The 230,686-nt window shown below is 65.5% G+C and carries 215 protein-coding genes, 4 tRNA genes, 1 other RNA gene and 1 pseudogene (1 of these 221 cut by a window edge); 75 read left to right on the top strand and 146 right to left on the bottom strand.

Going from position 1 to position 230,686, the window contains the following annotated elements:
• The 9 genes from rnc to CH271_RS16040 all read right to left on the bottom strand — a co-directional run.
• Positions 1-472, bottom strand: the 5' portion of a protein-coding gene (gene rnc, locus CH271_RS16080; protein ID WP_037189675.1) for a ribonuclease III. 311 nt of this gene lie to the left of the window's left edge; the window shows 472 of its 783 coding nt (coding positions 1-472); the start codon lies at positions 470-472; its stop codon lies beyond the left edge, outside the window.
• Positions 473-498: 26 nt separating this feature from the next.
• The gene (gene rpmF / locus CH271_RS16075) at positions 499-681 is read right to left on the bottom strand and encodes a 50S ribosomal protein L32 (RefSeq protein ID WP_032397784.1); all 183 of its coding nucleotides are present in this window, start codon (positions 679-681) and stop codon (positions 499-501) included.
• Complete coding sequence (locus CH271_RS16070) at positions 682-1,290, bottom strand: YceD family protein (RefSeq protein WP_032397783.1); 609 nt, start codon at positions 1,288-1,290, stop codon at positions 682-684.
• 91 nt (positions 1,291-1,381) lie between these two features.
• On the bottom strand, positions 1,382-2,173 hold the full coding sequence (locus CH271_RS16065; RefSeq protein WP_094634206.1) for a DivIVA domain-containing protein: 792 nt from the start codon (positions 2,171-2,173) through the stop codon (positions 1,382-1,384).
• Between the two features lie 119 nt (positions 2,174-2,292).
• Positions 2,293-2,781 (bottom strand): pantetheine-phosphate adenylyltransferase, encoded by a 489-nt coding sequence (gene coaD / locus CH271_RS16060; RefSeq protein WP_037189683.1) that lies wholly within the window; start codon positions 2,779-2,781, stop codon positions 2,293-2,295.
• A gap of 36 nt (positions 2,782-2,817) precedes the next feature.
• Positions 2,818-3,372: a 16S rRNA (guanine(966)-N(2))-methyltransferase RsmD gene (gene rsmD / locus CH271_RS16055; RefSeq protein WP_094634205.1), complete on the bottom strand. Its 555-nt coding sequence runs from the start codon at positions 3,370-3,372 to the stop codon at positions 2,818-2,820.
• Positions 3,369-6,785 carry a pyruvate carboxylase gene (locus CH271_RS16050; protein ID WP_094634204.1) on the bottom strand — a complete coding sequence of 1,139 codons (3,417 nt, stop codon included), beginning with the start codon at positions 6,783-6,785 and terminating at the stop codon, positions 3,369-3,371. The genes rsmD and CH271_RS16050 overlap by 4 nt, the downstream gene beginning before the upstream one ends.
• A 188-nt stretch (positions 6,786-6,973) precedes the next feature.
• The gene (gene recG / locus CH271_RS16045) at positions 6,974-9,250 is read right to left on the bottom strand and encodes an ATP-dependent DNA helicase RecG (protein ID WP_094634203.1); all 2,277 of its coding nucleotides are present in this window, start codon (positions 9,248-9,250) and stop codon (positions 6,974-6,976) included.
• A gap of 13 nt (positions 9,251-9,263) precedes the next feature.
• A complete protein-coding gene (locus CH271_RS16040; protein WP_094634202.1) occupies positions 9,264-10,937 on the bottom strand; it encodes a DAK2 domain-containing protein in 1,674 nt (557 codons plus the stop codon).
• A gap of 277 nt (positions 10,938-11,214) precedes the next feature.
• On the opposite strand from CH271_RS16040, the gene rpmB reads away from it, so the two are divergent.
• The 6 genes from rpmB (at position 11,215) to CH271_RS16010 (ending at position 15,847) form a co-directional block, all read left to right on the top strand.
• Positions 11,215-11,406 (top strand): 50S ribosomal protein L28, encoded by a 192-nt coding sequence (gene rpmB / locus CH271_RS16035; RefSeq protein WP_008717389.1) that lies wholly within the window; start codon positions 11,215-11,217, stop codon positions 11,404-11,406.
• 198 nt (positions 11,407-11,604) lie between these two features.
• Complete coding sequence (locus CH271_RS16030) at positions 11,605-12,171, top strand: M15 family metallopeptidase (RefSeq protein ID WP_094634201.1); 567 nt, start codon at positions 11,605-11,607, stop codon at positions 12,169-12,171.
• Between the two features lie 2 nt (positions 12,172-12,173).
• Complete coding sequence (locus CH271_RS16025; protein WP_094634200.1) at positions 12,174-12,818, top strand: phosphatase PAP2 family protein; 645 nt, start codon at positions 12,174-12,176, stop codon at positions 12,816-12,818.
• Positions 12,819-12,870: 52 nt separating this feature from the next.
• Positions 12,871-13,575, top strand: a complete 705-nt coding sequence (locus CH271_RS16020) for a response regulator transcription factor (protein ID WP_094634199.1) — start codon at positions 12,871-12,873, stop codon at positions 13,573-13,575.
• On the top strand, positions 13,575-14,969 hold the full coding sequence (locus CH271_RS16015) for a sensor histidine kinase (RefSeq protein WP_256986425.1): 1,395 nt from the start codon (positions 13,575-13,577) through the stop codon (positions 14,967-14,969). Before CH271_RS16020 ends, CH271_RS16015 begins: the two co-directional genes overlap by 1 nt.
• 83 nt (positions 14,970-15,052) lie before the next feature.
• Positions 15,053-15,847, top strand: a complete 795-nt coding sequence (locus CH271_RS16010; protein WP_094634197.1) for an enoyl-CoA hydratase/isomerase family protein — start codon at positions 15,053-15,055, stop codon at positions 15,845-15,847.
• 5 nt (positions 15,848-15,852) lie between these two features.
• On the opposite strand, the gene CH271_RS16005 is transcribed toward CH271_RS16010, so the two are convergent.
• The 3 genes from CH271_RS16005 to CH271_RS15995 are packed head-to-tail and all read right to left on the bottom strand — an operon-like array spanning position 15,853 to position 18,040.
• On the bottom strand, positions 15,853-16,545 hold the full coding sequence (locus tag CH271_RS16005; protein ID WP_094634196.1) for a uracil-DNA glycosylase: 693 nt from the start codon (positions 16,543-16,545) through the stop codon (positions 15,853-15,855).
• Positions 16,542-17,066, bottom strand: a complete 525-nt coding sequence (locus CH271_RS16000; RefSeq protein ID WP_032397774.1) for a gamma carbonic anhydrase family protein — start codon at positions 17,064-17,066, stop codon at positions 16,542-16,544. The genes CH271_RS16005 and CH271_RS16000 overlap by 4 nt, the downstream gene beginning before the upstream one ends.
• Positions 17,067-17,104: 38 nt before the next feature.
• On the bottom strand, positions 17,105-18,040 hold the full coding sequence (locus CH271_RS15995) for a thiamine-phosphate kinase (RefSeq protein WP_373453569.1): 936 nt from the start codon (positions 18,038-18,040) through the stop codon (positions 17,105-17,107).
• A 245-nt stretch (positions 18,041-18,285) separates the two neighbouring features.
• On the opposite strand from CH271_RS15995, the gene CH271_RS15990 reads away from it, so the two are divergent.
• Together CH271_RS15990 and CH271_RS15985 are read left to right on the top strand one after the other, a co-directional pair.
• Positions 18,286-18,534: an Lrp/AsnC ligand binding domain-containing protein gene (locus CH271_RS15990; protein WP_037189711.1), complete on the top strand. Its 249-nt coding sequence runs from the start codon at positions 18,286-18,288 to the stop codon at positions 18,532-18,534.
• A 3-nt stretch (positions 18,535-18,537) separates the two neighbouring features.
• The gene (locus tag CH271_RS15985; RefSeq protein WP_094634194.1) at positions 18,538-19,143 is read left to right on the top strand and encodes a DUF3515 domain-containing protein; all 606 of its coding nucleotides are present in this window, start codon (positions 18,538-18,540) and stop codon (positions 19,141-19,143) included.
• A gap of 18 nt (positions 19,144-19,161) precedes the next feature.
• Here CH271_RS15985 and CH271_RS15980 read toward each other — a convergent pair whose 3' ends face one another.
• Together CH271_RS15980 and CH271_RS15975 are read right to left on the bottom strand one after the other, a co-directional pair.
• Complete coding sequence (locus CH271_RS15980; protein ID WP_037189713.1) at positions 19,162-20,268, bottom strand: D-alanine--D-alanine ligase family protein; 1,107 nt, start codon at positions 20,266-20,268, stop codon at positions 19,162-19,164.
• A gap of 73 nt (positions 20,269-20,341) precedes the next feature.
• Positions 20,342-21,340: an NAD(P)H-dependent glycerol-3-phosphate dehydrogenase gene (locus CH271_RS15975; RefSeq protein ID WP_037189714.1), complete on the bottom strand. Its 999-nt coding sequence runs from the start codon at positions 21,338-21,340 to the stop codon at positions 20,342-20,344.
• Positions 21,341-21,442: 102 nt separating this feature from the next.
• On the opposite strand from CH271_RS15975, the gene cofC reads away from it, so the two are divergent.
• The 3 genes from cofC (at position 21,443) to CH271_RS15960 (ending at position 25,457) form a co-directional block, all read left to right on the top strand.
• On the top strand, positions 21,443-22,207 hold the full coding sequence (gene cofC / locus CH271_RS15970) for a 2-phospho-L-lactate guanylyltransferase (protein ID WP_373453577.1): 765 nt from the start codon (positions 21,443-21,445) through the stop codon (positions 22,205-22,207).
• A gap of 194 nt (positions 22,208-22,401) precedes the next feature.
• The gene (locus tag CH271_RS15965; protein ID WP_230596244.1) at positions 22,402-24,522 is read left to right on the top strand and encodes an RNA degradosome polyphosphate kinase; all 2,121 of its coding nucleotides are present in this window, start codon (positions 22,402-22,404) and stop codon (positions 24,520-24,522) included.
• Positions 24,522-25,457, top strand: coding sequence for an NUDIX hydrolase (locus CH271_RS15960; RefSeq protein WP_094634193.1), 936 nt, complete (start codon positions 24,522-24,524; stop codon positions 25,455-25,457). Before CH271_RS15965 ends, CH271_RS15960 begins: the two co-directional genes overlap by 1 nt.
• A 128-nt stretch (positions 25,458-25,585) precedes the next feature.
• Here the strand turns inward: CH271_RS15960 and CH271_RS15955 are convergent, their stop codons facing one another.
• The 3 genes from CH271_RS15955 to leuC all read right to left on the bottom strand — a co-directional run bounded on the left by CH271_RS15955 (position 25,586) and on the right by leuC (position 28,512).
• Positions 25,586-26,275 (bottom strand): HU family DNA-binding protein, encoded by a 690-nt coding sequence (locus CH271_RS15955; RefSeq protein ID WP_037189723.1) that lies wholly within the window; start codon positions 26,273-26,275, stop codon positions 25,586-25,588.
• Between the two features lie 149 nt (positions 26,276-26,424).
• A complete protein-coding gene (gene leuD, locus CH271_RS15950; RefSeq protein ID WP_037189724.1) occupies positions 26,425-27,042 on the bottom strand; it encodes a 3-isopropylmalate dehydratase small subunit in 618 nt (205 codons plus the stop codon).
• Positions 27,043-27,087: 45 nt separating this feature from the next.
• Positions 27,088-28,512 carry a 3-isopropylmalate dehydratase large subunit gene (leuC, locus tag CH271_RS15945; RefSeq protein ID WP_094634192.1) on the bottom strand — a complete coding sequence of 475 codons (1,425 nt, stop codon included), beginning with the start codon at positions 28,510-28,512 and terminating at the stop codon, positions 27,088-27,090.
• Between the two features lie 149 nt (positions 28,513-28,661).
• Between leuC and CH271_RS15940 the strand changes: the two genes are divergently transcribed.
• The gene (locus CH271_RS15940) at positions 28,662-29,393 is read left to right on the top strand and encodes an IclR family transcriptional regulator (RefSeq protein ID WP_037189727.1); all 732 of its coding nucleotides are present in this window, start codon (positions 28,662-28,664) and stop codon (positions 29,391-29,393) included.
• A gap of 113 nt (positions 29,394-29,506) precedes the next feature.
• Positions 29,507-29,674, top strand: coding sequence for a DUF5302 domain-containing protein (locus tag CH271_RS28885; RefSeq protein ID WP_170946045.1), 168 nt, complete (start codon positions 29,507-29,509; stop codon positions 29,672-29,674).
• A 62-nt stretch (positions 29,675-29,736) separates the two neighbouring features.
• Here the strand turns inward: CH271_RS28885 and CH271_RS15935 are convergent.
• Positions 29,737-29,809, bottom strand: a tRNA-Glu gene (locus tag CH271_RS15935).
• Between the two features lie 91 nt (positions 29,810-29,900).
• Positions 29,901-29,972: transfer RNA gene (locus tag CH271_RS15930), tRNA-Gln, on the bottom strand.
• Positions 29,973-30,216: 244 nt separating this feature from the next.
• Between CH271_RS15930 and CH271_RS15925 the strand changes: the two genes are divergently transcribed.
• Positions 30,217-31,836 (top strand): bifunctional 3'-5' exonuclease/DNA polymerase, encoded by a 1,620-nt coding sequence (locus CH271_RS15925; RefSeq protein WP_094634191.1) that lies wholly within the window; start codon positions 30,217-30,219, stop codon positions 31,834-31,836.
• On the opposite strand, the gene CH271_RS15920 is transcribed toward CH271_RS15925, so the two are convergent.
• The 3 genes from CH271_RS15920 to CH271_RS15910 are packed head-to-tail and all read right to left on the bottom strand — an operon-like array spanning position 31,794 to position 35,101.
• Positions 31,794-32,798, bottom strand: coding sequence for a YihY/virulence factor BrkB family protein (locus tag CH271_RS15920; protein WP_170946046.1), 1,005 nt, complete (start codon positions 32,796-32,798; stop codon positions 31,794-31,796). The genes CH271_RS15925 and CH271_RS15920 overlap by 43 nt on opposite strands.
• A 46-nt stretch (positions 32,799-32,844) precedes the next feature.
• The gene (gltX, locus tag CH271_RS15915) at positions 32,845-34,320 is read right to left on the bottom strand and encodes a glutamate--tRNA ligase (protein WP_094634190.1); all 1,476 of its coding nucleotides are present in this window, start codon (positions 34,318-34,320) and stop codon (positions 32,845-32,847) included.
• Between the two features lie 7 nt (positions 34,321-34,327).
• Positions 34,328-35,101 (bottom strand): fumarylacetoacetate hydrolase family protein, encoded by a 774-nt coding sequence (locus CH271_RS15910; protein WP_094634189.1) that lies wholly within the window; start codon positions 35,099-35,101, stop codon positions 34,328-34,330.
• Positions 35,102-35,231: 130 nt separating this feature from the next.
• Between CH271_RS15910 and CH271_RS15905 the strand changes: the two genes are divergently transcribed.
• Positions 35,232-36,455, top strand: a complete 1,224-nt coding sequence (locus CH271_RS15905; protein ID WP_212556205.1) for an MFS transporter — start codon at positions 35,232-35,234, stop codon at positions 36,453-36,455.
• Between the two features lie 80 nt (positions 36,456-36,535).
• On the opposite strand, the gene CH271_RS15900 is transcribed toward CH271_RS15905, so the two are convergent.
• The 5 genes from CH271_RS15900 to CH271_RS15880 form a co-directional block, all read right to left on the bottom strand.
• On the bottom strand, positions 36,536-37,546 hold the full coding sequence (locus CH271_RS15900; RefSeq protein ID WP_094634188.1) for a 3-isopropylmalate dehydrogenase: 1,011 nt from the start codon (positions 37,544-37,546) through the stop codon (positions 36,536-36,538).
• A 49-nt stretch (positions 37,547-37,595) separates the two neighbouring features.
• A complete protein-coding gene (gene serA, locus CH271_RS15895) occupies positions 37,596-39,191 on the bottom strand; it encodes a phosphoglycerate dehydrogenase (protein ID WP_037189733.1) in 1,596 nt (531 codons plus the stop codon).
• Positions 39,192-39,375: 184 nt separating this feature from the next.
• Positions 39,376-40,377: a ketol-acid reductoisomerase gene (ilvC, locus tag CH271_RS15890; RefSeq protein WP_179274679.1), complete on the bottom strand. Its 1,002-nt coding sequence runs from the start codon at positions 40,375-40,377 to the stop codon at positions 39,376-39,378.
• Between the two features lie 60 nt (positions 40,378-40,437).
• Positions 40,438-40,941, bottom strand: a complete 504-nt coding sequence (ilvN, locus tag CH271_RS15885; protein ID WP_032397758.1) for an acetolactate synthase small subunit — start codon at positions 40,939-40,941, stop codon at positions 40,438-40,440.
• Positions 40,938-42,893 carry an acetolactate synthase large subunit gene (locus tag CH271_RS15880; RefSeq protein ID WP_094634187.1) on the bottom strand — a complete coding sequence of 652 codons (1,956 nt, stop codon included), beginning with the start codon at positions 42,891-42,893 and terminating at the stop codon, positions 40,938-40,940. The genes ilvN and CH271_RS15880 overlap by 4 nt, the downstream gene beginning before the upstream one ends.
• A 257-nt stretch (positions 42,894-43,150) precedes the next feature.
• Between CH271_RS15880 and CH271_RS28880 the strand changes: the two genes are divergently transcribed.
• Complete coding sequence (locus CH271_RS28880; RefSeq protein ID WP_230596226.1) at positions 43,151-43,693, top strand: PH domain-containing protein; 543 nt, start codon at positions 43,151-43,153, stop codon at positions 43,691-43,693.
• A gap of 60 nt (positions 43,694-43,753) precedes the next feature.
• Positions 43,754-45,595 carry a dihydroxy-acid dehydratase gene (gene ilvD / locus CH271_RS15870; RefSeq protein WP_094634186.1) on the top strand — a complete coding sequence of 614 codons (1,842 nt, stop codon included), beginning with the start codon at positions 43,754-43,756 and terminating at the stop codon, positions 45,593-45,595.
• 74 nt (positions 45,596-45,669) lie between these two features.
• On the opposite strand, the gene CH271_RS15865 is transcribed toward ilvD, so the two are convergent.
• On the bottom strand, positions 45,670-46,647 hold the full coding sequence (locus CH271_RS15865; RefSeq protein WP_094634185.1) for a DoxX family protein: 978 nt from the start codon (positions 46,645-46,647) through the stop codon (positions 45,670-45,672).
• Between the two features lie 93 nt (positions 46,648-46,740).
• Between CH271_RS15865 and CH271_RS15860 the strand changes: the two genes are divergently transcribed.
• Positions 46,741-47,889, top strand: a complete 1,149-nt coding sequence (locus CH271_RS15860; RefSeq protein ID WP_094634184.1) for a PQQ-dependent sugar dehydrogenase — start codon at positions 46,741-46,743, stop codon at positions 47,887-47,889.
• A gap of 60 nt (positions 47,890-47,949) precedes the next feature.
• Here the strand turns inward: CH271_RS15860 and gatB are convergent, their stop codons facing one another.
• On the bottom strand, positions 47,950-49,461 hold the full coding sequence (gene gatB / locus CH271_RS15855; protein WP_037189745.1) for an Asp-tRNA(Asn)/Glu-tRNA(Gln) amidotransferase subunit GatB: 1,512 nt from the start codon (positions 49,459-49,461) through the stop codon (positions 47,950-47,952).
• Between the two features lie 192 nt (positions 49,462-49,653).
• On the opposite strand from gatB, the gene CH271_RS15850 reads away from it, so the two are divergent.
• A complete protein-coding gene (locus CH271_RS15850) occupies positions 49,654-50,118 on the top strand; it encodes an acyl-CoA thioesterase (protein WP_170946068.1) in 465 nt (154 codons plus the stop codon).
• 14 nt (positions 50,119-50,132) lie between these two features.
• On the opposite strand, the gene CH271_RS15845 is transcribed toward CH271_RS15850, so the two are convergent.
• From CH271_RS15845 to CH271_RS15835, 3 genes are all read right to left on the bottom strand, one after another.
• Positions 50,133-51,164, bottom strand: coding sequence for an ATP-dependent 6-phosphofructokinase (locus CH271_RS15845; protein WP_032397750.1), 1,032 nt, complete (start codon positions 51,162-51,164; stop codon positions 50,133-50,135).
• 101 nt (positions 51,165-51,265) lie between these two features.
• Positions 51,266-51,928, bottom strand: coding sequence for a response regulator (locus tag CH271_RS15840; protein WP_037189750.1), 663 nt, complete (start codon positions 51,926-51,928; stop codon positions 51,266-51,268).
• Positions 51,929-51,938: 10 nt separating this feature from the next.
• On the bottom strand, positions 51,939-53,066 hold the full coding sequence (locus CH271_RS15835; protein WP_094634537.1) for a sensor histidine kinase: 1,128 nt from the start codon (positions 53,064-53,066) through the stop codon (positions 51,939-51,941).
• Positions 53,067-53,343: 277 nt separating this feature from the next.
• On the opposite strand from CH271_RS15835, the gene CH271_RS15830 reads away from it, so the two are divergent.
• Together CH271_RS15830 and CH271_RS15825 are read left to right on the top strand one after the other, a co-directional pair.
• Positions 53,344-54,000, top strand: a complete 657-nt coding sequence (locus CH271_RS15830; protein WP_143546062.1) for a hypothetical protein — start codon at positions 53,344-53,346, stop codon at positions 53,998-54,000.
• A complete protein-coding gene (locus CH271_RS15825; RefSeq protein WP_094634182.1) occupies positions 53,997-55,391 on the top strand; it encodes an alpha/beta-hydrolase family protein in 1,395 nt (464 codons plus the stop codon). The genes CH271_RS15830 and CH271_RS15825 overlap by 4 nt, the downstream gene beginning before the upstream one ends.
• A gap of 28 nt (positions 55,392-55,419) precedes the next feature.
• On the opposite strand, the gene CH271_RS15820 is transcribed toward CH271_RS15825, so the two are convergent.
• The 3 genes from CH271_RS15820 to gatC are packed head-to-tail and all read right to left on the bottom strand — an operon-like array spanning position 55,420 to position 58,277.
• The gene (locus CH271_RS15820; RefSeq protein WP_094634181.1) at positions 55,420-56,502 is read right to left on the bottom strand and encodes an alpha/beta hydrolase; all 1,083 of its coding nucleotides are present in this window, start codon (positions 56,500-56,502) and stop codon (positions 55,420-55,422) included.
• A 6-nt stretch (positions 56,503-56,508) separates the two neighbouring features.
• Complete coding sequence (gene gatA / locus CH271_RS15815; protein WP_094634180.1) at positions 56,509-57,981, bottom strand: Asp-tRNA(Asn)/Glu-tRNA(Gln) amidotransferase subunit GatA; 1,473 nt, start codon at positions 57,979-57,981, stop codon at positions 56,509-56,511.
• Positions 57,978-58,277, bottom strand: a complete 300-nt coding sequence (gene gatC / locus CH271_RS15810; protein WP_068045762.1) for an Asp-tRNA(Asn)/Glu-tRNA(Gln) amidotransferase subunit GatC — start codon at positions 58,275-58,277, stop codon at positions 57,978-57,980. The genes gatA and gatC overlap by 4 nt, the downstream gene beginning before the upstream one ends.
• A 363-nt stretch (positions 58,278-58,640) precedes the next feature.
• On the opposite strand from gatC, the gene CH271_RS15805 reads away from it, so the two are divergent.
• Entirely contained in the window at positions 58,641-59,291 is a 651-nt protein-coding gene (locus CH271_RS15805) for an amino acid-binding protein (protein WP_037189761.1), read from the top strand.
• 28 nt (positions 59,292-59,319) lie between these two features.
• Here the strand turns inward: CH271_RS15805 and ligA are convergent, their stop codons facing one another.
• The 10 genes from ligA to CH271_RS15755 form a co-directional block, all read right to left on the bottom strand.
• Complete coding sequence (ligA, locus tag CH271_RS15800) at positions 59,320-61,368, bottom strand: NAD-dependent DNA ligase LigA (RefSeq protein ID WP_094634536.1); 2,049 nt, start codon at positions 61,366-61,368, stop codon at positions 59,320-59,322.
• A 157-nt stretch (positions 61,369-61,525) separates the two neighbouring features.
• A complete protein-coding gene (locus CH271_RS15795; RefSeq protein ID WP_032398339.1) occupies positions 61,526-61,708 on the bottom strand; it encodes a hypothetical protein in 183 nt (60 codons plus the stop codon).
• A gap of 65 nt (positions 61,709-61,773) precedes the next feature.
• The gene (locus tag CH271_RS15790) at positions 61,774-62,961 is read right to left on the bottom strand and encodes a GGDEF domain-containing protein (protein ID WP_052047530.1); all 1,188 of its coding nucleotides are present in this window, start codon (positions 62,959-62,961) and stop codon (positions 61,774-61,776) included.
• A gap of 131 nt (positions 62,962-63,092) precedes the next feature.
• On the bottom strand, positions 63,093-64,112 hold the full coding sequence (locus CH271_RS15785; RefSeq protein WP_094634179.1) for a methionine synthase: 1,020 nt from the start codon (positions 64,110-64,112) through the stop codon (positions 63,093-63,095).
• The gene (gene mnmA / locus CH271_RS15780) at positions 64,109-65,197 is read right to left on the bottom strand and encodes a tRNA 2-thiouridine(34) synthase MnmA (RefSeq protein ID WP_037189765.1); all 1,089 of its coding nucleotides are present in this window, start codon (positions 65,195-65,197) and stop codon (positions 64,109-64,111) included. The genes CH271_RS15785 and mnmA overlap by 4 nt, the downstream gene beginning before the upstream one ends.
• Positions 65,197-66,435, bottom strand: a complete 1,239-nt coding sequence (locus CH271_RS15775) for a cysteine desulfurase family protein (RefSeq protein ID WP_094634178.1) — start codon at positions 66,433-66,435, stop codon at positions 65,197-65,199. The genes mnmA and CH271_RS15775 overlap by 1 nt, the downstream gene beginning before the upstream one ends.
• Before the next feature lie 82 nt (positions 66,436-66,517).
• On the bottom strand, positions 66,518-67,444 hold the full coding sequence (locus CH271_RS15770; protein ID WP_052047531.1) for a lysophospholipid acyltransferase family protein: 927 nt from the start codon (positions 67,442-67,444) through the stop codon (positions 66,518-66,520).
• Positions 67,441-68,259, bottom strand: coding sequence for a GNAT family N-acetyltransferase (locus tag CH271_RS15765; protein WP_094634177.1), 819 nt, complete (start codon positions 68,257-68,259; stop codon positions 67,441-67,443). The genes CH271_RS15770 and CH271_RS15765 overlap by 4 nt, the downstream gene beginning before the upstream one ends.
• A gap of 147 nt (positions 68,260-68,406) precedes the next feature.
• Positions 68,407-69,363, bottom strand: coding sequence for an electron transfer flavoprotein subunit alpha/FixB family protein (locus CH271_RS15760; protein WP_037189773.1), 957 nt, complete (start codon positions 69,361-69,363; stop codon positions 68,407-68,409).
• Positions 69,364-69,405: 42 nt separating this feature from the next.
• On the bottom strand, positions 69,406-70,206 hold the full coding sequence (locus CH271_RS15755; protein ID WP_037189774.1) for an electron transfer flavoprotein subunit beta/FixA family protein: 801 nt from the start codon (positions 70,204-70,206) through the stop codon (positions 69,406-69,408).
• A gap of 155 nt (positions 70,207-70,361) precedes the next feature.
• Here CH271_RS15755 and CH271_RS15750 point away from each other — a divergent pair, with 155 nt between their 5' ends.
• The 3 genes from CH271_RS15750 to CH271_RS15740 are packed head-to-tail and all read left to right on the top strand — an operon-like array spanning position 70,362 to position 74,001.
• Complete coding sequence (locus CH271_RS15750; RefSeq protein WP_094634176.1) at positions 70,362-71,201, top strand: class I SAM-dependent methyltransferase; 840 nt, start codon at positions 70,362-70,364, stop codon at positions 71,199-71,201.
• 23 nt (positions 71,202-71,224) lie between these two features.
• The gene (locus CH271_RS15745; RefSeq protein ID WP_094634535.1) at positions 71,225-72,757 is read left to right on the top strand and encodes a 1,4-alpha-glucan branching protein domain-containing protein; all 1,533 of its coding nucleotides are present in this window, start codon (positions 71,225-71,227) and stop codon (positions 72,755-72,757) included.
• Positions 72,754-74,001 (top strand): glycosyltransferase family 4 protein, encoded by a 1,248-nt coding sequence (locus CH271_RS15740; RefSeq protein WP_037189777.1) that lies wholly within the window; start codon positions 72,754-72,756, stop codon positions 73,999-74,001. Before CH271_RS15745 ends, CH271_RS15740 begins: the two co-directional genes overlap by 4 nt.
• 11 nt (positions 74,002-74,012) lie before the next feature.
• Here CH271_RS15740 and CH271_RS15735 read toward each other — a convergent pair whose 3' ends face one another.
• Positions 74,013-74,774: an acyltransferase gene (locus CH271_RS15735; protein ID WP_037189779.1), complete on the bottom strand. Its 762-nt coding sequence runs from the start codon at positions 74,772-74,774 to the stop codon at positions 74,013-74,015.
• Positions 74,775-74,922: 148 nt separating this feature from the next.
• Between CH271_RS15735 and CH271_RS15730 the strand changes: the two genes are divergently transcribed.
• Complete coding sequence (locus CH271_RS15730) at positions 74,923-76,245, top strand: outer membrane protein assembly factor BamB family protein (RefSeq protein ID WP_094634175.1); 1,323 nt, start codon at positions 74,923-74,925, stop codon at positions 76,243-76,245.
• Here CH271_RS15730 and CH271_RS15725 read toward each other — a convergent pair.
• The 5 genes from CH271_RS15725 to CH271_RS15705 form a co-directional block, all read right to left on the bottom strand.
• Complete coding sequence (locus tag CH271_RS15725; protein ID WP_094634174.1) at positions 76,233-77,405, bottom strand: THUMP-like domain-containing protein; 1,173 nt, start codon at positions 77,403-77,405, stop codon at positions 76,233-76,235. The two genes, CH271_RS15730 and CH271_RS15725, sit on opposite strands and share 13 nt — an antisense overlap.
• Before the next feature lie 40 nt (positions 77,406-77,445).
• A complete protein-coding gene (locus tag CH271_RS15720; RefSeq protein ID WP_052047587.1) occupies positions 77,446-78,456 on the bottom strand; it encodes a methyltransferase domain-containing protein in 1,011 nt (336 codons plus the stop codon).
• A 105-nt stretch (positions 78,457-78,561) separates the two neighbouring features.
• On the bottom strand, positions 78,562-79,341 hold the full coding sequence (locus CH271_RS15715; RefSeq protein WP_094634173.1) for an enoyl-CoA hydratase/isomerase family protein: 780 nt from the start codon (positions 79,339-79,341) through the stop codon (positions 78,562-78,564).
• An 11-nt stretch (positions 79,342-79,352) separates the two neighbouring features.
• A complete protein-coding gene (locus tag CH271_RS15710; RefSeq protein WP_094634172.1) occupies positions 79,353-80,183 on the bottom strand; it encodes an NUDIX hydrolase in 831 nt (276 codons plus the stop codon).
• A 48-nt stretch (positions 80,184-80,231) separates the two neighbouring features.
• Entirely contained in the window at positions 80,232-81,074 is an 843-nt protein-coding gene (locus tag CH271_RS15705) for an ABC transporter ATP-binding protein (protein WP_037190200.1), read from the bottom strand.
• A gap of 31 nt (positions 81,075-81,105) precedes the next feature.
• Here CH271_RS15705 and glgX point away from each other — a divergent pair, with 31 nt between their 5' ends.
• Positions 81,106-83,271, top strand: a complete 2,166-nt coding sequence (glgX, locus tag CH271_RS15700) for a glycogen debranching protein GlgX (protein ID WP_373453568.1) — start codon at positions 81,106-81,108, stop codon at positions 83,269-83,271.
• Between the two features lie 11 nt (positions 83,272-83,282).
• On the opposite strand, the pseudogene yczE reads toward glgX, so the two are convergent.
• The 4 genes and pseudogenes from yczE to ctaD form a co-directional block, all read right to left on the bottom strand.
• Positions 83,283-83,864: pseudogene (gene yczE, locus CH271_RS29705) on the bottom strand (membrane protein YczE); the annotation flags it as partial.
• A gap of 65 nt (positions 83,865-83,929) precedes the next feature.
• The gene (locus tag CH271_RS15690) at positions 83,930-84,703 is read right to left on the bottom strand and encodes a peptidyl-tRNA hydrolase (protein WP_094634533.1); all 774 of its coding nucleotides are present in this window, start codon (positions 84,701-84,703) and stop codon (positions 83,930-83,932) included.
• A gap of 41 nt (positions 84,704-84,744) precedes the next feature.
• Positions 84,745-85,971 carry a phosphoserine phosphatase SerB gene (serB, locus tag CH271_RS15685; RefSeq protein ID WP_094634171.1) on the bottom strand — a complete coding sequence of 409 codons (1,227 nt, stop codon included), beginning with the start codon at positions 85,969-85,971 and terminating at the stop codon, positions 84,745-84,747.
• 144 nt (positions 85,972-86,115) lie between these two features.
• Complete coding sequence (gene ctaD / locus CH271_RS15680) at positions 86,116-87,906, bottom strand: aa3-type cytochrome oxidase subunit I (protein ID WP_037189791.1); 1,791 nt, start codon at positions 87,904-87,906, stop codon at positions 86,116-86,118.
• 383 nt (positions 87,907-88,289) lie between these two features.
• Between ctaD and CH271_RS15675 the strand changes: the two genes are divergently transcribed.
• The 4 genes from CH271_RS15675 to CH271_RS15660 all read left to right on the top strand — a co-directional run bounded on the left by CH271_RS15675 (position 88,290) and on the right by CH271_RS15660 (position 90,989).
• Positions 88,290-89,294, top strand: coding sequence for an iron-siderophore ABC transporter substrate-binding protein (locus CH271_RS15675; protein ID WP_094634532.1), 1,005 nt, complete (start codon positions 88,290-88,292; stop codon positions 89,292-89,294).
• A 4-nt stretch (positions 89,295-89,298) separates the two neighbouring features.
• On the top strand, positions 89,299-89,772 hold the full coding sequence (locus tag CH271_RS15670) for an NUDIX hydrolase (protein ID WP_037189792.1): 474 nt from the start codon (positions 89,299-89,301) through the stop codon (positions 89,770-89,772).
• Between the two features lie 98 nt (positions 89,773-89,870).
• The gene (locus CH271_RS15665; RefSeq protein WP_037189793.1) at positions 89,871-90,788 is read left to right on the top strand and encodes an SPFH domain-containing protein; all 918 of its coding nucleotides are present in this window, start codon (positions 89,871-89,873) and stop codon (positions 90,786-90,788) included.
• Between the two features lie 3 nt (positions 90,789-90,791).
• Positions 90,792-90,989, top strand: a complete 198-nt coding sequence (locus tag CH271_RS15660) for a hypothetical protein (RefSeq protein ID WP_037189794.1) — start codon at positions 90,792-90,794, stop codon at positions 90,987-90,989.
• A 25-nt stretch (positions 90,990-91,014) separates the two neighbouring features.
• Here CH271_RS15660 and nrdF read toward each other — a convergent pair whose 3' ends face one another.
• The 7 genes from nrdF to CH271_RS15625 form a co-directional block, all read right to left on the bottom strand.
• On the bottom strand, positions 91,015-91,980 hold the full coding sequence (gene nrdF / locus CH271_RS15655; RefSeq protein ID WP_008717549.1) for a class 1b ribonucleoside-diphosphate reductase subunit beta: 966 nt from the start codon (positions 91,978-91,980) through the stop codon (positions 91,015-91,017).
• Positions 91,981-92,141: 161 nt separating this feature from the next.
• Positions 92,142-93,536, bottom strand: coding sequence for a DUF2252 domain-containing protein (locus tag CH271_RS15650; RefSeq protein WP_094634170.1), 1,395 nt, complete (start codon positions 93,534-93,536; stop codon positions 92,142-92,144).
• A 67-nt stretch (positions 93,537-93,603) separates the two neighbouring features.
• Positions 93,604-95,769 (bottom strand): class 1b ribonucleoside-diphosphate reductase subunit alpha, encoded by a 2,166-nt coding sequence (gene nrdE / locus CH271_RS15645; protein ID WP_094634169.1) that lies wholly within the window; start codon positions 95,767-95,769, stop codon positions 93,604-93,606.
• Positions 95,770-95,805: 36 nt separating this feature from the next.
• Complete coding sequence (gene nrdI, locus CH271_RS15640; RefSeq protein WP_037189800.1) at positions 95,806-96,267, bottom strand: class Ib ribonucleoside-diphosphate reductase assembly flavoprotein NrdI; 462 nt, start codon at positions 96,265-96,267, stop codon at positions 95,806-95,808.
• A 24-nt stretch (positions 96,268-96,291) separates the two neighbouring features.
• Complete coding sequence (locus CH271_RS15635) at positions 96,292-96,525, bottom strand: redoxin NrdH (protein ID WP_032398330.1); 234 nt, start codon at positions 96,523-96,525, stop codon at positions 96,292-96,294.
• Positions 96,526-96,925: 400 nt separating this feature from the next.
• A complete protein-coding gene (ykgO, locus tag CH271_RS15630) occupies positions 96,926-97,048 on the bottom strand; it encodes a type B 50S ribosomal protein L36 (RefSeq protein WP_037189801.1) in 123 nt (40 codons plus the stop codon).
• A gap of 43 nt (positions 97,049-97,091) precedes the next feature.
• Positions 97,092-97,658 (bottom strand): NAD(P)H-dependent oxidoreductase, encoded by a 567-nt coding sequence (locus CH271_RS15625; protein ID WP_037189802.1) that lies wholly within the window; start codon positions 97,656-97,658, stop codon positions 97,092-97,094.
• Positions 97,659-97,762: 104 nt separating this feature from the next.
• On the opposite strand from CH271_RS15625, the gene CH271_RS15620 reads away from it, so the two are divergent.
• Positions 97,763-98,362: a TetR/AcrR family transcriptional regulator gene (locus tag CH271_RS15620; RefSeq protein ID WP_037189803.1), complete on the top strand. Its 600-nt coding sequence runs from the start codon at positions 97,763-97,765 to the stop codon at positions 98,360-98,362.
• A gap of 35 nt (positions 98,363-98,397) precedes the next feature.
• Here CH271_RS15620 and CH271_RS15615 read toward each other — a convergent pair whose 3' ends face one another.
• Complete coding sequence (locus tag CH271_RS15615; RefSeq protein WP_094634531.1) at positions 98,398-99,186, bottom strand: fructosamine kinase family protein; 789 nt, start codon at positions 99,184-99,186, stop codon at positions 98,398-98,400.
• 55 nt (positions 99,187-99,241) lie between these two features.
• Between CH271_RS15615 and nadE the strand changes: the two genes are divergently transcribed.
• Positions 99,242-100,087, top strand: a complete 846-nt coding sequence (gene nadE, locus CH271_RS15610) for an ammonia-dependent NAD(+) synthetase (RefSeq protein ID WP_094634168.1) — start codon at positions 99,242-99,244, stop codon at positions 100,085-100,087.
• 42 nt (positions 100,088-100,129) lie between these two features.
• On the opposite strand, the gene CH271_RS15605 is transcribed toward nadE, so the two are convergent.
• Positions 100,130-100,384, bottom strand: coding sequence for a MoaD/ThiS family protein (locus CH271_RS15605; protein ID WP_037189809.1), 255 nt, complete (start codon positions 100,382-100,384; stop codon positions 100,130-100,132).
• Positions 100,377-101,435 (bottom strand): GTP 3',8-cyclase MoaA, encoded by a 1,059-nt coding sequence (moaA, locus tag CH271_RS15600; RefSeq protein WP_094634530.1) that lies wholly within the window; start codon positions 101,433-101,435, stop codon positions 100,377-100,379. Before moaA ends, CH271_RS15605 begins: the two co-directional genes overlap by 8 nt.
• A gap of 177 nt (positions 101,436-101,612) precedes the next feature.
• Between moaA and CH271_RS15595 the strand changes: the two genes are divergently transcribed.
• The 3 genes from CH271_RS15595 to CH271_RS15585 are packed head-to-tail and all read left to right on the top strand — an operon-like array spanning position 101,613 to position 104,216.
• Positions 101,613-102,803, top strand: a complete 1,191-nt coding sequence (locus CH271_RS15595; protein WP_094634167.1) for a molybdopterin molybdotransferase MoeA — start codon at positions 101,613-101,615, stop codon at positions 102,801-102,803.
• Between the two features lie 56 nt (positions 102,804-102,859).
• Complete coding sequence (moaCB, locus tag CH271_RS15590; protein ID WP_373453576.1) at positions 102,860-103,810, top strand: bifunctional molybdenum cofactor biosynthesis protein MoaC/MoaB; 951 nt, start codon at positions 102,860-102,862, stop codon at positions 103,808-103,810.
• Complete coding sequence (locus CH271_RS15585; protein ID WP_037189816.1) at positions 103,803-104,216, top strand: molybdenum cofactor biosynthesis protein MoaE; 414 nt, start codon at positions 103,803-103,805, stop codon at positions 104,214-104,216. Before moaCB ends, CH271_RS15585 begins: the two co-directional genes overlap by 8 nt.
• Before the next feature lie 5 nt (positions 104,217-104,221).
• Here the strand turns inward: CH271_RS15585 and CH271_RS15580 are convergent, their stop codons facing one another.
• Both CH271_RS15580 and CH271_RS15575 read right to left on the bottom strand, forming a co-directional pair.
• Positions 104,222-105,268: a CobW family GTP-binding protein gene (locus CH271_RS15580; RefSeq protein ID WP_094634166.1), complete on the bottom strand. Its 1,047-nt coding sequence runs from the start codon at positions 105,266-105,268 to the stop codon at positions 104,222-104,224.
• Positions 105,269-105,279: 11 nt separating this feature from the next.
• A complete protein-coding gene (locus CH271_RS15575; RefSeq protein ID WP_094634528.1) occupies positions 105,280-106,350 on the bottom strand; it encodes an N-acetylmuramoyl-L-alanine amidase in 1,071 nt (356 codons plus the stop codon).
• Between the two features lie 537 nt (positions 106,351-106,887).
• Between CH271_RS15575 and CH271_RS15570 the strand changes: the two genes are divergently transcribed.
• Positions 106,888-107,232, top strand: coding sequence for a histone-like nucleoid-structuring protein Lsr2 (locus CH271_RS15570; protein ID WP_037190211.1), 345 nt, complete (start codon positions 106,888-106,890; stop codon positions 107,230-107,232).
• Positions 107,233-107,365: 133 nt separating this feature from the next.
• Here the strand turns inward: CH271_RS15570 and CH271_RS15565 are convergent.
• The 19 genes from CH271_RS15565 to prfB all read right to left on the bottom strand — a co-directional run bounded on the left by CH271_RS15565 (position 107,366) and on the right by prfB (position 125,144).
• Positions 107,366-107,438, bottom strand: a tRNA-Ala gene (locus tag CH271_RS15565).
• 126 nt (positions 107,439-107,564) lie between these two features.
• Positions 107,565-108,311: a DsbA family protein gene (locus CH271_RS15560; protein WP_179274647.1), complete on the bottom strand. Its 747-nt coding sequence runs from the start codon at positions 108,309-108,311 to the stop codon at positions 107,565-107,567.
• A 25-nt stretch (positions 108,312-108,336) separates the two neighbouring features.
• Positions 108,337-109,494 carry an MFS transporter gene (locus CH271_RS15555; RefSeq protein ID WP_052047593.1) on the bottom strand — a complete coding sequence of 386 codons (1,158 nt, stop codon included), beginning with the start codon at positions 109,492-109,494 and terminating at the stop codon, positions 108,337-108,339.
• Positions 109,495-109,571: 77 nt separating this feature from the next.
• Positions 109,572-111,212, bottom strand: coding sequence for a phosphoglucomutase (alpha-D-glucose-1,6-bisphosphate-dependent) (pgm, locus tag CH271_RS15550; protein ID WP_094634164.1), 1,641 nt, complete (start codon positions 111,210-111,212; stop codon positions 109,572-109,574).
• A 70-nt stretch (positions 111,213-111,282) separates the two neighbouring features.
• Positions 111,283-112,014, bottom strand: coding sequence for a DUF1295 domain-containing protein (locus tag CH271_RS15545; RefSeq protein WP_256986460.1), 732 nt, complete (start codon positions 112,012-112,014; stop codon positions 111,283-111,285).
• A gap of 56 nt (positions 112,015-112,070) precedes the next feature.
• Positions 112,071-113,396 (bottom strand): SAM-dependent methyltransferase, encoded by a 1,326-nt coding sequence (locus tag CH271_RS15540; protein WP_094634163.1) that lies wholly within the window; start codon positions 113,394-113,396, stop codon positions 112,071-112,073.
• Positions 113,393-114,706 (bottom strand): SAM-dependent methyltransferase, encoded by a 1,314-nt coding sequence (locus CH271_RS15535; RefSeq protein WP_094634162.1) that lies wholly within the window; start codon positions 114,704-114,706, stop codon positions 113,393-113,395. The genes CH271_RS15540 and CH271_RS15535 overlap by 4 nt, the downstream gene beginning before the upstream one ends.
• Complete coding sequence (locus CH271_RS15530) at positions 114,703-115,482, bottom strand: DUF1365 domain-containing protein (protein ID WP_094634161.1); 780 nt, start codon at positions 115,480-115,482, stop codon at positions 114,703-114,705. The genes CH271_RS15535 and CH271_RS15530 overlap by 4 nt, the downstream gene beginning before the upstream one ends.
• Positions 115,473-116,762 carry an NAD(P)/FAD-dependent oxidoreductase gene (locus CH271_RS15525; protein ID WP_441347152.1) on the bottom strand — a complete coding sequence of 430 codons (1,290 nt, stop codon included), beginning with the start codon at positions 116,760-116,762 and terminating at the stop codon, positions 115,473-115,475. Before CH271_RS15525 ends, CH271_RS15530 begins: the two co-directional genes overlap by 10 nt.
• Positions 116,741-117,436, bottom strand: a complete 696-nt coding sequence (locus CH271_RS15520) for an alpha/beta fold hydrolase (RefSeq protein WP_094634160.1) — start codon at positions 117,434-117,436, stop codon at positions 116,741-116,743. The genes CH271_RS15525 and CH271_RS15520 overlap by 22 nt, the downstream gene beginning before the upstream one ends.
• A gap of 118 nt (positions 117,437-117,554) precedes the next feature.
• Positions 117,555-117,925, bottom strand: a transfer-messenger RNA (tmRNA) gene (gene ssrA, locus CH271_RS15515).
• Positions 117,926-117,990: 65 nt separating this feature from the next.
• Positions 117,991-119,451, bottom strand: coding sequence for an SDR family NAD(P)-dependent oxidoreductase (locus CH271_RS15510; protein ID WP_052047534.1), 1,461 nt, complete (start codon positions 119,449-119,451; stop codon positions 117,991-117,993).
• Between the two features lie 31 nt (positions 119,452-119,482).
• The gene (locus tag CH271_RS15505; protein WP_037189831.1) at positions 119,483-120,337 is read right to left on the bottom strand and encodes a DMT family transporter; all 855 of its coding nucleotides are present in this window, start codon (positions 120,335-120,337) and stop codon (positions 119,483-119,485) included.
• A gap of 8 nt (positions 120,338-120,345) precedes the next feature.
• Positions 120,346-120,819 carry an SsrA-binding protein SmpB gene (gene smpB / locus CH271_RS15500; RefSeq protein WP_032397704.1) on the bottom strand — a complete coding sequence of 158 codons (474 nt, stop codon included), beginning with the start codon at positions 120,817-120,819 and terminating at the stop codon, positions 120,346-120,348.
• Between the two features lie 83 nt (positions 120,820-120,902).
• On the bottom strand, positions 120,903-121,808 hold the full coding sequence (ftsX, locus tag CH271_RS15495) for a permease-like cell division protein FtsX (protein WP_037189832.1): 906 nt from the start codon (positions 121,806-121,808) through the stop codon (positions 120,903-120,905).
• Between the two features lie 66 nt (positions 121,809-121,874).
• Positions 121,875-122,564, bottom strand: a complete 690-nt coding sequence (ftsE, locus tag CH271_RS15490; protein ID WP_027496574.1) for a cell division ATP-binding protein FtsE — start codon at positions 122,562-122,564, stop codon at positions 121,875-121,877.
• An 86-nt stretch (positions 122,565-122,650) separates the two neighbouring features.
• Positions 122,651-123,097, bottom strand: a complete 447-nt coding sequence (locus CH271_RS15485; protein WP_094634159.1) for a hypothetical protein — start codon at positions 123,095-123,097, stop codon at positions 122,651-122,653.
• The gene (locus CH271_RS15480; protein ID WP_094634158.1) at positions 123,094-123,993 is read right to left on the bottom strand and encodes a mechanosensitive ion channel family protein; all 900 of its coding nucleotides are present in this window, start codon (positions 123,991-123,993) and stop codon (positions 123,094-123,096) included. The genes CH271_RS15485 and CH271_RS15480 overlap by 4 nt, the downstream gene beginning before the upstream one ends.
• 38 nt (positions 123,994-124,031) lie before the next feature.
• Positions 124,032-125,144 (bottom strand): peptide chain release factor 2, encoded by a 1,113-nt coding sequence (gene prfB / locus CH271_RS15475; protein WP_027496571.1) that lies wholly within the window; start codon positions 125,142-125,144, stop codon positions 124,032-124,034.
• 224 nt (positions 125,145-125,368) lie between these two features.
• On the opposite strand from prfB, the gene CH271_RS15470 reads away from it, so the two are divergent.
• Together CH271_RS15470 and CH271_RS15465 are read left to right on the top strand one after the other, a co-directional pair.
• Entirely contained in the window at positions 125,369-125,860 is a 492-nt protein-coding gene (locus CH271_RS15470; RefSeq protein WP_094634525.1) for a beta-class carbonic anhydrase, read from the top strand.
• A gap of 59 nt (positions 125,861-125,919) precedes the next feature.
• The gene (locus tag CH271_RS15465) at positions 125,920-126,723 is read left to right on the top strand and encodes an inositol monophosphatase family protein (RefSeq protein ID WP_037189834.1); all 804 of its coding nucleotides are present in this window, start codon (positions 125,920-125,922) and stop codon (positions 126,721-126,723) included.
• On the opposite strand, the gene CH271_RS15460 is transcribed toward CH271_RS15465, so the two are convergent.
• Positions 126,720-127,088 (bottom strand): DUF1304 domain-containing protein, encoded by a 369-nt coding sequence (locus CH271_RS15460; protein WP_037189835.1) that lies wholly within the window; start codon positions 127,086-127,088, stop codon positions 126,720-126,722. The two genes, CH271_RS15465 and CH271_RS15460, sit on opposite strands and share 4 nt — an antisense overlap.
• Positions 127,089-127,230: 142 nt before the next feature.
• Here CH271_RS15460 and CH271_RS15455 point away from each other — a divergent pair, with 142 nt between their 5' ends.
• The 4 genes from CH271_RS15455 (at position 127,231) to CH271_RS15440 (ending at position 131,747) form a co-directional block, all read left to right on the top strand.
• A complete protein-coding gene (locus CH271_RS15455; protein ID WP_037190220.1) occupies positions 127,231-128,640 on the top strand; it encodes an acyl-CoA dehydrogenase family protein in 1,410 nt (469 codons plus the stop codon).
• Positions 128,641-128,684: 44 nt separating this feature from the next.
• Positions 128,685-129,905, top strand: a complete 1,221-nt coding sequence (locus CH271_RS15450) for an acyl-CoA dehydrogenase family protein (protein ID WP_037189836.1) — start codon at positions 128,685-128,687, stop codon at positions 129,903-129,905.
• A gap of 185 nt (positions 129,906-130,090) precedes the next feature.
• Positions 130,091-130,435 carry a YciI family protein gene (locus CH271_RS15445; RefSeq protein WP_094634157.1) on the top strand — a complete coding sequence of 115 codons (345 nt, stop codon included), beginning with the start codon at positions 130,091-130,093 and terminating at the stop codon, positions 130,433-130,435.
• 31 nt (positions 130,436-130,466) lie between these two features.
• Complete coding sequence (locus CH271_RS15440) at positions 130,467-131,747, top strand: RNA polymerase sigma factor (RefSeq protein ID WP_094634156.1); 1,281 nt, start codon at positions 130,467-130,469, stop codon at positions 131,745-131,747.
• On the opposite strand, the gene CH271_RS15435 is transcribed toward CH271_RS15440, so the two are convergent.
• Positions 131,720-132,265: a GNAT family N-acetyltransferase gene (locus tag CH271_RS15435; RefSeq protein WP_094634155.1), complete on the bottom strand. Its 546-nt coding sequence runs from the start codon at positions 132,263-132,265 to the stop codon at positions 131,720-131,722. The two genes, CH271_RS15440 and CH271_RS15435, sit on opposite strands and share 28 nt — an antisense overlap.
• 69 nt (positions 132,266-132,334) lie before the next feature.
• Here CH271_RS15435 and CH271_RS15430 point away from each other — a divergent pair, with 69 nt between their 5' ends.
• A complete protein-coding gene (locus CH271_RS15430) occupies positions 132,335-132,520 on the top strand; it encodes a hypothetical protein (protein ID WP_094634524.1) in 186 nt (61 codons plus the stop codon).
• A 39-nt stretch (positions 132,521-132,559) separates the two neighbouring features.
• Here the strand turns inward: CH271_RS15430 and CH271_RS15425 are convergent, their stop codons facing one another.
• Both CH271_RS15425 and CH271_RS15420 read right to left on the bottom strand, forming a co-directional pair.
• Positions 132,560-133,075 carry a putative immunity protein gene (locus tag CH271_RS15425; RefSeq protein ID WP_094634154.1) on the bottom strand — a complete coding sequence of 172 codons (516 nt, stop codon included), beginning with the start codon at positions 133,073-133,075 and terminating at the stop codon, positions 132,560-132,562.
• 111 nt (positions 133,076-133,186) lie between these two features.
• Positions 133,187-133,263 (bottom strand) — tRNA-Met (locus CH271_RS15420).
• Positions 133,264-133,765: 502 nt separating this feature from the next.
• Here CH271_RS15420 and CH271_RS15415 point away from each other — a divergent pair.
• On the top strand, positions 133,766-134,329 hold the full coding sequence (locus tag CH271_RS15415; protein WP_094634153.1) for a transglycosylase family protein: 564 nt from the start codon (positions 133,766-133,768) through the stop codon (positions 134,327-134,329).
• 144 nt (positions 134,330-134,473) lie between these two features.
• Here CH271_RS15415 and CH271_RS15410 read toward each other — a convergent pair whose 3' ends face one another.
• Positions 134,474-137,434: a UPF0182 family protein gene (locus CH271_RS15410; protein ID WP_179274645.1), complete on the bottom strand. Its 2,961-nt coding sequence runs from the start codon at positions 137,432-137,434 to the stop codon at positions 134,474-134,476.
• A gap of 276 nt (positions 137,435-137,710) precedes the next feature.
• On the opposite strand from CH271_RS15410, the gene CH271_RS15405 reads away from it, so the two are divergent.
• Positions 137,711-138,289 carry a PPA1309 family protein gene (locus CH271_RS15405; protein WP_037190227.1) on the top strand — a complete coding sequence of 193 codons (579 nt, stop codon included), beginning with the start codon at positions 137,711-137,713 and terminating at the stop codon, positions 138,287-138,289.
• A gap of 13 nt (positions 138,290-138,302) precedes the next feature.
• On the opposite strand, the gene CH271_RS15400 is transcribed toward CH271_RS15405, so the two are convergent.
• Positions 138,303-139,328: a YlbL family protein gene (locus CH271_RS15400; protein WP_037189850.1), complete on the bottom strand. Its 1,026-nt coding sequence runs from the start codon at positions 139,326-139,328 to the stop codon at positions 138,303-138,305.
• Between the two features lie 146 nt (positions 139,329-139,474).
• Here CH271_RS15400 and CH271_RS15395 point away from each other — a divergent pair, with 146 nt between their 5' ends.
• The 3 genes from CH271_RS15395 to CH271_RS15385 all read left to right on the top strand — a co-directional run bounded on the left by CH271_RS15395 (position 139,475) and on the right by CH271_RS15385 (position 143,301).
• Complete coding sequence (locus CH271_RS15395; protein ID WP_094634151.1) at positions 139,475-140,881, top strand: zinc-dependent metalloprotease; 1,407 nt, start codon at positions 139,475-139,477, stop codon at positions 140,879-140,881.
• Positions 140,882-141,004: 123 nt separating this feature from the next.
• Positions 141,005-141,898, top strand: a complete 894-nt coding sequence (locus CH271_RS15390) for a hypothetical protein (RefSeq protein ID WP_094634150.1) — start codon at positions 141,005-141,007, stop codon at positions 141,896-141,898.
• A 92-nt stretch (positions 141,899-141,990) separates the two neighbouring features.
• Entirely contained in the window at positions 141,991-143,301 is a 1,311-nt protein-coding gene (locus CH271_RS15385) for an ABC1 kinase family protein (RefSeq protein ID WP_037189855.1), read from the top strand.
• Between the two features lie 34 nt (positions 143,302-143,335).
• On the opposite strand, the gene CH271_RS15380 is transcribed toward CH271_RS15385, so the two are convergent.
• Both CH271_RS15380 and CH271_RS15375 read right to left on the bottom strand, forming a co-directional pair.
• The gene (locus CH271_RS15380) at positions 143,336-143,656 is read right to left on the bottom strand and encodes a WhiB family transcriptional regulator (protein ID WP_037189857.1); all 321 of its coding nucleotides are present in this window, start codon (positions 143,654-143,656) and stop codon (positions 143,336-143,338) included.
• 603 nt (positions 143,657-144,259) lie between these two features.
• Positions 144,260-146,374 carry an ATP-dependent DNA helicase UvrD2 gene (locus tag CH271_RS15375; protein WP_371828427.1) on the bottom strand — a complete coding sequence of 705 codons (2,115 nt, stop codon included), beginning with the start codon at positions 146,372-146,374 and terminating at the stop codon, positions 144,260-144,262.
• Between the two features lie 117 nt (positions 146,375-146,491).
• On the opposite strand from CH271_RS15375, the gene CH271_RS15370 reads away from it, so the two are divergent.
• Entirely contained in the window at positions 146,492-146,761 is a 270-nt protein-coding gene (locus tag CH271_RS15370; RefSeq protein ID WP_032398313.1) for a mycoredoxin, read from the top strand.
• Between the two features lie 6 nt (positions 146,762-146,767).
• On the opposite strand, the gene nudC is transcribed toward CH271_RS15370, so the two are convergent.
• Positions 146,768-147,670 (bottom strand): NAD(+) diphosphatase, encoded by a 903-nt coding sequence (gene nudC, locus CH271_RS15365; protein ID WP_094634523.1) that lies wholly within the window; start codon positions 147,668-147,670, stop codon positions 146,768-146,770.
• A 24-nt stretch (positions 147,671-147,694) separates the two neighbouring features.
• Complete coding sequence (locus CH271_RS15360) at positions 147,695-148,762, bottom strand: potassium channel family protein (protein WP_032398311.1); 1,068 nt, start codon at positions 148,760-148,762, stop codon at positions 147,695-147,697.
• Positions 148,763-148,867: 105 nt separating this feature from the next.
• Here CH271_RS15360 and CH271_RS15355 point away from each other — a divergent pair, with 105 nt between their 5' ends.
• Entirely contained in the window at positions 148,868-149,254 is a 387-nt protein-coding gene (locus CH271_RS15355) for a DoxX family protein (RefSeq protein WP_037190232.1), read from the top strand.
• Here CH271_RS15355 and CH271_RS15350 read toward each other — a convergent pair.
• Both CH271_RS15350 and CH271_RS15345 read right to left on the bottom strand, forming a co-directional pair.
• Positions 149,217-152,633 carry an ATP-dependent helicase gene (locus tag CH271_RS15350; RefSeq protein WP_094634149.1) on the bottom strand — a complete coding sequence of 1,139 codons (3,417 nt, stop codon included), beginning with the start codon at positions 152,631-152,633 and terminating at the stop codon, positions 149,217-149,219. The genes CH271_RS15355 and CH271_RS15350 overlap by 38 nt on opposite strands.
• Complete coding sequence (locus tag CH271_RS15345) at positions 152,630-155,947, bottom strand: ATP-dependent helicase (protein WP_094634522.1); 3,318 nt, start codon at positions 155,945-155,947, stop codon at positions 152,630-152,632. Before CH271_RS15345 ends, CH271_RS15350 begins: the two co-directional genes overlap by 4 nt.
• Before the next feature lie 100 nt (positions 155,948-156,047).
• On the opposite strand from CH271_RS15345, the gene CH271_RS15340 reads away from it, so the two are divergent.
• The 4 genes from CH271_RS15340 to CH271_RS15325 are packed head-to-tail and all read left to right on the top strand — an operon-like array spanning position 156,048 to position 159,410.
• Positions 156,048-156,824 (top strand): alpha/beta hydrolase, encoded by a 777-nt coding sequence (locus CH271_RS15340; protein WP_094634521.1) that lies wholly within the window; start codon positions 156,048-156,050, stop codon positions 156,822-156,824.
• Positions 156,825-157,166, top strand: a complete 342-nt coding sequence (locus CH271_RS15335) for an MGMT family protein (RefSeq protein ID WP_094634148.1) — start codon at positions 156,825-156,827, stop codon at positions 157,164-157,166.
• Positions 157,163-157,609 carry a PaaI family thioesterase gene (locus CH271_RS15330; RefSeq protein ID WP_037189865.1) on the top strand — a complete coding sequence of 149 codons (447 nt, stop codon included), beginning with the start codon at positions 157,163-157,165 and terminating at the stop codon, positions 157,607-157,609. The genes CH271_RS15335 and CH271_RS15330 overlap by 4 nt, the downstream gene beginning before the upstream one ends.
• Before the next feature lie 13 nt (positions 157,610-157,622).
• The gene (locus CH271_RS15325; RefSeq protein ID WP_094634147.1) at positions 157,623-159,410 is read left to right on the top strand and encodes an NTP transferase domain-containing protein; all 1,788 of its coding nucleotides are present in this window, start codon (positions 157,623-157,625) and stop codon (positions 159,408-159,410) included.
• Here the strand turns inward: CH271_RS15325 and CH271_RS15320 are convergent.
• The 6 genes from CH271_RS15320 to CH271_RS15295 all read right to left on the bottom strand — a co-directional run bounded on the left by CH271_RS15320 (position 159,364) and on the right by CH271_RS15295 (position 167,242).
• Positions 159,364-160,092, bottom strand: a complete 729-nt coding sequence (locus tag CH271_RS15320) for a sirohydrochlorin chelatase (protein ID WP_052047538.1) — start codon at positions 160,090-160,092, stop codon at positions 159,364-159,366. The two genes, CH271_RS15325 and CH271_RS15320, sit on opposite strands and share 47 nt — an antisense overlap.
• A complete protein-coding gene (locus CH271_RS15315; protein ID WP_094634146.1) occupies positions 160,092-161,303 on the bottom strand; it encodes a uroporphyrinogen-III synthase in 1,212 nt (403 codons plus the stop codon). The genes CH271_RS15320 and CH271_RS15315 overlap by 1 nt, the downstream gene beginning before the upstream one ends.
• Entirely contained in the window at positions 161,300-161,692 is a 393-nt protein-coding gene (nirD, locus tag CH271_RS15310; protein WP_094634145.1) for a nitrite reductase small subunit NirD, read from the bottom strand. Before nirD ends, CH271_RS15315 begins: the two co-directional genes overlap by 4 nt.
• 121 nt (positions 161,693-161,813) lie before the next feature.
• Positions 161,814-164,309, bottom strand: coding sequence for a nitrite reductase large subunit NirB (nirB, locus tag CH271_RS15305; RefSeq protein ID WP_037189869.1), 2,496 nt, complete (start codon positions 164,307-164,309; stop codon positions 161,814-161,816).
• A 61-nt stretch (positions 164,310-164,370) separates the two neighbouring features.
• Positions 164,371-165,762: a nitrate/nitrite transporter gene (locus CH271_RS15300; protein WP_094634519.1), complete on the bottom strand. Its 1,392-nt coding sequence runs from the start codon at positions 165,760-165,762 to the stop codon at positions 164,371-164,373.
• Between the two features lie 238 nt (positions 165,763-166,000).
• Positions 166,001-167,242 (bottom strand): MFS transporter, encoded by a 1,242-nt coding sequence (locus tag CH271_RS15295; RefSeq protein ID WP_052047594.1) that lies wholly within the window; start codon positions 167,240-167,242, stop codon positions 166,001-166,003.
• Positions 167,243-167,323: 81 nt separating this feature from the next.
• On the opposite strand from CH271_RS15295, the gene CH271_RS15290 reads away from it, so the two are divergent.
• Positions 167,324-168,034 carry a FadR/GntR family transcriptional regulator gene (locus CH271_RS15290; RefSeq protein WP_094634144.1) on the top strand — a complete coding sequence of 237 codons (711 nt, stop codon included), beginning with the start codon at positions 167,324-167,326 and terminating at the stop codon, positions 168,032-168,034.
• Here CH271_RS15290 and CH271_RS15285 read toward each other — a convergent pair.
• From CH271_RS15285 to CH271_RS15275, 3 genes are all read right to left on the bottom strand, one after another.
• On the bottom strand, positions 168,024-168,878 hold the full coding sequence (locus CH271_RS15285) for a TIGR02569 family protein (protein WP_037190242.1): 855 nt from the start codon (positions 168,876-168,878) through the stop codon (positions 168,024-168,026). The two genes, CH271_RS15290 and CH271_RS15285, sit on opposite strands and share 11 nt — an antisense overlap.
• Before the next feature lie 60 nt (positions 168,879-168,938).
• Complete coding sequence (moeZ, locus tag CH271_RS15280; RefSeq protein WP_037189871.1) at positions 168,939-170,105, bottom strand: adenylyltransferase/sulfurtransferase MoeZ; 1,167 nt, start codon at positions 170,103-170,105, stop codon at positions 168,939-168,941.
• 89 nt (positions 170,106-170,194) lie between these two features.
• Positions 170,195-171,274 (bottom strand): DUF3152 domain-containing protein, encoded by a 1,080-nt coding sequence (locus tag CH271_RS15275; protein ID WP_037189873.1) that lies wholly within the window; start codon positions 171,272-171,274, stop codon positions 170,195-170,197.
• Between the two features lie 300 nt (positions 171,275-171,574).
• On the opposite strand from CH271_RS15275, the gene CH271_RS15270 reads away from it, so the two are divergent.
• The gene (locus CH271_RS15270; RefSeq protein ID WP_037190243.1) at positions 171,575-172,228 is read left to right on the top strand and encodes a TetR/AcrR family transcriptional regulator; all 654 of its coding nucleotides are present in this window, start codon (positions 171,575-171,577) and stop codon (positions 172,226-172,228) included.
• Between the two features lie 81 nt (positions 172,229-172,309).
• On the opposite strand, the gene CH271_RS15265 is transcribed toward CH271_RS15270, so the two are convergent.
• On the bottom strand, positions 172,310-172,537 hold the full coding sequence (locus CH271_RS15265; RefSeq protein WP_032397679.1) for a DUF3107 domain-containing protein: 228 nt from the start codon (positions 172,535-172,537) through the stop codon (positions 172,310-172,312).
• A 129-nt stretch (positions 172,538-172,666) separates the two neighbouring features.
• Complete coding sequence (locus CH271_RS15260) at positions 172,667-173,389, bottom strand: ferritin-like fold-containing protein (RefSeq protein WP_037189874.1); 723 nt, start codon at positions 173,387-173,389, stop codon at positions 172,667-172,669.
• A gap of 440 nt (positions 173,390-173,829) precedes the next feature.
• On the opposite strand from CH271_RS15260, the gene CH271_RS15255 reads away from it, so the two are divergent.
• Together CH271_RS15255 and CH271_RS15250 are read left to right on the top strand one after the other, a co-directional pair.
• Positions 173,830-175,350, top strand: a complete 1,521-nt coding sequence (locus CH271_RS15255; RefSeq protein WP_230596229.1) for a DEAD/DEAH box helicase — start codon at positions 173,830-173,832, stop codon at positions 175,348-175,350.
• 9 nt (positions 175,351-175,359) lie between these two features.
• On the top strand, positions 175,360-176,613 hold the full coding sequence (locus tag CH271_RS15250) for an Rv3212 family protein (protein ID WP_094634143.1): 1,254 nt from the start codon (positions 175,360-175,362) through the stop codon (positions 176,611-176,613).
• 21 nt (positions 176,614-176,634) lie between these two features.
• On the opposite strand, the gene CH271_RS15245 is transcribed toward CH271_RS15250, so the two are convergent.
• Together CH271_RS15245 and CH271_RS15240 are read right to left on the bottom strand one after the other, a co-directional pair.
• Entirely contained in the window at positions 176,635-177,429 is a 795-nt protein-coding gene (locus tag CH271_RS15245; protein ID WP_037189876.1) for a ParA family protein, read from the bottom strand.
• 59 nt (positions 177,430-177,488) lie between these two features.
• Positions 177,489-178,955, bottom strand: coding sequence for a DHA2 family efflux MFS transporter permease subunit (locus CH271_RS15240; protein ID WP_037189879.1), 1,467 nt, complete (start codon positions 178,953-178,955; stop codon positions 177,489-177,491).
• Between the two features lie 193 nt (positions 178,956-179,148).
• On the opposite strand from CH271_RS15240, the gene CH271_RS15235 reads away from it, so the two are divergent.
• Together CH271_RS15235 and CH271_RS15230 are read left to right on the top strand one after the other, a co-directional pair.
• The gene (locus tag CH271_RS15235) at positions 179,149-179,790 is read left to right on the top strand and encodes an acid phosphatase (RefSeq protein WP_094634142.1); all 642 of its coding nucleotides are present in this window, start codon (positions 179,149-179,151) and stop codon (positions 179,788-179,790) included.
• On the top strand, positions 179,787-180,263 hold the full coding sequence (locus CH271_RS15230; RefSeq protein WP_037189882.1) for a GNAT family N-acetyltransferase: 477 nt from the start codon (positions 179,787-179,789) through the stop codon (positions 180,261-180,263). The genes CH271_RS15235 and CH271_RS15230 overlap by 4 nt, the downstream gene beginning before the upstream one ends.
• A gap of 9 nt (positions 180,264-180,272) precedes the next feature.
• Here the strand turns inward: CH271_RS15230 and CH271_RS15225 are convergent, their stop codons facing one another.
• Complete coding sequence (locus CH271_RS15225) at positions 180,273-180,701, bottom strand: hypothetical protein (protein WP_037189885.1); 429 nt, start codon at positions 180,699-180,701, stop codon at positions 180,273-180,275.
• A gap of 188 nt (positions 180,702-180,889) precedes the next feature.
• Here CH271_RS15225 and CH271_RS15220 point away from each other — a divergent pair, with 188 nt between their 5' ends.
• Positions 180,890-181,843 carry a diacylglycerol/lipid kinase family protein gene (locus CH271_RS15220; protein WP_094634141.1) on the top strand — a complete coding sequence of 318 codons (954 nt, stop codon included), beginning with the start codon at positions 180,890-180,892 and terminating at the stop codon, positions 181,841-181,843.
• A gap of 265 nt (positions 181,844-182,108) precedes the next feature.
• Positions 182,109-182,363: a WhiB family transcriptional regulator gene (locus CH271_RS15215; RefSeq protein WP_032366305.1), complete on the top strand. Its 255-nt coding sequence runs from the start codon at positions 182,109-182,111 to the stop codon at positions 182,361-182,363.
• A gap of 128 nt (positions 182,364-182,491) precedes the next feature.
• Here CH271_RS15215 and CH271_RS15210 read toward each other — a convergent pair whose 3' ends face one another.
• Positions 182,492-183,970: a sensor histidine kinase gene (locus tag CH271_RS15210; protein WP_037189891.1), complete on the bottom strand. Its 1,479-nt coding sequence runs from the start codon at positions 183,968-183,970 to the stop codon at positions 182,492-182,494.
• A gap of 21 nt (positions 183,971-183,991) precedes the next feature.
• The gene (locus tag CH271_RS15205; RefSeq protein WP_037189892.1) at positions 183,992-184,207 is read right to left on the bottom strand and encodes a biotin/lipoyl-binding carrier protein; all 216 of its coding nucleotides are present in this window, start codon (positions 184,205-184,207) and stop codon (positions 183,992-183,994) included.
• Between the two features lie 119 nt (positions 184,208-184,326).
• On the opposite strand from CH271_RS15205, the gene CH271_RS29595 reads away from it, so the two are divergent.
• A complete protein-coding gene (locus CH271_RS29595) occupies positions 184,327-184,401 on the top strand; it encodes a 50S ribosomal protein bL37 (RefSeq protein ID WP_370878772.1) in 75 nt (24 codons plus the stop codon).
• A 71-nt stretch (positions 184,402-184,472) separates the two neighbouring features.
• Here CH271_RS29595 and rsrA read toward each other — a convergent pair whose 3' ends face one another.
• Both rsrA and CH271_RS15195 read right to left on the bottom strand, forming a co-directional pair.
• A complete protein-coding gene (gene rsrA / locus CH271_RS15200; RefSeq protein WP_255137416.1) occupies positions 184,473-184,781 on the bottom strand; it encodes a mycothiol system anti-sigma-R factor in 309 nt (102 codons plus the stop codon).
• Positions 184,778-185,560, bottom strand: a complete 783-nt coding sequence (locus CH271_RS15195) for a sigma-70 family RNA polymerase sigma factor (protein WP_094634140.1) — start codon at positions 185,558-185,560, stop codon at positions 184,778-184,780. Before CH271_RS15195 ends, rsrA begins: the two co-directional genes overlap by 4 nt.
• A 90-nt stretch (positions 185,561-185,650) precedes the next feature.
• On the opposite strand from CH271_RS15195, the gene ybaK reads away from it, so the two are divergent.
• The 3 genes from ybaK to rsgA are packed head-to-tail and all read left to right on the top strand — an operon-like array spanning position 185,651 to position 188,451.
• Positions 185,651-186,142, top strand: a complete 492-nt coding sequence (ybaK, locus tag CH271_RS15190; RefSeq protein ID WP_037189898.1) for a Cys-tRNA(Pro) deacylase — start codon at positions 185,651-185,653, stop codon at positions 186,140-186,142.
• A 6-nt stretch (positions 186,143-186,148) separates the two neighbouring features.
• The gene (aroA, locus tag CH271_RS15185; protein ID WP_094634139.1) at positions 186,149-187,465 is read left to right on the top strand and encodes a 3-phosphoshikimate 1-carboxyvinyltransferase; all 1,317 of its coding nucleotides are present in this window, start codon (positions 186,149-186,151) and stop codon (positions 187,463-187,465) included.
• A complete protein-coding gene (rsgA, locus tag CH271_RS15180; protein ID WP_170946052.1) occupies positions 187,417-188,451 on the top strand; it encodes a ribosome small subunit-dependent GTPase A in 1,035 nt (344 codons plus the stop codon). The genes aroA and rsgA overlap by 49 nt, the downstream gene beginning before the upstream one ends.
• A 54-nt stretch (positions 188,452-188,505) precedes the next feature.
• Here the strand turns inward: rsgA and CH271_RS15175 are convergent, their stop codons facing one another.
• The 5 genes from CH271_RS15175 to CH271_RS15155 all read right to left on the bottom strand — a co-directional run bounded on the left by CH271_RS15175 (position 188,506) and on the right by CH271_RS15155 (position 194,506).
• A complete protein-coding gene (locus tag CH271_RS15175) occupies positions 188,506-189,756 on the bottom strand; it encodes a fatty acid desaturase family protein (RefSeq protein WP_037189901.1) in 1,251 nt (416 codons plus the stop codon).
• A gap of 122 nt (positions 189,757-189,878) precedes the next feature.
• Complete coding sequence (locus tag CH271_RS15170) at positions 189,879-191,180, bottom strand: fatty acid desaturase family protein (protein ID WP_094634517.1); 1,302 nt, start codon at positions 191,178-191,180, stop codon at positions 189,879-189,881.
• Positions 191,181-191,287: 107 nt separating this feature from the next.
• Complete coding sequence (locus tag CH271_RS15165) at positions 191,288-192,403, bottom strand: ferredoxin reductase (RefSeq protein WP_037190255.1); 1,116 nt, start codon at positions 192,401-192,403, stop codon at positions 191,288-191,290.
• 124 nt (positions 192,404-192,527) lie between these two features.
• On the bottom strand, positions 192,528-193,052 hold the full coding sequence (locus CH271_RS15160; protein ID WP_094634138.1) for a DUF6912 family protein: 525 nt from the start codon (positions 193,050-193,052) through the stop codon (positions 192,528-192,530).
• 11 nt (positions 193,053-193,063) lie between these two features.
• The gene (locus CH271_RS15155) at positions 193,064-194,506 is read right to left on the bottom strand and encodes a WS/DGAT/MGAT family O-acyltransferase (protein WP_037189903.1); all 1,443 of its coding nucleotides are present in this window, start codon (positions 194,504-194,506) and stop codon (positions 193,064-193,066) included.
• A gap of 377 nt (positions 194,507-194,883) precedes the next feature.
• On the opposite strand from CH271_RS15155, the gene CH271_RS28450 reads away from it, so the two are divergent.
• A complete protein-coding gene (locus CH271_RS28450) occupies positions 194,884-195,267 on the top strand; it encodes an Rv3235 family protein (RefSeq protein WP_143546061.1) in 384 nt (127 codons plus the stop codon).
• Positions 195,268-195,304: 37 nt separating this feature from the next.
• Here the strand turns inward: CH271_RS28450 and secA are convergent, their stop codons facing one another.
• The 14 genes from secA to CH271_RS15080 form a co-directional block, all read right to left on the bottom strand.
• The gene (secA, locus tag CH271_RS15145; RefSeq protein ID WP_094634136.1) at positions 195,305-198,226 is read right to left on the bottom strand and encodes a preprotein translocase subunit SecA; all 2,922 of its coding nucleotides are present in this window, start codon (positions 198,224-198,226) and stop codon (positions 195,305-195,307) included.
• 307 nt (positions 198,227-198,533) lie between these two features.
• On the bottom strand, positions 198,534-199,202 hold the full coding sequence (gene hpf / locus CH271_RS15140; RefSeq protein WP_037189906.1) for a ribosome hibernation-promoting factor, HPF/YfiA family: 669 nt from the start codon (positions 199,200-199,202) through the stop codon (positions 198,534-198,536).
• A gap of 200 nt (positions 199,203-199,402) precedes the next feature.
• Positions 199,403-200,086: a ComF family protein gene (locus tag CH271_RS15135; protein ID WP_037189909.1), complete on the bottom strand. Its 684-nt coding sequence runs from the start codon at positions 200,084-200,086 to the stop codon at positions 199,403-199,405.
• A gap of 47 nt (positions 200,087-200,133) precedes the next feature.
• A complete protein-coding gene (gene lpqB, locus CH271_RS15130; protein WP_052047595.1) occupies positions 200,134-201,876 on the bottom strand; it encodes an MtrAB system accessory lipoprotein LpqB in 1,743 nt (580 codons plus the stop codon).
• Positions 201,877-201,911: 35 nt separating this feature from the next.
• Positions 201,912-203,597: an MtrAB system histidine kinase MtrB gene (gene mtrB, locus CH271_RS15125; protein ID WP_037189910.1), complete on the bottom strand. Its 1,686-nt coding sequence runs from the start codon at positions 203,595-203,597 to the stop codon at positions 201,912-201,914.
• Positions 203,594-204,271 (bottom strand): MtrAB system response regulator MtrA, encoded by a 678-nt coding sequence (gene mtrA / locus CH271_RS15120; protein ID WP_027496508.1) that lies wholly within the window; start codon positions 204,269-204,271, stop codon positions 203,594-203,596. Before mtrA ends, mtrB begins: the two co-directional genes overlap by 4 nt.
• Before the next feature lie 4 nt (positions 204,272-204,275).
• Positions 204,276-204,941: a dTMP kinase gene (locus CH271_RS15115; RefSeq protein WP_094634135.1), complete on the bottom strand. Its 666-nt coding sequence runs from the start codon at positions 204,939-204,941 to the stop codon at positions 204,276-204,278.
• Between the two features lie 19 nt (positions 204,942-204,960).
• A complete protein-coding gene (gene ahcY, locus CH271_RS15110) occupies positions 204,961-206,445 on the bottom strand; it encodes an adenosylhomocysteinase (protein ID WP_037189914.1) in 1,485 nt (494 codons plus the stop codon).
• 123 nt (positions 206,446-206,568) lie between these two features.
• The gene (locus tag CH271_RS15105) at positions 206,569-207,672 is read right to left on the bottom strand and encodes an alkane 1-monooxygenase (RefSeq protein WP_252342164.1); all 1,104 of its coding nucleotides are present in this window, start codon (positions 207,670-207,672) and stop codon (positions 206,569-206,571) included.
• A 257-nt stretch (positions 207,673-207,929) separates the two neighbouring features.
• On the bottom strand, positions 207,930-209,447 hold the full coding sequence (locus CH271_RS15100; RefSeq protein ID WP_094634515.1) for an amino acid permease: 1,518 nt from the start codon (positions 209,445-209,447) through the stop codon (positions 207,930-207,932).
• Between the two features lie 145 nt (positions 209,448-209,592).
• Positions 209,593-210,822, bottom strand: coding sequence for a mannose-6-phosphate isomerase, class I (manA, locus tag CH271_RS15095; protein WP_094634133.1), 1,230 nt, complete (start codon positions 210,820-210,822; stop codon positions 209,593-209,595).
• Entirely contained in the window at positions 210,822-211,964 is a 1,143-nt protein-coding gene (locus CH271_RS15090; RefSeq protein ID WP_094634132.1) for a tobH protein, read from the bottom strand. The genes manA and CH271_RS15090 overlap by 1 nt, the downstream gene beginning before the upstream one ends.
• Positions 211,965-212,035: 71 nt before the next feature.
• Positions 212,036-213,418: a phosphomannomutase/phosphoglucomutase gene (locus CH271_RS15085; protein ID WP_037189919.1), complete on the bottom strand. Its 1,383-nt coding sequence runs from the start codon at positions 213,416-213,418 to the stop codon at positions 212,036-212,038.
• Between the two features lie 196 nt (positions 213,419-213,614).
• Positions 213,615-214,025, bottom strand: coding sequence for a DUF3499 domain-containing protein (locus CH271_RS15080; protein WP_170946053.1), 411 nt, complete (start codon positions 214,023-214,025; stop codon positions 213,615-213,617).
• Positions 214,026-214,097: 72 nt separating this feature from the next.
• On the opposite strand from CH271_RS15080, the gene CH271_RS15075 reads away from it, so the two are divergent.
• Complete coding sequence (locus CH271_RS15075; RefSeq protein ID WP_037189920.1) at positions 214,098-214,577, top strand: metallopeptidase family protein; 480 nt, start codon at positions 214,098-214,100, stop codon at positions 214,575-214,577.
• 33 nt (positions 214,578-214,610) lie between these two features.
• Here the strand turns inward: CH271_RS15075 and CH271_RS15070 are convergent, their stop codons facing one another.
• Complete coding sequence (locus CH271_RS15070) at positions 214,611-214,844, bottom strand: WhiB family transcriptional regulator (protein WP_027496498.1); 234 nt, start codon at positions 214,842-214,844, stop codon at positions 214,611-214,613.
• Positions 214,845-215,559: 715 nt separating this feature from the next.
• On the opposite strand from CH271_RS15070, the gene cofD reads away from it, so the two are divergent.
• From cofD to CH271_RS15055, 3 genes are all read left to right on the top strand, one after another.
• Positions 215,560-216,534: a 2-phospho-L-lactate transferase gene (cofD, locus tag CH271_RS15065; RefSeq protein ID WP_094634131.1), complete on the top strand. Its 975-nt coding sequence runs from the start codon at positions 215,560-215,562 to the stop codon at positions 216,532-216,534.
• The gene (locus CH271_RS15060; protein ID WP_052047542.1) at positions 216,531-217,910 is read left to right on the top strand and encodes a coenzyme F420-0:L-glutamate ligase; all 1,380 of its coding nucleotides are present in this window, start codon (positions 216,531-216,533) and stop codon (positions 217,908-217,910) included. The genes cofD and CH271_RS15060 overlap by 4 nt, the downstream gene beginning before the upstream one ends.
• A gap of 106 nt (positions 217,911-218,016) precedes the next feature.
• Positions 218,017-218,478 (top strand): NUDIX hydrolase, encoded by a 462-nt coding sequence (locus tag CH271_RS15055; protein ID WP_082323630.1) that lies wholly within the window; start codon positions 218,017-218,019, stop codon positions 218,476-218,478.
• A gap of 16 nt (positions 218,479-218,494) precedes the next feature.
• On the opposite strand, the gene CH271_RS15050 is transcribed toward CH271_RS15055, so the two are convergent.
• From CH271_RS15050 to rfbD, 3 genes are read right to left on the bottom strand one after another with little or no spacing between them, the layout of a single operon-like run.
• Positions 218,495-219,589: a sugar phosphate nucleotidyltransferase gene (locus CH271_RS15050; RefSeq protein ID WP_037189923.1), complete on the bottom strand. Its 1,095-nt coding sequence runs from the start codon at positions 219,587-219,589 to the stop codon at positions 218,495-218,497.
• Entirely contained in the window at positions 219,579-220,490 is a 912-nt protein-coding gene (locus tag CH271_RS15045) for a glycosyltransferase family 2 protein (protein WP_037189924.1), read from the bottom strand. The genes CH271_RS15050 and CH271_RS15045 overlap by 11 nt, the downstream gene beginning before the upstream one ends.
• A 34-nt stretch (positions 220,491-220,524) precedes the next feature.
• On the bottom strand, positions 220,525-221,379 hold the full coding sequence (gene rfbD / locus CH271_RS15040) for a dTDP-4-dehydrorhamnose reductase (protein WP_094634130.1): 855 nt from the start codon (positions 221,377-221,379) through the stop codon (positions 220,525-220,527).
• A 457-nt stretch (positions 221,380-221,836) separates the two neighbouring features.
• Here rfbD and CH271_RS15030 point away from each other — a divergent pair, with 457 nt between their 5' ends.
• Together CH271_RS15030 and CH271_RS15025 are read left to right on the top strand one after the other, a co-directional pair.
• A complete protein-coding gene (locus CH271_RS15030; protein WP_094634128.1) occupies positions 221,837-223,261 on the top strand; it encodes an LCP family protein in 1,425 nt (474 codons plus the stop codon).
• Positions 223,262-223,318: 57 nt separating this feature from the next.
• Positions 223,319-224,044 carry a TIGR03089 family protein gene (locus CH271_RS15025; protein WP_094634127.1) on the top strand — a complete coding sequence of 242 codons (726 nt, stop codon included), beginning with the start codon at positions 223,319-223,321 and terminating at the stop codon, positions 224,042-224,044.
• On the opposite strand, the gene CH271_RS15020 is transcribed toward CH271_RS15025, so the two are convergent.
• Genes CH271_RS15020 through CH271_RS15010 form a run of 3 tightly spaced genes read right to left on the bottom strand, consistent with a single transcriptional unit; the run spans position 224,032 to position 226,152 of the window.
• A complete protein-coding gene (locus CH271_RS15020; protein WP_256986422.1) occupies positions 224,032-224,421 on the bottom strand; it encodes a hypothetical protein in 390 nt (129 codons plus the stop codon). The two genes, CH271_RS15025 and CH271_RS15020, sit on opposite strands and share 13 nt — an antisense overlap.
• Entirely contained in the window at positions 224,418-224,957 is a 540-nt protein-coding gene (gene purE / locus CH271_RS15015) for a 5-(carboxyamino)imidazole ribonucleotide mutase (RefSeq protein ID WP_052047543.1), read from the bottom strand. Before purE ends, CH271_RS15020 begins: the two co-directional genes overlap by 4 nt.
• Positions 224,950-226,152 (bottom strand): 5-(carboxyamino)imidazole ribonucleotide synthase, encoded by a 1,203-nt coding sequence (locus CH271_RS15010; protein ID WP_373453575.1) that lies wholly within the window; start codon positions 226,150-226,152, stop codon positions 224,950-224,952. Before CH271_RS15010 ends, purE begins: the two co-directional genes overlap by 8 nt.
• A gap of 198 nt (positions 226,153-226,350) precedes the next feature.
• Here CH271_RS15010 and CH271_RS15005 point away from each other — a divergent pair, with 198 nt between their 5' ends.
• Complete coding sequence (locus CH271_RS15005) at positions 226,351-226,911, top strand: GtrA family protein (RefSeq protein WP_052047544.1); 561 nt, start codon at positions 226,351-226,353, stop codon at positions 226,909-226,911.
• Between the two features lie 5 nt (positions 226,912-226,916).
• Here CH271_RS15005 and CH271_RS15000 read toward each other — a convergent pair whose 3' ends face one another.
• Genes CH271_RS15000 through CH271_RS14985 form a run of 4 tightly spaced genes read right to left on the bottom strand, consistent with a single transcriptional unit; the run spans position 226,917 to position 230,446 of the window.
• Positions 226,917-228,236: a sensor histidine kinase gene (locus CH271_RS15000; RefSeq protein WP_037189933.1), complete on the bottom strand. Its 1,320-nt coding sequence runs from the start codon at positions 228,234-228,236 to the stop codon at positions 226,917-226,919.
• 6 nt (positions 228,237-228,242) lie between these two features.
• Positions 228,243-228,923 (bottom strand): response regulator transcription factor, encoded by a 681-nt coding sequence (locus CH271_RS14995; protein ID WP_037190266.1) that lies wholly within the window; start codon positions 228,921-228,923, stop codon positions 228,243-228,245.
• A 39-nt stretch (positions 228,924-228,962) separates the two neighbouring features.
• On the bottom strand, positions 228,963-229,562 hold the full coding sequence (locus CH271_RS14990) for a PH domain-containing protein (protein WP_094634514.1): 600 nt from the start codon (positions 229,560-229,562) through the stop codon (positions 228,963-228,965).
• Positions 229,563-229,609: 47 nt separating this feature from the next.
• Complete coding sequence (locus CH271_RS14985; protein ID WP_094634513.1) at positions 229,610-230,446, bottom strand: biotin--[acetyl-CoA-carboxylase] ligase; 837 nt, start codon at positions 230,444-230,446, stop codon at positions 229,610-229,612.
• Positions 230,447-230,686 lie beyond the last annotated feature (240 nt).

The following is a 230,686-nucleotide window of genomic DNA, read 5'->3' as shown; positions in this document are numbered from 1 at the left end:
CGGTGCGCGCGACGTCGATGCCGTGCTGCAGGTGGATTGCACCCAGCATCGACTCCATGCCGTCGGCAAGGATGCTCGGCTTGTCGCGTCCGCCGGTCTGCTCCTCGCCCTTGCCCAACAGCAGGTGGCGACCCAAGCCGCCGTCGCCGAGTCCACGCGCGACCTCGGCCAGGGCATGCATGTTGACCACGCTCGCCCTGATCTTGGCCAGCTGACCTTCGGACTTGGTGGGGTGCACCGCGTAGAGATGCTCGGTGACGGCCAGGCCGAGCACCGAGTCCCCCAGGAACTCGAGCCGCTCGTTCGTCGGCAGACCACCGTGCTCGTACGCGAACGACCGGTGCGTCAGAGCCAATGTCAACAATGGTTCCGACAGGGAGACACCGATAGCGGCGAGGAGCGACTCTCGGTCGTCCCCGCCGCTGACGGCAGTGGAGCTATTCTTCTGCGAACCGCTGTTGTGCCGGTCCACTACTTCGTTTGTCACGTAAGCGGAAATCAGACCGCTGCGACGACCTGGCGGCCCTTGTAGGTGCCACACGAGGGGCACGCGATGTGGGGCAGAGTCTTCTCGCCACAACCGCGGTTGGGGCACGTCACGAGGGTGGGCGCAGTGGTTTTCCACTGTGCACGACGCGACCTCGTGTTGGAACGCGACATTTTGCGCTTCGGGACAGCCACTTACTTCTCCTCGGCTTCGTTGTTCACAAGTTCTGTGCTCGGTTCTGGATCCACGCCAAATTTGGCTGCAAGACCAGCCCAGCGAGGATCAATTGTATCGTGACTGTGGCCGGATTCAGCAATCGCCAGGCGAACGCCGCATTCTGGGCACAATCCCTCGCACTCGTCACTGCAGACGGGGTGGAGTGGAAGCTCCAAACCGACCGCGTCGACGATGACGGGTTCGAGGTCTATCAGGTCGTCGACGATGCGGTGAATCTCGTCCGCATCGGTGGTCTCCTCGGTGATGCTGTTCGGGTAAGCGAACAACTCGGTCAGGTAGACGTCGACGTTGCCACCGACCGGGTCGAGGCAGCGCGTGCACTCGCCGGCCGTGGCTGCCCGTACGGAGCCGGTGACGAGAACGCCCTCCGAGACCGCCTGCAACTGCAGATCGAGCGAGACCGGAACACCGGCTTCGATGGCAATGGCATCGAGGCCGATTCGGGAAGGAGCCGGAACCGTCCGCTCGATGGCCTTCGTCGACCCGGGTCGACGACCGAGGTTGAGAATGTCCAGAACGAATCCGTCGTCCAATTCCGGACGCGTCGTTCTCTTGGGCGGGGGCACGGCTGTTCTTCCTTACTGTCGGTATGCCTACTGTCGGTAAGCAACCCCACAACGATACGCATACGCGCATACGAGGGCAAATCGCTGCCGTTCAGTGGCGGCTGCGACGGCCCTGGTCCGGGCTCCCGTACGCGGAGTCACCGTACGGCTCATTGCCGTATTCCGGTACACCCGAACCGGTTCGCAGCTGCTGACGCCCACGGCCGACCGAACGAATGGTGCCGCTGAGGAACTCCTCGAACTCTGCAAGCTTGGTATCGACGTAGACGTCGCACTCACTGCGCATCCGATCGGATTCGGCGTGCGCGCTGTCGATCACCCGAGCAGACTCGGCGCGGGCCGCCTGGACGACCTCGGTTTCCGAGACGAGCCGGTTCTGTTCGGCTGTGCCGTCTGCGACCGACCGCTCGTACGACGCGGTACCGGACTCGATCATCCGATCGGCCTCGGTGCGCGCACGAACGGTCAGTTCCTCGTACTCACGCTGGCCGTCGAGCACCGTTCGCTCGGCCTCCGCCTCGGCATCGGCCACGAGCTGATCGGCGTGGGCCGACGCTTCGGACACCATGCGATCCGCTTGAGCCTTGGCGTCGGCGAGAATGCGATCGGCCGAATCCCTGGCGTTCTCGACCGTGTCCTTGGCCTCTGCGTTGGCGGTGCCGACCGTCTTCTCCGCAGTGGCCCTGGCGTCGCCGACGAGCTTGTCGCGGTGATCCAGTACGTCCTGGGCGTCGTCCAACTCGCCGGGGATGGCGTCTCGGACGTCGTCGAGCAGTTCCAGGACATCGCCGCGAGGGACGACGCACCCGGCAGTCATCGGAACGCCGCGCGCCTCCTCGACAATGGCGACGAGTTCGTCGAGCGCCTCGAATACGCGGTACACCGGTTACCCCAATCGTCGAATCTGCCACTGCGCGGTCTTCACTCGCAGTGCTGCGCTGTTCAGTCTGCCCGTCGACGCGTGCGTCTGCGCTATACCGGCCCGGTGTGTCGCTCTTCGAACTACTCTGCGGCCCGCTCGGCGATACGGGCCGTCAGTCGGTCCTGAACGAAGGGCGGCAGCATGCCGGTGACGTCTCCCCCGAAGGTCGCGACCTCCTTGATCAACGAACTCGACAGGAAGCCGTGAGCTGGATTCGCCGGGAGAAACAGCGTGTCCACACCGGTCAACGTTCTGTTCATCTGCGCCATCTGCAACTCGTAATCGAAGTCGTTGGCACTGCGCAGACCTTTGACGATCGCCGAAAAGCCTTCTTGCCGTGCGTAATCGACCAACAGGCCGTACCACGAACCGACTCTGACATTGGGCAGATGATCCGTGGCGACCTCGAGCATCTCGATCCGCTCGTCGATGCTGAACATGCCCTTCTTGCTCTTGTTCACCATCACCGTGACCACCACCTCGTCGAAGGCGGCGGCGGCACGCTCGAAGATGTCGAGGTGACCGTTGGTCACCGGGTCGAAGGATCCAGGGCAGAGTGCGCCAGTCATGCCCGCGAACCTATCAGCCGATCCCGGGCTCGCTCGTCACGCGCGTGCTGCGATCTCGATCCGACTCTCGCCGTACTTCTTCGACTTCTCCGGAACCAGTCCGGCCGGCCATCGGGTCTCCGGCGAACGCGACGACCGCTCGAGGACGACGACCGCGTCGGGAGCGAGCCATCCCCCGGTGACGAGTCTGTCCAACAGGCCGGCGACGGCAGTGTCGGTCACGGCATACGGCGGGTCGGCCAACACCAGGTCGTACGCCGCATCCGCAGCGCCCGCCAGCACCGACGCCACCGGAGCGCACCGGACCGATGCGCCGGGCAAACCCACCGATGCGATGTTCTTTCGCACCACCGCCGCCGCTCGGGCGTCCGATTCGACCAACACCGCCGACGACGCTCCACGCGAGAGTGCCTCGAGCCCCAGTGCTCCCGATCCTGCGAACAGATCCAGCACCGCGGCACCGTCGAGTTCCATTCGACTCTCCAGCGAGCTGAACAACGCTTCGCGAACTCGCTCGGAGGTGGGACGGGTGCCCTGGCCGGGAACCGACAATCGTCGACCGCCCGCGACACCCGCCACGATCCGTGTCATTCGCTGCCGGCCTCTTCGCCCGTCGACCCCCCACCGATGACGACGAGCAGATCGCCGCCCTCCACCTGCTGCACGCCCGAGATCGCCAGCCGGGTCACCGAGCCGCCGCGAGGAGCGGTGATGGCAGCCTCCATCTTCATCGCCTCGATCGTGGCGATGGTGTCGCCGGCCGAGATCTTCTGTCCCTCTTCGACGGACAGTGTGACGACGCCTGCGAACGGTGCCGGAATGTGCCCGGAGTTCGATCGGTCCGCCTTCTCGACCGTGGGGGCCTCGCTGGAGATGGATCGGTCGCGCACCGACACCGGCCGCAACTGTCCGTTGAGAATGCACATCACGGTGCGCATGCCACGCTCGTCGGGATCGGAGATGGCCTCGAGCCCGATGAGCAGCTCGACGCCCTTCTCCAGTGCCACCCGATGCTCCTCGCCCTGCCGCAGCCCGTAGAAGAACTGATTGGCCGACAGCCGCGTCGTATCGCCGTACTTCTCGCGGTGGGCAGCGAGTTCGGCCGTGGGACCGGGGAACAGCAGACGGTTGAGTGTCTCGCGGCGCTGAGCCGACGTGCCGTCGAGGTTCTTCTCGTCCTCCTCGGTGAGCGGTCTCACCGGCTTGCCCTCTCCACGACCCTCCAGCGCCTTCGTCCGCAACGGTTCCGGCCATCCGCCCGCAGGCGTGCCCAGATCACCGCGCAGGAATCCGATCACCGAATCGGGGATGTCGTAGCGGCCGGGATTCTCGGCGAATTCCTCGGCGGACGCGCCTGCACCGACCAGAGCCAGAGCCAGGTCGCCGACGACCTTCGAGCTCGGCGTCACCTTGGTCAATCGGCCCAACATGCGGTCGGCTGCAGCATAATTGGCCTCGACGGTCTCGAACCGATCACCGAGACCAAGCGAAATAGCTTGCTGCCGTAGATTCGAGAGCTGTCCGCCGGGAATCTCGTGCGTGTAGACGCGGCCCGTCGGTGCCGGCAGCCCGGACTCGAACGGCGCGTACACCTTTCGCACGGCCTCCCAGTACGGCTCCAGGTCGCAGACGGCCTGAAGATTCAGGCCGGTGTCACGCTCCGTGTGCGCGGCAGCCGCCACGATCGCCGACAACGCAGGCTGGCTCGTGGTACCCGCCATCGCCGCGCTGGCACCGTCGACAGCGTCGGCCCCGGCCTCCCACGCGGCGAGGTACGTCGCGAGCTGACCACCGGGTGTGTCGTGCGTGTGTACGTGCACGGGCAGATCGAAGTTCGAGCGCAACGCCGTCACCAGCGTCTTGGCTGCGGGTGCGCGGAGCAGTCCTGCCATGTCCTTGATGGCGAGCACGTGCGCGCCTGCGTCGACGATCTGCTCGGCCAACTTCAGGTAGTAGTCGAGGGTGTAGAGGTTCTCGTTCGGGTTCGACAGATCACCGGTGTAACTCAGTGCCACCTCGGCGAGCGCCGTACCGGTCTCGCGCACGGCATCGATGGCCGGGCGCATCTGATCGACATTGTTGAGGGCGTCGAAGATACGGAAGATGTCGATGCCGGTGTCGGTGGCCTCGGCAACGAAGCTGCGGGTCACCTTCTCCGGATACGGGGTGTAGCCGACGGTGTTCCTGCCGCGCAGCAACATCTGAATTGCGATGTTCGGCACGGCCTCTCGCAGACTCGCCAGGCGCTCCCACGGATCCTCGTGCAGGAACCGCAGCGCCACATCGTACGTCGCACCGCCCCACGCCTCGATGGAGAGCAACTGCGGCGTCGTACGCGCCACGTACGGGGCGACACCGAGCAGTCCGCTCGTCCGCACTCGCGTCGCCAACAACGACTGATGTGCGTCACGGAACGTGGTGTCGGTGACGCCGAGAGCTTTCTGGTTGCGCAGATCGCGGGCAAAACCCTCGGGCCCGAGCGCGAGCAGTCGTTGACGCGAACCGTCGGGAATCGGAGCCGAGAAGTCGACAGCGGGAAGCTTGTCGTGTGGGTACACCGGGGACGGACGCTCGCCGTGCGGCTTGTTGACCGTCACGTCGGCCAGGTAGGCGAGAATCTTCGTGCCGCGGTCGCCCGAGGATCGCGAGGTGAGCAGTTCCGGCCGCTCCTCGATGAACGAGGTGGTGACCCGGCCCGCGGTGAAGTCGGGATCGACCAGAACCGCTTGCAGGAACGGGATATTCGTCGCGACACCGCGAATCCTGAACTCCGCCAACGCTCGTCGGGCCCGCGCCACGGCGGTGTCGAAGTCGCGGCCGCGGCAGGTGAGCTTGACGAGCATGGAATCGAAGTACGCGCCGACCTCCGCGCCCAGCGTGGTTCCGCCGTCGAGACGCACGCCCGCACCGCCCGGTGTGCGGTACGCAGTGATGCGTCCGACGTCCGGCCGGAATCCGTTCGCCGGATCCTCGGTGGTGATGCGGCACTGCAGCGCCGCACCGCGCAGCACGATGTTCTCCTGCTGCAGACCCAGATCCGCGAGCGTCTCACCCGAGGCGATCCGCAGCTGGGACTGCACCAGATCCACATCGGTCACCTCTTCGGTGACGGTGTGCTCCACCTGAATTCGAGGGTTCATCTCGATGAAGACGTGATTGCCACGGGTGTCGAGCAGAAACTCGACGGTCCCGGCGCACGAGTAGCCGATCTGCTTCGCGAACGCGACGGCGTCGGCGCAGATCTTCTCACGCAATCCTTCGGGCAGGTTGGGAGCCGGAGCGAGCTCGATGACCTTCTGATGCCGACGCTGCACACTGCAGTCGCGCTCGAACAGGTGCACCACGTTGCCCTGGCCGTCGGCGAGGATCTGAACCTCGATGTGCCGAGGATCGATCACGGCCTGCTCGAGGAACACCGTCGGATCACCGAAGGCCGATTCGGCCTCGCGCGCAGCAGCTTCGATGGATTCGCGCAGCTGCTCGGGCTCGGCCACTCGGCGCATACCTCGACCACCGCCACCGGCGACCGCCTTGACGAACAACGGGAACGTCATCGTCTCGGACGCCGCGACGAGCTCGTCCACATCGGACGACGGGTCCGACGACGCCAGTACAGGAAGCCCTGCGGCCTTGGCGGCCGCGATGGCCCGCGCCTTGTTACCGGTCAGTTCGAGCACGTCGGCCGACGGGCCGACGAAGGTGATGCCCGCCTCGGCACACGCCGCGGCCAGATCCGGGTTCTCGGAAAGGAATCCGTACCCGGGATACACCGCGTCCGCACCACTGCGCTTGGCAGCGGCGACGATCTCCTCGACCGAGAGATACGCGCGAACAGGATGACCCTTCTCCCCGATCTGATACGCCTCGTCGGCCTTCGTCCGGTGCACCGAGTTCCGGTCCTCGAACGGGAACACCGCAACGGTCGAGGCCCCTAGTTCGTAGGAGGCGCGGAAGGCGCGGATGGCGATTTCACCGCGGTTGGCAACCAAAACTTTGGAGAACATTGGCTCAACTTACCCGGCAGCGTGAGCCACCGAGGTGTACTGATCTCACCATTCGGGACGAATTGCTCGAATCGGCCGACTGAAACGGTGCAGTGAGTCCCTACGCCGTTCCTGATCGTTCCCGGTCGTTCCTGCAGGCTCCACTCCTGCCTTCCCCTGTCGTTCCTGCAGGCTCCACTCCTGCCCCGTCAGGACTTCTGCAAATAGTCGACTCGATCCGATCGCCAGGCCGACCGCATCATCGACGCAATGCCGGGATCGTTCGCCAGCGACGGGTCCCGCGCGAACAGAGACCGCGCGCAGTCCTGTGCGTCGGCGATGATGTCCTCGTCGTCGATGAACGAGAGCAGCCGCAGTCCGCTGACCGTGCCCGACTGTGCAGCTCCGAGAACGTCGCCCTCGCGACGAGTGGCCAGATCCAGCTTGGCCAACTCGAAACCGTCGTTGGTGGCCGCCACCGCCTCCAGCCGGGCGAAGGAGCCACCCGCGGGGCTGAGATAGCTGATCATGATGCACAGGCCCTGGTGCCCGCCTCGGCCGATCCGGCCTCGCAACTGATGCAGTTGGCTCACGCCGAATCGGTCCGCATCCATGATGACCATGACCGTCGCGTTGGGAACGTCCACGCCCACTTCGACCACCGTGGTGCAGACGAGCACGTCGATCTCGCCGGAGTTGAACTCGGACATCGTGATGTCCTTGTCGTCTCCCGACAGTCGCCCGTGCAGCAGCCCCACGCGCAGATCGTGCATCGGCCCGGTGGAGAGAGTCTCGTACAGGTCCACCGCAGCCGTCGTCTCGGGGCCGTCCTCCGCGCTCGCGCTCTTCTTCTTCGCGGCGCTCTTCTTCCCGTTCTCCGCGTCCTCGTCGTCGCCGATACGGGAGCACACCACGTAGGCCTGGCGACCCGCTGCCACTTCCTCGTGAATACGCTGCCACGCTCGATCGACCCAGCCCGGTTTGCTCCTGGCGGGTACGACGTTGCTGACGATGGGCGATCGGCCGCGCGGCAGTTCGGTGAGCACCGACGTCTCGAGGTCACCCAGTGTCGACATCGCGATGGTGCGCGGGATGGGGGTCGCGGTCATCACCAGCAAGTGCGGACTGGTGTTGTCGCGAGCTTTCGCGCGCAACGCATCTCGTTGCTCGACGCCGAACCTGTGTTGTTCGTCGACGACGACCATCGCGAGATCGAGGAATTCCACTCGGTCCTCGATCAGAGCGTGGGTACCGATCACGATGCCCGCGTCACCGGTGACGGCATCGAGCAGGGCGGACCGCTTGGCCGCCGTGGACATCGAGCCGGTCAACAAGGCGACCTTGGTCGCCAACTCGTGCGATCCGAGTTCCCCACCGGCCGCGAGGCTCCCGAGCATCGACCGAATCGAGCGCGCGTGTTGGGAGGCGAGAACCTCCGTCGGTGCCAGCAGCGCACACTGATGCCCGGCATCGATCACCTGCAGCATCGCCCGCAGTGCGACGATCGTCTTGCCCGAGCCGACCTCACCCTGCAACAGCCGCGACATCGGATGCGGTGCCGACAGATCGTGGGCGATCTCGGCTGCGACCTGGTGCTGGCCGGCCGTCAACTCGAACGGCAGACGCCGATCGAACTCGGCGGCGATACCGTCGGTGATCGGTGGGCATCGCGCTGCCACCCGGGTGGATGCGTCGCGTCGGCGATCGGCGAGGACGAGTTGAACGGCGAGCGCCTCGTCGAACTTGAGCCGCTCGCGCGCGGAGTCCTTGTCCTGTGCGGTGTCCGGGAAATGGACCGACCGCAGCGCGGTGTCGATGTCGACGAGACCGCGTTGCGCACGGACCGACTCGGGCAGCGGATCGACCACGTCGTCGAGCTGGTCGAGCACCTGCCGCACGCAGCGCATGAAGGTCCAGCTCTCGACGTCCTTCGCGGCCGGATAGATGGGCACGAATGCTCGATCGAACACCGACATGTCGACGGCACCGGACGAATCGACGGAACCACGAGCGAGTCCGGCCAGGGTGCCGCCGCCGACGATTCGCCCTGCGGGCACGACGGCACCGTCGTTGTCGTCTCCGCCGAGAATCACGTAACTGGGGTGCGTCAGATTCCAGCGCTTGCCGAAGTACTTGACCTTGCCCGAGAACATTCCTCGGCGACCGGGTACCAGAACGTGCTTGAGCTTGTGGGGGCTGAAGAAGGTGGCGTCGATCCGCTGTCCGTCGGCGGCGAGTGTCACTGCGAGGAACTGACCGTTGCGGTTCTTCATCGAGCGCAGCGTCGCGGACTCGATCGTGGCGACGATGGTGATGTGCTCGCCCTCGGGCGGCTCCTTCTCCCCCAGCTCCGAACCGTGTGTCATGTAGCGGTGCGGATAGTGCCGAAGCAGGTCCTCGACGGTGTGAATACCGAAGACGTCTGCCAGCGGCGTCGCCGCCGCGGCTCCGAGGATGTGATCGAGCCGGTCCACCAGCGTTGCCATTGTCCGAGATTCCCTATTCCACTCCGAATTGCACGAGATCCCCCGGCTGCCCACCTGTATAGACCACCACGTCGACTCCGGGATGTGCGCCGGCCACGTACTCGGCCAGCCGATCACCGAAGTCCTCCGAGGCCTGGGCCCCGACGAGCACTGTCACCATCTCCCCGCCCGTGGCCAGGAGCTGATCGAGCAGCCGGCACCCCGCATCGAGCGGACGAGCGGCGACGATCACCACCTCCTGCCCTGCGAGCCCGATGCAGTCTCCCGGCTCGCACGTGCCGACCCACGTCAGGGATCGCTCCTGGGCGATACGCAGTGAACCCCACCTCGTGCCCGCCGCAGCCTCGGACATCGTGAACGCGTCGTCGACCGCAGCCCTGGCGGCATCGTGCACCGCGAGCGCGGCCAACCCCTGCACCATCGCCGAGCACGGCAACATCACGACGTCTTTGCCGTCTGCTCGGGCAGCTGCGCCGACGGCTACGAGTTCCTGCGCGGACAACGCGCCGTTCGGCAACACCAACACCTCGCGATGCTTCATCCCGACGATCGCTCGATGCAGCACCGAGGAGTCGATCGCCTCGTCGCACCGCACCACCGTCGCGCCTTCCTGAACGTAGAGATCCGCAGCACCGTCACCGGCCACCAGCGCCAAAATATCGCGACCGACCGACAACTCTGCTCCGTCGTGCGCTTCGGGGCTCACCGCTCCGGCCGGCTCGGCGAATCCGAAACACGAGATCCGCACTCCGCGAACATCTCCGGCAGCGATTCCGAGATCGACGGCACCGCCGGGGTCGGCGGTGTGTACGTGCGTGGACCAGGCCCCGGAACCGTCACCGGCGACCACGACCGAATCACCGATGTCGGCCAGGGCCCGGCGAAGCTCCGCCGCCCCCGCATCGTTCTGGCCGTGCACGACGTAGACCACCTCGTACCCGAGAGGGCGACCCGTTGCGTACCCCGGCTCGGGTGCACCGTCGCAGTCCGACGAGACGTTCGACGCATCGCCCACCGTCCGGCGTTCGTGCTCGTGTGGGCGACGGTATCGCCGGCGCGGTGGAGTGCGGCCGATCACCACCTCCACGAGCGCATCGATGATCACCGAGAGACCGAGAGCGCCTGCGTCCACGACCCCCGCCTCCCGGAGTTCGGCGAGTTGGTCCGTCGTGCTGTCGACAGCACGAGCGGTGGCCTCGGCGATGTCGACCACCAGAGTGGCGAGGCCGACATTGGCATCGTGGGCGGAGGCCTCGCGATCGGCGGCGGCCAGAACGGTGAGCATCGTGCCCTCGACGGGAACGCTGACCGCTCCCGCAACCAGGACTTTCGCGCGTCGCAACATGGCCTGGACCGACACCGTGTCCAACGGGCCGTCGGCCGAGGCCTCGGCGACAGCGCGCAAGAGTTGGGACACGATCACTCCCGAGTTGCCCCGCGCACCCGCGACCGCCCCCACGGCCAGTGCCCGCCCGATCGCGCGGACGTCCGCAGTGGGCCCGGCTGCACGCATCGACTCCACCGCGGCACGGAAGGTGAACATGAGATTGGTGCCGGTATCCGAGTCGGGGATGGGGAAAACGTTGAGTGCATCGATCTCGTCGCACCGCGCGGTCAGGGAATCGACGCAGCGGTAGGCCCACCGTCGCAGAGCTGCGGCATCGATCGATTCGAGAACGTCGACCACCTCGAGCAGCCTCCCCCCGCGTCCACACACGCCACCTCGTCCGAACTCCCTCGCGGACAGTGCCCGAAGCTTAGTCGGGCATGATCGGTGGCGCGCCTTCCGTGAGCCCTCACGCAGCGTCTGCCGTGGCGGTTTGGTGATTGCGTGCGACGCCGCTATTCTTGCAGGGTTGCCTCGAGGCGATCTTCACGCATTGCAATCCTTGCATCTGCTCGTAGTTCGTTTCGATGTCTTCGACCACATGTATCGATCAACATCTATCAAGGAGTTCGCGACTATGGCTGCCGTCTGCGACGTATGCGCCAAGGGGCCCGGCTTCGGTAAGTCGGTCTCGCACTCGCACCGACGGACCAACCGTCGTTGGAACCCGAATATCCAGACCGTTCACGCTCAGGTTGCGCCTGGAAACTCCAAGCGCATGAACGTGTGCACCTCCTGCTTGAAGGCAGGCAAGGTGGTCCGGGGCTGATTTCGGCCTCGCTCTTCGATTTCCTCCACGGCCTCGACTGCGTGCGAGCACTGTGCCCCGCCCCCGATCTCGGAGGCGGGGCACAGTCGTATTTGCTTCCGTTCGCGTTCTGTTCTGTTACACAACCGGTCGGGACCGTGACGGACATGGCGAATCACGGGCACCGGCCGGTGACACCGGCCGAGCAGTCTCGAACGCATGGCGACAACACGCACACTCCTCGTCACGGCGCTCGCAGCGCTGACGCTCACGGCATGCTCGAACACAGAGCCCGACACGCCCACGGCCGCGCGCTATCTGGCCAGTCAGCCCGACTCGGGGCCGGCCGGCGGTGAGATAGACGACCGGATAGGCCTCGACAACACCGATCTTCCCGCACTCGCCCGTCTCGACCGCGGCCTGCTGATGGCACTGCAGTCCGCTGCTGCGGATGCGACATCGTCCGGGGTGGATGTGTACGTCACCTCCGGATGGCGTTCCGCGTCGTACCAGCAACGCTTGTTCGACGAGGCCGTAACCCGCTACGGCAGCACCGACGAAGCAAGACGCTGGGTGCAGACACCCAACAATTCCAAGCATGTCACCGGACGGGCGGTGGATGTCGGACCGACGGACGCCGCCGACTGGATGATCCGACACGGCAGCGACTACGGCCTGTGCCAGACCTATGCCAACGAAATGTGGCACTTCGAGATGGCGACCAGTGCGGGCGGCACCTGCCCGGCCCCACTCGACGACCCATCCGAAGAACGATCGGAGGGCTGACAATGACACGGGTCGAACCGAGGCGACTTGTCGCCGCTCTCGTACTGCTGAACCTTGGAGTCCTCGTCTACTGCCTGTGCGTGTTGACGACCACAGGCCAAACCGTGGATCAGAGGCTGATGGTGAGCGCCGAATCACTGTCCGGTGACCTCGCCGAGATCTGCGCCGACTTCGTCGAAATCGTCGCACCGGTCTCGGCCGCAGGAGCGGTTCTCGTCGTATGCCTGATCGCCTGGCGCGGCAACAGGATTGCCCTTGCGCTGCGAGCAGGAATCATGACGCTCGGACCGATCGCGACGGCCTGGATTCTGAAGTACTCGCTCGATCGACCGAACCTCGATGGCCTCGTCCAGCACAACTCCTTTCCCAGCGGCACCCTCACCTGCGTCACCGCTGTCGTCTGTGCGGTATACCTCGCGTCCGCTCACCGCTGGCGGATCGTCGTCGCGATCAACGGTGCACTGCTCATCGTCGGAACTGCTGTGTCGGTCGTCGTCCTGAAATGGCACCGCCCCAGTGACGCCCTCGGCGCGCTGCTGCTCGTCGGGTGCTATGCCCTGGCGGTCTCCGCATTTCCGATCAGGATCTCCGCGCCCCGATATTCGACGCTGGCCGACCCCGGCAACGAACGTCTCGCGCAGGTGTGAGCCCTGTACCCTTGGCCGACCGCGATTGCCCCTACTACACGAGGTCCTCGACATGGTGAACATTCTCTTCGTGGAGGACGATCCGGCTGTGGCCGAAGCAATGACGTTGGGGCTGAACCGACTCGGTCACCGAGTCGACCATCGCCCCGACGGCAACGGTGATCTCGACAACGCGCTGGGCTCCGCCGAGATCGTCCTGCTCGACCTCGGCCTCCCCGGAGCCGACGGCTTCGAGATCTGCCGACGAATCCGCGCGCAGAGTTCGGTGCCGATCATCATCCTCACAGCCCGCTCCGATGACATCGACACCGTTGCGGGTCTGGAAGCCGGTGCGGACGACTACGTCGTCAAACCCACGAGCCCACGAGTCCTGGACGCGCGCATCAAGGCTGTGATCAGACGATCGACCGATACGACTCCCGCGGCGACGCCAACGGCAACGGCGATCGTCGAGCAGTACGGCGATGTGACCGTCGACCGTTCGTCACTACAGGTGAGGAAGGGCGGAACTCTGCTGACGCTGACGCCGACCGAGCTTCGGCTCCTGCTCGCTCTGACCGAGAACGTGGGTCACGTGCTCAGCCGAGGCCAATTGTTGTCTGCAGCATGGGATCAGGACTACCTCGGTGACTCCCGAATCGTCGATGCTGCGATCCAGAGACTACGCGGAAAAATCGAGGACGATCCCGCTGCACCGGCCACCATCGAAACGGTGCGTGGGTTCGGATATCGATTCGATCCCGGCCCGGCTCGTTGATGCCGTCCCGGCTGCGAGTCGACGGCCTGCGTACTCGACTGGTCCTGGTGTTCATCACCATCGTCGTGATCATCGCCGGTGCAACGGCCGGTGTGGTGTCGTTCATGGCGCGTTCGTGGATCTACTCCAACGCGCAGGACGTGGCGACTGCGCAGTTCCGCGACGAACTCCAGGATGCCGACGGGGCCCAGGTGACCCGAGCGAATTCATCCGAACTGATACAAATTTTTCCGTCCGACATGACGTTGCTCGTCGGCGACGACGAAGTACAACGGGGATCCGTCGACCCGGCCACGCTCTCCCCCGATTTTCTGGCCGGGGTGGGCAGTCGCGGAATCATCCGCTTCGTCAGACTCGACTCCGAACGGATCATGATCGCCATGTCGGTCCGTGTCTTCGAGGCGACCGATCCGGACGGCGACGAAACCCTGGTCACGGCCGTCGCCATTCGGCCGCTCGAGGGCGTGCAGGACAAGTTCGACGATCTCCTGCGCGCCGTGGCCCTCACCCTGGCGGGCGGAGTACTGGTCAGTGGGCTGCTCGGAATGTGGATCGCCTCGACCCTGGTGCGTCCACTGCGACGCCTCGATCGGGCCGCTGCCCGCGCCGCCGACGGTGATCTGAGTGTTCGACTCTCCGAGGAGGGCGTGACCGAACTCGCCGAGCTGACGACGACCTTCAACACCATGATCGCCAGAAACGAGACGGTCATTCGCGGGTTGGAGGAGTCGGAAGAGCAGGCGCGCAGGTTCGTCGCCGACGTCTCCCACGAGCTCAGAACTCCACTGGCAGCACTGGTTCCGGTCGGAGAGATACTCCGAGAGGAGATCCCCCAACTCTCGGCCGATGCGGGAGCAGCCGCCCGGATAGTCAGCGGTGAGATCGGGAAGCTCGCTCGACTCGTCGAGGATCTCATCGAGATGTCTCGTCACGACGCACAACAGGCGCGCCTCGTTCTCGACGATGTCGACCTCGTCGAGCTGGTCCGACACTCACTGACCCGCCGCGGATGGGCAGAGAGCGTCCAACTGCGAGGGCCGGACAGTATCGACGCGACCGTGGATCCCCGACGCATCGACGTGGTGGTCGCCAACCTCGTGGGTAATGCCCTTCGTCACGGCGCGCCCCCGGTACGCGTGGAGATGAGCGCTCGTCCCGAGTGGGTGGACGTGACAGTGGTGGACCACGGGCCAGGGATATCGCCGGAGGACAACCACGCGATCTTCCGACGGTTCTACAAGGTGGACACCGCTCGCGGCCGCAGCGAAGGCAGCGGACTCGGACTGTCCCTCGCCGCCGAGAACGTACGCCTGCACGGCGGCACCATCACTGTCGACCGAGTGGATTCGACCACGGTCTTCAGCGTCCGGCTGCCCCGTCTCCGACCCCGGTAGCGGCTCCGACAGTTGGCTCCCGCATCCGTGCCCGAGCACGGCGGCCCCACGGCGGAACAGAAACGTCGGTTAGAGTCCCGAGCGTGACTTATTCGGACGCAGACATTTCCAGCAAGGTCAGCATCGAGGACGGTGTACTGCGCATCGTCGTCGCCACCGATGCCGGTGGTGCCTCTCTCGACCTCGAGGGAATCGACGCAGGCACCTCGGCTCTACGCTCCGTCAATGCCGGCAGCACCGCGATCGGAAGCGTCCTGCTCATCGGTAGGGGACCCAATTTCTGCGCCGGCGGCAACGTGCGCGATTTCGCCGGCGCGGCCGATCGCAGTGCCTTCGTCGGTTCCGTCGCCGACACGTTTCATGCCTTCGTTCGCGAACTCGCCACAGTCAGCGTCCCGATCGTCGCCGGTGTGCACGGCTGGGCCGCCGGTGCAGGCATGAGCCTGGTCTGTCTGACCGACGTCGCCATCGGCGGACCGTCGACCAAGCTGCGCCCCGCGTACCCCTCGATCGGATTCACTCCGGACGGTGGAATGTCCTGGACACTGCCCCGAATCGTCGGTTCGGGCCGCGCGATGGACATCCTGCTCAACGACGCGATCATCAACGGAGAGGACGCCGTTCGGCTCGGAATCCTCAGCCGGCTGGTGGGCGACGACATCGTGGACAGCGAGGCCGAGCGTCTGGCTCGAACCCTCGCCAACGGACCGACATCGGCGTACCAGGGAATCAAGAAACTGCTCGGAACCTCCGAATCGACAACTCTGACAGAGCAGTTGGACGCCGAAGCCGCCTCGATATCAGCAGCTGCGACGTCACCTGCCGGACGTGAAGGGGTCGACGCGTTCGTCGAGAAGCGTCGTCCCGACTTCTCCTGAACCGGTCAGGGCAGGGTCCAGTCGATCGGTTCGTCTCCGCCCTCGACCAACAACTCGTTGACACGAGTGAAGGGCTTGGATCCGAAGAACCCGCGCGAGGCGGACAGCGGTGATGGATGAGCGGATTCGATGCAGGGCACGGATCCGAGCATCGGCTTCAGGGTTGCCGCGTCGCGTCCCCACAGAACGGCGACAAGTCCGGGCGCGTCGGGTGTCTCCGCTCGGGCGACCAGGGCCCGAATAGCCCGCTCCGTCACCGCTTCCCACCCCTTCTTTCGGTGCGACGCCGCCTGACCCGGCTCGACGGTCAGCACCCTGTTGAGCAGCATCACGCCGCGGTCGCACCAGGGCGTGAGATCACCGCTGCTGGGCGTGGGCAAACCCAGGTCGTCCGAGTACTCCTTGAAGATGTTGTTCAGACTCCGCGGGACGGGTCGCACGTCCGGTGCAACCGAGAAGCTCAGCCCCACTGCGTGTCCCGGCGTCGGGTACGGATCCTGGCCGACGATGAGGACTCGAACGTCGTCGAAGGGGTAGCGAAACGCCCGCAGTACGTTTTCTCCCGCGGGCAGATAGTGCCGTCCTGCGGCGAGCTCGGCCCGCAGGAAGTCGCCCATCGCAGCGACATTCGACTCGACCGGCGCGAGGGCCCGTGCCCATCCCGATTCGACGGCATCGGCGAGCGGCTTGGGCGTCACCGATCGATCCGGCGCAGCGCGTCGCGGTAGTACGCGGCGTTGGCCGAGTACATCTGCACGTTGATGTCGACATGGCCGTCGGGAACCTGGTAGCCCTCGCGAATCTTCGCGGGCACACCGAGCGCCATGGAACGTTCGGGAACGACGAACTTGAACGGCACAACCGCGCCAGCACCGACGATCGAACCGGCACCGATCTTCGAACCGTTCAGCACCACCGAGCCCGACGCGATGAGGCAGTTGTCCCCGATGGTCGCACCCTCGACGTGCGCGTTGTGGCCCAGTACGCATCCGGATCCGATGACCGTTGCGTCGATCGGGGTGCAGTGCACCACGGTTCCGTCCTGCACGTTGGTGCCCTCGCCGATCGAGATCGTGCCGTAGTCGGCCCGCAGAACCGCAGTGGGCCACACCGACGATCCGGCAGCCAGGGTCACCGCTCCGATGACGACGGCGTCGGGATGAACGTAGGCGTCGGGGTGGATGTCGGGTTCACGATCACCGAGTGCATAGATAGCCATCTCTGCAACTTAGCCGACTCGATGGACCCGACCCGTGTTCACTCGCCCTCGAAACTCGACCATCCCGATCTACCCTCGTGAACGCGTCCACCGACCGTCACTCGCGGGCTCTGTCCATCACCGCCGTGCTGGACACGGCCGATCACCGTCCATCCCCGAGGAACGCCTGCGGCATCGGGGAAGGTGCCGACGAGCGCGTGATCCTCGCCTCCGGTGAGTACCCACTCCAGCGGATCGTGCCCCACCAGCGTTGCTGCCGACCGCAGTTCGTCGGGGATCTCCAGCAGGTCCGGATCGAGGTCCAGGAGAACGCCCGACGCGTCGGCGATGTGGCCGAGATCGGCCAACAACCCGTCGGAGACGTCGGTGAGCGAGGTCGCACCCGCCTCTGCGGCGTCGATCCCGGCGCGATACGGAGGGACGGGCACCCGGTGCGCGTCCACCACGGCGTCGTGGCCGGTTGTGTCCCTGTCACCGAGCAGTAGGGCCAGTCCGGCCGCCGACCAGCCGAGCCGCCCCGCGTACGCGATCACGTTGCCGGCACGCGCCCCCGATCGAAGAACCGGGGCCCGGCCCTGAAGATCGCCGAGCGCGGTGATCGAGATCACCAGCTCCGGCGATTGCACCACATCGCCACCGACAACGGCCGACCCCGCAGCAACTGCCTCGAGCCACATGCCCTCGTTGAGACCGTCGGTCACGCTCACCGGCGTGTCGGCCGGACATCCGAGAGAGACGAGAAAGCCCGAGCACTGCGCACCCATTGCGGCGATGTCCGCGCCGTTCTGCGCGATCGCCTTACGGCCGATCTGTAGCGGACTCGACCAGTCGAGTCGAAAGTGCCTGCCGTGCACCAACATATCGGTGGACGCCGCGATCCGACCGTCGGACGCAGCAACAACGGCTGCGTCGTCGCCCGGCCCGACGATGGTCGACGGTGGCTGCACACGGTCTGCGATCGCACGGGCGATCACGTCGAATTCGCCGACCTGCGCGACGGTGCGCTCGCTGCCGGTGGCCGAGTCGGTGACGGAGTCGTCGATGATGTTCCTCTCTGAGAACGCGGTACGTGCGCGACGGTCTCACGCGGAGCGCGCGCCGCGCCTGCGGTACCTTTTAGCGGCGGTCGGGACAGTACCGATGCAGCAGGTTACGTGCGAAGAGAACGTAGTCGACTCAACCTACAGTCGAGAAGTCCGGCAGGGGAAAGGGACCACCGATGGTGCAAGCATTCGTTCTCGTTCAGACCGAGGTCGGCCGAGCGACGGCCGTCGCACAGCAGATCGAGGCCGTCGACGGTGTCGTGTCGGCGGAGGCAGTGGTCGGGCCCTACGACGTGATCGCCCGCGCCGACGGTGCCTCCGACGCCGAGATCGCCGAGATCGTCTCCCGCATCCAGAAGGTCGATGCCATCACTCGCACCCTCACCTGTCCTGTAGCCCCGCAGTCCACGACGTCCGTCGGATAGCTCGTGAATTCACCCGACACCGGCAACGACGCCGGCACCGAAGACAGCCCCGCCGAGACCGAGGGCACTCGCGAGCAGCGCCATCCTGCGGTCATCGCCACCGCGATCGCACTACCGGTCGCGCTGGTCGTCGGCGTTCTGGTTGCCGCCATCGCGGTCAACCGCTCGCCCGTCCACGATCCGGTCGCTCTGGGCCCGGTCGACTCCCCCGATGCCGCGAGTGCGCAGTGCACGTCGCTGCTCGACGCCCTGCCCGACAACCTCGGCGACTACACCAGAGCCGAGTTGGCCGATCCGGCACCGGTCGGAGTCCGCGCATGGGTCTCGGCCGAGGAGAACGCCGAGCCGGTCGTGTTGCGCTGCGGCCTGCCCCGGCCGATCGGGTTCGATGTGGCTGCACCCCTGCAGGTGATCGACGACGTTCAGTGGTTCGAGGTGTCCGGGGAAGACGACGGGATCGACGCCAGCACATGGTTCGTCGTCGATCGCGGTGTGTACGTGGCCCTGACGATTCCGGGCGACTCGGGCCCCACCCCGTTGCAGGACGCGTCCTCGGCCGTGTCCGGCGCGCTGCCCCAGCAACCTCTCGACCCGGCTCCGCTGCAGTAGCGCTGGGCCGCAACAGCTCTAACGCAGACCGATACCGCGGGCGAGAGCGGTGTCGATCAGGGTGGCGATGAGCGTCGGGTAGTCGACGCCGGATTCCGCCCACATCTTGGGGTACATCGAGATCGAGGTGAACCCGGGCATCGTGTTGATCTCGTTGATGACCGGACCGTTCTCGGTGACGAAGAAATCCACCCGCGCCAGGCCCTGGCAGTCCAACGCACGGAAGGCAGCGACGGCGAGTTCACGAATGCGGTCGCTCGTGGCGTCGTCGAGGGCAGCCGGGATGTCGAACTCACTGACATCGTCGAGGTACTTGGTGTCGAAGTCGTAGAAAGCGTGATCGTCGATGTCCGCGTCGGGAATTCGGATCTCGGCGACGGCGCTCGCACGCACGGTGCCGTCGGGAAATTCCAGTACCCCGCACTCGACCTCGCGGCCGTGGATCATGCCCTCGACGATCACCTTGGGGTCGTGTTCGCGCGCGACGGCGATCGCGGTGGGGAGTTGGTCCCACGCGGTGATCCGCGAGATTCCGATGGACGACCCGCCTCGGGCCGGTTTGACGAATGCGGGCAGACCGATTCGGTCACGCTCGGCAGCCGTCAGGTCGTCGACCGCGCGCCGGAGTACCACCTGGCGACCGATCGGCAGTCCCTCGGCTCCGAGCAGCTTCTTGGTGAATTCCTTGTCCATCCCCGCAGCACTGGCCAGCACACCCGGCCCGACGTACGGAACGCCTGCCAATTCGAGCAGACCCTGCAGGGTGCCGTCCTCGCCGTACGGTCCGTGCAGAACCGGGAACACGACGTCGACGGATGCGAGCACCGTCCCGCCTTCCCCTTCGCCGAGGGCGAGCAGAGCGCCGGCGTGACCCGGGTCCGTGCTGAGAGCAAGCGATGCGCCGGTCTTGTCCACGGTCGGAAGCACCCGGTCGTGAATCGTCAGCGCGTCGATGTCGGAGGAACCGAGTACCCAGGCACCGTCCGCGGTGATTCCCACGGGAACCACCTCGTACTTGGCCGGATCGAGGTTCTGCAGCACGCTACCTGCCGATACACAGGACACAGCGTGCTCGCTGCTGCGTCCACCGAAGACGACGGCAACTTTGATGCGGGGAGTACTCACGATGAGAAACCGTACCGCCGCGGCTCATCGAACGCGGATTCGCCCTGTTCGTCGCGAGACCCCGATCACTGCCTCACTCGGGCTTGATGCGACGTCCCAGCAGGTGCCCGACTGCATCCGGAACGGACATGCCGCCGTGACACACCCGATGGACCGCGTCGGTCAGCGGCATCTCGACGTCGTAACTCTCGGCGAGCGCCCGGACCGAGGTACAGGACTTGACGCCCTCGGCAACCTGCCCGTGCGCCGCTTCCTGCGCACTCTCGAGGGAGCCACCCGAACCCAGGCGTTCTCCGAACGTGCGATTGCGCGAGAGAGGTGACGAGCAGGTGGCGACCAGATCTCCCACGCCTGCCAGGCCCGACAGCGTCGACGGTTTGGCACCGAGCGCTACTCCGAGACGGATGATCTCGGCCAGACCCCTGGTCATGATCGACGCGAGGGTGTTCTCGCCGTATCCGACGCCTGCGGCCATCCCGCAGGCGAGGGCGATGACGTTCTTGCAGGCGCCACCGATCTCGGCACCGATGACATCACTGTTGGTGTACGGCCTGAAATATCCGGTGGCGCAGGACTTCTGAATCTCGAGGGCACGCTGGGAGTCGGAGCACGCGATGACGGTCGCGGCGGGCTGTCCCTCGGCTATGGGGCGCGCAAGATTCGGCCCGGACAGGCACGCGACCCGGCTGGGGTCCGCACCGGTGACCTGAGAGATCACCTGGCTCATCCGCATGAGCGTTCCGGTCTCGATTCCCTTCGCCAGGGAGAGCAGGGTCGCGTGCGGCGGAATCGAATCGGTCCACGCCCCCAGATTGGCCCGCAGACTCTGCGACGGCACGGCCAGCACCACGATGTCGGCTCCGTCGAGTGCACGGACGGGATCACTCGTCGCGCGAATCGACGACGGCAACTCGATTCCCGACAGATAATCCTTGTTCTCGTGGTCGTCGGTGATGGATGCAGCGAGTTCCTCGCGGCGGGCCCACATGGTGACGTCCGTTCCCGCATCGGCCAACACCTTGGCGAATGCGGTCCCCCACGAACCCGACCCCAATACCGCTGCTCTGCTCATTCCGCCAACCCCTCGCCTACTTCGCCGATGCCCTGTCCACGCGCGCATCACCCTAACTCGCAGACCTGCTCGGGCGGTCGGAGTCGGCACAGATCCGTGACGCTGGCAGGATCGAGCACCATGGGTGCATCACGAGACGGCGACGGCGACCGCGTCGTCAGGGTTCTCATCGCGGTGAAGGATCTCACCGCGGCGAAGTCGCGCCTGGCGGCGGAGTTCTCGCCACCCGACCGGACACGATTGGTGCTCGCCATGCTCAGCGACACCGTGGCGGCCGCAGACGCGGTGTCGGTGGTCGATTCGGTCACGGTGGTCACCCCGGATCCTCTCGTCGCGGAGACCGCGCGCAGAATCGGTGCACGGGTGTTCGACGAACCGGTCCGCGATCCTGCGCTGCCACCGGACGAACGCCTCAATCACGCGTTCTCCGCCGCGGCGCACGTACTGCGACACGGTCACGTCGGCGCGGACGGTCGTGGGGGCTCGACCGTTGCCGCAGACCGAGTCGACATCATCGCGTTGCAAGCAGACCTTCCGGCGATGCGTTCGGTGGAACTCGCCCAGGCCTACACCGGTGCCCGCCGGGGAGGCAGATCACTCGTGGTCGATCATCACGGCACGGGGACCGCTGCCCTGATCCTCAAGGACTCCCCCGACGAGCTGGCTCCACTGTTCGGCAGAGACTCCGCACACCGCCACACCGAGTCGGGCGCACGGGAACTCGACGGCACGTGGCCGGGTCTTCGACTGGACGTGGACACCGCCGACGACGTCCGTAGAGCGCACCGTCTGGGGGTCGGACCGGCGACGGCGGCCGTCCTCCACTCGCTCGGCTGGAGTGACGAAGCATCTGCGACGACTGCGTGAGCGTGCGGACCGCCGCGGCAGTCGAGTGAACACCGGCGGTGAGTTCGGCCATCGGAGTTTCACCCACGCCGGGTATGGGGGATGATCGTGCGGTGAGCAAAGACGACGTGCAGCCCGCGAACCAGGATCCGCCGATCGAGACCGGAAAGGCCACCGGTGCGGAGCCGGCATGGAGCGCTCCGATCGCGGCGACGATGCCGAGCATTCCCTCCGCTCTACCGGCTGCCACGCCGGAATCCGTGGACGCTGCCACCGTGCTCCCCGAAAATCGCTATCTCAACCGGGAATTGAGCTGGCTCGACTTCAACTCGCGAGTTCTCGCGCTGGCGGAGGACTCGTCGCTCCCCTTGCTCGAACGGGCGAAGTTCCTCGCCATCTACGCATCCAACCTCGACGAGTTCTACATGGTTCGAGTTGCCGGCCTCAAGCGTCGTGACGAAACCGGTCTGTCGGTTCGCTCCGCCGACGGTATGACTCCGCGCGAGCAGCTCGCCGTGATCGGGCAACGCACCCAGGAGCTCGCGCTCAAACATGCGCGTGTGCTGCTCGATTCGATCCTGCCCGAGCTCACCGCCGAGGGCATCGCGATCATCCGGTGGTCCGACCTGGACAGCGACGAGCGCACGCGGCTGTCGGAGTATTTCACCGAGCAGGTCTTTCCGGTTCTCACGCCGCTGGCCGTCGACCCGGCCCACCCCTTCCCGTACATCAGTGGCCTGAGCTTGAATCTCGCTGTGACAGTGAAGGATTACTCGACGACCGGTGAGCACTTCGCCCGCGTGAAGGTTCCCGACAATGTGGATCGCTTCGTACGGGTCAAGCGCGGCGACGGCAATCACCGCATCGATGCCTTCCTCTCGATGGAGGAATTGATCTCGGCTCACCTCGACGTCCTCTTCCCCGGGATGGAGGTCGTCGAGTCTCACGCGTTCCGCATCACGCGCAACGCCGATTTCGAGGTCGAGGAGGACCGAGACGAGGACCTCCTGCAGGCACTGGAGCGTGAGCTCGCGCGCAGGCGCTTCGGCTCGCCGGTCCGCCTCGAGATCGCCGACGACATGACCGAGCACATGCTCGAATTGCTGCTTCGCGAACTCGATGTCGATCCAGGCGACGTCATTCAGGTCCCCGGACTGCTCGACCTGTCGTGCCTGTGGCAGGTCTACAGCGTCGACCGCCCCAACCTCAAGGATGCCCCCTTCGTCCCGGCCACCCACCCGGCATTCGGTGAGCGCGAGACCCCCAAGAGCGTCTTCTCCACCCTGCGCGACGGCGACGTGCTGGTACATCATCCCTACGATTCGTTCTCCACCAGCGTTCAACGCTTCATCGAACAGGCGGCGGCCGATCCGCAGGTGCTCGCCATCAAGCAGACGCTCTATCGGACCTCGGGCGATTCCCCGATCGTCAACGCGCTCGTCGACGCCGCCGGAGCGGGCAAGCAGGTCGTTGCACTGGTCGAGATCAAGGCGCGTTTCGACGAACAGGCCAACATCGAGTGGGCACGCAAGCTCGAAAAGGCGGGCGTCCACGTGGTGTACGGCCTCGTCGGCCTCAAGACGCACTGCAAGACCTGCCTGGTCGTGCGCCGAGAAGGATCCGTCATTCGCCGGTACTGCCACATCGGTACCGGCAACTACAACCCCAAGACAGCGCGAATCTACGAGGACGTGGGCTTGTTGACGTCGTCGCCCGAAATCGGGGCCGACCTCACCGATCTGTTCAACTCACTGACCGGATATTCGCGAAAGTCCAAGTACCGCAACCTCCTCGTCGCACCGTACGGGGTGCGGCGCGGCATCGTCGAGCGCATCGAGGCGGAGGTCGAACACCTCAAGGAAGGCCGCGCGGCCGGAATTCGTCTCAAGGCCAACGCCTTGGTCGACGAGCAGGTCATCGACGCGCTCTACCGAGCATCGATGGCAGGAGTTCCGGTGAAGGTGGTGGTGCGCGGAATCTGTGCACTCAAGCCAGGAGTTCCCGGCCTGTCGGAGAACATCGAAGTTCGTTCCATCCTCGGCCGATTCCTCGAACACTCGCGAGTTCTGCACTTCCAGGGTGCGGACGAGTTCTGGATCGGCAGCGCAGACATGATGCACCGCAACCTCGATCGCCGAGTCGAGGTGATGGCTCAGGTCAAGGATCCGCGACTGGCGAACCAGCTGAGCGACATCTTCGATTCTGCCCTCGACCCCACCACTCGATGCTGGGAGCTGGGACCGGACGGCGGCTGGGTCGCGTCACCGGCTCGAGGTGAGAAAGTTCGTGAGCATCAGGTGGACCTGATGCGCAGTCGGAGGAATCAGGCGTCCTGATGGGCACTTCCGACGGCTCTCCCCGCGCCAACATCTTCGCGGCGGGCTCGATCCTGTGGCGACGTTCACCGAGCGGCGACCCCGGCGTCGAGGTCGCCTTGGTGCACAGGCCCAAGTACGACGACTGGTCGTTCCCCAAGGGAAAGCTCGATCCCGGTGAGACAGCTGTCGACGCCGCGGTCCGAGAGGTCAAGGAGGAGACCGGATTCGACTCGCGACTCGGACGGTCGCTGTCCTACGTCACCTATCCGATCCCGGGGCACCGCCGGGTCAAGAAGGTGCTGTACTGGGCGGCCGAGGTCACCGGGGGCGAGTTCGTTCCCAATGTCGAGGTGGACGAACTGCGCTGGGTGACTCCGGAGGACGTCGGCCGCGAGCTCTCGTATCCCATGGACCACAAGATCCTTCGCCGGTTCGTGGCCAAGCCTGCCGACACCTCCACGGTGTTGCTGGTTCGGCACGGCAGTGCCGGATCGCGCTCACGGTTCAAGGGCAACGACGTCGACCGTCCACTCGACAGAACCGGACGACGTCAGGCCGAATCCTTGGTCTCGTTGCTTCGGGCCTTCGGCGGTGATTCCGTGTACGCCGCCGACCGCGCTCGATGCGTCCAGACAGTCGCTCCGTTCGCGGAATCGTTGGGGGTGGACATCACTCCCGAGCACCTCCTGTCCGAGGAGGGGTACGCCGACGACCCACGTAAGGGGCGCCACCGCGCACGCGACATCGCCGAACTACCCGGCACCCCCGTGATCTGCAGCCAGGGAAAGGTGATCCCCGACCTGATGCGATGGTGGGCCGAGAAGGACGGAATAACGTTGCCTGCCAACAGAAATCGCAAGGGCAGCATTTGGGTCCTCTCGCGCCGCGACGGCAGGCTCATCGCTGCCGACCACATCGCCAGTCCATTGTCCACCCTCGCCGCCGACGGCTGAGCAACGCAACACGAACGACGGAAGGCCCCCGACTCGCTCTTCGAGTCGGGGGCCTTCTGCCTTGTCCACGCTGCCACACTCACGCAGCCGCATCAGCGGCTGCGCCTCACGAGTGAGAGCTGCAGGCTCTACTTCTTTGCTGCGCGCTTCGCGGGAGCCTTCTTCGCCGGAGCCTTCTTGGCCGGAGCCTTCTTCGCTACGGTCTTCTTGGCCGCTGTCTTCGCCGGAGCCTTCTTGGCGGGAGCAGCAGTCGTTGCCGCCTTGCGCGCGGTCGTCTTGGCCGGAGCCTTCTTCGCAACGGTCTTGCGTGCGGTGGTCTTCGCGGGAGCTGCCTTCTTCGCAGCGGTCTTCGCGGGAGCCGCAGCCTTGCGAGCCGTGGTCTTCGCCGGTGCTGCCTTCTTGGCGGCGGCAGTGGTTGCCTTGCGGGCGGTCGTCTTCACGGCCGCCTTCTTCGCAGCCGTCTTCTTCGCAGCCGCAGTCTTCTTGGCCGGAGCCGCAGCCGAACCGCGCTTGACGGCAGGACCGGTGGCGGGCAACTTCTGTCCGCCCGCGATGACGGCCTTGAACTGTGCACCCGGACGGAATGCCGGAACGTTGGTCGGCTTGACGCGAACGGTCTCACCGGTGCGGGGGTTACGGGCGACGCGCGCTGCGCGACGACGCTGCTCGAACACGCCGAAGCCCGTGATCGTGACACTCTCGCCGCGGTGTACTGCGCGCACGATGGTGTCGACGATGTTCTCGACAGCCTCTGTGGCGCTCCGCCTATCAGACCCCAACTTCTCGGTCAGGGCGTCAATCAGCTCTGCCTTGTTCATGGATTTCCTCCGCTATATGGTGGTCCATCGTCGGACCGACTACTACAACGGTAAACCCCAAGTCGTCAAGAGTCTATGCGCCACGCCAATTTTCATTCTGGTGTCGCGCAATGATTCACGGCCGCAAAGCGTGTCGGACCGGTGCCCGGTCAGCTTTCGGCGGGTGTCTCGATCCGCGCCGGGAGGGTCAGGGGTTTGTATGAAGGCCTTGACTTTTCGTACTCCGTAATGGCCTCTACCTGGCGTAATGTCAATCCGATGTCGTCCAGACCCTCCAGCAGACGCCACCGCGTGTAGTCGTCAATCGCGAAGCGCACCACCAACGTTCCAGCCGTTACGGTCTTGTCGACGAGGTCGACAATTATTTCCAGACCGGGCTGTTCTTCTAAGGCTTTCCACAGCAATTCGACGTCCGACTGATCGACTTCGGCGGCCAGCAGCCCGGCTTTGCCCGAGTTTCCGCGAAAGATATCGGCGAAACGGGAAGCGATCACAACCCGAAATCCGAAGTCCGAGAGTGCCCAGACGGCATGTTCGCGTGACGATCCCGTACCGAAATCGGGCCCGGCAACGAGCACCGAGCCTCGGTCGTAGGGCTCGAGGTTCAAGATGAAGTTCGGGTCCGAGCGCCAGGCCGCGAACAACCCGTCCTCGAATCCGGTACGCGTGACGCGCTTGAGGTAGACCGCGGGGATTATCTGGTCGGTGTCGACGTTGGACCGCCGAAGCGGAACTCCGATACCTGTGTGTCGAGTGAAAGCTTCCATCGAATGTGCTCCTATGCGTTCGATCGATCCGAGCGAAGACGTGCGTTACGCGAGATCGGCCGGAGAGGACAGGGTTCCGCGGATTGCAGTTGCCGCCGCAACCAACGGTGACACGAGATGGGTGCGACCACCCTTACCCTGCCTACCCTCGAAATTCCTGTTGGATGTCGACGCCGATCGCTCGCCCGCCGCCAATTGATCCGGATTCATTCCCAGGCACATCGAGCAGCCGGCCTGACGCCACTCCGCTCCTGCGGCCGTGAATATCTCACCGAGGCCCTCTTCTTCGGCCTGCGCCCGCACCCGCATGGACCCGGGTACCACCAGCATTCGCACTCCGTCGGCAACCCGGTGCCCTTCGAGAACGGACGCGACGGCCCGCAGATCCTCGATTCGACCGTTGGTGCACGAGCCCACGAACACGGTGTCGACGGCGATCTCGCGGATGGGTGTGCCTGCTTCCAGGCCCATGTACTGCAAAGCCTTCTGCGCGGCGGCCCGCTCGCTCTCGTCGACCATCGCCTCGGGATCGGGCACCGTATCGCCCAGTGGCGCACCCTGACCCGGATTCGTTCCCCACGTGACGAACGGCGTCAACGTATCGGCATCGATGTGGACCTCGTTGTCGAACACCGCATCCGGATCGGTCGCCAGTTCGTCCCACGCCGCCACCGCCGCGTCCCAGTCGACACCGCTGGGAGCGTGCGGACGCCCCTTCAGGTATTCGTAGGTGATCTCGTCGGGAGCAATCATGCCTGCCCGCGCACCGGCCTCGATCGACATGTTGCAGATGGTCATTCGCGCTTCCATCGACAGCTTGCGAATGGCCTCACCGCGGTACTCGAGGACGTAGCCCTGGCCGCCGCCGGTGCCGATCTGTGCAATGACAGCAAGGATCAGGTCCTTGCTCGTCACACCGGGGGCGAGCTCACCGTCGACGTTGATCGCCATCGTCTTGAAGGGACGCAGCGACAAGGTCTGCGTGGCCATGACGTGCTCGACCTCGCTGGTACCGATGCCCATCGCGATCGAGCCGAAGGCACCGTGCGTCGAGGTGTGGCTGTCTCCGCACACAACGGTCATGCCGGGCTGGGTCAGACCCAACTGTGGCCCGATGATGTGCACGATGCCCTGATCGAGATCGCCCATCGGGTAGAGCCGAACGCCGAATTCCTCGCAGTTGCGTCGAAGAGTGTCGACCTGTGTGCGCGAGACCAGATCTGCGATGGGCGCGAAGATGTCTGCCGTCGGGACGTTGTGGTCCTCGGTCGCGATCGTGAGATCGGGACGCCGGAGTCCGCGGCCGGCCAGCCGAAGGCCGTCGAACGCCTGCGGGCTCGTGACCTCGTGCACCAGATGGAGATCGATGTAGATCAGGTCCGGCTCACGCGCTCCGCCTTCTCCGCCGCCTCGGACCACCACGTGCTGGTCCCATACCTTCTCCGCCAAAGTCTTCGGTGTTTCGGACATCGCTGTCGCGGACCTCGTCTTCCCTGTCGTCGTCGCGCCGATGAACGGGCTGGTCCACCTCGCGTGATCGTCTCGACATCATGCCCCTGACGCGCACTGAAGATCTCGTAGTTGTGCAATCTCAGCATTCGGGAGGCTAATATCGTTCTATGAGACAGCATAGCCCGAATGGCCTCGTCGACAAATCGAGCGGTATCGGGGTCCTCGACAAGGCGATGACCGTGCTGCACGCGGTGGCCGAGAAGCCATGCAATCTCAACGATCTGTGCGCGCGAACGAGCCTGCCCCGGGCCACGGCCCACCGACTCGCGGTGGGCCTGGAGACCCACCGACTACTCGTACGAGATGCCGACGGCCTGTGGCGGACGGGGCCGGGGCTGGGAGAGCTTGCGGCGAGCGCATCGGACGCCCTGCTCGATGCCGCCGCCTCGGTACTCCCACGCCTGCGCGAAATCACCGGTGAGAGCGTGCAGATCTATCGGCGGGAAGGGACGGTGCGGGTGTGCGTGGCGTCCATGGAGCCGCCGACCGGACTTCGCGACACCGTGCTCGTCGGCGCACGCCTTCCGATGACGGCCGGATCGGGTGCGAAAGTGCTTCTCGCATGGGCAGATTCGCAGACTCAACGAACAGTTCTGCCCGATGCAGAATTCGGTGAGCGTGTCCTCCTCGAAGTTCGGCGGCGCGGATGGGCACAGAGTGCGGGCGAGCGTGAACCGGGCGTCGCGAGCGTCGCAGCGCCGGTTCGAGACAGCAACGACACTGTGGTGGCGGCGATCTCGGTATCCGGACCCATCGATCGAATCGGACGCAAGCCAGGAGCGCGCTGGGCCGCGGATCTCCTGGCGGCCGCGGACGCACTGAACAAGCGACTCCGATAGAAGCATGCAGGCCCCGTCGGCCCGAGGAAAACGAGCTGATCGAGCTGCGAGAGTGGGGTACCTTCGTCTCGAACGGCCTACCCGGCCGGTCGACGACTGCGAGGAGTCATCCCATGCCCGAATCCGGCAGTGAAGAACTGAAGAAGAAGTTCCGCGAGGTTCTGGAACAGAAGAACAGCAAGTCTCACAATTCCGTCGAACACAAGGACGGTGGACCGAAGGTCAACAACGCCCACGGTCCGGCCGACCATCAGAAGATGTTCCGCCGCAAGAGCGTCTGAGAAGCCCACACCGAAACGACAACACCCTCCCGATCCGAGGATCGAGAGGGTGTTGTCAGTTGTAGCCCCGACGGGATTCGAACCCGCGCTACCGCCTTGAGAGGGCGGCGTCCTAGGCCGCTAGACGACGGGGCCAGGAACTTCACCTGCATTGTGTTCGAGCTTGTACGTGCTGAGCCAGCTTAACTGCCTCGGCCTCAGCGACAAAATCGCCTTCACCTGCTCGCTGGGGTACCAGGACTCGAACCTAGAATGGCGGTACCAGAAACCGCTGTGTTGCCAATTACACCATACCCCAATGGACTTGAATCGAATTGCTCATCACGATCGATGTGCACTGCGTTTCGAGCCGGGATAGAGACTATCAAAGGTGACTACCCATTCTCCAAATCGGCTGCTCAGAGCCACCGAAACCGCCCCAAGGACGCGTCGGGAGCCGCTGAGACACCCTCGCGTGGGGCCCGAAGAGCCCCCTCCACACCTCGGCCGACGCGTGGAGCAGACTTGTTCTCCGTGACCGATCGCAGACCCGGCCGAGTCCGATGAAGGTTCTGCTCGTTCCACAGGGCGAGCAGGCCGTGCTGACGTACCTCGCCGACGACGGCTCGACGCTGAGTGATCCCATCGTGGTCGAGGATCCGGCCGCGGCCGTAGCCGAGATCGAGCGCGACGATCGACCGAGGTGGGTGTGGGAAGACACGAGCCGGATCTACCCTCGACTGCTCGACGGAGGGATACGCGTACGCCGCTGTCACGATCTCGCACTGGTCGGTGCCATTCTGTCCATGCGGGCCGGCTCGGCGACCGTCCCGTCGGCTCCTGCCGACCTGCGACCGGGCCTGTTCGACGCGAACCCGAACTCCGATCCCGTGGCGGTACTCACCGAGTATCGGCGTCAGCTGCGCGACATCGGTGACGATCGCGCACTGCACCTGCTGGCAGCGGCCGAGTCGGCCGGAGGACTTGCTGCAGCGGAGATGACCTTCGACGGGTTGCCGTTCTCGGCGTCGGCGCATCGCCGTCATCTCGAGACGATGCTCGGTACCCGGCCGCTCGATGGATCCACTCCCCCGGCCCTCGTGGAACTCGAGAACCAGATCTCGTCGGTATTCGGCCGACGCGTCAATCCCGCCTCGCCCGTGGAGTTGGTGGCCGCGTTCGCGCGCGTCGGTATCGAACTGACATCGACTCGCGCGCACGTCATCCGCGACATCGACCACCCGGCGGTTCCGCTGCTGCTGCGCCACCGTGATCTCTCGAAACTGCATGCCGCGAACGGGTGGGCGTGGCTCGACGCATGGGTTCGCGACGACAGATTCCGGCCGGTCTACGTTCCCGGCGCTGTGGTGTCGGGTCGGTGGGCCAGTCGCGGTGGGGGCGGCCTTCAAATCCCGAAACCCCTGCGCGCCAGCGTGATAGCCGATCCCGGCTATACCTTCGTGGCTGCCGATGCCGGCCAGCTCGAACCACGCATCCTCGCTGCGATGTCCGGCGATCCGCGCATGGTCGCCGCGGCAGGCACCACAGATCTGTACGCACCGGTGGCGGCAGAATCGTTCGACGGCGATCGCGGCCACGCGAAGGTCGCCGTTCTCGGGGTGCTCTACGGCGCGACCTCGGGTGAGGCGCGCGCTCTGCTGACGCGACTACGGGCCAAGTTCCCCGGTGCCGTCGCACTGGTGGAGGAGGCCGCCCGCGCCGGAGAACGTGGCGAGGTCGTTCGTTCGTGGCTGGGACGGGCCTGCCCACCGCCCTCGGCGCAGTGGTGGTCCGCCGGTGACGCCCATGCCCGTGGCCGGTTCACTCGCAATTTCGTCGTGCAGGCCACCGCCGCCGAGTGGGCGCTGTGCTTGCTGGCCGATCTGCGTGGTCGGTTGGCCGGGAGCGGAGCCCGCAGGAGCGACCAAAATTCCGGCAGCGGAGCCCGCAGGAGCGACCGGAATTCCGGGACCGACAGCGAATTGGTGTTCTTTCAGCACGACGAGGTGGTGGTGCATTGTCCCGTCGCCGAGTCGGATCGTGCCGCCGAAGCGATTGCCGGGTCGGCATTGTCGGCAACCCGGCTGATGTTCGGCGACACGGCGGTCCGGTTTCCGATGGAAACGAGAATCGACCGCTTCTACGGTGCCTCGGCTGCCGGTTCGGAGCCGGATTCGGACTGAGCACGCGGCGGGTCCACGAACGTCACGTCGATGTCCTCGAACGGCTTGTTGCGTTGCGCTTCGGCCTGTCCGGTGTAGGTGAGCTTGTCGCCCTCGGTCAGTTCGACGTCGTCGGTGAACGGGCCGAGCAGGGCTCGGGGAAACAGCCGATCGACGCGAACCACGTTGATCTCGATGCACATCACGATCGACACCGACGTCACGTACAGAAACGCCAGCAGTCCCAGTACGACAGCGAACACACCGTTGGTCACGGTCGCGTTGCTGACGACGTACTTCACGTACACACTGCCGAACGTCTGCAGCAGCTGCCAGATCAGACCGGCCACGATGGCCCCGGGAAGGACCTGTGGGATCGACACCGATCTCGCTGTGGCGAGCCTGAACGCGACGACGAACACGCCGACGTAGAAGAACGTGCCGACCACGAATACCACGAGGCCGGATTCCGGACCGAAATATCCTGCGGCACTGAGCACATTGAGTGCTGTGATGGCCAGCACGGCCAGACCGACCGTGCTCAGCAGACCCAGGCCGCGCACCCGAGCGCGGATGGGATCGGGCCGTAGGTTCTTCGGCACCGTCCACGCGGTGTTCATCGCGTTCTGGAGCGCCACCGCCACCCCGAGTCCGCCGTACAGGGAGCCGAGGACACCCACCACCAGACCGACGGTGCCTCCACCGATGCGTTCGGGCCGGCCCAGTTCGTCTCCGATCACCGGGATCTGACCGAGCGCCGAGTTCAGGATCTGTTGCTGCAGTTCCGGACTACCGGCCAACACGATGCCCAGAACCGTCGAGAACAGCAACAGTGCGGGAAACAGCGAGACGAAGGCGTAGTAGGTGATCAGGGCAGCGAGGTAGCCACCCTGATCGTCGACGAACTTGTACACCACCGCAATGGGATATCCGAGAACCGGCCGCCTGCGCTGGAGTCGATCCAGTCGATCGGACACACTCATTCGAGGCTCTCCCCGGGGACCGGGGTGCGCCGGCGGCCGTGCGCCCTCACGCCACCTGGGCGCGTGCCGCAGCCAGGCGCGCCAAGGTCTTCTCGCGCCCGAGCAATTCCATGGACTCGTACAGCGGCGGGCTGATGTGCGACCCGGTCACTCCCACCCGTATCGGGGCGAAAGCCTTGCGCGGCTTGAGCTCCAGCTTCTCGATCAACACGTCCTTGAGAGTCGCCTCCAGGTCGGCCGTGGTCCAGCTCTGCAACGCCGTCAGTGCCTCGACAGTGGCGTCGAGAACGGGTGCGGCATCGGCACCGAGATTCTTGGCCGCGGCTGCGGGGTCGATCTCGAAGTCCGCCTCGTCGACGAACAGGAACTTCAACAGTCCCCATGCATCCGACAGGACGACGATGCGGGTCTGCACCAGATCGGCGGCAACAGCGAAGATCTTCTCGTCGATCGGTTCGACCAGATGTCCTCGGGCAACGAGGAATTCGCGCAATCGCGCCGCGAAATCGTCCGCTGCCAGCAACCTGATGTGCTCGGCGTTGATCGCGTCGGCCTTCTTCTGATCGAAGCGGGCCGGATTGGAATTGACGGACGAGATCTCGAACGCGGCCACCATCTCGTCGAGCGAGAAGACGTCGTGATCGTCCGAGATACCCCATCCGAGAAGAGCAAGGTAGTTCAGCAATCCCTCCGGAACGAACCCACGATCGCGGTGGATGAACAGGTTGGACTCGGGGTCACGCTTGGACAACTTCTTGTTGCCCTGGCCCATGACGAACGGCAGGTGCCCGAACTCGGGGGTGCGTTCTGCGACACCGATCCGGATCAATGCCTCGTAGAGAGCGAGCTGACGCGGCGTCGAGGACAACAGGTCCTCGCCGCGCAGGACGTGCGTGATCTTCATCAGTGCGTCGTCGACCGGATTGACCAACGTGTACAGCGGAACTCCGTTGCCGCGGGTCAAGGCGAAGTCGGGTACGGTCCCCGCCTTGAACGTGGTCTCCCCGCGCACGAGGTCGTTCCACGTCAGATCGTGATCGGGCATCCGCAGTCGTACGACGGCCCCGCGCCCCTCGTCGAGAAAGCCCTGTCGCTGCTCCGGCGTCAGGTCGCGGTCGAAGTTGTCGTACCCGAGTTTGGGGTCGCGTCCGGCTGCCTTGTGACGGGCTTCCACTTCCTCCGGCGTCGAGAAAGACTCGTAGGCCTCCCCTGCGTCGAGCAACTGCTGTACGACGGCAACGTGCTGGTCCCGGCGCAGCGACTGACGGTACGGCTCGTACGGGCCGCCCACTTCGGGGCCCTCGTCCCATTCGAGGCCCAGCCAGCGCAACGCGTCGAGCAGGGCGGCGTAGGACTCCTCGGAGTCACGTGCGGCGTCGGTGTCCTCGATGCGAAAGACGAAGGTGCCGCCGTGATGCCTGGCGAACGCCCAGTTGAACAGTGCGGTTCGGACCAGGCCGACGTGCGGGGTACCGGTGGGCGACGGGCAGAACCGAACGCGGACATCTGTTGGTGTGGTCATGCTCGCCCTACTTCTTCGCTGCGACGGGGTTGGTCAGGGTACCGATTCCCTCGACGGTGATCGACACGCTGTCTCCGTCGGTGATGGGTCCGACTCCCTCGGGGGTTCCGGTGAGAATGACGTCTCCGGGGAGCAGCGTCATCACTGCGGACACCCACTCGATGATCTTCGGAATGTCGTGCAGCAGAAGCGAAGTGCGACTCCGCTGCTTGACCACGCCGTCGACCTCGGTCTTGATCTCGAGATCGGTCGGGTCGAGTGAGGTCTCGATCCACGGCCCCAGTGGGCAGAAGGTGTCGTGTCCCTTGGCGCGAGTCCACTGTCCGTCGTGCTTCTGATGGTCGCGGGCCGAGACGTCGTTGGCGACGGTGTAGCCGAGCACCACCTCGTACGCCTTCGAGGCGGGGACGTCCTTGCACGGACGGCCGATGACGATCGCCAGTTCGCCCTCGAAGTGCACCTCGTTCGAAGACGGTGGCAGCACGATGGCCGCACCGGGGCCGACGATGGAGGTGTTCGGCTTGATGAAGATCACGGGATCCTTCGGTGCCTCACCGCCCATCTCGGCCGCGTGCGCGGCGTAGTTCTTTCCGATGGCGATGACCTTGCTGGCGAGGATGGGCGCGAGCAGTCGCACATCGGCCAGCGGCCACGACCGACCCGTGAACGTGGGTGTGCCGAAGGGATGTTCGGCGATTTCCTTCGCAGTCTGCGAGTCGCCCTCACCTTCGATACTCACGAATGCCACACCATCAGGACTTGCAATTCGACCGAGACGCATGTCGGAAGTGTATCGACATGCGTGGTGTGCACTCCGCCACCGTCCGTTCAGCGCGATTCGGGCCGGTGTAGGGTCGATCTCCGATACCACATTGCAAGAACATACGTCCATATATTGAGATGGAGAACTGATGGACGCCACCGCGCAGCTGTCCGACATCGGCGAGTTCAGGCGATGGTTCATGCTTGCCCTCGGCATGCTCGCGCAGACCGCAGGCGCGGTGTTCATCAACGGCGCAGCGTTTCTCATTCCCGCCTTGCACGACGACCGCGGCCTGAGCCTGCCCGCCGCCGGACTCGTCGTCGCCATGCCCACCGTGGGCATCATGTTCACCCTGATCGCCTGGGGTGTGCTGGTCGATCGAATCGGCGAAAGACTGGTACTCGCAGTCGGGCTCGGTCTGACGGCGCTCGCCGCCGTAGCCGCCGTGTTCACCTCCTCCATTCCCCTGCTGGCAATCCTGCTCCTGCTGGGCGGTATGGCCGCGGCGAGTGCGAACAGCGCCAGCGGACGCGTGGTGGTCGGCTGGTTCCCACCGCAGCGTCGTGGATTGGCCATGGGGATCAGGCAGATGTCGGTCCCTCTCGGCGTTGCCATCGCGGCCCTGACCATCCCACCCATCGCCCGGGACCACGGCGTCGGTGCAGCATTGCTCGTACCCGCCGCCGTGTGCGCAATTGCCGCACTGATGTGTCTCGCGGTGGTCGACCCCCCGCGTCCGAATCGCATCGATGCGGCGGAGCAGGGTCTGCTCGACAATCCGTACCGAGGCAGCAGGCAGCTGTGGCGCATTCACGCCACCTCGATCCTGTTGGTGGTGCCGCAGTACGTGGTCTGGACGTATGCGCTCGTATGGCTGATGACCGACCGAGGATGGACGGCTGCGGCGGCGGGAGTCCTCGTCACGGCGACGCAGATTCTCGGTGCACTGGGCCGGATGAGCGTCGGCGCGTTGTCCGATCGGGTCGGCAGCCGCATGCGGCCCCTCCGGTGGGTCGCGGTGACTGCCGCCGTCAGCATGCTCGGACTCGGGGTGGCCGACTGGTTCGACTCCCCTGTCGCGATCGTCATGCTCGTCGTCGCGTCGGTCGCCACCGTTGCCCCGAACGGTCTTGCCTTCACCGCTGTTGCCGAGATATCGGGACCGTATTGGAGCGGCCGCGCCCTCGGCGTGCAGAACACGAGTCAGTACGTGTTCGCGTCGGCCGTGCCGCCGGTGTTCGGGGCACTTGCGGCGGTCAGCTTTCCCATCGCATTCCTGGTGTCGGCGATCTTCCCCGCACTCTCCGTGCCGATCGTCCCCGACGATCCACGTCCCGAGGTTCCCGACGAGAAGGCCGACAGCACCGGCTGATCCAGCACGGCGGTATACCCGAGAAGCACGAAATGCCACGGTGGCCGGTCGGCCTACCGTGGCATTTCGTGTCGGTCCAGTTACAGGCGAGCGGCGATTCGTGCGCCGATGTCCTTCGTGGACGCGGTGGTGGTTCCCCGCTCGGCGAGGTCCGCTGCGACAGCGGCTTCCACACGCGCCGCTCCTGCCGCGTCGCCGAGATGATCGAGTAGCAGCGACACCGACAGGATGGCAGCGGTCGGATCGGCCTTCTGCTGCCCTGCGATGTCGGGAGCGCTGCCGTGCACCGGCTCGAACATGCTCGGATTGGTACCGGTCGCATCGATGTTTCCGCTTGCGGCCAAACCGATTCCACCGGTCACCGCCGCCGAGAGGTCGGTCACGATGTCACCGAACAGATTGTCGGTGACGATGACGTCGAACCGGCCCGGATCGGTCACGAGGTGAATCATCGCGGCATCGATGTGCTGGTATGCGACCTCGACGTCCGGGAACTCCGCCGCGACCTCGTCCACCGTGCGGGCCCAGAGGCTGCCTGCGAACGTGAGCACATTGGTCTTGTGCAGCAGCGTCAGATGCTTGCGTCGAGTCAGAGCACGCTCGAAACCGTTGCGCACCACCCGTTCGACGCCGTAGCGGGTGTTGACACTGACCTCGGTGGCCACCTCGTGCGGTGTGCCGACGCGAAGTGCTCCACCGTTTCCGGTGTACGGACCCTCGGTGCCCTCACGCACGACCACGACGTCGATCTGCTTGTCACCGGCCAGCGGGCCGACCACTCCGGGGTACAGCTTGGCCGGGCGCAGATTGATGTGGTGATCGAGCTCGAACCGAGCTCGCAACAGCAGTCCACGCTCGAGCACGCCGCTCGGTACCGACGGATCTCCGATGGCTCCCAACAGAATTGCGTCGTGCTCACGCAGTTCCGCCAACACCGAGTCCGGCAGCAGTTCTCCGGTGGCGTTGTAGCGACGCGCACCGAGGTCGTACTCGGTCTTCTCGGCCCCGGGTGCAACCACATCGAGCACGGCGAGCGCCTCGGTGACGACCTCGGGTCCGATTCCGTCCCCGGCGATGACGGCCAGCTTCATCTCACTCCTCGTGATTGTTCGACGTCGTTCGATCGACTGCGAGCGATGCTCAGGACAGATCGACCAGCTCGATGGTGGACGCGCCGACCGCGGTGGCGATGCTTGCGCTCAACTCGGCCGGAACGTCCTTGTCGACGCGAAGCAGAATCGTTGCACCGTCGCCCTCGGAGTCCTGGCTCAGTGCGGCGGCCTGGATGTCGATGCCGGCGTCGCCGAGCAGGGTGCCGATCCGGCCGAGGCTGCCGGGCTGATCCGCGTAGTTGACGATGAGGTTCTTGCCCTCGGCACGAAGGTCGAAGTTACGACCGTTGATGTTGACGATCTTCTCGACCTGCGTGGTGCCGGTCAGAGTGCCCGCGACGTTGAGCACCGAGCCGTCACCGTAGACGGCGCGGATGTCGACGACACTGCGGTGGTTCTCGCTCTCGGACGCGGTCGTGACCTCGGCGGTCACGCCACGCTCCTCGGCGAGCGACGGGGCGTTGACGAACGTGACCGAGTCCTCGATGACGGCGGAGAACAGTCCGCGCAGCGCCGAGAGCTTGAGGATCTCGACGTCCTCGGTGGCGAGTTCGCCGCGTACGTCGACCGACAGCGACGTGGGAAGTTCGGTGGACAGAGCGCCGAGCAGTACACCCTGCTTACGCACGATCTCGAGCCACGGGGAGACCTCCTCGCCCACGGCACCACCCTTGACGTTGACGGCGTCGGGGACGAATTCGCCTGCGAGAGCGAGCAGTACCGACTTGGCCACGTCGGTGCCCGCGCGGTCCTGGGCTTCGGTCGTCGACGCGCCGAGGTGCGGGGTGACGACGACCTGGGGCAGCTCGAACAGGGGGCTGTCGGTGCACGGCTCGGAGGCGTAGACGTCGATTCCGGCGGCGAAGACGTGGCCACTGGTGATGGCGTCGGCCAGGGCCTGCTCGTCGACCAGTCCACCGCGAGCGGCGTTGACGACGATGACACCGGGCTTGGTCTTGGCCAGGGCTTCCTTGCCGATGATTCCCTTGGTCTCGGGGGTCTTCGGCAGGTGAACCGAGAACATGTCGGCGCGCTCGAGCAGCTCGTCCAGGCTCACCAGTTCGATGCCGAGCTGGGCGGCACGCGCGGCCGAGACGTAGGGGTCGTAGGCGATGATGTGGGTCTCGAATGCGGCGAGACGCTGTGCGAACAGCTGACCGATGCGGCCGAGTCCGACGACGCCGACGGTCTTGCCGAAGATCTCGACACCGTTGAACTTGCTGCGCTTCCACTCGTGCTGACGCAGAGTGGCGTCGGCAGCGGGAATCTGGCGTGCGGCCGACAGCAGCAGCGTCACGGCATGCTCGGCGGCGGTGTGGATGTTGGAGGTCGGGGCGTTGACGACGAGGACACCGCGCTCGGTGGCTGCGGGAACGTCGACGTTGTCCAGGCCGACACCGGCGCGGGCGACGATCTTGAGCTTGGTTCCGGCGGCGAGAACCTCTGCGTCGACCGTGGTCGCGGAGCGCACCAGGATCGCGTCGGCCTCGGGAACCGCGGCGAGCAGCGCGGGGCGGTCCGGGCCGTCGACCCAACGGACCTCGACGCCGTCGCCCAATGCCTCGACGGTGGACGGCGCAAGTTTGTCGGCGATCAGAACGACAGGACGGCCTGGCTGGCTCACGTGAAAAACTCCCTAGGTCGGTACGAGACTGTTGTCGGTGAAATTCGGAGCTGGTGCAGCAGAAACAGTTTAGAGGCCGGAGTCGCCGAACTGTGACGCCACCTGGTGCACGCACCGAAGGGCACCCCTACCGATGCAGGGGTGCCCTTCGATCAGCATGCGTGAGAACGTGATTCGATGAGAATCAGGCCGTCTCGGTGATCGGGCGATCGACCCAGCTCATCAGGTCGCGCAGCTTCTTGCCGGTGACCTCGATGGGGTGCTCGGCGTTTTCCTTGCGCAGGCCTTCGAGCTCGGTGTTGCCGTTCTCGACGTTGGCGACCAGGCGACGGGTGAACTCACCCGACTGGATGTCGGCCAGAATTGCCTTCATGCGCTCCTTGGTTCCGGCGTCGATGACGCGAGGTCCCGAGAGGTAGCCGCCGAACTCCGCGGTGTCGGACACCGAGTAGTTCATCCGAGCGATGCCGCCCTCGTACATGAGGTCGACGATGAGCTTGAGCTCGTGCAGAACCTCGAAGTACGCCATCTCGGGCGCATAGCCGGCCTCGACCATGACCTCGAAGCCCGTCTTGACGAGCTCCTCGGTGCCACCGCACAGCACGGCCTGCTCACCGAAGAGGTCGGTCTCGGTCTCTTCCTTGAACGTGGTCTTGATGACGCCTGCGCGCGTTCCACCGATGCCCTTGGCCCAGGACAGAGCCAGTGCCTGACCTTCGCCCTTGGGGTCCTGGTCGATGGCGATGAGCGCGGGAACACCCTTGCCGTCGACGAACTGGCGACGCACGAGGTGGCCGGGGCCCTTGGGTGCGACCATGCCGACGGTGACGAACTCCGGAGCCTTGATCAGGTCGAAGTGGATGTTGAGGCCGTGGCCGAAGAACAGCGCGTCGCCGTCCTTCAGGTTGGGCTCGATCTCCTCGGAGAAGATCTTGGCCTGCGCGGTATCGGGTGCGAGCACCATGATCACGTCGGCCCATTCGGACACCTCTGCGGGAGTGCCGACCTTCAGGCCCTGCTCCTCCGCCTTGGCGCGGGACTTCGAGCCCGCTGCCAGGCCGATGCGCACATCGACACCGGAGTCGCGCAGGCTCAGCGAGTGCGCGTGGCCCTGGCTTCCGTAACCGATCACAGCGACCTTGCGGCCCTGGATGATCGACAGATCAGCATCGTCGTCGTAGAACATCTCGACTGCCACTGTTTGTAACCTTTCCTCTTCGATTTCGCTGAAAATCACGTCCGTCGCTCAGCGCGACGCTGTGATCGATTTCGGTCCACGTCCGACGGCAACGACTCCCGACTGAACTATTTCTCGAATTCCATAGGGGTCCAACATCTTCAGCAACGCATCGAGCTTCGAGCGGGTGCCCGTCGCCTCGACCGTCACGGCCTCGGGAGACACGTCGATCACCTTGGCGCGGAACAGGTTCACCGTTTCGATGACCTCACTGCGCACACTGGCGTCGGCGCGGACCTTGATCAGCACCAACTCGCGAGCCACCGAGGAATCGTCGTCCTGCTCGACGATCTTGATGACGTTGATGAGCTTGTTGAGCTGCTTGGTCACCTGCTCGAGCGGGAACTCGTCGACGGTGACCACGATCGTCATCCGCGAGATCTCGGGAATCTCGGTGCCGCCGACGGCAAGCGAGGAGATGTTGAATCCACGGCGCGAGAACAGCGCGGCGACGCGGGCCAGCACACCTGGCTTGTCCTCGACGAGGACGCTGAGGGTATGGCTCGTGCTCACTTGTCGGTGCCTTTCACGTCGTCGATCTGCGGGTGCGGGGCCTGCTCGCGCTCCATGGCCTCGTCGAGGCCGGGCTCACTGCCCACGGTCTCGTCCTCGTCGAACAGCGGACGGATTCCGCGGGCGGCCATGATCTCGTCGTTGCCGGTTCCGGCAGCCACCATCGGCCACACCTGCGCGTCGGCTCCGACGATGAAATCGATGACGACCGGACGATCGTTGATCGCTCGTGCCTGCGCGATCACCGCATCGACGTCCTCTTCCCGCTCGCACCGCAGCCCGACGCAACCCAGCGCCTCCGCGAGCTTCACGAAATCGGGGATGCGGACGGCACCGTGCGTACCGAGATTGGTGTTGGAGTAACGCTCCTCGTAGAACAGTGTCTGCCACTGGCGGACCATGCCGAGGTTGCCGTTGTTGATGAGTGCAACCTTGATCGGGATGCCCTCGACCGCACAGGTCGCGAGTTCCTGGTTGGTCATCTGGAAGCATCCGTCACCGTCGATGGCCCACACCTCGGCGTCGGGGAGGCCCCTCTTGGCACCCATTGCGGCCGGGACCGCGTACCCCATCGTGCCGAGGCCACCCGAGTTGAGCCACGTACGCGGCTTCTCGTAGTTGATGAACTGTGCGGCCCACATCTGGTGCTGACCAACGCCTGCGCAGTAGATCGCGTCGGGTCCGGCGAACTTGCCGACCGAGCTGATGACGAACTCCGGTGACATCGATCCGTCGGACGGGCGGTCGTAGCTCAGCGGGTAGGTCTTGCGGATGCCGTTCAGGTAGACCCACCACTGCTCGAGATCGAGCGTGGTTCCGGTCGCGCGGTCGGCCCGCAGCGCCTCGATGAGCTCGGTGATGACCTCACGGCAGTCGCCCACGATCGGCACGTCCGCGTAGCGGTTCTTGCCGATCTCGGCCGGGTCGATGTCGGCGTGGATGACCTTGGCGTTCGGCGCGAACGACGAGAGCTGACCGGTGACGCGGTCGTCGAACCGGGCTCCGAGCGTGATCAGCAGATCGCTGCGCTGCAGCGCGGCGACTGCAGCGACGGTGCCGTGCATTCCCGGCATTCCGAGGTTCTGATTGTGCGAGTCGGGAAACACACCGCGAGCCATCAGAGTGGTGACGACGGGAATTCCGGTCAGTTCGGCGAGCTCGAGCAGCTCTGCCGAGGCGTTGGCCTTGATGACGCCGCCGCCGACGTACAGAACCGGTTGCTTGGCGTCGGCGATGTAGCGGGCTGCTTCACGAACCTGCTTGCCGTGCGGCTTGGTCACCGGCCGGTAGCCGGGCAGACGCATCTCCGGCGGCCACGAGAACGTGGTCGGTGCCTGTAGCACGTCCTTGGGGATGTCGACGAGCACGGCACCGGGACGGCCCGAGGAGGCGATGTAGAACGCCTCGGCCATGATGCGCGGGATGTCGGCACCGTCGGTGATGAGGAAGTTGTGCTTGGTGACCGGCATCGTGATGCCCGAGATGTCGGCTTCCTGGAAGCCGTCCGTCCCGATCAGGCTGCGGGCGACCTGACCGGTGATCGCGACGACGGGAACCGAATCCATCTGAGCGTCGGCGAGCGGAGTCACGAGGTTGGTCGCGCCCGGACCGGACGTTGCCATGCAGACGCCGACCTTGCCGGTCGCCTGGGCGTAGCCGGTCGCGGCGTGGCCCGCACCCTGCTCGTGGCGCACCAGAATGTGGCGCACCTTCACGGAGTCGAAGAGCGGGTCGTAGACCGGGAGAACCGCGCCTCCGGGAATGCCGAATACGGTGTCGACGTCGAGTTCTTCGAGGGCCCGAACGACCGACTGTGCGCCGGTGACCTTCTCCGGCGCGACGTGGCGTCGCGATCCGTTGGTCGCCGCTTCTGCGGACGGGCTGGTCGACGGGCTGGACGCTGTCCCCGACTTACGGGTCGTGGGCCCTGGGCGTGCGGTTGGTGCGCTCACTGATTGCTTCCTCAGGAATGTGAAATTGCTGGGCGATCTCTGGGCAAGAAAAAACCCCCGTCAGCGTGAGCTGTACGAGGGTGGCGCGTCGATGCGAGTTTGAACAACCGGCTCAGGCGTTGACGCGCCGGCCGATTACGAGTATCCAATTCCGCTTCACGCGCTCGACGGTAGGCGCGCGCACAGGGAAGAGTCAAACTCGTCACGACGCAATCCCATTATGTGAGATCGCGTAGATGCAATGCGAAGATGAATGGGTGTCGTCTTCGCAGCAGTCCGAACCACCTCGGCCATCATCCCACACTGCACCCGAGTCACCGAACGGTGCCGAGGGACCGCAGCCATCGAGAACGCAGGTCATCCGAGTCCCGCGCCTCGCGCTCCTCGGCGTGGGACTGCTGCTGTTCGGCACGGGACTGACCGCCGCCAGCTGGCCCGTGGCAATGGGATGGCTGCTGATCCTGCCGATCGTCGCGGGCATCTGGGTGTTTCGAGTGCGCACGGTCATCTCCCCGGAGGCGATCACGGCTCGACGGTTCGTGGGTTCGGACGTGATCGCGTGGGAATCGGTGGCGGGTCTGCACTTCCCGGATCGTCGCTGGGCGCGGGTGGTTCTGACCGACAAGAGCGAGAAGTCGTTGCCGCTCGTGCGTTTCGATCTACTCCCCCAACTCGCTGCGGCCAGCGGGGGCCGCATCACCGATCCCTACGCAGCGGCCGCGGCCGCTGCCGAGGATCGAGACCGTGCGGAGGCCGAGAACGCCGAGGAAGACGGCGAGCAGGCACCGAAGGAGCAGTAGCGGGCGGCGAGTAATCTCGTCGATGCGAGAAACCGCTGCAACGAACGAGGACTACGCACTATGCCGCCGCTACGCTCACGGGTCACCACTGTCGGACGCAATGCCGCGGGCGCACGCTCGCTGTGGCGCGCCACCGGAATGACCGATTCGGATTTCGGAAAACCCATCGTCGCCATCGCGAACTCGTACACCCAGTTCGTCCCCGGCCACGTGCATCTGAAGAACGTCGGCGAGATCGTCGCCGATGCCGTACGGGCGGCAGGCGGCGTCCCCCGGGAGTTCCACACCATCGCCGTCGACGACGGGATCGCCATGGGCCACGGCGGGATGTTGTATTCGCTGCCCAGCCGCGAGATCATCGCCGACTCCGTCGAGTACATGGCCAACGCCCACACCGCCGACGCTCTCGTCTGCATATCCAACTGCGACAAGATCACCCCCGGCATGCTCAATGCCGCGATGCGCCTGAACATCCCGGCCGTCTTCGTCTCCGGTGGACCGATGGAGGCAGGCAAGGCCGTCATCGTCGACGGCGTCGCGCAGGCACCGACCGACCTGATCACCGCGATCTCCGCCAGCGCCAACGACGCCGTGTCCGAGGCCGGCCTCGACGAGGTCGAGCGCAGCGCGTGCCCCACGTGCGGGTCGTGCTCGGGCATGTTCACGGCGAACTCGATGAACTGCCTCACCGAGGCGCTCGGCCTGGCATTGCCCGGCAACGGCTCCACCCTGGCCACGCATCAGGCCCGCCGAGCGCTGTTCACGCGCGCCGGCACCACCATCGTCGAGGCAGCGTTGAAGTACTACCGCGACGAGGACGAATCCGTACTCCCGCGCAACATCGCCACTCCGGCCGCGTTCCGCAATGCCATGGCTCTCGACGTCGCGATGGGCGGATCGACCAATACGGTGCTGCACACCCTCGCAGCCGCACAGGAGGGCGAGGTCGACTTCGACCTCGACACCATCGACGCCATCAGCCGCAAGGTTCCGTGCCTGTCGAAGGTCTCTCCCAATTCCGATTACCACATGGAAGACGTGCACCGCGCCGGCGGAATCCCGGCGCTCCTCGGCGAACTGCGGCGCGCGAACCTGCTCGAAACCGATGTCTCGACCGTGCACACGAAGAGCTTCGACGACTGGCTCGACACCTGGGACATCCGCTCCGGCAAGGCGTCCGACGAGGCCGTCGAGTTGTTCCACGCCGCACCGGGCGGTGTCCGCACCGTCGAACCGTTCTCCACGGGCAACCGCTGGTCCTCGCTCGACACCGACGCCGCGGGCGGCTGCATCCGCGATCTCGAACACGCCTACACGGTCGAGGGTGGCCTGGTGGTACTCCGCGGCAACATCGCCGTCGACGGTGCGATCCTCAAGACCGCAGGCATCGACGAGGACCTGTTCTCCTTCCAGGGCCCGGCACTGGTCGTCGAGTCCCAGGAAGAAGCTGTCTCGGCCATCCTGCAGAAGAAGATTCGGCCCGGTGACGTACTGGTCGTTCGCTACGAGGGGCCCAAGGGCGGTCCGGGCATGCAGGAGATGCTGCACCCGACGGCGTTTCTCAAGGGTGCCGGACTGGGCAAGGTCTGCGCACTGATCACCGACGGCCGCTTCTCCGGCGGGACCTCGGGACTGTCCATCGGACACATCTCCCCCGAGGCAGCCGCCGGTGGTGTGATCGGGCTGGTCGAGAACGGCGACCAGGTCCGGATCGACGTCGCCACCCGCACCCTCGAGATCCTCGTCGACGACGAGACCCTCGAGACCCGACGCGCGAAGATGAACGCGTCCGAGCGACCGTGGCAGCCGGTGGACCGTCAGCGCACGGTCACCACCGCTCTGCGCGCATACGCCGCGCTGGCGACATCAGCGGACAAGGGTGCCGTTCGCTACGTGCCCTGAGGGTGAAACGCGCGTGAGCGGAACTTCGTAGCAGGCTACGAAGTTCCGCTCACGTGGTCGGGTCGGTATCCGGGTCAGCGGACGACGGGGTTGGCCCCGTTGAGGAAGATCCAGATGCACACGCCTGCGGCGATGCCGACGACGAGCGCGAGGAACGAACCGATCCGCGGCCGAGTGGCCCATCCGCGTCGGCCGTCGAACGCGATCTTTCCCGGGCCCGTGAGGATGATCGCGGCAGCCGCGAAGCCGAGAACCGTCTCGTACTCCACGCCGCCGGTGCCGGAGAATTGCAATCCGGGCTCGACGGCCTGCTTGAAGCACCAGGCGTTGATGATCGTGGCCAGCACGGCCGCGCCTGCCAGTGGTGTTGCCAGACCCAGGATCAGCAGCGCTCCGCCGAGGGTTTCGCCCGCCGCGGCCGCGATCGCGAGGATTTCCGAGTAGCGGAATCCCGAGGTCTCCAGCAGGTTCTGAAATCCGTCGAGGCCGGGGCCGTCCCACAGTCCGACGAGCTTCTGCAGTCCGTGACCGAGAAACACCGCGCCGATGGTGACGCGCAGGACGACCAGGCCGAGGTCGGTGCTGCCGCGACGGGCAGGAACCTCGACGGTCTCGGTACGGATCTCTGGCTCCGGAGCGACGGCTGCCGCAGGCACCGCGGCTGCGGTGCTACCGAGGTACGCAGTGGAGTTGTCGGAGTACGCACTCGACGACGTGGTGTCGGAGGCCGACTTGCGATCGGTCGGCGAATCCGCGAAGGCCGACGGTCGATAGGTCTGCATCTTCTCCGTGGGCTGTGCATCGGACGAGCGTGCGTCGGACGACGACGAGTACGGAAAGTCGAGTTCGTCGTCGGTTCGCGGCAGTCGGTCCGAGCGCTGAGCGCCGAACGCCGTGGTCGGCGTACCCGAGGCGTCGGTGCGGTCGGACGCCGACGTCTCGGAGGTGGAGCGCGAGGAGGGTGGAATCTTCTCCGTGGGATTGTCGTACGGACTTTCGGCCGGTTCGTACGACGTATCCGGCCGGTTGGGGTCGCGCGGTGTATCGGTCACCTCTCCACACTAGAGCCGAAGTGCGCTCCTCACCGACGTTGACGCTCACGGCCGCGTGGCGAGTCTCCCCCGGCGTTCCGTACCGTTCGAAGCATGAAGCCGGTCGGAGCGTCGCCACGAACTGCAACCGCTGCCGTCGTCGCCCTGACGATGACCGCTGCCCTGCTCGCCGGGTGCGCCCGATTCGACGACTCGAATACGTCGCCGTTCACTCCTGCGCCGGAGGTGGGCGCGGCCGAGCTGGATCCGACGACCCCCAGTGAGACGCCGCAGCCGTCCGATCCCAACGCGCCGCCCCCGCCGACCGGCCCGTGTGTCGACCCCGATCCCTCGGTGATCGCGACATGCCTGGACACCACGGGCGGACTCGTTGCGCTCCCCGACGGACAGTCGGCGCTGGTTGCCGAACGCCGCACGGGTCGCATCATGGAGGTCGCTGCCGGCCGGACGCCGGTCGAGGTGGCTCGAATCGATGTCGACGGCACCGGTGACGGCGGCCTTCTCGACATCGCGCTGTCTCCGACGTACAACGAGGACGGGTTGCTCTACGCCCTCATCACCACGTCCGCGGACACCAGGGTGGTCCGACTCGCGCAGGGCGATGTGCCCAAGGACATCCTGACCGGAATTCCCCGCGGCGCGTCGGGCAATCGCGGGGCGATCGACTTCTACACGCCGAACGAACTACTCGTCCTCACCGGCGACAACGGTGATCCAGCTGCCGCTGCGAGCCCGAACTCCTTGTCCGGCAAGTTGTTACGGGTGACCTCTTTGTCTCCGTCGACGAACCCCCCGCGGCCGCAGATCGCACTGAGCGGCATCGGTACGGCCGGCGACGTCTGCACCGACGGCACCGGAAACATCTACGTCACCGACCGCACCGCGATCGAGGATCGCCTGCAGCGCATCGACTCGCTGGGCGCAGTGTTCAACCCTGTGTGGACGTGGCCGGACCGTCCGGGTGTTGCCGGATGCGCAGCGGGAGAAGGTGGAGTGGCGGTTGCACTCACAACGGCCAAAGCCGTTGCAGCACTGACCACGGACGCGAACACCGGAGCTGTCTCGGCCGAACCGACACTGCTGATCCAGGACGAGTACGGCCAGTTGAACGGCGCGACGAGCTCGGCCGATGGACAGATTCTGGTGGGCACCGTCAACAAGAACGGTGCGGAGCCCGGACCCACCGACGACCGCGTCGTCAAAGTGCCGTTCCCCGGCGGCGGCGGAGGCGGCTTCGACTGAACGAGAAACGACCGAGGCCGAGCGCGTATCGCGCTCGGCCTCGGTCGTTCTCCGTCGTGATCAGGGCTGGCCGCAGGCCTCGAGTACGAGTTCCTTGACGCGAGCGGCATCGGCTTGGCCGCGTGTCGCCTTCATCACCGCGCCGACGATGGCCCCGGCGGCCTGCACCTTGCCGCTGCGGATCTTCTCGACCACACCGGGATTCGCTGCGAGCGCCTCGTCCACGGCGGCCTGCAACTTGGTGTCGTCCTTCTCCAGTACGAGATTGCGCGCAGCCATGACCTCAGCAGGCTCACCTTCGCCCGCCAGCACACCGTCCACGACCTGACGGGCACCGTTGTTGTTGAGCTTGCCGTCCGCGACCAACGCCGCCACCTCGGCGACCTGAGCGGGGGTGATCGACAGATCGGTCAGTTCGACTCCGGCGATGTTGGCCTGCTGCGCCAGGTACGACACCCACCACGACCGCGCCGCCTGCGCCGACGCACCCGCCTCGACCGTCGCGGCGACGAGCTCGAGCGCACCGGAGTTCACCAGATCGCGCATCTCCTCGTCGGAGACACCCCAGTCCTTCTGAATCCGACCGCGGCGCAACCACGGCAGCTCGGGCAACGTGGTCCGAAGCTCCTCGATCCACGCCGCGTCGGGAGCGACCGGCGCAAGATCGGGCTCGGGGAAGTAGCGGTAGTCCTCGGCGGTCTCCTTCTTGCGGCCGGCGGTGGTGGTGCCGTCCGACTCCTGGAAGTGCCGAGTCTCCTGAGTCACCTCTCCGCCCGATTCGAGAACCGCTGCCTGACGCCGCATCTCGTACCGAACGGCAACCTCGACGCTCTTGAGCGAGTTGACGTTCTTCGTCTCGGTGCGCGTGCCGAATTCGGTTGCCGTCTTCTCCATCAGGGACACGTTGGCATCGCAGCGCAACGAGCCCTGATCCATCCGCACATCGGACACGTTCAGCGACTTCAACAGGTCACGCAGCGCGGTGACGTACGCCCGGGCGACCTCGGGTGCACGCGCACCGGTTCCCGTGATGGTCTTGGTCACGATCTCCACCAGCGGCACACCGGCACGGTTGTAATCGAGAAGCGAATGCGACGCCCCCTCGATACGGCCGGTCGCCCCGCCGACGTGCGTCGACTTACCGGTGTCCTCCTCCATGTGCGCGCGCTCGATCTCGACTCGAAACGTACTGCCGTCATCGAGCAGCACATCGAGGTAGCCCTCGGTCGCGATGGGCTCGTCGTACTGCGAGATCTGATAGTTCTTCGGCTGATCTGGATAGAAGTAGTTCTTGCGAGCGAACCGTCCCCACGGGGTGATCGAGCAGTTGAGCGCCAGCCCGATCCGAATCGCCGACTCCACCGCAGCAGCGTTCACCACCGGAAGCGCACCGGGAAGGCTCAGGCACACCGGGCACACCTGAGTGTTCGGCTCGGCACCGAACTCGGTGGGGCAGCCGCAGAACATCTTGGTCGCCGTGCCCAACTCCACATGGACCTCCATGCCCAACACGGGGTCGAACTTGGCGAGCACATCGTCGTAATCGATCAAATCGACGGTTGCAGCAGTCATGGTCAGTAGTTTATGCACCGACTACTTGGGTCGTTCCTGCAGGCTCCACTCGCGCTACCTGGGTCGTTCCTGCAGGCTCCACTCCCGCTACCTGGGTCGTTCCTGCAGGCTCCACTCCCATACGACGCGCGAGTAACCACGTGCACTCGTTACCGTGCACGGGTGACTCCCCCAGAGAAACAGACACTGGCCATGACAGTGCTGATGACACCCGACATGGCCAACTTCTCCGGCAATGTCCACGGCGGCACGATTCTGAAGTTCCTGGACCAGGTGGCGTACGCCTGCGCCAGTCGCTACGCCGGGGCCTATGTCGTCACTCTGTCGGTCGATCGCGTCGTGTTTCGCGAACCCATCCACGTCGGAGAACTGGTCACGTTCTCGGCGTCGGTCAACTACACCGGCCGCACCTCCATGGAGGTCGGCATTCGAGTGGAAACCGAGAACATCCAGTGCGGTGAATTACGCCACACCAACAGCTGTTACTTCACCATGGTCGCGATCGGCGACGACGGCAAGCCGAAGACCCTGCCCCAGTTGACGCCGACCACCGAGGTCGGTGCTCAGCGTTTCGAGGCAGCGCGGCGACGGCGCGAACTGCGCCGCGAGACCGAGGAACGTGAGGCCGAAATCCAGGAGGCAGCCGGTCGTATCTGACGGCTCACCGGGAGTCAGCCGAAGAACGCGGCTGCGTCGTCGTATCGGGTCTGCGGTACCCGCTTGAGTTGCTTGGTGGCCTCGGCCAGAGACACCAGGCCGATCTCGGTGCCGCGCAACGAGACCATCTTGCCGAAGTCTCCCGAATGGGCCGCATCGGTGGCGTTGACGCCGAATCGTGTTGCGAGAACGCGGTCGTACGGGGTCGGCGTCCCACCGCGCTGGACGTGGCCGAGCACCGTGGTACGTACTTCCTTGTTGATGCGGCGCTCGATCTCGACACCGAGCTGGTGGGCAACCCCGGTGAAACGAACGTGGCCGAACTCGTCGATTCCGCCGTCGAGAAGCTTCATCGAGCCCTCCATCGGCTTGGCACCCTCGGCGACGACACAGATGAAGTGCGAGTCTCCACGCTGAAAACGCTTGCGCACCAACGTGCACACTTCTTCGACATCGAACGGCTGCTCGGGGATCAGTGTCATGTGCGAACCGGACGCCAGGCCTGCGTGCAGAGCGATCCACCCCGCGTGCCGACCCATCACCTCGACCAGCATCACGCGCTGATGGGATTCTGCGGTGCTGTGCAGACGGTCGATCGCATCGGTGGCGATCGTCAGCGCCGTGTCGAAGCCGAATGTGACGTCGGTGCAGTCGATGTCGTTGTCGATCGTCTTGGGCACACCGACAACGGGCACACCCTCCTCCGACAGCCACGCAGCAGCGGTGAGGGTCCCTTCACCACCGATCGGGATCAACACGTCGATGCCGTTGTCCTCGAGAGTCTGCTTGACCCGATCGAGTCCGGCGCGCAACACATCCGGATTGGTGCGCGCGGTGCCGAGCATCGTGCCGCCCTTGGTGAGCAACCGGTCGTTGCGGTCGTCGTTGCGCAGTTGCACCCGACGGTCTTCGAGAAGCCCGCGCCATCCGTCCTGGAAACCGACGACCGTGGAGCCGTACCGCGCGTCCGCGGTGCGTACGACTGCGCGAATCACCGCATTGAGCCCTGGGCAATCGCCGCCTCCGGTCAGAACTCCGATGCGCATCGATTTTCGCCTCTCTGCTCGCAGGTCCGTGAAGCGGACCCGGTGACGGACGTCAGCCTAATCGGGCGTGGGATGCTGCGCGCGTCGGTACCGTTCGGTCCTCACTTCGGTGTGACGACGCCGGTCTCGTAGGCCAGTACGACCGCCTGGGCGCGGTCGCGCAGTCCGAGCTTCGCGAGAACCTTGCCGACGTGCGTTTTCACGGTCTGCTCGGCCAGGAACAGTGAACCTGCTATCTCCGAGTTGGACATTCCGGTCGCGATCAGTTCGAGAACCTCGCGTTCCCGCGGAGTCAGATCACTCAGACGCGGAGACGTGTGGCGCCGCGCTCCCCGACGGGAGGTGACGTCGGCGATGAGCCGTCTCGTCACCGACGGTGCCAGCAACGCGTCGCCTGCGGCGACGACCCGAACACCTCTGATCAACTCCTCGGCCGGCGCATCCTTGAGGAGAAAACCACTCGCTCCGAGAGCAAGAGCCTCGTAGACGTAATCGTCGATGTCGAACGTCGTCAGCATCAGAATGCGCACCGGCGACGGAAGTGACGCAGAGAGAATCGCCCGAGCAGCATCGAGACCGTTCATCTCGGGCATCCGGACGTCCATCAGCACCACGTCGGGCAACAGCCGGGCGACCTCGCTGACCGCGGTCCTGCCGTTGTCGGCGTCTCCGACCACCGAGATATCGGCTTGAGCACCGAGAAGTGCACCGAACCCCTGCCGCACCATTGCTTGGTCGTCGGCGATGAACACCGTTGTAGCCACGCGCAACAGCCTAGGCGAGTTCGTTCCGGACAACCGATGCCGCCGAGATCGGCATGCCGTTCGGAACGTGTACCGCGACCTCGAATCCGCCGTCGGGCAGAGGGGTGGCATGAAGCCAGCCGTGCGCCGCGCGTGCACGATCGCGCATACCCGATATCCCGTGCCCACCGGTATCGGGTCGAGTGGTGCGTTCGACACCGGCGCTCGGTGGAGGCGCATTGACCACGGTCATGACGACGGTGCTCGGCCCCACGGTGATGTCGACGGTCACCGCTGCCTCGGGGGCGTGCCGAGCGGCATTGGACAGCGACTCCTGCAGAATTCGGTACAGCGCCAAACCTGTTGTGTCGGCTACCGATTCGACCTGCCCAGTGACAGTCCACCGCACGTCCATACCGGCCTTGCGGCTCGCGTGCAAGGTACGTTCGAGATCGAGTGCGTTCGGTGCCGGCGCGTCCTGCCACTGCTGTCCGTCGCTGCGCAGCACACCCAGCATTCCCCGGATCTCGTTGAGCGCCTCCCGTGCGGTGGCCGCGATCGACTCGAATTCCACTGCTGCAGAATCGGACACGTCATCGAGTCGGTACGGCGCACTCTGCGCCTGCACGACGACCATCGACATGTGGTGCGCAACAACGTCGTGCAGATCGCGGGCGATCTTGGCTTTCTCCTCGAGTACGGTGCGTCGGGTGCGCTCGAGCTCACTGACTTCCTCTTGCTGCGCGAGCTGTCTACGGGAGAGAACGAGCCAGCGGATCAACAGTCCGAACACCACGACCGCAGTCAGACCCACCGCCCAGCCGACGCCGTCCGAGCCCGGCATGTAGGCGAAGAACACCAGCATGCTGGCCAACCAGGCCACGAGCAGTACCGACACCGGCGAGCGCAGAGCGACGGCGAACAACAACGCCAGAAGGACGAGTATGTGCACTACCTGCCACGGGTAGTCGTAGCCGGGAACGCGGTCGAACGCTACCGGGATCACCAGAGCGAACAGCGCCGAGACGGCCCATCCCAGTGCGGGATTGACGCGGATCAACGCGAACGGAAACGCGGCCAGTGCGCCGACGATGGGCAGTAGCGGACCCGAGACCTCGTGTGTGACCGGCAAAGTCGGCCACGCAATCGAATACAGCATTGCCGTGACCGCCACGATCAGCACGTCGATCGAGCGGAATCCACCGATTCGAGTCGGCACTCGACGCCGCACCGCTGTGAGCTCGCCTTTTGCTGATCTGTTCTTGCGCACGCACCGAGCCTAGGGAGTGCGGGCCGACGAGGTCGTCATACCTGGGTATCAGTTCCGTGCAGTATCCAGGTATCGGTAGGACCCTCCGAACGTCCGAGGCAGGCACAGCAGAACGAGACTTCGGCGCGATGTTCGATGGGTCCCCGGCTCCCTAGCGTCGAAAGCCATGAACAGGAACACTTCTCGCGCCGTGATGGGCGCGGTCGCAGCGATGGTGGCGGTGATGGCGACAACCGGCGCAGCATCGACACCACCGGCCGCCGACTCGACTTCACCTGTCGCGGTCTCGGTACACGCACTGGTCACCGAGTCCGCGGACGCCGCCGCCCTGACCATCCCCGACAACTTCGGGTCCGTGATGGGGTACCGCCCTCGGGTGCAGGACGGCATGGCGGAGAACCCTCGCGGTGACTGCTCGTCACCGGTCCCGCTGCCGTCCGAGTTCGATTCCGCATGCAAGGCCCACGATCTGGGCTACGACCTGATCCGGTACGCCGCTGCGACAGGGACAACAGTGGACCCGCAGTGGCGCAGATCGATCGATGCCCAGCTGGAAGAGCGTATGCACGCCGCCTGCACGGACCGGACCGACGACGGGCCTCGCCGGATCTGCAATGCTGCCGCATCGGTGGCTGCCACGGCCGTCGACGTCAATTCCTGGCGACAGTCCTTCGGCGCACCTGTGTCCGAGCCCGCGCTGCCGTTCGCGGCGGTCGGCGCGGGCATCGCTCTGATTGCGCTGTCGGTCATCGCAACCGACCGATATTCGCGCCGACGCCGGCTGTCCACCGAACCGGTGTCCCGGCCGATCGAACCCGCATGATCGCGCCCGTCGTCGGAGTCACCGGAGTTGCCGATACGGCTACCCCGTCCACCCCGCCTGCGACGAGTGTCCTACTCCCCCGAATCGGCACCTCGGTGGCACTCACCGTTGCGGTGATGGTGTCGTCGGCTCCCTCCTTGCTCCCCCGGCCGGCCGTCACCCAGGCCTTGCTCACCGGCGTGCTGATGGCGAGTGCGCTCGCGGTCGCATGGTCGGCCCGTCGCGCGTTCGGCTCACCCACACCCGCTCGACCACGTCTGCAAGCCTGGTCGGCGAGTGCAGGCACACTGATGTCGATCGGTTCGATGACCGCGAACGTCATGTGGCAGAATCGATTACGGGTCGCCATGGATGTCGGGACGGTGAACTGGCGGTACGCAGCGGAGGTCGCGGCAGGGGCAATCTGCGTTGCAGTGGTTCTCTGCGGACTCGGCCGTGCGGCCACCGGGTTCGGCTGCGCACTCGGCGGGGGTCGAACGATGATCCTGATTGCCGTCGCAGGCCTTCTGTCGTATTCCGTTGCCGCGCCCACGGTCGGGTCTGTCATCCGAAACTCGTTCTCGGCCTCGAACTCCGTTGTAGACGAGACGATGCTCGCTCCGAGTTCGAACGCGAGATCAGGAGCTCCGTCCTCGCTCGTCCCGTGGCGCACGCTCGGCAGAGAGGGCAGGAAGTTCGTCTCCGGCGGTCTCGATCCCAGCACCGTGCGGGTCTACGTAGGGCTCGATTCGGCCCCGACACTCGATCAGCGAGTCGCGTCGGCCGTCGCCGACATGGATCGAGCCGGTGCATTTCAGCGCAGCGTCGTGATCGTCGCGATACCGACCGGATCGGGGTGGGTGGACGAGAACGCTGTCACCGGTGCCGAAAGCAGATTCGGCGGTGATGTCGCCACCGTGGCGGTGCAGTACTCGAACGCGCCCAGTTGGGCGACATTCCTGTTCGCCGAGGACGACGCGCGCAGTTCCGCGGACGCGGTGGTTCGCGCGGTCGCGGAGCGCGCGGCATCGGAACCTACACCGCCCGACGTCATCGTGTACGGCCAGAGTTTGGGCGCGGTGGCGGGCAGCGACGCATATCTCTCCATCGGGCGGAGCAATCCGGGTGTCTGCGGTGCCGTCTGGGCGGGACCGCCCGCCGGAGCCGTGAACACCGAGGGCGCAACGGTACTGGCGAATTCTTCGGACCCGGTGGTTCGATGGTCGGCCGACCTGCTGTGGTCACCACCGAACACGTCCAATACCCGACCCGACGCACCGATGCCGATGTGGCTCCCGATCGTCGGCTTCGTCCAGACGTCCGTCGATCTCGCCGCTGCGCTCGATGTCGGTGCCGGTCACGGCCATCGGTACGGAACCGACCAGGGCACCACGATGCACCGGTGTCGTTGATGGTGGTACTCCGAGACGACACCGTGCGTCAGTCGAGCAGACCCACGCGCCCGCCGAGCCAGTCCATCTCCTGTTCCAGCGCCGGAGCCCAGACCTGCATCGAGTGTCCACCGGGCAGCTCGCTGTAGTGCACGTCGAGGCCCGCAGCCTCTGCTGCCCTGTACGCTCGCTCGGTCTGCGGCCGGAACTCTTCGTCGTCGGCGCCCACGACGAAGGCACCGGCCGAATCGGGAAAGCTGGCGCGCGAGAGTATGTTCAGCGGAGTCGTGCGCTCGAAACGCGCCTCGTTCGCCGGGGTGTCCGTGCCGTATGCCGCTGCAACGGATTCACTTCTCGTGCCCCGACGTTGCTCGTCCTCACCGGAGATATCGAGAAAGGTGGGGTACACCGACGGTGCCGTCACCGCCAGCTGCAGCGCGCACGTTCCCCCATAGGAATAGCCGCCGACCGCCCAGGCCCTCGGATCCGAGGACACCCGAAAATTCGACCGAATCCACTGCGGCACATCGACCGACAAGTACGTCGCGGTATTTCCGAGATCCGAATCCATGCACATCGGATTCGCCTCGGTGTCCCCCAGGCCGTCGGCCACCACGACGATCGGGGCCGCGCCGCCGTGACGTGCTGCGAAGTCGTCCATCGTCTGGGCCAGACGACCACCCTCGATCCAGTCGACGACATGACCGGGTTGACCGGTGAGCAGCACCAGCACCGGTAGGTCGCTCGCGCCGGCATCGTACGACGCCGGAACGTAGACGGTCGCGGACCGCGCGGCGAAGTGCGACACCGTGCCCGGCACGTCCACGTCGACCAACCTGCCGGTGCCCTCGGCCTGCACGGCCGGTCGGTGGCCCAGTGCCACGGCCGCCGTCGGGTATCGAGTGACGGTCAGATTGGTGAGCACTGTCGCCGCCACCAGAAGCGAGGCACCGAGACCGAGAGCGCTCAGCGCGCCGAACACCGTTCCCAGGGCTCGGCCCCGCCGGACCCTCAGGACGACAGCAAGGACCAGAACCGCCGCCACGACAGCGGTCGCAGTCAACGCGACCGCCGGCACTGCACCGGACAGCAGGGGCAGATGAGCCAGATCGGCAGCCCACCGATGCAGCACCTCGAACTACCTCAGATCGCCGCGAGCGGCCTCGTATGCGGCACCTACGCGGTAGAGCCGCTCGTCCGCGAACGCCGGAGCCATGATCTGCAGACCCACGGGAAGTCCGTCCTCGGAGGCGAGACCCGACGGTACCGACATCGCGCAATGACCCGCGAGGTTCGTCGGCAGCGTGCACAGGTCGTTGAGGTACATCGCCATCGGATCGTCCACCTTGTCCCCCAACGGGAATGCCGTCGTCGGGGTCGTCGGCGACACCAGCACGTCGACCTTCTCGTATGCGGCATCGAAGTCACGGGCGATCAACGTGCGCACCTTGAGGGCCGAGCCGTAGTAGGCGTCGTAGTATCCCGCGGACAGGGCGTACGTCCCGATCATGATGCGACGCTTGACTTCCGGTCCGAACCCCTGCGCGCGCGTGGTGGCCATGACCTGCTCGGCGCTGTGCTTGCCGTCGTCGCCCGCCCGCAATCCGTACCGCATGCCGTCGAACCGAGCCAGGTTGGACGACACCTCCGACGGGAGGATCAGGTAGTAGGCGGCCAACGCGTGCACGAAGTTGGGGCACGACACCTCGACCACCTCGGCACCGAGTTCGGTGAGTGTCGCCACTGCGGCATCGAAGGACGAGATGACACCCGGCTGGTACTTGTCCGAGTGCAGTTCCTTGACGACACCGACACGCACGCCCGTCAGGTCACCGCGAGCACCCTCACGTGCCGCTGCGACCACCGGTCGAACTGCCGTCTCCACCGACGTGGAGTCCCGCGCGTCGTATCCGGCGATGACCTCGTGCAGCAACGCGGTGTCGAGCACGGTCCGGCCACACGGGCCGCCCTGATCGAGTGACGAGGCACAGGCGATCAGTCCGTAGCGCGAGACGCTGCCGTAGGTCGGCTTGGTTCCCACGGTGCCGGTCAGTGCCGCCGGCTGACGGATCGATCCGCCGGTGTCGGTGCCGATGGCCAGCGGGGCCTGGTACGACGCGAGCGCCGCAGCGCTGCCGCCGCCCGAGCCGCCGGGGATGCGGGTGGTGTCCCAGGGGTTCTTGGTCGGTCCGTAGGCCGAGTTCTCGGTGGACGAGCCCATCGCGAACTCGTCCATGTTGGTCTTGCCCAGCACCGGAATGCCCGCTGCGCGCAGCTTGGTGGTCAGCGTCGCGTCGTACGGCGACATCCACCCGTCCAGAATCTTGGATCCGGCCGTCGTCGGCATGTCGGTCGTGGTGAACACGTCCTTGAGGGCCAACGGCACGCCGGCCAGAGCCGATGCCGGTGCATGCCCCGCAGTCAATCCCGCATCGACGTCGGTCGCCGCTGCGAGCGCCTCGGCTCCTGCGACATGCAGAAAAGCGTGCAGGTCACCATCGACCTCGGAGATTCGGTCGAGATGCGCCTGAGTCACCTCGACGGCGCTGATCTCACGCGCGTGGATACGGGTGGCGAGCTCGGACGCGTCGAGCTTCGTCAGGTCGGTCATTCGCTCTCTCCCAGAATCTGCGGCACCGCGAAACGGCCCTCCTCGGCGTTCGGTGCACCGGACAGCGATTGCTCCGGCGTCAGGCCGGGAACGATCACGTCGGGACGCGTCACATTCACGATGTCACTGGGGTTGGCCGTCGGCGGAACGTCGTCCGTCGCCACCTCCGCCACTGCCTTGACGTGATGAAGAATCGAATCCAACTGGCCGGCGAACTCGTCGAGTTCGGCGTCGCTGAGAGCCAAGCGCGACAGCCGGGCGAGGTGAGCGACCTCGTCGCGGGAGATGTCTGGCACCGCGTAGACCCCTTTCAGACAGTAGGAGCGGAGCCTGCAGAAGCGGCCCCGTATTCGTACAGAGCGAACCTCACGGGTTCGCGAACGCGGTCCAGCCTAGTGCGTAGTGTTACGCGGGCTTTCGCGCACTCCTCGTGGGCACAGCGGGTGTCGGAATTGTCACGGCCCGCGTTGCGCGACGTACCGGACAGGTCGAAGATGCAAGGATTGCTCGCGCCGGGGTGCATCGTGTTTCCCGGAGTGGAGCCTGCGGAACGACCCCGGACCGACCCCGGAACGACCCGGAGCGACATTCCACCTGCCAGCAACGACCGATGACGCTGGGGTGGCCGAAGTACATCAGAAGTCGAAAGGGAGCGTGACATGTCCTACCTGCTCCGCGTCCAACTGCCGGACCGGCCGGGCAGCCTCGGATCGTTGGCCGTCGCGCTCGGTTCGGTCGGGGCGGACATCCTCTCCCTCGACGTCATCGAACGCGGTGACGGTTACGCAGTCGACGATCTGGTGGTCGACGTTGCTCCGGGTTCGCTTCCGGACACGCTGATCACTGCTGCCGAGAACCTCACCGATGTCCGGGTCGATTCCATCCGCCCGTACACCGGCGTCCTCGACACGCACCGCGAACTGGAATTGATCGATCGCGTCGCAGCGGCGTCCGACGATCGACTTCAGGTGCTCGTCGACGGAGCTCCCCGCGTCCTTCGAGTGGGGTGGAGCACTGTCGTCGCCACCAACGCGCACGGCCCGTTCCGTCTGGTGGGCAGCTCGGGGGCTCCCGAGACTCACGCCGCGGAGCTACCGTGGTTCCCGCTGCACGCCCCCGCCGCTCTGGATTCCGACGCCGAGTGGGTGCCCCAGGTATGGCGCGACATGGACACCAAGATCGCCGCTGCGCCCCTCGGCAACACCGGCACCGTGCTGATGCTGGGCAGGCCTGGAGGCCCGGAGTTCAGGCCCTCGGAGGTTGCCCGGCTCGGCTATCTCGCCGGCATCGTCGCGACGGTATTGAACTGACGCCACTGAACTGACGCGACCGGCCCGATCAGTCCGCCGAACCGGGTTCTGCGTCGGTCGGAGCCACTGCGTCGGGTCCCTCGGTCAACAGCAGGGTGAATCCCGCTTCGTCGAGCACCGGCACGCCGAGCTCGATTGCCTTGTCGTGCTTGGACCCAGGAGCTTCGCCGACGACGACGAACGCTGTCTTCTTGGACACCGAACCTGCAGCCTTGCCACCTCGCAGCAGAATCGCTTCCTTGGCCTCGTCGCGTGAATAGGACGTCAGCGACCCGGTGACCACGATCGACAGCCCCTCGAGATTGCGGTCGATCGACGCATCGCGCTCGTCTTCCATTCGCACGCCCGCGGCCCGCCACTTGTCGACGATGGCGCGGTGCCAGTCGACCTCGAACCACTCGGAGACCGCGGCCGCGATGGTGCCGCCCACCCCGTCGACCGCCGAGAGTTCCTCGACGGACGCTGCCCGGATCCGCTCGAGGCTGCCGAACTCCCCCGCCAGTGCGCGGGCTGCGGACGGCCCCACGTGTCGAATCGACAGACTGACCAGCACCCGCCACAGCGGCTGGTTCCGTGCGGTGGCCAGGTTGTCGAGCAACTTTCGACCGGTGGCAGACATCGCCCCGGACTTGGTGCGAAAGATCGCCGTCTTCATCAGGTCGTCTTCGGTGAGCGAGAACAGATCGCCTTCGTCCTCGATCGCACCGGTGGCCAGTAGGTCGGATGCGGCCTCGTAGCCCAGACCCTCGATATCGAATCGCTGCCGCTCGGCGACGAAGAACACTCGCTCGCGACGTTGCGCCGGGCAGAACTGCGAGTTGGGGCACCGCAGGTCGGCGTCGCCCTCCTTGGCCGGGGCCAGGGGCGTCGAGCACTCCGGGCACTCGGTGGGCATGACGAACTCGGTCTCGTCACCGGTCCTGGCGTCGACGACGGGGCCGAGAACCTCCGGAATGACCTCTCCCGCTTTGCGAATGGTCACGGTGTCGCCGATCAGAACGCCCTTGCGCTTGACCTCCGAGCCGTTGTGCAGCGTCGCGAGCGACACCGTGGAGCCGGCCACGAGTACCGGCGTCATGTACGCGAACGGCGTCACTCGGCCCGTCCGGCCCACGCTGACGCGGATGTCGAGCAGCGTGGTGGTGACTTCCTCGGGTGGGTACTTGTACGCGATGGCCCACCGCGGTGCGCGAGACGTCGTCCCGAGTCGACGATGCAGCGACATGTCGTCGATCTTGACGACCAGGCCGTCGATTTCGTGTTCGACGTCGTGTCGGTGCTGGTCCCAGTAGACGACTTTCTCGATGACGGCGTCGACGCCTCGCACGCGGGTCGTGTGGGTGGAAATGGGCAGACCCCAGGCGCGGAGTGCCTCGTAGGCGTGCCACTGCGACTCGGGTGTGAACCCCACCATGCGGCCGAAGCCGTGGCAGATCATTCCCAGACGACGCTTGGAGGTGACCGCCGGATTCTTCTGTCGCAGCGACCCGGCCGCCGAGTTCCGTGGATTCGCGAACGGGGGCTTGCCCTCGGCCACGAGTGAGGCGTTGAGCGCCTGGAAGTCCTCCAGCCGGAAGAAGACCTCGCCGCGCACTTCCAACAACTCCGGCACGGGGTACTGCTCGGTACCCGTCAGGGTGTCCGGGATGTCCTCGATCGTGCGTGCGTTGAGCGTCACGTCCTCACCGGTACGTCCGTCGCCTCGGGTGGCGCCGCGCACGAGCGTGCCGTTCTCGTACACCAGATTCAGTGCAACGCCGTCGATCTTGACCTCGCACAGATACTCCAGATCCGGCCCTGCCTCGGTCTCGACCCGTTTGGCCCAGGCACGAAGCTCGTCGTGATCGAACACGTTGTCCAAGCTCAACATTCGTTCCAGATGGTCGACGGCGGTGAATTCCGTCGCGAAGCCACCTCCGACGAGTTGCGTCGGTGAATCCGCCGTGCGCAGATCCGGGTGCGCCTCTTCCAGATCGTTCAGCTCACGCAGCAGCGCATCGAACTCGCCGTCGGACACGAGCGGCGCATCGCGAACGTAGTAGCGGAACTGATGACCGCGCACTTCCTCGGCCAGCATCTGCCATCGCTCGCGATCGGCCGACGACGCGGCGTCGAGTTCGACATCGACGGTCCCTGCGGTCTCGTCGTTTCCTACGGGCGGTTCGGTCGATTCGGGCACGTGTCGAAGATTATCCGACCCCACCGACAGAGTGGCACCGGCTGCAGCGCAGCGACTACCGTCCCATCAGACCCAGCAACAGCGTCGCGGCGACGATCGCCACCGCACAGATACCGGCCGTCAATGCGAAGCCGGTCACGAAGGAGTCGGCGTAGATGCCGCCGAGCACGGAGGCCATCACCGACAACAGCACTCCGGCGGGTAGTCCACGTCGCTGGGCATCCGATAGCCGATACATCGCACGATCATCGCAGAGGTCGCACCCGAGCACACCGGCGCATCGAACGACGTCGGTTCGAGGCCTCAGATCTCGTCGATCACCAAGCTGTTTCCACCGGACTGCTTGGACCGGTACATCGCCGCGTCCGCCGTGCGGGCTGCTCTGCCGACCACCGACTTGCCCACGTCCCACAGAGCCGAGTCCTCGCGCAACAACGCCATTCCCACACTGACGGTGACGGGGATGTCGTCGCGGCGGTCCCAGAGCACTCGTACGACGTCGAAGCCGAGATCGACCATCCCCCGCGCATCACCGACCATGGCGACGAGGAACTCCTCGCCACCGGTTCGGGCGAGCACTCCGCCCTGATGCCGGACCAAGCGGCGCAGCCGATCGGCGACCCGCACGATCACTTCGTCGCCGCGGCTGTGCCCGAATCGGTCGTTGACCGACTTGAACTTGTCGATGTCGACAACCAGGAAGGCCATGGACATACCCCGCTTGCTGGCCTGGTGCCACAGGTCCAGCAGTTCGCTGTCGATGCCCCGCCGGTTGTACACCCCGGTCAGTGGATCGAGAACCGACCGCTTGGCGTCGTTGGACAGCGTCGTCCACGCCACTTGAGCGAATACGGGTACTCCCACTGTCGCCAGAAGGAGAACCACCGTCGCGGTCGCGACAGCGGGTCCGTCGATGGAGTCCACCTCGCCGTCCATCACCGACAGGAAGGTCCGAACGCCGAACCCGATGATGAACGTCGCGGTCCACACGAGGTGCGCCACCAGCAGTCGCGGACTGAGGAAGTAGGTGCAGAACGCTCCGGTGACTGCGAACAGCACGGTTCCGATCAGCGACGCGACAGGTGCGTACAGAATCAACACCGAGGTCGTGAGAATGTCCCCGAAGGCCAGAAACACGACGAAGAATTTCTTCCCCGGCAGCGGTCCGAGGACGCACCGTGCGGCGACGAACACTTGAGTGACGAGAACGAAGAATACCCATCCGATCGCCACACTGCCCTGAGGACCGAGGTCGCTGAACAGCATCAGAATCGAGGTGAAGGCATAGATCGTGGTGGCGGTGCCGAACACGGCACGAATGATCCCGGTCAGCGGACGGGTCGACCGGTGATTGAGGATCCACTCGAAATCGTGTGGGGCCCGATACCAGTCGGAGGTGGCCGCGGCCAGTTTCGCGAGGAGACCTCGACGGTGCCTGCCGGAACGCCGGAGGGAGGCAACCTCATCGAAGTCCCGACCACCTGATGCCATTTCCGAACTCCCACGTATTCAACAGACCCCCAACGGCCATGTGAATAGTGTCACACCTGTTCGGCGTCCTGACGGGAGTGGGCTCGATCGGCAGAAGACCCCGGTGTTTCACTCCGACCGGCTGTGGGATCTCACAAAGAATCGGGTGAGTCTCCGAACGCGGCAGCCACATCGCGGGCGAGTCCTGTTGCGCGACGGGCCCACTCCGGTGTGCTGCCGGCCAATCCACATGCAGGCGTCACAGAGATACGGGAGGCGAGAACCGATCTGTCGAAACCGAGTCGGTCGATCAACGTGACACCCGGCTCGGCCAGTTCACGCCAATGGGGTGGTCGCACGGGGGCTTCGGACGGAATCAACCCGAGCATCAGCGTCTTGCCGGATTGCAGCAGCTCACCGATTCCGTCGAAGTCGCTGCGGCGCAGCGCAGTCGCGTCGACGGCGACCGCAACGGCGCGCGAACGGCGAAGCAGATCGAACGGAACGTCGCCGGCGCAGCAATGCACCGCAACGGGAAGGTCGATCGTCTCGATCAGCGAATCCAGCAGGTCGAGAACATCCGGTTCCGGGACCGCTCGCACCGAATCGAGCCCGGTGATGCCCGTCAGGCTACCGGCCAGAACGGCTGCGAGACTGGGTTCGTCGAGCTGAACGAGGACCTCGACTCCGAGCCGACGCGTCAACTCCGCGCAGTGCAGGCGCAGTCCTTCGCCGAGGGATTCGGCGAAATGCCGCAGCGCCCCGCGATCGGTCAGGGCCCGATGCCCGTGCCGAAGTTCGACCTGCGCTGCCATCGTGAACGGACCGGCGGCCTGGACCTTGATGGTGCGGCCGCTGCCGCGAAGCCCCGACACCTCCCACAGTTCCTCGAGCACGTCGAGGTCCTCGGCCAGGAAATCGGTCGCCCGGCGACCGGCGAGCATCGGACGTGGAACGACCCGATAGCCGGAGGTGCGCACGTCCAGTTCGACATCGACCATGATGGCTCCGGTGCGACCGATCATGTCGGCACCCAGGCCGCGGGCCGGAAGTTCGACGATGTGCGGTAGCTCGGTGAACTCCCCGACGACGACTGCCGCGGCCTCACGGATGTCGGTGCCCGGCCACGAACCGATGCCGGTCGACAGTCCAGCGAAATCGCTCGGTGTCACTCGCGCTCGGATCGAGTGCCCGAGATGGTCGAGCTACCGATGACGATGTCTCCGTGAATGTCCTTGCGGTACAGCACCGCTGCCTGCCCCTTGGCCACACCGGTCAGTGGAGCCCGCAGTTGGATCTCCATACCGTCGCCCGCTGCCTCGGCGACGGCCTCGGTCAGTCCGCCGTGTGCGCGAACCTGGACGACGCACTCGATGGGGCCGGTCGGGGCGGTACCTTCGGTCCATACCGCGCGGTCTCCGCTGATCGCCCAGACGTCGAGCTTCTGCGCAGAGCCGACCATGACCGTGCCACTGTCGGGTTCGATCGACGTCACGTAGCGGGGACGGCCGTCCGCGGCCGGTCCTTCCACGCCGAGACCCTTGCGCTGGCCGATGGTGAAGCCGTGCACGCCCTCGTGATCCGCCAGTTCGACTCCGGTCTCGGAGTCGACGACCTTGCCCGGGCGCACGCCGATACGGGCACCGAGGAATGCGCGAGTGTCGCCCGACGGGATGAAGCAGATGTCGTGACTGTCGGGCTTGTCGGCGACGGCCAAGCCACGCTCGGCAGCCTCCTCACGAATCTCCGACTTCGGGGTGTCTCCGATGGGGAACATCGCACGCGAGAGCTGCGCCTGGTTCAGTACGGCCAACACGTACGACTGGTCCTTGTCCGCATCCACGGCGCGGCGCAGCACTCCGTCGTGCAGCTGCGCGTAATGCCCGGTCGCTACGGCATCGAAACCCAGCGCGAGAGCGCGGTCCGCCAGAGCGGAGAACTTGATCTTCTCGTTGCAGCGCAGGCACGGGTTCGGGGTCTCACCGGCGGCATAGGAGGCGACGAAATCGTCGATGACGTCCTCTTTGAAGCGATCGGCGAAATCCCATACGTAGAAGGGGATCCCGAGTACGTCGGCAGCTCGGCGAGCGTCACCCGCGTCTTCCTTGGAGCAGCAACCACGCGAACCGGTGCGCAGGGCGCCCGGAGCGGTCGACAGAGCCAGGTGCACGCCGACGACGTCGTGGCCCTCGTCCACGGCACGGGCCGCGGCAACAGCCGAGTCGACTCCCCCGCTCATAGCAGCCAGAACACGCATCAGCGATTTCCTCCTCGAGCTCCGACGCCGGCCAATCCGGCGGCACGAGCGCGTTCGACGACCTGCGGCAGAGCCGCAAGCACAGTGGTGACGTCCGATTCGGACGAGCCGGTTCCCAGCGAGAACCGCAGTGATCCACGGGCGACGGCCGGATCGCACCCGAGCGCAATCAAGACATGACTGGCGCTGGCCACGCCTGCGGTACACGCCGAGCCCGTCGAGCATTCTATGCCTGCCGCATCGAGCAGCATCAACAAGGAATCGCCCTCGCACCCGGGAAAGGTGAAGTGCACGTTCCCGGCCAGCCGGTCGTCGCCTTCCGGCCCGTTGAGGATCGCGTCGGGAACGGCGTCTCTGATTCCGTCGATCAACCGATCGCGGAGCGCTCTCAGTTCTGCGCGGTGCCGCACCGAGTTCTCGACGGTCGACCGCAGCGCAGCTGCCATCGCGACGACGCCCGCAGTGTCCGGGGTGCCCGATCGAACGTCTCGCTCGTGCCCTCCGCCGTGGAAGAGCGGAACACACGGGACCTGGCGGCCGAGCAGCAGCGCTCCGACGCCCTGGGGTCCACCGAATTTGTGTGCGGCGATGCTGAGCGCGGACAGGCCGCTCTCGGCGAACCCGACGGGCAGATGCGGCACGGCCTGGACCGCATCGCTGTGCATCGGGACCCCGTACTCGGCGGCCACGGCTGCGAGCTCGGCGATCGGCATGACGGTGCCGATCTCGTTGTTGGCCCACATCACGGTGACGAGTGCGGTTTCGTCGGCATGCAGGGCCAGCTCGGCGCGCAGCGCGTCCGGAGTGACCCGCCCCTCCGCGTCGACCGGGAGCCAGGTGACACTCGCACCGTCGTGTGCGACGAGCCACTCCACCGCGTCGAGCACCGCGTGATGCTCCACCGAGCTGGCGATGATCCTGGTCAGTGCGGCATCGGAGTCTCGACGTGCGGCGAAGATGCCCTTGACGGCGAGGTTGTCACTCTCGGTGCCACCGGAGGTGAAGATCACCTCTGACGGGCGCGCACCCAGGTCGGCGGCGATCGACTCGCGAGATTCCTCCACCCGACGCCGAGCGGACCGACCGGAGGTGTGCAGCGAGGACGCGTTGCCCACCGTGGCGAACACAGAGGTCATCGCCTCGATCGCGCTCGGCAGCATCGGGGTCGTCGCTGCGTGATCGAGGTACACCGGTGGCCGCGGCGGGACGGGAGCAGTCGTACTGCGCACAGAAGGCATAACAGGCTAGACGATACCCGCTGCCGTGACCGCGGACCTACCTGCGCGAGGTGGGTCCGCGGTCACGGTGATCGATGCTCCGTCAGGCCGCCGCAACCGTCGGCGGCATCGGGCTGCGATCGGCCTCGGCCATCACCTCGTGCACGGTGGGGTCGTAGACGTCCTTCCTCGGTCGTTCCGCAAGCTCCACTCCGTCGCGTCGAATCGCGGCCTCGCACCGTCGGGCGAGGTCGCGTCGATCGCCACCGGGTGCCTCCGGGGCAGTGAACTCGACCTCGGCACGCAATCCGCGCAACCGGAAGATCCGGCCGATGGATGCACCGATCGTTTCGTCTCCCACGAAGCACGTGGCGGTGGTCTGCTCGCCGGTCCGGTCCAGGTAGCGCAAACGAATGGGCTGTACCCAGGTCTCCGAATCGATCGCGGCCTGAAGCAGCGCCGGCCGTAGCGAGCCGTATGCGCGACCACACCAGGTGGTGGCCTCGGGGAAGACGACGACCGATCCGCCGGCGCGGACACGATCGGCCACCTGATCGACGACGCCGGGGAGCTGATGCAGTCGAGCACGATCGATCGGAAGTACCTTCATGGCCCGCGCGAGGCGACCGAGCACCGGCCAGTCGATCAGGTCGGCACGTGCGACGAAGGTCGACGGCTGTACCGCGGTGAGCACGACGACGTCGGTCCAGGAGATGTGACCGGCGACGTGCAGTGCACCGGCGGCGGTTCGGGAGCGTTCGCGCTCGGAGCGAGCGTCGAGCACCGTCAGGTCGATCCCGATGGCGAACAGCAGAGTGCGAGCACCGATCCGCGTCAGCGAACGGCGAACCCGCGGGAAAGGAACCCCGAGGACGACCAGCACCGGCAGCAGCCCGAACGCCGCCACCGCCAGGACGATTCGGAGCGCTAGGACCACTCGTCCCACCGTCGGTGGGTTCTTCGGCAGACAGCCGTCACTGCACGGCGACGACGGCATCCACGCGTGCGCGCGCACGATCGGTCGTGTCACCGGACACCCGACTCGAACGTCGTTGCCGCCGAACGCAAGCGGTCGAGATAGCGAGTGTTGGTCTCGTGCAGGCCGAGCAGAGCGACGAAATCGGCGACACCGAATTCGGGATCGTGCGCCGGCTCACCGCAGATCGAGGCACCGAGTCGAAGGTAACCGTTCATCAACGGCGGCATCGAGGTTCGCTTCGCGGGTTCGATGTCGATCAGGTCCACCCCGTCGACGACGACCGGAGAATAGGGCCGGACCCGACGGTCGAGCGGCGTAGCGTGCTTGCCCAACAGGCGCTCTCGAACACTGCGAACGTTGGCCCCGATGGGGTCCCCTGGTGCCGACTGCATGGGCACCGACACGCAGCCCATCACCCACTCGTATCCCGTCACATCGAGGTAGTGCAGGATTCCGGCCCACATCAACCCGAGCACGGACCCGGATCGATGGTCGGGATGAACTGCAGCCCTTCCCATTTCGACGATATTCATGCCGACGGGATCGAGTGCGGAGATATCGAATTCGGTAGCCGTGTAATACCCGCCTGCAGACACGGCGGCCTGCGGCGGCAACATGCGGTAGCAGCCGACGAACGTGTCGGTCCACTGGTCACGAACGAGCAGGTGATCACAGAATTCGTCGAACCGATCGGCGTCGAGGCCGTCGGTGTCGGTGGGAATGGAAAACCCCGGCTCGGAAGCGAACACCTCGTAGCGCAGACGCTGCGCGGCGAGTCGGTGCTCCGGGTCGGTGGACAACACGAGCGAGTAGCGGTCGGTGGCCGGGACGATCGATGCAGTCGAGCTCATGACGGAAGTGGTCATGAGGTGTGTCTAACGAGCGGGGAAGGCCACCGGGCATCGTCGGGGAAACGTGTCGGAAGAGTTTGTGTGAACAAGGTTGCGCTGCTCGACACGACAGGCCCCCACCGCGCGGGCGGTGGGGGCCTGTCGGAACAGCGCTCGGAAGAGCTATCCCTTGTGCTTCTTGACTGCTTCGGTCAGCTGCGGTGCGACGTTGAAGAGGTCACCGACGATGCCGTAGTCGGCGATCTCGAAGATGGGCGCTTCCTCGTCCTTGTTGACCGCGACGATCGTCTTCGAGGTCTGCATGCCTGCACGGTGCTGGATGGCTCCGGAGATACCCAGTGCGACGTACAGCTGCGGGGAGACGGTCTTGCCCGTCTGACCCACCTGGAACTGGCCGGGGTAGTAGCCGGAGTCGACAGCGGCGCGCGAGGCACCGACTGCGGCACCGAGCGAGTCGGCCAGATCCTCGACGACGGAGAACTTGTCGGCACTGCCGACACCGCGTCCACCGGAGACGACGACCGACGCCTCGGTGAGCTCCGGACGGTCGCCGCCGACGATCGGGTCACGCGAGGTGACCTTGACGGCCCCCTCTTCCTGCGCGGGAACCTCGACGGTTTCGCGGGTGCCCGCTCCGGCCTTGGGCTCGGCCTCGACTGCGCCGGGACGCAGGGAGATGACCGGAACGTCGCCGTTGGCCTTCGCCTCGACGGTGAACGCGCCACCGAAGATGGAGTAGACGGCACTGCCGTCGCCGTTCAGGGCGACGACGTCGTTGTGGTAGCCCGAGCCGAGGCGTGCTGCGAGTCGTCCCGCAACTTCCTTGCCCTCGATCGTGGCTGCGGTGATGATCGCTGCAGGCGAGACCGACTCCGCGAGTGCCGACAGCACGTCGACCTTCGGGGTGACGAGGAATCCGTCGACTGCGTCGGATTCTGCGGCGTAGATCTTCTCGGCACCGGCTTCGGTCAGCGCGTCGGCGACCTTGTCGGTGGTGCCGACCGGGCCGGTGACGACCGCGGACGGCTCACCCAGCGCGCGAGCGGCGGTGATCAGCTCGGTGCTGACCTTCTTCAGTGTTCCCTCGACGTGCTCCACGAGCACGAGTACTTCTGCCATGACTTGCTCCTCGTTTGTCTTCGATTGCTCGGTGGGGCGGGATCAGATGATCTTCTGGCCGACGAGGTAGGTGGCGATCTTGTCGCCGCCGTCGCCCTCGTCGGTGAGCCGCTCGCCTGCAGTCTTGGGAGGCTTGGGGGTGGACGACGTGACTGTCGTTCCGGCGTTGTCGACGCCGACGATGCCGTCCTCGACACCGATGTCGGCGAGCGTGATGGTCTGCACCGTCTTCTTCTTGGCGGCCATGATGCCCTTGAACGACGGGAAGCGCGGTTCGTTGATCTTCTCGGTGACGCTCACGATGGCGGGCAATGCGGCTTCGAGGCCGAAGATGCCTTCGTCGGTTTCCCGCTCGCCGGTGACCTTGCCGTCGACGACGGTGAGCTTGCGCAGCTGCGTCAGGGCCGGGATCTGCAGGTATTCGGCGATGATCGCGGGAACGGCACCGGTGCGACCGTCGGTGGCCTCGTTGCCTGCGATGATGAGATCGGCCGGCTCGTCGTTCTCGAATGCGACGTTGCCGAGCGCTGCGGCCAGCGCGTATCCGGTCTGGATCGCGTCGGAGCCGTGCAGGGTCGGGTCGTTGAGGTGCACTGCGCTGTCTGCACCCATCGACAAGGCCTTGCGGATGGCATCGGTGGCGCGATCGGGGCCTGCGGACAGAACCTTGACCTCACCGCCCTGGGCTTCCTTGATGAGCAGTGCTTCTTCGACGGCCCGCTCGTTGATCTCGTCGAGGACGGCGTCGGCAGCCTCGCGATCGAGGGTGTAGTCACCGTCGGTGAGCTTGCGCTCGGACCACGTGTCTGGAACCTGCTTGATCAAAACAACGATGTTCGTCATGGGTCTGCGTCGACCTCCTGGTCATGTTCTGCTGATCGTGAGTGTTCTAACGGTTCGTGCAGTTCTACGGTCTGGGACGAGGTTACCTCACCGTAGTTACCCGTGGGTAACATACCTCCCTGCCTGTCCGACCATACATCTGTACCCCGACTGTTATGGAGACCACGTTGGCTTACCTCTCCCACGCCTCCACTAACCTTCCGTCGGTGAACGATTCTTCGGCTCAGGCACCGGTACCGGAACCACTCCCCCTCACCGGCGAGAGAACGGTGCCGGGTATCGCCGAGGAGAACTACTGGTTCCGCCGCCACGAGGTGGTCTACCGCGCACTCGTCGAGCGCTGTCGCGATCGAACGGTGCTCGAAGCGGGATCGGGAGAAGGCTACGGAGCCAACATGATTGCCGATGTCGCGACCAACGTTCTCGGCCTCGACTACGACGCGTCGGCCGCCGCACACGTGCATGCCCGCTACCCGAGGGTGACGATGCTGCGTGGCAACCTCGACCGCCTTCCCGTCGCCGATTCCTCGATCGACGTCGTCGTCAATTTCCAGGTGATCGAGCACCTGTGGGATCAAGGTGCGTTCCTCGCCGAAGTGCACCGGGTGCTCGCACCCGGGGGGATTCTGTTGATCAGTACGCCGAACCGCATCACGTTCTCGCCCGGCCGCGACACACCGCTCAACCCCTTCCACACCCGCGAACTCGACGCGGCCGAACTCACCGAGCTTCTCGTGGACGCTCGGCTCGAGGTCGACGAACTCACCGGAGTGCGGCACGGACGCACCCTGGCCGCTCTCGACGCCAAGCACGGCGGTTCGTTCATCGACGCCCAGATCGAACGAGCCCTGGCCGGTGAACCATGGCCTGCCGAACTCACCGAGGACGTCGCGGCAATCTCGATCGACGATTTCGACATCAGCGCCGACCGTATCGACGACAGCCTCGACCTGGTCGCCGTCGCCCGCAAGAGCTCGAGCACGGTGATCGGGTGACATCCGGTGCAACCGTGCCGGGCATGTTCTCCCTCGTTCTGCACTCCCACCTGCCGTGGTTGGCCAATCACGGACGCTGGCCGGTAGGCGAGGAATGGCTGTATCAGTCCTGGGCCGACTGCTATCTGCCGCTCACCGCGGCACTGGAGCAGCTGGCCGACGACGGCTACACCGACGTGCTGTCGCTGGGGATCACCCCGGTGCTCGCTGCTCAACTCGACGATCCACACTGCCTGTCCGGAATGCACCACTGGCTCGGAAACTGGCAGCTCAGAGCGCACGAGGCGACCGACGGCGACCTGTCCGTTCGTGAACATCGAGGTTCTGCCGCTGCGCTCGATCGATTCGAGTCCCGGTGGCGGCACGGCGGGTCCGCGGTGCTTCGACCGCTGGTCGACACCGGGACAGTCGAACTGCTGGGCGGCCCGTTGGCGCACCCGTTCCAGCCGCTGCTCGATCCCCGACTACGCGCATTCTCGCTTCGGGAAGGCCTGCTCGACGCCCGTGCTCGGTGGGGCACCACGCCCCGAGGCATCTGGGCACCCGAATGCGGATTCACCCCCGGCATGGAAACCGAATACGCCGCGGCCGGGGTCTCGCATTTCATGGTCGACGGGCCCGCGATGCGCGGCGACACCTCCCTCGGCAGGCCGGTGTGGGACTCCGATGTCGTTGCGTTCGGACGCGATCTTCCGGTCAGCTACCGCGTCTGGTCACCGAAGTCCGGCTATCCCGGCCACGGTTCCTATCGGGATTTCCACACCTACGATCACGCCACCGGTCTCAAGCCGGCCCGGGTCACCGGCCGCTCGGTCGCGTCGAACGACAAGGCTCCCTACGATCCCGAGCGGGCTGCGGCCACGGTGGACCGTCACGTCGCCGACTTCGTCGATGTGGTTCGCAGGCGCCTGATCTCCGAATCCGAGCGGATCGGTCGCGACGCCCTGGTCGTCGCTGCATTCGACACCGAGCTGTTCGGACACTGGTGGCACGAGGGCCCACAGTGGCTCGGCAAGCTCATGCGCGCGCTTCCCGCCGCTGGCATCACCGTCGGCACGCTCGGCGATGCGCGCGAGCAGGGTTACGTCGGAGCGCCACTCGAACTGCAGGATTCGTCGTGGGGGTCGGGCAAGGACTGGCGCGTGTGGGCGGGCGACGACGTCGCCGACCTGGTCGCGCTCAACTCCGAGGTGTCTCGGACCGCTCTCGACGCCGTAGATACCGCCCGAGATGCGCAGCGTCGCGCCGGTGGACCGGAACTACGCAATCGGGTCAACGATCAGATACTGCGTGAGACACTGATCGCCGTGGCCAGCGACTGGGCATTCATGGTCAGCAAGGATTCCGCCGCAGGCTATGCCCGGGAACGGGCGCACGTCCACGCACATGCGCTGCGCGAGATCGCTGCCGCGGCCGCAGGTGGTTCACCCGGCCGGGCGCACGACCTGGCTCGGCAGTGGAACCGCGCGGACGGACTGTTTCCTGCGCTGGATGCGCGCCGACTGCCCGGTGCACACGGTGGCGGCGAGCGAGAAGGTGCAGGGGGGCGTCGATGAAGATTCTGATGGTGTCGTGGGAGTACCCACCCGTGGTGGTCGGAGGTCTCGGTCGGCACGTGCATCACCTGGCGACCGAACTGGTCCGATGCGGGCACGAGGTCGTGGTTCTGTCGCGTCGACCCACCGGAACCGACGCCGCCACTCACCCGACGTCCCATCACATCGAGGACGGGGTGCTCGTGGTCGCCGTCGCCGAGGACCCGGCTCACTTCGTCTTCGGTGAGGACATGCTCGCGTGGACCCTCGCGATGGGGCACGCGATGGTGCGTGCCGGCGTTGCGCTGGGAAAGCCGGGTCTGGGAGACGGCTGGCAACCCGACGTCGTTCATGCCCACGACTGGCTCGTCGCGCATCCGGCGATCGCGCTCGCCGAGTTCTACGACGTGCCTCTCGTCTCGACCATCCACGCCACCGAGGCCGGACGCCACAGCGGTTGGATCTCCGGCCCCGTCAACCGCCAGGTGCACTCCGTCGAGTGGTGGCTCGCCAACGATTCCGATGCGGTGATCACCTGCTCGGCTTCGATGAAGGACGAGGTCACCACCCTGTTCGGAGTATCCGAGTCGGCGGTGAAGGTGATTCGCAACGGAATCGACCGGTCCACCTGGCACTTTCGGCGACGAGAGCCTCGATCGGAGCCGGCCAAGTTGCTCTACGTCGGCCGACTCGAGTACGAGAAGGGCATCCAGGATGCCATCGCAGCCCTACCCCGCATCCGACGAAGCCACCCGGGTACCACCCTGCACATCGCCGGCGAAGGAACACAGTTCGCTTGGCTGGCCGGTCTGGCGCGCACGCACCGAGTTGCCCGCGCAGTCTCGTTCCTGGGCAACCTCGACCACACCGAACTACTCGGCTGGCTGCACGGAGCCGACGCCATCGTCCTGCCCAGTCGGTACGAACCGTTCGGCATCATCGCGCTCGAGGCCGCCGCTGCGGGCACCCCGCTGGTCGCGTCCACCGCAGGCGGTCTGGGTGAAGCCATCGTCGACGGCGTGACCGGCCTGTCCTTCGAGCCCGGCGACGTCGGTGGGCTGGCCGCCGCCGTGCGGCGTGTTCTCGACAACGCCGATGCCGCCCAGGAACGTGCCGTGGCCGCCCGCGAGCGCCTCACCGTCGATTTCGACTGGAAGCACGTCGCCGAATCGACGGCCGAGGTCTATCTGGAAGCCAAACGCAAGGTTCGGCATCCGCTGGCTCGCCCGCACATCGTCGAGCGCGCGCTCCCCGGCCGTACCTGAAAACAGGAAGGTCAGTTCTCCCGCGCCGCCTCGGCCTGTCCGAGAGCCTTCTTGCGGGCGATATCCTCCAGCGCAGCAATGTACTTCGCGCGTTCGGCAGCACCTGCCTCCCAGGCGACCTTGCGATTGCGGACGACCTTGGCCGGGGCACCGACCGCGATGCTGTAGTCCGGGATCTCACCCTTGACCACCGCATGGGCTCCGAGCACGCAGCCCCGGCCGATCCGGGTCTCGCGCAGGATGGTCACCTTGGCCGCGATCCACGTGTCCGGACCGATTCTCACCGGCCCCTTCACGATGCCCTGATCCTTGATCGGCATGTTGACATCGTCCATCCGATGATCGAAATCGCAGATGTAGCACCAGTCGGCCACCAACGTCGACGCGCCGATCTCGATGTCGAGGTAGGTGTTGACGACGTTGTCCTTGCCGAACACCACCTTGTCGCCGATCCGCAGCGAACCCTCGTGACAGCGAATGGCATTGCCGTCGCCGATGTGTACCCAGCGACCGATCTCGAGGCGCGAGAGCTCGGGAGTGGAATGAATCTCGACGTTCTTGCCGAGAAACACCATGCCCTTGAGGATCACGTGCGGATTGGCCAGCTTGAACTTCGCGAGGCGGTAGTAGCGCACCAGGTACCACGGTGTGTACGCCTTGTTGGCGAGCACCCAGTCGAGGGACGCACGCGTGAGGAATCGCGCCTGTTCGGTGTCGCGTCGTCTCGACCCGCGCCAGCGTGTCCGCAGCGGCGCGTTCCACATACTCGTCATGGACGTTCACCCTAGTTTCTCGTTCGCCCGCTCTCTGCCGCCACCCTCGCGCGGGCTAGGGTTGCCTGTCGACTGTTGCTCGTCGGCAGAACGAACACAGACGCCCCGGCACCACGTCGGGCACGGACTCGAGTCATGGGAGCGATCGATGCGCGGCGTCAGGGCCAAGGGCAGGACCGGCAGAAAGGTCACGGCGGTCGCAGCAGCGCTCGCGCTGGTGACCGTGAGCGGCTGCGGCACCGATACGTCGGCCATAGAACCACTCTCGCCCGATTCGTGGCCTGCAGCGCATGGGAACTCGCACAACAGCGGTGCCACCGCAGTGTCGGTGTCGACTCCACTGTCCCTGGACTGGACGCGCCCCACCGGCGGCACGGTGACCTCTCCGGTGTCCATCGGGTCGACCGGTCAGATGTTCGTCACTGCCGCCACCGAATCCGGCTGCAACCTCTTCTCCTTCGAGATCGACTCCGCACGCAAGCGCTGGTGCAATCGCGTCGGGCCGTCCGTCGTCACTGCCACGCCGACCGTCGATTCGGCCATCAACGTCTACATCGGCGACGACGGCGGCATGAACTCGTACAACGACCACGGGCAACTACGTTGGCGCACACCGGTGTACGGAGTGCCCAAGTCCGCCCAGTTCCTCGGGGACGGCAGCGTGCTCTCGGTCACCCAGATGGGGCAGGTCAGCGTTCTGGATTCGCAGAACGGGCAACTTCGAGTACCGATCCTGGATCTGATTCCGACGCCGAATTTCCTGACCGACCCGAATTCCGATTTCCTGCCGGTCGACACCGGACTCGCCCAGTGCAGCTCGGGTGGATCCGAATGCCCCGTCCCCGCAGCGCCCGCGGTCGACAGTGCGACCGGAACGATCTACTTGACACTGTGGCGTCCCGGTTCGATTGCGCCACAGCTCGTTTCCCTGCAGTACAACCGAGACGGCTCTCCCGGTCTCGTCGAACGTTGGTCCTCGGACCTGCTGCCCGCCGGAGTCGCATCGAGTCCGGTGCTGTCCGAGGACGGGTCGACGGTCTACCTGGCCGATGTCGACGGCAGGCTGACCGCGTTCGACACCGCCGACGGGCGACAGAAGTGGACCGAGGGCACCGGGCTCGGCATCGGTGCGAGTCCCTCGATCGCCTCGGACGGCACGATCGTGCCCTCGGGCGGCGACGGCACCCTCGTCGGCGTCCGAGACAACGGAGATTCCGCCGAGCGAGTCTGGGTTCGCGACGACATCGAACAGGCAGGCAGCGCAGCCCAATCCGCAGACGGACGCGGGCACACCGTCGTTCGCGAAAACGACGGACTGGCACTGCTCACTTTCGACACCGCCACCGGTGAGACGGTGGATGTGCAGTCCGTTCCCGACGTCGTCGGCACCACCGTCGGCACCTCCCTCGGCCCGGACGGCCAGGTCGTCACCGCAAGCTACCTCGGCGAAATCTTCACCTACACAGGCTGACCGATAGCGCCTGGAGCGCAGACGAACGCCACCGCAGAACGTTCGACTCGGGCGATCACCACCGACAACGCCACGGATCCGCGCAGTTTGAGCCTGGGCCGCAGTATTGCCGGATCCACGTCGACCCCGCGGACGAGAATCTCCACCGAGCCGCAGTCCATCCGATTCAGTTGTTGCCGAAGCACTTTCTCCGAGAACTTGGACTGCTCCAGAATCCGAAAGCCGCGCACCCCGTCCGGGACGGTGTCGCCGGTCAGATACGCGATTCTCGGATCGAGTTGCCACAGACCGAATCTGGCACCGTAGTGCCGAACCAAACCGGCCCTGACCACCGCGCCGTCCGGATCGACGAGGTAGCTGCCAGGGGGCCGAACCGGAATCTCGTCGGATTCTGCATCGGTGAACTCCAGAACACTGCCGTCGGACCGAAGAACAGCTGCCCGACGCCGAACACCGTTCTCGCTCAACCCTTCCGACCAGAGGCACGCTTCTCGCACTCCCCCGTCGAGCGAGACCACCTCGATCTCGCCTGCCCAGTCGACCGCGTCGAAATCCAGGCCGGGCGCACACTTGACGACCAGGTCTCTGCCCCGATAGGCGTCGAACAGGTCCGGTAGCGGTGGTTGCAGCGCCGCCGGGTCGTGGCGTCGCCGCCCACCTGCTCGGCGGCCGGGATCGGCCACGACGACGGTGTCGCGCGTCGTCGGTGTCAGAGCGTCGGCGCGCAGCACGGTGGCGTCCGGGACGTTGTGTGCGGCCATCCGAAGCCGAATCGGGTCGAGATCGCTGCCCACCGCCAACTCCGTCGTGCCGACCAGCACGGACAGTTCACTGCCGATCGAACACGTGACATCGTGCACCCGTCGTCCGGCGAGTCGAGCGGCCCGCCTGCGCGCGACGAGCGTCGGCGTGGCCTGCTGTACCGCCTCGTCCGTGACCCACCATCGGTCGGAGTCGAACAACTTCACTCGCGCCTTGCGGCGGACCGTCACGGTTTCGATCAGTGCACTCGCGTGGTCGGGGAAGCGAGTGCGCACCGAGGCCGTGTCGCGCACCGATGTTCGAGCGCTGAGCTCGAGATCGTCGACCTCAGCAAGCGCTCCGGCACCGGCCTCGCTTCGTAGGAAGTCGAGGTCGGTGCCGGTGAATTCGTAGCCCACTAGCGGACTCGAGCGCAGGGTCTGCGGCGGTCCGAGCCGATCAAGCGCGAGGAGCTGGCTTGGTGCCGGTGATCATCACGTTGTAGAACAGTCCGCGCGGTACCACGTGCTGCAGCACGTTCTCGTCGACCCAGCTCAGTGTCTTCCATCCACCGAAGGCGAACTTCGCCCAGTTCCACCCCAGCTTGCCCGCGGGTACTGCGGCCTCGAAGGTACGCACCGGCCAGCCGAGCAGAGCGGCGGCGAACTCCTCGGTGTTCGCCTGGACGGACTCGGCACCGGCCGAGAGCGCAATGTTCTCGAGATCGGTCGGATCGAACGTGTGCAGGTCGACCACGGCCTCCAGTGCCGCTGCTCGCGAGGATTCGTCGAGCTCTTCCTGTGGCTTGCGCCAGCTCGCCAGGAACGGGAGCTTGGTGGCGCGGGTGGTCGCTTCCCAGGTGATGCGTCCGAGCCAGCGTGCGTAGAAGTTGCCCACCGTGGTGGGTTCGCCCGCGAACACGAAGCGGCCGCCCGGTTTGAGCACCCGCAGCACCTCGCGCAGGGACTGTTCGACGTCCGGGATGTGGTGGAGGACGGCGTGCCCGACGACGAGATCGAACGTGTCGTCTTCGTAGGGAATGGTCTCCGCGTCGGCGACGCGGCCGTCGACGTCCAGGCCGAGGTGCTCGGCGTTGCGAAGAGCGACCTTGACCATGCCGGGCGAGAGGTCGGTGACCGAGCCCTTGTCTGCGATGCCGGCCTGCATCAGGTTCAGCAGGAAGAACCCGGTACCGCAGCCCAGTTCGAGCGCGCGGCCGTACGGCAGTGCGGACTGCGCCGACGCGTCACCGGAGACCGCCTGATCGAACCTGCCGCGCGCGTAGTCGATGCATCGCTCGTCGTAGGAGATCGACCACTTGTCGTCGTAGGTCTCGGCTTCCCAGTCGTGATAGAGCACCTGCGCCAGTTTGGTGTCCGTCCGGGCTGCCTCGACCTGCTCGGCAGTGGCATGCGGATTCGGGGCTGGATCGACCTGGCGGTCATCGATCTCGGACGAGGCCGAAGGCATCGCGTTCGAGATCGATCGATCGACACCGTCGTGGGGGCTTGCAGTCATCAGGCGAGCCTACTATCCGGTAGCTGTGGAACAACTCTTCTCCGTTGGGCCGTTGCTTCACCGTCCGGTGAAGGTCGCCTTTCCCGGGCCGTCGGCCACGAAGGACTTCATGCCGATCGTGCGATCGTCGGTCGCGAACAAGGCCGCGAACTGCTGCGCCTCGATCCGCAGACCGGTGGTGAGATCGACGTCGAGCCCCTGTTCGATCGACGCCTTGGCCGCTGCGAGCGCTCGCGATGCACCCGTGGTGAACTGCATGGCCCAGGCGCGGGCGGCGTTGTAGACCTCGTCCGGTGCCACCACCTCGTCCACCAATCCGATACGCAACGCTTCCTCGGCACCGACGAAGCGGCCGGTGAAGACCATGTCCTTGGCACGGCTCGGGCCGATCAGCCGAGCCAGCCGCTGCGTTCCGCCGCCGCCGGGAATGACACCGAGCAGCACCTCGGGAACACCGAACTTCGCGTTGTCGCCCGCGATCCGGCGGTCCGCACCCAATGCCACCTCGAGCCCACCACCGAGTGCGTATCCGGTCACCGCCGCAACGACGGGCTTGGGAATGGTACTGAGCGAGCCGAGGGCGGACTGCATATCTTCGGCGATCTCGGCCATCTCGGCCGCGGACAACGCCACCATCTCCTTGATGTCGGCACCGGCGGCGAAGACCTTCTCGCCGCCGTGGACGACGACGGCCTTGACCTCGGAATTCACCGTGGCCTCGCGGGCCGCCGCTCGGATTTCCTCCTGCATCTGCCGATCGAGCGCATTCATCGGCGGACGATCCAGGCGAATGGTGCCGATACCGTCGGATACTTCGAGATTCACGAACTCAGCCATGGGCCGAAAGGCTACCGGGCCTCGGACGGACGATCCGACCAGGGATGTCGCGTTCCGGCGTAGTACGCATCGTCGCCCTCGAAGACCACCCGGACCGTACCGTCGTCGCGGGTGAGAATCGGAAGCACCGGGGCGATCTCGCGGTCGTGCTCGACGACCTGCGCGACGGTGTCGAACCGAGACAGTGCGTCCAGTTGGCTCCAGGTCGGCGGAAGGAGAATTGTGTTTCCCGCCCGCCAGTCCGCCAGTGCGTCACCGGTCGAGCGCCAACTCACCGACGCTGCCTCGCTGGTCTCGCCGTCCGCACTCTGCCCCTCGGGCAGCACCGCAACGAAGAACCGGGTGTCGTACCGTCGCGCCTCGCCGACCGGGGTGATCCAGTGGGACCACGGCCGGAGCAGATCCGATCGCAGAACGAGGTCGTGGGCGGTGAGAAACTCGGCGAACGACACTTCGCGGCGCTCGAGCCGACCCCGCTCCGCCGCGAACGGAGCGGTATCGGCAACGATCGATTCCGGCGTCGAGCCGGCCAACAGCACGCCGCACTCCTCGAACGTTTCGCGCGCCGCAGCACACACAAGGGCCTGAGCCTTGCCCTCGTCCGTTCCGAAGCGCTCGGCCCACCACGACGGCGGAGGCCCTGCCCAGCGGACGTCCGCTGCCGCGTCCGAGGGGTCGACGCCGCCACCGGGAAACACCGTCATGCCACCCGCGAATGCCATACCACCGACCCGCTCGAGCAGGAAAACCTCGATGCCGGGTCGTGACAGACCGTCACGAATCAAGATGACCGTCGAGGCGTCCCGCGCCTGCGCGTGATCGGCAGCACTGTTCGAGCTCATGCAGGGCAACGTACCGCTGCGCTTCGCAGCGGAATCGCTCGGTCCGCTCTACCGGCGGTGCGCTCCTGCAGCGCGGGTCCGCCGCGCGAAGAATCGACCGTCGACGCGATCGAGTGCGATCGACTGGCTGAACGCCTCGGTCAGGTTCTCTGCGGTGATGACGTCGTCCATGAGTCCCTGTGCCACCACGCCGCCTTCCTTGAGCAACAACGCGTGACTGAAGCCCGGCGGGATCTCTTCCACGTGGTGGGTGATCAGCACGGTCGCGGGGGCGTCGGGATCGGCAGCGAGGTCGGTCAGGCGTGCCACCAGCTCCTCGCGTCCACCGAGGTCGAGGCCGGCCGCCGGCTCGTCCAGCAAGAGAAGTTCGGGGTCGGTCATCAGGGCGCGGGCGATGAGAACACGCTTTCGTTCGCCTTCGGACAGCGTGCCGTAGGTGCGGGTGGCGAGATGTTCTGCACCGAGGCTCTCGAGCATCTCGACTGCGCGCTCGGTGTCGACCGCGTCGTATTTCTCTCGCCAACGCCCCAATACCGAGTAGCCGGCGGACACCACCAGATCGGACACGAGTTCGTCGGCGGGAATGCGCTGCGCAAGCGAGGAGGACGACAGGCCGATCCGCGGTCGGAGTTCGGAGACGTCGGTTTTGCCCATGATTTCGCCGAGAACGTGGGCGACACCGGACGTGGGATGGATCTCGGCCGCAGCGATACGAAGCAGGGACGTCTTCCCGGCGCCGTTCGGGCCGAGCACGACCCACCGTTCGTCCAGTTCCACCTTCCAGGTGACGGGTCCCACCAGGGTCGCACCGCCACGGCGGACGACTACGTCGGTGAAATCTACGAGCAGGTCGGGATCCGGTTCAGACACGACGCCTATCTTCCCGCACATCGACCGTGCATTCACGGCAGGATGTGCACGCGTGTCGCCCAATGACGATCTGCCTCGTAGCTCCCACCGGACCGCCGGCGGCGAGTCCGCCTCGAATCCCCCCGGGTCTCCGTTCCCACTGGGTGCCACTGCACTGTCGACTGGCACTCAATTTGCAGTCCATGCACCCGAGGCCGATGGAGTCGAAGTATGTCTGATCGATCCGGACGGCGGTGAACGTCGGGTGGAGCTGACCACCCGCACCTTCGGGGTTCGACATGCCTTCGTCCCGGGAGTGCGCCCCGGTGATCGATACGGCTTCCGCGCCCACGGAAAATGGGATCCGCACTCCGGCCGTAGGTTCAACGGCGCGAAGATTCTGCTCGATCCCGCCGCGCGCCAGGTGACGGGCGCATTCGGAGACCCGTCGGCACTGCTCGCCTACGAGGACGACCCGTTCGGTGCGCCCAGTTCTCGGGACTCGCTCGGACACCTCCCGCTCGGCGTCGTCCGCGCAGCTGCCGATCGAGTCGGCCGTCCCGCGCGCCCCGACGTGCCCTGGGACCGAACGGTACTCTACGAGCTGCACGTGGGGTCGTTCACGGCCCGCAATCCTGCTGTGCCCCAGCATCTTCGCGGGACATACCTGGGTCTCGCCGAGCCTGCGGTGCTCGAGCATCTCGGGCGCATCGGCATCACGTCGATCGAATTGTTGCCCGTACACACCACATTCACCGAACCCGGGGTTCGCGCCCGGGGTATGCGAAACCACTGGGGGTACTCGACGGGTGCGTACTTCGCACCCGACCCGCGTTTCGCCGCTGTTCCCGGTGACGAGGTGGACGAATTTCGCACCATGGTCGACGCGCTGCACGCTGCCGGGATCGAGGTGATCCTCGACGTCGTCTACAACCACACGTGCGAATCCGCGGTCGACGGCCCCTCGATCAGCTGGCGTGGGCTCGATGCACCCGGCTACTACCTGCTGGACGGACGCGGATCGGACGTCGATCTGACCGGCTGTGGCAACACTCTCGATTCCGCATCACCCGCGGTCGTGCGGATGGTGTGCGACAGCCTTCGGTACTGGGTCGAGGACATGGGTGTGGACGGGTTCCGATTCGACCTCGCCAGCACTCTCGGCCGGCCCGGTGGTTGGCGATTCGATTCTCGCGCACCGTTGTTGACCGCCATAGCCACGGACCCGGTCCTGGCCAGGGTCAAATTGATCGCCGAGCCGTGGGACGCCACCGGTGCCGGCTATCAGGTCGGCAACTTCGGAGTGGCGTGGTCGGAATGGAACGATCGCTACCGCGACACGGTGCGACGCTTCTGGGCGGGCCAGCACGGGGTTCGCGAATTGGCCTCGCGGCTGGCCGGTTCGGAAGACCTCTTCGCGGGCGGCGGGCGCCTGCCGTGGGCGTCGATCAACTTCGTCACCGCGCACGACGGGTTCACCGCCCGAGATCTGGTGTCGTACGAACGAAAGCACAACGAGGCCAACGGCGAAGAGAACAGGGACGGTACCGACAACAATTCGTCGGTCAACCACGGCGTCGAGGGTCCGAGCGACGATCCATCCGTCGTCGAGGCTCGGGGACGTCACGTTCGGGCGTTACTGGCGACCCTGACGCTCTCCACCGGTACACCGATGCTGCTCGCCGGCGACGAACTGGGACACAGCCAGGGAGGCAACAACAACGCCTACTGCATCGCCGAGGACGCACCGGCCGCAGACTCCTGGGCCATCGACTGGGACAGTGCCGATCAGAACATGATTCGCTTCGTGGGCCGACTGCTCCGCGTCCGCGCGAGCGCTCCGACCCTGCGTCAGCAGGAGTTCTTCACCGGCCGCGCGACACCGACCGGCCGACCCGATCTGGTGTGGTTCGATTCCGCCGGAGTCGAATTCGACACGGACCGATGGAACGACGACTCGGTGCGCACCATTCAGGCCTGGGTGGACGGTTCCGACGTGCGCTCCTATGCCTCCGACGGCGGGCAGGTCGACGACGCCAGCTCGCTCCTCGTCCTCCATTCCGGCGGCCCCGCCGACATCACTCTGGCGTGCCCGAGTTGGTCGTCGTCGCGGTTCGTTCCGGTCCTCGATTCCTCGTGTGTGGACGGGGTGCCCTCGGATACCACTGCGCTGGAAGCGGGTTCGACGATATCGGTGACCGGATCGACGGTCCTGGTACTGCGCAGCGCAGGCAGGTGAGTCATGAACACTTGCACGAGCGGACCGACTCCGAGCGCATAGAGAACCGTCCCGACACCGAGCGTCCCACCGAGCAACCAACCGGTGAGCACCACGGCCAACTCGATTCCGGTGCGGGTGAGCCGAATCGACCATCCGGTCCTGGCCACCAGACCGGTCATCAGTCCGTCTCGCGGCCCCGGACCCATCCCGGCACCGATGTACAGCGCGGTTGCGAACGCGTTGACCACGATGCCGGACACCATGGCCAGGGTCCTGATCGGAAGCCCGTCGAGATGCGGCAACACCGCCGACGTCGCGTCCACCGCAACGGCGATCACCACCACGTTGCTCACGGTGCCCAGGCCAGGACGTTGCCGCAGCGGGATCCACATCAGCAGTACGGCCACGCCGGTGATCGCGGTGATGGTTCCGAAGCTGAGCGAGAGGTGGCTCTCGAGACCCTGGTGAAAGACATCCCAGGGGTTGACGCCCAGTCCGCCGGCGATCATCAACGACATCGACGCCCCGTACAGCCACAGCCCCACGTAGAGGGCGGCCAACCGAGAAGGTAGCCGGCGACCGGCGACAACACGACGTGGTGAGATGAACATGCTTCCAGTCTCGGGGCTACTGGACATGTTCGGCATAGCCACTTGTGCGACAGTGGACCCCAGATCTAGGGAACGGCAATCACGGTCGTCGAACCGGGTGCCACTTCGGTGAAGCCCGCATCCCGCACCGCGACGGCACGTCCAGCGCGAACCTCGTCCAACGCACGCGTCCACTGTTCCGGGCTCGCAGACCGAACCGAACATTCGAAGCCCGACGCAGCCCACTCGCGGCATTGCGCTGTGCTCATCGCACCCGCCAGCAGCATCGACGCGTGACCCACCTGCGCGGCTGCCTTGCCCACCGTCATGGACAGCGAGGCGTCGATCCACAGCACCGGGCCTGCCGAGACCGAAGGTTCGTCTTCGGCCGACACGTCGGTCCCACCGATCTGAAGCCGCTTGATCCGCGGATCCAGATCTCCGACCCGACCGGGCACGAAAGCGCGTGCCGACGCTCCCCCGACGTCGACCGTCACACCCGGAACTTCCTGCGCCGCACGCCACTGGGCACCGCGCGCACGTCGGGCAACCTTTCGGATGCGAGCCGACGTCCACTCGGTGAAGGCCTCGTTCCACGAAGCGCCCACGCCCACTCGTGGGTCCAGGCACAGCGCAACGGTGGCTCTGGCAGCTGCCTCGAGCAACTCGCTACGCAGGGGCGGATCGATTTTGGGGATGTGCAGCACCAACGGCATGGCCAGAACCTGGGACGGATCTGCCGGGTCCTCCGCTCCGCCGTACCCACGAGCGAGCTCGGCGTGGCGCGAGACGAACGTGTTGTCCGGCGAGAACTCCTCGGCCACAGTCACAGCCGCCACGTCATCCGGTGCATCGCTCATGGGACCGCCGGTCATGTCGTCGCCGGTCATGTCATCGCCGATCATGGGATCGGGACGCGGCGGACTCCCCCGTCGACTGCGTCCGCAGCTTCGATCTCGTTGCGGGTGACGCCGAGGATGAACAGAACCGCGTCCAGATACGGATGCGAGATAGCCGTGTCGGCGATCTCTCGCAACGCAGGCTTGGCGTTGAAGGCGACCCCCAGGCCCGCGGCCGTCAGCATGTCGATGTCGTTCGCTCCGTCGCCGACGGCGACGGTCTGCTCCATCGGCACTCCCGACTGTGCCGCGAACTCGCGCAGTGCCGTCGCTTTCGCAGCACGATCGACCACTTCTCCGATCACCCGGCCGGTGAGCTTGCCGTCGACGATCTCGAGGGTGTTCGCCTTGACGTAGTCGAGTTCGAGTTCGTGCGCGAGTCCCTCGATGACCTGCCGGAATCCTCCGGATACGACGCCGCAGGCGAATCCGAGACGACGGAGGGTACGGATGGTGGTCCTGGCGCCCGCCGTCAGTTCCAGGCTCTCGCCCACTTCGTCGATGACGGATTCGTCGAGCCCCGCCAACACGGCAACCCGCTGTTCGAGCGACTCCGCGAAGTCGATCTCACCGCGCATGGCAGCTTCGGTGACCGCACGAACTTCGTCCTCTCGCCCGGCGCGGGCAGCCAACATTTCGATGACCTCACCCTGGACGAGCGTCGAGTCGACGTCGAACACGATCAGTCGCTTGGATCGCCGTGCGATTCCGCCGCGCTGCACGGCGATGTCGACGCCGATTCCGGCTGCGATGGCCGCGAGGCCGGTGCGCAGTTGCAGGTCGGCATCCGGCGAGGTGTCGGTTGCGGTCACCTGAAGTTCGAGGCCCGTGACCGGATAGTCGGCGATTCCGCGAATGGCATCGATGTTCGCGCCCTGTCGGGCGAGTTCACGGGAGATGGTGCTGAAGGCACGAGCGGTCACCGGTCGGCCCAGAACGACGACGACGTGGGTGGCCAGGATCTGACCACCGCCCCGCGCGGTGTCGATCTCGACATCGACGTGCACACCGACCGTCGCCATCGCGTCCTCCAACTCTTCCTGGAGTGCTTCGGGGTCGCGGGGGCAGGACAGGAGAACGCCCAGAGTCAACCTGCCGCGAATGACCACCTGCTCGACGTCGAGGAGGCTGACGTTGTGCCGTGACAGTGCTGCGAACAGCACCGATGTGACGCCCGGCTTGTCGGGCCCTGTCACCGTCACCAGCACTGCGGTGTCGCTCGAAGTCACCGGATCTCCCTTTCGCGCACGGCCAGCGGCCGGATAGGTCTTCGTGTCACCTGTCGTGGACGAGCGAGCCCGAACACGCCACGAGATTGTCGCAAGCGAAGAGCCCCACCCGGTAGCCGGGAGGGGCTCTCGCTCTGCTGTGGACTACTTGGGGTCCGGGTCTCCGGACCCTTCGTGATCGCTGGTGGCGATCGGAGCCCGGCGGGCCTGTTCGAGGACTGCGGTGGTCTTACCACCGTGTGCTCCCGGCCCGACGTGCGCTTCCGCGCGCATCCGTTCGACCATGTGCGGGTAGTGCAACTCGAACGCCGGACGCTCGGAACGGATCCGAGGCAGTTCGGTGAAGTTGTGTCGCGGCGGCGGGCAGGAGGTGGCCCACTCCAGCGAGTTGCCGTAGCCCCACGGATCGTCGACGGTGACGACCTCGCCGTATCGGTAGGACTTGAACACGTTCCACACGAACGGCAGTGTCGAGGCACCGAGGATGAAGGCACCGATCGTGGAGATGACGTTCAGCTCGGTGAATCCGTCCGAGGGAAGGTAGTCCGCGTAGCGACGCGGCATGCCCTCGTTTCCGAGCCAGTGCTGCACCAGGAACGTGGCGTGGAATCCGAAGAACGTCAGCCAGAAGTGCCACTTGCCCAGTGCCTCGTCCATCATCCGGCCCGTCATCTTCGGGAACCAGAAGTAGATGCCGGCGTACGTCGCGAACACCACGGTGCCGAACACCACGTAGTGGAAGTGGGCGACCACGAAGTACGTGTCGGTGACCTGGAAGTCGATGGGCGGCGACGCCAGCAGAACACCGGTCAGGCCGCCGAAGACGAAGGTGATCAGGAAGCCGAGCGAGAACAGCATCGGCGTTTCCAATGTCACCTGGCCTCGCCACATCGTGCCGACCCAGTTGAAGATCTTCACGCCCGTGGGCACCGCGATCAAGAACGTCATGAAGGAGAAGAACGGCAGCAACACAGCGCCCGTGGCGTACATGTGGTGCGCCCACACCGCGATGGAGAGGGCGGCGATCGCGATCGTTGCGTAGATCAGACCGGAGTAACCGAAGATCGGCTTACGCGAGAAGACGGGGAACACCTCGGAGACGATTCCGAAGAACGGCAGCGCGATGATGTAGACCTCGGGGTGACCGAAGAACCAGAACAGGTGCTGCCACAGCAACACGCCACCGGTTGCCGGATCGAACAGGTGCGCACCCAGGTGACGATCGGCCGCCAGGCCGAGCAGGGCCGCCGTCAGCAGCGGGAAAGCCAGCAGAATCAGGATCGACGTCACCAGGATGTTCCAGGTGAAGATCGGCATGCGGAACATCGTCATACCGGGGGCGCGCAAGCAGATCACGGTGGTGATCATGTTCACGCCGCCGAGGATGGTGCCGAGACCGGCGATGGCCAGACCCATGATCCACAGGTCTGCACCCACACCCGGCGAATGCAGAGCCGAGGTGAGTGGGGTGTACGCGGTCCAACCGAAGTCTGCTGCGCCGCCGGGAGTGATGAACCCGGCCGTGGTGATCAAGGCACCGAACAGGTACAGCCAGTACGAGAACGCGTTCAACCGCGGGAACGCGACGTCGGGAGCGCCGATCTGCAGCGGCAGGATGTAGTTCGCGAATCCGAACACGATCGGCGTCGCGTACAGCAGCAGCATGATGGTGCCGTGCATGGTGAACAGCTGGTTGTACTGCTCGTTGGACAGGAACTGCATTCCCGGAATGGCCAACTCGGCGCGCATCAGCAGCGCCATGAGTCCACCGACGAGGAAGAACGCGAACGATGTCGCGATGTACATGATTCCCAACACCTTGGGATCGGTGGTCGTCACCGCTTTGTGCAGAAACGACCCCTTCGGTCCCGTCCTCGGCGGGAACGGCCGAGCAGCATCCACCGCGGGAGCGGGCCTAGGCGCTAGGGCAGTCACAGATCCTCCTGATTGCGCGTCGGACCTCGAACCACGAGGCGACGTCATCTAGTCGTGCGCTCCTCGAATCGTAGACCGTCGGACCGGCACTTGCCGAACCGGTCCTACCGTGTGTCGTATTGGGCCGAATCGAGAAGGCCCGGATCGCGCGATCTGCCTGCGCTGTCGGCATTTCCGACGCAGCGGGGAACGCCGCGATCGTCGCCGATTCCGCACTCTCGACGGCGTCCGTTCGGGTGTTCTACGACGGCGGCCTTCCGATACTGTGTGAGACCACCCGACCCGTCGAAGGAAGTCCCGCGTTGCCACTCCACCCGCGAGTCCCCCGTTCGTGTGCGCCGCGCAGGATCGGTGCCGTCGCCGCCGTATGCCTTGCCGCAACCATGGCGTTGGCCGGCTGCTCCGACTCCGAGACGCAGGACGACGCGTCCACCATCATCCGCACGACCACGAACATCGCCGGTGCCGGAGTGGTCGGAAACAACCGGGACACCGTGGGCCTGTGCCCAGCACTGGCACCACTCGACCCGACCGGCATCGAGGGTGACACCCGACCCGTGGGCCATGCCGAGGGCATCAGCGCCATTCCGGCCGACCCCCAGCGCATCGTCGTACTCGATGCCGCAGGACTGGACGCGAGCTGCGCGGTCGGAATCTGGGAGCGTGTCGTCGGGGCGGCCACGATCGACCCCGATTTCCGCGGTGACGGCGATCAACCGCTGTACCTGGGCACCGGATTGGCGTCCGTCCCGTCCGTCGGCCCGGTGGGTGCACCGGACATCGATGCCATCGCCGCCCTCGACCCCGACCTGATCCTGGGTGCCGATTCTCTCGGATCCGATACCTACGACAGGCTCACGGCGATTGCCCCGACCGTCTTCACCGCAACCGGGCAGGGTTGGAAGGACACCTTCCTGCAGTCCGCGGCGGCGCTCGGTCGTGGCCAAGCGGGATTCGAGGCACTCGCGTCGTTCTCCGCGGATGCCGAACGAGTGGGTCGCGAGATCGACGCCACCCAGACCCAGGCGTCCGTCGTCAGATTCGCTGCGGACTCCATCGAGGTGGACGGACCGAACTCGTTCGCGGGCCAGATACTCGACGAGGTGGGAGTCGGTCGGCCCCAGAGCCAGCGCGACGCGACGTTCTCGGTCGAGTCGGACAACCTCTCGCCGGTCGAGGGAGACATCGTCTACGTGCGATTCGCGGGCCCCGACGGCGAGACGTTCGGGCGCGAGATGATGGACGGTGACGCGTGGCACGCTCTCGGTTCGGTCACCGACGGTCGGGTGTTCGCCGTGAACGACACGGTGTGGTCGGGCAGCGGCGTCGTCGCCGCGCGGGCCGTTCTGGACGATCTGTCCGCTTCCCTGAACGCCTACGTCTCCTGACGCGATGCCGATTCCCGAATTCGTCCGCGCCCTGCGCAGCGTCGTCGGTACGTCGCCGCTGTGGCTGTCCGGTGTCAGCGCTGTCGTTCTCGACGACGACCGGCGCGTGCTGCTGACCCTGCGAGCGGACAACAACACCTGGGCCGTGGTCTCCGGAATCCTCGAACCGGGCGAGGAACCCGCCCCGGCCGCCCTGCGCGAGATCGGCGAGGAAACCGGGGTCGACGCCTCGATCGTGCGCCTGACGAGTGTCGACGTGACGGAGCCGATCACGTACCCCAACGGCGACGTCGCGCAGTATCTCGACATCACGTTCCTCGCTCGGTACACCGGAGGCACGCCTCATGTTGCCGATGACGAGAATCTCGACGTCGCCTGGTTCGCACTGGACGCGCTCCCGGAAAACCTCACGGCCACTTCGCGATTGCGCATAGAGAAGGCCATCGCCGGCGAGCCGTCGGCGTGGTTCCGGCGCTGACTCCCCCACCGCACCGAAGACACCGTTCCACCGAACCGTCCCCCTCTCGATTCATAATGTGATATCACTTTACTATCAACATCGAGAGGGAGGTTCTCATGTCAGCACCTGCAACCGTCGCCGAGAAGCCGACGGGTACCCCGACCACCACCATCGCCGAGCGCCCGGGATGGGATCTGCCCGGCTGGTCGATGCTCGGCATCGGCCTCACGCTGTTCCTCGGCGGAATCGCCGCGTTCGCGCTCGGGCTCGTGTTCACCGTCGTAGGACTCGTCGCAGCCGGGGTCGTTCTGTTCGTTCTCTCACTGCCGGCACTCATGGGTCTGACCCTGGTTCAGCCGAATCAGGCTCGCGTTCTTCAGCTTCTCGGGAGTTCGTACAGCGGCACCCTGCGGACGCCGGGACTTCGTTGGACCAATCCGTTGACGTACCGCCGGGCCATCTCGACGCGAATCCGCAACCACGAGACCGGGCAATCGAAGGTCAACGACGCCGACGGCAATCCGATCGAGATCTCCGCCATCGTCGTCTGGCAGGTTGCCGATACTGCACTGGCATCGTTCCAGGTCGATGACTACGAGGAGTTCGTCGCCGTCCAGACCGAGTCTGCCGTCCGGCACATCGCCGGTAGCTACCCGTACGACGCCGAAGGGCGAATGTCGTTGCGGGAGAACGCCGACGAGATCACTGCCGCCATGTCGGAGGAGGTGCACGCACGTGTACGTTCGGCCGGGGTCGAGGTGATCGAAACCCGAATCAACCGTCTGGCCTATGCCCCGGAGATCGCCCAGGCAATGTTGCGGCGTCAGCAGGCCGGGGCGGTCATCGCCGCCCGTCAGCAGATCGTCGAAGGTGCCGTCGGAATGGTCGAGATGGCGCTCGGGAAGCTCGAGGAGAAGCACGTCGTCGAGCTCGACGAGGAGCGCAAGGCCACCATGGTGTCGAATCTGCTCGTGGTGCTGTGCAGCGACCGCGACACGCAACCTGTCGTCAACACCGGATCGCTGTACCAGTGAGCCATGGCCGTCGAACGTAAGAAGATACTGCTGCGGTTGGACCCAGCGGTGCACGACGCCCTCGCCCGCTGGGCCTCCGACGAGTTGCGGAGCACCAACGCTCAGATCGAGTTCCTGCTGCGCCGCGCGCTGAGCGAGAAGGGCCGAATGCCCAAGGACGCCGAGGACATTCGCCCGCCGGGACGCCCACCGAATTCGTGAGCGTCCCGGAACGGCGCGAGCGGTCTCAGAAGTCCCAGTCCTCGTCTTCGGTGTTGACGGCCTTGCCGATGACGTACGAGGAACCCGAACCGGAGAAGAAGTCGTGGTTCTCGTCGGCGTTGGGTGAGAGCGCCGACAGGATCGCCGGGTTGACGTCCGTCTCGTCCTTGGGGAACAGGCCCTCGTAGCCGAGATTGTTCAGTGCCTTGTTGGCGTTGTAGCGCAGGAACTTCTTGACGTCCTCGGTCAGGCCGATCTCGTCGTAGAGGTCCTGGGTGTACTCGACCTCGTTGTCGTACAACTCGAACAGCAACTCGAACGTGTAGTTCTTGAGCTCCTCACGCTGCGCCTCGCTGACCTTCTCGAGACCCTTCTGGTACTTGTAGCCGATGTAGTACCCGTGCACGGCCTCGTCGCGGATGATCAGACGGATCAGGTCCGCGGTGTTGGTGAGCTTGGCCCGTGAGGACCAGTACATCGGCAGGTAGAAGCCGGAGTAGAACAGGAACGACTCGAGCAGGGTCGACGCGACCTTGCGCTTGAGCGGATCGTCACCGTGGTAGAAGTTCAGGACGATCTCGGCTTTGCGCTGGAGGTTGACGTTCTCCTCGGACCAGCGGAACGCGTCGTCGATGTCGCGGGTGGAGCTGAGGGTGGAGAAGATGGAGCTGTAGCTCTTGGCGTGCACCGATTCCATGAACGCGATGTTGGTGTACACCGCTTCCTCGTGGGGAGTGATGGCGTCCGGGATGAGGCTGACAGCGCCGACTGTGCCCTGAATGGTGTCCAGCAGCGTCAGTCCGGTGAACACGCGCATCGTCAACTGCTTCTCGACAGCGGTCAGCGTCGCCCACGACGGGATGTCGTTGGACACCGGCACCTTCTCGGGCAGCCAGAAATTACTGGTGAGACGCTCCCAGACTTCGGAGTCCTTGTCGTCCTGGACCCGATTCCAGTTGATCGCGGAGACACGATCGATGAGCTTTACCATGAGTGCCTACCTACAGGTCGATGAGCGAGAAGTGGGGACGAAGCTACGTGAAAAGTCGCTGACACGAACACTACTCGTTGTGTCCGACAGTTCAGGGAGGCACTACAAAGTGTGCCCGGAGTGTTGCCGCGGGAAACGACCGTGGTCTCACGAGTCAACGGTCACCACCCCACCGAGCACGGGACGGTTCCGGCCTCGATGGCAGCGACCAACTGCGCGTGATCACGGTCGTTCTGATCGGCGTAGGCGTGTGCGAAGGCAACCATCGCCCGATCGACATTGTCTCCGCGGCCGAGATAGTCGGCGATCGCCTCCGCGTCACCACTACGGGCGTGCGCTCGCGCGAGAACCTCACCGCACGCGGTGGCGAATTCGGTCAGGTACGGCCCGATGATCTCGCCGTCGGGAATGACCTTCATGTCGCGGAACTGCCGAACGTAGAAGTTCATGTCCCCCACAGCCGTCCATCCCACGAACATGTCGGTCGCGCTCTGCAGCATTCTCTGTCCGTTGACCACGCGGGCACCGTGATTGTCGTACCTGCTCGGTTCGAGAAACTGCTCGAACACCGACGGCCCTGCCTGCTTGATCTGCAGGAAGAACGGGTCGCACGTCCGCCGTTCTTCCAGCAGTGCCAGATACACCCGCATTCCCACGCTCCCGACGCCGACCACCTGTCGAACGACGTCGAGAACTCGGAACCTGGACAGCAGACTCCAGATGTGGTCGTCGACCGACTCGCTGTAACCGGCGATCACCGCCTGCACCAGCTCGATCTGGGAATCACCCACGTGCGTGCGAAAAGGTGCGTCCTCGCGAATTCTTCGACGCCCGTCCCTCGTCTCGGTGAACTTGCGGGACGCCCCACGGCTGGTCCGACGCTCGGCTTTCGTTTCGATGAGTTTCTCTGCATGACGGGCGATGCCCGACGAGAAGTGACCGAGCAGACCTGCAACGTCGATGCGGTCGTACCAGATGTCGATCTCCGGCGTGTTCGCGTATGCCCTCATCTTTCTGCAGTACGCCGCCGTCATTGCTGCGACCGCCCGATCGGAACGCTGCGCATCGACCCCGTTCTCTCGCCCGAGGACCACCAGTGACGTCGCCAGCCGTTTGAGATCCCATTCGAACGGGCCGGGCAGGGTTTCGTCGAAGTCGCGGAGGTCGAAGTACAGGTTTCGTTCGGGAGTGGCCCACAATCCGAAGTTCAGCACGTGCGCATCTCCACACAACTGGACCTCGACGCCGGTGTGCGGAGTCGACGCGAGGTCGGCTGCCATCACGGCAGCGGCACCGCGGAAGTAGGTCCACGGCGATGCGGACATTCGGGCGTATCGGATCGGCAGCAGCTCCGGCACCCGAATGACGTTCTGCGCCAGCACTGTTTCGAGCGCATCGTGACCACGCGAGGCCGGATCCCACAGGGCCAGGCGGCTGCGGGGTACGCGCCGGCGGGCGTGTCGACCACGCAAGAATTGCTCGGAAGGACGCGCGTCCTTCCGAGCAATCGTCACATCGGTGTCGGATTCGACCTCGCCGCCCGCTTCGGTGTCCATGCCTGATTATGCTCCGCAGCGCGCCGCGGTACAGCGGTATTCGCCACGGGTCGACCGACCGCGACGACTACAGCATGCAGGACACGCAGCCCTCCACCTCGGTGCCTTCGAGGGCCAACTGGCGCAGGCGGATGTAGTACAGCGTCTTGATGCCCTTGCGCCATGCGTAGATCTGCGCGCGGTTGATGTCGCGGGTGGTGGCGGTGTCCTTGAAGAACAGCGTCAAGGACAGGCCCTGATCGACGTGTTGTGTTGCGGCAGCGTAGGTGTCGATGATCTTCTCGTACCCGATCTCGTACGCGTCCTGGTAGTAGTCCAGGTTGTCGTTGTCGAGGTACGGTGCCGGGTAGTAGACGCGGCCGATCTTGCCTTCCTTGCGAATCTCGATCTTGGACGCCACCGGGTGAATCGACGAGGTGGAGTTGTTGATGTACGAGATGGACCCGGTCGGCGGAACGGCCTGCAGGTTCTGGTTGTAGATTCCGTACTCCTGCACCGACGCCTTCAGCGCGGACCAGTCGGCCTGCGTCGGAATGGTGACATCGGAGTCGGCGAACAGCTTCGCGACCTTGGGCGTAGCGGGTTCCCAGACCTGATCGGTGTACTTGTCGAAGAACTCCCCCGACGCGTACTTGGAATCCGGGAAGCCCTTGAAGTACTGGCCGCGCGCCTTGGCCAGCTGGTTCGACGCCTGAATCGCGTGGAACAGCACCGTGTAGAAGTAGATGTTGGTGAAGTCGATTCCCTCGGTGGAGCCGTAGTGAATGCGCTCCCGTGCGAGGTAACCGTGCAGATTCATCTGCCCAAGGCCGATGGCATGAGAATCGTTGTTACCCTGCTCGATCGACGGCACGGAGAAGATGTGCGTCTGATCCGACACAGCTGTGAGGCCGCGAATGGCCACGGCGATGGTCTTACCGAAGTCGGGCGAGTCCATCGTCTTGGCGATGTTCAGCGAACCGAGGTTGCACGAGATGTCCTTGCCGACATGGCTGTACGAGAGATCGTCGTTGAACGTGGACGGAGTCGAGACCTGCAGGATCTCCGAGCACAGGTTGGAGTGCGTGATCTTGCCCTTCACCGGGTTCGCACGATTGACGGTGTCCTCGTACATGATGTACGGGTAACCGGACTCGAACTGCAACTCGGCGAGCGTCTGGAAGAACTCACGCGACTTGATCTTGGTCTTGCGAATCCGCTTGTCGTCGACCATCTCGTAGTACTTCTCGGAGACGTCGATATCTGCGAACGGGACGCCGTAGATGCGCTCGACGTCGTACGGCGAGAACAGGTACATGTCCTCGTTCTTCTTCGCCAGCTCGAACGTGATGTCCGGGATGACGATTCCGAGCGAGAGCGTCTTGATGCGGATCTTCTCGTCCGCGTTCTCACGCTTGGTGTCGAGGAACTTGTAGACGTCGGGGTGGTGCGCGTGCAAGTACACCGCGCCTGCGCCCTGACGTGCACCGAGCTGGTTGGCGTACGAGAACGAGTCCTCGAGCAGCTTCATGATCGGGATGACACCCGAGGACTGGTTCTCGATGCGCTTGATGGGCGCACCGGCCTCGCGAATGTTGCTCAACAGCAAGGCAACTCCGCCACCGCGCTTGGACAGCTGCAGAGCAGAGTTGATGGAGCGGCCGATGGACTCCATGTTGTCCTCGATACGCAGCAGGAAGCAGGACACGGGCTCGCCGCGCTGCTTCTTGCCGGAGTTGAGGAAGGTCGGTGTAGCGGGCTGGAAGCGGCCGGCGATGATTTCGTCGACCAGATCGGTGGCCAGAGCCTCGTCCCCGGCGGCCAGCGTCAGCGCCACCATGCACACCCGGTCCTCGAAACGCTCGAGGTAACGCTTGCCGTCGAACGTCTTGAGCGTGTACGAGGTGTAGTACTTGAACGCCCCGAGGAACGTGGGGAACCGGAACTTCTTCGAGTACGCGTGGTTGATCAGGAACTTGACGAACTCACGGGAGTACTGATCCAGAACCTCGGGCTCGTAGTAGTTCTCCTCGACGAGGTAGTCCAACTTCTCGTCCAGATCGTGGAAGAACACGGTGTTCTGATTGACGTGCTGCAGGAAGAACTGATTGGCAGCCTCGCGATCCTTCTCGAACTGGATCTCACCGTTGGGACCGTACAGATTGAGCATCGCGTTGAGCGCGTGGTAATCCATGTCGCCGTCGCCGCGGACGGTGGTGGGTACGGGTGCTGCGTCGGTGATGGTCGGTGCCACGGCGATGCTCCTACTGGGTATGTGGTGTGTGGTGCTCTAGTGCGTGTGGGCGGCGCGTCGGACTTCACGTTCCCAGAAGTCCTCCAGCCCCTCGCGGACCCGCACTACGTCCTCGGGGGTGCCCATCAATTCGAATCGGTACAGATACGGAACTGCGCACTTCTGCGAAATGACATCTCCCGCAAAACAGAACGAGTCACCGAAGTTCGTGTTTCCGGCAGCGATGACAGCTCGGATCAACGAGCGATTGTGCTCGTCGTTGAGAAACTTGATCACTCGCTTGGGGACGTAGTTGGTGTCGCGCCCGGAGTACGTGGTCCCTCCCCCGTACGTCGGCACGACGAGAACGTAGGGAGTGTCGACACGAAAGGTGCCGTCCGGATCACGCAGAGGGATTCGTGTCGCGGGAATGCCCAACTTCGAGACGAAGCGATGAGTGTTCTCGGACGCGCTGGAGAAGTAGACCAGTGAGTGGGAGGACTGCGGTTGCGAACTCACCGCTCACTCACTTTCTCGTTCTGTTCAAGCAGCGTTCGCTGCGAGGGTCTTGATACGGTCCGGGCGGAAGCCGGACCAGTGATCGTCACCGGCGACGACAACCGGGGCCTGCAGGTAACCGAGGGCCATGACGTAGTCGCGCGCTTCGGGATCCTGCGAGATGTCGATGACCGAGTACTCGATACCCGCCTTGTCGAGGGCGCGGTAGGTGGCATTGCACTGAACGCAGGCGGGCTTGGTGTAAACGGTGATGCTCATGGTGTCCCTCTTTCCGTTGTCGCCATCGGGTGCACCGACGCGACCGATGTGCTCTGCGTGTGGCACCGAGAACATCTCCCGCTCAGGGCGACTTCGACCTGCTCGAGCCCGTTGTGCACGTTCTTCGAGTTGTGGCCTCTCGGTCGGTCAAACACTACACCTAGTGTCCGACATCTGCCTACAACACGAGATGTTGCGAACAACATGCTTGGTATTCGCTGGTCACGGCTTTATCGGGCCGGAAATATCGGGCCGCATCGGCGTGTCGCACGTCACACCGACTATGTGTTGTCCATCACAACGGAACTCGGCCGGGACAGTGACGCGTGCCGGCCCTCCCCCGGCACGACGAAGGGCCCTCGAACTTCTTCGAGGGCCCTCGTCGTCGATCACGCAGTCGTCAGCGCTGACGCGCCTTGAACCGCGGTTCCTTCTTGTTGATCACGAACACCGTGCCACGGCGTCGCACCACCTGTGCACCGGGCTTGTTCTTGAGCGATTTCAACGAGTTTCTCACCTTCATGAAACCATCTTACATGAAAATGATTCTCATAACCGAGACAGGGTCACGCACTCACGAGCTCGTCGGCAGCCTTGACCAACTCGGCGACGACATGGCCGATCTCACCGGAGACCTCGGCGTTCTCGCGCGGGTGCGCCGAACCGAACTTGTCCATGGTGCCGCCGATGGAGAGCTGGACATCTTCGAGAACGGTTCCGCCTGCAATGCGCACGGCCTTGCTGGTGTCCTCGTGTGCCCACTTGGCTCCGTTGCCGCTGGGCGACGCGCTGATGACGACGACCGGCTTGCCCACCATGGCACCGGCACCGTACGGACGGGAGAGCCAGTCGATGGCGTTCTTCAGCACGGCCGGAATGGTGCCGTTGTATTCGGGCGTGACCAGCAACAACGCCGAGGCCTTTTCGGCAGCGGCCCGCAGCGCGAGTGCGCCCTCGGGCACCGATCCCTCGACGTCGATGTCCTCGTTGTAGAAGGGGACATCTCCGAGTCCGTCGTAGACCACTACCTCGGCACCGGCGGGTGCCACGGTGACAGCGGTCTCGGCGATTCGCCTGTTCACCGACTCGGCGCGCAAGCTTCCGACGAGAACGAGTACATGAGCGTCTGACATGAGGTTATTCCTTCGCAAGTTCGGATGACGTGATCGTCGTGTCAATTCCTACCATCCAAACGGACCGTGGTCCATTTATGTTCCCGGCAAGGTAGGCTTCGGCTGTGACCGGCCCGATGCTGCCCATAGCGGGCGAGGAATCCGAACGGTGCGACGCAGCGCGCAACCGTCGGCTGCTCCTCGACGCCGCAACGGATCTGGTGGCGACCGTCGGAGCCGACGCCATCACCATGGACGCAGTGGCCAGTAAGGCCGGAGTGGGCAAGGGCACAGTATTCCGTCGCTTCGGGAACCGGGCCGGGCTGATGCGCGCGTTGCTCGACCACACCGAGAAGAAGCTGCAGCACTCGTTCATGTTCGGCGACCCGCCGCTCGGCCCGGGAGCCGACCCGATCGATCGCCTCGTCGCTTTCGGCCGAGCTCGACTGGAGTTCGTCAACGTCCAGGGGGAAGTGCTGCGCGCCGCGGAGAGCGCTGACGACGCGCGATATTCCGCCCCGGCGCACATGGTCAACTTCACCCACGTCCTGTCGCTGCTCCGCGCAGCCGAGGTGGACGGGGATCTCGAATTGCTCGCGTACTGGCTGCTCACACCACTCGAGGCCACCCTGGTACTCCACCAGTACCGAGATCTGGGGATGCCGATGGATCGCCTGGCCGACGGCTGGGAAGACCTGGTACGCAGGGCAACTCGAGTCCGATAGCCATCGGGGCAACTCGCCTTCGGTAGATCCGTCGCTCACAGCCCGACGACGGCCGCGGCCGCCGCGTGCAGCGCGGTGCCGTACGAGCGGCCGTGCCCGGCCGCATGAACGGCGAGCGGATGCAGCTGATGCAGAGCCGTGCGCTCGCGCCACCCGGATCGCAACGGCTGCACCGCCTCGTAGCCGTCGACGACGACGTCGAGGTGGGGGCAACCGAACAGTGCGAGCATCGCCAGATCGGTCTCGCGGTGCCCACCGTGCGCTGCCGGGTCGATCAGCACCACTCCCGCGTCGGTCCAGAACACGTTGCCGTTCCAGAGGTCGCCGTGAATACGGCTCGGCGGCTCCGCGTCGTCGAAGTCGCCGTCCGCGATGCGTCCGCACGCCGATTCGACGATCGCCGCCTCGCCCTGTGTCACCGTGCCGGCGTCGACCGCGATTCGGAGAAACGGCACCACTCGTTCGGCCGCGTAGAAGGCACCCCAGGTTCGGTGCACCGTACTGCTCATGGGCCGGGATCCGATGAACAGCTGACCCGAGAAGGCGACGCCGTCGGAGCCGACCGGCGGCGCACCGAACCCACCGGCTCCGGCAGAGTGCGTCGATGCCAGTGCGCGCCCGAATCGTTCGGCTGCGGCGAGCGTGGGACGGGCCGCGGCCAGCCGCTCGAGTTCGATGTACGTCCGGTCGTGCCCGATCACTCCGACGACCGGGGCCGCCGTCTCGCCGAGCCACCGAAGCCCGGCGGCCTCGGCGGCGTAGAAGTCGGGGTGGGCCTGGGGGTTTCGCTTGACGAAGGTATCGGAGGATCCACTCACGACCACCGACACTACGCACGGCGCGAGATCGAATCCCGGCACTCGTCATTAGGATGGCGTGATGGGACACATCAACTCGGAATTGCGCTCGGGGATCATGCGTGAGCTGGCCGTGCAGTCGACCATCGACCCGAGCACGGAGGTCCGCAGACGAGTGGACTTTCTCAAGGACTACCTGGCGTCGACTCCGGCCTCGGGATTCGTACTCGGAATCAGTGGCGGTCAGGACAGCACGCTCACCGGCAAACTCGCCCAACAGGCAGCAACGGAGCTCCGAGCCGACGGACACGAGGCCGAGTTCGTCGCCGTTCGCCTCCCCTACGGTGTGCAGGCCGACGAGGACGACGCATCGATCGCGTTGAAATTCATCGATCCCGACCGCACGGTGACGGTGAACATCAAGGACGCTGCCGACGCCGCAGCGGCCGCGACCGCGGACGCGCTGGGAAGTGCCGAAATCCGAGACTTCGTCCGCGGCAACATCAAGGCGCGCCAGCGCATGGTGGCCCAGTACGCACTCGCCGGCGAACTCGGCTACGTCGTCGTGGGCACCGATCACGCCGCCGAGGCGATCACCGGTTTCTTCACCAAGTTCGGTGACGGCGGCGTCGATCTGACTCCGCTGACCGGCTTGAGCAAGCGTCAAGGTGCGGCGCTGCTGCGCGAACTGGGAGCACCCGAGAGCACCTGGCGCAAGGTTCCCACCGCAGATCTGGAGGACGATCGTCCGGCGCTTCCCGACGAGGAAGCGCTCGGTGTCACGTACGAACAGATCGACGACTACCTGGAGGGCAAGGACGTCACCGACGAGGTCGCCGACAAGCTGGAGAAGATGTTCCTCGCAACTCGTCACAAGCGCACGGTGCCCGTGACGCCGTTCGACGATTGGTGGAAGAGAAGCAGCTGAATCGGGCAGCCACAGGTCGGTGGCGCGGCGAACCGGGTGTGCTCAGCCGCCGGCGAAGGGCGGCAGTACGTCGACCCTGCCGCCGATCGTGCGCCCGAGATCGCGGGTGAGATCATCTCCCACCAGGTAGGCCGAGACCCGAAGAATCGGCTCCATCGGCGCGCCGTGCCGAGACAGGATCAGCTCTCGCAGATCTGCGAGGGTGGCACCGACCGGCACGGTGAGGTACTCGGACTCGCAGTGCGACGCGTCGACCGCTGCAGCGAAGTACCGCACCTCCACCCGGGTGTCAGCCACCGATGGCTCCCATGCTGCGGGTGGGAGGTACGAAGCCGTCGGCGTCGATGCCGTGCCCCGCCCACTTGTTCCACATCGCCCCGCGCCACACCGCTGCCAGTTCGTCGTCGGTGGCACCGCCGCGCAGAGCTGCCCGAAGATCGGTCTCGTCGTCGCTGAACAGACAGGACCGAATCGTTCCTTCTGCAGTGATCCTGGTGCGGTCGCAATCACCGCAGAACGAGCGCGTCACCGACGCGATGATGCCGACGGTCGCATCGGTACCGTCGACGCTCCATTCCTCGGCCGGTGCCGACGGATCGGCGCGCCCCACCTCACGTAGGTCGAACTCGGTGGACAGCTCGTCGAGCAAGGTCTGGGCGTCGATCATGTTGGCCCGAGCCCACTCGTGGTCGGCATCGAGCGGCATCTGCTCGATGAAGCGCAGTGCCACCCCTTCGTCGAGACACCACCGCAGTAGATCGACTGCACCGGACAGCGTGTCGCGCATCAGAACTGCGTTGATCTTCACCGGACCGATGCCCGCTCGCTTCGCCGCTCGGATGCCGGCCAGTACCGACGGCAATCGGTCGCGTCTGGTCAGCCGCGCGAAATCTTCGCGGTCGACCGAATCCAGGGACACGTTGACCCGGGTCAAACCGGCATCGGCCAATGCCCCGGCGCGGTGCTCCAGACCCACTGCGTTGGTGGTCATCGACAGCGGTACACCTGCCGCAGCATCGGAGCACAGCCTCAAGATCTCGTCGAGGTCGCGGCGCATCAACGGCTCGCCTCCGGTGAAGCGCACGTCCCGAATACCCAGCAGCCGCACGGACACCGACACCACTCGCGCGATCTCGGCCGGCGTGAGCAGGTTCGACGCAGGAATAGCCGGAAGCCCCTCCTCCGGCATGCAGTAGGTGCACCGCAAGGAGCACTTCTCGGTGATGGAGATACGCAGGTCGCGCGCGACTCGGCCGAATCGATCGATCAGATGCGGCACGTCCGGCCGGTCGGACACCGGGCCGACACTGCCTGCCGTCGAACCTTTGGTGGTGCCGAACCCGGGAATGCCCAGCGAGGTGACACTGTCCACCGTCACCTCGTACCTCGTCTCCGTCGGAAATCACGTCTGTCGTTCGTGTGTCTACCCATTATGCCGCAGCCCACACCGAGTGGACGGATCGGCGTGCTTAGGATTGGCACCCATGACGGTTGAGCACACGCACGCGATCACTGGATTCGCACAGTGACCGCTGTATCGGTCGAGGAACACACCGCCGCGGTCGAGACTCTGCTCGCGGCGTTGACCACGAGAACAGCTCAGCGAATTCCTCTCGACGACGCGCTGGGACGCGTCGCGTTCGAGGACGTGCGATCGCCGGTCGATCTGCCGCTGTTCCGCAACTCGCAGATGGACGGCTATGCCGTGGATTCTCGATCCGTGGCCACGACCCCGGTGACGCTTCCGGTCTCGACGATCATCGCCGCAGGCCCGACGGAATCGGCAGTCCTCGCCTCGGGCAGCGCCGCCAAGATCATGACCGGTGCCCCCATTCCGGACGGAGCGGACGCAATCGTCCCCGTCGAAGACACCTCCGTACCGGCGGCCGGTTCCGTGAAGATCGAAAGAAGCCGCGCAGCAGGTGAATTCGTACGCGAGCAGGGCAGCGACGTACGCGTCGGAACAGTCCTGGTCGAGTCGGGCCGCGTTCTGGAACCCCGACACATCTCCGTTCTCGCTGCCGTCGGCTTCGGCGACATCGACGTTCGTTCGCGTCCACGCGTGGCCGTCGTGACCACCGGTGCCGAACTGGTCGACGCCGGCTCGACGCTGACGCCCGGTCAGATCTACGACTCGAACGGCATCACCCTCGCCGCACACCTTCGCGCCAGCGGCGCAGAGGTGGTCTCCGTCTCGCGCAGCTCCGACGAGCCGAGCCGCTTTCGCGAGATCCTCGACGCCGCAGCAGAATCGGTCGAGCTGATCATCACGTCCGGCGGAGTATCGATGGGCGACTTCGAGGTGGTCAAGGACGTACTCCGGCCGCTCGGCGGCAACTTCGGGTCGGTTCGTATGCAGCCGGGTGGTCCGCAGGGCATCACGATGTTCGACGGTGTTCCCGTGCTCAGCTTTCCCGGCAATCCCGTCAGTACGGTCGTCTCGTACATCATGTTCGCGCGCAACATCGTTCGGCGAGCGGCGGGTCTGCCGCCGGTGCTCTCGACCACTGCGGCCCTGCACGAACCGATCGTGTCTCCGCCCGGTCGAAGACAACTGCTCCGTGGCCGATTGCGCGACGACGGGCGGGTGGAGCTCGTCGCCGGTCCCGGCTCGCACCTGGTCGCTGCACTGGCATGGGCCGATGTGCTGATCGACATCGACTCCGAGACAACCGAACTCGCTGCAGGATCCGACGTGGAGGTGTGGCCACTGTGACCACAGATGTACCGCAACCCCAACTGTCTCATCTCGACGATCAGGGCCGCGCCCGCATGGTCGATGTGGCGCACAAGAAGGAAACCTCGCGCACGGCCGTCGCCGCCGGTGAGTTCGTCACCACCGCCGAGGTCGTCGCGCTCGTGCGCGCGGACGACATGCCCAAGGCCGACGTTCTCGCCACCGCCCGCATCGCGGGCATCTCGGCGGCGAAGAAGACGTCGGAACTGATTCCGCTGTGCCACCAGCTCGCCCTCTCCTCGGTGAAGATCTCGTTCGGATTCACCGACTCGTCCATCACGGTCGAGGCAACCGCCCGCACCACCGGACGTACCGGGGTGGAGATGGAAGCACTGACCGCGGTCGCCGTAGCCGGCCTGACGCTGCACGACATGGTCAAGGCCGTCGATCCCGGTGCCACCATGAACGGTGTCCGGTTGCTCACCAAAGACGGCGGTAAGCACGGACATTGGCAACGGGACGACGCAGAGGACTCCCCCGATTCTGCGGCTGCGCCGATATTCGATTCCTCACGGTCCGCAGCGGTTCTGGTCGCCTCGACCGGCGGCGCGAACGGATCTCGCCCGGACACCACCGGCCCCACCATCGCGTCCTGGTTGACCGACCGGGGCTTCGCCGTGCGTGGCCCACTGGTGTACGCCGATGCCGACATCGCTACGGGGTTGCAGGACGCCCTACGCGGCGAACCGTCGCTGATCGTCAGCACGGGCGGCACCGGTGTATCCCCCACCGATGCGACCCCCGAGGCGACGGCGGCGCTCCTCGACATCGACATGCCGGGGATAGCCGATGCGATCCGAACCCGCGGAACATCTGCGACACCTCATGCGGTGCTCAGCCGCGGTGTGTCGGGTCTGATCGGACGCACGCTCGTAGTCAACCTGCCGGGCTCGCCGGGTGGCGTGAAGGACGGACTCTCCGTTCTCGACCCGCTCCTCGACCATGTGCTGGCCCAGATCGCCGGAGGAGGCCCCCACGATGAGTGAGCTCGTCGCCCGTATCTCGAACGAACCGTTGAGCACTGCCGAAGTAGAGGTGGCAGTTCAGGATTCGCGTCACGGTGCCGTTGTACTGTTCAGCGGAATCGTGCGCGATCACGACGGCGGGCATGCGGTGGAGACTTTGGAATACCGCGCACATCCCGACGCGGAACGCTTCCTGAGCCGCTGCTGCTCGGAGGTATCGGCAGAGACGGGATTGGCAGTGGCCGCAGTACATCGCGTCGGCGATCTACGGGTCGGCGACCTCGCGCTCGTCGCGGCCGTCGGCTCGGCTCATCGCGCCGAAGCGTTCGAAGCATGCGCCCGACTCGTCGAGCGCATCAAGGCCGAGGTCCCGATCTGGAAGCGTCAGGGATTCGAGGGCGGACGTACCGAGTGGGTCGGGCTGTAAAGGAACTAACCGGTCTCGAGATAACGATGGACCGGAAGCATGGCGGAGGCGTCGTCGGCGTCGTCCGGTCCTCGCACGCAGGCACGCAACCGCTGCTCGACGGCCGACGCATCGAGATCGGTACCGATCAGCACCAGTGACGTCTGCTCGGGCTCACCCCGGGCCCACGACGCAGCCTCGAATCGGATGTGTCGGCCCACCGTGTGCACGACGAACTTCTGCGTGTAGCCGGTGATGCCGAAGTGCACGAATCCCTTGATGCGGTAGAGGTTTCCGGAAGGATTCTCCAAGAACTCGATCAGACGGCGCGGTTCGACGGGAACCGTCGTGACGAATTCGGTGTGTGAGTACTGCGCGTGCAGGTGATGGTCATGATCGTGGTCGTGATCGTGGTTCTCCCGGAGTAGCTCGTCGAACGACAGCTGCACCGCCATTGCCGAATCCACCGAGTGATCGTCACGCCGATCGAACAGCAGCAGCGGGTCGACCCGACCGAAGGCCACGGGTACGACGGGCACGTCTCCTACGACGGACTGCACCGTCGACACCACCGCGGAGCGCTCGGACTCGGTCACCGCATCCGACTTGTTCAGCACCACCAGGTCGGCCAATTGCAGGTGCTGGTCGATCTCGGGATGGCGCGTGCGGGTCCGCGGGAACTCCACCGCGTCGACGACACCGACGAGCCCGCCGTAGACGATGAATTCGTTCTGGCTACCCCTGACCATTCTGATGAGATTGCGGGGTTCGGCCAGGCCGCTGGCCTCCACCACGATCACGTCGATGGCGGACCGACGGTGCGCGAGGGCGTCGAACATCGCGTCCATATCGCTGATGTCGACGGCGCAACAGATGCAGCCGTTACCGAGTGAGACCATCGAATCGACCTGGCCGGCCACGAGCATCGAGTCGATGTTGATCGCCCCGAAGTCGTTGACCACGACCCCTATTCGGATGCCGGAATCATTGCGCAGCAGGTGGTTCAGAAGCGTGGTCTTACCTGCTCCGAGAAAGCCCGCAACTATCACCACCGGAATTCGTCGACGCGCCACGGCGTCCGAGACTACCGGTCGGTGAGAATCTGTTTCAGCAGGCCTCGAGCGAACGTCGACACACTGCTCACGTTGTCCGGGGTCGCGAGTCCTGCCAGGCCGTCGACGCCGAATGCATTCACGTACGGGGACACGCTCTCGAGCAACCTCGACAATGCGCTACGACCCTCGGCCGCGGGGCCTGCGGGGCCGGTTGACGTCGCTGCGGGCGCGGCGGTGTCGGTCGTCGCTGTTGCGGCGGGGGTAGCCGCAGTCGTGGTGACGGCGTCCGCTGGGGTGGAGGCGGTTTCGGCTCCGAGGAGGTAGTCGATGATCCCCGTCGAGATCGCGATCGCATGCTCGAGCTGACCGTCCGAGCTCTCGAGAAGAGCTGCGTCGTCGGGGTTGGATCCGTTGCCCATCTCGACGAACACGAGGGGCACCGTGGTCAGCGCGGGCCCGGCGACATCGGATCGTTCCTGTATCCCGTTCTCGACCCCTGCGTAGTTCGCGGGCTCGAAGCCTGCGCGCACGTAGGAGTCTCGCATCAGCGTCGATGCCGACCGTCCCCCCTCGGACTGGGCAGCATCGGCAGCCGCGCTCGGAATCGGCAGAGTGGGAACGATCAGATGGAACCCGTGCTTGTCCGCATCGGTCGTCGTACTCGTGGAGTCCGCATGAATACTCACGGCCACGTCGGCACCGGAGTCGCTGGCGGCCCGCGCCCTGTCGTCGACGCATCCGCCCCAGCCGGTGTCGTCGGCTCGACTCGTCTCGACCGTCGCACCCAGACTCTCCAGGCTCGATCGGACCAGCTCGCTGACTTTCCAGTTGATCGTGTGCTCGGGCACGCCGTCCAGTGTGGTCATACCGGTGGTCTGGCAATCCTTGGTGCCTCCCCGCCCGTCGTTCACCTGCCGCTGCAGATTCTCCGAGTGTGCGGTGCCCTGGTGACCCGGGTCGAGGAACACTGTCTTCCCCGACAACTCGGTGCCGGCGGCGGGTGCCGTGCTGGACGGTGCGGCGATGGCCGGCGCCGACACGAGCACTCCGACACCGAGCACTCCGGCGCACATCAGCGCCGCTACTGCCGACCTTGTCATCGGTGCAGATTTCATATCGTCGTGGGCGCAACGGTGGAGCTCGCTGCGCTACTCCCCTCTCGGCCCCTCGGACACCGCTGATCCGAGCGGTCACCGCATCGCGGGGCACCACACGTCACAACAGACACTTGCGCCTCAAGTGAAGCAGAAGACGGCCCCGGGGAGACTCGCACAATGATTCGTTAGGGAAATGAGTGCCTTCCGTGACCGATTCGTTGCCGACACGAATGGTCGTTTCGCGCCGAGATCGTCCACGGCCCCACCGAAACGACCACGAACCGACTCGATGATGGAAAACCGCCTTCGAACCGGCCGGTTCGTCTTTTGTCTCCTTTATGACACACGGTCGCAGCGAGACAATGTTCTCGCATGCATATCGACGTTTCGGTAACCACACGATCCGATTTTGTGACAATTCTGGGAATTACGTAACAATTCCCCGGCCCGCGTGGATAACCACATTGTTCAGCCGTATAGTCGCTTCAGTTCGATCTGGACATCCCCGCATCATCCCCTGCATCATTGGAGAGCTTCAGCATGGCCAGAAAAGTCTATGTGCAACTAGTCGACGACATCGACGAAAAACCGATCGAATCCGGTGGCGAACACATAACCTATTCGGTCAACGGAGTCAGCTACGAAATCGACCTGAGCGACAAGAACGCGAAGGAATTTCACCGCAAGCTCGACTATTACATCGAGCACTCCACCAAGGTCGGTGGAAAGCGAACGAAGAAGTCGAGCACTCCCGCAACCGGCGCCAAGCGCGACGCCAATCAGACCAAAGCCATCAGAGAATGGGCCAAGGCGAACGGCCACAACATCTCGGCGCGAGGCAGAATCCCCGCCGAGGTCGAGCAGGCGTTCGACGCAGCACACTGAGCCGTCGATCGACGAATCGGCTCCGGGCGGGACGCTCGGATGCCGACTCGGCGGTCGGTGACACCGAAACAAGAAAAGCGTCGCCCGGGGGCGACGCTTTTTCATTGACCGAAAACGAGCTTGTCCTTCTCGGTGGAGCTAAGGGGACTCGAACCCCTGACCCCCACACTGCCAGTGTGGTGCGCTACCAGCTGCGCCATAGCCCCGAGTACTGCGTGCTCCCGCTCATGCGGTTGCTCGAACGAAGTTACACCATCGGTCGCAGCAGCAACAAATCACCTGGTGCGGCCGGTACCGAATCCTCGATCACCGACCGCACCCACGCCCCGAGATCAGTTGATCGACGCAAGCCATTCCGAGTCACCGAGCGCATCGACGACCCGACCGTCGACGAGGACCCCTGGCGTTCCACGGGCACCCGACGCCGCCAACGCGTCCCGTCCGGTGTTCGCATCCGCTACTGCTGCGTCGCGCTGCGCACCGGCGGCGATGCATTCCGTTGCCAGATCGCTGGCTCCGACGGATCGGGCGAGTTCCGCGAGTTCGGCATCGGTTCGGTCGGAGTCACCGCCTTCTTCGGGGCGAAATTCCGGGTCGAACAGCCCGGCGTGAAATGCGGAGTAGACCCGCGCGTTCTCTGTCGCTGCCACGCAGTGCGACGCCGCGACGGCACGCGTCGAATAGTCACCGGACGGCGACTGCGGATCCAGGAAATTGACCAGGTGGTAATTCACCGAGACGACACCGTCGTCGATTTTCTGAGCCAGCTCCTGGCCGTGTTTCACTTCGAGGTCGCCACAGAACGGGCACATCGGATCCTCGAAGACATCGATGACCCGCTGCGCTTCCGGACGCGACAGCTGCACCACCCCGTCACCCGGCAACGACAATTCGACCACCGGATTCTTGACCGTTCCGTAGCCATCGTTGCGTGGAGCGTCGCTTCCGCTCTGCCACATGATCGCCACCGCGATGACGATCACCACTACGACGAATGCGATGCCACCCAATACGTAGGTCATCGTGTTGGAGGTTGCCTCGGGTGTGTGTTTCGTACTCGATATCTTCTTCTGGCTCACACAGCGAATACTACGGTTGCGTCCGTCAGGCGCGCTCGCGTCCGAGGGTGTCCGGAACTCGCGACCACCAGAGTCCTGCCAGGAGAAGCAGCGCTCCCGTCACGGCGAAAGCCGGACCGAACGAGACCTGTTCGACGATCATCCCGGCCACGATCGGGCCGATGACCGCGCCGACATCGGAGGCCATCTGGAATGCAGCCAGTACGGGCCCTCCGCGCGCCTTCGAGCCGATCACGTCGGCAACCGAGGCCTGCTGGGCGGGGCTCATCAGACCCGATCCGATGCCGGCGATCAACGACACCACGAGAAACAGCACGGGATCGTGGACGTACCCCATCACGACGGTCCCCAGGCCGCACACCGCCAACCCACCCACCATGAATGGCTTTCGTCCGCGCACATCGGACAGGCGACCTGCACTGGTGAGAACCAGCGCATTTCCCACTGCGAACACTGTCAGCGCGATACCGACGAACACCTCGGATCGCTGCATCGCCTCCACCACGAACAACGGCACCAAGGCCACCCGAACACCGAACACAGCCCAACCGTTGGCGAAATTCGATGCCAGCGCCGCCTGGTACGACGGGATCCGCAGCGCGGCAAGCAATGACATCGTCGGCGGTGCCGAGCCCTTCTCCGGCTTGACGAGGTCGGAATTGCCCAGGGTGAAATACACGACGGCCGCGGCGATCACCAGAGCCACGGCATAGATGACGAAAGGCACCCGCAGACCGAACCCGACGAGCGCGCCGCCGACGAGCGGACCGCCGATGGTTCCCAACAGGAAGGCGGTCGCATACAGGCCGGAGATGCGGCCACGACTGGTCGGAGGACTGATCCGGATCAGCAGTCCCAGTGCCGACACCGAGAACATCGTCGAGCCGATGCCGCCGAGTCCGCGGAACACCAGCAGCTGCCAATACGTCTGGGCCAGAGCGCACGCACCGGTGGACACCGCAACGATCAGCAGTCCGATCAGGTACACGGGCCGCTCGCCGAGCCGCTGCACCAGAGCACCACTGGCGGGTGCGAACAGCAACCGCATGAGAGCGAATGCACTGATGACCGCCGACGCCGCCGTGTACCCGACGCCGAATTCCCGGGCGAACTGTGGCAGAGCGGGCGCGACGATGCCGAATCCGAGCGCGATGACGAACGCCGCCGACACCAGAACCCAGATCTCGGGTGGGAGCTTGCCTCCGGGTCGGAATGCCGGCTCGGGAGCCGAACTGTCGTTGTCGGGTGGAGGTGAGTCGGTCACGAGCTCTCGAGTGCGGACGACACCAGTTCACGTGCTGCGGCTTGCACTCGGGCGAGATGCTCTTCGCCCTGGAACGACTCTGCGTAGATCTTGTAGACGTCCTCGGTTCCGGACGGGCGCGCAGCGAACCAGGCGCTCTCCGTCGTCACCTTCAGGCCACCGAGGGCGGCTCCGTTTCCCGGAGCCTCGGTCAGCGTTGCCGTGATCGGTTCGCCTGCCAACTCGGTGGCGGTGATCTGGTCGGGCGAGAGCTTGGCGAGAACGGCTTTCTGCTCGCGGGTTGCCGGTGCATCGACGCGGGCATACGTCGGATTCCCGAACTTCGCAGTGAACTCGCCGTAGCGCTGCGACGGCGTGGATCCGGTGACGGCGGTGATCTCGGACGCCAGCAGTGCGAGAACGATGCCGTCCTTGTCGGTGGTCCAGACTCGGCCGTTGTGTCGGAGGAACGACGCTCCTGCGCTCTCCTCACCGCCGAATCCGAGCTCGCCTGCGAGCAGACCCGGAACGAACCACTTGAACCCGACCGGCACCTCGAGCAGACGACGGCCGAGAGCTGCGACGACCCGGTCGATCATCGACGAGCTCACCAACGTCTTGCCCACTGCCGCCGTGGGCGACCAATCGGGTCGGTGCGTGAACAAGTAGTCGATGGCGACGGCGAGGAAGTGATTGGGATTCATCAGGCCACCGTCGGGAGTGACGATGCCGTGCCGGTCGGAGTCGGCATCGTTGCCCGTCGAGATGTCGAACCGATCGCGGGCTGCGATGAGCGACGCCATCGCGTTCGGCGACGAGCAATCCATCCTGATCTTGCCGTCGGTGTCGAGAGTCATGAAGCGGAATGTGCCGTCCACCAACGGGTTCACCACGGTCAGGTCCAGATTGTGCCGCTCGGCGATGGCATCCCAGTAATCGACACTCGCGCCGCCCAGCGGATCTGCGCCGATGCGAACTCCGGCAGCACGGATCGCATCGAGATCGAGCACGTTCGGCAGGTCGTCCACATAGGTGCCGAGGAAGTCGTAGCGCGAGACGCTCCCCGCGAACGCCTGCGCGAGCGTCACCCGCTCGATGCCCGAAATGCCGGTGCGCAGAAGCTCGTTCGCGCGAGCGGCGATGACCGATGTGGCATCACTGTCGGCAGGACCGCCGTGCGGAGGGTTGTACTTGAAGCCGCCGTCCCGGGGCGGGTTGTGCGACGGAGTCACCACGATGCCGTCGGCCTTCGCCGCGGGGCCCGATTCGTTGTACCGAAGGATGGCGTGACTGACTGCCGGGGTCGGGGTGTACCGATCCCCCGAATCGACCAGTACGTCGACGTCGTTGGCCGCCAACACTTCCAGAGCCGTCGTCCAGGCGGGTTCCGACAACGCGTGGGTGTCCCGGCCGATGAACAACGGCCCGGTGATGCCTTGCGCAGCGCGGTACTCCACGATCGCCTGCGTCGTCGCCACGATGTGTGCCTCGTTGAACGCCGAATCCAAGCTGGATCCTCGATGCCCTGATGTGCCGAACACCACCTGCTGGCTGGGTTCCGACACGTCGGGAACTCGCGAGTAGTACGCCGTCACGAGCTGCGAAAGATCTACCAGATCCTCCGGCAGTGCAGTGGTTCCAGCTCTCTCGTGCGCCACGATGCGCCTCCTCGTTGATCGACGAACCGAAATCCTCGACCAACCCTAGCGCCGCTGCCTCCCCCACGAGCTACTTGCTGGGTCCTTTCGGCGGCCGTGGGAGGAAATAGCTGGTCCGCTGCTGGTATTCGCGATACCCCGGACGCTTTTCCATGCTGCGCTCGAGCAACCGCGCACCGGTGGCGAACACCAGGAAGTACGTCATCGCCATGGGCGACAGCAGCGTGAACACTCCGGGCCACGCCGACGCCGCGACGAGGAACAGTCCCCACCAGACTGCCGAGTCACCGAAGTAGTTGGGGTGCCGCGTCCAGGACCACAGCCCACGATCCATGATCTTGCCCTTGTTCGACGCGTCGGCCTTGAAGGCCGTCAACTGCGCATCCCCCACTGCCTCGAACGTCCATCCGAGAATCCAGACCAGTACGCCGAGTACGACGACCGGCAGAACGGATCCGTGGGCGACAGCGGAAACCTGCAGCGGCAGGGACACGAACCACAATGCAACCGCCTGCGTCAGGTAGATCTTCCGCAGGGCGTACAGGGTTTTGTTACCGGTGGCCTTGGCGAGCAGTTCGGTGTAGCGCGGATCCTCACCGTGCCCACGCGAGCGTCGAAAGACGTGCACTGCGAGACGAAGTCCCCACACACCGACGAGTACGAGCAGAAGTATTCGACGCCACAATTCGCCTGTTCCGGTCACAGCCGAGATCAGCGCGATCAGAACGAACCCGCCGCCCCACGTCACGTCCACGACGTTGTGGCGTCCGATGCGCGCGCCGATGAGGGCGGTGACGATCATCAGGACGGCGGTACCGCCGAGGCTGGAAAGCGATACCGTGAGGAAGTCGGACCAGTTCACCGCGGGCCCACCCACACCGGCCGCACCGGTTCCATCTCGGACGTCCCGTTCTCGGACCGAACCGCCAGAATCTGGTCGACGCCCATCCTGTTGTCCCGGAACGCCATTCCGCCGCCGATCAGGTACAGCCGCCACACCCGAGCGACCTCTTCCCCGACCATCGCCACCACCTCGTCGAAGCGCGCCTCGAAGCGCTCGGTCCAGACATCGACGGTCCGCACGTAATGCTCCCGAAGGGCGTGGACGTCGCGAACCTCCAGCCCTGCCTCCTCGATCATCGCGACGGTCCGCCCGACGGGGCGCATGTACATGTCCGGCGCGATGAACGACTCGATGAATGCTCCGCCGCCGGGGTTGTCACCTTCTCTTCGCGACATCTGCTGAATCAACACGCGTCCACCCGGCTTGACGTTGGTGTGCAGTGCGGCGGTGTAGGTCGGGTAATTGGCCTCCCCCACGTGCTCACCCATCTCGATCGACGCCACCGCGTCGAAGGGCCCGTCCGGAATCTCTCGATAATCCTGAATTCGGATCTCGACGTTGTCCTGCAGTCCTCGGTCGGCAATTCGTTTGTCGATGAAGGCTTTCTGTTCGCGCGAGATGGTCACTCCGACGACCTGCGCTCCGTACTCCTGAGCCGCATGCAGGCTCAGGGACCCCCAGCCGCAGCCGACGTCGAGAAAGCGTTGCCCGGCACGCTTGTCCAGACCGATCTTTCGACAAACGAGGTCGAGTTTGTCGCGTTGGGCATCGTCGAGGGTGTAGTCCGGCGAATCCGAGGTCCAGTACGCCGACGAGTACGCCATGTGCGAATCGAGCACCAATTCGTAGAAGTCGTTCGACAGGTCGTAATGGTGACTGATCGCGGCGCGGTCGCGAAGCACCGAGTGCAGCCGCCCTTTCACCGATGCCTGCGACACGGGCGGCGGCAGAGGACGGCCGAACACTCCGAGATCCTTGGCCAGTTTCGCCAACCGCAGGAGCGACGCCGGCCCCGGTCGTATCGCCGAGAGTCGGCGCTCACGCACCACACCCCAGACGTGATCGAGGGCCGCGGCGAGATCGCCGTCGACGTCCAGCTCCCCGGTGACGTAGGCCTGTGCAGCACCGAGTTCGCCGGGGCTCCACAGCAATCGACGAAGGGCGCTCGGGCTCCGCAACAGCACTCGCGGTGCCGACGCATCTCCCGCAACGGATCCGTCCCACGCCTGCAGCCGAACGGGAAGCGGACCACCCACCAGGGGTTCGATCAGCTCGGCAATCCGGTGTGCGACACCGACACTGCGGTCGGTCCGGTCGACGGAAAGTGTCGAGGTGGTCATCGGTTGTCCCTTCGGTCGAGCACGATCTGCTGAACATCGAGGTATCCGGATCGAAATCCGGCCTCCGAGTAGCACAGGTAGAAATGCCACATTCGCGCGAACACCTCGTCGAAACCGAGCTCCTCGGCCTCGCTGCGGTATTCACGGAAGCGCCTGTCCCACTGAGCGAGGGTTCGCGCGTAGTGATCGCCCATCGACAGACGCTCGCGAACCCGAAGCGAAGTGCTCTGCTCGGTCACCTCCTCGATGGCCCGCACGGACGGCAGGAATCCGCCGGGAAATATGTACTTGTGGACCCAGGTGTACGTGTTTCGGGTAGCCAGCATTCGGTCGTGCGGCATCGTGATGGCTTGGAGGGCAACCCGCCCACCCGGTGCGAGCAGCGCGTCGATCGTCTCGAAGTACGTCGCCCAGTACTGATGCCCGACGGCCTCGATCATCTCGACCGACACGATCGCGTCGTACTCGCCGTCGACCAAGCGGTAGTCGAGGAGATCGATCTGGATCCGGTCTCCGTAACCGGCAGCGGCACAGCGCTTACGCGCCAATTCCTGCTGTTCGGTCGACAAGGTCACCGACCGGACCGTCGCACCACGAGCTGCCGCACGGATGGCCAGCTCACCCCATCCGGTACCGATCTCGAGCACCCTGGTTCCCTCGCCGACACCCGCCCGGTCGAGTAGCCGGTCTATCTTGCGACGCTGAGCGTCGGCGAGCTCCTCACTGTCGTCGTCGTTTCCCGATTCGGCGAACAACGCACTGGAGTACGTCATCGTCTCGTCGAGGAAGAGTTCGAAGAGGTCGTTCGACAGGTCGTAGTGGCGCGAGATGTTGGATCGCGTGTTCTTGGTCGTATTCCGCTCGCTCCGTGGAGGCTTGGGGATATAGAGCCCTCGGAGGCGCTGCAGGGACTTCGGAATCAGGGACGCCATGCGACGGGCGAAGACCTCGAGCACAGCAGTGAGATCCTCGGCATCCCAGTCTCCGGCCATGTATGCCTCACCGAATCCGATGAGTCCACTGTCGCCGACCCGTGCGGCGAAGTCGTGTGGTCGATAGACGGTCATCAACGGTGCATCGGCCGAGCCGGCCCCGATGACCTCGCCGTCGGGCATCGCCACCCGAACCTGCAATCGCGCGACCGCGCGGCGGAAGAGGAAGTCGGCGACGGGTGCTGCGGCTGCAACCTTCATGCCACCGGGAACCTGGGCGATCTGAGGCCAGACCCGTGGATCCACCAGCGGGCGCGGACCGACAGCGGAACCACCGCACGGGTTCGACACAGAATCGGCCTTCGACACAGTTGTCATCTGTTGGCCCCTTCCTTCTGGAATTCTCGCGCCCCGGGAGGGGCAGGTTTCTGCACGATCTTCAGACCCCGCGCCCAGAGCCGAATGCCCTGCCAGCGGATCTGTATCACCACCCGTAACGGCGCACACGGGATCTCGAGTGCGGTGCGGAGAATGGACCACGACGTCACCTTTCGACGACGGCCGTGGACGGTCGCCACGAACGGAGGCCGACCGGGTCGTTCGAGGACGATCGACAGCCGGAGTGCGGCGTCCGGCTCGGGTAGCCGCATGGAGTATTCGCCGTCGACGTCGTTGAACGGCGAGACGTAGAACTCCTTGGTCGTGCGGGCCGCACCGCGATGATCGGTGTGCAGCAGATACCGGTATCGCTCGCCGTAGGTGTTGTGCACCTCCGCCACCACGCAGCGGAGCTCTCCGTCGCGATCGTGACACCAGTACACACTCAATGGGTTGAACGTGTGCCCGAACACCCGCGCACTGGCCAACATCGTGATCCGTCCGCCGCCGAGGTCGATACCGCTCTCCGCCAGGAACGCGTCGACGTTCTGGCGGATGGTGGCGTCGGGGTCACCGAGGTGGTCACGGGGATCGAACGAGGCCAGCGGTCGCAGTATCCGGGGCAATTCGGGAAGAGCGTCGAGATCGACGAACCAGCTGTAACTCTTGTACGAGAACGTATTTCGAATCGGCGCGCGTCGAACGTGGTCGATCCGAGTGCGATACAACGCCGCCCCGTGTGCGCGGGTAGTCGGCAGAACCGATGTCAGAGCCACGTGGCCCCCACCCGTTGTGCGGCGCGCGCGCCCGACAACGCACCGTCCTCGTGAAATCCCCAGCCGTGGTACGCACCGGCGAATGCCACTGTGTCGGTATTCAATTCGGGAAGTCGACGCTGCGCTGCAACCGATTCGGGGGTGTACTGAGGGTGTTCGTAGGTCATCTCGTCGAGTACCGCGTTCGGGTCGATCCGATCCGCTCCACCGAGGGTGACCAGCATTCTGCGATCGGTGTCGCCCAGGCGCTGCAACCTGGTCAGGTCGTAGCTGACCAGCACCCGGTCGGGCCTGGCCGTGCACGACGGGAGGTGGTAGTTCCACGATGCACGCGCCCTGGTGTTCTTCGGCAACACCGACGAGTCCGTGTGCAGTTGCGTGTGATTGGTGGAGTACGGCATCGCTCCCAGGATGGTGTGCTCGAGGGCCGTCGGTTCTGCGAGCATCTTCAGCGCGGCACCGGGATGCACGGCGATCACGGCCGCGTCGAACGTGCGCAGGCGGTCGTGGCCGTCGCGGATCTGCACGGAATCCGGTGACCTGTAGACCGCGCGCACCGGGGTATCGAGCAGCACCTCGTCGATGTGCTCCGCAACCCGGCGAACATATTCGATGGACCCGCCGGTGACGGTGCGCCAGGTGGGTGATCCTGTGACGGTGAGCATTCCGTGGTGGCGGAGAAAAGTGAACAGGTAGCGAGCCGGGTAGGCGAGAGCAGTATCCGGATCGCACGACCACACCGCGGACACCAACGGCGTCATGAAATGGGATTCGAAGTACGCCGAGAACGAGTGATCTTCGAGAAACTGCGCGAGAGTCGTCTCGGACTCCACCGGTTCGGCACTGTCCAGCAGTTCGTTGGCCAGGCGATGAAAACGCTTGACGTCGAGCAACATCGAGACGAACCGTGGCTTGAACACCGCCGTACGTTGCGCGAGGATTCCGCTCATGCCCTGGCCGCCCGAGTACTCGAGCCCGCACCCGTCGCAGCGCACGGACATGCTCATGTCCGAATCCTGCGTCGGCACGTTCAGTTCGTCGAACAGGCGCAGCAGAGTCGGATACGTCCGGTCGTTGTGCACGATGAACCCGGTGTCGACGCCTACCGGACCGTCGGGGCCGTCGACATAGTGCGTGTCCGCGTGACCACCGAGCCGAGAGTCCGCCTCGTACAGCGTCACCGACGAGTTCTTCGACAGTGCGTATGCGGCCGTCAGGCCCGCGATACCGCTCCCGACCACCGCGATACGACGGCGCGTCACGACGGTTTGCCCATGCAGTCGGCCTGCGCATCGGCGGCGATACCGAGAACGAAGTCACGCGTCGCCCGCGACCAGAGCTGCGGATTGCGGAGCATGAAGTGCCCACCCGGAACGGAAAGGTAGCGGGCGTCCGCCCCGCGCGCCGCCGCACGTTCGACCGCACGGTGCGAGGTTCTCGGATCGGTCCACTTGTCTGCAGTCCCGTGAACGACGAGCAACGCATGATGCGCGCCGAATCCGTCGGCCTCCACACCCTCCGGCCACCACGGGGCCAAGGCGACGACACCCGAGATTTTCTGGGTCGTTCCTGCAGGCTCCGCTCCCACGACAGAAGGGTCGTCGATCAGGGCAGCTGCGGTGCGGCCACCCATCGAATGGCCGACGACCACCACGTGAACGTCGGGATGCTCCGCGCGGATTCGGTTCAGCGCCCACCGGGCGTCCTCGACCGGAGACCGTTCGGGGGCGTTCCAGCCGCGGAACCGGTACTGCAACTGCTGGACCGAAATGTCGTGTGCGCGTCCCACGCGCCGAAGCATCCAGGTGAACGGCCACATCCGCAGACCGGCGAGGTGCCACGGCCTACTGCGCGCCCGGCTCACGTCCTTGCCGCCGCCGAGGACCAATACGACCAGTGCAGGCTCGGACACTCTTCTGCCGGTGCGCAGAACTGGAGTCGGCTCGTTGCTCATGCCGGTTATTCGGCACCGCGGCCGCTTCGGGTGGGATCGGTTCGGACGGGGCGATTGTGACCTGTCCGACAGAAAAAGAAGACCGGGCCGAGAGTGTGTCTCTCGGCCCGGTCTTCGTCGGTGGAGCTGCCGGGAATCGAACCCGGGTCCTCTGCTGCATTGCCAGGGCTTCTCCGTGTGCAGTCCGCTATGCCTCTACTTGGATCTCCCGATCTCGCGAACAAGTCAGGATGACGATCCCAGCCACTGTTTGATGTTCCTCATCATCCCGCGGCCGGATGAATCGGTGAGCCCTCTAGCTGATGCCAGTACCCGGACCGAGGGCAAGCCCGGACTGACAGACACGCAGTCGCTACTTAGGCAGCGAGTGCGTAGTCGCGCTGATTGGAATCGGCGCTTATAAGGTTGCGATGACGCTTACGGTGGTCTCTCGCCTGCACCGACACGCTTCCCCTGACTCAACATACAAAGTCGAAACCGTTCAGCCCCGTATGTTCCCGAACACTGTGTCCGGGCTGTTCAGTGTAACGCCTCGCATGGCCACTTTCATCCCATCAACTGCCGGCACGGCGATCCGTCGCGCGCGATGCGGCATCGGCGTCCACACGCTGCACCACCGTGCGCAGCATTCGGCGCGCCACGACCAACCGTGCCGGCAGAGAGGCGTACCAGACCGCGCGACCGGCCAGACCACGGGGGAAGAACACCAACCGCTGCTCGATCGTCGGCTGCTTCGCCGTGCCGCCGACCGTCAGGTCGAGCCAGGCCTCGCCGGGCAGTCGGGTGGAGGACTTGAGCCGAGTGGTGTGTTCGGTGCCCGACGCGGATGCGTCGGGTCCGGTGACGTCGCGGTGCCAGCCGGTGAGAACGTCGGCGTCGGCCAATCGTTCGAGTGCGGGCCGGATCGCGGTCGACTTCGCTGCGCTTCGGGCGACGCGGGTGTCGGTGTAGACGACCTCGCCTGCCCACGCCGGATCCGAAGGCAGCGGGTCCGACGGTGCCGCGGTGCCGGTGGCGTCGGTCCACCGCGTCTCCACCTCACCGTCGTCGATCTTGCGCAGTGCCAATCTCACGGAGTCGCGGTAGCCGGTCAGGCCGCCGTCCGGACGGGGTACGACGGCGTCGATGTCCATCTCGTGGCCGACGGCGTCGTATTGCAGTGACTCGATGAGCGGCATCGCCAGCCCGCGCGGAATGGGAGTCACCAGCCCGATCCAGTGGCCTGCCAGACGCGGAGTCAACACCGGGAGCACGATGATTCGACGCTGCCGCAGACCCGCGACGTCGGCGTAGATGTTCATCATCTCGCCGTACTGCATGACGTCGGGACCACCGATGTCGAACGTTCTGGATTCGGTGATCGGCGCACTCGCGGCCCCGATCAGGTAGTGCAACACGTCGCGCACAGCGATGGGTTGGATGCGGTTGTGTACCCACCGCGGAGTGGTCATCACCGGAAGCCGGTTGGTCAGGTGCCGGATCATCTCGAACGACGCCGAGCCGGATCCGATCACGACCCCCGCCTGCAGCACCACGGTGGGAACGCCCGACTCGATCAGAATGCGACCCACCTCGGCACGAGACTTCAAGTGTGGCGAGAGCTCACCGGTCGGCGGATGCAGCCCGCCGAGGTAGACGATGCGACCGACGCCGCATTCGGCAGCAACGGCCGCGACGTTCTCGGCGCTGTCGCGTTCGGTGTCGGCGAAATCCGAGTGCCCTGCGGTGCCCATCGAGTGCACCAGGTAGTACATGATGTCGACTCCGCTGAGCGCTTCCTTCAACGATTCCCGATCGCTCAGATCGCCCTGAACGATCTCGACATTCGCCGCCCACGGCACGTTGTCGAGCTTGCTGGGGGTGCGAGCAAGCACTCGGACCCGGTACCCCTCGTCGAGCAGACGCGGTGCCAGACGCCCGCCCAGGTATCCCGTGGCACCGGTGACCAGAACGCGGGGAGGGCGTCCGTCGTCCTGAACCACGGGGATGTCGGACGGCGAATCGGAAGCTGTCATAAACGAGGTCATTACCCCCGAGCGGTCCAGTTCAACCTGCGAGGGCGATCATCGCGATCGCGCCGAGCGCCAACGCCATACCGATCTTCTGCAGAGTGCCGACTCTTTCGCCGAGCATCACCATGGCCAGCAATACCGTCGCGGCCGGATACAGCGAGGCGATGACGCTCACCAACGAGAGAAGACCGTCCTGATAGGCGTAGATCAGGGCGGCGTTGGCGACCACGTCGAGCACGCTGACGAATGCCGCAAGCTTGAGCACGCTGCCATGCGGGGGCGAGAAGTGCCCGGACGCCAGAGCTACTACCCAGACCACTGCGGTTGCCGACGCACGCGACGCCGCAAGCGGCCACAGTCCACTGCCGTCGCCGATCTGGTGCAGAAAAATGAACGCGAAAGCGAACGTCACGCCCGAACCGACCGTCAACCAGGCCACGGTTCGGGTGAACTTCATCTCCCGACCGCCTGCCACTTCACCGGTCACCTCGTCCGGGGATTCCTTGCTGACCAGCACCACGGCCACCAGGGCGACGGCGATGCCGACGAACGCGATGATGCCGGGACGCTCGCCCATCGACAGCCCGACCAGCACCGGGATACCGGCGACCAGTACTGCGGTGACAGGCGAGACCACAGCCATCGGCCCGGCGGCGAGGGCAAGGTAGAACCACCACACCGCAACGCCGCCTGCGACACCCGAGGCCAGTCCCCACAGCATCGCCTGCAGCTCGATGGTGCCACCGACGAACGGAGCTACGAGCAGAACGATCACCAGCGACAGCGGGTAGGACACGATGACCACCCGGAGGGCGGCAACCCGGCGGGATGCGACACCGCCGACGAAATCGCTCACCCCGTAGCCGACGGCAGCTACCAGAGCGAGCAGAACAGCGGTCAGCGCATTCCCTTCACACGACGCCCCAGCTCACGAGTGACCTCGCGTTCGGCGGTGCGTTTGGCCAACGACTGTCGCTTGTCGTAATCCTGCTTGCCCTTGGCCAGCGCAAGTTCGACCTTGACCTTGCCGTCGGAGAAATACATCGACAACGGCACCAGCGTCAGGTTTCCCTCTTTGACCTTGCTTGCAAGACGATCGATCTCGCGACGGTGGAGGAGCAGTTTGCGGTTTCGCCGCGGCGCATGGTTGGTCCAGCTACCGAGCGTGTATTCGGCGATGTGCAGTCCGCGTAGCCAGATCTCACCGTCGTCGACGGTCGCGAAGGCGTCGACCAGCGAGGCCTTGCCGTCACGCAGACTTTTGACCTCGGTTCCGACGAGGGCAACTCCGGCCTCGAGGACGTCGAGTATGGAGTAGTTGTGCCGCGCCTTGCGATTGGTCGCGATGGCCTTGCGGCCCTTCTCTCTCACTGCAGGGCCCTTTCTCGAGCGTTCGCCACGTGGAGCGGTTCCACGGGCAACCGCTCCAGCATAGAACCGAACGACAAGTGAATTTATTCGCGCACGTACAGGCGCAGCGTGATGTACGCCGTCACCGCTGCCATGCCGACTCCCACCAGCGCGAGGAACGGCGAGACGAGGAGAACGTCGCTGTTCGATATCCGGGCCAGAATATTCGCCTGATACACATCCGAGAGCACGTCGTCGATGAACATGTTCTTCGCGGTGAACAGGCCGGCGATGGCGAGCGCAGATCCGATCAGTGCCGCCACCACCGCCTCGAGCAGGAACGGCAGCTGGGTGTACCAGCGAGTGGCACCGACCAGCCGCATGATTCCGACCTCGGTTCGTCTGGTGAACGCGGCGATCTGAACCATGTTGGCGATCAACAGGATTGCCGCGATCGCCTGCACCGTCGCGATGGCGAAAGCAGCGTTGCGCACGCCGTTGAGCACACTGAACAGGCGCTCGACCAGATCGCGCTGATTGAGCACGCTCTGCACTCCCGGTCGATTCTCGAAGTTGTCGTTGATCACCCCGAACCGCTCGGGATCACTCAGGCGGACCTTGAACGACGCGGGAAAGCTGTCAGCACTGACCAGTTCGGCCAGTTCGGGCTGATCCTTGAACACTCGCTCGGTTGCGTCCTTCACCGCGTCCTCACGGTTGAGGTACTGCACCGAGACCACCGATGGCGTGTTCTCGAGATCCGAGCGCAACGTCGCGCAGGTCTCCTGCGCACAGTCGGCATCGCTCGCCGAGATGTCGTCGGTGAGGAAGATCTGCACCTCCACCCGATCGAGGAAGATCTGCTGAGTCTTTCCCGCCATCTGCACCACGAGCAGTCCGCCGCCGAACAGGCCGAGGGAGATAGCGGTCGTCAAGATCATGGCGACAGTCATGGTGATGTTGCGGCGAAGTCCGGTGAAGACCTCGCTGAAGATGAAACTTGCGCGCATCGCGGAATCCGAGCCCTTCGATTCGTTCGGTCGTGAAGTCTGTGCGGTCCTGAAACGGCGGCGGCGTCAGCGCCCGACGCCGTAGACCCCGCGGGCCTCGTCACGAACGACTCGTCCGTTGTCGAGTTCGACGACGCGTCGGCGCATCGAGTCGACGATGTGGTTGTCGTGGGTGGCCATGAGCACCGTCGTTCCGGTGCGGTTGATGCGCTCGAGCAGCAGCATGATGTCCTGGCTGGTATCCGGATCGAGGTTGCCGGTCGGCTCGTCCGCGAGCAGTACGAGCGGACGATTGACGAACGCCCGAGCGATGGCCACGCGCTGCTGTTCACCACCGGACAGCTCGTTGGGCAGACGATCCGACTTGCCGCCGAGTCCCACGAGGTCCAGAACTTCGGGAACGGTGCGCTTGATCATCGAGCGTGGCTTGCCGATCACCTCGAGCGCGAACGCCACGTTCTCCACGACGGTCTTCTGCTGCAACAGGCGGAAGTCCTGGAACACGCAGCCCATGCTCTGCCGCAGCCGAGGCACGCGTCGGGCCGCCAACCGGTTGACGTGAAAATCGGCGACGTGGATGTCCCCGGAGGTGGGCGTCTCCTCCTTGAGGAGCAGCCGCATGAACGTCGACTTACCCGAACCCGACGGACCGATCAGGAACACGAACTCACCCTTGTCGATGGAGACCGTCACCTTGTCCAGGGCAGGCCTGGTGGAGGTCTTGTAGGACTTGGAGACATTCGAGGTGCTGATCACGGGTCGCCAGTGTAGTCCTTACTCGCCGGTAACCGCCGGAACCGCTGGGGCGTCGCGGCGAGTCCCGAGAGACGGTAAAGGCCGACTCAGCGCGCGGATGTCGGCGCAGGTTGGGTGGGTATCAGCGACTGAATCGCCGGGGGAATCGGCACGCCGAACGGCGCGGTCGTCGTCGGTGGCACAGTCGTCGTGGTCGCAGGCTGGCCGGATTCGTCGACGCTTCCCGACCCATCCGGATCGGCGGTGGCCGTCGGAGTGGGCGAGACCGTGGTTGTCGAAAATCGCGGCTCGGAGGTCTGCGGTTGGATGTAAGGGGTGGTTGCATCCGGGTCTACGGCGACCGGGCCTTGCACTGGTTCGGCGTCTCGTTCTGCGATGTCGGCACTGACCTGCCCATACAGCAGGCCTGTGAGCACGAAGCAGATACCGAACGCGACGGTGGACGTGCGCACCCGGCCGTAGATCTTGTTCGGAATGCGCCACTGCCGCCAATTTCGTTGCGAGCGTTCGGTTCCGGTGTCGGGTGTACTCACTGGTCTTCCGTCCGATCTCGTCCTGACGATTCGGGTGCGACTCCGGCCGTACTCACGTCGGGGGCAACGTTGATGCCCTCGGGCTGCAGTGCGGCAGCGACCCGGACTCGAAGTTCTCGCCCCACCTGGAATTGCTTGCCCGGCAGTGTCCGTGCGACCAGCCGCACGTTGACCTGCCCCACCTCGATGCTCTCCACGCCCATCACGGTCGGTTCGTCGAGCAGGAGCGGACGCAACCGCGTATCGGCGAATGCGTCCCGGCCGACTGCACGGAGCAGCGCGTTGACCTGGGTGAGATCGGCGGTGCTGGGGACAGGAACATCGACGACGGCGCGCGCCCAATCCTTCGACAGGTTGATCGCCTTGACGATCTGCCCGTTGGGGACCGTGATGACCTCGCCGTCGACGCTACGAACCCGGGTCACTCGGAGCGTGACGTCCTCGACCGTGCCCTCGGCGTCTTCGGCGGAGCCGTTGACGGCGATCTGTACGACGTCACCGAAGCCGTACTGACGTTCGGTGATGATGAAGAAGCCGGCCAGGATGTCTTGAACCACGCGCTGAGCACCGAAGCCGAGGGCGGCACCGATGACCGTCGCGGGTGCGACAAGACCGCCGACGCCGAAGCCGAAGCGGCGCAGTACCTCGATGGTGACGAGGATGTAGATGAGAGTGACCAGCACCCAGGTGATGACCTGAGCCAGCGCATGACGGTGTTTCGCGGCCTCGGATCGCACGAGCGCGTCGCTGTGCTGGTAGTTCTGGTCGATGCGGGCAGTGATCCGAGATCCGGTCCAGGTGACGAAGCGCGCGGCCAGCAGTCCGCCGAGGATGTACAGCACGATTCCGAGGCCGTTGAGCTTGACCTCGTCCGTCACGTTGAGCCAGGCCGTCATCGGATCGTTGGAGTGCAGCCTGCGCAATGACCGGTCATCTACTGCTCCCCTCGCATGCGCCAGCGGATTCCGGATTCGAGGAATCCGTCGATGTCCCCGTCGAGAACAGTAGACGGATTGTTCACCTCGTACTCGGTACGCAAATCTTTGACCATCTGGTACGGGTGCAGTACGTACGAGCGCATCTGATTGCCCCAGGAGCTGCCGCCGTCACCCTTGAGCGCGTCCATCTCGGCGCGCTCTTCCTTGCGCTTGACCTCCAGCAGCTTGGCCTGCAGCACTCGCATGGCCGACACCTTGTTCTGCAGCTGCGACTTCTCGTTCTGACAGGTCACCACGATGCCGGTCGGGATGTGTGTCAATCGAACGGCGGAGTCGGTGGTGTTGACCGACTGCCCGCCCGGGCCGGACGAGCGGTAGACGTCCACGCGAATGTCGTTCTCGGGGATCTCGATGTGGTCGGTGGTCTCGACGACCGGAAGAACTTCCACCTCGGCGAAGGAGGTCTGGCGTCGACCCTGGTTGTCGAAGGGACTGATGCGCACGAGCCGATGCGTGCCCTGCTCCACCGACAACGTGCCGTACGTGTACGGGGCCTTCACAGCGAACGTGGCGCTCTTGATACCCGCTTCTTCGGCGTAGGACGTGTCGTAGACCTCGACGCCGTAGCCGTGCTTCTCGGCCCAGCGGATGTACATGCGCATGAGCATCTCCGCCCAGTCGGCGGCGTCGATTCCACCTGCGCCGGACCGGATGTTGACCAGTGCGTCGCGCGCGTCGTATTCGCCGGACAGCAGGGTCCGTACTTCCATGGCTGCGATGTCCTCTCGGAGCGAGGCGCGTTCGGCGTCGGCGTCGGCGGTGGCCGATGCGGCCGCCTCGCCCTCCTCGCCCTCGGCGAGCTCGTACAGAACCGGCATGTCCTCGAGGCGCTGACGGAGCTCTTCGACGCGGCGAAGCTCGGCCTGCGCATGCGAGAGCTGACTGGTCACCTGTTGAGCGTGTTCCTGGTCGTTCCACAGGTCCGGCGAGGCCGCCTGATGTTCGAGTTCGTCGATGCGTCGCCGCAGTTCCTCGACGTCGAGAACCGACTCGACGGTGGAGAGAGTGGTGTCGAGCTCGGCGAGGTCTGCAGAAACGTCGGGATGCACGAGAGTCAAGGTTACCGGCACGCGAACCCGAGCCCGACCGCCCCCGATTCCGCCGGCCCGCACGAGCCGGACGGAGACCGTCGTCGAGGGTTCGAACCGCGGTGATTTCAACTCTCGCCGGGCCACCGGTCGACTGCTAGCTTTCGGCTCATCGGCATATTCGCATGTCGACATGCCTGTCACCGCCCGGTGCCGGCCACACCCGCAGTCCACAGGAGCGTCGTATGACCGTCACCGACCAGTACCTCGAGAACAACAAGGCCTACGCCGCGACGTTCGACGGTCCCCTACCGCTCCCGCCGTCGAAGCACGTCGCCGTGGTGGCGTGCATGGACGCCCGACTCGACGTCTACCGCATTCTCGGTCTCGCCGACGGAGAAGCCCACGTCATCCGAAATGCCGGTGGCGTGATCACCGACGACGAGATCCGCTCGCTGGCCATCAGTCAGCGTCTGCTCGGCACCAAGGAGATCATCGTGATCCATCACACCGACTGCGGCATGCTCACATTCACCGACGACGAGTTCAAGAAAGATCTGCAGGACGAGACCGGCATCGAACCGAACTGGGCCGCGGAGTCGTTCTCCGACTTGGACCGCGATGTTCGCCAATCGCTCGCCCGCATCGAGCAGAGCCCGTTCGTCACGAAGCACGAATCCATTCGAGGCTTCGTCTTCGATGTGGCAACCGGGAAGCTGAACGAAGTCACCGGATAGGCCCGACCACACAGATCTCCGTATGCGAGACGCCGTATGCGCGGCGATAGTCTTCTCCCGTGACCGACTACGCCGCTGATCTCTCTCTCGCCCTCCGACTCGCCGACGAGGCCGACGCCATCACCCGTCGACGTTTTCTGGCCATGGATCTGTCGGTCGATTCCAAGCCCGATCTCACGCCCGTCAGTGACGCGGATCTGGCGGTGGAGACAATGATTCGCGCCGAACTCGGCTCGGAGCGTCCGGCAGACGCGTTGCTGGGCGAGGAGTACGGCGGCACGGCCACCTTCAGCGGCCGCCAGTGGGTCGTCGATCCCATCGACGGCACGAAGAATTTCGTCCGTGGCGTTCCAGTGTGGGCGACCTTGATCGCTCTGCTCGACGACGGCATACCTCGCGTCGGAGTGGTGAGCGCGCCTGCTCTGAACCGGCGGTGGTGGGCGGCACTCGATCTGGGAGCCTGGACGGCATCGGACGGGGGCACTCCGCGCCGGATCGAGGTCTCGAAGGTCGATTCGGTGGCGTCGTCGAGTCTGAGTTTCTCCAGCCTCAGCGGGTGGGCCGAATTGGGCATCAGGGATCGGTTCCTCGATCTGACCGACGCCGTGTGGCGGGTGCGCGGTTACGGCGACTTCTTCTCGTACTGCCTCGTTGCGGAGGGAGCAGTCGACATCGCCGCCGAACCCGAGGTCTCGCTGTGGGACCTGGCCGCCCTCGACGTTCTCGTACGCGAGGCCGGGGGCGATTTCACCGCGCTCGACGCCAGCGCAGGACCACACGGGGGCAGCGCCGTGGCCACCAACGGCCTACTGCAACACCAGATCCTCGCACTGCTGTCCCCCAGCGCGAAAAATCTCGCCTAGAGAACTGCAGCCAGAATCAGCGCGATCAGCGGCGTGATGCCCTGGACGAATGCGGGCCGGAAGTACTTTGCTCCGCCGGTGGCCAGAACGAGCGCTGCGCCGACGATGCTCGCGCACGCGAAGTAGACGATGGCGTCTCCCGCGGATCCGCCGACGACGAGGCCCACTACGATGCCGACGGCCAGAAACAGGTTGTAGAAGCCCTGGTTGAAGGCCATCGGCTTGGTGATGTCGGCGTCGTTCTGGCTGGCCACGCCGAACCTTGCCCATACGGCCGGCTTGGACCAGAGCACGCTTTCCATGACGAAGATGGCGACGTGGAGGGCCGCGGCAAGGGCGGCGAAGACCTGGGCGATCGGATGCACGCGAACAGCCTGTCACACCGATACGACGGGTGATACGAAAGGTCGTTCGAGTGTCGAGCGCCACCGGTACTTACTCGACAGTAGACAGCTAACTTACTCGGGAGTAAGATCTGTGAAGTCCGTGCCCGACGCCGAGGAACTGGTGATCATGAGCAAGCAAGACAGTGTGGTCGACGCGAAGGCCCCTAAGGTGCCCCGCGATACTTCTGCGGTTGGCCTCAACCCGTTCAAGAGAGATGCGATCGGAACCGCGATGCGCGTTCTGACCGCCATCACCGGATCGGAACTGGCGGAGAAGTACAACCTCCGCCAGACCATCGACCGGGTGACGTACGAGAGCACCAAGACCGGGTTCAAGACCCTCGGCGCTGCCAATCGCACGTTCGCCAAGGTCACCGGTGGCGGCAAGCCCAAGCGTCTCGACGACGGTGCCGCCAAGAACCTCAGCTACTTCGACCTGACGCCCGACGACGAACAGCGCATGATCGTCGAGACGGTCAAGGAGTTCGCCGAGGAGATCCTCCGCCCGGCCGCCTTCGACGCAGACCACAGCGCCTCGTCGCCCGAGGATCTGGTTCGCCGTTCCGCCGAGCTCGGCATCACGCTCATCAACGTTCCCGAGGAACTCGACGGTGCCGCCAGCGAGCGTGGCGCGGTCACCAACTCTCTCGTCGCCGAGGCACTCGCCCACGGTGACATGGGCTTGGCACTGCCCATCCTCGCGCCCAGCGGTGTCGCCGTCGCGCTCACCCAGTGGGGCACCGACGCACAGCAGAAGACCTACCTCCCCGCATTCGTCGGCGAGAAGGTGCCGAACGCAGCAGTGGTCGTCAACGAGCCCCGCGCACTGTTCGATCCGTACGCGTTGCAGACCAAGGCCGTTCGCTCCCCCAGCGGCTACAAGCTCAACGGAGTCAAGAGTCTCGTACCCGCTGCCGGCAGCTCCGAGCTGTTCGTCATCGCCGCAGAACTCGAAGGCCGTCCGGCATTCTTCATCGTCGAGTCCGACTCCAAGGGCCTTGTCGTCGAAGCCGACCCGAGCATGGGCCTGCGCGCAGCAGGCCTGGGTCGCCTGATCCTGACCGACGTCGCAGTTCCCGAGTCGGCACTGCTCGGTGACGGTGACGCAGATCAGCGGGCCGCCGAGTACAGCGCCGCCATCGGACTGGCGCGCCTCGGCTGGGCATCACTGGCCGTCGGCACCAGCCAGGCCGTACTCGACTACGTCGTTCCGTACGTCAACGACCGTGTTGCCTTCGGTGAGCCGATCAGCAACCGTCAGGCCGTGGCCTTCATGGTCGCCAACATCGCCATCGAGCTCGATGGCATGCGGTTGGTCACGCTGCGCGGTGCGTCTCGCGCCGAGCAGGGACTGTCGTTCACTCGTGAGTCCGCGCTGGCTCGTCGACTCGCATCCGAGAAGGGCATGCAGATCGGTTCCGACGGCGTGCAGCTGCTCGGCGGTCACGGTTTCACCAAGGAGCACCCGGTCGAGCGTTGGTACCGCGATCTGCGGTCCGTCGGCGTCGCCGAGGGCATCGTTCTCATCTAGCTCGCCGCCCCGAATTCCATGGCACTCACCCAAGGACATACACGATGATCAATCTTGAACTTCCCAAGAAGCTTCGGGCGCAGGCGAATCAGGCTCACCAGGTCGCTGCCGAGATCTTCCGCCCGATTTCCCGCAAGTACGACCTCGCCGAGCACGAGTACCCGGTGGAGCTCGACACCATGGCGTCGATGGTCGAAGGCATGTCCGACGCCGGTGGCGAAATCGGCGGAGCCGCCGGTGGCCGCGAGAAGGACAGCGAGTCGGCCAAGCCCAGCAAGACCGCGAATGCCAACGGCGGCAACATGTCCGCTCTGGTGAACGTGATCGAGACCTGCTGGGGCGATGTCGGCCTCACGCTGTCGATCCCCTACCAGGGACTCGGCAACTCGGCTATCGCGGCGGTGTCCACCGACGAGCAGCTCGAGCGCTTCGGCAAGGTATGGGCGTCGATGGCCATCACCGAGCCCAGCTTCGGATCGGACTCCGCGGCCGTCACCACCACCGCTGTCCTCGACGGCGACGAATGGGTGCTCAACGGCGAAAAGATCTACGTCACCGCCGGTGAGCGTTCCACCCACATCGTGGTGTGGGCAACGGTCGACAAGTCGCTCGGCCGCGCGGCCATCAAGTCGTTCGTCGTCCCGCGTGACGCTCCGGGCCTGTCGGTTGCCCGCCTCGAGCACAAGCTGGGCATCAAGGCCTCCGACACCGCAGCCCTGCTGCTCGAGGATTGCCGCATCCCGAAGGACAACCTGCTCGGCACCGCCGAGGTGAACGTCGAGAAGGGCTTCGCCGGCGTCATGCAGACCTTCGACAACACCCGGCCTCTGGTGGCAGGTATGGCAATCGGCGTCGCACGCGCGGCACTCGAGGAGCTGCGATCCATCCTGGTGGACGCCGGAGTCGACATCTCGTACGAGACGCCCGCCTACAACCAGCACGCGGCGGCCGCAGAGTTCCTGCGCCTCGAAGCGGACTGGGAGGCAGCACATCTGCTCGCACTGCGTGCGGCGTGGATGGCCGACAACAAGGAGCCCAACTCCTTGCAGGCCTCGATGTCCAAGGCCAAGGCCGGTCGCTCGGCCGTCGACATCACGCTCAAGGCAGTGGAACTGGCAGGCACGTACGGCTACTCGGAGCGCCCACTGCTCGAGAAGTGGAGCCGCGACTCCAAGATTCTCGACATCTTCGAGGGAACCCAGCAGATTCAGCAGCTGATCGTTGCTCGTCGAGTGCTCGGAAAGACCTCGGCAGAACTGAAGTGACTTTTGGCTCATCGTCGAGCCGAGAACCAACCACACAACGGCACCGGACATTGAGTCCGGTGCCGTTGTGCGTGCGCAAGAAAGAAAACTCCGGAGCCGATGTCGATATCGTGGTCTGTCGAACGTCGTCATCGTGTACGGCGACTCGCGCCGCGACACCGAGGTACCGAACCCAGGAGCGCACCATGAAGTACATCCTCTTGATCAACGCAAACACCGCACCCGGAGCAGCACCGGGCTGCAGCAGTGTCGAGGACTGGATGACGTACGAGAAGGAGATGAAGGAGGCGGGCGTCTACGTATCCGGTCACGCCATGGCCGACCTCACGACAGCCACGGCCGTGCGCGTCGATGCCACCACCGGAGAACGCACCGTCACCGACGGACCGTACGCCGAGTCGCACGAAGTACTGGGCGGCTACGACGTCATCGACGTTCCCGACCTGGACGCTGCACTCGAATGGGCGGCCCGATGCCCGGGCTCCAAGGACGGCGGCACGGTGATCGTCCGTCCCCTCGCCGAGTTCTGAACCGCCGAAACCTGACGTACCGGGTTCTTCGGTGACCGATGCCGAGGTTCGTCGAGCGCTCGACTCGGTCTTCCGAGCCGAGCGCTCGATTCTGCTCGCCTCGCTGGTGCAGCGGTATCGCGATCTCGACCTCGCAGAAGAAGTGACCTCGGACGCCATCGAATCGGCGCTGACACACTGGCCGGTCGATGGTGTCCCGGCCAGGCCTGGCGCCTGGTTGCTCACCACTGCCCGGCGGAAGGCGGTCGATCGCCTGCGGCGCGACCAGAGCCTGGCCGCGAAAGTCGGAGTGCTGCAGGCTGATACGGATCGTAGCGAACCGAGTCACCTGAATTCGCTCGACGACAGTCTGCCCGACGACCGACTGCAGTTGTTCTTCACCTGCGCGCATCCGGCCCTCGCCGCCGGTGACCGGCTCGCACTGACTCTCCGATGCCTGGCCGGTCTCACCACCGGCGAGGTGGCGCGGGCGCTGCTGATCCCTCCGGCCACGGCAGCGCAGCGAATAGTGCGAGCCAAGAACAAGATTCGCGTCGCACGGATCCCGTTCCGCCTCCCGGGCCCCGACGAATTGGCAGACAGGGTGCCGATGGTGCTCGAGGTGGTCTATTCGATCTTCACCGAGGGCTATTCTGCGACGTCGGGTGATCACGTCGGACGAATCGATCTCACCGACGAGGCACTCGGGATGGGCCGACTCCTGCACGCCGCATTGCCGGGCGAGCCCGAAGTGACCGGTGTACTGGCGCTGATGTTGCTCGTCGACGCACGACGCGATGCTCGAATCGGACCGGACGGTGAAATCGTGTTGTTGGCCGACCAAGACCGTCGACTCTGGAATGCCGCGTTCATCGCCGAGGGTACGAACCTCGTGGTCGAGGCCCTCGGCGGCGGCCGGAGCGGTCCTTACGCCGTGCAGGCGGCCATTGCTGCACTGCACGACGAAGCACCGGACGCCGACAGCACGGACTGGCCTCAGATCGTTGCCCTGTACGACGTGCTCATGACGCGGGCACCGAGCGCGGTCGTCGCGCTGAACCGGGCGGTCGCGCTTGCGATGCGCGATGGTCCAGCGGCCGGGCTGCAGGAATTGGATCTGCTCGCCGATGAGCCGTCACTGCGCCGCTATCACCCCTATCCGACGGCGAGAGCCGATCTGCTGCAACGACTCGACAGGTTCGAGGAGGCGGCTGTCGACTATCGACGAGCGTTGGATTTCGCCCGAACCGCACCGGAGAAGCGCCTGCTACGACGTCGGCTCGCGGAGGTGAACACCTGCCGCGCTCAGGCCGACAGCACCACGTCCACCTGACCTGCTGTCAACGGGCGGTCCGCGTACACCGAGCGAACTGCGTCGGCGTCGGGATTGCCGACGTCGGGTCCACGGGCGATCAGCTCCAGGCCCGCGCGCTCGGCCACCCGGGCCGACGCGACGTTGTGCTCGAGGAGGTACGCCACGATCGGCAATTCGGGCTCGGTTCGGTGCGCGCACTCGACTGCGATCTCACACATCTCCGCGGCGTACCCGTTGCCCTGTGCGTCGGGATGGAGGCGATACCCGAGATTCCAGAAGGTGTTCCGCCGCTTCGAGCATCCGCCGTAGCCACTGATCGTGCGGCTGCCGCGCTCACGAATGATCCAGGTGGACAGTCCGTCCCGCCGCCACTGCTCCGCCCAGCTCTGCAACATTCGTTCGGTTGCACCGGGATCGGTGTGCCGCAGGCTCGGGAAGTGTGTCCACGACTGCGGGTCGCTGCAGATCGCGTACAGCGCATCGAGATCCGTGCCGACCGGCTCGTCGAGATCGAGACGCGAGGTTCGTGTTCGCACACCGTGAATCCTAGGCGGAAGAAGTCTGGTAGACCGGTGGTACACGATCGAGCGAAGGGTGTGACCGTCATGGCCGAGTGGATCAAGAAGATCGAAGAGAACGCGAAGGGCCTCATCGCCGAGGCAGAGCAGGAACTGACCGCACTCGAGGGTGTGGACACCGTCGACCTCACAGCTGACGATGCAGACACGACCGACGGCGACACCCCTGAAGCGGTCACCAGCGACGATGCGCGAGAGCAGGTCTCGGACTGACGCCATGACGGACCGCCGTCCGCGGCCGCAGTGGACGGCTCAGTCGTCGAACACGGACCAGCAGATACTGTTTCTTCTCTGCTGATCTTCCAGTACCAACTCCCGCACACTGGTCGGTAGTCGTTCTCGCTGCCATCGCAGTTCCTCGCGGCCCGTGTTCGTCTCCGCACCTGCAGGTGCGGCGGCCCGTACCGCCTTGATGGCGTAGGCAGCCGCCCCCAGGTCGTGCTCGGGTACGTGAGCTACACACGCCGCCTGGCCGGCCGCATATGCGGCGAAGCGCTCGGCACCGCTCAGCGGCCGTGCCGCACCCATGGCATGGCCACCGAGAGCGCGGGTAGCCATCATCGCGAGTTCGCCGCGCGTCCAGTCCCGAATGCCCTCGATTGCCTCACGCGGCCGCGAGTCGGAGGGTTCGACAGTCTCGAACAAGTGGAGAACATGTTCCGCGCACTCGGCCGCCCAGAGCGCGAGACTCCGGTGATCGTCGTCGGTCAGAAGTCCACCGCGACGCACGGTGACGAGGCGAGAGTCTCGGACGGCGGGAAGAATCATGTGAGTCGATCCTCCCAGCGTTTTCGCGTTCGGCCGTCGCCCGAACGGCCGGTCATGCGTCTATCAGAGCATGAAAAAAGACCCAGGACATCTGTCCTGGGCCTTTTTCGGTGGTAGCGGGGACAGGATTTGAACCTGCGACCTCTGGGTTATGAGCCCAGCGAGCTACCGAGCTGCTCCACCCCGCGTTGCAATTACGAAGTTACTCCCGTGTGTACAGCCAATGCAAATCACATAACTTCTCGGCGCTCTCACGCGCTCGAACGAGTGCATGACAACGCGTCACAGCGCGCGATTATCATGTCGGAGGCGGTTCAAAATAGTGCTCCACGTCTCTTTTGATGCGTGTTTCGAGTCACATAACGGTGGGGTTACAGACTTGAAACAATACCGCCACAAGTTGGTCTGAGCTGCGAAAACACCTACTTTCGTCCCAACATGTGGACACCTGTCATCCCATTCCGGCTCAGTGACGGTGAGCAGATCCTCGACTACCTTCACGGACGGCCCTAAACCGCTGGGCCTGCACCACCCCGCCGCTCCTTTCGCTCTGCCCCGCGGGTGTGGTCCCCAAGACGTACGGGGGCAGAGCCGCGACGATACGAAGTGCCTGGTCGCCACCGCCATCAACACCGGCGAAACGATTGCAGGCCAGTCGCGCCAGTAGAGCGCGGAGAGGATTCACCCCGAATGACCACACTGAACAATGTCGGCAAGCGTGCACTCGGATTGGCCGCCATCGCAGGTGCCGCCGTAGCAATCCCCCTCGGCCTCTCGGCCGGAACCGCCAACGCAGCCCCGAACAACTGGGACGCGGTCGCGCAGTGCGAGAGCGGTGGCAACTGGAGCATCAACACCGGAAACGGCTACTACGGTGGCCTGCAGTTCTCGCAGAGCACCTGGACGGCCAACGGCGGATCCGGATCACCGGCCAACGCATCCAAGGCCGAGCAGATCCGCGTCGCGGAGAACACTCTTCAGACCCAGGGACCGGGCGCATGGCCCGTGTGCGGTCAGCAGCTGAGCAAGGGTGCCTCCGCTCCCGAGCCCGAGACAGCTCCCGCACCGGCACCGCAGCCGGCTCCCGCACCGGCACCGGCACCGGCCGTGGCCCCCGAGGCCGCAGCGGCCACGCAGGCTGCACAGGGCGCATTCGACGCCGCGTCCAAGCTTGCCGACCAGTACGGCCTGAGCACCCAGTTCCAGCACCTCGTTGCTGCCAACGCCCCGGTGCTCGCGCCCATCGGACGCTGATCCACCCGGCAGTTCGTCGAACTGCCACACACCTTGCCGCTGTGCCCCGCGCACGAGCCAGGTGACGAACGACAAAAGAGCCGCCTCACCGTTTCGGTGAGGCGGCTCTTTCTCGTTCACATCATCGTGCGGTGAACGTGTCGATCAACTGCCGGTGCTGTTGTACGTGTCGACCGCGGTCTGCAGGTTCTCGAGCGCAGTGCCGAGTTCCGCCAGATCTCCACTCTGCTGCGCCGTGCGCACAGCGGAGAGTGCAGCGTTCAAACCGGTGACGGCAGCATCCCTGGTCGTCGAACCGCCGGTGGTCGGCGCAGGAGTGGCCGGGGTCGACCCGCCGTCGGACGGTGTCGTCTCCGGTACGGCACCTGGCTGCGTGGTTCCGTCGGTCTCACCGGGTGCCGTGACGGTACGACCGGCACCTGCTCCGAAGACCTGCTCGATGGCTTCGGGCAATGTGGCGGCATACCCGACGCGGCCCTCGTACGAGACCAGCACTCGAATCAACTGCGGGTACGCAGAGGCCTCGTTGGTACGCGAGGCGTACACCGGCTCCACGTAGATCAACCCGCCGTTACCGACCGGAAGGGTCAGCAGGTTGCCGAACTCCACGGTGTTCTCACGGCGCACGATGCCGAGACTCTCGGATACGTCCGTGGTGGTCGTCATCTGGTTCTGCACCTGGTTCGGACCCTGAGTGGAGGTATCCGTCGGCAACCTCAGCACCGTGATCTTGCCGTAGTTCTCCGGATCGGAATCCGCACTGACGTATGCGCCCAACACCTCTCGGCGGTAACCGACGAGCGCGCTGGTCAGCTGGAACGACGGCTGATTCTCCTCGTTGGAGATGTCGGAGGCGACCACGTAGTACGGCGGCTGCTTCGCCGCGGTGTTCTCTGCGGTCGGGTCGGTCGGAACCTCCCAGAACGCGTTGTTCGTGAAGAACTCCCGCGGATCGTTGACGTGGTACTTGGTCAGCAACTCGCGCTGGACCTTGAACAGGTCCTCCGGGTAGCGGAAGTGGTCGCGGAGTTCGTCGGACACCTGGTCCTTCGGGATGACGGTTCCCGGGAACACACCTTCCCATGCCTTGAGCACCGGATCGTTCTCGTCCTGCTCGTAGAGCTTGACGGTGCCGTCGTACGCATCGACGGTGGCCTTGACCGAGTTGCGGATGTACGACACCTCTCGGCTCGGCAGCGCACGCGTCGTCGTCGACTCGATGCTGTCGGCAGTGGCGTCCTCGAGCGACATCCGCTGGGCGTACGGGAAGTTGTCCAACGTGGTGTACCCGTCGATGATCCAGACGAGCTTGCCCTCGACGATCGCCGGGTAGGTCGATCCGTCCGTGGTCAACCACGGTGCGACCTTCTGTACGCGGTCGCGGGGGTCACGGTTGAACAGGATCTTCGACTCGTCGCCGATGACGCTCGAGAACAGGATGTTGCGCTCGGCGTACTTGCTGGCGAAGACGAGTCGGTTGAAGAAGTTGCCGACGTCGACGCCTGCTGCACCGGTGTAGGTGTAGCTCTTGCTGTCGGTGTCGTACTCACGGGGCTCGCCGGTGGAACCGACGATGGAGTAGTCCGCGTCGGAGTTGGCGATGACCGGGCCGAAGTAGATACGCGGCTGGTCCAGGTCGCCGGGGCCGTCCTTACGGATGGTGCCCTCGGAATCGTTCTCGATCCAGTTGACCTGGTAGTTCGGGTAACCGCCACGCCCACCGCTGGATTCGTCGGCGACGGCCTCGTCGACGGAGTTGGCCGGCGCTGCGACGAAGCCGTTTCCGTGCGTGAACACGGTGTGGCGGTTGATCCAGTCACGCTGGTTCGCGTCGAGCGTCTGCGGTGAGATCTCGCGAGCTGCAACGACGTAGTCGCGCAGGTTTCCGTCTGCATCCGGGTACCGGTCGACGGCGAGCGTGTCGGGAAACCCGTAGAAGTTACGGATCTGACGCTGCTGAGTGAAGGTGGGGGCGAGGATGTTCGGGTCGAGCAGTCGGATGTTGGACATCGTCGCAGACTCGGCTGCGACCTCGCCCGGGCTCAGAGTCGCCTCACCGGAGTAGTCCCGGTAGGTGACCTGCTCGTCGGTCAACCCGTACGCGTCTCGGGTGGCCGCGATGTTCCGCTCGATGTATGTGCTCTCCTTGTCGGCCGCGTTCGGGCGGACCGAGAACTGCTCCATCACCAGCGGCCAGACGGCACCGATGAGGATCGACGAGAGCACCAGCAAAGCCGTGGCCAACGCCGGGATCCGGAGATCACGCAGGAATATCGCTGCGAAGAAGGCGATCGCACAGATCACCGCGATCGCCAGCAGGATCAGTTTGGCCGGCAACACCGCGTTGATATCGGTGAAGCTGGCACCGGTGAACGTGGGTTCCTTACGACTGCTCGAGAGCAGCGTGTACCGGTCGAACCAGTATGCGACGGCCTTGAGCAGAACGAAGGTACCGGCCAGAACGGCGAGCTGAATGCGTGCGGCGCGGGTCAGAGCACCCTCGCGTCCGGCCAGTCGAATCCCGCCGAACACGTACTGGGTGACCAGGTTCGCGAAGAACGCAACCAGGATGGCAACGAACAGCCAGTTGAGAACGAAGCGATAGAACGGGAGGTCGAACGAGTAGAAGCCGACATCCAGATTGAACTGCGGATCGGTGATCCCGAAGTCGCCGCCGCGGAGGAACAACTGCACGGTCGCCCAATTGGTCTGGGCGATCATGCCGGACAGGAACCCGAACACCACTGGAATTCCGATGCCGAACAGGCGCAACCGGCTCATCACCGTGGTGCGGTACCGCGCAATCGGATCGTTGGGCCCGGCGACGGGCACGAACACCGGACGGTTGCGGTACGCCACGGCAAGCGCCGCGAACACGATGAGTCCGACGACCAGTGCGACGACGACGAAGATCGCCAATCGCGTCAGCAGTGTGGTGGTGTAGACGCCGCGGAAGTCGACCTCTCCGAACCACAGCCAGTTGGTGTAGATGTCGATCAGACGGGGACCGATGAGCAGCAAACCTGCTGCTACCAAGGCCAATACGAGCAAGATCCGGCTGCGCCGTGACAAGGACGGCATACCGGTGGGGGGCCTCATGCCCACGTGCCACACTCCAACTTCGGGCGACGCCGACGGCGCCGCAGATGACTTCGGCGGCGCACTCGCCGTGCGCCGCATGTCCGTTTCGCCCTACTGTACGTACGTTGATCCTACGGCTGCGACACCCGTACTGCGTCCGCGCCAGGCCGCAGGTCAGGAGCATCGGCATCCAGTGAACCATTCGGATGCGAGGATAGTGCGGTGAGCAACGACAGCAACGGACTGCCCGGCCAAGACGATTTCGGTAGCGAGTTCGACCCCGAGTCGGGTGGGCAGGACGTGGCCGAGGCTCTGGCTCGATGTGCCCGCGAGGTGGCGGATTTCGTCGATGCAGGTGGGTGGCACCAGGCACCACAGATGTTCGCGTTGGTTCCCACCGCAGCGCTCGCCGCGGCCGAGCCGGGACTCCTCGACGATCTCGCCGACGGCGCTGCCCTCACCCCGATCCAGCAGCATTCACTCCCCGAGGACATCACCGGCGGCTCCCCCGCCCTGGACGAGTTCCTCGCCACCTCGACATGGCCCGAGGGTGTCGTCGGATGCGCCCTGGTTCAGGAGATCGTCGTGCTCCCCCCGGCTGCCGAATCGACCCTCGACGATGCCTTGATGCCGTTGCTCGCCGATCCCGATGCGGCCGACCAGGCCGCGCGCTCGGCCGCCGAGAACCACCCCGAGAAACGGGATGCTCGGTTGATCGTCGCGGTCCTCAAGGACGGTCCGTCCTTGACTCTGCTGCAGTTGCACCCGGACGAGGACGCCGACCCGTTCGCTCCCATCGATCTTCGCATCGCGGAGGACCTGGCCCCCAACGTCGTGCACGGCCTCTACGCAACGTTCGACGTGATGGAAGACGACTAGCGACAGCGCTGGGTCAGCTGCAGGACGGTACGTCGCCGCCGGACCCGATCGCCTGCAGCGAGTCGACCGCACTGTCCAGCGACTCGACGCGGACCAATCTGAGGCCGTCGGGGACGTTCTGTTGCGCCTCACCGCAGTTCGCGTCCGGCACCAGGAACGTGGTGGCTCCGGCTTCGCGGGCGGCGATCAGCTTGTACGGAATGCCGCCGATGGGGCCGACCGTCCCGTCGGCATCGATGGTTCCCGTCCCCGCGACGAACTCTCCGTTGCTCAGCTCACCGGGACTGAGCTTGTCGACCACGGCCAGGCTGAACATCAGACCGGCCGACGGTCCGCCGACATCGGCGAGGTTGAACTTCACGTCGAACGGCACGTCCGGCTGCTCTTCGGGCGTGACTCCCAGGTATCCCAGGGATGCGTCGTCGGGCCGAGCACCGAGGACGACCGCACTGGTCTGCGTCGAGCCGTCTCGCACGTACTCGATGTCGAGAGAATCACCCGGCGCTCTGGAACTGACAGCCTCGCGAACTGCCGACGCGGTCGCGACGGGCGTACCGCCGACCGAGACCAGCGTGTCCCCCACATTCAGCACGCCCGCAGCAGGGCCGTCCTCGGCCACACTGGCCACCGCCAGTGACACCGGCAGATCCAGGTGGTGCAGAGCAGCCAGTTCGGCGCTGGATTCGGACTCCTCGAAATCCGCCTGATTACCTTCCTGCACTTCTTCTTTCGTCTTGTCCGGCGGATAGACCTCCTCGCGCGGAACGAGTCCTTGCCTGCCGCTGGCCCAGAAGCCGAGAGCCTCGAACAGATTGAGCTGATCGCGCACGGCCACGGTCGTCATGTTCAGGTGACCCGTTGTCGGGTCGACCTCGGTTCCGTCGATCTGCACCACGGGCACCCCGTCGACGTCGCCGAGAGTGTTGTACGTCGGGCCGGGGCCGAGGGCGGCGAACGGAACGGTGACGACCGAGCCGGTGACGCCCAGCACCACCACGGGTACCAGGGCAGCGACAAGAGTGGCGATCCTTCGGTTCACTCCGTAGACACTAGATCCGAATACGGTCGACGGTGCAGACCGCCCCTACCGAGTGCGTCCGTGCCGACTTCTCGCGGGTCCCACTGTTCGCCGTCAGCGTGACGATCCACCACTCTCTCCGTTCGCCGGGCTTGTACCGTTGAGTCATGAGCAATTTTGGTTTCGGTGCCTCCGACGACGACCCGGACAAGAAGAAGGATGCGGACGGCTCGGGCAACCCTGCCGGCTTCGGGTTCGGTGGCGAGGGATTCGACCCAGCACAGCTGGGCCAGATGCTCACCCAGTTCGGCCAGATGCTCAGCGGAATGGGAGCTGCAGGCGGGACCGGTTCGGGGCCGGTGAACTACGACCTGGCCAAGCAGCTGGCACGCCAGCAGATGGGCGACTTCAGCCCGGTGTCGGCAGGCGAACGAGAGGCCATCACCGACGCAGCGCACCTGGCCGAGCTGTGGCTGGACGGGGCGACGACGCTGCCCGCCGGTGCCACGAAGACCGTTGCGTGGACACCGGTCGACTGGCTCGACAACACGATCGACACCTGGAAGCGCCTGTGCGACCCCGTCGCCGAGCAGATTTCGGGCATGTGGACCTCCGGCCTTCCCGCCGAGGCCCAGCAGATGGCCGGGCCGATGATGGGCATGCTGACCCAGATGGGCGGAATGGCGTTCGGCTCGCAACTCGGCCAGGCTCTCGGCCAGCTGTCCAAGGAGGTTCTGACGTCCACCGACATCGGCCTGCCCCTCGGACCGTCGGGAACGGCGGCGTTGCTGCCGTCGGCCATCGCGTCGTTCAGTGAAGGACTCGAGCAGCCCGATCGCGAGGTGCTGGTGTTCCTTGCCGCTCGTGAGGCCGCACATCAGCGGCTCTACAGCCACATTCCGTGGTTGCGGCAGCGGGTTCTGGCCACCGTCGAGGAGTACGCGCGCGGCATCCGGATGGACTTCTCTGCCATCGAGGAGGCCGCCGCAGGGCTCGACCCGTCCGCACTGACCGATCCGTCGAAGATCGAGGCGATCCTGCAACAGGGTGCCTTCGAGCCACAGACCACGCCGGAGCAGAAGCACGCACTCGAGCGTCTCGAGACGCTGCTCGCCCTGGTCGAAGGCTGGGTCGAGACGGTGGTTGCGGCCGCTCTGGGCGAGCGCCTTCCCGGTGCCGTCGCGCTCGGCGAAACCATCCGGCGCCGTCGGGCGTCGGGAGGCCCGGCCGAACAGACCTTCGCGACGCTGGTCGGTCTCGAACTGCGACCCCGCAAAGTCCGCGAGGCAGCCGATCTGTGGCGTCAGCTCCTCGCCGCATCCGACATCGAGGGACGTGACGGTGTGTGGGCACACCCCGATCTGCTGCCCGACTCGTCGGACCTGGACAACCCCGCGGCGTTCATCGACAGGGTCGTCGGCGGTGGCACGTCGAGCTTCGACGACCCGATCGCGCAGCTCGAAGCGATGGAGGCCATGGAAGCCAAGGAGCGAGCCGAGGCTGCCGAGCGTGCCGCCGAAAACGACGACAAGGGCACCGACGGTGATCCCGAGAAGGGTTCGTCCACAACCTGACCCTGCCGGTTTCGCACCACTTCGATCGAACGCGTCGAGCGCCTGCTCAGAGGCACTTCCACCCTGTGGATAACGTGCCCCGAGCGGGCGCTCTTCGCTGTCGGCGCTGTCAGAGTGTGTCTCATGATCACACCGACCGTTCGACTCGATCCAGCGGTGGCAATTCTGCCGCGACGAGACGGCACCGTTCAGTTGGGCTGGAATCCCGAGACCAGCGTCGTCGTCACTCCACCTCCCGGTGCCGAGCCTGGCTCGATACTCGAAATACTCCGACTCCTCGCCGCGGGCCATTCCAGACCTCACATCGTCTGTCAAGCAATGACATTGGGACTGTCCGCCAATCGGACATCGGCGATGCTCGGAGAGTTGGAGGATTCCGGGCTGCTGATGCACGGCACGAGCGAACCGGTGGTGCCCGACGCCTCGCTTCGGGCCTCGCAGTCCGGACCGGGGGCGGTGAAAACCGTCCACCTCGTGGGGCGGGGGCCGATCTCGGACGCGTTGGCCTCCGGCCTGAGTCGCACCGGCGTCACCGTGACCCGGACCAGTCTGACTCCGACGCGCTACCCGCACTCGGTGGTGAGGTCGTGGAACTACGACGTCGTGGTACTGGCCGACGATCTGGTCGCCGAACCTCGGCTGGTGACCGACCTGGTGCGTCTGCGCATCCCACATCTGCAGGTGCGGTTACGAGACGGGAAGGGCATCGTCGGGCCTTTCGTGCTGCCCGGTCGGACGAGTTGCCTGCGGTGCGCTGATCTGACGCGCTGCGACTTCGAGCCGGAGTGGCCGCATCTGTCAGCCCAGCTGCTCGGCTCGGTCGGCCAAGCGAGCAGCGCGACGGTGTTGGCCACGGCAGCGTTCGCGTTCGCTCAGTTGGAGAACCTCATCGGCCGATCCGACGCCGCAATTCCCGAGACTGCGGACTGCACGATGGAACTGGACTTCGCAGCAACCGGAACCACCGTGCACAAACGACCGTGGTCCAAGCACCCGCACTGCGATTGCTGGTACTGACGAATCGCGCTCGCGGCGAGTTCACCTCGACCGATAGGGGTCGGCGCGGGGCGGTCCGAGCAATTGTCGGAAGGTTCAGCCATGATGGAGCTGTGTCTGACATACCGCGCCGTGGATCGACTCGTACTGCCAAACTGGCCAGCATTCCCCTCGGAATGGCCGGTCGTGCCGCCGTAGGGTTCGGCAAGAAGCTCGCAGGCGGCAATCGCGACGAAATCGATGCGGATATGGCCGCCAAAGCAGCAGAACAGCTCTTCTCCGTTCTCGGGGAACTCAAGGGCGGTGCCATGAAGCTCGGGCAGATGCTCTCGGTGATGGAAGCGGCCGTTCCCGAGGAGTATTCGGAGCCGTACCGCGAGGCGCTGACCAAGCTGCAGGCGCAGGGCCCGCCCATGCCCGCGAAGACCGTGCATCGGGTGTTGGACCAGCAACTCGGGACTGCGTGGCGGTCACGTTTTCTCGATTTCGACGACACAGCGATCGCCTCTGCGAGCATCGGGCAGGTGCACCGAGCAACGTGGTCGGATGGCCGCGATGTCGCGGTCAAGATCCAGTACCCCGGTGCAGACGACGCATTGCGCTCCGACCTCAAGACGCTGTCGCGGTTCGCGAACCTGTTCAGCACGGTGCTCGCAGGCACGGACGTCAAGCCGGTGCTCGAAGAACTGACGGCTCGTACCGAGGACGAGCTCGACTACCGTATCGAGGCGGCCAACCAACGTGCCTTCAGCAAGGAATTCGCGGGCGATCCCCAGTTCGCCATTCCCAAGATCGTCGCCAGCGCACCCAAAGTCGTTGTCAGCGAATGGATGACGGGTCGGCCGCTGGCCGATGTGATCGCGAACGGAACGGCCGAGGAACGTAACCAGGCGGGCGAACTGCTCGCGTTGTTCGCATTCGTGTCTCCGGCGCGGGCGAAGTTGTTGCACGCCGATCCTCATCCGGGCAACTTCATGATGCTCGACGACGGACGCATGGGTGTCATCGATTTCGGTGCCTGCGCTCCGATGCCCGACGGCCTCCCTCCGGTTCTCGGCAGAATGGTCTCGCTCGCGCGTGACGAGAAGTTCGACGAGCTCGTGGTGTTGTTCACCGAGAGCGGCTTCGTGGTTCCGGGCCGAACGGTGACGGAGAAGGAGATCGAAGACTATCTGCGTCCCTTCACCGATCCGATTCACACCGAATCGTTCCACTTCACCAGGGCCTGGCTGCAGAAGGCTGCGGGCACCGCGACAGATTTCAACAGTGCGCAGTTCCGCACCGTTCGCGCGTTGAACATGCCCGCCGAGTACGTGATGATCTTCCGGGTGCTCGGTGGGCTGGTCGGAATCTGCGCGCAATTGGACGCCTACGCGCCGTACATGGCCATCCTCACCGAGTGGCTGCCCGGCTTCACCGACTGATTCGTTCGGCGAAACCGGGCACCGGTCTCGGACATCATGCTGCGTTCTTGCGCGGACGTCCTCGGGGACGCTTGCGGGCGATGACGACACCCTGCTCGAGGATCTCGCCGCCCCATACGCCCCACGGCTCGGCGCGGTCGAGGGCCGCGCTCAGGCACGTACGCCGGATGGGGCATTCGGCGCACAGCGCCTTGGCCTGCTCGAGTTCGGCAGGGGTGTCGGCGAACCACATGTCGGGGTTCGCCGCTCGGCAGGGCACCGACAAGGCCAGTTCGACCGATTCGGTCGAATACTGTGCAGCGTAGGCACTCTCGGACTCTGGTCGGCATGTCGTCCGGATCGTGGCGGTTGACACGTCGGTCTCCTCTACTTTTCGTGCGGCGTCGTTATCGGTTCGAGGGGTGATGCGAACCTGTCGGCCTCACGCTCGGGTAGAGGAACTACCTGAACGAGAAAGGCCACGGTCCGCGAGTGCGGGTCCGTGGCCTGGTGGGGCTTGTCGAAGCGTCTACCGACAGTGAAGTCGGTATCTGCTGTCGAGCACGGACGCACATGGTGCGCGGTGACGTCGGGCTGCCTGAGCAACGGCTTTCGCTCCTGGTGCCAGGGCGACCTGGGCGGAATTCGACCCCGAGGCCGCATATGCGGACTCCTGCATGGGGCCGAAAGCAGAGGAACGAATCCACGTCTGCGCAACAGAGCCTGCGGCGGCGGCATGAGTGCCGAGGGGGGCAACTCCGAAAGGTGCCGTGCCGAGGACAGGGCTGAACGCGACGGTTGCGTCGGCAACGGCGGCGTGGAATGTGTTGATCATTTTTTTCAGCTCCTGTTCTGGTCTCGTAGGCGGATTGGACGGTGCGCGATCTCCCGCTGCACGTGAAACAGACTAAGCCCCCCGCCGATATCTGCACAAGTTATTTTCTACCTGCGGTTTTGCGGCGATTTCCCTACCTTCGCGTCACGTGTCCGAGGCCCGCACCACGGTGAGGACTTCTTCTCCGAACCGTTCCAGTTTCTTGGCCCCGATTCCCGGAATCGCCACCAGCCCACGCTCGTCCTGCGGTTGCTGTTCCGCGATGGCCGTCAGCGTGTTGTCGCTGAACACCACGTACGCGGGCACCTTGAGTTCGCGGGACTTGTCCAATCTCCACGACTTCAGCGCGTCGAGCAGGGCGATATCGACGTTCGACGGGCAACTGTCGCATCGACCGAGCATGGTCGCGGACGTGCCGATCAGGGGCTTGCCGCACAACCGGCACTTGGGACCGGACTTCTTGGCGGCAGGCGCGGCGATACGCGAGGCCGGTGAGTCCTCGGGAATCAGACCGTTGAGAAACCTCGACCGGCGCCGCGATTTGCGTCCGCCCTCGTTGCGGGCCAGCGCCCAGGACAGATGCAGGTGGACGCGAGCTCGCGTGACACCGACGTAGAGCAGCCTGCGTTCCTCCTCGACGGCCGCCTCGTTGTTGGCGCTGGGGTCGTTGCCGATCGCGTGCGAGATCGGCAACGTGCCGTCGGCGAGACCGACGATGAACACTGCGTCCCACTCGAGACCCTTCGCAGCATGCAGCGAGGCGAGGGTGACGCCCTGGACCGTCGGTGGATGCCGCGCCTCGGCACGTGCGGCGAGCTCCCCCAACAATTTTTCGAGGGTCAGCTCCGGCTCGTGCACCAGAAGTTCTTCGGTGAGCTGCACAAGACCGCCGAGCGAGGCCCACTTCTCGCGGGCCTGCGCGCCCGTCGGCTCGGTTGCCGTCAGGCCGAGCGGGGCCAGCACCGCTCGCACCAGAGCCGGTAGTCCCTCGCCCGCCTGCGCGCCGTCGGGCAGATCGTCGCGACCGCCTGCCTGCCGCAGCGCGTTGACTCCCTGCCGCACCTCGGGTCTGGTGAAGAATCCCTCGCCGCCGCGCACCTGATAGGGAATCTTCAGCTCGGTCAACGCCTGTTCGTGTGCCTCCGACTGTGCGTTGATGCGGTACAGAATTGCGATCTCGGCCGGCTCGACGCCCTTCGAGATCAGCCTCTTGACCGCACGCGCCACACCGTCGGCTTCCGCAGGCTCGTCGTCGTACTCGAAGAACTCCGGCTCGGGTCCCGGCTCACGCTGACCGATCAATTGCAGTCGGGTGCCGGCGATGCGACCGCGAGCGGCTCCGATGACGCGGTTCGCCAGCGACACCACCTCGGGCGTCGAACGGTAGTCGCGCTCGAGCCGAACCACGGTGGCCTCGGGGTACTTCCGTGAGAAGTCGAGTAGATACCGCGGAGATGCGCCGGTGAAGGAATAGATGGTCTGGTTCGCGTCGCCGACGACGGTGAGATCGTCACGCTCGCCCACCCAGGCGTCGAGCACCCGCTGCTGCAACGGCGTCACGTCCTGGTACTCGTCGACGACGAAGCAGCGGTAGCGCTCGCGGAACTCGTCGGCCACCGACGAATGTTCTTCCAGCGCGGCGGCCGTGTGCAGCAGAAGGTCGTCGAAATCGAGCAACATCCCATCGCCGCCGCGGGACTTGAGCTCCTCGTAGCCGGCGTACACGGCGGCGACCTTGTTCGCGTCCATCGGAACGTCACGGCGATTGCTCGCCGCGATGCGTGGATAGTCCTCGGGTGCGATCAACGATCCCTTGGCCCATTCGATCTCTCCCGCGAGATCACGGATCGCGTCCGTGGACGTCGACACCCCGGCACGGTTCGCCGCCTGCGAGACGACGGTGAACTTGCGATCGAGAAGCTGCCACCCGGTGTCGCCGACCACCTGCGGCCAGAAGTACTTGAGCTGGCGCATGGCCGCGGCGTGAAACGTGCGAGCCTGCACCGGAGGACCGTCTCCCCCGACGCCGAGCTCGCGCAGACGGCCACGCATCTCGCCGGCCGCGCGCGCGGTGAACGTCACCGCCAGCACCTGCCCCGAGGACACGTGCCCGGCCGAGACGAGATGGGCGATGCGTCGGGTGATCGTGCGCGTCTTTCCCGTGCCTGCACCGGCCAGAACGCAGACCGGGCCGCGGGGAGCCAGTACCGCCGCGGATTGCTCCGGATCGAGTCCGGCGGTCATCGCGTCGTCAGCCATGAGGTCCATTGTGTCAGTGCGTACCGACAGTTCCACCCGGGGCCGAACCGGGCGGCGAGTCGGCCGATGCAGGTGTCGGTCGGAACAATCGGGTCGGCGCTCCTGTTGACTGTTGGCGTGACCACTACCGAGAACACCCCGCAGACCCCGGCCGCGCTGACCGTCTACTCCACCACGTGGTGCGGTTACTGCCGTCGGCTCAAGACCCAGCTCGACCAGGCCGGAATCGAGTACGCCGAGATCGACATCGAGCAGAACCCGGAGTCGGCCGACTTCGTCGGCAGCGTCAACAACGGCAACCATGTGGTGCCGACCGTGCTCTTCGCCGACGGATCGACGGCGACGAACCCCACTCTGGCCGAGGTCAAGCGCGCACTGTCGCTCTGATCGGCGTCAGGCCGTCGCCGCCCACGCCTCGAGCATTCCCCGAGCGATGGAGATCGAGCCCGGGAGAAGCAACCGGGAGGTCGATTCCGATCCCCAGTCGCCCAGCTCGAGCGCGGCGAGAACTTCTGCTCGATCGAACCAATGGGCCTCGGCGATCTCGCCGTCCTGAAAGTGCAGCGGTTGCTCCGGGTCGGCGACGGCGGAGAACCCGATCATCACCGAACGCGGAAACGGCCAGGGCTGGCTACCCAGATACTCGATGTCGGAGACGTCGAGGCCCACTTCTTCTCTGATCTCCCGCGTCACACAGGTTTCCAGCGATTCACCGGCCTCGACGAAGCCTGCCAGCACCGAGAAGCGACGCTCGGGCCACGCAGGTGCTCGCGCCAGCAGCACCCGATCGCCACCGTCGTGAACCAGACAGATCACCGCCGGATCGGTACGCGGGAATTCCTCGTGACCGGTGGACGTGCTCGTCCGCGACCACCCCGCGCTCGACGGAACCGAGGGTGCACCGTCGAGTGAGCTGAACTGCGCGCTCGCATGCCAATTGAGGATCGCCAGGGCACCGGTCACCATCGACAACGCGTCGCTGTCCAGTCGATCACCGTCGGTACGCAAGTCGCCGACCGTGCCTGCCACGACCTCCACCCGGCGGGCCCACAGGTGTCGATCGCCGTGTATTCCGAGAAAGACCGCGTCGGCCGTCGGCTCGGCAGCGACGTCCGCGGCGGAGCCGAGTACCAGGCCGTTCTCGTCCACCGCGAATCTGCCTCTGCCGTCCACGTTCAGGATGCGAGCAGTCGGCCAACCCGCTGCCAACGCTGCGGTGTCTCGACGCAGTTCCTCTGCCCTGTTCAGTGGCGATCGGGACAGTCGAGGTGGGTGGGCGAGTTGGAAGTTCGGCACGCGCACGACCCTACTTGGCCTCGCCTAGTCACCCACGCGACGGATGTAGAGCAAGCGATCGGATGCCTCGACTGCATCGACCTCAGGAGTGCCGACTCGGAACAGTTTGCCGCCCCGCACCACTCCGAGAACGATGTCGGTGAGGTGCCGCGGAGATCCACCCACCTCGTCGCGTTCGACTTCGCGCTCGGCAATGGCGAAGCCTGCCTCCGGGGTCAACAGATCTTCGATCATCTCCACCACGGAGGGGGTCGACGTGGCGATCCCGAGCAGGCGACCCGCGGTCTCCGAGGACACGACCACCGAGTCGGCACCGGACTGACGCAGCAGGTGCGTGTTCTCCGCTTCTCTGATGGCCGCGACGATCTTCGCCTTCGGAGCGATCTCGCGGGCGGTCAGAGTCACCAGCACCGCGGTGTCGTCCCGGTTGGTCGCGACGATGATGGCCGCCGCATGCTGAGCTCCGGTGAGTCTGAGCACGTCGGACTTGGTCGCCGAACCGTGAACGGTGACCAGGCCCAGGGCCGATGCGGCGTCGAGAACCGTCTGATCGGTGTCGACGACGACGATGTCGGACGCCGACACGCCGTCTCCGAGCATCGCGTCGACTGCGGTACGGCCCTTGGTGCCGAAACCGATGACCACGGTGTGATTGCGCACGCTGCGTCTCCATCGCTGAATTTTGAATGCCTGCCGGGACCGCTCGGTGAGAACCGACAGCGTGGTACCGACCAACAGAATGAGGAATAGGACCCGGAGGGGTGTGATGACCAGGATGTTGACCAGTCGCGCCGACGGGCTCATCGGTGCGATATCGCCGTATCCCGTCGTCGACAGCGACACGGTTGCGTAGTAGAAGGCGTCCAGGAAGGACAATTCGCCGTTCTGGTTGTCGCTGTAACCGTCGCGATCGAGATAGACGACGAACGCCGCCAGGAACAGGATCCCCAGCGCCATCAGAACCCGCTTGTAGATGGCGCGCCACGGACTCGATTCCAGTTCGGGTACCCGGAGCACTCCCACGAGCGCGAAGTCGGGCTTGTCGGTCAGCGCGCCACTGTCGCTCAGGCGCGCCCGCAACCTACCTGCCACGTCGCCCGCCGAGGTACTCACCGAAGTCGAGATCATTCACGGCACGCAGCGTAACCCCATGCCAGGCTTCTGTGCCGACGACGCTGGGTGTGGCACGGTATGGGCATGACACAGAGATCGAGTCAGGCAGCCGCACTGCGCCTCGCGGGACTGCTGGCCGGAGCGGGAGTTCTGCACTTCGCCACGCCGAAGTTCTTCGATGCCCAGGTACCGACGGCCCTGCCCGGCTCGGCGCGGACCTACACGCAGGTCTCGGGCGTCGCCGAACTCGCCGTGGCCGCAACGCTTGCCGCACCGCGGACCCGTCGACTGGGCGGTGCACTCGCAGCGGCCCTGTTCGTCGTGGTCTTCCCCGCCAACATCAACCTGGCGTGGAAGTACGTGCAGAGCCCCAAGACCTCGCCGGCTCTCAAAGCAGCGATGCTCGCCCGACTTCCGCTGCAGATCCCACTGGTCACCGAGGCTCTGAAGGCTCGCCGGAACGCACCGTAGCCCCCGGCCGCTCGGACCCGGCCGGCCCCTCGAGCAGCTGGGCCAATTCCGTTGCGTCCGGCAGGTTCTCGGGCGAGATGGTGTGACCGCTGCGCACGTAGTGGAACGCTGCGCGCACTCGATCGAGCGGAACCGGTTCGGTGCGCCCGATCGACATCAGCTCGGCCCACGCCAGCCGGTAGGCCGCAAGCTGCATCGCCACCGCCCGCCGCTCCGACGCCGTCGGCTCTGCGCCCGTCTTCCAGTCGACGACGGTCCAACCGCCGTCCGGGTCAGCGAAGACTGCGTCGATGCGCCCGCGCAGTACTGTTCCCGCCACGGAGGTCTCGAACGGCACTTCCACTTCGACGGGGCTGCGGAGCGACCAGTCCGATTCGAGAAACGCCTGCTGGAGGGTTTCGAGGTCCACGTCGGCCGAGGCCCCGGTGTCGGCCGAGCCCGGCAATTCGTCGAGGTCGAGCAGTCGGGTCGCGCCGAACCGCCGCTCGATCCAGGCGTGAAACGCGGTTCCTCTACGCGCCAACGGGTTCGGCGGGAACGGGAGCGGCCGCCGCAGGCGCGACGCCAACGCATCGGGGTCCGCCGCGAGGTCGACCAGCTGCGTCACCGACAGGTTGCCGGGAAGAGCGACGTCGACTCCCGCGACCGATCTCGCGGCCCGCTCGGCCAGCAGAGTATCGACGTCCGCGGCCCAGTTCTCGGGGTCGTCCTGGGTTCGATCCTGGTCGCCGTCACGCTCTTCGCTCGGTGTGGCCGAGACATCTGCCAGCGCGCGCAGTACCTCCTGCGCACCGCTCTCGATCGCTCCGCGTCTGGGACCGAGTGGATCGCGTGGCCAGGACGCGGTGTGCGGTACCGCCCCGAGCGGGTTCGACGCCCCGTCGTCCGGGGCCGGGGCCCACTGCTCGATCACTGCTGTGTCGGCGAATTGCTCGATGTGCGTGTGCAACTCGTCGAGAAATTCCGATGGCCCACGCGGCTTCGTGGCGGTCTCGTCCCAGTGATGCGCAGATACCAGCAGCACCCGTTCGGTTCGGGTGAGTGCCACGTAGAACAGTCGGCGATCCTCGGCGAGTCGACGCCTCGCCAGCGCATCCTTGTGACCCTTGACGGCGTCCTCGAGGTCCTTGCGATTGTGCAGCCGCTCGAGTTCGAGGACCGGAACCCCTTCCGAGCCTTCGCCGTCGAGTGCGCGGTCACCGCGCAACGACGGCGGCAGCTCGGCCATCGCCCCGAGCCAGGTCGAGGATGCGTTCGAGGACGGGAACACGCCCTTCGCCACGTGCGGGACCGCCACCACCTCCCATTCGAGGCCTTTCGCAGAATGGACGGTGAGCACCTGCACGCGATGGGGGGCGACATCGACCTCTCCGGGGGCAAGGCCGTCCTCGACCGTCTCCGCAGCGGCGAGGAACGACAGGAATCCGGTGACCGTGGCGGACGGATTGTCGGCGTAATCGGCCACCACATGGGCGAATTCGTCGAGATGTTCACGACCGACCGCACCGTCGGTGCTGATCGGTGTGCGGGCCTGAGCTTCGACACCGATGCCCATGATCCGTTCGATGTCGCCGACCAATTCCGTCAGCGGCTGACCGATTCGATCGCGCAGTAGGTGCAGCTCGCCCGCCAGGGCGACGATCCGGCGATGCCCCACCTCCGAGTACCGCTCGGCCGGACCGGGATCGGCTATCGCGTCGGCCAGGCCGGCCTGCTCCGACTGCTCGCCGGGCAGGGCGCTACCGAGCGCCGCATCGAGTGCCTCCGGGTCGTCGACGCGCCCCGCGGTGCCGTAACCGCCGCGGATCTCGAGTTCTCGGGCCCGCTGCGAGAGTGCCCGCAGATCCGTCGGCCCGATCTGCCACCGAGAGCCGGTGAGGATGCGCATCGCCGAGCTACCGGCAGTGGGGTCGGCCACCAGCCGCAGCATCGCGATGATGTCGGCCACCTCGGGAACGTGCAGCAATCCACCGAGCCCGACGACCTCCACCGGCAACCCGCGGCTGCGCAGCACCTCCGCGATCGGCTCGGCATCGGCGTTGCGGCGCACCAGAACCGCGGCGGTGGGCGGGGTGCGATCCCGCTCCAGGGCAGCGCGGTACTCCCCCGCGATCCGGTCGGCGATCCACTCTCGTTCGTCCAGAACGGTGTCGGTGACGGCCAGTCGTACATCGCCGGGAACCGCACCCGGCCGGGCCCGCAAGGTCGGCACCGGCACACCGACGCGGCGCAGTGGGTCGGTGATCAAGTTGGCCAGCGTCAAGGCCTCGGGCGGATTTCGCCAGCTGGTGAGCAGCTCGAGTCGAGGTGCCGGACTTCCGTCGGCCTTCGGAAAATCGGTGGCGAACCGAGGCAGATTCGCTGCCGATGCGCCGCGCCACCCGTAGATCGACTGCATCGGGTCGCCGACGGCGGTCAGGGCCAACTGCGGGTCGCTGCCGGAACCGAACAGAGACGACAACAGGACGCGTTGGGCATGCCCGGTGTCCTGGTACTCGTCGAGCAACACGAGCCGGAAGCGTTGCCGTTCGGCGATTCCCACCTCGGCATGCTCGGCAGCGACCCGCGCCGCCATCGACATCTGCGAGCCGAAATCCAGTGCGCCCTCGCGCCGCAGTGTCTGCGCCAGCCGTTCCACCAACGGCAACAACCCGATTCGTTGATGTTGCGCGTCGAGGATGTTCAGCAATTCCTTGGTGGGGCCGCCGCGTTGTCGCGGCCCCGGCCCGAGAGTGTGCACCAATTTCTCCAGCTCCACGTGCGCGTGGCGCAGATCCTCGGGATCGACCAGATGCTCGGCCAACTGACCGGAGAGTGCCAGTACGGCCTCGGTCACCGACGTGGGGTTGCGGTCGGTGTCCAGGTCGCCGTCCCAGGTACTGACGACACGGTGGGCCAGCTGCCACAGTTCGGTTTCCGAGAGCAGTGTCGCGGACGGTTCGATCGGCAACAACAAGCCGTGCTCGGTGAGCAGTCGACCTGCATAGGAGTGATAGGTACTCACTTCCGGCTCGGCACCGAGGATTCGCTCGCGCAGTGCCAGGCTGGGGTCGAGTGCGCGCACCAGGTCGGATCCGGCCAGCCGAGCCAGCCGAGCTCTGATCCGAGAGGTCAACTGCTGTGCCGCTTTTCGGGTGAAGGTCAGACCCAGAACCTGATCCGGGTCGACGAAACCGTTGGCCACCATCCACACCACGCGGGCAGCCATGGTCTCGGTCTTGCCGGCACCTGCCCCCGCGACGACGAGTGTCGGGCCGGGCGGCGCTGCGATCACCGCGGCTTGTTCGTCGGTCGGTGGATGCTTCTGCCCGAGCGCCCGGGCGAGCTCGACCGGCGACACCCGCACCGAACCGGTCCGTGTCTTCGTCGATGTCGTCACTGCTCGGTCACCTGCCTACCCGTCTCGTGTGCCGGGCAACTGGATTTGACCGGGCAGTGCCTGCAGCCGTCGTTGATCCGCGCCTCGAACGTGGGTCCCTGTGTTGCCGATGCGGCCTGGTGCACGGTGTCTCGCCACTCCTCGAGTTTCTCCGGTGTCGGCACTTCCTGGACACGCTGCGTGGCCCCGTCCTTGTTGTGGGGCTTGGCGACGAACACCAGCCGCGCTCCGCCCGGCTCGCCCGCAGGCTCGCCCTCGATGGCACCGGCTGCCGCGGCGACCTGGTAGGTGGCCAGCTGATGATGGCCCTGGGCATCCTCCTTGGACATGACGGTCTTGGCCGTCTTGACGTCGATGATCACCGGTCGGCCGTCGGGATCGTGCTCGAGCCGATCGATGCGACCGCGCAACGCCACCGCCGGCTCGTCCTCCGAGCGAGCCTCGAGTATGCCGTCGACGCGCACTTCGACTCCGGCCTCGGTGAGCTCGCCTCGACTGCCCTGCAACCACGTCTCGAACGTCTCGAGCATCGCCCCGGTTCGGTCGAGCTCGTGCCGTGAGTACCACTGCGATCCGAGATCCACTGCATCCCATGCTGTTTCGAGAGCGCGACGGAGTTGCTCCGAAGGTATCCGACCGGCCACCGCCTGGACGAGAGTGTGCACGAGCGTGCCGGTGACCGCATGGGTGTTGGTGCCGTCGTTGCCGCCGTGACGTTCGAGCATCCACCGGAGCGGACAGGTGGTGAGTTGTTCCACCGTCGACGGGGACAGCGGCACCGGGCCGTCGCCGAGCTGCCACAGCGGCGCGTCGGTGCTGGGCCCTGCCACCCCGAACCACTCGTCGGGATGCGCGCCGCGGACACCGGCCGCGGCGAGTGTGGCCAGATGCCGCGCCGCTCGGGCTCGCTTGTCCGGATCCTGCTCGGCGACAACGGGATCGCATACCACACTCCGGAGTTCGGCCACCAGCATGGGCAACGCCAACACTCGGTGTTCAGGCTCCGGCCCGGGCAGCTCGAGTGCCGGATCCGACTCGCCTCCGCCGTCGATGCCGCGTAGTTCGTCCACGAATCGAGACCGGACCAGGTCGGCATCTCCGGTACTGGAATCGACGGCCGTGACGAGCAAGGTCGATCGAGCGCGACTGCACGCCACCAGAAACAGCGTGCGCTCCTCGGCCAGCAGCGGTGCCGACTTCGACAGTCGCCCGTCGAGCGCCGCAGCCGCATCGACCTTGCCGGATACGAGGTCGACCAGGGTGTCGGTGCCCAGGAGGCTGCCACGCGACCGCAGGCCGGGCCACAGCCCTTCCTGCACCCCGGCAACCGCGACGAGCTCCCATTCCCGACCCGCAGCAGAATGCGCACTCAGCAGGGTCACCGCGTCGGCCCGGACCGTGGGGCGGTGTGAATTCAGAGTGGGAATCTCTTGCTGCGCAATGTAATCGAGGAATCCACCGATCTGAGCCCGCGGCAACCTGTCGGCATATGCTGCCGCCGCGTCGAACAGCGCCACCACCGCATCCAGGTCGCGGTCGGCCTGAGTACCGGCCGAGCCACCCCAGGCGGACGCGGTGGACCAACGCCGCTCGAGCCCCGATGCCTGCCACGCCGCCCACAACACGTCCTCGACACCGCGGCCCGCGCGGGCGAGCGCTCGTGCCTTCCGGATCACACCCAGGGCTCTGCGCAACGGGGCGGACTCCACGTCCGAGAGTCCGCCGGTCCACCCGGCGCTCCCCCGCGCGTCGTCGGTGAGGACGACTCTGAGCAGCTCGGCCGAGTCGCGCTCGCCGCCCGATGCGAGTTCGAGCCTGCGCACGCCCCGGCGCAATCGCCGCAGACCCACCGGATCGGCTCCGCCGATCGGCCCGGAGAGCAACGCCAGTGCATCTTCACCGTCGAAGCTCGGGTCGGAGATCGCCCGCAGTACCAGCAGGAGACCCACGGCCCCGTGCTGGCGGTGCAGCGGTAGCTCCGAGGTCGGGGTGATCATCGGCACCCCTGCGCCGTGCAGAGCCCGACGCAACGGCGCGAGGGTGCGCGGCACGGAACGAACCACGATCGCCATCTCGGACCATGGCATGCCGTCGATCAGGTGGGCACGACGCATGGCGTCGGCGATGATCGCCGCTTCCTTCGCGGGCGAGGACACGACGTGCACTCGCGCTGTCGGTTCACCGAAGCGGGCGGTGCCCACCGGTTCCGGACAGCGATGCCGACCGAGCCCGGGCAGCCGTCCGGCGACGATGTCGGTCAGCTCCGCGACCTCGGGCACGGACCGGTGATTGCGAGTGAGCACGACGCGACGCGGCGAGTCCACCTCGACCAGGTCGGCCACGAAGGCGGGATCGGCACCCCGGAAAGTGAACACGGATTGATCGGGATCTCCCGCGACGACGGTGGATTCGGTATCGGTGCCGATCAGCCGAACCAACTGTGCCGCTTGCGGATCGAGGTGCTGCGCGTCGTCGACGACGAGGTGCCGGATACGGGCGCGTTCGCTGCGCAGCAGTTCGGGATCGGTGGCGAACGCCATCAGCGCGGCACCGATCAGCTCGGCGGCGTCCAGGCCCGGTGCCGTCGCTCCTGCCGCTTCCACTCCGACGGCACCGCGCAACAACATGGCCTGCTCGTATCCGGCAGCGAATCTCCCGACGGCAACCCACTCGGGCCTGCCGTGTTTGCGACCGAGTTTGGCGAGGTCTTCCGGACCGATCCCGCGTTCGGCTGACCTGAGCATCATGTCTCGCACCGCCGTGACGAATCCCGCGGTGCCCAGTGCCGGACGCAGCCGCTCCGGCCAGTCGCCTGCCCCGTCCTCGAGATCGCCGCGCAGCATCTCGCGCACCACGGCGTCCTGCTCGGCACCGGTCAGCAATCGCGGTGGCGGATTGCCGTACAGGGAGGCCTGTAGCCGCAGCACCGCGAAGGCGTAGGAGTGCACGGTGCGTACCAACGGCTCACGAGTCGCCCGCAGTGCGTGATCGCCGCTGAAGAGACCCGAGGTGATGACCTCGCGCACCGCGGTTGCCGCCCGTTTGGACTGCGTGAGCACCAGAACCGACTCCGGATCGCCGGTGACGATGCGCGAGACGGCGTAGTCCGCGACGAGCGAGGTCTTACCCGTGCCGGGGCCACCCAGGATCTGCCACGGATTCCATCGTGGAGCGCCTTTCGCGGCCTCTGCTGCCGCGTCGGGTGTCGACGACAGCAGCCGAGCTGCCGATCCGGTCCACTCACGTGCCGGGCGAGCGACCTTGGGTGCACGGACGAGAGTCACCGTCGCGCCGTGTCTGCCGTCCGAGCTCATGACACAGATGCAATCACGAGCCACCGACAGACCGGACCACGGCAGTCGTCGATACCCGTCGGACCGGAGTCGCGGCCGTCCATACGGCATAGTGGTCGGCGTGCCCGAGTTGAATCTGCATACGTTCGGACCCGCAGACGGTCCCGAAATCCTCGCCGTTCACGGTGTGACCGGCCATGGTGCCCGCTGGTGGGACCTCGCCGAGAATCACCTCCCCGAAGCCAGGATTCTGGCTCCGGATCTCATCGGCCACGGACAATCGCCGTCCACGCCACCCTGGGACATCGACGCTCAGCTCACCGCCCTGAAGTCCGTGCTCGACGCCCATGCACGTGGCCCGGTCGTGGTCCTCGGACATTCGTACGGCGGCGCGCTGGCCGTACATCTCGCGCAGCGATTCCCCGAAGCGGTACGTGCCCTGGTTCTGCTCGATCCCGCGATCGCGTTGCCGCCGGAGGAGCTGCTCGAGGTGGCCGAAGCCACCGCGAAATCCCCCGACTACACCGACGCCGACGAGGCGCGCTCGGAGAAGATCCACGGGGCGTGGGCGGATGTACCGACCGAATTGCTCGACCGCGAGGTCGCCGATCACCTGGTCCCCGCCGACGGCGGCAAGGTCGCATGGCGAATGTCGATTCCGGCGATCGTCGCGACATGGGGCGAGCTCGCACGTCCGATCGTGGTCCCCGCCGAGTCCGTCCCGACCATCGTGGTGCGGGCCATGCGCGTCCAACCTCCCTATGTCACAGAGGAATTTCTCTCGGCGCTGCGAGATCGACTGGGCGATAACCTGCGTACCGTCGAACTCGACTGCGATCACATGGTCGGCCAGGCCAAGCCGGTCGAGGTGGCCGAGCTGGTGCGATCCGTGCTCTAGATGGCCCCGATCACCGAAGACCAGGTCGAGCGAGTTCGCGCGTTGGTCGCGTCCATTCCCTCGGGATTCGTCGCCACGTACGGAGACATCGCGGCCGCTGCCGACCTGTCGAGCCCTCGCATCGTCGGATGGATCATGCGCACCGATTCCGCCGACCTGCCCTGGCATCGAGTCCTCGGCGCAAGCGGAAGACCCGCCCCGCACCTGGCCTCGAGGCAGCTCGAGACTCTGCGCAGCGAAGGCGTGCAGATTCACGACGGGCGGGTGCCAGTGAGCTCGATTCGATTCGACTTCGGGGCGCTCCCACCGTCACCTGCACCGACCACTAATCTCGGAGAATGAACATCAGGGACGCACTCGAGCAGTTCGATCCACGCCCCACGGCGAAGTTCGCGCTGTCGAAGGCGAGCACCTTCGTCGCCTCCGCCGGTCTCGTCGTCGACGAGGTCTCGGGTACCAGAGTGGCGGGGCACATCGATTTGACGGACGAGCACTTCACGCCGTGGGGCGTCGTCCACGGCGGCGTCTACACCACTGCCGTCGAGAGCGCCGCCAGCATCGGTGCCAGCGAAGCGGTCAAGGATCGTGGCGAGTTCGCGGTCGGCGTACACAACGGCACCGACTTTCTGCGCGCCAGCAAAGGCGGCCGCGTCGACGTTGTCGCGGAACCGTTGCAGCAAGGCAGAATTCAGCAACTGTGGCTGGTGACGATCACCGCCTCGGACAGCGGAAAAGTCATTGCACGCGGGCAGGTTCGCCTGCAGAACGTGCCGCTGCCGACATGACAGAGCTCGCACCGTGACACAGCCGGTCTGCGACGCGATCGTCCTCGCCGGCGGCCGAGGATCCAGGATGGCAGATCCCGAGCACCCCACTGCGCCGCAGGAGGTCGACAAGCCTGCCATGACCGTCGGTGGTCGTCGCATGGTCGACATTGCCGTGGACGCCGTATCGGTCTGCCGCAGAACGGTTCTCGTGGGCCCGACCCGTACCGGAGTACCCGAGTACGTGGTGCAGACTCGGGAGTCCCCCGCGGGCGGTGGGCCCGTCGCCGCTCTCGCCGCGGGACTGCGATCACTCGACGACCGTGCAGATCCGGAGGGCACTGCAGATCTGGTGGTGGTCATCGCGTCGGACATCCCGTTTCTCGACGCCCAGGCGGTCGTTTCGTTGATCGATTCGATGCAGAACACGCAGACGGACGCCGTCTTCGCGCGCGACGATGCGGGTCGCACGCAGTTTCTGCTGGGAGTCTGGCGGTATGCCGCGTTGCGTTCCGCTGTGGCACAGCTGGATTCGGTGGAGGGCGCGCCCATGCGCACCATCCTTCCGGCCGATCATCTGGTGATCGCAGTCTCCGGTGTCGAGGACTGCGACACCCGCGCCGATCTTCTCGCCGCCCGCCTGGCCGCACGGCCGTCGGAAACGCTCGAGGTCAGCGACGCACTCCACCGCATTCGGAGCCGGATCCCCGCCCTGCCGATCAGGCGAATTCCCCTGCAGGACAGCGCCGGAACCGTCCTCGCGGAACCCCTCGTATCCCAGACCGCGTTGCCCGCAGTCGACATCTCCGCGATGGACGGGTACGCGGTCTGCGGCACCGAACCATGGACGCTCCGGTCCGACATCGCGTACGCCGGAAGCGCCGACATCGCCCGACTCACCGAAGGAACGGCCGTGCGCATCGCGACCGGCGCTGCGCTTCCGCCCGGAGCGACATCGGTGGTTCGCGACGAACACATGACCCGCGAGTCCGACCATTCGGCTCGGCGGATTCCGACGGCACCGCAATCCGACGACACGCGTCGGCGCGGCGAGGACTGGCTGCCCGGGACCGAACTCGTCGCAGCATTCACCCCGATCGATGCGGCCGTACGGTCACTCGCCGCCAGTGCCGAGGTGTTCGAGGTGGCGGTGCGCGGTCCGGTACGCGGACGAGTAATCATCAGCGGCAACGAGATTCGATCCACCGGACCACTCGCTCCCGGCGAGACCAGGGACGTTCTCGGGTCGGTGTTGCCGGAGTATCTTGCACACTGCGGCATCACCGTCGTCGATGTGACGCTGCTCGACGACTCTGCGACGGGGTTTCGAGACGTGCTGACCCGAACCCAGGACGTGGACGTGATCGTCGTCGTCGGGGCAACCGGAGGCGGGGCGGCCGATCAGCTCCGCGCGACCCTCGCCGGCATCGATGCCGAAACCGTCGTCGGACGAATGCGCATGCGTCCCGGCGGTTCTCAGATCACCGCGGCACTGCCCGACGGCACGGTGGTGCTCGGCCTACCGGGGAACCCGCTGGCGGCCGTCGGTACCGCGATGCTCACCGCGCCCGCCATCGTCGATGCCCTGACCGGGAGAACGGTGCGCCCATCGCGGATCGGCCTGTTGTCCAACGCCGCCGAGGTTCGGTCCGCGACTCCCCGCATCGTCCCGGTCACCGCGGACGGCACGCGGTGGCGAGCAGATACCCAGGTCCGCACGGCGCACCTGGGTCACCTCGTCGGCCGCGACGCACTGGCTGTGATTCCGGCCGAGGTCAGCGCCGACGAGCCGGTGACAATTCTTCCGCTGCCGCACCGCTAGATTCACCGAGAGAGCGAACACCCTCGCGATACCGAGCGACAACGAGATCGACGATCGCGGCATGCACTCCGAGGGGTTCACCGACGCCGTCGGCCCCGGCGTCACCCAAACGAGTGTGAAAGAGCCCGCGCGCCAACAGATACGACGCCACGAACACACGTGTGTGCCCGGCTTCGCGCAGAGTCGACACCGCGTCGGACACGGTGGGAGTACTGGTGGCGACGTATCCGATCCGTACCGGGACCCGAGCGACGTCGGCCAGCATCGCTGCCGCGCGCCGGTGTTCTTCCAACGCTCGAGCGTCGGAAGATCCTGCGGCAGCGAGCACGATGCAGTCACCCGCCTGCCATCCTGCATCGCGCAATCGGTCCAGCATGACCTCGGCCAGCACCCGGTCGGGTCCGAGAGCGCGGGTGACCGCAACCGACGTGTGGGCGCTGTCGGCGATCTCTCGCGGCACATCGGTGTGGACGTGGTAACCCGATGCAAGGAAAGCGGGAACCACGACCGCCGACTCGGGGGTGTCACGCAGCACCTCGGCCGGGGACGGCCCGAGTACGTCGACGAATGCCACGCGCGTGGTACCGATCTGCGTCGAGACGGCATCGGCGAGTGCGGCGATCATCTCGACACCACGGGGGTTCCGGGTGCCGTGTGCAACCAACACCAAAGTCGGTGTCATCAGTACTTTCCCCCTTCTACGACGGCCGCACGTGCGCGCACGGCAGGCTCGTCGGAATCGCAGTCCGTTTCGGTCTCTATGTGATCGAGTGCGATGCGATAGCCACGCTTGACCACGGTCTGGATCGCTTTCGGCGCGCCGAGCGATGACCTGAGTCTGGTCATCGCGGTTTCCACCGCATGGGTGTCGCCGCCTCCGCCCGGCAGCGAGGCCAACAGGTCCTCACGGGAGACGACGCGTCCGGGATTGCGGGCCAATGTCTTCATCAGTGCCATGCCTGCCGGGGACACCGGTCGAACTTCACCGTCGACCACCACGCACTTACCGCGGACGCTGACGACGTGCCCGCCGGCATGCAGCCGGCCGGTTCGCCTCGGCAGTTCCTCGGCGATGTGCCGCGCGAGTGCCCCCAGACGCGCCCGTGCGGGCTGCGTGGTGGCCACGTTCAGTTGCTCGAGGGGCGCGGCCGTGACCGGTCCGACGCACACCGGCAGCACCCTCGATCGCATGGATTGCAGCAGAGGTTCGAGCACGCCGTTCTCGTCGGCGCGCATCAGCATCGACGCCACCGCCGGTGCCGAGGTGAAGCTGAGGGCGTCGAGATCGCCGACGACGACGGCTTCGATCATGCGGTCCATCGGGCTCTGGTCGTCGGGCGCGGTCCAGCGGTACACCGGCACCGGAACCACTTCGGCTCCTGCGCAGCGCAACACCTCGCAGAAGTCGGGAACGGGCTCCCATTCGGTGGTCGCGCCGTGCAGCTGCACGGCGACGCGTTTGCCCTCCACCCCTTCGGCGAGCAGATGTTCGAGCACCTCCGCCGAGGACTCCGAGGCGGGTGACCATTCCTCGCGCAGATCGGCCGCTCGGATGGCACCTTTCGCCTTCGGTCCGCGAGCCAGCAGGCGCGACGCGCCGAGTGCGCGCCCCAGTTCTTCTGCCCGACCCCACCCGTCTGCTGCCTCGATCCAGCCGCGAAACCCGATTCCTGTTGTGGCGACGGTGATCTCGGGGGGATTCTCGATGACGGCGGCGGTGACGCGTTCGAGTTCGGCGTCGTCGGCCAGTGGGATGATGCGAATTGCGGGGGCATGCATCACGGTGGCCCCGCGCCGCTCGAGCAGAGTCGCGAACTCCTCCGCCCGACGCGACGCGGTGATCCCGACGGTGAACCCGGCCAGAGGCGTTGCTGCCCCGGCGATTTCGCTCACGTAGAACCGCCGCGCACGAGCACGACGCCCTCGACGCAGCAGACCTCGAACGAGCCGAGGGTGACCTCCGGGTCATCGAGGCAGCGCCCGTCGGCCAGGGAGAAGACCTGCTTGAGCAGCGGCGATGCAACGGTGGGTTCGCCCCCACGGTCTCCCACCAGTCCGCGTGACATCACTGCTGCACGTCCGTACGGATCTATGTTGCCCACCGCGAACAGTCGCCCGTCGTCGAGCAGAAACAGCGCTGCCTGGGTGCCGCCTCGCAGGAGCACCGCCACTCCGCGCCCTGGAATCAGCGCGTCGAGTGTGCAGGCCGGGGTCCAATCACGAGCGATGCCGTTCGGTACCGCTGTTGGTGACTTCACTGTTGATGAATCGATGACAGTCATGGCGCACCTCCTGATCAGCTATTCCACGTTGCTTGTGTTTCTGACCCGTTAAGTCGCGATTACTCGTCTGTGCACATGCACTCAGTTTCGTGACCTGCCGGTTGTCAGCTCCCGCGTCGGCTCACGCGCCGATGCGTGGCATTCCCATGAGCACGGGTACCTTGCGCGCCCCGGACTCGTCGAACGCGATGGTGGGGTCGGCCTCGTCCGGAGCATTGACGAAGGAGACGAATCGACCGAGCTTCTCGTCGTCTTCGAGCACGCCTGCCCACTCGTCCTTGTATCCGGCGACATGGCGTCCCATGTCGGCCTCGAGCTCCGCACCGATCCCGAGACTGTCCTCGCACACGACCGCTCTGAGGTGATCGAGTCCCCCGTCGAGCGATTCGAGCCACGGTGCCGTGCGCTGCAGCCGATCGGCAGTGCGCACGTAGAACATGAGGTAGCGGTCGATGTAGCTGACCAGGGTTGCATCGTCGAGGTTGGAGGCCAGCAATTGAGCGTGCTTGGGTGACTGACCGCCGTTGCCGGCCACGTACAGATTCCAGCCGCCCTCCGTCGCGATGATTCCGACGTCCTTGCCGCGAGCCTCGGCGCATTCTCGTGCGCAGCCCGAGACCCCGAACTTGATCTTGTGCGGCGACCGCAGACCTCGGTAGCGGTTCTCGAGATCGACCGCCATCCCCACCGAATCCTGGACGCCGTAACGGCACCAACTCGATCCGACGCAGCTCTTGACCGTCCGCAGCGACTTTCCGTAGGCCTGGCCCGATTCCATACCCGCGTCCACGAGGCGCTTCCAGATCGCCGGTAGCTGCTCGACGCGGGCACCGAACATGTCGATGCGCTGACCTCCGGTCACCTTGGTGTACAGCCCGAAATCGCGGGCGACCTCACCGATGACGATCAGTTGCTCGGGCGTGCACTCGCCGCCGGGCATCCGGGGCACAACCGAGTACGTGCCGTTCTTCTGGATGTTGGCCAGGAAGTGGTCGTTGGTGTCCTGCAGCGACGCCTGCTCACCGTCGAGAATGTGATCCGAGGAGGTCGACGCGAGGATCGACGCGACGACGGGCTTGCAGATGTCACACCCCGTTCCCGCACCGTACTTGGCGATCAGCGAGGAGAAGGTGCGGGTGTTCGTGGCCCGCACGATCTCGAACAGCTCGGCTCTGGACTGAGAGAAGTGCTCGCACAACGACTTCGAGAGGACCACACCGGACGCGGCGAGCAGCGACTTGATCGAGGGCAGGCATCCGCCACAGGTGGTGCCCGCGGTGGTGCAGCTCTTCACGGCCGCCAGATCGCAGGCCCCGTCGGCGATCGCCGAGCAGATGGCACCCTTGCTCACGCCGTTGCAGGAACAGATCTCGGCGTCGTCGGGAAGGGCACCGATCCCGACCTGTTCGGCCGCCGGTGAGATCAGGGCTCCCGGGTCGCCGGGCAACTCGCGTCCGACGAGCGGACGCAGCAGCGAGTACGCGGAAGCATCGCCGACGAGGATGCCGCCCAGGAGGGTCTTCGCGTCGTCGGTCACGACGAGCTTGGCGTACGTGCCCTTGGGCGCATCGCTGAACACCACCTCGAGCGCACCAGGGGTGGCCGCCATCGCGTCGCCGAAACTGGCGACGTCGACACCCATCAGCTTGAGCTTGGTGGACATGTCTGCACCCGGGAATTGTGCTGCGCCGCCGAGCAATCGGTCGGCCACGACCTCCGCCGTCGAATATCCGGGAGCGACCAGCCCGTAGCACCGACCCTCGACGGCGGCACATTCGCCGATCGCGTAGACGGCAGGGTCGGAGGTACTGCAGCCGATGTCGACCATGATGCCGCCGCGCTCACCGACCTCGAGGCCACTCTCGCGTGCCAGCCGATCCTGGGGACGCACACCGGCGGAGAACACCAGCAACGCGGCGTCGATGGTGCTGCCGTCGCTCAGTTCGACCGTCAGTCCGGCGCTGTCGTTCTCGGAGATCGACGACGTGCCCACTCCCACATGTACGTTCAGCCCGAGTTCGGTCACGAGGCGGGCCAACAGCGCACCGCCGCCCTCGTCCACCTGCAGCGGCATCAATCGTGGAGCGAACTCGATGACGTGCGGGGTCATGCCCATCTTCTTCAGTGCGTTCGCCGCTTCGAGCCCGAGCAGGCCACCGCCGACCACCACACCCACGGCTCCCGGTCCCGCAGCGTCGGCGCGGGCACGGATCTTGTCCAGGTCGTCGAGGGTGCGGTAGACGAAGCACGCGGGCAGGTCGTGTCCGGTGATCGGCGGCACGAACGGGTAGGAACCGGTGGCGAGGACAAGAGCGTCGTACTCGACCGTGTCTCCCGCCGAGGTCACGACGGTGCGGTGGTCACGGTCTATGCGATCGGCACGTACTCCGGTGCGCATCTCGACGAGTGTGTCGCCGGGATAATCGTTGCCCGCCAGAGCGAGTTCCTTGTGGTCCCAGGCACCGACGTAGGACGACAGTCCCACCCTGTCGTACGCCGCCAGTGCCTCCTCGCACAGGACCGTGACCTTCCACTCCGCCGCCTCGTCGCGCGCACGCAACGCTTCGACGAATCGGTGTCCGACCATCCCGTGACCTACCACTACCGCGTTCTTCATTGCGGGTCCTTCCGATCTACGTTGCCGTGCAGGGCGTTTCGTCATTGCCGGTGATGGATCCTCAGACGGCTACCGGTGCGTCGGCGTCGGCGGAATTCGTCTTGCGCAGGTAGATCGCCCAGGTGACGATCGCGCAGACGATGTAGAAGCCGAGGAACACCCAGAATGCGGTGGTCGCGGACTTCGCGGTACCCGAGTACGACGCCCGCAGCACCAGGTTGATTCCGACGCCGCCGAGAGCGCCGATCGCACCGGCGATACCGATGAGGGCACCGGACATCTTGCGCGACCAGTGCTGCTGCTCGTCGACCGTCATGCCCTGAAGCTGAGCAGATTTCGCAGCGAAGATGGCGGGGATCATCTTGTAGACCGATCCGTTTCCGAGGCCCGAGAGCAGGAAGAGGGCGATGAATCCGACGACGAAGAGCACCATCACCGTTCCGCTGGCCGCCCCGGGAGTCGAATCGTCCCAGGTGCTGGCCGCGACCAGAATTCCGGTGGCGAACGTCATGGCCACGAACGTGTACAGGGTGATCTTGCCGCCGCCGATCTTGTCGGCGAGCTTGCCGCCGAACGGCCGCGACAACGACCCGAGCAACGGTCCGATGAAGGCGATCTGAGCGGCCTGCAGCGATGCCTGCGCCTGCAGAGCGGGAGTTGCGGGTGCCCCGTCGGTGAGTCCGGCGAGGAAGTTGATCTGCAGTACCTGCCCGAACGCGAAGCTGAAGCCGATGAACGATCCGAACGTGCCGATGTACAGGAAGGCGATCCACCACGAGTCCGAGAACTTCAACACGTCGATCATGGAGCGCCCGTTGGTCTTCTGGTTGTCCAGGTTGTCCATGTACAGCGCGGCACCGACGGCGGCCAGCGCGATGAAGACGAGATAGACGGCGCACACGATCTCGGGGGCGGTGTTACCGATGGTGGCGATGACCAGCAAGCCGATGAGCTGGATGACGGGCACACCGATGTTGCCGCCGCCCGCGTTCAAGCCGAGAGCCCATCCCTTCTCGCGCTGCGGATAGAACGCATTGATGTTCGTCATCGAGGACGCGAAGTTACCGCCGCCGAGTCCGGCGAACGCCGCAACGATGATGTACGTGGTGTACGACGCCGGGTTGAGCATGAAATACATCGTCAGCACGGTGGGGATCAGCAGCACCAGAGCACTGAAGACGGTCCAGTTACGCCCACCGAACTTCGCCGTGGCGAAGGTGTACGGAATCCGCAGGATCGCGCCGACGAGTGTGGGGACGGCCACGAGGAAGAATTTGCCCGCGGCGTCGATGCCGTAGACCGACAACGGCATGAACAGCACCATGACCGACCAGATCGACCAGATCGAGAATCCGACGTGCTCGGCGATGACCGACCAGATCAGATTGCGCTTGGCGATCTGCTTGCCGCCGGCCTCCCATGCCTCGACGTCCTCGGAATTCCAGTGCGCGATGTGATGATTGACGGAGACGGGAACCGTTCCGGGCGGAACGGTCGCCGTGGTGGCTGAGCCGGCATCTGCCGAAGCGCTGCGAGAAAGGCTGGTCACGTGTGGCCTCCTGATCGGTGTGTGGACCGAACATAGGAAAGCCATGTTGCAGCGGCGCTGCGTGCGATGACTCGGAAGATTAACTCGGTCTCACGCGATCACGGGCACCGACGTGAGATGAAGCGTCAACGGTCGCCGTGCGTCACCAGGTGTCTTCGAGCATCCTCGGTCGGCAGCACAGGAACCCTCCGACCAGCAGAACCGCCACACACCCGGTCAGCAGCACCAACGAGAGTCCCCACCCACCGGACTGCGTGTGCAGCAGCCCGAACAGAATCGGACCGGTCGAGGAGACCACGTAACCCAGTCCCTGAGTGAACCCCGACAGCGAGGACGATCCCACCGCGGTACGCGTCCTGAGGTTGATCAGCGTCAGCGACATCGGGAAGGTCATCGTGCCCAGCCCGACCAGGCACACCCACACGACCGTGCCGGCGGCAGGCGACCAGTGCAGACCCGAGAAGCCGCCGAAATAGCAGACCGCGGCGACCACCACGAGGCCGAACGGATTACGCACTCGCGCACAGAGAGTGGGCGCGGCCAGCGACGTGACCAAACCCATCGCGCCGAAGGCCGCGACAGAAGCACCGGCCAAGCCTTCTCCGATCCCCGCATCGATCAACAGCGTCGGCAACCAGGTGAGCATGGAGTACGTGATCAGGGAGGTCATTGCGAACATCATCACCATCCCCCACGCCAGCGAGGATCGATGGATTCGGCCGCTCGGTTCCACGCGCACCGCGGCCGATCCGGACTCGGCCGAGACGTCCTTCTCGTCGTGGCCGCGTCGGGCCACCACCACACCGAGCCACGGCAGTGCGGCCGCGACGCCGACCACGGCCCAGATCCCGATGGACACACGCCATCCGTGCGCGTCGGCGATGGGTACCGCGAGCAGCGGCGGGACCATGGTGCTTATCTGCATGACGCAGATGTAGACGGTGCTCACCACAGCGAGACGATCGGAGAAGTACCGCTTGACCAACGGCGGGATGACGACGTTCCCGATTCCCATCCCCGCGAGGGCGATCGCGGACAGGGCGAGCAACGAGGCGGTGTTCGGCGCGAATGCACGGGTGGCCATGCCGATGGTGGTCAGTGCCATGGCCAGCAGCGCAGCTCGCTCGAGACCGGTGCGCTTGGCGAGAAACGGTGTTGCCAGACCGAACACGGCGAACATCGCCGGGGGCAACATTCCGACGACGCCGACAACCGTGTCGCCGAACTCGAGGTCGGTGCCGATCCTGCCGAACAGCGGGCTGATCGAGGTCACTGCCGCCCGCAGCGTCAGGGCTGACAGAACGATCGCGGAGAAGACGAGAATTCGCCCGCGCAGGAGCGAGGTACCGACGGTTCGGGCGGCAGGGACGGTAGGCGCACTCACCGCGTAATCATAGGATGACCGGATCATTGGGTGCAAAGCATTACTATCGACGCTGCAACGTCCCCGGCATGAGGAGCCCACGTGCGGCAGGTCCAGCGATCGAGCCTGATCTCCCAGGTGACGGCTGCGCTGCGCGAGGAGATCACCTCGCAGCGATGGCCGGTGGGTACCCGCATTCCCACGGAACCCGAACTGTGCGAGATGACCGGCACCGGGCGAAACACCGTGCGTGAAGCAGTGCAGGCACTCGTCCACGCAGGCATGGTCGAACGCAGGCAGGGTTCGGGCACGTTCGTCATGACGTGCTCCGACCTGGGCGGAACCTTGGGAAAGTACTTCTCGGACGCTCGGCACCGCGACGTCACCGAGCTACGCGAGACACTGGAAGTCACCGCGGCGGCTCTTGCAGCCGACCGACGCGACGACGACGACATCGTCGCCATGCTGAGCGCGCTGGCCGATCGCAATGCTGCGTGGTCCGACGAAACGCCGCTCGCGGATGCCGTTCGGATCGACGCACGGCTGCACCGCGCCATCGTCGCGGCCAGCCACAACGCCATCTATCTGGAGTTCTACGATTCACTGCTGCCGGTGATCCACGACGCCATGCGCCACCATGCCATCGAGCACGACGACGACTACATCGAAGAACACACCGCACTCGTGGCGGCGGTCATCGACGGCGACGCCGCCCGCGCGATGCATGCCGCTCGGTCTCTGTTCCACGAACTCTCCGAATCACCGGCTCGCGCAGAGGAACTCCCGGCTCGCGCAGCAGAACTCACAGAATGAGGCGCACCAGATCTGCTGTTCGCGCCAAGCCGGGGAAGGCCTCCGACGTCGAACGTGGGTGAAGCGCGTGCACTGCGAGACGAAAGATCAACGCGCGCAACAACATCTGCGGCCACTCCGGTAGATCGTCCCAGCGGCCGACCAGACCGTCGTCGGCGTCACCCCAGGAGAGGGCGTCCACCACGGCCACCCCGGCAGCCCACGGCGCGGGACGCCAGTACGGGGTGATGTCACTGATTCCGGGGGCATCGCTACCGGAGAACAACACCGTTCCGAACAGATCACCGTGCACCAACTGATCAGGCGACTCGACCGGCTTGCGTAGTGTCGCAAGCTGTTTGACCAATTCCAGGCTGCTCTTGCCATCGCTGGACGACGGCTCGGGTGCGCCTGCACCGCGAGCCGAGCGCAGCGGGACCGCCTCCCATGCAGCTCTGTCGGCAGCAACGAACACGTCCACGTCGGCCCACGGCGCCACGGGCGGCTGAACCAGGAATCGGGGTCGCTCGAGTTGCGCGGTCGCCGCATGCAACCGCATCGACAACGAGATCACCTCGTCGTGACGGGGCTCCGGTTCACCGGCGACGAACGTGTCCGCTCGCCAGCCCGACACGACGTAACGGCCGTCGGTGGAACGCACCGGTCGGGCGAGACGAACCCCGTCCACGGTCAAGGTCTCGCGCACCTTGGCCGACCACGCGGCGCGAGCATGGTCTGCCACCGGAGACAGCACGACGTCACCCAGACGCCATCCACCGTCCCAGTCCGCGCCGAGAGGTGCAGGCTCGACATCGCGCAGCCCGAACGTAGAGATCACGTGCTGAGGAGGTTCGACAGAGCTCACGAGCGCCACGCTACCGCCGATCGCGGTGCCACTGCGAACGACGCGCACACACGGACCGCATCAGTACATGGGCAGACCGGGATCGATCTGCTTGGCCCACTCCACTATTCCGCCGTGCAGATGGGAGGCGTCCGAGAAACCGGCACCGACGAGGGCGGAGAGCACCTCTGCGGACCTGATGCCGGTTTTGCAGTAGAGCACGATGGGGATGTGCTGCGGGAGATCTGCCATTGCGGCCCCCGACAGAATTCGATCCTTGGGTATCGAACGCGCACCGTCGATGCGGACGATGTCCCACTCCACCGGCTCACGCACGTCGATGAGGGCAACCTCGCGACCGGCCTGCATCATTGCGTGCAGCTCCGCCGGGGTGATCGACTCACCGGTGGATTCGGTGGCCGGGACCACTCCGCAGAATGCCTCGTAATCGATCAGCTCGGTGATCGGCGTTCGATGCGGGTCCCGAGTCAGACCGACGGTTCGATAGCTCATCGCCAGGGCGTCGTAGATCATCAATCGGCCCAGCAACGTCTCGCCGATTCCGGTGATCAGCTTGATGGCCTCGGTGACCATGACCGACCCGATCGACGCGCACAGCACCCCCAGCACCCCACCCTCGGCGCACGAGGGCACCATGCCCGGCGGCGGAGCCTCGGGGTAGAGGTCGCGATAGTTGATGCCTGCGTCGCCGGGGGCCCGATCCCAGAACACCGACACCTGCCCCTCGAACCGGTAGATCGAACCCCACACGTACGGGATTCCGACCAGGGCGGCCGCGTCGTTGACGAGGTATCGGGTGGCGAAGTTGTCGGTCCCGTCGAGCACGAGGTCGTACTGCCGAAAGAGCTCGAGCGCGTTCGACGAGTCGAGTCGAACACGGTGCAGCGCCACCTCGACGCCGTCGTTGAGTTCGAGAATCGAGTCCCTGGCGCTGTCGGCCTTCGGACGACCCACGTCGGATCGGCCGTGAATGATCTGCCGTTGCAGGTTCGACAGTTCGACATCGTCGAATTCCACGATGCCCAGAGTTCCGACACCGGCTGCTGCGAGATACAGCAGCGCGGGTGAGCCCAGTCCCCCGGCACCGACGACGAGCACGCGGGCGTTGCGCAGTCGCTTCTGACCGTCGGTTCCGACACTGGGGATGATCAGGTGCCGGCTGTACCGCGCGACGTCCTCGGGCGTCAGTTCGCCTGCGGGTTCGACCAGCGGAGGTAGGTGGACCACGACGCAGCGACGCTCCTCGACTCGACACGGCGGCCGGTGACCCGATCGCCACGTTCGAATCTAACTCAGCCTGTCCGACTCTCGACCGATCAGCCTCGCGGGTAGGGCCACGGATTGAATCGGCACGTCTTGCCGTCCATGGGCACGACGCCCGCCGGGTCCAGTCGCGCGATGTCGTCGTTGGACGTCCCGAACGTCTGCTGCATCATCACCGGGGCGAGCCCGCCGTCGGTCTCGCACGGTTGGTGCTGCTGATAACCGATCGCGTGGCCGACCTCGTGATTGATCTGGTACTGGCGGTACGAGCCGATGTCGCCCTGGAACGAGATCGCCCCGCGCACCCACCTCGGCTCGTTCAGCACCACTCGCTCGATGCCGGGGTTGTAGCAGGACACCTCGAGTTGGATGTCGTAGCCACAGGCCTGCCGGATCGACATCTGCGACGTCAGCGAGATCCTGAAGTCGGGATCGCCCTGATCGATTCGACGGAATCCGAACCGTGGGTCGTTCGTCCAACTCTTGGGGTTGGCGAGGGTCTGATCCACCAAGCGGCCGAACGACTCGTCGCCGCCGAACCCGACCGTGTCCACGCCGTCCTCGACCTCGACCGTGTAGGTGAACACCCGCTCGGTCCCCTGCCCCACCTGCTCGGTGGTGCCAGGCACGGTGTGCCACGTTCCGGCTCCCTGCACTGCGAACGGACCACCGTCGGGCAGCTCACCCGACGAGATCGACGCCGCGAAATTGCCGTCGGCCTGCGGCGGCACACCGATGATTCCGGTGCCCGACGTCGTATCCGAACTCAAGGTGCCGAATCCGGGATCGGCGTTGGTGGACTGCGCGACAGTGCCGGTGACGGGGTCACCGGTGCGCACGGCATCGAACACGACGAGTGCGGTCACCACGATCAGAATCGGCACCGCGTACGCCCGCCATCCATAGGTGGACGCGAACTTTCCGAGCTTGCTCTGCTTCTTGACGTCGCGTTCCGGACGACGACTGCGCTGCTTGACCTCGCGTTGTGTCGGGTCCCACTGAGCGCGGAGCGGTTGATGCGACCCGCGACTTCCCACTGTGCGTGGGTAGTCGTCCGACCGATCGTCGTACCCCTCGTCGACGCCGCCCGACTGCACACCACCGCGGATACGCGGCCCGCCTCGGTCAGTCACTCGCTCACGATCTCACAATCCTCACCGCCCGCCGCTCGGCACGCCGATACCGGGACGGGAACTATCGGGTTTCAGGTACGAAAACATCGTACGAACAAACCGCTCGACGCGATCCGGTATTGCTCACTTTCCGCAACGGTCCCCCAGGATCCCGTGAGTGAAGGCAGCCACGCGTATCGTTGCCCGTGATCTGCGCTACGAGCGGTCCGAACCGACGGCCACCCGCCGGAAGTTCATGCCGGACAGTTCGTTGTCGAACCAAGACGAGCGCAGTTGTCGACGCGGATGGGAACAGAATTCATGACAGATCTCGACGACCGGCGGTCTTCCGACCGGCCGGCCACCACCGGCAATCGCCGCAGCGCACGGTTGCCGCGCGATGCCCGTCGGGCGCAACTGCTCGCTGCTGCGAGCGAAATATTCGTGACCCGCGGATATCACGCGTCCGGAATGGACGAGATCGCCGAATGCGCGGGCGTCAGCAAGCCGGTCCTGTACCAGCACTTCCCCGGAAAGCTCGAGCTGTACCTGGCGGTGCTGCAGAGCTACGTGGACACTCTGATCGCAGGAGTACGCCAGGCCCTGCGCTCGACCACGGACAATCGGCAGCGCGTTCGTGCTGCGGTGCTGGCGTTCTACGACTTCGTCGACACCGACACTCAGGGATTCCGCCTGGTCTTCGAGTCCGATCTGATGGGCGACCCGCAGGTCAACTCTCGCGTCGAGCAGGCAACCGAAGCGTGTGTCGACGCCGTCTTCGACCTGGTTGCCCACGACTCCGGACTCGATCCCTACCGGGCCCGCGTGCTGGCCGTCGGTCTGGTCGGTGCAAGCCAGTTCACCGCTCGGTACTGGCTCGAGGCCGACCGGCCGATTTCCAAGGAAGACGCCGTCGACACCACGGTGTCGCTGGCCTGGGGCGGTCTGTCGCACGTGCCCCTGCAGTCACCGTAGATACCGTAGATACCGACCCACGAACGCAACACGCCCCTCACTCGATTCGAGTGAGGGGCGTGTCGTGCGTTCCGAGCAGTCTCAGGCGGTCGCGAATCCGACCTTCCGAGCATCGGACGGACCGATCTCGACGTACGACACCTTGGAAGCCTGGATCAAGAACTTGCGTCCCTTCTCGTCCTCCAACGACAGCACTCCGTCCTTACCGGCGAAGGCGGTCGATACGAGCGCTTCGACCTCGGCCGGGGACTGCGTGCTGTTCACGACGAGCTCACGGGAACTCTCCGAAACACCGATCTTGACCTCCACGGTCAACCTCCGAACTCTCGACAACTCTGCCCACGCCAGGCTAGTGCAGCGGCGTCGAACCAGACGCCCGACGCCCTGTGCTGTCAGCGAACACCGCCCTGTGCTGCCGGCGAACACCGGCCACAGCGGTCAGTCCAGTCCGAGTGAGGACATCCGTTCCGCGTGCTGTTCCTGCATGCGGTCGAACAGTGCGACGACACCGTTGAGGTCTCCCGACGCGGTGATGACGAGATCGGTCAGTGACTCGCGGCGCGCGAGCACGAACTGCGCCTGGGTGATGGCCTCGCCGAGCAGACGACGACCCCACAGCATCAGTCGCGCCTTCTCCTGCGAGCTCGCGCGAACCCGGTCGGACACCTCGTGCACCACGAACTCCGAGTGCCCGGTCTCGGCGAGCACGTCGCGAACGATCTCGGCCACGTCGGGGTCGAGACTGTGCGCGATCTGCCGGTAGAAATCGGCCGCGATGCCGTCTCCCACGTATGCCTTGACCAGTGACTCCAACCACGTCGACGGAGTCGTCGACTCGTGGTACTCGTCGAGGGCGCGAACGAACGGGTCCATCGAGGCGTAGACGTCGAGACCGCGGTCCGACAAGGCCTTCTGCAATGTCTCGAAGTGGCTCATCTCTGCAGCCGCCATGCTCGCGAGCGCGACACGACCCTCCATGGACGGAGCCATCCGTGCGTCGTCCGCCAGGCGATAGAACGCAGATATCTCGCCGTATGCGAGCACCGCGAACAGATCCGGGATACCGGGGTGATCGTGCGCGATCGCCGGCTCGACTCGGTCCGACTCGATGAGCGTGGTGGGTGAAACTGAGGACGACGGCTCCGACGAATGGGCTCCCATGCGGCAATCGTAGTCCCGTGCCCGACGCCTCGTCTCGGCGCGCGCCGGACCCGCCGTGACCTGCCGACAATGGAGAAATCCGTTCGGCAAGCTACCATGGTGCTCGATCGTCGCTCGCGGACCGATGAAACGGACCGAAGAATCACGCGACGGTCATCGATAATGTGTGCGCACCTGATCCGGGTCGCCTCGACAGCTTCGCCGCAGCGGACATCGCAGTTCGCGGCCGCGCTGAGGCTGACGGCGACATCACATCGGATCGAGGGCATCGACTTCGGCCGGCAATAGGCCTATGCCCTTCCTCGTGCGCACGTTCGACCACGAGGAAGGCCAGTCCCCTGAGCAAGATAGTCATCGACCAAGAGTCCGACACCGGCGACACCACGCTGTCGGCGCAGCTGGACGACACGCACGTACCCCCCACTTTCGCCGAGCTGAACGTGGATCCCTCCATCGTTCGCGCGCTCTCCGAGATGGGAATCGAGCGCACGTTCGCCATCCAGGAGTTGACGCTGCCACTCGCCATCGCGGGCGACGACCTCATCGGTCAGGCACGCACCGGAATGGGCAAGACGTTCGGCTTCGGTGTTCCCCTGCTGCACCGACTCGCCACGGACAACTCCGGCACCTCCCCGCTCGACGGCACCCCCCGCGCCCTGGTGATCGTGCCGACCCGTGAACTGTGCGTTCAGGTCAGCTCCGACCTCGAGAACGCGTCCAAATACCTCAGCGGCGCGAACGGTCCCGTCAAGGTGCTCTCCATCTACGGTGGCCGTCCGTACGAGGCGCAGATCAGCGCGCTGCAGAACGGCGTCGACGTCGTCGTCGGTACCCCGGGCCGTCTGCTCGACCTCGCCAAGCAGAACCACCTGATCCTCGGCAAGGTCGGGGTCCTGGTTCTCGACGAGGCCGACGAGATGCTCGACCTCGGGTTCCTCCCCGACATCGAACGCATCCTCGGCATGGTGCCCGACAAGCGTCAGACGATGCTCTTCTCGGCCACGATGCCGGGTCCGATCATCACCCTGGCCCGGACGTTCCTGACGCAGCCGACGCACATCCGCGCCGAAGAGGCCGAGTCCTCGGCCGTCCACGACCGCACCGCCCAGCACGTCTACCGGGCCCACGCCCTGGACAAGGTCGAGATGGTCGCCAAGGTCCTCAAGGCCGAGGGTCGCGGCGCGACGATGGTGTTCACCCGCACCAAGCGCACCGCCCAGAAGGTCGCCGACGAATTGGCCGAGCGCGGATATTCGGTCGGTGCCGTGCACGGCGACCTCGGCCAGGTCCAGCGTGAGAAAGCCCTCAAGTCGTTCCGAACGGGCAAGATCGACGTTCTGGTGGCGACCGACGTCGCAGCACGCGGTATCGACATCGACGACGTCACCCACGTCATCAACTACCAGTGCCCCGAGGACGAGAAGACCTACGTGCACCGCATCGGCCGCACCGGCCGTGCAGGACGCACCGGCATCGCGGTCACTCTGGTCGACTGGGACGACATCCCCCGTTGGCAGCTGATCGACAAGGCTCTCGATCTCGGCATGCCGGATCCGGTCGAGACCTACTCGAGCTCACCGCATCTGTTCACCGACCTCGGTATCGCCACCGACGCCACCGGCACCGTACGCAAGGCACCCTCGCGCGCCCCGGAGAAGACGGACGAAGACGGCGAGGCGACAGCAGCGCCTGCGGCCGACGCGTCGACGGCGACCAAGCCGCGCCGCTCGCGCAGTCGCCGTCGCACCCGCGCAGGTCAGGACGGCGACAACGCCGCCGCCACCTCCGTCGCATCGGCCGATTCCGCACCAGCCGCGAATTCGGTTGCCGAGCAATCGGATACGTCGGATGCGGGGTCCACAGGCACGGTGACGAAGACTGCTCCGCGCCGCCGCAGGCGTCGTCGCCCCAGTGGATCGTCCGCCGATGCCGGACCTTCGACTGCGAGCGCATCGGAGTAATCTCCCGCCGTGCTGGCTCCAGAACGTCGGACGAGAACCGACCTCGTCGTCGCCGCCGTCATCGCAGTGGTCGTGGTGGTTGCCGCGAGCATCGCGTGGTTCACCGGTGATGCTCGCGGAACTACATCGATGCCGGCCGACGAGCCACTGCCTCAGGCCGAACCCGCAGCCGCGGTGCCTACGGCGCTCACCGAATTGTGGCGCGCGCCGAGCGCAGCAACGGATTCGACGCGAACCCCGCTTCCTGTCGTCACCGGATCCACGGTGGTGACTGCGGACGGGGGCTCCGTCCTCGGCCGTGATCCACGGTCCGGTGAGCAATCCTGGTCGTACACACGCGATCTCCCGCTCTGCTCGGTGGTCGCGTCGTGGAACACCGCAGTCGCGGTCTACCGCGACGACCGCGGCTGCTCTCAGGTGACCGAACTCGACGGAGCAACCGGAGAACGCAAGGCACAACGCACATCCGACGCCGACGATGCGATCCGACTGTCCTCCGATGGCACGTACGTGACGTCGAGGGGCGACACCCGCATGGAGCTGTGGCGGTCGGACATGGTTCGCACCCTCGAATACGGTCGCGTCGATGCCCCGGTCAATCCGGGCAGTCAGCCCAGAACCGGGTGCACGCTGCTGTCCTCGGGGTCGACGAACGCACGGACGGCCGTACTGGAACAGTGCCCGGGAGAGACTGCGGCCCGATTGTCACTGATCAATCCAGCACCCAAGGACGCGAGCGAACCCGAGGAGTACGGGTCGACGGTGGTACCGGAACTCGTTCCCGGACCCGACGCACCGACTGCCGGGCGGATCATCGCGATCACGGGCAACATCGTCGCGCTGTACATCCCAGCGGAGAACGGCGCGCCCGACCGGGTGGGACTCTACGACGACACGGCCGCGAAGATATCCGAATTCATTCTCCCGGCCGTCTCCTCCCCTACCCGTGCCTCTCCGAATGTGCCTGCGACGAAGGCAGGTTCGGTGCTCACCTGGTTCACCGGTGCCGGGGTCCAGGCGTTCGATGCCAACAGTCTCGGTCCTCTGTGGACCGTCCCCGGAGCCCTCGGAAGTGGAGCGGTCATGGCCGGCCGACTTCTCGTACCCGTGCCCGACGGCATCTCGGTGGTCGATCTCGCCACCGGCGCCTCGACGGCCGACATTCCGGTCGACCGAGGCGATTACGACGGACCGATACAGATGTCGGTGATCGGTGATGTGGTCGTCGAGCAACGCGGTTCCGACGTGGTCGCTCTCGGCTGACGCGCCGGCACGGGCCTCGGTCTACTCCGCCGGATCGTAGGTCTTCAGATCGGCTCCGCCGTCCCAGTACGCCAACAGATTCTCGGCGAGTTCTCGATAGGCCTGCGCGCCCTTGTTTTTTCGGCCCGAGAGTACCGTCGCGCCCGATGCACTGGCCTCGGCGAAGCGTACGGTTCGCGGAATCGGCGGCGCGAGAACCGGCATCGAATAGCGGTCCGAGACATCGCCGAGCACATCCCTGCTGTGCGTGGTGCGGGCGTCGAACAGTGTGGGGAGGGCACCGAGCAACGCCAGATCGGGGTTGGTGATCTGTTGTACCTCGGACACCGTTCGCAACAGCTGCCCGACCCCGCGATGCGCGAGAGTCTCGCATTGCAGAGGCACGAGCACCGACTGTGCGGCGGTGAGGCCGTTGAGGGTCAGCACTCCCAGCGACGGCGGACAATCGATGACGACGACATCGAAATCCTCGAGGATCGGTGCGAGCGCCCGCTTGAGTGCGAATTCGCGACCCGCACGCATCAGCAGCAACGCTTCCGCGCCGGCGAGATCGATCGTCGCCGGCAGCAGCACGATTCCTTCCGCGGTCTCGATCAGTACGTCCTCGACCTTGGCATCCCCGGTCAGCACTTCGTGGACCGAGGAATCGAGCTTGTCCGGGTTGTGCCCGAGCGAGAACGTCAGACAGCCCTGCGGATCGAGGTCGACCACCAGGACTCGTCGATCGAGAGCATGCAGCGCAGCCGCGAGCGAAGCCACCGTGGTGGTCTTGGCGACGCCGCCCTTCTGATTCGCTACCGCGAGAATTGTCGTCACGGCCCTGATCCTTGCCTACATCGAGCCGATGAGCGAGGGTTCGGCATCTCTCGGGCGCGTCAGTGCAGCGCGATCGGTGCCGCGGACCGCTCGGTCACGTGCTTCGTTCGGGGCAGGAAGAAGGCGGGAACGAACGTGAGGACGATCAGAACCAACGCAACCATGAAGGTGGTGCCGAAGGCCCTCGCCGAGATGTCGAAGGCCTCGACCTGGCTGGTCGCGGTCAGTGCGGGCTTCTGCTGAGCGGTCAGCACCACCGACATCAGCGCAGTACCGATCGACCCGGCTGCTTGCTGAACGATGTTCATCAACGTCGAGCCGCGTGCAACCGTCTCGTCGGTCAACGTCTGCAGAGCAGCCGTCATGATGGGCATCATCGTCGAACCGAGGCCCAGTCCCATGACGAACAGTGCGCCGATGAGCAGTGAGTAGGAGGTGTCGGTGCCGACCTGCGTGAACACCGCCATTCCTGCGGTGATGAACACCATGCCCACCAGCACGATCCTGCCGGGACCGAACTTGTCGGCGATCACTCCGGCGATCGGCATCGCGATCATCGCGCCGATGCCCTGTGGTGCGAGCAGCAGCCCGGCGGTCAACGTCGTTTCGCCGCGAAGCAGGAAATAGCTCGGGAACAGCAGACCCGCGCCCATGAAGGCGACCATGAAGAGCGTCGTGGTGATCACGGCCACGGTCAGCGATCTGTTCCCGAACAGCCGTAGATCGATCAGGGGATGCTGCACGCGCAGGGCATGGAATACGAACAGGACGATCAGCACGAGCCCGACGATGACCGGGACCAGCACCTTGACCGCGAGAACGGTTTCGGTTTCGACGACCGAGGACGCGCCGTAGAGGAACAGCGCCAGGCCTGGCGAGAGCATCAGCATGCCGCGGAAATCGAAGGACTCGGACGGAGTCGGGTTGTCCTTGGGGAAGATCATCACGGCCGCGATCAGGGCGAGGATGCCGATCGGCAGGTTGATGAGGAAGATCCAGTGCCAGCTCGCTGCCTCGATCAGCCAGCCGCCCAGGATGGGCCCTGCGATCGGCCCGATGAGCATCGGTACACCCAGCACGGCCATCACGCGCCCGATCCGCTCCGGGCCGGCGGCGCGCGTCATGATCGTCATGCCCAGTGGCATCAACATGCCACCGCCGAGTCCCTGCAGCACTCGGAAGACGATGAGCGACGTGATGTCCCAGGCGAAGCTGCACAGCACCGAACCGAGAACGAACAGCACCAATGCAGTGATGTAGAGGCGCTTGGTTCCGAACCGATCGGCAGCCCACCCGGTCAGCGGTATGACGGTGGCCAGGGCGAGCGTGTAGCCCGTCATCGTCCATGCGGCGTTGGCGTAGGTGGTGTCGAAGACGTCGGTGAACGTTCGGAGCGCGACGCTGACGACGGTCACGTCGAGTATGGACATGATGGCCCCGAGCACAACCACCCCGGCGATCTTCAACAATGCGCCGTCGAGCTTCTCCGGTGCATCGGACGACGCGGGCTTCTGCAGGTCGGTCATGGTTCTCCAGGTCGATGAGAAGGAGCTGTGAGGCAGGCCGGGGCGCACGACGGGCAGTGCTGCGTCGCCCGAGAGGGGGAAGATTCGAGACGAATGTAACCGGCCGGTAGGTCTGTACTCAATCGACAAATCGGACACATCCGCAGGCCACCTATGACAAGGGCCACATTCGGACGGCAGGCATGATCGTTGCATGACCACACACGGCGGCGTCGAGGCAGGCAGAGTCGTTCTACTCCGACACGGCGAGACCGAATGGGCGCTGGCCGGTAAGCACACCGGCAACACCGACGTTCCTCTCACGAGTACCGGCGAGCAACAGGCCGTCGAGGCCGGATCGCTCCTCCGACTACTGAACCTGCACGATCCCTTGGTGATCACCAGTCCGCGCGAGCGCGCCCGTCGAACAGCCGAGCTCGCGGGCCTGCAGGTCGATCGAACGTGGGATTCGTTGTCGGAGTGGGACTACGGCGACTACGAGGGCATCACGTCGACGCAGATCCACGAGACGGTGCCGCACTGGACCGTCTGGACTCATCCGTGTCCGGGTGGTGAGTCCATCGGCGACATCGCCGTGCGCGTCGAACTGGTGCTCTCGGTCGTCCTGCCGTTGTTGAGCGGCCGCGACGTCGTGCTGGTCGGCCACGGCCACTTCTCGCGTGCACTGATCGCCGGCTGGACCGAGGCCCCCATCACCGAGGGCAAACGCTTCGCCCTCTCGCCCGCCGCGTACTCGTTGCTGGGATTCGAGCATTCGTTTCGCCAGCTCGTCGCGCACAACGTGCACCCTTCGATTCTCACCGCTGCCACGGCACCGAAAGGAAATCCACGATGATTCGCCGCGCCACGGAGGCCGATGTTCCCGCCATCACCGCTCTCGTGCACGAGCTCGCCGCCTACGAGAAGTCGTCCTCGCTGTGCACCGTCCGAGACGAGCAGCTTCGCTCTGCGCTGTTCGGAGCTCAGCCGTCCGTGTTCGCGCATGTCGCCGAGCACGAGGGGACGGTGGTGGGGTGCGCGCTGTGGTTCTTGAACTTCTCCACGTGGGACGGAGTCAACGGAATCTATCTGGAGGATCTCTACGTGCAGCCCGCTGCGCGAGGAGGAGGCTTCGGAACCGCCCTGCTCGCCGCGTTGGCCGCCGAGTGCGTCGATCGGGGGTACACGCGGTTGGCCTGGTCGGTTCTGGACTGGAACACTCCGTCGATCGGCTTCTACCGATCGCTCGGGGCAGAGCCACAGGACGAGTGGACCACGTTCCGCCTGACCGAGGATGCGTTGGCCGACCTGGCGATTCAGGCGCGTTGAACGACTACGTCACCGGAGGTCGTCGTCGACGTCGCTGTACTCGGCGGCCATCCACCGGGAGGACGGCGGGCTGAACAGCAACACGAGCACGCCGACGACCACGACTCCGAGGGCGACGCCGTAGACGGTCTGATGCGATCCGGTCAACAGCGACCACACGACGGGCAGCAGCAGGAGCTGTACGACGGTGGCGATGGATCGTCCCCAGCGTTTTCCGAGGAAGAGGGCCACGCCTGCCGCCCCGACTCCGATGCCCAGGACGCCGAACCACCCCGCGGTGCCGTACCCGTTGGCCACGGCGTTGTCCCCTTCTCCGGAGAACGCTCGGACGAGCAGGACGATCGCGGCCACCAACGACGCCGCGCCCTGCGCTGCGACGAGCGCCCCGGCGGATCGAAACGTGGCCGGCGGGGTGAGGTTCTCGGGTGAGGTGGACACGCGACCAGCCTAGGCAACCGGGAGTGAAGCCCGCGGAACGACCCTGGGCCGGGAGTGAAGCCCGCGGAACGACCCAGGTGACCGGAGTGAAGCCCGCGGAACGACCCAGGTGACCGGAGTGAAGCCCGCGGAACGACCCAGGTGACCGGAGTGGAGCCTGCGGAACGACCCGGTTAGTGTCAGTCCTCGTGCGTGCGCTGCTGATCGTCAATCCCAATGCGACTTCTACGACGGCTGCGGCTCGGGATCTGTTGGCTCATGCGTTGTCGAGCCGGGTGCGGGTGACGGTTGCGCAGACGACCCATCGTGATCATGCGTCGGAGCTTGCTCGGGGTGCCCGTGAGGACGGGATGGGCCTGGTGATCGTTCACGGTGGTGACGGGACGGTCAACGAGGTGATCAACGGTTTGCTCGGGGTGCCGTTGCCGACGTCGATGCAGGCGGTGACGATCGGTGCGATTCCGCCGATCGCGGTCGTTCCCGGCGGTAGTGCGAATGTGTTCGCTCGTTCGCTCGGTATCGAGGCGGATCCGGTGGCGGCGACGAATCAGTTGATCGGGCTGCTCGATGCGCGGGCGCGGCGGACGATCGGGTTGGGGCACTGCGACAATCGTTGGTTCACGTTCAATGCGGGCATGGGTCTGGATGCCGACGTGTGTCGGGCGATCGATGCCAGTCGTAAGGATGGCAAGCCGGTGTCCGCGACGCGCTATCTGCGGTCGGCAGTGCAGGAGTTCTTCAAACACAAGCGGCGGCCGGCTCGGTTGACGGTGGAGGTTCCGGGTCAGGATCCGTTCGAGGGTGTGCATTATGCGTTCGTGTCGAATTCGAGTCCGTGGACGTATTTGAACGCCAGGCCGGTGCACACCAATCCGGGTACCGGTTTCGATTCAGGTCTGGGAGTGTTCGGCATGCGCTCGACTGCGTTGTTCCCTACCTTGCGGGTGTCTCGCCAGTTGCTTGCGAAGGGTGCAGAACCGAAGTCTCGCAAGCTGATTCGAATCGACGATGTGCCGAGTGTCAGAATTTCCTCGACAGAGCCGGTCGGTCTGCAGATGGACGGGGACTACTTGGGCGAACGCACCGAGGCCGAGTTCTTCTCCACTCCCGACGCTCTGGAAGTGGTTGCGCCGAGCATGTGAGGGTCGCAGACATAGAGCCCCTACTGCGACGCAGAGCGCACTTTCTGTGAAATCACGAGCGAAATCTGCTCACTCGGGGTACAAAGGAGCGCAGAAGGCTAAAGCGAGCCTAACAGAGTGAGCTTGACCACGGTCACGCGCGTACCCCTTGACTTCACCTGAGTTCGTGAAAGCATTCACAAGCAACAGTGCGGAAACATTGGTTACCCACTCGTGAACAGAAGAGAAACGAAACGGCGCTTCGGCGCCCGGTAAGGAGCAGAGGATGGACTGGCGCCACAAGGCTATTTGTCGCGATGAAGATCCGGAACTATTTTTCCCGGTGGGAAACAGTGGTCCGGCGCTCGCGCAGATCGCCGATGCCAAAGTCGTCTGTACTCGGTGCCCCGTCACCGCTGAATGCCTGTCCTGGGCACTCGAATCCGGCCAGGATGCAGGAGTATGGGGCGCAATGAGTGAAGACGAGCGCCGTGCACTCAAGCGACGCAACGCACGTACGCGCGCACGCAGCTCCGTCTAGGACGCTTACGCAGCAATCAGCAGGGCCCGGTATCCACCAAGCGGATACCGGGCCTTCTGCGTTCCTCGGACCTTCTGTGTTCCACGGGCCGTCGACGAGCGCGTTACGCACTGTTCACAGAACGTGCATCAGGGCCTCGGCACCCGCCGTCCCAGAGGAACCCTCAACATCGCGTCGGTTCCCCCACCCGCCGACGGATGCAGACCGAGCGATCCGTTCAGTTCCACCGACACGAGCGTGCGCACGATCTGCAGCCCGAGACCCTCCGAGCGTTCCAAGGAGAACCCTGGGGGCAACCCACGCCCGTCGTCGTGGATGACCACGTCCAGCCACTTCGCGGACCGGTCGGCTCCGATTCGGACGACACCGGCCGACCCGGCGTCGAATCCATGCTCCATCGCGTTCTGCACCAGCTCGGTGAGGACCATCACCAAGGGCGTCGCCCGTTCGGCCGAGAACACTCCGAGTTTGCCCTCGCGCACCACTCGAACCCGCGGATTGACCGTCGCTACGTCCAACATGATCGGCACCAGACGATCGACGATCTCGTCGAGGTCCACTTCCTCGTCCACCGACATCGACAGCATTTCGTGCACGAGAGCAATGGACGTCACCCGACGGACCGACTCGGACAACGCCGTCCGCGCTTCCTCGTTCTCGAGTCGCCGCGACTGCAATCGCAACAATGCCGCCACCGTCTGCAGGTTGTTCTTCACTCGATGATGGATCTCCCGGATCGTCGCATCCTTGCTGAGCAGAGCACGATCACGTCGCTTCACCTCGGTGACATCGCGGATCAGCACTGCCGCACCGGCCGACCTCCCCCGGGGCTGCAGAGCCAGCGTGCGCACCAGAACGGTGGCACCACGTGCGTCGACCTCCATCCGGTGGCCCACGTTGCCGCTGAGCGACGACCTGATGTGGTCGGACACCTCCTGTGAGTCGAAAGGGTCCGTGACCAGAGACCGGGTGACCGAGGCCAGATCTCGACCGGACAACTCCGTCGTCAATCCCATCCGGTGGTACGCCGAGAGCGCATTGGGACTGGCGTAGTCCACCCGGCCCTCGGTGTCGACGCGGATGAATCCGTCGCCTGCCCGCGGGGACGAGTTCACATCGGTGCGCTCCTCCGGGGTGGGAAAGGTCCCCTCACTGATCATCAGACACAGGTCGTCGGCACATTCTCGATACGCCACCTCGAGCGCGCTCGGCGGTCGCAGCTGGGCGGGATTGGTGTCGCGGGTCAGCACTGCGATGACGTGCTCTCCGCAGCGCACCGGAATGCTCTCGGTCCGCGTCACCACTCCTCCGTGCACGATTTCCCGCTGCTGCAGCGCGACCATCACGTCGGGGTGCTCGGATTCGGAGATCGTCGTTCCCACGATGTCGTGAGTGAAGACCGTGGGCGCGGTGGTCGGCCGGCACTGGGCCACACACAGCACATCCGCGGTTCCACTGGACACGTCGTCGGTGCCGACCCACAGCAGCACGTCGGCGAACGACAGGTCGGCCAGCAGCTGCCACTCGCCTACGACCCGTTGAAGGTGGTCTACCGCGACGCCGGGGAGGTCCGTGTGTTCGGCCAGAAGGTCACTGAGGGTCGACACGAGATCTCACGTGACCGTTGCTCAGGAGACGACGGCGATGAGGTCGCCCTGCTGAATGACGTCGCCGACAGCGACGTCCACCGACGTGACCGTCCCGGAGGTCTCGGCCAGCACGGGAATTTCCATCTTCATCGATTCCAGGATCACGAGGGTGTCACCGACTTCGACGGCGTCGCCTCGGGCCACGACCACCTGAAACACCGTCGACACCATCTCCGCGCGAACGTCCTCGGACATCGGCGAACCCCTCTCTCACGTCACCACGAACTGCGCTGGACACCCATCGGAGACCAGGCCCGTCACAGTAAGCCAATCACACGTGGGAGACTGTAGTGAACAAACGAGAGGAGCCCATCATGGGAAAGCGTGGACGTAAGAAGCGTGCTCGTAAGGGCAACAAGGCCAACCACGGCAAACGTCCGAACAGCTGACGGTTTGCCACAAGCCGCGAGGGGCCGAGAAGCAACTGCTTCTCGGCCCCTCGTCGTTGTACGACCTGTAACTACTCGGAGTCGGTCTGGCGAATCAACACGGTCCGTCGAATCTCGACGCTGAGTCGTTCGCGCAGCCCGGCGGGTGCCTGGTCTCCCCCGCACTTGCGCGAGATCAGCCGCTTGACCTTCTCTTCGATTCCGTAGGCCTCGAAGCAGGATCCGCATTCGTCGATGTGCTTCTGCAGACGGGACCGGCTCGCCTCGTCACATTCGTTGTCGAGCATCACCCATACGTCCGCGATCACTGCCGAGCAGTCGAGGCGCTCGAACTGTGCGTCGCCGTCGGCTCCGCCGTCGATCTTTCCGGTGCCCGTCACTGGACTACCTCCTGCTCGTGCCGGTCGACTGCGCCGTCCCGGTTGAAACCTCGCTCACGCGCGACCCCAGCCAGCAGGCCCCGCAGTTGCTTGCGTCCGCGGTGCAGACGCGACATCACCGTGCCGATGGGAGTGCCCATGATCTCGGCGATCTCCTTGTACGGGAACCCCTCGACGTCGGCGTAGTACACGGCCATCCGAAACTCTTCGGGAAGAGACTGCAACGCTGCTTTGATGTCGTCGTCCGGCAGCGCGTCCAGGGCCTCGACCTCGGCGGAACGCAGGCCCGTCGACGTGTGTTCGGCGGTGGCGGCGAGCTGCCAGTCACTGATCTCGTCGGTCGGGTACTGAGCGGGCTGACGCTGCTTCTTGCGGTAGGAGTTGATGTAGGTGTTGGTGAGAATTCGGTACAGCCACGCCTTGAGGTTCGTGCCCTCACGGAACGATCGGAACGCCGAGTAGGCCTTCACGAACGTCTCCTGAACCAGGTCCTCGGCGTCGGCCGGGTTACGCGTCATTCGTAGAGCTGCGCCGTAGAGCTGGTCGAGCATCGGCAACGCGTCGCGCTCGAAGCGCTCGGTCAACTCTGCCTCGGTCTCGGCAGCTCTGCGCTCCGCGATCGCCTTCTCGTCGTCCACGTCAGCGACGGGATTACTGGCTTCTGTCACGCTGATCCCTTCGATAGCTTCCACCGCCCAGGCTACCGCGCCCGAAGTCGACTTCTGCGAAGAGATCACCCCCTTCAACGCGAGGGGCCGTCCCGCGGTCAGCACTGCCATTCGTCATTCCTTCCGCCTGCATGCGTATCTGTTGTTGCACAACACGGCGTCGCGCCGCCGTGTTCCCGACGGGTCGCTAGAGTCCCGTGAATGGCTGCGTCCACACCCGCTCTCGCGCTGCTCACCGCACGAAAGGTGGCCCACACCGTGCATTCGTACGATCACGATGCACGGGCGCAGTCCTACGGCGAGGAGGCGGCACAGATCCTCGTCGACAGGCTCGGCGTTCGTCCCGAACAGGTCTTCAAGACTCTCGTCGTCGAACGAGCGGATCGCACGCTGGCGGTGGCCATCGTCCCGGTGACCGCGATGCTTTCGCTCAAGGCCGCGGCCGCCGCTCTGTCCACCCGAAAGATCACCATGGCCGACAGGGCTGCCGCCGAACGCTCCTCCGGGTACGTCTTCGGCGGTATCTCACCTCTCGGCCAACGCAAATCCCTGCCGACCGCGATCGACGTCTCGGCCCTCGATTTCGAGACGATTCTGTGCAGTGGAGGTCGACGCGGGCTGGAGATCGAACTCGCACCAGCCGATCTGGTCCGACTCACACGCGCTACATCAGCGCCCATCGCCGCGCGCTGATCCCGAATGAGAGAAGATGGACGGGTGAGCAATTGGACAGCCCCCGCCGCCGTCGCACCCGTCGACGCGACAGTCACTCTGCCCGGATCGAAATCGATCACCAATCGCGCACTGATCATCGCCTCGCTCGCCACCGGTTCCTCGACGATCACCGGTGCCCTTCGCAGCCGTGACACCGATCTCATGATCGATGCCCTGGCAACCTTGGGTATCGAGATCGTCGCCGCGGACGACGACAGGACGGCGTTGCGTGTGACTCCGGCACCGCTGCACGGAGGAGCCGTGGAGTGCGGACTGGCGGGCACCGTCATGCGCTTCGTGCCGCCCCTGGCTGCGCTCGCCGCAGGCGAGGTGTCGTTCGACGGCGACGAGCAGGCACGTATCCGTCCGCTCGACACGATCCTCGACGCTCTTCGCGCGGTGGGGGCCGAGATCGACGGCAGCGCGCTGCCGTTCACGATGCACGGCACCGGCTCGCTGCGCGGCGGATCCGTCGACATCGACGCCTCCGGCTCCTCGCAGTTCGTCTCCGGTCTGATGCTGTCCGCGGCGGCATTCGACGAGGGAATCGAAATCCACCACATCGGCAAGCCCGTTCCGTCCATGCCGCACATCGACATGACCGTGGACATGTTGCGGCGGGCCGGGGTGCGCGTGGACACCCCTGAGACCGGTGGAGACGCGAACACCTGGCGGGTGCACCCGGGTCCGGTCGCACCCATCGAGTGGAGCATCGAGCCGGACCTGTCCAACGCCACCCCCTTCCTCGCTGCAGCGGTGGTGACGAAAGGCCGAGTGCGCGTACCGAATTGGCCCGAATCGACCACTCAGCCCGGCGACGTCTTTCGCGAGATACTCGCGCTGATGGGAGCTCGGGTGGACCTGACAGCAGAAATTCTGACAGTCGAGGGCCCGGATACGTTGCACGGCATCGACTTCGATCTCCACGATGTCGGCGAGCTGACGCCGACGGTCGCGGCGCTCGCCGCACTGGCCGAAGGGCCGTCGATTCTGCGCGGCATCGCCCACCTGCGCGGCCACGAGACCGACCGACTCGCTGCGCTGACAACCGAGATCGTTCGACTGGGTGGTAGCGCGGTCGAAACCGACGACGGCATCCGAATCGATCCGGTACCGCTGCACGGAGGAGTCTGGCACTCCTACGCCGACCACCGCATGGCCACCGCAGGCGCGATCATCGGACTGCGTGTACCCGGCGTGGAAGTGGACGACATCGGCACCACCGCCAAGACCCTCCCCGGCTTCGAGATGCTGTGGGACGCAATGTTGTCCGCATCCACACCCAGTGGGGTCGGCTCCTGACCGCGCGCCGGTACGACGAGTCGGACGTTCGTATCCGACCGGGCAAGAGTTCGCGTCCACGCACCAAGACTCGACCCGAACACAACGACGCCGAAGCAGGCATGGTGGTCTCGGTCGACCGCGGCCGATGGGGCTGCGTCCTCGGCGGCGACCCGTCTCGTCCGGTTGTGACCATGCGCGCCCGTGAGCTCGGTCGAACTCCGATCGTGGTGGGAGACGAGGTCGGTATCGTCGGAGATCTGTCGGGCAAGGTCGACACTCTGGCCCGAATAGTGCGCGTGGCCGAGCGGCGCACGGTGTTGCGGCGCACCGCCGACGACACCGACCCGTTCGAGCGCGTGGTGGTGGCCAACGCGGACCGACTGCTCATCGTCGCGGCGCTCGCGGACCCACCGCCTCGCACCGGCTTCGTCGAGCGCGCACTCGTGGCCGCGTACGTCGGTGGACTCGAACCCGTTCTGTGCCTGACCAAGAGCGATCTGGCCGACCCCGAAGAATTCACCGCGGCCTTCGCCGATCTCGACGTACCGGTGGTGCTGGCAGGTCAGTCCGAGGACCTCACGGAGCTGACCGCCATGCTCACCGACAACGTGACCGCTCTCATCGGGCATTCGGGCGTCGGAAAGTCCACGCTCGTCAACAGATTGGTGCCCGACGCCTATCGCGCCACCGGAGTGGTCTCGGGCGTCGGGAAGGGTCGTCACACCTCGACGCAGTCGGTGGCGCTACCGCTGCCCGGCGGCGGTTGGGTGGTCGACACTCCCGGCATCCGGTCGTTCGGCCTGGCGCACATCTCCCCCGAGAACGTCGTCGCAGCGTTCTCCGATCTGGCCGATACGATCGAGAACTGTCCGCGAGGATGCACACATCTCGGCCCACCGGCAGATCCCGAATGCGCCCTCGACTCACTCACCGGAGATCCGGCCCGTCGCGTCGCGGCCGTGCGCCTGCTCCTCGAGGCCGTTCGAACGAACGAAGCCTGGTAGCAACGAATTCCGTTCCGGAACAGGTTGCCACCAGGCTCGAACTCGGCGGAAGGCTTACGCGGCCCTACCGACCAGCCGACGAATTCCCTTGCGCTTCTTCGTTTCTGCGATGGCGGTGCGCAGACCACGACGCTTGCCGGTCTCGGGATCGACGGTGAACAGGCCGGCGGGAGCATCGGCCCACTTGCGCTCCGACGCGGTCTCGGGGGCGTCGTCGCTCGTTGCCTTCAAGTACTTGTTGGGCAGCGACAGCTTCGCGATGGTGCGCCACGACAGGAAGTACTGGTGCACGATCGAACCGGTCGTGTACGGCAGGTCGTACTTCTCTGCCAGTTCGAGCACTCGAACCTTGATCTCCCGCAGGCGGTTGCTGGGGAGGTCCGGGAACAGGTGGTGCTCGATCTGGTAGCACAGGTTGCCGCTCATGAACTCCATGACGGGACCGGCATTGAAGTTCGCGCTGCCGAGCATCTGACGCAGGTACCACTGGCCCTGAGTCTCGCCCTCCATGTCGGACTTGGTGAACTTCTCGGCACCGTCGGGGAAGTGTCCACAGAAGATGACGGTGTTGGTCCACACGTTGCGCATCATGTTGGCGACGATGTTCGCGGTCAACGTGCTCTTCCAGGCGGGACCGGTCAGCAGCGGATGGAGGATGTAATCCTTGCCGATCTGCTTTCCGACCTTCTCGAGCACCTCGCGCCGCTTCTGCTCGAATTCCTCGCGCGGCACCCGGCCCTTGGCCACCTTGCCCAGTTCGAGGTGCTGAAGCGCCACACCGTACTCGAAGAACAACTGCAGCAGCAGATTGTAGACGGGGTTGCCGATGTTGAAGGGCTTCCACCGCTGATCGCGGGTGACGCGGAGCAGACCGTAGCCGACGTCGTCGTCCATGCCCAGCACGTTGGTGTACTTGTGGTGGATGTAGTTGTGCGTCTGCTTCCAGTGAGCCGACGGCCCCGTGTTGTCCCACTCCCACGAGGTGGAGTGGATCTCCGGGTCGTTCATCCAGTCCCACTGGCCGTGCATGACGTTGTGGCCGAGCTCCATGTTCTCGATGATCTTCGCAACCCCGAGCATGGCAGTGCCGACGAGCCACGCGGGACGCCGGCGACTGGCGAAGAGCACGGCCCGGCCACCGATGTCGAGGGATCGCTGCAAGCGAATGGTGTTCTTGACGTACCGGGCGTCGCGTTCACCGCGGGACGCTTCGATGTCACGCCGGATGGAGTCGAGCTCGTGGCCCAACGCCTCGATGTCGGCATCGGTCAGATGCGCGTATTCTTTGACGTCCGTAATCGCCATGGGAAACAACCTCCTGGCAGTCGTGAACACACAGCTCGCGTATCAGGCCATGTGCAATTCCGTCACCTACCGTATCGTAACTTACGGTCCCGTAGGTTACGGGCGGAAATCTGTGTGACGATTCACAACGGAACGCGGTCGCCCGAACGTCGGAGAGCTTTGGCCTGACGCTTGGCTTCCTTCTTCGCGTTGCGCAAGCTCACGCGCGCCTCCTGCATTGCCGAACGCAGGCCTCGACGCTGCCCGGTGAGCGGATCGATCCGGAGCGCATGGACGGCGGGCGAATCGCCGACCCGCCATCGCCGCTCGGACGACGTCTCGGGAGCGTTGTCGGACGTGGCGTGCAACCACGAGTCGGGCAGCGACAACTTGTGGATGGTCCGCAGCGCCAGCAGGTACTGCTTGCCGAGAGACCCCGTGGTGTAAGGCAAGTCGTACTTCTCGCACAGAGCGTGCACCTTCTCGGCGATCTCCGGGTACCTGTTGCTCGGCAGGTCCGGGAACATGTGGTGCTCGATCTGGTAGCAAAGGTTGCCGCTCATGAACGCCATGACGGGACCGGCCTCGAAGTTCGCACTGCCCAGCATCTGACGCAGGTACCACTCGGGCCGTGTCTCGGTCTCGAACTGGCCGATCGTGAACTTCTCTGCTCCGTCGGGGAAGTGACCGCAGAAGATCACCGCGTACGCCCACAGATTCCGGACCAGGTTGGCGGTGGCGTTGGCGGTCAACGTGGACTTCCACGCCGGGCCGGACAATGCCGGGAACAGGACGAAGTCCTTACCGACCTGCTTGGCGATCTTGCGGGCGAAGGCGCGGCTCGCCGGAGACTTCAGCAGACCCTTCTCGTCCTCGCCGTCCAGCTGCTTCTGCGCGTCGTAATCGTGCAGTGCGATGCCCCACTCGAAGGTGGTGGCCAGCACGATGTTGGCGAGCGGCTGAACGAGGTTGATCGGCTTCCACGGCTCGTCGCGGGTCATGCGCAGGATGCCGAAGCCGATGTCGTCGTCCATGCCGACGATGTTGGTGTACGTGTGGTGCGAGTAGTTGTGAGCGCGTTTCCACTGCTCCGACGGTCCGGTCTGATCCCACTCCCACGAGGTGGAGTGAATTTCCGGATCGTTCATCCAGTCCCACTGCCCGTGCATCACATTGTGGCCGAGCTCCATGTTCTCGATGATCTTGGCGACACTGAGCATCGCCGTGCCCGCGATCCAGGCCGGCCGATACTTGCTGCCGAGCAGCACCGCGCGGCCACCGAGCTCGAGCAGCCGCTGCAGCCTGATGGTCCGACGGATGTATGCGGCATCGCGCTCGCCGCGGCTGTCTTCGACGTCTCGACGAATCGCATCCAGTTCACGACCGAACGCTTCCATGTCCGCTTCGCTGAGATGAGCGAACTCTTTGATGTCGGTGATGGCCACCGGGTCCTCCAACAGTTGAGTGCAGTGCCCGAAATTCGGGTTTCGACGTGGGCAACCTACGTAAGCGTAACCGAACAGCCTGAGAAGGCTGTGTGCGAAAAACAGACCTACAGTTCCAATGTGCAGTCGCCCGCAGCTGCAGAAATGCACGTCTGGACGCGATCGCCTTCGCTGTGTTCCTTGCCGGATCGCAGGTCGATCACATGCCCTGCCGTCAACGGCACCACACACGTCTGGCAGATACCCATCCGGCAACCGAACGGCATCTGAACTCCGACGTTCTCCCCGGCTTCGAGCAGACTGGTCGCACCGTCGACGGTGGTCTTCTTGTCCGACTTGGAGAACGTGACGGTGCCGCCTGCACCCGAGGTGTCGGCTCGCGAGATCTCGAACCGCTCCAGATGAAGCCGGTCCTCGATACCCTCACGCTTCCAGGTCTTCTCGATCTCCTCGAGCAGTGCTGCCGGGCCGCACGCCCAGGTGTCGCGCGTGCGCCAGTCGGGATAGAGCTCGTCGAGCGAGGCGAGCGCGAACTTGCCGTCCGATCGAGTCAGCTGCACGTGCGAGGTGAAGTTGGGATGAGACTTCTCCAGCGCGGCGATCTCGGCGGCGAACATGACCTCGTCCTCGGTGGGTGCCGAGTGGATGTGCACGGTGTCGGGCATGTCGCCGTGCCGATCCAATGCCCGCAGCATCGAGATGATCGGGGTGATGCCGCTGCCTGCGGTGACGAACAAGATCTTGTTCGGCGGCGGCACGGGCAGCGCGAAATTGCCCTTCGGGGCGGCCAGCCGAACGATGGTTCCCTGTGGCACACCGCCGACGAGGTGCGAGGAGAGGAAGCCCTCCGGCATCGCCTTGACGGTGATGGAGATCAGCTTGTCTTCCCAGTTCGGTGGGGAGGTCAACGAGTAGGACCGCCAGTGCCATCGCCCGCCGAGGTGCAACCCGATCCCGATGTACTGGCCGGGCCGGTAGTCGAAATTGAAGCCCCAACCCGGCTGGATCACCAGGGTCACCGCCGTGGCGGTTTCCTTCTCCACTCGCACGATGCGACCGCGGAGTTCGCGTGCCGACCAAAGAGGATTCGCCAGATGCAGGTAGTCGTCGGGCAACAAGGGAGTGGTGATGCGGGTGAACGCACCACGCACCATGTTCAACCTCGGACGCCTGGGGGCCGATACACCGGCCGCCGGAGCCTCCAGCCACTTCTTCAGATCCATCGGGTGTTCCATCCCCTCGATCGAGATACTGAACCGCTTGCGGTCATCGAGGTTACGCTACCGTAGGTTCGGGTCCGGGAACACCTGTGCCGGTGTGAATCGTGGGCGAACGAACACGGCGGAGTCACAGCAGTTCGAGCAGAAACGACAACTCTTGCGGGGCATACCAGGCGAGGGTGTGATCCTCGGCGTCTCCGAGCACGAACTCCGCGTCCGCGTCACCCATGTCCGCGGCATCGACCGCAGCGACGGCCTTGGCGACCGCCGATTCGGCCCCTTCGAGATCGACATGGACCGACGCGACCTGATCCATCCGCAACGGTTCCTTCAGCCGCACGACGGCATCGTCCAAGTCGGGGCGCAGAGTGGGATCGTCGACATCGGCTGCGATCACCGCCCGCCGGTACACCACCCCATCGGCGACCGTCCCGGTGTCGTTCTCGTCGTCGACTGCCGCGGCGATCAGTCGCAGAGAGGCCCGAGCGGCCTCCCCCATCGCCACCTCGGAGAGCTCCTCGTCGTCGCCGGACGAGTACGCCTCACGCAGCGTCGGTGTCACCGCGAAGGCCGTGCGCGAGACCGGGCTGAACTCACCCTCCGCCGACAGCACTTTCAAGAACTCCAGCGTCGCCGGAACGTAGACACGCATTGCAGAAGACCTCACACTCTCGATTCGTTACTGGCGTCGACCAACTCTTCCAGCGCCTCGTGCAGAAGCGCCGTGACGACATCCACATCGGGCATGGCACCACGGTCTGCATTGAGCCCGAAGAACACGTAACCGTCGTAGGACGTCAACCCGATGCTCATCGCCTGGTTCTCGAACAGCGGCGACACCGGATACATCTCGAGCATGCGCGCACCGCCCACGTACAGCGGGAACTGGGGTCCGGGGGCGTTGGTGACGATCAGATTGAACACCCGCTGAGACAGCCGACTGCCCGCTCGCGCGCCCATCGCGTGCAGGCTCGCAGGCGCGAATCCGGAGATCCGCATCAGCGTCTGTGCGGTGACGCCTCGACTCTGCTTGGCGTGCGCCTCGGTGGCGTGGGCGATGTGCGAGAGCCGCACCACGGCATTCGATTCACCGACGGGTAGGTCGACGAGAAACGACGAGACCTCGCTGCGATCTTCCTCAGCAGGCTCGACCGGCCCGGCCGCCTCTCCGAAACCGACCCGATCAGCCGAGACGTACACCGACATCGGCACCATGGCCCGCACCGTCGAGGACGCCGTGACGGGCTCGCCCCGCGAGAGCAACCAATTGCGCAGTGCCCCGGTGACGACAGCGAGCACCACGTCGTTGATCGAGCAGTCGAACCTGTTGTGGATTCTGCGGTAGTCGGCGAGCTCGGTCTTGGCCACCGCGAATCTGCGGTTTCGCGAGATCGGGGCGTTCAGTGGACTCGACGGTGCGCTCTGGGTCGCGGTGCGCAGCACCGCCGCGACCTTCGCTGCCGCCCGCAAGGCTTCACCCGCTACACCGGCAGCGCCGTGGACCGCGCCGCGCAGGGCCTCGACGCTCTCCCCCGGACGTACCACCAACTCGGTCAACGCATCGATGACCAACGCCGAATCCTTGGGCTCGCGCGCAGGCATCCAGAGTTCCTCGGCCATCGGCGGCGGATTCTTGCTCGCATCCAGAATGACCTGACCGATGTCGAGAGCGTGTTCGCCGTCGACCAGCGCCGAGTGGGACTTGGTGAAGACGGCGAAGCGATTCTTCGACAACCCCTCGACCAGGTACATCTCCCACAGCGGCCGAGTGCGATCGAGTGGGCGCGAGGTCAGCCGCGCGATCAGATCGTGCAACTGATCGTCCGAACCCGGCTTCGGTAGTGCCGAACGACGGATGTGGTAGGTGATGTCGAAATCCGCGTCGTCGACCCACACCGGCCTGGCCAGACCGAAGGCGACCTCACGCACCTTCTGCCGGTACCGAGGAACCAATGCCAATCGTTGCTCGACCAACGACAGCAGACGGTCGTAGCTGAAACCACTGCGCGGAGTCCGGAAGATGGCGAGCGACCCGAGGTGCATGGGGCTACTACTGGCCTCGAGAAAATAGAACGACGCATCCTGCGCTGTCAGCCTGGTCGCCATCGCGTGTTCCAGTCCCCGTCCTCGCGTGAAGTACGCGCCGATTCCTGTGGCCGAGCGCGCGGTGTGCTCGAACCTAGAGTACGTGGCGGAAGATTGCCGGTCTCGGGGTCGGTCGAGGACCGTGTCGCGTGATGTTCCCGGGATCCGACGGGAACCGAACGCGCTCTCGGACCGTCAATGTCGGTGTGAGCGTCATCGAATCGAACGAGCCGCCGGACATCGCGGACACGTCGGCCCCGGGCCCGAGACCCCGCGCCGAACATCACTGCTTTCTCTCGCGTGCCGCACCGTTCGAGCCACCGCTCTGCTCCGGCGCCGTGCACACGTGGGATCCAGCGGCGCCCGTCGAACAGCCGCAGGCCCGCCACCGACCAACCGTGCGCAGCAACCGTTCTCGACGACGCATCGAGCCACCCGATCGGCCACCGGTGCCCGCCGATGCACGCTCGAGTGCCGACCGCGCGATGCGCATGATGATCGAGGTGATCGACCGACGACGCAGCGCAGACCAGCTGTCGGCGTTGTTCACCGCCTCGATGATCGACCTGGTGCGGACCATAGTGCGGAACCCACCGCCGGGCCGACGACTCGGCTTCGCTGCCGTACACCGAGTACATGTGGCGTACCAGTCGGATGTCTCCGCGGAGATCTTCGGCTCCTACACCCGCGGCCCGCGGATGTTCGCCTTCGCCGGCCGAATCGAGCTCGCCATCGACCCACGCCGCCCCGGGTGGACGGTTACATCGTTGCGAGTGGGGTGAGGGTCGCGTCGCCCGGTGGCGACGCGACCCTCGTGCACTACTTCTTGCGCTTGGAACGCGCTGCCTTCTTGGGTGCCTTGCTCTGAGTCCTCGCCGCTTCGCGACGCTCGCGGCGAGTGCCCTCGGCCGCGGACTCGCTGCCGGACGTGGACGGCCCGGCTCGGCGCACGGCAGTGCCACCGCCCTCGGCCGGGCCGGAGAAGGTCAGTCTCTGCTCTTCCTGTTCGTCGAGACCCTTGGCCCGCAGAGCCGAGGGCACCGCGGGAGCCGTAGGTGCGGGAGCAGAGGGGGCCGGAGCAGAGGTGGCCGGAGCAGCGGGGGCCGGAGCCGTAGGCGCGGGTGCAGCGGCGGGTGTCGCGGCCGGGCGGCCGGAACCCACCGGGGAGGACAGTCCAGGAGCCACCGCGAGACCTGCCGACGCCGCAGGTCCGGCCGGAGCGGGTGTCGCCTCGACCTGCAGGTTGAACAGGAATCCGACCGACTCCTCCTTCAAGCCGTCGAGCATGCCCTGGAACATGTCGTAGCCCTCACGCTGGTATTCGACCAGCGGGTCGCGCTGCGCCATCGCGCGCAGGCCGATGCCTTCCTTGAGGTAGTCCATCTCGTAGAGGTGCTCGCGCCACTTGCGGTCGAGGACCGACAGCAGTACTCGACGCTCGAGTTCGCGCATTCCATTCTCGCCGGCGATACCGTCGATCTCGGCCTCGCGGTTGGCGTACGCAGATCGTGCGTCCTCCAGCAGCGCCTCACGCAATTCGTCGCGGCTCAGGTCGCCCTTCTCGCCGTCCTCGTTCTCGCCGGCCAGCACCTTGTGGTCGATTCCCACCGGGTAGAGAGTCTTCAACGCGGTCCAGAGCTGTTCCAGATCCCAGTCCTCGACGTAGCCCTCGCCGGTGGCACCGTCGACGTAGGCGGTGATCACGTCGGTGATCATGCCCTCGACCTGGCCCTCCATGTCGGCACCTTCGAGGATGCGGCGGCGCTCCTCGTAGATGACGGTGCGCTGCTGGTTCATCACCTCGTCGTACTTGAGAACGTTCTTGCGGATCTCGAAGTTCTGCTGCTCGACCTGCGTCTGAGCGCTCTTGATGGCCTTGGACACCATCTTGGCTTCGATCGGGACGTCGTCGGGCAGGTTGAGCCGGGTCATGATCGACTCGAGTGCGCCACCGTTGAATCGACGCATCAACTCGTCGCCGAGCGAGAGGTAGAAACGCGATTCGCCCGGATCACCCTGACGACCGGAGCGGCCTCGGAGCTGGTTGTCGATACGGCGAGAATCGTGTCGCTCGGTACCGAGGACGTAGAGACCGCCGGCCTCGCGCACGGTATCGGCGTCGGCCTTGACCTGCGCCTTGACCTCTTCGAGCGCAGGCTCCCAGGCAGCCTCGTACTCCTCTGGGGTCTCGACCGGGTCCAAGCCCTGCTTCCGGAGCTGCAGATCGGCGAGGATGTCCGGGTTGCCGCCGAGCACCACGTCGGTGCCTCGACCGGCCATGTTGGTCGCCACCGTCACCGCGCCCTGCCGGCCCGCCTCGGCGATGATCGTCGCTTCCTGCTCGTGGAACTTCGCGTTCAACACGTTGTGAGCGACACCGCGCTTGGTGAACTGCTTCGACAGGTACTCCGAGCGCTCGACGCTCGTCGTGCCGATGAGGACCGGCTGGCCCTTCTCGTGCCGCTCGACGACGTCGTCCACGACGGCGTCGAACTTGGCCTCTTCCGTCTTGTAGATCAGGTCACCGTTGTCCACGCGGACCATCGGACGGTTGGTCGGAATCGGAATGACACCGAGGCCGTAGATCTGATGGAGCTCGGCGGCCTCGGTCTCGGCGGTACCCGTCATGCCCGAGAGCTTGTCGTAGAGGCGGAAGTAGTTCTGCAGGGTGATCGTCGCCAGAGTCTGATTCTCGGCCTTGATCTCCACCTTTTCCTTGGCCTCGATCGCCTGGTGCATGCCCTCGTTGTAGCGACGTCCCACCAGGATGCGGCCGGTGAACTCGTCGACGATGATGACCTCACCGTCGCGGACGATGTAGTCCTTGTCCTTGGTGTAGAGCTCTTTGGCCTTGATCGCGTTGTTGAGGTAGTTCACCAGCGGTGAGTTGGCGGCCTCGTAGAGATTGTCGATGCCGAGCTGATCCTCGACCAGTTCGACGCCTGCCTCGTGTACACCGATGGTCCGCTTGCGGATGTCGACCTCGTAGTGGGTGTCGATCTTCAACATCGGCGCGATACGGGCGAACTCTCCGTACCACTTGCTCGACGCGTCGGCCGGTCCCGAGATGATCAGCGGCGTACGGGCCTCGTCGATGAGGATGGAGTCGACCTCGTCGACGACGGCGAAGTTGTGGCCTCGCTGCACGAGGTCGTCGAGCGAGTGCGTCATGTTGTCGCGCAGGTAGTCGAACCCGAACTCGTTGTTGGTGCCGTAGGTGATGTCCGCGGCATAGGCGGCGCGGCGTTCCACCGGGGTCATGCCGGAAAGGATCACGTCGACCGAGAGACCGAGGAAACGGTGCACGCGGCCCATCCACTCCGAGTCGCGCTTGGCGAGGTAGTCGTTGACCGTCACCACGTGCACACCCTCGCTGGAGATGGCATTGAGGTACGCGGGCAGAACACACGTCAGTGTCTTGCCCTCACCGGTCTTCATCTCGGCGATGTTGCCGAAGTGCAGGGCGGCACCGCCCATGACCTGAACGTCGAAGTGTCGCTGCGACAGCACTCGCCAGGACGCCTCACGGGCCACGGCGAATGCTTCGGGCAGGAGCTGATCCAGGGTCTCGCCGGCGGAGTACCTCTCCCTGAACTCCGCGGTCTTGCCGCGCAGTTCGTCGTCGGAGAGGCTCTCGACGTCCGGAGACAGGGTCGAGACGTGGTCGGCGATGCTCTTGAGCCGCTTGACCATGCGACCTTCACCGACACGGAGCAGCTTGGAAAACGACAGCGACGGCACGGGCTTTCTCGTCCTCGATCCTCGGTTCATGGGTACTGGTACGAACAACACTGCATACTGCACGAGCTCACGGGTTCGTCACCACGACATCTGCGCGGCGGGTAACCCGAACGCGTCCATGGTAGGCGGTGTCGCTGTGAACCCGGCAGCCCGACTATCGGTCGTCGGAGATCGCCGGTCGACCATTCGGACAACACCGACACAGCACTGCAGGCTCGACGTGGGGATCGAGTCTCCGGCGTCGAGCCTGCAGCGGTGAAAAGATTTCACGGACGGCGAACGTGTCGAGCCGTCCCGCGCGGTCCGATCAGGTCAGCCTGATCAAGCCGTAATCGAAGGCGTGCCGTCGGTACACGACCGAGGGGCGATCGCTTGCGCTGTCGTGGAACAGGAAGAAATCGTGCCCGACGAGTTCCATTTCGTACAGTGCGTCGTCGACGCTCATCGGTGCGGCCGAGTGAATCTTCGTTCGCACGATGTGCCCCGGGCCGCTCTGGTCGTCCTCGAACGAGTCGAGTTTCGTCTCGGGGTCGAGTGCCAGCGTGTCGTCCTCGGCGAGTTCGGCAGTGGCCTCGGCGACGGAAACGGGCCTCTTCTCGCCGTAGTGAACCTTGCGACGGTCCTTGGTGCGCCGAAGTCTGCTCTCGAGTTTCGACGTCACCGCTTCGAGTGCGGCATAGAAACTGTCGGCGCACGCTTCGGCTCGAACGACCGGCCCCTTGCCCTTCGCGGTGATCTCCACGCGTTGACATGCCTTGGCCTGGCGGCGATTTCGTTCGTGCTGCAGTTCGACGTCGAACAGGTAGATGGAGGGATCGAAGCGCTCGAGGCGAGCCAGTTTCTCGGAGACATATATCCGGAAATGATCCGGTATCTCGACGTTGCGGCCCTTGACCACAACGTCCGCATTGCTCTTGGGGGGTTCTTCGGAGGGCTTCTCGTCGAAGAAAACCGAGGCTTGTGAAGGGGTCGTCACGCGTACCTCCAGATATCGGCCACGCCCACTGTTGGACGTGGCAAGTGTGCATGCCGAATGGGGAACCTTCCGGCATCAAAGTCCGGGGCATCACCTCACATCTGGTCCAGTTGGGGCGTGTCCGCGACGTTAGTCGGTCATCGACTCGTGTGCCACCGTTCACCCCGAATTGGTTGTCGGCGTGTCCCCCTCCATCACATTCAGGCACTCGCCACCACCAGCGCTCCGGACACCGGCACTTCCAATTCGGTTAGCACTCTTACCGATTCGGCCAACGTAGCGCCGGTGGTCACGACGTCGTCGATCAGCAGAACGGTGAAGTCGGCCGATCGCGTCACACGTGCGTCGCCTCGCGGACGTGCCACCCCGACAGCCTCGATCCGGCCTGCCACATTGTGCTGACGTTGCCCCGCCGACAGTCCGACCGAATCACGGACTCCGCCGCTCATGCGGAGCAACTCGGGAACGAGCACTCGTTCCGGTGCCAACCGTTCGGCAGCGATTCGAGCGCATCGCAGAACGGGATCGCCCCCGCGAGCCCGTGCCGCACGAGCCCGAGAGGGCGCGCAGATCAGAATCAGCGAACTCAGCTCGGGTGGATCGATCTCACCTGCATCGCGTAGGTGTCCGACGGCCTCGGCGAGCGCTCGCCCGAAAGGCCGGGCCACCGACCGCCGACCTCGCTCCTTCAGAGCGATCACACCGCTGCGACGCGGCCCGCTGTACGTACCGAGGGACCAGCACGGCACACCGGGATCGACTCGTGGCCGAACGGCGATGGGCGGGACGAACAGGGCCAGAGAACACACAGTGCACCAGTGCTCCCCCGGCACACCGCACCCGGCGCACTCGAGGGGCAGAACCAGATCGAGGAGCGTCCGCATGAACGCGGAGTCTGCCCGGGCCCACCGACAGACAGCTGCGGCCGACGTCAGCCGGGCAGAATGGGCACTGCTTTCACTCCGGCCAATCCGGTGACCTCACGCCAGTACCGATCGCCGACCGGATCGGCATTGTTGAGGGCGAACACGGCGCGTGCATCGGCCACGTACTCCGTCTCCGGCGAGGCATCGACCGCCAACACCGGAGTGGTCAGGTTGCGTGAGGGCAGCGGATCCATCCGGGATCCGTCGACGGTCACCTGGACCACCGGTGCGTCGGTGGCGACCCGCGCGATCACGATGGTGTCGCCGGTACTCCAGTCCAAACTCGTGGCGTCGCTACCGAGTCCGATGGCCACGGCCCTCGGCTCGGTGAGGGAGTACACACCCGAGGGCTCGCGGACCACCGTCGCCACGTACACGACGCCGTCGACGATGAGCGCCGCTCGCACTCCGTCTCGGGCCAGTCGCAGTTCGGTGATCCGGTTGCCGAGTGTCGTGACGGCGGTGGCCTCGACCGGTATCACCGATACCTGTCCGGTCGAGGGATCGCGGGCGGCTCGGATGACGTTGGTGCCGTCGATCACCGCCCACGCCGCGTTGTCATCGGCCCCCCATGTGGGCCGCGTGATCGACTGTCCCTCGGCCACCGGGAACGCGCCGCCGTCGTAGCTGCCGACCATGAGTGTGCTCGACGGCGCGGGGGCAGGCCGTCCGGTGTCGGCGACGCCTGCCACGAGCGTGCCGTCGTTGGACAGTGCCACCGAGCGCAGGTTGCGGGCCTGTCCGAAGTACCCGGGAGCGGGGGTCGTCTCCGCCTCGTCGACGCGCAGCAAAGTGCCGGACGCGAGTGCGTGCAGTCCGACACTGTCGTCGGTGCTGCCCAGCGGATCGAAGGAGTCGACGCCTGCGGTGGTCCACCCGTCGGGCTTGGTCGTGTCGATGGGTTGGCCGTCGGCGAGCAACACGTACGGCCCTGCCACCTCGGCCGAGGCGAGCGTCCAGATCACTTGAGCGGCAAGCAGTTCACGGTCGCGGTCACCCTTGTTCTGCAGGCCACCGAAGTCGATCTTGATGCCACCGAGCCCCACCCCCACCTGTGCGGTCTGACCGTCGGCCTTGGTGATCGGCCCGCGAATACTCACGTCGTCGGACAGTTCGTTGCTCACCGCGGCCGACAGCGCCGACTTGGGACCGTCGATGAGCAGCTGTACGAGTTGGTTGGCGAGCTGGTCCTGCGATCCACTGGTCCAGCGCACATCGGGCACGAGCACGCCACCGAGCGGATCGACGAAGTACAGCGATCGCTGCTGATAGGTGTTCAGAAACGCAGATCGATCGATGACGACGCCGGGCGGCAGTTTCGAGATTCGCCACTGCCCGTCCACGCGTTCCATCTCGATCGCGGCGTCGAAGGTGTCCGAGCCGGCCTGGTACTCACCGCCGGACGCCAGCATCCCGGCCGTCGTCGAGCGGATCGTGAACTGCGCAGTATCAGCGGTTCGTGGACCGGACAGGGTATCGATCCTGTCCGCGACGACCGTACGTGCGCCGTCGTCCCAGGTTCCCGACGCCTCCTCGGTGAGAAACTGCCGGGCGGCCTGGTGCCTGTTGGCCGAGACGGCGCTGGCCTCGAAGAAGTCGTCCAGCAAGCGATCGGGCTCGCGTCCCGGCTCGGGAGCCGGAGCACTGGTGGGCACGGCCCCGGCGGTCAAGGTGCCGATGGCCTGAGGGCTGGACGACTCGGGAAGGCTGGCGCATCCGCCCACGAGGGCGACGACGAGCGCGCACATCGCCAGCACTCGGGTGCTGCGACGACACGAGAAGATCACGTCGCGGGCTCCGACGCGGATGTCTTCGATGCGGTGATCGCGGGAATCGGTTGTCCTTGAGCGAATTTCTTGGTGCTGGGTTTGAGGGGCAGTGGGGATCCGATCACCTTGTGCCCGCGCACGAGCGGCAGGGTGAGTCGGAAACATGCGCCTTCGCCTACTGCTCCCCACGCTTCGAGCTTACCGTCGTGCAGGCGGGCGTCCTCGACGCTGATCGCCAGCCCAAGGCCGGTACCGCCGGATCGTCGAACACGGGAGGGATCCGAGCGCCAGAACCGGTTGAACACCAGCTTCTCTTCACCCGGTCGCAGACCGACTCCCTGATCTCGCACGACGAATGCTGCCGCGTCGGCGTCCGAGCGCAGCCGCAGCAGGACCGGTTTGCCTTCACCGTGGTCGAGTGCGTTGGCCAGCAGATTGCGCAGAATCCGTTCCACCCGTCGGGGGTCGACCTCGGCGACGACTGCGGTCTCGGGCATGTCGACGATCACTTCGGTACCGGTCTCGCGCGCCAGGTGCCGCACGGTCGACACTGCCGCTCGGGCGCACATGCGCAGGTCGAGCTGTTCGGCGGCCAGTTCGGCGACGCCCGCGTCGTGGCGGCTGATCTCCAGCAGGTCGCCGAGCAGGGTCTCGAACCGATCGAGCTCGTTGACCAACAGCTCCGAGGATCTCTTGAGGGCAGGCTCGAGGTCGTCGCTGGCGTCGTGGATGAGGTCTGCCGCCATCCGAACGGTGGTGAGCGGGGTGCGCAGTTCGTGGCTGACGTCGGAGGTGAATCGGCGCTGCAGGTTTCCGAATTCTTCGAGCTGGGTGATCTGTTTGGACAGACTCTCGGCCATCTCGTTGAACGACATCGCGAGTCTGGCCATGTCGTCCTCGCCGCGGACCGGCATGCGCTCCTTGAGCCTGCCGTCGGCGAACCGCACCGCGATCCTCGACGCCGAACGGATGGGCAGGACCACCTGACGTGCGACGAGCATCGCAATCGCCGCGAGCAATACCAGCAGCACCACTGCGCCGATGAACAACGTGCCGCGCACGAGAGAGAGCGTGCGATCCTCGCTGGCCAACGGGAAGATGAGATAGAGCTGCAGGGCCGAGATGTCGGATCCGGTGGGAGATCCCATGATCAGCGCAGAGCCGGAATAGCCGCCGTCACTGTCGGTGACCGTCGCATACTGCGAACTGATCAGGCCCTTCTTGACGAAGTCGCGCAGGCTGTTCGGGATCTGATCGACCGGACCGACCGAGGCCTCCGCGCGGGTGGCGTCGCCCTCCACGATCAGGACCGGATCGAACGATCCCGCCGACCCGGTGGTCGACGCGGCGTCGAGGTCCTGGTTCGTCAGCGCCGCCCTGGCTCGTTCGAGGCGCGTCGCGAGCCCGCTCGAATCGTCGGCTCCGGCGAGGTTGCCCTCCACTGTGGTCCGCGAACGGTCGAGTTCCTCGGTGGCGGCGGACAGCTTCGCCTCGAGCAGTCGATCGGTGATCTGACTGGTCAACACCACCCCGAGGATGAGGATGACCACCAGGGACAGAGTCAGCGTCGACACGACGACGCGCAGCTGTAGTGATCGTCGCCAGGCATGGCCCAGCGACGTACTCAGCGAGCGAAACCAACGCAGTACGGGAGAGAACTTGCCGTTGATTCGCCGCCGAGAATGGGAGAAACGGATCACGGCGGTCCGGCCTTGTAGCCGACCCCCCTCACGGTCAACACCACCTCGGGGTTCTCCGGATCCTTCTCGACCTTGGCGCGCAGCCGCTGCACGTGCACGTTGACCAGTCGGGTGTCGGCCGCGTGGCGGTAGCCCCAGACCTGTTCGAGCAACACCTCTCGGGTGAACACCTGACGCGGCTTGCGTGCCAATGCGACGAGCAGATCGAACTCGAGTGGAGTGAGGGAGACGAGTTCGTCGCCGCGACTGACCTTGTGAGCCGGCACGTCGATGACGATGTCCGCGATGGACAGCAGTTCGGCGGGTTCGTCCTCGGTCCTGCGCAAGCGCGCGCGAACCCGGGCGACCAGTTCCTTCGGCTTGAACGGCTTCATGATGTAGTCGTCCGCACCGGACTCGAGACCCAGGACGACATCAACGGTGTCGGTCTTGGCCGTCAGCATGACGATCGGCACGCCCGAATCGGCGCGCAGGACTCGGCACACGTCGATGCCGTTCATGCCGGGAAGCATCAGATCCAGCAGCACCAGGTCCGGCCGGTTCTCGCGCACTGCCGCCAGTGCTTGAGTACCGTCGCCGACCACGAAGGGCTCGAATCCCTCACCGCGCAACACGATGGTGAGCATCTCCGCCAGAGCCGAATCGTCGTCCACAACCAGAATCCGAGGCTTCATGGTCCTATGGTGTCACTTTCCGAACGCCTGATGGCTGATTGAACATGTCGGCGGCGAGTCGATCGGGATCCACGTCGGCGGTGACGACGTGCCACGGCGATACCCAGTGCGAGGCGGCGAGCCTGCCGTACGCAGCCGAGGTTCGGCTCTGCAGTGAGCCGTCGCGCTCGTAGACATCCCGGGTGCGGGCGGCGTCCGCACTCTCACGGGCCGCAGCACGCTCGGCGGCGAGCGCCACCGGGACGTCGAGGAGAATCTGGACATCGGGAACGGGCACAGCGAATCGGTCGAATTCGAGTGACCTGATCCATTCGACGGCCTCGCCGTCGGAGGACTGCTCGAGCCGAGCGGCGGTGTAGGCAGCATTGGATGCCACGTACCGATCGAGAAGAACGATATCGTTGTCCGAGAGCAGCTTTCGGATCTCGTCGCCCGCGTCCCGGCGATCGAGCGCGAACAACAGGGCCATCGCATGCACGCTGCTCGCGGTGTCACCGTGTTCGCCGTGCAACGCCTCCGCGGCCAGATCGGCGTGAACCGACCGGCCGTACCGGGGAAACCCGATCCGCTCGACCGACAGGCCGTCACGCTCCCACGCCGAAACGAGCCGACGGGCGAGCGTGTTCTTGCCCGCTCCGTCGACTCCTTCGATGACGAACAGTTTTCCCACTACCGGACCGGTCCGTCGGTCAGTAGCGGTAGTGCTCGGGCTTGTACGGGCCCTCGACGTCGACGCCGATGTACTCGGCCTGCTCCTTGGTGAGCTTGGTGATCGAGCCGCCGAGCGCTTCGACGTGGATGCGCGCGACCTTCTCGTCGAGGTGCTTGGGCAAGCGGTAGACCTCGTTGTCGTACTCGTCCGGCTTCGTCCACAGTTCGATCTGAGCGATGACCTGGTTGGAGAAACTGTTGCTCATGACGAACGACGGGTGACCCGTGGCGTTGCCGAGATTGAGCAGACGGCCCTCGGACAGCACGATGATCGAGTGCCCGTCCTTGAACTGGTACTCGTCGACCTGCGGCTTGATGTTGATCCGCGTGACATCGGGGGCCTTCTCCAGACCGGCCATGTCGATCTCGTTGTCGAAGTGACCGATGTTGCCCAGGATTGCCTGGTGCTTCATCTTGCGCATGTGCTCGAACGTGATGATCGACAGGTTGCCCGTCGAGGTGATCACGATGTCGGCCTGCTCGATGAATTCCTCGACCGTGCGCACGTCGAAGCCGTCCATGAGCGCCTGCAGCGCGTTGATCGGATCGGCCTCGGTGACGGTCACACGTGCACCCTGGCCCTTGAGCGCCTCGGCGCAGCCCTTGCCCACGTCGCCGTAGCCACAGACCAGAACGGCCTTGCCGCCGATGAGAACGTCGGTGCCGCGGTTGATGCCGTCGATCAGCGAGTGGCGGGTGCCGTACTTGTTGTCGAACTTGCTCTTGGTCACCGAGTCGTTGACGTTGATGGCGGGGAACGTGAGCTCGCCCGCAGCCGCGAACTGGTACAGCCGCAGCACGCCGGTGGTGGTCTCTTCGGTGACGCCCTGTACGGACTCGGCAACCTCGGTCCACTTGGACTTCGACGCCTCCAGTGAACGACGCAGCAGGCCGAGGAAGACCTTGTACTCGTCCGAATCGTGATCGTCGTCGGTCGGCGGGACGACGCCTGCCTTCTCGAACTGCGCGCCGCGCAGCACCAGCATCGTGGCGTCGCCACCGTCGTCGAGAATCATGTTGGCGGGCTGATCGGGCCAGGTGAGCATCTGCTCGGCCGCCCACCAGTACTCTTCGAGGCTTTCGCCCTTCCAGGCGAACACCGGGACGCCCTTGGGCTCCTCGACGGTGCCGTACGGACCGACGACGACGGCCGCCGCTGCGTGGTCCTGGGTGGAGAAGATGTTGCAGGACGCCCACCGGACCTCGGCTCCGAGTGCAACCAGCGTCTCGATCAGCACCGCGGTCTGCACGGTCATGTGCAGCGATCCCGAAACTCGCGCTCCCTTGAGCGGCTGTACGTCGGCGTATTCGCGACGCAGCGCGATCAAGCCGGGCATCTCGTGCTCGGCGAGCCGGATTTCCTTGCGGCCGAATTCTGCGAGCGACAGGTCTGCGACCTTGAAGTCGATTCCACCGCGGTGATCCACGGTGAGTGCCGATCCTGACGTAACTGAGGTCGTCATCTTGCCTCTCCTGTTGACTGAGTGTCTGCCGTCCAGGCTATCGGGTCCGCGCGCTCCTGGTTCCGGCTGCCCGGAGGTGCAGGAGCGGAGCATGCGCAACGACCCGATTGTCGAGAACCCGCTCTATCCGTTTCGTCCGGCTCGCGCCAGGATTCGAGCCCGTTTGCGAGGCAGGATGTTCGCGCGGGTGATATCTCCCTGGTAGTGCGCCAGTACCCGCGGGTCCATCACTCGACGCCACAGCGGCGGAATTGCGGCGAGCATCACCATCGAGGCGTATCCGGCGGGGAGCTGAGGAGCCTCGTCGCAGGAGAGCAGGGTCTGGTAGCGCTTGCCTGGATTGGCATGATGGTCGCTGTGTCGCTGCAGGTGGTACAGGAAAATGTTGGTACAGATCCTGTCGCTGTTCCAGCTGTGGCGGGGCAAGCACCGAACGTACTTCCCGCGATCGTTCTTCTCGCGGAGCAGGGCGTAGTGCTCCACGTAGTTCACCATCTCGAGCAGAACGAATCCGACGACGGCCTGCAACAGAAGGTACGGCGCGATGGACCAGCCGAACACGATCAGCAGCGAGCCGAACAGCACGACGCTGAGCAGCCACGTGTGCAGCAGCGCATTGGTGGGGCTCGCGACCGAGCGGCCCTTGCGCCGAAGTCGCTGCGACTCGAGCTTCCATGCGGAGGTCAGGCCGAGGATCGTGCTGCGCGGCACGAAGCTCCACACGCTCTCGCCGAGCCGTGCGCTCGCGGGGTCGTCCGGGGTTGCCACTCGAACGTGATGCCCTCGGTTGTGCTCGACGTAGAAGTGACCGTAGAGCGTCTGCGAGAGGGCGATCTTGGCCAACCAGCGCTCGTGCTGCTCGATCCGATGTCCCAGTTCGTGAGCGGCATTGATACCGGTTCCGGCCACCAGGCCCACCGTCACTGCGAGCCCGATCTTGTCCACCACGGTCAGCTCGCCGTACGCCCACATCCAACACGCGACGATCAGCCCGACGAACTGAATGGGAAGGAAAAGGTAGGTACACCAGCGGTAGTAGCGATCGTTCTGCAGTTTCTCGCTCGCCGACTCGTCCGGGTTGTGCCCGTCCTCACCGGCGATCAGGTCGATCACCGGAATGATCACGAAGAACACCAGCACGCCGCTCCACCAGAACAGCGATATGCCTGTCCAGTAGACCAACTGCGACGGCAGCAATGCCGACGCCGGGGCCAACAGCCCCAGCATCCATAGATAACGTTTGTTGTCCTGCCAGCGAACCGACCGTTCACTGGCCTTCGAATCCCGCCCCCCGAAAGCGACACCCGAACCCTCCAACGAAGGAATTCGGCCGTCCACACTCACTGTTTCAACACCCTCTCATCGAACTTTTTGAGTCCTCCAAGTCTGTTTTCGAGGGTATAACATTCCAGCGGTTTGATGTGACGCTATCTAAATTCAGGCGAGAATCGCTGGTCAGGACATCGATCGGCGCGTAAGCCCGGTCAGTGCTCCGACTTCTCGATGCGAGATTTCTCGGCTTCGCGCTGTCCCATCACCGAGTGCCGCCTGCTGTACACGACGTAGATGACGACACCGGCGGCCATCCAGACCAGGAAACGCAGCCATGTTTCGACCGACAGGTTCAGCATCAACCACAGGCAGGCCAGGACCGCGAGGATCGGCACCAGGGGAACCCAGGGAACGCGGAAACCACGCTCCAGGTCGGGGCGAGTTCTGCGCAGGACGAGAACCCCGGCCGAAACCAGCACGAACGCGAACAGCGTGCCGATGTTCACCATTTCCTCGAGCGTGCCGAGCGGAACGAACGCAGCGAGCAGGCCGACGATGACACCGACCAGAATCGTGGTCCGGACCGGCGTGCCCTTCTTTCCGGTGTGTGCCAGTGCCCGCGGCACCAGTCCGTCTCGCGACATCGCGAAGAGCACTCGGGTCTGCCCGAGCATCAACACCATCACCACGGTCGTCAGACCGGCGAGTGCACCGAAGGAGATGATGTTCATGGCCCACGTCAGCCCGTTCAGCTCGAATGCGGTCGCCAGCGTGGAACTGTCACCGGCCAGGTCGGTGTACTTGACCATTCCGGTCAGAACCAGGGTGACGGCCACGTAGAGCACGGTGACGATCGCGAGCGATCCGAGGATTCCTCGCGGGAGTGCCTTCTGCGGTTCCTTGGTTTCCTCGGCGGTCGTTGCCACCACATCGAATCCGATGAAGGCGAAGAACACGAGGGACGCCGCGGCCAGCAGTCCGTAAGCACCGAACGTGCTGCCACCTGCTCCCGTGACGAACGAGAAAAGAGACTGATGCAGTCCCTCGCCCGTGGAGCCCGGTTGCGACGGCGGAATGTAGGGGTCGTAGTTGGCGACCTTGATGTAGAAGGCCCCGAGCACGACCACGAACAGAACGACGATCACCTTCACCGCCGTGATGACCAGCGACACCCGTGAGGACAACTTGGTGCCCGACGCGATGAGCACCGTCAGGACCACCACGATCAGCAGTGCACCCCAATCGAAGTTCAGTGAGCCGATCTCGAGCACCGGAGCGGCCGTACCGAGTAGATCGCCCAGATAGAGCGACCACGCCTTCGCCACCACGGCGGCTGCGAGGCCGAACTCGAGGATGAGATCCCATCCGATGATCCATGCGATGAACTCACCGAACGCCGCATACGAGAACGTGTACGCACTTCCGGCCACCGGCACCGTGGATGCGAACTCCGCGTAACACAGCGCCGCGAGGCCACATGCGATCGCCGCGAGCACGAAGGCCAACGACACTGCCGGTCCCGCAACGTTTCCGGCCGTCCGCGCGGTCAGGGTGAAGATGCCGGCACCGACAGCGACGGCGACGCCGAACACGGTCAGATCCCAGGATCCCAGTTCTTTCCGGAGTTTCGTGTCCGGCTCGTCGGTGTCCTGGATCGACTGCTCGATCGATTTGGTCCGGAACCAACCCGTCGTACGTGGGGTCTTCGCGGGCCGGTCTGCTCTGGTCATCGGTTCTCCGTATCGCCACTTCACCTCGGTGACGGATCACCGAACTCATCCGTCACTTCTTCACTGTGGCATCAGACTATTGCCTCGCGGCACGCCATTTGCACAATCGCGCGGTTCGAAGCGACAGATGCCGGCGACACGCGATCTACAGGCGGCCGACGGAGGCCACGAACACCTCGGCCTCGCCCGAATCGGCGGTCACGGTGATGGATTCGTCTGCAGCGGGTATCCAGGCCGAGCTGCCCTGCGGCACCGTCAGCTCGCACTGTCGGCCTGCGGTACCGGCCACGACAGTGCCACTCGTGCACAGCAGAATTCTCGGGCCGGAGCCGGGAACGGAGACCGTCTCCCCCGCAGCAACCGCAGTTCGGCTCAACGCGAATTCGGGTGCAGGCGTCGGATACAGGTAGGTCGGCCGATCGCCGACCCCCGGGGTGATGGGCGAGATGTCGGCAGGCTCGAAATCCAGCACGCGCAACAGTTCCGGGACGTCGACGTGTTTGGGAGTCAGTCCGCCGCGCAACACGTTGTCGGAGTTCGCCATGATCTCCACACCGGTACCGCGCAAGTACGCGTGCAGGTTTCCGGCGTCGAGGTACAGCCCCTGGCCGGGAGTCAGTGTCACCCGATTGAGCAGCAGCGCCGCGAGCACTCCGGCGTCACCGGGGTACGACTCCCCGAGCTCGAGCAGAGTTCTGGCCTCGGCGGCGAATCGTCCACCGTCGGTGCGAGCAGGACCGGAGAGATAGTCGATGCATCCCTGGGCGACGGCGGGCAGGATGTCGTCCAATGCCTGCCCGGGCAGCGTGATCCACGAGGTGAACACGGTGCGCAGCCCGGAGGCATCGGGCTGGGCGGCCAGCAGGGTGCGATACCCGGCCAGCGCGGGGACGGCCAACGCGTCGAGCAGTTCGACGGTGTCGGTGGGACGCCGGAAGCCCGCCAACGCCTCGAACTCGGTGAGCGCGACTATGAGCTCGGGCTTGTGATTCGGATCGCGGTAGTTGCGTACCGGAGAATCGATGGGGACACCCGCGGCGTTCTCGCGTGCAAAACCTTCACGGGCCTGAGCACTGCTGGGATGCGCCTGCAAGGACAACGGCTCTTCTGCGGCAAGCAATTTCAGCAGGTACGGCAGACGCGAGTCGTAGTGCTGCGCAGAACCACCCAGGTGGGTGGCCGGATCGCCGTCGATCAGCGTGAGCAGTGGCGTACTGCCACCCTCGTGCACCACGTGCGCGGAGTCGGCCGGGTGAGCTCCGAGCCAGATCTCTGCCTCGGGATGATCGGACGGGACCGGGCGGCCCTGAATCCGAGCCAGTGCGGTTCGCGAACCCCATGCGTAGGACCGAACCGCGCCTCGCAAGAGCTGCACTAGCTACCGCCCATCAACAGCAGATACGCGGCAGTGGTGTCCAACCGCGTCGCCAACACGGACATCGTGTCGAGCACCGAGAGTCTAGCCGGATCCGGTGCCGCTGCGGGGTTGTCGAATTCCGATCTCGCGCGCTCGCCGCCGAACAGAGCCTCACTCGAATCGGCGAGCAACAATTCCGACTCCGGGACACCGGCGATTCGTCGTTCGGTCATCGCGCGATCGGCGTCCGAGGCGACCACGATCACGCGCATCGGCAGCGCCGGCGGTGGCCCGTCGAGCTGCTCGTCGTGAAATAACGAGTCGAATGTCTGTGGCGTGCGGGACGATTCGACGACGGACGCCCGGATGGACGCGGCAATGACATCGCCCAACTCCCCCGCACCGACGACGACACCCGCCACGCGCAGCAGCACCTCGCTGCCGTGCCGAGCCACCTCGACCGCGGCGGGACTGCCCCCGGTCAACACCACCCGCCGTCCGTTCAACCCACTGGCGAGGGCCTTGGCCGGATTGTGGAACATCTCGTTGGACGGGCTGTTTCGTACCGCCTCCGCGTCGAGCAGGTCGGCAAGACGAGAAAGATTGGGCAGCAACGTCTTCCACGAGCCGCCGGCAACCGCCCCGAGTACCGCGACGAACGCAGCGAGGTAGCGCATCAGAGCATTGTGGTCACGGACTGCGATTCGAGGTGGCAGCCACATGACTCTGGCTCCCCGGACGGCACGCAGCGGCCCCTCCTCGGGAGCGACCACCACGACTTCGGCACCACGCCGGGCTGCCGCGTCCACCGACTCGGCCAAACGTGGATCTCCGGCGTCGTCGCCTGCCACCACCACCACGTCGAGTGGGCCGATCCACGGCGGAGTGCCGGTGCTGCGTACCAGAGGGACCCCGAGGCGATCACCGAGCGCGGCGACGAGCAGTGACGCCGCCCGACTGCTCCGCCCGTCGCCGGTGACGATCACCACGCTCCGGGGACGCAGATCGGCCAACCGGGCGAGGACCGACTCGTCCACTGCGGTCGCGACAGCACGCACCTGTGCGCCCGCCAGCGCTGCGCTGCGCAAGGAGCCCTCGCGATCGGCTGCGATGAGAGCATCCGAATCGTCGAGATCGACCAGAGACGACACTGCCGTCATGGCTGCGACACCTCCCCTTACGTCACCCGCTCGAAACGCCTGCATACCCACTCACGAACCCTCGGTAACCACTATTCCAGTCCGGCGCGAACGATGCTCAATATCTCCGTCGAAAGCGCATCGACATCGGCTCCGGTACGTGCTTCGACGTTGAGCCGCAGGAGCGGTTCGGTATTCGAGGCCCGCAGGTTGAACCAGGCACCGTCGGCCAGATCGACCGTCACTCCGTCGAGTCGGTCGATGCCCGCGGTCCGATCGGCGAATGCCGCCAGGACCGCCTCGGTGCGTTCTGCGGCATCGTCGACGGTCGAGTTGATCTCGCCCGATGCACTGTAGGTCTCATAGCTGGCCATCATTTCCGACAGCGGACGATCCTGTGCCCCGAGTGCGGCGAGAACGTGCAGCGCGGCGAGCATGCCGGAGTCCGCACCCCAGAAATCACGGAAGTAGTAGTGAGCGGAATGTTCGCCGCCGAAGATCGCTCCGGTGTCGGCCATCTGCTGCTTGATGAACGAGTGCCCCACCCGGGTGCGAACCGGTGTGCCTCCGAGCTCGGTGACCAGTTCCGGTACCGCGCGCGAGGTGATCAGATTGTGGATGATCACCGCGCCCGGCTCCTTGGCCAGTTCCCGCTCGGCCACCAGGCAGGTGACTGCGGAGGGCGAGACGGGGTCGCCCTTCTCGTCGACGACGAAGCACCGATCCGCGTCGCCGTCGAAGGCGAGTCCGATATCGGCACCGGTCTCGACGACGAAACGCTGCAGATCCACCAGGTTCGCCGGATCGAGCGGATTGGCCTCGTGATTGGGAAAGCTACCGTCGAGCTCGAAGAAGAGCGGCTCGATCGTCACCGGCAGTGGCCCGAACACCGCGGGCACCGTGTGTCCGCCCATTCCGTTCCCGGCGTCGACGGCGATCTTCATGGACCCGATTCCCGACAGATCGACCAGGTCTCGGACGAACTGTGCGTATTCGTCGAGCACATCTCGGGATGTCGCAGTTCCGGACGGTCCGTCGAACTCCGGTACCCCATCCACCAATTCGGCTTTGACCGTGGCCAATCCGGTGTCCTGGCCCACCGGCTTTGCACCGGCGCGGCAGAGCTTGATCCCGTTGTACTTCGCCGGATTGTGACTGGCGGTGAACATGGCTCCCGGGCATTCGAGCATGCCGGAGGCGAAGTAGAGCTGATCGGTCGACGCCAGCCCGATGTGGACCACGTCGAGGCCCTGCGCGGTGACGCCGTCGGCGAACGCCCGAGACAGCGCGGGCGAGGAATCACGCATGTCGTGGCCGATGACCACCGAGCGCGCGGCCCCTGCCTCGTCGCGAACCAATCGTGCGAACGATGCACCGACGTCACGCACGAACGCCTCGTCGATCTGCTCACCTACGACGCCACGGACGTCGTAGGCCTTGATGACGGCGTTGACGGACTCTGCGGTTCGGGCCACGAAGATTCTCCTGGTGATCGTTGTCGACGACGCCGCTCATCGGCGTCGGATATCGAGCGTCGGTAGCGGTGCGATCCACACCAAGTATCGGCAGACCGTCGCGATCCGTTTCGGTCCTGCTCCTCGAACCTTGCCAGACTCAGGACGGACCGGCCAGTCGGACCGACGCACACCACACTCGGTGTGCTCGGGCGGCTCAGGACGTGGGGTCGGGAAGAACTCGAAGGTGCCCGCGCCTGCCCGTGCGGACGGCCGGAGCGGATCTGCGTTCGGTCTCGGACGGCCGTGAGGCCGAGCGGTCGGCGCTGTCACGGTCCTCGGAGCGGATGCGATCGCCGCGACCGGCCTCGCGTACGGCCTCCGCGAGGGCCGTCAGATCGTCCTCGTCGGGGCTCGACGTCGAGTAGCCGCCTTCGTAACGCACCAGTTCCCAGCCCTTGGGCGCGGTGGTGGTCGATGCGTGCACCTCGCACAGATCCCAGGAATGCGGTTCGTCGACTGTCGCGAGCGGTCCGACGACCGCAGTGGAGTCGGAGTAGACGTATGTGAGCGTCGCAACGGCAGAACGGTTGCAACCAGGCCTGCAGCAGCCACGCAGTGATCTCACGAGTGCAGAGTATCCGGTGGGTGCAACCGACCGAACGACCGACACACCGGACGAGCGCGATAACCTCCCCCTATGCCTCGATTCTCATCCGCGCGCAGGATCACTTCTCGGTCCGTGGCTCGGCACGGCCGCGGCGTCCGCGGACCGGTTCTGCCCGAGGACATCCCGGCCAGGCGCTCACGAGCCGAGAAGTTCGACCGACTGGTGCTCGAGGCGTTCGCGCGGATCGATCATCGCTGGCACGAGAAGCTCTCGAAGCTCGACATCGCCGTGGACGAGGTACCGAAGATCAGGGCGTTGGATCCGGAATCGGTGACGTGGCCACCGGAGGTGGTGGCGGAAGGTCCGGTACCGCTTTCGCGATTGGTACCCGCAGGCATAGACAAGCGCGGGGAGACGACACGCGCCAGGGTGGTGCTGTTCCGTCGACCGCTGGAACGGCGCGCGAAGCACCCGGAGGACCTGGAAGATCTGTTGTTCGAAGTTCTGGTCGAGCAAGTGGCCACGTATCTCGGCATCGACCCCGACGAGGTCGACCCGGCCGGGGAGTGAGCGAACCCTCGGGGCCCGTCGGAACCGAGCTTCTCAGCCGATTCCGCGCTTGAGCCTGCGACGCTCCCTCTCGGACAACCCGCCCCAGATACCGAACCGCTCGTCGTTGGCGAGCGCGTATTCGAGGCACTCGTCCTTGACCTCACAGCCGAGGCAGATGCGCTTCGCCTCGCGGGTGGAGCCGCCCTTCTCCGGGAAGAAGGCCTCGGGGTCGGTCTGCGCGCACAGCGCGCGCTCCTGCCACTGGTCCTCGATCTCCTCGAACATCTCGTCGAAACCCGCGACGAGACTGAGGAACGGCTTCGCCGGTGGAACCGACTCGGCGACGAACGGCATCGAGTCGGCGTCGGAATCCGACTCGAGTTCGACATCCGCGTCGATGACGTCGACGTCGTTGTCGGTCTCGTCCGTTCGCTCGACGTACGCAGAACCCGCGTCGATCGAGACGCTCGAATCTGCGCCGATGCCGGACTCGGTTTGCGGCGCGTCGTCGACAGCGCTGAGGTGTGCAGTGGGTCCGCCCCGCTGATCACGTGTCACGTGCTGGTCATACATCGCTTCCGCCTCCTCACCTGTGGTAGCGCAGATACTTTCGGTCCTCGTGTTCTCGAATACCTTGCCCCACGCCGGTATTCGATCGAGCTGGTCCAACGTGCCGGTCCGACTCTCGACCTCTACTCGACGTCCAGTCAGGGACGAAAAGGAAGGGAACGAGTGTTCGAAACCAGGTTCGCTGCAATCGAACTCGTGCTGCGAACACTGAATGACATACCTGTGATTAGACACGTCCAGGTGTGTCGCGGTCAAGCCGATCGCACAAATCCAATACCATCACATGCCCGAAATCGGCGCTCTCCCCGGATCGAAGCCCGTCCCGTGCGTGTCGCATCGGTTCTCGCCGTCGCAAACGGTCCACGCGGACGTTGCGGCCCCGGGTGGGCGCTCACCCCACACCACCGCAACCCCACTAGGCTCGGGTGTTGTGAAAGTTACTGTTCTGGTCGGTGGCGTCGGTGGCGCTCGGTTTCTGCAGGGCCTGAAAACGTTGTTCGGCGACGAACCCGAGCACGAGATCACCGCAGTGGTCAACGTCGGCGACGACGTGTGGATGCACGGGCTCCGCATCTGCCCGGATCTCGACACGTGCATGTACACCCTCGGCGGAGGAATCGACACCGATCGCGGCTGGGGTCGCATCGCGGAAACCTGGAACGCTCGGGACGAGTTGGCGGCCTACGGTGCCGATCCCGACTGGTTCGGACTCGGCGACCGCGACATCGCCACACACCTGATCCGCAGTCGTATGTTGCGCACCGGCTTTGCGCTGTCCGCCGTCACCGAAGCCCTGTGCAACCGTTGGCAACCCGGAGTCCGGCTCCTGCCCGTCACCGACGATCGCTCCGAGACCCACGTCGTCGTCACCGATCCGGACGACCCGAGCGGTGAGCAGCAGCGCGCAATTCATTTCCAGGAGTGGTGGGTTCGGTACCGGGCACAGATTCCCACCCACAGCTTCGCCAACATCGGGGCCGAACAGGCAACTCCGGCACCGGGAGTCGTCGAGGCGATCGCCGAGGCCGACGCCGTCGTCCTCGCTCCGTCCAATCCGGTGGTGAGCGTCGGTGCGATCCTCGCGGTGCCGGGTATCCGCGGGGCCCTTCGCACGACGGCCGCCAAGGTGGTCGGCCTCTCCCCCGTCGTCGACGGTAAGCCGTTGCGCGGCATGGCCGACGAGTGCCTGTCCGTCATCGGAGTCGAGACCACGGCGCAGGCGGTGGGCCGTCACTACGGAAGCCGAAGCGGCACCGGCATTCTCGACGCATGGCTGGTGCACACCACCGATACGGCGGTCGTCGACGGTGTGGACGTGCAGTCGGTTCCGTTGCTGATGACCGACCCCGAGACCACTGCGGCGATGGCCCGCACCGCTCTGCGCGCAGCCGGACTCGACCTGTGACCGACACTCACGATCCCGATTCGATCCGGTCGACACCCGAGGATCACGCTCCCGGCGGCTCGATCGAGATACTGCCGGTGACCGGGCTCCCCGAGTTTCGGCCGGGCGACGATCTGGCTGCGACCGTTGCGGACCGAGCGCCGTGGTTGCGTGACGGCGACATCCTGATCGTCACCAGCAAGATCATCTCCAAGGTCGAGGGCCGTCTGGTGCAGGCACCTCGTGATGCGGACGAGCGAGATGCCGCCCGCAGAGTCCTCGTGGAACAGGAAGCCGTGCGCATCGTCGCACGCAAGGGCCGAACCCTCATCACCGAGAATCGACTCGGCATAGTGCAGGCCGCGTCGGGAATCGACGGCTCCAACGTCGACGGTGGCGAACTGGCGCTGCTGCCCGAGAACCCCGACGCCAGTGCCGCAGCGCTGCGCACTGCACTCGGTTCGCTGCTGGGGGTGACGGTCGCCGTGGTCGTCACCGACACCATGGGGCGCGCGTGGCGGATCGGTCAGACCGACGCCGCCATCGGTGCCGCGGGCCTGGGCGTCGTGCACGCGTACGCCGGAGCCGAGGACGGTCAGGGCAACGAGCTCGTCGTCACCGAGGTCGCGATCGCCGACGAGCTCGCTGCCGCGGGCGATCTGGTGAAGGGCAAACTCGGTGGGGTTCCGATTGCCGTCGTACGCGGACTGACTCCCGTCGACGACGGTTCGACCGCTGCGACTCTGCTGCGCGGCGGTGAGGACGATCTGTTCTGGCTCGGTACCGCCGAGGCACTCGATCGTGGTCGACGCGAGGCGCTGCTGCGCCGGCGGTCGGTGCGCTCGTTCACCGACGAACCGGTCGACCCCGACTCCGTTCGTGCGGCCGTTGCCGATGCGCTCACCGCCCCGGCCCCGCACCACACCCGTCCGGTTCGGTTCGTCTGGGTCAGGACCCCTGCTGTCCGGCGTCGGCTGCTCGAGACGATGCGTGAGCAATGGCGAGCCGATCTGGCCGGCGACGGGCTGAGCGAGGAGCGGATCACCGCCAGACTCGGCCGCGGCGACATCCTGTTCGACGCCCCCGAGATCGTGATCCCGTTCTGCGTGCCCGACGGCGCGCACTCGTATCCCGACGAGAGGCGTCGAACCGCGGAGGACACGATGTTCACCGTCGCAGTCGGTGCGGCCGTGCAAGGACTGCTCGTCGCCCTCGCGGTGCGTGATCTGGGCAGCTGTTGGATCGGTTCGACGATTTTCGCAGCCGATACCGTGCGCGCCGAACTCGGCCTGCGTGCAGATTGGAAAGCGATGGGAGCCATCGCAATCGGGCACCCCAGCGAATCCCTGACCGTTCGGGATCCGGTGGTTCCCGGGTCGTCACTGTTGGAGCTCTGACGTGTCGGCGTCGACGCCGCCTCACTCGACTCTGTGGAGTTCGGTCGGGGCATCGCTCGATCGATGGGCACCGTCCGATTCGAACGACGAATCGCTCCGGCACACGATGCTGGCGTTTCTGCACAGCAATCCGGATGCTTGCCTGCGCGCCAACGAGGCCGGCCATTTCACCGCGTCCTCGCTGGTGCTCGACACATCGGGAACACATGTGCTGCTGACGCTTCATCCGAAGGTCGGTCGGTGGATTCAACTCGGCGGCCACTGCGAACCGACGGACGAGACGGTCGTCGACGCGGCGCTACGGGAGGCCACCGAAGAATCCGGCATCGATGATCTGACGATCGATCCGATGCTGCTCTCCGCCCACACCCACCCGATCACCTGCTCGCTCGGTAAGCCGACGCGGCACCTCGACCTGAGGTTTCTGGTCCGGGCACCGGACGGCGCACGGGCAGTGCGCAGCGAGGAATCGACGGATCTACGCTGGTGGCCGGTCGATGCCCTGCCCGACGACGCCGAGCGCGAGACGATCGACCACCTCGTCTCACTCGCCGCACGTCGCCGGTAGAGGCCGCCCCTGGGCGTCAGACGTCGGTGGAGAAGCGGACTCCACCGTCGGGCAACTTGACCCCGGGCCACACGCGTGCGCCGCGGAGCAACTCGCAGCGGGCACCGATGTCGGCACCGTCGCCGATGACCGCGTCGCGCACCAGGGCGCGGGGTCCGATCCGGGCACCGAAGCCGAGAATGGATCGCTCGACGACGGCCCCTGCCTCGACGACGGCACCGTCGAACACGACGGCTCCGTCGAGACGGGCACCCGCTCCGATCTCGGCACCGCGTCCGACGACGGTTCCGCCGATCAGCAGTGCGCCCGGTGCCACTCCCGCGCTCGGGTGAACCAGGGACTCGCCGCGGTCTCCGTGCAGCGCCGGTGACGGCGCGATGCCGCGCACCAGATCGGCCGAGCCCTTGACGAAGTCCTCCGGTGTTCCCATGTCGCGCCAGTAGGCACTGTCGACGTGTCCGTAGACCTTCTTGTCCTCGGCGAGCAAGGCGGGGAACACTTCTCGCTCCACCGACACCGGACGACCGGCCGGAATGGACTCGATGATCTCGCGCTTGAAGACGTAGCAACCGGCGTTGATCTGATCCGTCGGCGGATCCTGCGTCTTTTCGAGAAACGCTGTCACTCGGCCGGATTCGTCGGTCGGCACGCAGCCGAACGCGCGCGGGTCGCCGACACGGACCAGATGCAACGTGACATCGGCATCGGTGTTCCGGTGCGTATCGAGAACTGCTGTCAGGTCGGTGCCGCCCAGGACGTCCCCGTTGAAGACCATGACGTTCTCCGCGCGCAGTCGCGGCAGAACGTTCCTGATGCCGCCACCGGTACCCAGCGGCTCGGTCTCGAAGACGTATTCGAGTTCGATACCCATCGAGGATCCGTCCCCGAAATGCTGCTCGAACACGTCGGCTTTGAACGACGTGCCGAGGACGACGTGCTCGATCCCTGCGGCCTTGATACGCGCCAACAGATGGGTCAGAAAGGGCAGTCCTGCGGTGGGCAGCATCGGTTTGGGTGCCGACAGCGTCAGCGGCCGCAGCCGAGTTCCCTTGCCGCCGACCAGAATGACTGCATCGGTACGTGCGGCGACCGATGGGGAACTATCCGACATGTCCAGCCTCTGTTCTCTCGTCCGTGAGTCGTCCATCACCTGCGCGGGCCCGAAGCGCTGAATTCACAACGATCTTCGAGCGAAGACCGAGACCTGCGCGCAGCGCCAATCGTAAGGGAGCCTGCCACGTCCGGGCGTGTCTGTCGGCCTGAAAGCGGTAAGCACTGGTGTGATGTGCCGGCAACATCACTTCCGGATGCCGTCCTGCCGCATGCCCTTTCGAGTGGGTGACCTCGACATCGGGAACGTAGACGTTGTGCCAACCCGCTCTGCCGAGCCGGTCACCGAGATCCACGTCCTCCATGTACATGAAGTATCTGGAGTCGAATCCGCCGATCGAATCGAACGCCGAACGCCGCAGCAACAGGCACGATCCCGACAGCCACCCCACCGGCCGCTCACTGACCGTCTCGTTCTCCTGGCGATATCGCCGAGTCCACGGATTCTTCGGCCAGATCTTGCCGAGTACGGCGTGGCCGGCTCCGGACGTGAGATCGGGCACCGACCGCGCCGACGGGTACCGCGAGCCGTCGGGCTCGCGAATGAGCGGTCCGAGAGCACCGGCCCGCGGCCACCGCGCCGCCGCGTCGAGCAGGCCGTCGAGCGATCCCGGATGCCACCGCACGTCGGGATTGGCCACGACGACGAACTCGATGTCGGGGTCGATCTCGGCCACCGCGCGATTGACGGCTGCGCCATAGCCGATGTTCGCGCCGGTGCGCAGCAACTCCGCCTCTTCGAACGCGATCTCGGCTGCCTCGGGTGTGCCGTCGACCGAGCCGTTGTCCGCCATGATCACCCGAAGGGGACGCGTCGTCGCCTCACGTAGAGACGTCAGGAACTGGTCAAGGTATTCGCCGGGTGAATAGGTCACGGTCACCACGGCCAGCTCGGAACTCACGCGGGCAAGACTAGCCCGATCTCGCCTCGAACCCTCATGTCGACTGCGCCAAGGCTGCTGTCAACGCGTCCGACCACGGCCGCGCCGGGGTCAGACCGGCATCGACCCACGCGGTCGGTGAGAGCACCGAATATGCAGGCCGAGGTGCCGGAACGACGTATTCGGCGCTCGAACACGGCGTCACACGCTCGGGATCGGCACCGATTCCCGCGAACACCGCGCGTGCGAGGTCGAACCAGCTGGCCTGCCCCGCATTGGTGTAGTGCAGCGTTCGTGCGCGCACAGCAGGGTCGGCTTCGATCTCGAGCAGGCCCGACGCCAGATCGAGGGCGAACGTGGGCGAACCGATCTGATCGTTCACCACCGAGATCGTCTCGCGCTCGCCTTCGAGTCGGCGCATCGTGGTCACGAAATTCTTGCCCGTGTTGTCGTACACCCAGGCGGTTCGCACGACCACGGCCTCGGGAAGCTCCTCGTGCACTGCGAGCTCGCCGGCGAGCTTGGTGCGTCCGTACGCCGACTGCGGCGCGGTCTTCGCATCGACCTCGTACGGTTCGATCGCTGTGCCGTCGAACACATAATCGGTGGAGACGTGGATCAACCGGGCGCCGACACGCCCGCAGGCGCGCGCGAGATTTCGAGGGCCGTCCGCGTTGACCGCCGACGCCCTGGCCTCGTCGGTCTCGGCGGCATCGACGGCGGTGTACGCAGCACAGTTGATCACCGTCGACCCTGCGCTCACCGCGGCAGCGACGGCGTCGGGGTCGGTGATGTCCAGGTCGGCGGACGAATATCCGCGCACTTCGGCACCGTCACCTCGTTCGGCGGCGAGAGACATCACTCGGCGGCCCAACTGGCCGTGTGCACCGGTCACCACGATCGCATTCACGGTTGCCAAGTGTGGCACGCCGCGTTCGCTTCGGCGAGGCAGCGACCGGCGACAAGTAACCTTCGAACGGCGGGGGGAGAACAACGAAGTAGGCAGGTTTCAGGCCGGCCGGAAACGAGAGAGGGTCGTCACGGTGCCACGAGATCCAGGCACGCCCGGAGGTGAGCGCACTCCCCCGCCGAGGCGGAGCGCTCCCCGGCGAACCGACGGTCCCCGAGAGCGCACCACGGGCCGCCCCGACGATCACAGCGGCGCTGCCCACCGTTACCGCGACGACGAACGCCGTGGAGAACGCCGCACTCGAGAACGCAAACAGGTCGCACCCGGCGAACGCACAGGTAGATCGCGCCGGCCGGATCGACGCAGCCCTCGCGGTGGCGTCGAGCGACCCGAGTCCGACGGCAGGTCGCCTCGCGCCGGTGGTACCCGATGGCCCGCGACCCACGTCGCGGTCGCAGTGCTCTCGATCCTCGTCCTGCTGGTGACCGGTTTCGCGTGGCGCAGTGTCGACAGCCTGCGCTCGAATATCGCCACCGCGGGTGGTCTCGGTCTCGGCGGTGCCGCCGACGGTGCCGTCGACATCTTGATGGTCGGCACGGACAGTCGAACCGATGCCCACGGCAACGCGTTGTCCCCCGCGGAACTCGCCTCTCTCAACGCAGGTGAAGAGGTGGCGTCAAACACCGACACGATCGTGCTGATCCGCGTCCCTAACGACGGTTCGTCGGCCACCGCGATCTCCATCCCGCGAGACTCGTACGTCGAGGTACCCGGCATCGGCATGTCGAAGATCAATGCTGCGTACGGCGCCACCAAGGAGAACAAGCGGCTCGAATTGGTGGAGCAAGGGGTCACGGACGCCGATGCCGAATCCCAGGCAACCGAAGCCGGTCGTGAGGCCCTCATCGATTCGGTCGCCAACCTCACCGGCATCACCGTCGATCACTATGCCGAGGTGGGGCTGCTCGGCTTCGTGCTGCTGACCGATGCCGTCGGCGGTGTCGAGGTGTGCCTGAACAACCCTGTGCAGGAACCACTGTCGGGTGCGAACTTCCCGGCGGGCGAGCAGAACCTCTCCGGTTCGCAGGCTCTGAGTTTCGTCCGACAGCGACACGATCTTCCCCGCGGAGATCTGGACCGCATCGTGCGCCAGCAAGTGTTCATGGCCTCGCTCGTGCGGAGTGTGCTCAGCGCCAAGACGCTGAGCAACCCCGGCAAACTGGGCCAACTCAGCACCGCGGTGCAGCGATCGGTGACACTCGATTCCGACTGGGACATTCTGCAGTTCGCCACTCGCCTGCAGGATCTCGCCGGCGGCAAGGTCAAGTTCGAGACGATCCCCGCAGTCGACATCAATGCGACGACCGACTACGGCGAGTCGATCGTGCAGGTCGATCCCGCTGCGGTGAAGAAGTACGTCGAAGGACTGCTCGCCGACGGTAATTCAGCGGAGACCAACGCCGAGAATGCGGACGCCCCCGATGTCGATCCGTCGACCGTGACCGTCGATGTCGCGAACGACAGCGGTATCGACGGCCTGGCCAACGGCGTCGCCGGTTCGTTGACGGCGTTGGGGTACGTCGACGGCACCATCGGCAATTACGAGGGCACGTCGATCTCGGCGAGCCGCATCCAGGCTGCCGATGTGGACAGCGATGCTGCGCGCGCCGTCTCGGCAGCGCTCGGCGGACTGCAGATCACCGCCGACGACACCTTGTCGGCAGACACCGTTCGGGTGGTACTCGCGAACGACTATGCGGGACCCGGCTCGGGCCAGGCCGCAACTGCGGAAACCATTGCTCCCGAATCGGGTACGGCGGTTCCCGAGGCACCCGCCGCTCCGATCGACGCCGGCTCCACCGGTCCGATGTGCGTCAACTGATCGGTGCCTCTCACAGTGTGTGAATCGGTGTCGTCGGGCGTCATCTAGGGTCGTGGGGTGGCTTCGAATCTGACTCAGACCCTGCTCGACCCGATTCTCGCCGCCGATCCGGCCGGTCCGCGCGTCACGTTCTACGACGATGCGACCGGTGAGCGGGTCGAGGTGTCTGCGGTGACCCTGGCGAACTGGGCGGCCAAGACCGCCAATCTGTTGCGCGACGAGTTCGCCTTCGAGGTGGGTGGCAGGGTGAGTGTGCGGTTGCCCGCGCACTGGCAGACGGCTGCCGCGCTGCTGGGAGTCTGGTGGGCTGGCGGCGAGGTGGTCATCGGGGCCGACGACTCCGTGGACGTGGCGATGGTGTCGGGCGATCGGCTCGACGAGTCTCCCGAGGCGGACGAGGTGCTGGCGTTCTCGCTCGACGCATTCGGCAAGGCAGTCCCCGATCTGCCGATCGGCATGACCGACTACGCGACGTCGGTGCGGGTGCACGGCGATCAGTTCAGGGTCGCGGGCTCCGGGAGCGCAGGCGCGGCGCTGGACGGGCGTTCGGTGGACGAGGTACTCGCTGCCGCTCGTGAGCGGGCAGACGCACGTGACTGGACGGCCGCGGACCGGGTCATGTCCAGCGCGTCCTGGACCACGGCCGACGAGCTGATCGACGGTCTGCTCTCGGTACTCGTCGTGGGTGCGTCACTGGTTCAGGTGGCCAATCCGGACGAGGCGAAGGCGCAGCGGCGCGCCGAGACCGAGAAGGTCACCGCCACTGTTGCTCAGCCGGGCTGACGGTAGCCGCCGTCGGCGAGTCCGGCCTCGATCTCGTACTTGTTGGCCGGGCCCCGATGTCGCGCTTCTTCGGCGAGGTAGCGGAACGGGAAGGTGAGCCCGAAGTTCGCCCATTGGTCTGCATGTACGGCCTCGTGCCGCAGTACCCGACGGGCGGTGTTGCCCTTCGTCAGATAGGCACCGCCGAATGTCGTTCCGCCGCGCCCGAAACCACCGCGCAGCCCGGTGCACACGAACAGGGAGAATTCGTCGTCGAAACGCGCCGTTTCGCGCCAGAGACGGGCATAGAGCAACGCCAGCCGCGTCACGAACATGGACTGCCGACTACCGCGACCCGCGCGCCGGATCTGCTCGCTCCGTGACACGGTTCCGCTCACCCGAGCAGAGTGGTGCGCAGCGCTTTGTCCTTCTCCAGCACCATGGCCTCGAGTGAGGCCTGGAACGCGGACATCCGTTCTTGCAGAGCCGGATCGGATGCACCGAGAATTCGGACCGCGAGCAACCCTGCGTTGCGCGCACCACCGATCGAGACCGTTGCCACGGGAACACCGGCGGGCATCTGAACGATCGAGAGCAGCGAATCCATGCCGTCGAGGTACTTCAGGGGCACCGGCACACCGATGACCGGCAGCGGCGTCGCCGACGCGACCATGCCGGGCAGGTGAGCCGCTCCCCCGGCCCCGGCGATGATCACCTTGATGCCGCGGCCTGCGGCATCGCGGGCGTAGTCGAGCATGCGCTGCGGGGTTCGGTGTGCCGACACCACGCCGACCTCGAAGCGAATACCGAACTCGGCCAACGCTTCTGCAGCAGCTTCCATCGTGGGCCAGTCGGAATCGCTGCCCATGATCAGGCCGACGGCAGGAGTGGAGCCTGCGGAACGACCATCGGGGGCAGGAGTGTTGTCAGTCATTGTGCGGGTCCCATCCGTCGGTCCATTCGGCGTGTGACATCCAGTGCGCTGCGCGTTCGGCTCGCTCGCGCACCGAGGCCACGTAGGCGGGGTCGGCGAGCGAACCCGACTGCGCGCCCAGGATGTTCACGTGGCCGATCTTGCGATCCTTGCGCTCGCCCTTGCCGTACAGATGCACCTTCGCATCGGGCATCCGGGCGAACAGGTGATGCAGCCGCTCGTCCATCGTCATCTCGGGGGCCTCGGGCGCGCCGAGAATATTGGCCATCACCGTGAGTGGAGCGAGTGGGTCGGTGTCGCCGAGCGGGTAGTCGAGTACCGCGCGTAGGTGCTGCTCGAACTGCGAGGTCCGACACCCGTCCATGGTCCAGTGACCGGAGTTGTGCGGTCGCATGGCGAGTTCGTTCACCAGGAGCTTGCCCGAGGTGGTCTCGAACAGTTCGACCGCGAGGTCTCCGACCACACCGAGCGCACCGGCGATGTCGAGAGCCAGCCTGCCTGCGAACGTGGCGACGTCCTCGTCGAGGTCGGGAGCCGGCGCCAGCACCACGGCGCACTGACCGTTGCGCTGCACCGTCTGCACGACTGGCCATGCAGCTCCCTGGCCGAACGGTGATCGTGCAACCATGGCCGACAGCTCGCGGCGCATGGCGACCTTCTCCTCGACCATGAGTGGTACACCCAGGTCGAGTTGAGCGGTGACGATCGCCTCTGCTTCCTCGGCGTCTGCGGGCATCCACACTCCACGCCCGTCGTAGCCGCCTCGTACGGCCTTGAGCACCACCGGCCACCCGTGCTCGTCTCCGAACGCAATCGCGTCCTGCGCCCACGACACCTCCGCGTAGGCGGGGCCGGGCGCACCGAGTTCGGCGAGCTTGCGACGCATGCGCAGTTTGTCCTGGGCGAATACCAACGCGCTCGGCGGCGGTTGTACGTTGACGCCTTCTGCCACGAGAGTCTCGAGGTGCTCGGTGGGCACCTGCTCGTGGTCGAAGGTGAGCGCATTGGAACCGGTCGCGGCCGTGCGCAACGCATCGAGATCGTCGTGGTGCCCGAAGACGACGTCGGGGCTGACCTGAGCTGCCGGCTCGTCGGCACCCGCGGCGAGGACGCGAAGAGTCTGTCCGAGCTCGATCGCGGACTGGTGAGTCATTCGGGCGAGCTGACCGCCGCCGATCATCGTCACCACGGGCATTCCGGTCGACGACGGGCGCGCAGCAGTGGGGCGCGATTCGGTACCTGTCACGGCTCACCATGGTGTCATGTCGCACGCATTCGGTCCGACCCGGCGTCTCGCGGCGGAGTCCGCATGCTGGGCGAGGACCTGTGGAAACCCTGATGATCGGAGCCTCGGTTCGGCGAACCCGGGGTGTGTTTCGTAGACTTCACCGTTGTGCCGACGATCGCAAGCGTGCTCCAACGCTTACCCACGCCCATTCGGGACCTCGCGATTCGGCACAGTGAGCTGATCAAGTTCGCCATCGTCGGTGGCACGACGATGGTCTTCGACCTCGTCATCTTCTATTCGCTGAGCCTGACGGTGCTCGAGCAGAAGCCGGTGATCGCCAAGATCATCTCGGGTGTTCTCGCCACCCTGCTCAGCTACTTCCTCAACCGCGAATGGGCCTTCAAGCATCGTGGCGGACGCGAGCGGCACCACGAGGCGCTGCTCTTCTTCGCGATCAGCGGCATCGGCGTGCTCATCGCAGCCGGTCCCCTGTGGATCGCGAACAACGTCTTCGACATTCGCGACGCCAGCGAATCCCTGACGACGCTGGTCATCATCGACTTCGTCCTCAACTACATCATCGGCAACCTGCTGCAGATGGCATTTCGGTTCTGGGCATTGCGCCGCTTCGCGTTTCCCGAGGACAACGCGCGGACGATCCTGGAAGTCGACGCCGAACGCAACGAGGACCCGACCGACGCGGCGGACGTACTCGACCAACCCTGAGATGCTCAGCGTGGTTCGCGGCGAGGCACGGCACGCGACGGTTCACGCCACGCAGGCAGGAACACCGAGAAGAGCGCGGGACGACGTCGCTGCAATTCCAGCCTGCCGCCGTCCGCCTCGATGAGAGCCCTGGCCAGAGCGAGGCCGACACCGGTGGAACCGGCTCCGGAGAATCCACGGTCGAAGATGTGCGGAGCAAGTTCGTTGCTCACCCCGGGCCCCTCGTCCGAGACCTCGACGCAGACCAGTCGTTCACGGCGTCGCTCGGTGCTCTCGACGGCCGAGACGGCCCGGACCGCCACCGTGCAGGCTCCGCCGCCGTGCACCAGAGAATTGTCGACCAGCACCGAGACCGCTTCACGCAACCGCGATCCGGTCACCGAGGCCTTCAGATCCACGTCACCCTTGATCACCAGGGTCCGGCCGACGTCCTCGAAATTTCGCTGCCATTCGACGACGGTGCCGATCAGTTCCTCGACCACCGAGACCTCGTGCGCATCGGCCGCGCCGTCACTACGAGAGGATCGAACGAGCTCGTCGATGGCAAGGGTCAGTCGGTCCACCTGATCCATCGCCTCGTTGGCCTCGTCGACCACCGCCGGATCCGGGTGCGTGGATATTTCGTCCAGGCGGAGGCGGACAGCGGTCAGGCGGCTGCGAAGTTGATGCGAGACATCGGCGACCAACGTGTGTTCGCGCTGCAGCCGTCCGGCGATCTCGACGGTGGCCGAGTCGAGAACCTCCGAGACCCGATCGAGTTCTGCGATGCCGTGCCGTCGTGGGTCCGGCCTGAAATCACCCTCGGCGAGGCGAGCAGCTCGCCGCGCCACATCCTGCAGCGGATCGGCCAGCCGCTTGGCTGTCAGGACGGCCACGACGGTGCCTGCCATCGCTGATGCGAGGACGACGAGAGTCACCGCTCCGAGCGCCTGGCGCTGCAGGGAACGCATGTCGTCGGACGGCACTTCGAGGCGAAGCGAACCCGAGGTGCCCATCGACAGCGACTCCACGAGCGGTCGAGGCACGGACGACTGCCCGATGTCCGCGCGCGATGCGGCATCCTCGGGGGTGGGGTAGATGACCACGAGCCGGCCACCCTGCGGGATGGCCAACCGGAGCGAGCCGATGTCGAGCTGGCCCTCGATCAGACCCGCCGACCCTTCCTGCGAGATGATCTCCGCCGCCATTCGATCCAGGCGTGCCTGCAGGTCGTTGCGGGTGAAATCCTCGACCCACAACCAGGCGGTGTACATCAGGGGCAAACCGAGCAGCAACGCCGTCATGACGACGACAGCGAGAATCGAGACCAGAATTCGGCGCCGCATCGACCGCTAGTCGCTGTTGATGCGGAAGCCGACGCCGCGCACCGTCGCGATGCGACGCTCGGCCACGGGTCCTTCGTCGCCGATCTTGCGACGCAGCCAGGACATGTGCATATCGAGGGTCTTCGATCCGCGCAGCTCTGCGTCGCCCCACACCTCACGCAGGATCACTTCACGAGAGACGACTTGGCCCGCATGGTCGAGCAAGACCTTGAGCAGCTCGTATTCCTTGTTGGCGAGAGATATCTCGGTGCCACCGACCAGGACGCGTCGGGCAGCGGGTTCGAGGCGGATGGCACCGACCTCGATCGGGGAATCCTCCCCGGCACCACGGCGGCGGAGCAACGCACGTACGCGGGCCATGAGCTCGGCGAGCCGGAAGGGCTTGCCCACGTAGTCGTCGGCTCCGGCGTCGAGACCCACCACGAAGTCGACCTCGTCGGTTCGTGCGGTGAGCATGAGCACGGCAACCTCGGATCGGTTGGCACGCACCTGCCGACACACTTCGAGGCCGTCCATCCCCGGCAGGCCGAGGTCGAGTATCAACAGGTCGAATTTTCCGTCCAGCGCGCGCTGAAGGGTGGCGGGGCCGGTCTGTTCGACGGTCACCGTGTAGCCCTCGCGCCCGAGAGCTCGGGACAGGGGCGCAGCGATGGCTTCGTCGTCTTCGGCAAGCAGCACGTCGGTCACATCGGTCACCCTACGGTTCGAAGGTGAGAACAGCCTGTGTTACCTGCGTTTCCCAGCTCGCCAACCGGGCTTGGAGTCGCCTGCCGAATCCTCCGGCATCGGCTCGAATGCCGCCTCCCGGCCGTGGACGGATTCGCGACGGTACTCCATCGAGTCGAATACCTGCTGGTAGAGCAGGGAATGCACGCGTTGCACATGCGGAATGTCGTCGAACTCGAGTGGATCGTCCGATGCCGAGGCGATGATGAGCGTGCCGGTGCGCAACATCCGGTCTATCAGCCCGTGCCGAAACTGGACGTTGCTGATCCGGCTCATCGGAATGTCGATGCCGGAGTGGGTGAGCACGCCCTGCCTGATCAACACTCGCCGATCGGTGACGATGAAATGCGTGCACTTCCAGCTGATCAGCGGCACCAGGCACCGCCATACGACGATCGCCGCCCACAGCACCGCCGTGGCGATCATCGCGACGTTCGCGGCTGTCGATTCGAGCCGTGCACTCGCGGCTCCGAGGCCGACGCCTGCCAGGCCAGTGACGAGGACGAAGGTGACCGACGGTAGGACGAGCATCTTCCAGTGAGGGTGATGATGAAGCAGGAGCTCTTCCTCGTCGGCCAACGCGTCCTGTGGATAACCCACGTGCACTCCTGACTACTCGCTACGACTTCCGTCGAGTCGACATGGTCTCACGAGAGGGGTCGGAGATGAGTGACATCACCGGCCGCCACGGCGAGCACCGACGGGCGATCGGACCCGGGTTGCTCCACCTCGATCACGATGCGGCCGTGCTCGTCGACGTCGACCGCGGTTCCGATCTTCTCGTCGCCGCCGGGCAGATCGACTCGCACGCGTTGCCCGATGGTGCCGCACCTCTCCCGGTACCGGTGGGCGAGTGCATCGGTGTTCCAGTTCGAGTCCCGCCACGAGTCCACCTCGGCGGCCATCCCACGCAGAATTGCCCGAACCAACGTGTCACGGTCGAGAACCGCAGCCCCCTCCAGGGCCAGTGACGTCGCCGTCGGCACCGGCAACTCGTCGACCGTCATCGACACGTTCACCCCGAGCCCGATGACGACCGTGGGCGACGGTCCGTGCGCGGCGACCTCGGCCAGGATTCCCGAGACCTTCTTGCCACCGATGAGGACGTCGTTGGGCCACTTCAGCCGAGCATCGACTTCACCGACGGTGCGTAACGCGTCGACCAGAGCGATTCCGGTCATGAGCGAGACCCACCCGAGCACCGAGGGATCGATTCCAGGGAACTTCAGCAGCATCGACACCAGAATCTGTGACCGCGGCTCGCCGGAGAACGGTCGCGCGTGCCTGCCGCGTCCGCTGTCCTGATGTTCGGCGATCAGTGCCGTCCGGTCGGCGTAGTTCGCGGCCCCCGCGATCAGATCCGCATTGGTCGAACCGGTTTCCGTCACCACGTCGACCCGAGACCAGGAAGCCTGCGGGCCGTCCACCAGTGCCCGGCGAAGCGCGCGAACGTCAAGTGGCGGGCGATCGAGGTTTGTCCACATGCGCTCCAGCATATGGGCTCGGCGACAGGCCGACGGCTTGTCGCGAACCACCCTCGGTCGGGGCGCAGATCACACTCGCAGTTAAAGTGGTGCCCCATGACCAGCGTCCAGGATTCCACTGCACCCGGGTCGGCCGAAGCCCCCGATATTCATACGACTGCGGGTAAATTGGCCGATCTTCGTAAACGTCTCGCGGTTGCGGAGATTCCCTCCGGTGAGGCGGCGGTGGACAAGGTCCAC

Source organism: Rhodococcus sp. 05-340-2 (assembly GCF_002258915.1).
GTDB lineage: Bacteria > Actinomycetota > Actinomycetes > Mycobacteriales > Mycobacteriaceae > Rhodococcoides.
The sequence above is the reverse complement of the archived record's forward strand: the minus strand, read 5'-3'. Positions and strand labels throughout refer to the sequence as shown.

Excerpts from the sequence above, each read along its gene's own strand:
- CH271_RS15805 (WP_037189761.1), top strand. The coding sequence starts at position 58,641 with ATGTCCTACCTGCTCCGCGTCCAACTGCCGGACCGGCCGGGCAGCCTC.
- CH271_RS15480 (WP_094634158.1), bottom strand. The coding sequence starts at position 123,993 with ATGACGGCCTGGCTCAACGTGACGGACGAGGTCAAGCTCAACGGCCTC.
- CH271_RS15775 (WP_094634178.1), bottom strand. The coding sequence starts at position 66,435 with ATGCCTTCTGTGCGCAGTACGACTGCTCCCGTCCCGCCGCGGCCACCG.
- CH271_RS15330 (WP_037189865.1), top strand. The coding sequence starts at position 157,163 with ATGAACATCAGGGACGCACTCGAGCAGTTCGATCCACGCCCCACGGCG.
- nrdF (WP_008717549.1), bottom strand. The coding sequence starts at position 91,980 with ATGGTAAAGCTCATCGATCGTGTCTCCGCGATCAACTGGAATCGGGTC.
- rsmD (WP_094634205.1), bottom strand. The coding sequence starts at position 3,372 with ATGACACGGATCGTGGCGGGTGTCGCGGGCGGTCGACGATTGTCGGTT.
- CH271_RS15730 (WP_094634175.1), top strand. The coding sequence starts at position 74,923 with ATGCGCGGCGTCAGGGCCAAGGGCAGGACCGGCAGAAAGGTCACGGCG.
- CH271_RS15920 (WP_170946046.1), bottom strand. The coding sequence starts at position 32,798 with ATGAGTGTGTCCGATCGACTGGATCGACTCCAGCGCAGGCGGCCGGTT.
- CH271_RS15670 (WP_037189792.1), top strand. The coding sequence starts at position 89,299 with ATGCCGATTCCCGAATTCGTCCGCGCCCTGCGCAGCGTCGTCGGTACG.
- CH271_RS15270 (WP_037190243.1), top strand. The coding sequence starts at position 171,575 with ATGACAGATCTCGACGACCGGCGGTCTTCCGACCGGCCGGCCACCACC.
- CH271_RS15860 (WP_094634184.1), top strand. The coding sequence starts at position 46,741 with ATGAAGCCGGTCGGAGCGTCGCCACGAACTGCAACCGCTGCCGTCGTC.
- CH271_RS15545 (WP_256986460.1), bottom strand. The coding sequence starts at position 112,014 with ATGATCGTCACCGCCCTCATCGGCGCGCGCATCGGACGCCACAACGTC.
- CH271_RS15215 (WP_032366305.1), top strand. The coding sequence starts at position 182,109 with ATGGACTGGCGCCACAAGGCTATTTGTCGCGATGAAGATCCGGAACTA.
- CH271_RS15055 (WP_082323630.1), top strand. The coding sequence starts at position 218,017 with ATGCTGGCGTTTCTGCACAGCAATCCGGATGCTTGCCTGCGCGCCAAC.
- CH271_RS16025 (WP_094634200.1), top strand. The coding sequence starts at position 12,174 with ATGACACGGGTCGAACCGAGGCGACTTGTCGCCGCTCTCGTACTGCTG.
- CH271_RS15135 (WP_037189909.1), bottom strand. The coding sequence starts at position 200,086 with ATGCGGACGCTCCTCGATCTGGTTCTGCCCCTCGAGTGCGCCGGGTGC.
- CH271_RS15430 (WP_094634524.1), top strand. The coding sequence starts at position 132,335 with ATGGCCGAGTGGATCAAGAAGATCGAAGAGAACGCGAAGGGCCTCATC.
- nirD (WP_094634145.1), bottom strand. The coding sequence starts at position 161,692 with ATGACTGTCATCGATTCATCAACAGTGAAGTCACCAACAGCGGTACCG.
- leuD (WP_037189724.1), bottom strand. The coding sequence starts at position 27,042 with ATGGAAGCTTTCACTCGACACACAGGTATCGGAGTTCCGCTTCGGCGG.
- CH271_RS15205 (WP_037189892.1), bottom strand. The coding sequence starts at position 184,207 with ATGTCCGAGGACGTTCGCGCGGAGATGGTGTCGACGGTGTTTCAGGTG.
- CH271_RS15965 (WP_230596244.1), top strand. The coding sequence starts at position 22,402 with ATGCCGAGCATTCCCTCCGCTCTACCGGCTGCCACGCCGGAATCCGTG.
- ilvC (WP_179274679.1), bottom strand. The coding sequence starts at position 40,377 with ATGTTCTACGACGACGATGCTGATCTGTCGATCATCCAGGGCCGCAAG.
- CH271_RS15715 (WP_094634173.1), bottom strand. The coding sequence starts at position 79,341 with ATGGCTGAGTTCGTGAATCTCGAAGTATCCGACGGTATCGGCACCATT.
- CH271_RS15260 (WP_037189874.1), bottom strand. The coding sequence starts at position 173,389 with ATGGGAGCCCATTCGTCGGAGCCGTCGTCCTCAGTTTCACCCACCACG.
- mnmA (WP_037189765.1), bottom strand. The coding sequence starts at position 65,197 with ATGCGTGTTCTGGCTGCTATGAGCGGGGGAGTCGACTCGGCTGTTGCC.
- CH271_RS15535 (WP_094634162.1), bottom strand. The coding sequence starts at position 114,706 with ATGACAACTGTGTCGAAGGCCGATTCTGTGTCGAACCCGTGCGGTGGT.
- ilvD (WP_094634186.1), top strand. The coding sequence starts at position 43,754 with ATGCCGCCGCTACGCTCACGGGTCACCACTGTCGGACGCAATGCCGCG.
- CH271_RS15240 (WP_037189879.1), bottom strand. The coding sequence starts at position 178,955 with ATGACCGACCTGCAGAAGCCCGCGTCGTCCGATGCACCGGAGAAGCTC.
- CH271_RS15735 (WP_037189779.1), bottom strand. The coding sequence starts at position 74,774 with ATGACGAGTATGTGGAACGCGCCGCTGCGGACACGCTGGCGCGGGTCG.
- CH271_RS15925 (WP_094634191.1), top strand. The coding sequence starts at position 30,217 with ATGAAGGTTCTGCTCGTTCCACAGGGCGAGCAGGCCGTGCTGACGTAC.
- CH271_RS15940 (WP_037189727.1), top strand. The coding sequence starts at position 28,662 with ATGAGACAGCATAGCCCGAATGGCCTCGTCGACAAATCGAGCGGTATC.
- CH271_RS15845 (WP_032397750.1), bottom strand. The coding sequence starts at position 51,164 with ATGCGCATCGGAGTTCTGACCGGAGGCGGCGATTGCCCAGGGCTCAAT.
- CH271_RS15705 (WP_037190200.1), bottom strand. The coding sequence starts at position 81,074 with ATGTGCGGGAAGATAGGCGTCGTGTCTGAACCGGATCCCGACCTGCTC.
- CH271_RS15540 (WP_094634163.1), bottom strand. The coding sequence starts at position 113,396 with ATGACCACCTCGACACTTTCCGTCGACCGGACCGACCGCAGTGTCGGT.
- CH271_RS15910 (WP_094634189.1), bottom strand. The coding sequence starts at position 35,101 with ATGCGTCTCGGTCGAATTGCAAGTCCTGATGGTGTGGCATTCGTGAGT.
- CH271_RS15195 (WP_094634140.1), bottom strand. The coding sequence starts at position 185,560 with ATGGCAGTGCTGACCGCGGGACGGCCCCTCGCGTTGAAGGGGGTGATC.
- CH271_RS15450 (WP_037189836.1), top strand. The coding sequence starts at position 128,685 with ATGATCAATCTTGAACTTCCCAAGAAGCTTCGGGCGCAGGCGAATCAG.
- CH271_RS15345 (WP_094634522.1), bottom strand. The coding sequence starts at position 155,947 with ATGAGCTCGGACGGCAGACACGGCGCGACGGTGACTCTCGTCCGTGCA.
- CH271_RS15625 (WP_037189802.1), bottom strand. The coding sequence starts at position 97,658 with ATGTCAGACGCTCATGTACTCGTTCTCGTCGGAAGCTTGCGCGCCGAG.
- gatB (WP_037189745.1), bottom strand. The coding sequence starts at position 49,461 with ATGACTGCTGCAACCGTCGATTTGATCGATTACGACGATGTGCTCGCC.
- CH271_RS15100 (WP_094634515.1), bottom strand. The coding sequence starts at position 209,447 with ATGACCAGAGCAGACCGGCCCGCGAAGACCCCACGTACGACGGGTTGG.
- CH271_RS15710 (WP_094634172.1), bottom strand. The coding sequence starts at position 80,183 with ATGAGCTCGAACAGTGCTGCCGATCACGCGCAGGCGCGGGACGCCTCG.
- purE (WP_052047543.1), bottom strand. The coding sequence starts at position 224,957 with ATGACTGACAACACTCCTGCCCCCGATGGTCGTTCCGCAGGCTCCACT.
- CH271_RS15520 (WP_094634160.1), bottom strand. The coding sequence starts at position 117,436 with ATGAGCAACGAGCCGACTCCAGTTCTGCGCACCGGCAGAAGAGTGTCC.
- leuC (WP_094634192.1), bottom strand. The coding sequence starts at position 28,512 with ATGTCCGAAACACCGAAGACTTTGGCGGAGAAGGTATGGGACCAGCAC.
- CH271_RS15955 (WP_037189723.1), bottom strand. The coding sequence starts at position 26,275 with ATGAACAAGGCAGAGCTGATTGACGCCCTGACCGAGAAGTTGGGGTCT.
- CH271_RS15830 (WP_143546062.1), top strand. The coding sequence starts at position 53,344 with ATGAACAGGAACACTTCTCGCGCCGTGATGGGCGCGGTCGCAGCGATG.
- CH271_RS14985 (WP_094634513.1), bottom strand. The coding sequence starts at position 230,446 with ATGTGGACAAACCTCGATCGCCCGCCACTTGACGTTCGCGCGCTTCGC.
- CH271_RS15575 (WP_094634528.1), bottom strand. The coding sequence starts at position 106,350 with ATGACAAGGTCGGCAGTAGCGGCGCTGATGTGCGCCGGAGTGCTCGGT.
- CH271_RS15825 (WP_094634182.1), top strand. The coding sequence starts at position 53,997 with ATGATCGCGCCCGTCGTCGGAGTCACCGGAGTTGCCGATACGGCTACC.
- CH271_RS15165 (WP_037190255.1), bottom strand. The coding sequence starts at position 192,403 with ATGGATCTGAAGAAGTGGCTGGAGGCTCCGGCGGCCGGTGTATCGGCC.
- ligA (WP_094634536.1), bottom strand. The coding sequence starts at position 61,368 with ATGCTGGCCGAGGAAGTGCGCGGTCATCAGTTCCGCTACTACGTTCGC.
- CH271_RS15900 (WP_094634188.1), bottom strand. The coding sequence starts at position 37,546 with ATGAAGCTGGCCGTCATCGCCGGGGACGGAATCGGACCCGAGGTCGTC.
- CH271_RS16000 (WP_032397774.1), bottom strand. The coding sequence starts at position 17,066 with ATGGCTATCTATGCACTCGGTGATCGTGAACCCGACATCCACCCCGAC.
- CH271_RS15425 (WP_094634154.1), bottom strand. The coding sequence starts at position 133,075 with ATGATTCTTCCCGCCGTCCGAGACTCTCGCCTCGTCACCGTGCGTCGC.
- CH271_RS15660 (WP_037189794.1), top strand. The coding sequence starts at position 90,792 with ATGGCCGTCGAACGTAAGAAGATACTGCTGCGGTTGGACCCAGCGGTG.
- CH271_RS15650 (WP_094634170.1), bottom strand. The coding sequence starts at position 93,536 with ATGGACACCGAAGCGGGCGGCGAGGTCGAATCCGACACCGATGTGACG.
- ykgO (WP_037189801.1), bottom strand. The coding sequence starts at position 97,048 with ATGAAGGTGAGAAACTCGTTGAAATCGCTCAAGAACAAGCCCGGTGCA.
- CH271_RS15320 (WP_052047538.1), bottom strand. The coding sequence starts at position 160,092 with ATGACACCGACTTTGGTGTTGGTTGCACACGGCACCCGGAACCCCCGT.
- CH271_RS15355 (WP_037190232.1), top strand. The coding sequence starts at position 148,868 with ATGACACAGAGATCGAGTCAGGCAGCCGCACTGCGCCTCGCGGGACTG.
- CH271_RS15375 (WP_371828427.1), bottom strand. The coding sequence starts at position 146,374 with ATGGCTGACGACGCGATGACCGCCGGACTCGATCCGGAGCAATCCGCG.
- CH271_RS16015 (WP_256986425.1), top strand. The coding sequence starts at position 13,575 with ATGCCGTCCCGGCTGCGAGTCGACGGCCTGCGTACTCGACTGGTCCTG.
- aroA (WP_094634139.1), top strand. The coding sequence starts at position 186,149 with ATGAGAGAAGATGGACGGGTGAGCAATTGGACAGCCCCCGCCGCCGTC.
- ftsX (WP_037189832.1), bottom strand. The coding sequence starts at position 121,808 with ATGCGCGCAAGTTTCATCTTCAGCGAGGTCTTCACCGGACTTCGCCGC.
- CH271_RS28885 (WP_170946045.1), top strand. The coding sequence starts at position 29,507 with ATGCCCGAATCCGGCAGTGAAGAACTGAAGAAGAAGTTCCGCGAGGTT.
- CH271_RS15750 (WP_094634176.1), top strand. The coding sequence starts at position 70,362 with ATGGAGACCACGTTGGCTTACCTCTCCCACGCCTCCACTAACCTTCCG.
- CH271_RS15445 (WP_094634157.1), top strand. The coding sequence starts at position 130,091 with ATGAAGTACATCCTCTTGATCAACGCAAACACCGCACCCGGAGCAGCA.
- ahcY (WP_037189914.1), bottom strand. The coding sequence starts at position 206,445 with ATGACGACCTCAGTTACGTCAGGATCGGCACTCACCGTGGATCACCGC.
- CH271_RS15760 (WP_037189773.1), bottom strand. The coding sequence starts at position 69,363 with ATGGCAGAAGTACTCGTGCTCGTGGAGCACGTCGAGGGAACACTGAAG.
- CH271_RS15975 (WP_037189714.1), bottom strand. The coding sequence starts at position 21,340 with ATGAGCAGAGCAGCGGTATTGGGGTCGGGTTCGTGGGGGACCGCATTC.
- CH271_RS15235 (WP_094634142.1), top strand. The coding sequence starts at position 179,149 with ATGACCACACACGGCGGCGTCGAGGCAGGCAGAGTCGTTCTACTCCGA.
- CH271_RS15960 (WP_094634193.1), top strand. The coding sequence starts at position 24,522 with ATGGGCACTTCCGACGGCTCTCCCCGCGCCAACATCTTCGCGGCGGGC.
- ybaK (WP_037189898.1), top strand. The coding sequence starts at position 185,651 with ATGGCTGCGTCCACACCCGCTCTCGCGCTGCTCACCGCACGAAAGGTG.
- nadE (WP_094634168.1), top strand. The coding sequence starts at position 99,242 with ATGGGACACATCAACTCGGAATTGCGCTCGGGGATCATGCGTGAGCTG.
- CH271_RS15070 (WP_027496498.1), bottom strand. The coding sequence starts at position 214,844 with ATGTTCGAGGAGATCGAGGACCAGTGGCAGGAGCGCGCGCTGTGCGCG.
- CH271_RS15745 (WP_094634535.1), top strand. The coding sequence starts at position 71,225 with ATGTTCTCCCTCGTTCTGCACTCCCACCTGCCGTGGTTGGCCAATCAC.
- recG (WP_094634203.1), bottom strand. The coding sequence starts at position 9,250 with ATGGCAACGCTGGTGGACCGGCTCGATCACATCCTCGGAGCCGCGGCG.
- CH271_RS16050 (WP_094634204.1), bottom strand. The coding sequence starts at position 6,785 with ATGTTCTCCAAAGTTTTGGTTGCCAACCGCGGTGAAATCGCCATCCGC.
- CH271_RS15105 (WP_252342164.1), bottom strand. The coding sequence starts at position 207,672 with ATGCTGGGGCTGTTGGCCCCGGCGTCGGCATTGCTGCCGTCGCAGTTG.
- CH271_RS15665 (WP_037189793.1), top strand. The coding sequence starts at position 89,871 with ATGTCAGCACCTGCAACCGTCGCCGAGAAGCCGACGGGTACCCCGACC.
- CH271_RS15675 (WP_094634532.1), top strand. The coding sequence starts at position 88,290 with ATGGCGTTGGCCGGCTGCTCCGACTCCGAGACGCAGGACGACGCGTCC.
- CH271_RS15000 (WP_037189933.1), bottom strand. The coding sequence starts at position 228,236 with ATGCGGCGCCGAATTCTGGTCTCGATTCTCGCTGTCGTCGTCATGACG.
- CH271_RS15990 (WP_037189711.1), top strand. The coding sequence starts at position 18,286 with ATGGTGCAAGCATTCGTTCTCGTTCAGACCGAGGTCGGCCGAGCGACG.
- CH271_RS15835 (WP_094634537.1), bottom strand. The coding sequence starts at position 53,066 with ATGCTGTATTCGATTGCGTGGCCGACTTTGCCGGTCACACACGAGGTC.
- rpmB (WP_008717389.1), top strand. The coding sequence starts at position 11,215 with ATGGCTGCCGTCTGCGACGTATGCGCCAAGGGGCCCGGCTTCGGTAAG.
- CH271_RS15795 (WP_032398339.1), bottom strand. The coding sequence starts at position 61,708 with ATGTATCGGCTATCGGATGCCCAGCGACGTGGACTACCCGCCGGAGTG.
- lpqB (WP_052047595.1), bottom strand. The coding sequence starts at position 201,876 with ATGTGCGCGCTCGTCGTCGCCCTCGTGGGCGGATGCGCCAGCCTTCCC.
- CH271_RS15415 (WP_094634153.1), top strand. The coding sequence starts at position 133,766 with ATGACCACACTGAACAATGTCGGCAAGCGTGCACTCGGATTGGCCGCC.
- CH271_RS15765 (WP_094634177.1), bottom strand. The coding sequence starts at position 68,259 with ATGACCACTTCCGTCATGAGCTCGACTGCATCGATCGTCCCGGCCACC.
- CH271_RS16030 (WP_094634201.1), top strand. The coding sequence starts at position 11,605 with ATGGCGACAACACGCACACTCCTCGTCACGGCGCTCGCAGCGCTGACG.
- nirB (WP_037189869.1), bottom strand. The coding sequence starts at position 164,309 with ATGAAGAACGCGGTAGTGGTAGGTCACGGGATGGTCGGACACCGATTC.
- CH271_RS15585 (WP_037189816.1), top strand. The coding sequence starts at position 103,803 with ATGAGTGAGCTCGTCGCCCGTATCTCGAACGAACCGTTGAGCACTGCC.
- CH271_RS15160 (WP_094634138.1), bottom strand. The coding sequence starts at position 193,052 with ATGCGTGTCTACGTTCCGGCGACGCTGGAGTTCTTGAAAGTGCTGTCG.
- moaCB (WP_373453576.1), top strand. The coding sequence starts at position 102,860 with ATGGTCGATGTGGCGCACAAGAAGGAAACCTCGCGCACGGCCGTCGCC.
- CH271_RS15740 (WP_037189777.1), top strand. The coding sequence starts at position 72,754 with ATGAAGATTCTGATGGTGTCGTGGGAGTACCCACCCGTGGTGGTCGGA.
- CH271_RS15790 (WP_052047530.1), bottom strand. The coding sequence starts at position 62,961 with ATGGCATCAGGTGGTCGGGACTTCGATGAGGTTGCCTCCCTCCGGCGT.
- CH271_RS15230 (WP_037189882.1), top strand. The coding sequence starts at position 179,787 with ATGATTCGCCGCGCCACGGAGGCCGATGTTCCCGCCATCACCGCTCTC.
- mtrA (WP_027496508.1), bottom strand. The coding sequence starts at position 204,271 with ATGAAGCCTCGGATTCTGGTTGTGGACGACGATTCGGCTCTGGCGGAG.
- CH271_RS15335 (WP_094634148.1), top strand. The coding sequence starts at position 156,825 with ATGGCCCCGATCACCGAAGACCAGGTCGAGCGAGTTCGCGCGTTGGTC.
- CH271_RS15175 (WP_037189901.1), bottom strand. The coding sequence starts at position 189,756 with ATGGCGATTACGGACGTCAAAGAATACGCGCATCTGACCGATGCCGAC.
- CH271_RS15395 (WP_094634151.1), top strand. The coding sequence starts at position 139,475 with ATGAGCAATTTTGGTTTCGGTGCCTCCGACGACGACCCGGACAAGAAG.
- CH271_RS15075 (WP_037189920.1), top strand. The coding sequence starts at position 214,098 with ATGCCTCGATTCTCATCCGCGCGCAGGATCACTTCTCGGTCCGTGGCT.
- CH271_RS15390 (WP_094634150.1), top strand. The coding sequence starts at position 141,005 with ATGATCACACCGACCGTTCGACTCGATCCAGCGGTGGCAATTCTGCCG.
- CH271_RS15010 (WP_373453575.1), bottom strand. The coding sequence starts at position 226,152 with ATGCCCGTGGTGACGATGATCGGCGGCGGTCAGCTCGCCCGAATGACT.
- gatA (WP_094634180.1), bottom strand. The coding sequence starts at position 57,981 with ATGACCGACCTGACGAAGCTCGACGCGTCCGAGCTCGCCACCCGTATC.
- CH271_RS15090 (WP_094634132.1), bottom strand. The coding sequence starts at position 211,964 with ATGACGGCAGTGTCGTCTCTGGTCGATCTCGACGATTCGGATGCTCTC.
- CH271_RS15755 (WP_037189774.1), bottom strand. The coding sequence starts at position 70,206 with ATGACGAACATCGTTGTTTTGATCAAGCAGGTTCCAGACACGTGGTCC.
- CH271_RS15720 (WP_052047587.1), bottom strand. The coding sequence starts at position 78,456 with ATGCCTTCGGCCTCGTCCGAGATCGATGACCGCCAGGTCGATCCAGCC.
- CH271_RS16020 (WP_094634199.1), top strand. The coding sequence starts at position 12,871 with ATGGTGAACATTCTCTTCGTGGAGGACGATCCGGCTGTGGCCGAAGCA.
- CH271_RS15690 (WP_094634533.1), bottom strand. The coding sequence starts at position 84,703 with ATGAGCGATGCACCGGATGACGTGGCGGCTGTGACTGTGGCCGAGGAG.
- coaD (WP_037189683.1), bottom strand. The coding sequence starts at position 2,781 with ATGACTGGCGCACTCTGCCCTGGATCCTTCGACCCGGTGACCAACGGT.
- CH271_RS15050 (WP_037189923.1), bottom strand. The coding sequence starts at position 219,589 with ATGTCGGATAGTTCCCCATCGGTCGCCGCACGTACCGATGCAGTCATT.
- CH271_RS15635 (WP_032398330.1), bottom strand. The coding sequence starts at position 96,525 with ATGAGCATCACCGTTTACACCAAGCCCGCCTGCGTTCAGTGCAATGCC.
- CH271_RS15470 (WP_094634525.1), top strand. The coding sequence starts at position 125,369 with ATGACCGTCACCGACCAGTACCTCGAGAACAACAAGGCCTACGCCGCG.
- CH271_RS15510 (WP_052047534.1), bottom strand. The coding sequence starts at position 119,451 with ATGACAGCTTCCGATTCGCCGTCCGACATCCCCGTGGTTCAGGACGAC.
- CH271_RS15905 (WP_212556205.1), top strand. The coding sequence starts at position 35,232 with ATGGACGCCACCGCGCAGCTGTCCGACATCGGCGAGTTCAGGCGATGG.
- CH271_RS15570 (WP_037190211.1), top strand. The coding sequence starts at position 106,888 with ATGGCCAGAAAAGTCTATGTGCAACTAGTCGACGACATCGACGAAAAA.
- CH271_RS15155 (WP_037189903.1), bottom strand. The coding sequence starts at position 194,506 with ATGGCGACCAGGCTGACAGCGCAGGATGCGTCGTTCTATTTTCTCGAG.
- CH271_RS15850 (WP_170946068.1), top strand. The coding sequence starts at position 49,654 with ATGACAGTGCTGATGACACCCGACATGGCCAACTTCTCCGGCAATGTC.
- gltX (WP_094634190.1), bottom strand. The coding sequence starts at position 34,320 with ATGACCACACCAACAGATGTCCGCGTTCGGTTCTGCCCGTCGCCCACC.